At 46.4% G+C, this 230,686-nt stretch carries 182 protein-coding genes, 13 tRNA genes, 18 rRNA genes, 3 pseudogenes and 3 riboswitches (2 of these 219 running past the window's edge); of the genes and pseudogenes, 117 read left to right on the top strand and 99 right to left on the bottom strand.

Translation table 11 applies throughout. The features are described 5' to 3' along the window. On the bottom strand, window positions 1-1,319 hold the 5' portion of the coding sequence (fadB, locus tag QWZ05_RS12730; RefSeq protein ID WP_290298711.1) for a fatty acid oxidation complex subunit alpha FadB. Its footprint begins 853 nt before the window's first position; the window shows 1,319 of its 2,172 coding nt (coding positions 1-1,319); it begins with the start codon at window positions 1,317-1,319; the stop codon falls past the left edge of the window. A gap of 207 nt (window positions 1,320-1,526) precedes the next feature. On the opposite strand from fadB, the gene QWZ05_RS12725 reads away from it, so the two are divergent. The 12 genes from QWZ05_RS12725 to QWZ05_RS12670 all read left to right on the top strand — a co-directional run bounded on the left by QWZ05_RS12725 (window position 1,527) and on the right by QWZ05_RS12670 (window position 10,477). After that, window positions 1,527-2,150, top strand: a complete 624-nt coding sequence (locus QWZ05_RS12725; protein WP_290298710.1) for a YigZ family protein — start codon at window positions 1,527-1,529, stop codon at window positions 2,148-2,150. Between the two features lie 38 nt (window positions 2,151-2,188). Then, a complete protein-coding gene (locus tag QWZ05_RS12720; RefSeq protein ID WP_264874663.1) occupies window positions 2,189-3,646 on the top strand; it encodes a TrkH family potassium uptake protein in 1,458 nt (485 codons plus the stop codon). A gap of 15 nt (window positions 3,647-3,661) precedes the next feature. Further along, window positions 3,662-4,189: a menaquinone-dependent protoporphyrinogen IX dehydrogenase gene (gene hemG, locus QWZ05_RS12715; RefSeq protein WP_264874664.1), complete on the top strand. Its 528-nt coding sequence runs from the start codon at window positions 3,662-3,664 to the stop codon at window positions 4,187-4,189. A gap of 514 nt (window positions 4,190-4,703) precedes the next feature. Next, window positions 4,704-6,256 (top strand): 16S ribosomal RNA (locus QWZ05_RS12710). 92 nt (window positions 6,257-6,348) lie between these two features. Beyond that, window positions 6,349-6,424, top strand: a tRNA-Glu gene (locus tag QWZ05_RS12705). Window positions 6,425-6,426: 2 nt separating this feature from the next. Beyond that, a tRNA-Lys gene (locus tag QWZ05_RS12700) sits at window positions 6,427-6,502 on the top strand. Between the two features lie 37 nt (window positions 6,503-6,539). Beyond that, window positions 6,540-6,615, top strand: a tRNA-Ala gene (locus tag QWZ05_RS12695). Window positions 6,616-6,650: 35 nt separating this feature from the next. Continuing rightward, window positions 6,651-6,726 (top strand) — tRNA-Val (locus tag QWZ05_RS12690). Window positions 6,727-7,063: 337 nt separating this feature from the next. Next, window positions 7,064-9,951 (top strand): 23S ribosomal RNA (locus QWZ05_RS12685). 128 nt (window positions 9,952-10,079) lie between these two features. Further along, a 5S ribosomal RNA gene (rrf, locus tag QWZ05_RS12680) occupies window positions 10,080-10,196 on the top strand. The 16S, 23S and 5S rRNA genes sit together here with 6 tRNA genes alongside, the layout of an rRNA operon. A gap of 56 nt (window positions 10,197-10,252) precedes the next feature. Beyond that, a tRNA-Asp gene (locus tag QWZ05_RS12675) sits at window positions 10,253-10,329 on the top strand. Between the two features lie 71 nt (window positions 10,330-10,400). Beyond that, window positions 10,401-10,477: transfer RNA gene (locus QWZ05_RS12670), tRNA-Trp, on the top strand. Window positions 10,478-10,707: 230 nt separating this feature from the next. Here QWZ05_RS12670 and QWZ05_RS12665 read toward each other — a convergent pair. The 4 genes and pseudogenes from QWZ05_RS12665 to glyQ all read right to left on the bottom strand — a co-directional run bounded on the left by QWZ05_RS12665 (window position 10,708) and on the right by glyQ (window position 17,279). Beyond that, window positions 10,708-11,953: pseudogene (locus QWZ05_RS12665) on the bottom strand (valine--pyruvate transaminase). Between the two features lie 130 nt (window positions 11,954-12,083). Continuing rightward, window positions 12,084-14,168: an alpha-amylase gene (locus QWZ05_RS12660; protein WP_290298708.1), complete on the bottom strand. Its 2,085-nt coding sequence runs from the start codon at window positions 14,166-14,168 to the stop codon at window positions 12,084-12,086. Window positions 14,169-14,286: 118 nt separating this feature from the next. Further along, the gene (gene glyS / locus QWZ05_RS12655; RefSeq protein ID WP_264874667.1) at window positions 14,287-16,353 is read right to left on the bottom strand and encodes a glycine--tRNA ligase subunit beta; all 2,067 of its coding nucleotides are present in this window, start codon (window positions 16,351-16,353) and stop codon (window positions 14,287-14,289) included. Window positions 16,354-16,355: 2 nt separating this feature from the next. Next, window positions 16,356-17,279, bottom strand: a complete 924-nt coding sequence (gene glyQ, locus QWZ05_RS12650) for a glycine--tRNA ligase subunit alpha (RefSeq protein ID WP_264874668.1) — start codon at window positions 17,277-17,279, stop codon at window positions 16,356-16,358. Window positions 17,280-17,478: 199 nt separating this feature from the next. Continuing rightward, a riboswitch (yybP-ykoY riboswitch) is annotated at window positions 17,479-17,683 on the top strand. A gap of 5 nt (window positions 17,684-17,688) precedes the next feature. On the opposite strand from glyQ, the gene QWZ05_RS12645 reads away from it, so the two are divergent. Continuing rightward, complete coding sequence (locus QWZ05_RS12645) at window positions 17,689-18,243, top strand: TMEM165/GDT1 family protein (protein ID WP_264874669.1); 555 nt, start codon at window positions 17,689-17,691, stop codon at window positions 18,241-18,243. Between the two features lie 116 nt (window positions 18,244-18,359). Continuing rightward, a complete protein-coding gene (locus QWZ05_RS12640; protein ID WP_264874670.1) occupies window positions 18,360-18,620 on the top strand; it encodes a hypothetical protein in 261 nt (86 codons plus the stop codon). Window positions 18,621-18,687: 67 nt separating this feature from the next. On the opposite strand, the gene tusA is transcribed toward QWZ05_RS12640, so the two are convergent. Continuing rightward, on the bottom strand, window positions 18,688-18,936 hold the full coding sequence (gene tusA, locus QWZ05_RS12635; RefSeq protein WP_264874671.1) for a sulfurtransferase TusA: 249 nt from the start codon (window positions 18,934-18,936) through the stop codon (window positions 18,688-18,690). Between the two features lie 131 nt (window positions 18,937-19,067). On the opposite strand from tusA, the gene QWZ05_RS12630 reads away from it, so the two are divergent. Next, window positions 19,068-19,256 carry a hypothetical protein gene (locus QWZ05_RS12630; RefSeq protein ID WP_264874672.1) on the top strand — a complete coding sequence of 63 codons (189 nt, stop codon included), beginning with the start codon at window positions 19,068-19,070 and terminating at the stop codon, window positions 19,254-19,256. A 139-nt stretch (window positions 19,257-19,395) separates the two neighbouring features. Beyond that, window positions 19,396-20,337 carry a LysR family transcriptional regulator gene (locus tag QWZ05_RS12625; RefSeq protein ID WP_264874673.1) on the top strand — a complete coding sequence of 314 codons (942 nt, stop codon included), beginning with the start codon at window positions 19,396-19,398 and terminating at the stop codon, window positions 20,335-20,337. Between the two features lie 71 nt (window positions 20,338-20,408). Here the strand turns inward: QWZ05_RS12625 and acuI are convergent, their stop codons facing one another. The 6 genes from acuI to ilvG all read right to left on the bottom strand — a co-directional run bounded on the left by acuI (window position 20,409) and on the right by ilvG (window position 27,805). Further along, a complete protein-coding gene (acuI, locus tag QWZ05_RS12620; RefSeq protein WP_264874674.1) occupies window positions 20,409-21,389 on the bottom strand; it encodes an acrylyl-CoA reductase (NADPH) in 981 nt (326 codons plus the stop codon). 148 nt (window positions 21,390-21,537) lie between these two features. Then, the gene (gene ilvA, locus QWZ05_RS12615; protein ID WP_264874675.1) at window positions 21,538-23,067 is read right to left on the bottom strand and encodes a threonine ammonia-lyase, biosynthetic; all 1,530 of its coding nucleotides are present in this window, start codon (window positions 23,065-23,067) and stop codon (window positions 21,538-21,540) included. Between the two features lie 3 nt (window positions 23,068-23,070). Beyond that, the gene (ilvD, locus tag QWZ05_RS12610) at window positions 23,071-24,912 is read right to left on the bottom strand and encodes a dihydroxy-acid dehydratase (RefSeq protein WP_264874676.1); all 1,842 of its coding nucleotides are present in this window, start codon (window positions 24,910-24,912) and stop codon (window positions 23,071-23,073) included. Window positions 24,913-24,927: 15 nt separating this feature from the next. Then, window positions 24,928-25,863: a branched-chain-amino-acid transaminase gene (gene ilvE, locus QWZ05_RS12605; protein ID WP_290298700.1), complete on the bottom strand. Its 936-nt coding sequence runs from the start codon at window positions 25,861-25,863 to the stop codon at window positions 24,928-24,930. Window positions 25,864-25,874: 11 nt separating this feature from the next. Further along, on the bottom strand, window positions 25,875-26,159 hold the full coding sequence (gene ilvM, locus QWZ05_RS12600; protein ID WP_164646995.1) for an acetolactate synthase 2 small subunit: 285 nt from the start codon (window positions 26,157-26,159) through the stop codon (window positions 25,875-25,877). After that, window positions 26,159-27,805 (bottom strand): acetolactate synthase 2 catalytic subunit, encoded by a 1,647-nt coding sequence (gene ilvG, locus QWZ05_RS12595; protein WP_290298697.1) that lies wholly within the window; start codon window positions 27,803-27,805, stop codon window positions 26,159-26,161. The genes ilvM and ilvG overlap by 1 nt, the downstream gene beginning before the upstream one ends. Before the next feature lie 673 nt (window positions 27,806-28,478). On the opposite strand from ilvG, the gene QWZ05_RS12590 reads away from it, so the two are divergent. Together QWZ05_RS12590 and yihG are read left to right on the top strand one after the other, a co-directional pair. Further along, window positions 28,479-30,002 carry a YifB family Mg chelatase-like AAA ATPase gene (locus QWZ05_RS12590; protein ID WP_290298696.1) on the top strand — a complete coding sequence of 508 codons (1,524 nt, stop codon included), beginning with the start codon at window positions 28,479-28,481 and terminating at the stop codon, window positions 30,000-30,002. 105 nt (window positions 30,003-30,107) lie between these two features. Further along, entirely contained in the window at window positions 30,108-30,989 is an 882-nt protein-coding gene (gene yihG, locus QWZ05_RS12585) for a 1-acylglycerol-3-phosphate O-acyltransferase, YihG family (protein ID WP_290298694.1), read from the top strand. Between the two features lie 58 nt (window positions 30,990-31,047). Here yihG and QWZ05_RS12580 read toward each other — a convergent pair whose 3' ends face one another. The 5 genes from QWZ05_RS12580 to QWZ05_RS12560 form a co-directional block, all read right to left on the bottom strand. Beyond that, a complete protein-coding gene (locus QWZ05_RS12580; protein WP_289962367.1) occupies window positions 31,048-31,647 on the bottom strand; it encodes a thiol:disulfide interchange protein DsbA/DsbL in 600 nt (199 codons plus the stop codon). Window positions 31,648-31,664: 17 nt separating this feature from the next. After that, the gene (locus QWZ05_RS12575; RefSeq protein ID WP_264874682.1) at window positions 31,665-32,651 is read right to left on the bottom strand and encodes a serine/threonine protein kinase; all 987 of its coding nucleotides are present in this window, start codon (window positions 32,649-32,651) and stop codon (window positions 31,665-31,667) included. A 45-nt stretch (window positions 32,652-32,696) separates the two neighbouring features. Further along, on the bottom strand, window positions 32,697-34,115 hold the full coding sequence (ccoG, locus tag QWZ05_RS12570) for a cytochrome c oxidase accessory protein CcoG (protein ID WP_290298689.1): 1,419 nt from the start codon (window positions 34,113-34,115) through the stop codon (window positions 32,697-32,699). 200 nt (window positions 34,116-34,315) lie between these two features. Next, window positions 34,316-34,582, bottom strand: a complete 267-nt coding sequence (locus tag QWZ05_RS12565) for a YihD family protein (protein WP_264874684.1) — start codon at window positions 34,580-34,582, stop codon at window positions 34,316-34,318. 135 nt (window positions 34,583-34,717) lie between these two features. After that, window positions 34,718-34,885 (bottom strand): hypothetical protein, encoded by a 168-nt coding sequence (locus QWZ05_RS12560; protein WP_264874685.1) that lies wholly within the window; start codon window positions 34,883-34,885, stop codon window positions 34,718-34,720. Window positions 34,886-35,194: 309 nt separating this feature from the next. Here QWZ05_RS12560 and QWZ05_RS12555 point away from each other — a divergent pair, with 309 nt between their 5' ends. Next, the gene (locus QWZ05_RS12555) at window positions 35,195-35,992 is read left to right on the top strand and encodes a sporulation protein (protein ID WP_290298686.1); all 798 of its coding nucleotides are present in this window, start codon (window positions 35,195-35,197) and stop codon (window positions 35,990-35,992) included. Window positions 35,993-36,065: 73 nt separating this feature from the next. Next, on the top strand, window positions 36,066-36,713 hold the full coding sequence (gene trhA / locus QWZ05_RS12550) for a PAQR family membrane homeostasis protein TrhA (RefSeq protein WP_290298684.1): 648 nt from the start codon (window positions 36,066-36,068) through the stop codon (window positions 36,711-36,713). Between the two features lie 2 nt (window positions 36,714-36,715). Here trhA and QWZ05_RS12545 read toward each other — a convergent pair whose 3' ends face one another. From QWZ05_RS12545 to def, 6 genes are all read right to left on the bottom strand, one after another. Next, window positions 36,716-37,294 carry a DUF3157 family protein gene (locus QWZ05_RS12545; RefSeq protein WP_290298682.1) on the bottom strand — a complete coding sequence of 193 codons (579 nt, stop codon included), beginning with the start codon at window positions 37,292-37,294 and terminating at the stop codon, window positions 36,716-36,718. Between the two features lie 37 nt (window positions 37,295-37,331). Then, window positions 37,332-38,777 (bottom strand): TrkH family potassium uptake protein, encoded by a 1,446-nt coding sequence (locus QWZ05_RS12540; protein ID WP_290298679.1) that lies wholly within the window; start codon window positions 38,775-38,777, stop codon window positions 37,332-37,334. A gap of 13 nt (window positions 38,778-38,790) precedes the next feature. Further along, complete coding sequence (trkA, locus tag QWZ05_RS12535) at window positions 38,791-40,167, bottom strand: Trk system potassium transporter TrkA (protein WP_264874690.1); 1,377 nt, start codon at window positions 40,165-40,167, stop codon at window positions 38,791-38,793. Window positions 40,168-40,227: 60 nt separating this feature from the next. Beyond that, window positions 40,228-41,508 (bottom strand): 16S rRNA (cytosine(967)-C(5))-methyltransferase RsmB, encoded by a 1,281-nt coding sequence (gene rsmB / locus QWZ05_RS12530; protein WP_290298677.1) that lies wholly within the window; start codon window positions 41,506-41,508, stop codon window positions 40,228-40,230. Between the two features lie 79 nt (window positions 41,509-41,587). Beyond that, on the bottom strand, window positions 41,588-42,535 hold the full coding sequence (gene fmt, locus QWZ05_RS12525; RefSeq protein WP_264874692.1) for a methionyl-tRNA formyltransferase: 948 nt from the start codon (window positions 42,533-42,535) through the stop codon (window positions 41,588-41,590). Window positions 42,536-42,564: 29 nt separating this feature from the next. Next, window positions 42,565-43,080 carry a peptide deformylase gene (gene def, locus QWZ05_RS12520; RefSeq protein WP_290298675.1) on the bottom strand — a complete coding sequence of 172 codons (516 nt, stop codon included), beginning with the start codon at window positions 43,078-43,080 and terminating at the stop codon, window positions 42,565-42,567. A 128-nt stretch (window positions 43,081-43,208) separates the two neighbouring features. Between def and QWZ05_RS12515 the strand changes: the two genes are divergently transcribed. From QWZ05_RS12515 to QWZ05_RS12500, 4 genes are read left to right on the top strand one after another with little or no spacing between them, the layout of a single operon-like run. Next, window positions 43,209-44,264 carry a LysM peptidoglycan-binding domain-containing protein gene (locus QWZ05_RS12515; RefSeq protein WP_290298673.1) on the top strand — a complete coding sequence of 352 codons (1,056 nt, stop codon included), beginning with the start codon at window positions 43,209-43,211 and terminating at the stop codon, window positions 44,262-44,264. Beyond that, on the top strand, window positions 44,264-45,388 hold the full coding sequence (gene dprA / locus QWZ05_RS12510) for a DNA-processing protein DprA (protein ID WP_290298670.1): 1,125 nt from the start codon (window positions 44,264-44,266) through the stop codon (window positions 45,386-45,388). The genes QWZ05_RS12515 and dprA overlap by 1 nt, the downstream gene beginning before the upstream one ends. Beyond that, window positions 45,385-45,861: a DUF494 family protein gene (locus QWZ05_RS12505; RefSeq protein ID WP_264874696.1), complete on the top strand. Its 477-nt coding sequence runs from the start codon at window positions 45,385-45,387 to the stop codon at window positions 45,859-45,861. Before dprA ends, QWZ05_RS12505 begins: the two co-directional genes overlap by 4 nt. A gap of 8 nt (window positions 45,862-45,869) precedes the next feature. Next, window positions 45,870-46,451 carry a DNA topoisomerase family protein gene (locus tag QWZ05_RS12500; RefSeq protein WP_290298668.1) on the top strand — a complete coding sequence of 194 codons (582 nt, stop codon included), beginning with the start codon at window positions 45,870-45,872 and terminating at the stop codon, window positions 46,449-46,451. Between the two features lie 74 nt (window positions 46,452-46,525). Here the strand turns inward: QWZ05_RS12500 and QWZ05_RS12495 are convergent, their stop codons facing one another. After that, window positions 46,526-47,656 (bottom strand): 5-(carboxyamino)imidazole ribonucleotide synthase, encoded by a 1,131-nt coding sequence (locus tag QWZ05_RS12495; RefSeq protein WP_290298666.1) that lies wholly within the window; start codon window positions 47,654-47,656, stop codon window positions 46,526-46,528. 3 nt (window positions 47,657-47,659) lie between these two features. Further along, window positions 47,660-48,145 carry a 5-(carboxyamino)imidazole ribonucleotide mutase gene (purE, locus tag QWZ05_RS12490; protein ID WP_264874699.1) on the bottom strand — a complete coding sequence of 162 codons (486 nt, stop codon included), beginning with the start codon at window positions 48,143-48,145 and terminating at the stop codon, window positions 47,660-47,662. A gap of 183 nt (window positions 48,146-48,328) precedes the next feature. On the opposite strand from purE, the gene tsaC reads away from it, so the two are divergent. The 4 genes from tsaC to QWZ05_RS12470 are packed head-to-tail and all read left to right on the top strand — an operon-like array spanning window position 48,329 to window position 50,962. After that, window positions 48,329-48,886 (top strand): L-threonylcarbamoyladenylate synthase type 1 TsaC, encoded by a 558-nt coding sequence (gene tsaC / locus QWZ05_RS12485; RefSeq protein ID WP_264874700.1) that lies wholly within the window; start codon window positions 48,329-48,331, stop codon window positions 48,884-48,886. 45 nt (window positions 48,887-48,931) lie between these two features. Further along, window positions 48,932-49,852 (top strand): oxygen-dependent coproporphyrinogen oxidase, encoded by a 921-nt coding sequence (gene hemF, locus QWZ05_RS12480; RefSeq protein ID WP_264874701.1) that lies wholly within the window; start codon window positions 48,932-48,934, stop codon window positions 49,850-49,852. A 13-nt stretch (window positions 49,853-49,865) separates the two neighbouring features. After that, the gene (aroE, locus tag QWZ05_RS12475; protein WP_264874702.1) at window positions 49,866-50,699 is read left to right on the top strand and encodes a shikimate dehydrogenase; all 834 of its coding nucleotides are present in this window, start codon (window positions 49,866-49,868) and stop codon (window positions 50,697-50,699) included. Further along, on the top strand, window positions 50,699-50,962 hold the full coding sequence (locus QWZ05_RS12470; RefSeq protein ID WP_264874703.1) for a DUF1488 family protein: 264 nt from the start codon (window positions 50,699-50,701) through the stop codon (window positions 50,960-50,962). Before aroE ends, QWZ05_RS12470 begins: the two co-directional genes overlap by 1 nt. 91 nt (window positions 50,963-51,053) lie before the next feature. Here the strand turns inward: QWZ05_RS12470 and QWZ05_RS12465 are convergent, their stop codons facing one another. Then, window positions 51,054-51,599, bottom strand: a complete 546-nt coding sequence (locus QWZ05_RS12465; protein WP_290298663.1) for a gamma carbonic anhydrase family protein — start codon at window positions 51,597-51,599, stop codon at window positions 51,054-51,056. Between the two features lie 566 nt (window positions 51,600-52,165). On the opposite strand from QWZ05_RS12465, the gene QWZ05_RS12460 reads away from it, so the two are divergent. The 9 genes from QWZ05_RS12460 (at window position 52,166) to QWZ05_RS12420 (ending at window position 63,077) form a co-directional block, all read left to right on the top strand. Next, window positions 52,166-53,718: ribosomal RNA gene (locus tag QWZ05_RS12460) — 16S ribosomal RNA — on the top strand. A gap of 131 nt (window positions 53,719-53,849) precedes the next feature. Continuing rightward, window positions 53,850-53,925, top strand: a tRNA-Glu gene (locus QWZ05_RS12455). Window positions 53,926-54,269: 344 nt separating this feature from the next. Continuing rightward, a 23S ribosomal RNA gene (locus QWZ05_RS12450) occupies window positions 54,270-57,157 on the top strand. 129 nt (window positions 57,158-57,286) lie between these two features. Then, window positions 57,287-57,403: ribosomal RNA gene (gene rrf / locus QWZ05_RS12445) — 5S ribosomal RNA — on the top strand. 379 nt (window positions 57,404-57,782) lie between these two features. After that, window positions 57,783-59,336, top strand: a 16S ribosomal RNA gene (locus tag QWZ05_RS12440). Between the two features lie 77 nt (window positions 59,337-59,413). Continuing rightward, window positions 59,414-59,489: transfer RNA gene (locus QWZ05_RS12435), tRNA-Ala, on the top strand. Window positions 59,490-59,796: 307 nt separating this feature from the next. Beyond that, window positions 59,797-62,684 (top strand): 23S ribosomal RNA (locus QWZ05_RS12430). A gap of 128 nt (window positions 62,685-62,812) precedes the next feature. Next, a 5S ribosomal RNA gene (rrf, locus tag QWZ05_RS12425) occupies window positions 62,813-62,929 on the top strand. Window positions 62,930-62,986: 57 nt separating this feature from the next. Further along, window positions 62,987-63,077: transfer RNA gene (locus tag QWZ05_RS12420), tRNA-Ser, on the top strand. 73 nt (window positions 63,078-63,150) lie between these two features. Here the strand turns inward: QWZ05_RS12420 and QWZ05_RS12415 are convergent. Beyond that, window positions 63,151-63,492, bottom strand: coding sequence for a DUF3135 domain-containing protein (locus QWZ05_RS12415; RefSeq protein ID WP_264878280.1), 342 nt, complete (start codon window positions 63,490-63,492; stop codon window positions 63,151-63,153). Window positions 63,493-63,757: 265 nt separating this feature from the next. Between QWZ05_RS12415 and QWZ05_RS12410 the strand changes: the two genes are divergently transcribed. Then, on the top strand, window positions 63,758-64,048 hold the full coding sequence (locus QWZ05_RS12410) for a co-chaperone GroES (RefSeq protein ID WP_164647030.1): 291 nt from the start codon (window positions 63,758-63,760) through the stop codon (window positions 64,046-64,048). Between the two features lie 74 nt (window positions 64,049-64,122). After that, window positions 64,123-65,769 (top strand): chaperonin GroEL, encoded by a 1,647-nt coding sequence (groL, locus tag QWZ05_RS12405; protein WP_290298659.1) that lies wholly within the window; start codon window positions 64,123-64,125, stop codon window positions 65,767-65,769. A 101-nt stretch (window positions 65,770-65,870) separates the two neighbouring features. Here the strand turns inward: groL and QWZ05_RS12400 are convergent, their stop codons facing one another. Together QWZ05_RS12400 and glpX are read right to left on the bottom strand one after the other, a co-directional pair. Further along, on the bottom strand, window positions 65,871-66,629 hold the full coding sequence (locus tag QWZ05_RS12400) for a BUD32 family EKC/KEOPS complex subunit (RefSeq protein ID WP_264878282.1): 759 nt from the start codon (window positions 66,627-66,629) through the stop codon (window positions 65,871-65,873). 138 nt (window positions 66,630-66,767) lie between these two features. Then, a complete protein-coding gene (glpX, locus tag QWZ05_RS12395) occupies window positions 66,768-67,775 on the bottom strand; it encodes a class II fructose-bisphosphatase (RefSeq protein WP_264878283.1) in 1,008 nt (335 codons plus the stop codon). A 254-nt stretch (window positions 67,776-68,029) separates the two neighbouring features. Here glpX and zapB point away from each other — a divergent pair, with 254 nt between their 5' ends. Further along, a complete protein-coding gene (gene zapB / locus QWZ05_RS12390) occupies window positions 68,030-68,272 on the top strand; it encodes a cell division protein ZapB (RefSeq protein WP_264878284.1) in 243 nt (80 codons plus the stop codon). A gap of 61 nt (window positions 68,273-68,333) precedes the next feature. On the opposite strand, the gene metF is transcribed toward zapB, so the two are convergent. From metF to QWZ05_RS12375, 3 genes are all read right to left on the bottom strand, one after another. Then, window positions 68,334-69,227 (bottom strand): methylenetetrahydrofolate reductase, encoded by an 894-nt coding sequence (metF, locus tag QWZ05_RS12385; RefSeq protein WP_264878285.1) that lies wholly within the window; start codon window positions 69,225-69,227, stop codon window positions 68,334-68,336. Window positions 69,228-69,426: 199 nt separating this feature from the next. Beyond that, window positions 69,427-71,841, bottom strand: coding sequence for a bifunctional aspartate kinase/homoserine dehydrogenase II (locus tag QWZ05_RS12380; protein WP_290298655.1), 2,415 nt, complete (start codon window positions 71,839-71,841; stop codon window positions 69,427-69,429). A gap of 1 nt (window position 71,842) precedes the next feature. Next, the gene (locus tag QWZ05_RS12375) at window positions 71,843-73,009 is read right to left on the bottom strand and encodes an O-succinylhomoserine (thiol)-lyase (protein ID WP_290298653.1); all 1,167 of its coding nucleotides are present in this window, start codon (window positions 73,007-73,009) and stop codon (window positions 71,843-71,845) included. 210 nt (window positions 73,010-73,219) lie between these two features. Here QWZ05_RS12375 and metJ point away from each other — a divergent pair, with 210 nt between their 5' ends. Beyond that, window positions 73,220-73,540: a met regulon transcriptional regulator MetJ gene (metJ, locus tag QWZ05_RS12370; protein ID WP_252021202.1), complete on the top strand. Its 321-nt coding sequence runs from the start codon at window positions 73,220-73,222 to the stop codon at window positions 73,538-73,540. 90 nt (window positions 73,541-73,630) lie between these two features. Here metJ and QWZ05_RS12365 read toward each other — a convergent pair whose 3' ends face one another. The 4 genes from QWZ05_RS12365 to QWZ05_RS12350 all read right to left on the bottom strand — a co-directional run bounded on the left by QWZ05_RS12365 (window position 73,631) and on the right by QWZ05_RS12350 (window position 77,704). Then, window positions 73,631-74,131: a gluconokinase gene (locus QWZ05_RS12365; RefSeq protein ID WP_264878288.1), complete on the bottom strand. Its 501-nt coding sequence runs from the start codon at window positions 74,129-74,131 to the stop codon at window positions 73,631-73,633. A 200-nt stretch (window positions 74,132-74,331) separates the two neighbouring features. Further along, on the bottom strand, window positions 74,332-75,027 hold the full coding sequence (locus QWZ05_RS12360) for a VC0807 family protein (protein ID WP_264878289.1): 696 nt from the start codon (window positions 75,025-75,027) through the stop codon (window positions 74,332-74,334). A gap of 191 nt (window positions 75,028-75,218) precedes the next feature. Then, the gene (gorA, locus tag QWZ05_RS12355; RefSeq protein ID WP_290298647.1) at window positions 75,219-76,574 is read right to left on the bottom strand and encodes a glutathione-disulfide reductase; all 1,356 of its coding nucleotides are present in this window, start codon (window positions 76,572-76,574) and stop codon (window positions 75,219-75,221) included. Window positions 76,575-76,864: 290 nt separating this feature from the next. Then, the gene (locus QWZ05_RS12350) at window positions 76,865-77,704 is read right to left on the bottom strand and encodes a 23S rRNA (adenine(2030)-N(6))-methyltransferase RlmJ (RefSeq protein ID WP_290298645.1); all 840 of its coding nucleotides are present in this window, start codon (window positions 77,702-77,704) and stop codon (window positions 76,865-76,867) included. A 191-nt stretch (window positions 77,705-77,895) separates the two neighbouring features. Between QWZ05_RS12350 and prlC the strand changes: the two genes are divergently transcribed. Continuing rightward, window positions 77,896-79,938: an oligopeptidase A gene (gene prlC / locus QWZ05_RS12345; RefSeq protein WP_290298643.1), complete on the top strand. Its 2,043-nt coding sequence runs from the start codon at window positions 77,896-77,898 to the stop codon at window positions 79,936-79,938. A 53-nt stretch (window positions 79,939-79,991) separates the two neighbouring features. Here the strand turns inward: prlC and QWZ05_RS12340 are convergent, their stop codons facing one another. The 4 genes from QWZ05_RS12340 to QWZ05_RS12325 all read right to left on the bottom strand — a co-directional run bounded on the left by QWZ05_RS12340 (window position 79,992) and on the right by QWZ05_RS12325 (window position 82,467). After that, window positions 79,992-80,444, bottom strand: coding sequence for a DoxX family protein (locus QWZ05_RS12340; protein WP_390216629.1), 453 nt, complete (start codon window positions 80,442-80,444; stop codon window positions 79,992-79,994). A gap of 18 nt (window positions 80,445-80,462) precedes the next feature. After that, entirely contained in the window at window positions 80,463-81,218 is a 756-nt protein-coding gene (locus tag QWZ05_RS12335; RefSeq protein WP_290298641.1) for an HvfC/BufC N-terminal domain-containing protein, read from the bottom strand. 1 nt (window position 81,219) lies between these two features. Next, on the bottom strand, window positions 81,220-82,116 hold the full coding sequence (gene bufB / locus QWZ05_RS12330) for an MNIO family bufferin maturase (RefSeq protein ID WP_290298639.1): 897 nt from the start codon (window positions 82,114-82,116) through the stop codon (window positions 81,220-81,222). A gap of 90 nt (window positions 82,117-82,206) precedes the next feature. After that, window positions 82,207-82,467 carry a BufA1 family periplasmic bufferin-type metallophore gene (locus QWZ05_RS12325; protein WP_264878300.1) on the bottom strand — a complete coding sequence of 87 codons (261 nt, stop codon included), beginning with the start codon at window positions 82,465-82,467 and terminating at the stop codon, window positions 82,207-82,209. Between the two features lie 264 nt (window positions 82,468-82,731). On the opposite strand from QWZ05_RS12325, the gene uvrD reads away from it, so the two are divergent. Further along, window positions 82,732-84,906, top strand: coding sequence for a DNA helicase II (uvrD, locus tag QWZ05_RS12320; protein ID WP_264878314.1), 2,175 nt, complete (start codon window positions 82,732-82,734; stop codon window positions 84,904-84,906). A gap of 685 nt (window positions 84,907-85,591) precedes the next feature. Here uvrD and QWZ05_RS12315 read toward each other — a convergent pair. Beyond that, window positions 85,592-86,248 (bottom strand): LysE family translocator, encoded by a 657-nt coding sequence (locus QWZ05_RS12315; protein WP_264878301.1) that lies wholly within the window; start codon window positions 86,246-86,248, stop codon window positions 85,592-85,594. Next, window positions 86,248-87,147 (bottom strand): EamA family transporter RarD, encoded by a 900-nt coding sequence (rarD, locus tag QWZ05_RS12310; RefSeq protein WP_264878302.1) that lies wholly within the window; start codon window positions 87,145-87,147, stop codon window positions 86,248-86,250. The genes QWZ05_RS12315 and rarD overlap by 1 nt, the downstream gene beginning before the upstream one ends. A gap of 141 nt (window positions 87,148-87,288) precedes the next feature. Here rarD and recQ point away from each other — a divergent pair, with 141 nt between their 5' ends. The 3 genes from recQ (at window position 87,289) to QWZ05_RS12295 (ending at window position 90,296) form a co-directional block, all read left to right on the top strand. Next, the gene (gene recQ, locus QWZ05_RS12305) at window positions 87,289-89,124 is read left to right on the top strand and encodes an ATP-dependent DNA helicase RecQ (RefSeq protein WP_290298637.1); all 1,836 of its coding nucleotides are present in this window, start codon (window positions 87,289-87,291) and stop codon (window positions 89,122-89,124) included. Further along, a complete protein-coding gene (locus QWZ05_RS12300) occupies window positions 89,117-89,431 on the top strand; it encodes a DUF3630 family protein (protein WP_390216624.1) in 315 nt (104 codons plus the stop codon). The genes recQ and QWZ05_RS12300 overlap by 8 nt, the downstream gene beginning before the upstream one ends. A 190-nt stretch (window positions 89,432-89,621) precedes the next feature. Next, window positions 89,622-90,296: a 7-cyano-7-deazaguanine/7-aminomethyl-7-deazaguanine transporter gene (locus QWZ05_RS12295; RefSeq protein ID WP_290298635.1), complete on the top strand. Its 675-nt coding sequence runs from the start codon at window positions 89,622-89,624 to the stop codon at window positions 90,294-90,296. Between the two features lie 64 nt (window positions 90,297-90,360). Here the strand turns inward: QWZ05_RS12295 and gppA are convergent, their stop codons facing one another. Further along, window positions 90,361-91,839 carry a guanosine-5'-triphosphate,3'-diphosphate diphosphatase gene (gppA, locus tag QWZ05_RS12290; protein WP_290300788.1) on the bottom strand — a complete coding sequence of 493 codons (1,479 nt, stop codon included), beginning with the start codon at window positions 91,837-91,839 and terminating at the stop codon, window positions 90,361-90,363. Between the two features lie 19 nt (window positions 91,840-91,858). Further along, on the bottom strand, window positions 91,859-93,172 hold the full coding sequence (rhlB, locus tag QWZ05_RS12285) for an ATP-dependent RNA helicase RhlB (protein WP_290298633.1): 1,314 nt from the start codon (window positions 93,170-93,172) through the stop codon (window positions 91,859-91,861). 110 nt (window positions 93,173-93,282) lie between these two features. On the opposite strand from rhlB, the gene trxA reads away from it, so the two are divergent. From trxA to QWZ05_RS12220, 14 genes and pseudogenes are all read left to right on the top strand, one after another. Further along, complete coding sequence (gene trxA, locus QWZ05_RS12280; RefSeq protein WP_264878307.1) at window positions 93,283-93,609, top strand: thioredoxin TrxA; 327 nt, start codon at window positions 93,283-93,285, stop codon at window positions 93,607-93,609. 202 nt (window positions 93,610-93,811) lie between these two features. Continuing rightward, on the top strand, window positions 93,812-95,074 hold the full coding sequence (gene rho, locus QWZ05_RS12275) for a transcription termination factor Rho (protein ID WP_264878308.1): 1,263 nt from the start codon (window positions 93,812-93,814) through the stop codon (window positions 95,072-95,074). A gap of 155 nt (window positions 95,075-95,229) precedes the next feature. Next, the gene (locus QWZ05_RS12270; RefSeq protein WP_264878309.1) at window positions 95,230-96,177 is read left to right on the top strand and encodes a hypothetical protein; all 948 of its coding nucleotides are present in this window, start codon (window positions 95,230-95,232) and stop codon (window positions 96,175-96,177) included. Window positions 96,178-96,248: 71 nt separating this feature from the next. Beyond that, window positions 96,249-97,625, top strand: a pseudogene (ubiD, locus tag QWZ05_RS12265) (4-hydroxy-3-polyprenylbenzoate decarboxylase); the annotation flags it as partial. 24 nt (window positions 97,626-97,649) lie between these two features. Beyond that, a complete protein-coding gene (locus QWZ05_RS22385) occupies window positions 97,650-98,093 on the top strand; it encodes a UbiD family decarboxylase (protein WP_390216637.1) in 444 nt (147 codons plus the stop codon). Continuing rightward, window positions 98,090-98,359: a 2Fe-2S iron-sulfur cluster-binding protein gene (locus QWZ05_RS12260; RefSeq protein ID WP_264878311.1), complete on the top strand. Its 270-nt coding sequence runs from the start codon at window positions 98,090-98,092 to the stop codon at window positions 98,357-98,359. Before QWZ05_RS22385 ends, QWZ05_RS12260 begins: the two co-directional genes overlap by 4 nt. A gap of 26 nt (window positions 98,360-98,385) precedes the next feature. Next, complete coding sequence (gene fre, locus QWZ05_RS12255) at window positions 98,386-99,099, top strand: NAD(P)H-flavin reductase (protein ID WP_264878312.1); 714 nt, start codon at window positions 98,386-98,388, stop codon at window positions 99,097-99,099. A 595-nt stretch (window positions 99,100-99,694) separates the two neighbouring features. Continuing rightward, window positions 99,695-101,247 (top strand): 16S ribosomal RNA (locus QWZ05_RS12250). A gap of 383 nt (window positions 101,248-101,630) precedes the next feature. Next, window positions 101,631-104,518: ribosomal RNA gene (locus tag QWZ05_RS12245) — 23S ribosomal RNA — on the top strand. Window positions 104,519-104,646: 128 nt separating this feature from the next. Then, a 5S ribosomal RNA gene (gene rrf, locus QWZ05_RS12240) occupies window positions 104,647-104,763 on the top strand. Window positions 104,764-105,177: 414 nt separating this feature from the next. Then, window positions 105,178-106,730: ribosomal RNA gene (locus tag QWZ05_RS12235) — 16S ribosomal RNA — on the top strand. A gap of 365 nt (window positions 106,731-107,095) precedes the next feature. Then, window positions 107,096-109,982, top strand: a 23S ribosomal RNA gene (locus QWZ05_RS12230). Between the two features lie 128 nt (window positions 109,983-110,110). Then, window positions 110,111-110,227, top strand: a 5S ribosomal RNA gene (gene rrf, locus QWZ05_RS12225). Window positions 110,228-110,283: 56 nt separating this feature from the next. Continuing rightward, window positions 110,284-110,360 (top strand) — tRNA-Asp (locus tag QWZ05_RS12220). 482 nt (window positions 110,361-110,842) lie between these two features. Here QWZ05_RS12220 and QWZ05_RS12215 read toward each other — a convergent pair. The 4 genes from QWZ05_RS12215 to hemC are packed head-to-tail and all read right to left on the bottom strand — an operon-like array spanning window position 110,843 to window position 114,921. Beyond that, window positions 110,843-112,021: a heme biosynthesis protein HemY gene (locus QWZ05_RS12215; protein ID WP_264878230.1), complete on the bottom strand. Its 1,179-nt coding sequence runs from the start codon at window positions 112,019-112,021 to the stop codon at window positions 110,843-110,845. Continuing rightward, window positions 112,021-113,247: a uroporphyrinogen-III C-methyltransferase gene (locus QWZ05_RS12210; protein ID WP_264878231.1), complete on the bottom strand. Its 1,227-nt coding sequence runs from the start codon at window positions 113,245-113,247 to the stop codon at window positions 112,021-112,023. Before QWZ05_RS12210 ends, QWZ05_RS12215 begins: the two co-directional genes overlap by 1 nt. Beyond that, window positions 113,228-113,983: a uroporphyrinogen-III synthase gene (locus QWZ05_RS12205; protein ID WP_264878232.1), complete on the bottom strand. Its 756-nt coding sequence runs from the start codon at window positions 113,981-113,983 to the stop codon at window positions 113,228-113,230. The genes QWZ05_RS12210 and QWZ05_RS12205 overlap by 20 nt, the downstream gene beginning before the upstream one ends. Before the next feature lie 2 nt (window positions 113,984-113,985). Next, window positions 113,986-114,921 carry a hydroxymethylbilane synthase gene (gene hemC / locus QWZ05_RS12200; protein WP_264878233.1) on the bottom strand — a complete coding sequence of 312 codons (936 nt, stop codon included), beginning with the start codon at window positions 114,919-114,921 and terminating at the stop codon, window positions 113,986-113,988. Between the two features lie 332 nt (window positions 114,922-115,253). On the opposite strand from hemC, the gene QWZ05_RS12195 reads away from it, so the two are divergent. Then, window positions 115,254-117,788: a class I adenylate cyclase gene (locus QWZ05_RS12195; RefSeq protein ID WP_264878234.1), complete on the top strand. Its 2,535-nt coding sequence runs from the start codon at window positions 115,254-115,256 to the stop codon at window positions 117,786-117,788. Between the two features lie 41 nt (window positions 117,789-117,829). Here QWZ05_RS12195 and cyaY read toward each other — a convergent pair whose 3' ends face one another. Beyond that, window positions 117,830-118,144, bottom strand: a complete 315-nt coding sequence (gene cyaY, locus QWZ05_RS12190; RefSeq protein ID WP_264878235.1) for an iron donor protein CyaY — start codon at window positions 118,142-118,144, stop codon at window positions 117,830-117,832. A gap of 74 nt (window positions 118,145-118,218) precedes the next feature. On the opposite strand from cyaY, the gene lptM reads away from it, so the two are divergent. The 6 genes from lptM to yigB all read left to right on the top strand — a co-directional run bounded on the left by lptM (window position 118,219) and on the right by yigB (window position 122,907). After that, window positions 118,219-118,341, top strand: a complete 123-nt coding sequence (gene lptM / locus QWZ05_RS22380; protein WP_264878236.1) for an LPS translocon maturation chaperone LptM — start codon at window positions 118,219-118,221, stop codon at window positions 118,339-118,341. Between the two features lie 100 nt (window positions 118,342-118,441). Beyond that, a complete protein-coding gene (gene lysA / locus QWZ05_RS12180; RefSeq protein ID WP_264878237.1) occupies window positions 118,442-119,695 on the top strand; it encodes a diaminopimelate decarboxylase in 1,254 nt (417 codons plus the stop codon). 10 nt (window positions 119,696-119,705) lie between these two features. After that, on the top strand, window positions 119,706-120,536 hold the full coding sequence (gene dapF / locus QWZ05_RS12175) for a diaminopimelate epimerase (protein WP_264878238.1): 831 nt from the start codon (window positions 119,706-119,708) through the stop codon (window positions 120,534-120,536). 49 nt (window positions 120,537-120,585) lie between these two features. Continuing rightward, window positions 120,586-121,293: a DUF484 family protein gene (locus QWZ05_RS12170; protein ID WP_264878239.1), complete on the top strand. Its 708-nt coding sequence runs from the start codon at window positions 120,586-120,588 to the stop codon at window positions 121,291-121,293. Then, window positions 121,265-122,197: a tyrosine recombinase XerC gene (gene xerC / locus QWZ05_RS12165; protein ID WP_264878240.1), complete on the top strand. Its 933-nt coding sequence runs from the start codon at window positions 121,265-121,267 to the stop codon at window positions 122,195-122,197. The genes QWZ05_RS12170 and xerC overlap by 29 nt, the downstream gene beginning before the upstream one ends. Then, window positions 122,194-122,907: a 5-amino-6-(5-phospho-D-ribitylamino)uracil phosphatase YigB gene (gene yigB, locus QWZ05_RS12160; protein WP_290298625.1), complete on the top strand. Its 714-nt coding sequence runs from the start codon at window positions 122,194-122,196 to the stop codon at window positions 122,905-122,907. Before xerC ends, yigB begins: the two co-directional genes overlap by 4 nt. Here the strand turns inward: yigB and QWZ05_RS12155 are convergent. Both QWZ05_RS12155 and QWZ05_RS12150 read right to left on the bottom strand, forming a co-directional pair. Beyond that, entirely contained in the window at window positions 122,904-123,491 is a 588-nt protein-coding gene (locus QWZ05_RS12155) for a tRNA-uridine aminocarboxypropyltransferase (protein WP_290298623.1), read from the bottom strand. The two genes, yigB and QWZ05_RS12155, sit on opposite strands and share 4 nt — an antisense overlap. Beyond that, entirely contained in the window at window positions 123,491-125,047 is a 1,557-nt protein-coding gene (locus QWZ05_RS12150; protein ID WP_290298621.1) for a COG3650 family protein, read from the bottom strand. Before QWZ05_RS12150 ends, QWZ05_RS12155 begins: the two co-directional genes overlap by 1 nt. Before the next feature lie 38 nt (window positions 125,048-125,085). Between QWZ05_RS12150 and QWZ05_RS12145 the strand changes: the two genes are divergently transcribed. Further along, window positions 125,086-125,547, top strand: coding sequence for an EVE domain-containing protein (locus tag QWZ05_RS12145; RefSeq protein WP_264878244.1), 462 nt, complete (start codon window positions 125,086-125,088; stop codon window positions 125,545-125,547). Between the two features lie 67 nt (window positions 125,548-125,614). On the opposite strand, the gene QWZ05_RS12140 is transcribed toward QWZ05_RS12145, so the two are convergent. Together QWZ05_RS12140 and QWZ05_RS12135 are read right to left on the bottom strand one after the other, a co-directional pair. Then, entirely contained in the window at window positions 125,615-126,436 is an 822-nt protein-coding gene (locus QWZ05_RS12140; RefSeq protein WP_264878245.1) for a Cof-type HAD-IIB family hydrolase, read from the bottom strand. A gap of 157 nt (window positions 126,437-126,593) precedes the next feature. Further along, window positions 126,594-127,580, bottom strand: coding sequence for an alpha/beta fold hydrolase (locus QWZ05_RS12135; protein ID WP_264878246.1), 987 nt, complete (start codon window positions 127,578-127,580; stop codon window positions 126,594-126,596). 278 nt (window positions 127,581-127,858) lie between these two features. Here QWZ05_RS12135 and QWZ05_RS12130 point away from each other — a divergent pair. The 6 genes and pseudogenes from QWZ05_RS12130 (at window position 127,859) to QWZ05_RS12105 (ending at window position 133,487) form a co-directional block, all read left to right on the top strand. Then, window positions 127,859-129,063: pseudogene (locus QWZ05_RS12130) on the top strand (EAL and HDOD domain-containing protein). Between the two features lie 133 nt (window positions 129,064-129,196). Further along, window positions 129,197-129,535, top strand: a complete 339-nt coding sequence (locus tag QWZ05_RS12125) for a metalloregulator ArsR/SmtB family transcription factor (protein WP_264878248.1) — start codon at window positions 129,197-129,199, stop codon at window positions 129,533-129,535. 25 nt (window positions 129,536-129,560) lie between these two features. Beyond that, window positions 129,561-130,562 (top strand): ArsJ-associated glyceraldehyde-3-phosphate dehydrogenase, encoded by a 1,002-nt coding sequence (locus QWZ05_RS12120; protein WP_264878249.1) that lies wholly within the window; start codon window positions 129,561-129,563, stop codon window positions 130,560-130,562. 23 nt (window positions 130,563-130,585) lie between these two features. Continuing rightward, window positions 130,586-131,074 (top strand): cyclin-dependent kinase inhibitor 3 family protein, encoded by a 489-nt coding sequence (locus QWZ05_RS12115; protein ID WP_264878250.1) that lies wholly within the window; start codon window positions 130,586-130,588, stop codon window positions 131,072-131,074. A gap of 67 nt (window positions 131,075-131,141) precedes the next feature. Continuing rightward, the gene (arsJ, locus tag QWZ05_RS12110) at window positions 131,142-132,362 is read left to right on the top strand and encodes an organoarsenical effux MFS transporter ArsJ (RefSeq protein ID WP_290298616.1); all 1,221 of its coding nucleotides are present in this window, start codon (window positions 131,142-131,144) and stop codon (window positions 132,360-132,362) included. A gap of 111 nt (window positions 132,363-132,473) precedes the next feature. Further along, window positions 132,474-133,487, top strand: coding sequence for an acyltransferase (locus QWZ05_RS12105; RefSeq protein WP_290298614.1), 1,014 nt, complete (start codon window positions 132,474-132,476; stop codon window positions 133,485-133,487). Here the strand turns inward: QWZ05_RS12105 and QWZ05_RS12100 are convergent. Beyond that, window positions 133,484-133,822: a DUF2500 domain-containing protein gene (locus tag QWZ05_RS12100; RefSeq protein ID WP_290298613.1), complete on the bottom strand. Its 339-nt coding sequence runs from the start codon at window positions 133,820-133,822 to the stop codon at window positions 133,484-133,486. The genes QWZ05_RS12105 and QWZ05_RS12100 overlap by 4 nt on opposite strands. 225 nt (window positions 133,823-134,047) lie before the next feature. Here QWZ05_RS12100 and QWZ05_RS12095 point away from each other — a divergent pair, with 225 nt between their 5' ends. From QWZ05_RS12095 to QWZ05_RS12080, 4 genes are all read left to right on the top strand, one after another. After that, complete coding sequence (locus QWZ05_RS12095) at window positions 134,048-134,413, top strand: DUF4145 domain-containing protein (protein ID WP_289962310.1); 366 nt, start codon at window positions 134,048-134,050, stop codon at window positions 134,411-134,413. 832 nt (window positions 134,414-135,245) lie between these two features. Next, window positions 135,246-135,869: a lysoplasmalogenase family protein gene (locus QWZ05_RS12090; RefSeq protein ID WP_290298611.1), complete on the top strand. Its 624-nt coding sequence runs from the start codon at window positions 135,246-135,248 to the stop codon at window positions 135,867-135,869. 120 nt (window positions 135,870-135,989) lie between these two features. Continuing rightward, a complete protein-coding gene (locus QWZ05_RS12085) occupies window positions 135,990-136,229 on the top strand; it encodes a YecH family metal-binding protein (protein ID WP_264878256.1) in 240 nt (79 codons plus the stop codon). Window positions 136,230-136,248: 19 nt separating this feature from the next. Next, window positions 136,249-136,833 carry a YhgN family NAAT transporter gene (locus QWZ05_RS12080; RefSeq protein WP_264878257.1) on the top strand — a complete coding sequence of 195 codons (585 nt, stop codon included), beginning with the start codon at window positions 136,249-136,251 and terminating at the stop codon, window positions 136,831-136,833. A gap of 35 nt (window positions 136,834-136,868) precedes the next feature. Here the strand turns inward: QWZ05_RS12080 and QWZ05_RS12075 are convergent, their stop codons facing one another. Beyond that, window positions 136,869-137,156, bottom strand: coding sequence for a DUF1145 domain-containing protein (locus tag QWZ05_RS12075; protein ID WP_264878258.1), 288 nt, complete (start codon window positions 137,154-137,156; stop codon window positions 136,869-136,871). Between the two features lies 1 nt (window position 137,157). Continuing rightward, window positions 137,158-137,757, bottom strand: coding sequence for a 16S rRNA (guanine(966)-N(2))-methyltransferase RsmD (gene rsmD / locus QWZ05_RS12070; RefSeq protein WP_264878259.1), 600 nt, complete (start codon window positions 137,755-137,757; stop codon window positions 137,158-137,160). 291 nt (window positions 137,758-138,048) lie between these two features. Here rsmD and ftsY point away from each other — a divergent pair, with 291 nt between their 5' ends. The 6 genes from ftsY to glpG all read left to right on the top strand — a co-directional run bounded on the left by ftsY (window position 138,049) and on the right by glpG (window position 143,614). Then, on the top strand, window positions 138,049-139,248 hold the full coding sequence (gene ftsY, locus QWZ05_RS12065; RefSeq protein ID WP_290298608.1) for a signal recognition particle-docking protein FtsY: 1,200 nt from the start codon (window positions 138,049-138,051) through the stop codon (window positions 139,246-139,248). A 35-nt stretch (window positions 139,249-139,283) separates the two neighbouring features. Beyond that, window positions 139,284-139,958, top strand: coding sequence for a cell division ATP-binding protein FtsE (gene ftsE / locus QWZ05_RS12060; RefSeq protein ID WP_290298606.1), 675 nt, complete (start codon window positions 139,284-139,286; stop codon window positions 139,956-139,958). Then, on the top strand, window positions 139,948-140,928 hold the full coding sequence (gene ftsX / locus QWZ05_RS12055) for a permease-like cell division protein FtsX (RefSeq protein WP_390216419.1): 981 nt from the start codon (window positions 139,948-139,950) through the stop codon (window positions 140,926-140,928). Before ftsE ends, ftsX begins: the two co-directional genes overlap by 11 nt. Before the next feature lie 150 nt (window positions 140,929-141,078). Beyond that, window positions 141,079-141,936, top strand: coding sequence for an RNA polymerase sigma factor RpoH (rpoH, locus tag QWZ05_RS12050; RefSeq protein WP_290298604.1), 858 nt, complete (start codon window positions 141,079-141,081; stop codon window positions 141,934-141,936). Window positions 141,937-142,452: 516 nt separating this feature from the next. Continuing rightward, window positions 142,453-142,776: a thiosulfate sulfurtransferase GlpE gene (gene glpE, locus QWZ05_RS12045; protein WP_264878263.1), complete on the top strand. Its 324-nt coding sequence runs from the start codon at window positions 142,453-142,455 to the stop codon at window positions 142,774-142,776. A 1-nt stretch (window position 142,777) separates the two neighbouring features. Continuing rightward, window positions 142,778-143,614: a rhomboid family intramembrane serine protease GlpG gene (gene glpG / locus QWZ05_RS12040; RefSeq protein ID WP_264878264.1), complete on the top strand. Its 837-nt coding sequence runs from the start codon at window positions 142,778-142,780 to the stop codon at window positions 143,612-143,614. A 34-nt stretch (window positions 143,615-143,648) separates the two neighbouring features. Here glpG and QWZ05_RS12035 read toward each other — a convergent pair whose 3' ends face one another. Then, complete coding sequence (locus tag QWZ05_RS12035; protein WP_264878265.1) at window positions 143,649-144,056, bottom strand: flagellar basal body-associated protein FliL; 408 nt, start codon at window positions 144,054-144,056, stop codon at window positions 143,649-143,651. Window positions 144,057-144,218: 162 nt separating this feature from the next. On the opposite strand from QWZ05_RS12035, the gene QWZ05_RS12030 reads away from it, so the two are divergent. Both QWZ05_RS12030 and ubiA read left to right on the top strand, forming a co-directional pair. Beyond that, a complete protein-coding gene (locus tag QWZ05_RS12030) occupies window positions 144,219-144,761 on the top strand; it encodes a chorismate lyase (protein WP_290298600.1) in 543 nt (180 codons plus the stop codon). After that, on the top strand, window positions 144,758-145,612 hold the full coding sequence (gene ubiA / locus QWZ05_RS12025; RefSeq protein WP_290298598.1) for a 4-hydroxybenzoate octaprenyltransferase: 855 nt from the start codon (window positions 144,758-144,760) through the stop codon (window positions 145,610-145,612). The genes QWZ05_RS12030 and ubiA overlap by 4 nt, the downstream gene beginning before the upstream one ends. 85 nt (window positions 145,613-145,697) lie before the next feature. Here ubiA and plsB read toward each other — a convergent pair whose 3' ends face one another. Next, a complete protein-coding gene (gene plsB / locus QWZ05_RS12020; protein ID WP_290298596.1) occupies window positions 145,698-148,127 on the bottom strand; it encodes a glycerol-3-phosphate 1-O-acyltransferase PlsB in 2,430 nt (809 codons plus the stop codon). Between the two features lie 380 nt (window positions 148,128-148,507). Here plsB and lexA point away from each other — a divergent pair, with 380 nt between their 5' ends. Together lexA and dinF are read left to right on the top strand one after the other, a co-directional pair. Continuing rightward, window positions 148,508-149,125, top strand: coding sequence for a transcriptional repressor LexA (lexA, locus tag QWZ05_RS12015; RefSeq protein ID WP_290298594.1), 618 nt, complete (start codon window positions 148,508-148,510; stop codon window positions 149,123-149,125). Between the two features lie 141 nt (window positions 149,126-149,266). Further along, window positions 149,267-150,538, top strand: coding sequence for an MATE family efflux transporter DinF (gene dinF, locus QWZ05_RS12010; RefSeq protein ID WP_390216426.1), 1,272 nt, complete (start codon window positions 149,267-149,269; stop codon window positions 150,536-150,538). Between the two features lie 53 nt (window positions 150,539-150,591). Here the strand turns inward: dinF and sthA are convergent, their stop codons facing one another. Next, window positions 150,592-151,992, bottom strand: coding sequence for a Si-specific NAD(P)(+) transhydrogenase (gene sthA, locus QWZ05_RS12005; protein WP_290298593.1), 1,401 nt, complete (start codon window positions 151,990-151,992; stop codon window positions 150,592-150,594). Window positions 151,993-152,176: 184 nt separating this feature from the next. Between sthA and fabR the strand changes: the two genes are divergently transcribed. The 9 genes from fabR (at window position 152,177) to QWZ05_RS11965 (ending at window position 160,465) form a co-directional block, all read left to right on the top strand. Then, window positions 152,177-152,818 carry an HTH-type transcriptional repressor FabR gene (gene fabR / locus QWZ05_RS12000; protein ID WP_264878272.1) on the top strand — a complete coding sequence of 214 codons (642 nt, stop codon included), beginning with the start codon at window positions 152,177-152,179 and terminating at the stop codon, window positions 152,816-152,818. Beyond that, complete coding sequence (locus QWZ05_RS11995) at window positions 152,818-153,207, top strand: YijD family membrane protein (protein ID WP_264878273.1); 390 nt, start codon at window positions 152,818-152,820, stop codon at window positions 153,205-153,207. The genes fabR and QWZ05_RS11995 overlap by 1 nt, the downstream gene beginning before the upstream one ends. Before the next feature lie 273 nt (window positions 153,208-153,480). After that, a complete protein-coding gene (locus QWZ05_RS11990; protein ID WP_290298590.1) occupies window positions 153,481-154,752 on the top strand; it encodes a tyrosine-type recombinase/integrase in 1,272 nt (423 codons plus the stop codon). A gap of 238 nt (window positions 154,753-154,990) precedes the next feature. Further along, on the top strand, window positions 154,991-155,215 hold the full coding sequence (locus QWZ05_RS22310; RefSeq protein WP_353958888.1) for a helix-turn-helix transcriptional regulator: 225 nt from the start codon (window positions 154,991-154,993) through the stop codon (window positions 155,213-155,215). Continuing rightward, complete coding sequence (locus QWZ05_RS11985; protein WP_290298588.1) at window positions 155,136-155,423, top strand: helix-turn-helix transcriptional regulator; 288 nt, start codon at window positions 155,136-155,138, stop codon at window positions 155,421-155,423. The genes QWZ05_RS22310 and QWZ05_RS11985 overlap by 80 nt, the downstream gene beginning before the upstream one ends. 227 nt (window positions 155,424-155,650) lie before the next feature. Next, window positions 155,651-156,205, top strand: coding sequence for a YagK/YfjJ domain-containing protein (locus QWZ05_RS11980; RefSeq protein WP_290298586.1), 555 nt, complete (start codon window positions 155,651-155,653; stop codon window positions 156,203-156,205). Window positions 156,206-156,677: 472 nt separating this feature from the next. After that, on the top strand, window positions 156,678-157,316 hold the full coding sequence (locus QWZ05_RS11975; protein ID WP_290298584.1) for a recombinase family protein: 639 nt from the start codon (window positions 156,678-156,680) through the stop codon (window positions 157,314-157,316). A 290-nt stretch (window positions 157,317-157,606) separates the two neighbouring features. Continuing rightward, window positions 157,607-158,683, top strand: coding sequence for a DUF4297 domain-containing protein (locus QWZ05_RS11970; protein ID WP_290298583.1), 1,077 nt, complete (start codon window positions 157,607-157,609; stop codon window positions 158,681-158,683). 51 nt (window positions 158,684-158,734) lie between these two features. Then, window positions 158,735-160,465 (top strand): AAA family ATPase, encoded by a 1,731-nt coding sequence (locus QWZ05_RS11965; protein WP_290298581.1) that lies wholly within the window; start codon window positions 158,735-158,737, stop codon window positions 160,463-160,465. 159 nt (window positions 160,466-160,624) lie between these two features. Here QWZ05_RS11965 and QWZ05_RS11960 read toward each other — a convergent pair whose 3' ends face one another. Both QWZ05_RS11960 and trmA read right to left on the bottom strand, forming a co-directional pair. Next, window positions 160,625-162,037, bottom strand: a complete 1,413-nt coding sequence (locus QWZ05_RS11960; RefSeq protein WP_290298578.1) for a hypothetical protein — start codon at window positions 162,035-162,037, stop codon at window positions 160,625-160,627. A gap of 222 nt (window positions 162,038-162,259) precedes the next feature. Beyond that, window positions 162,260-163,369, bottom strand: a complete 1,110-nt coding sequence (gene trmA / locus QWZ05_RS11955) for a tRNA (uridine(54)-C5)-methyltransferase TrmA (protein WP_290298576.1) — start codon at window positions 163,367-163,369, stop codon at window positions 162,260-162,262. Window positions 163,370-163,537: 168 nt separating this feature from the next. Then, a riboswitch (cobalamin riboswitch) is annotated at window positions 163,538-163,731 on the top strand. Between the two features lie 35 nt (window positions 163,732-163,766). Here trmA and QWZ05_RS11950 point away from each other — a divergent pair. The 3 genes from QWZ05_RS11950 to murI are packed head-to-tail and all read left to right on the top strand — an operon-like array spanning window position 163,767 to window position 167,138. After that, entirely contained in the window at window positions 163,767-165,590 is a 1,824-nt protein-coding gene (locus tag QWZ05_RS11950) for a TonB-dependent receptor domain-containing protein (RefSeq protein WP_290298574.1), read from the top strand. A gap of 43 nt (window positions 165,591-165,633) precedes the next feature. After that, on the top strand, window positions 165,634-166,293 hold the full coding sequence (locus QWZ05_RS11945; protein ID WP_290298572.1) for a Dph6-related ATP pyrophosphatase: 660 nt from the start codon (window positions 165,634-165,636) through the stop codon (window positions 166,291-166,293). A 50-nt stretch (window positions 166,294-166,343) separates the two neighbouring features. Beyond that, a complete protein-coding gene (murI, locus tag QWZ05_RS11940; RefSeq protein ID WP_264878277.1) occupies window positions 166,344-167,138 on the top strand; it encodes a glutamate racemase in 795 nt (264 codons plus the stop codon). On the opposite strand, the gene QWZ05_RS11935 is transcribed toward murI, so the two are convergent. After that, window positions 167,110-167,562, bottom strand: coding sequence for an RNA recognition motif domain-containing protein (locus tag QWZ05_RS11935; RefSeq protein ID WP_264878278.1), 453 nt, complete (start codon window positions 167,560-167,562; stop codon window positions 167,110-167,112). The genes murI and QWZ05_RS11935 overlap by 29 nt on opposite strands. A 652-nt stretch (window positions 167,563-168,214) precedes the next feature. Between QWZ05_RS11935 and QWZ05_RS11930 the strand changes: the two genes are divergently transcribed. From QWZ05_RS11930 to QWZ05_RS11900, 7 genes are all read left to right on the top strand, one after another. Continuing rightward, a 16S ribosomal RNA gene (locus QWZ05_RS11930) occupies window positions 168,215-169,767 on the top strand. A gap of 65 nt (window positions 169,768-169,832) precedes the next feature. Beyond that, a tRNA-Ile gene (locus QWZ05_RS11925) sits at window positions 169,833-169,909 on the top strand. A gap of 39 nt (window positions 169,910-169,948) precedes the next feature. Continuing rightward, window positions 169,949-170,024: transfer RNA gene (locus tag QWZ05_RS11920), tRNA-Ala, on the top strand. A 325-nt stretch (window positions 170,025-170,349) separates the two neighbouring features. Further along, window positions 170,350-173,237: ribosomal RNA gene (locus QWZ05_RS11915) — 23S ribosomal RNA — on the top strand. Window positions 173,238-173,366: 129 nt separating this feature from the next. Further along, window positions 173,367-173,483, top strand: a 5S ribosomal RNA gene (gene rrf / locus QWZ05_RS11910). Between the two features lie 56 nt (window positions 173,484-173,539). After that, window positions 173,540-173,616: transfer RNA gene (locus QWZ05_RS11905), tRNA-Asp, on the top strand. A 269-nt stretch (window positions 173,617-173,885) separates the two neighbouring features. Further along, window positions 173,886-174,080 carry a hypothetical protein gene (locus QWZ05_RS11900; protein WP_264874301.1) on the top strand — a complete coding sequence of 65 codons (195 nt, stop codon included), beginning with the start codon at window positions 173,886-173,888 and terminating at the stop codon, window positions 174,078-174,080. Window positions 174,081-174,133: 53 nt separating this feature from the next. Here QWZ05_RS11900 and QWZ05_RS11895 read toward each other — a convergent pair whose 3' ends face one another. Then, complete coding sequence (locus QWZ05_RS11895; protein ID WP_264874300.1) at window positions 174,134-175,000, bottom strand: YicC/YloC family endoribonuclease; 867 nt, start codon at window positions 174,998-175,000, stop codon at window positions 174,134-174,136. 180 nt (window positions 175,001-175,180) lie between these two features. Here QWZ05_RS11895 and rph point away from each other — a divergent pair, with 180 nt between their 5' ends. Together rph and pyrE are read left to right on the top strand one after the other, a co-directional pair. Beyond that, window positions 175,181-175,897 (top strand): ribonuclease PH, encoded by a 717-nt coding sequence (rph, locus tag QWZ05_RS11890; RefSeq protein WP_290298565.1) that lies wholly within the window; start codon window positions 175,181-175,183, stop codon window positions 175,895-175,897. 122 nt (window positions 175,898-176,019) lie between these two features. Beyond that, window positions 176,020-176,661 carry an orotate phosphoribosyltransferase gene (gene pyrE / locus QWZ05_RS11885; protein ID WP_264874298.1) on the top strand — a complete coding sequence of 214 codons (642 nt, stop codon included), beginning with the start codon at window positions 176,020-176,022 and terminating at the stop codon, window positions 176,659-176,661. 65 nt (window positions 176,662-176,726) lie between these two features. Here pyrE and lpxL read toward each other — a convergent pair whose 3' ends face one another. From lpxL to coaBC, 3 genes are read right to left on the bottom strand one after another with little or no spacing between them, the layout of a single operon-like run. Then, entirely contained in the window at window positions 176,727-177,677 is a 951-nt protein-coding gene (gene lpxL / locus QWZ05_RS11880) for an LpxL/LpxP family Kdo(2)-lipid IV(A) lauroyl/palmitoleoyl acyltransferase (protein ID WP_290298563.1), read from the bottom strand. 4 nt (window positions 177,678-177,681) lie between these two features. Beyond that, the gene (gene slmA / locus QWZ05_RS11875; RefSeq protein WP_264874296.1) at window positions 177,682-178,272 is read right to left on the bottom strand and encodes a nucleoid occlusion factor SlmA; all 591 of its coding nucleotides are present in this window, start codon (window positions 178,270-178,272) and stop codon (window positions 177,682-177,684) included. Between the two features lie 31 nt (window positions 178,273-178,303). Beyond that, window positions 178,304-179,503 carry a bifunctional phosphopantothenoylcysteine decarboxylase/phosphopantothenate--cysteine ligase CoaBC gene (coaBC, locus tag QWZ05_RS11870; protein WP_290298561.1) on the bottom strand — a complete coding sequence of 400 codons (1,200 nt, stop codon included), beginning with the start codon at window positions 179,501-179,503 and terminating at the stop codon, window positions 178,304-178,306. 213 nt (window positions 179,504-179,716) lie between these two features. Between coaBC and radC the strand changes: the two genes are divergently transcribed. Continuing rightward, complete coding sequence (gene radC, locus QWZ05_RS11865; protein ID WP_264874294.1) at window positions 179,717-180,400, top strand: RadC family protein; 684 nt, start codon at window positions 179,717-179,719, stop codon at window positions 180,398-180,400. Window positions 180,401-180,409: 9 nt separating this feature from the next. Here the strand turns inward: radC and trmH are convergent, their stop codons facing one another. From trmH to gmk, 4 genes are all read right to left on the bottom strand, one after another. Further along, window positions 180,410-181,099, bottom strand: a complete 690-nt coding sequence (gene trmH, locus QWZ05_RS11860) for a tRNA (guanosine(18)-2'-O)-methyltransferase TrmH (RefSeq protein ID WP_264874293.1) — start codon at window positions 181,097-181,099, stop codon at window positions 180,410-180,412. A gap of 69 nt (window positions 181,100-181,168) precedes the next feature. Further along, window positions 181,169-183,289 (bottom strand): bifunctional GTP diphosphokinase/guanosine-3',5'-bis pyrophosphate 3'-pyrophosphohydrolase, encoded by a 2,121-nt coding sequence (gene spoT / locus QWZ05_RS11855; protein WP_264874292.1) that lies wholly within the window; start codon window positions 183,287-183,289, stop codon window positions 181,169-181,171. 53 nt (window positions 183,290-183,342) lie between these two features. Next, complete coding sequence (gene rpoZ / locus QWZ05_RS11850) at window positions 183,343-183,615, bottom strand: DNA-directed RNA polymerase subunit omega (RefSeq protein WP_164647124.1); 273 nt, start codon at window positions 183,613-183,615, stop codon at window positions 183,343-183,345. Between the two features lie 85 nt (window positions 183,616-183,700). After that, entirely contained in the window at window positions 183,701-184,324 is a 624-nt protein-coding gene (gmk, locus tag QWZ05_RS11845; protein ID WP_264874291.1) for a guanylate kinase, read from the bottom strand. Between the two features lie 309 nt (window positions 184,325-184,633). Beyond that, window positions 184,634-184,733, top strand: a riboswitch (purine riboswitch). A gap of 51 nt (window positions 184,734-184,784) precedes the next feature. Between gmk and QWZ05_RS11840 the strand changes: the two genes are divergently transcribed. Further along, window positions 184,785-186,152 (top strand): NCS2 family permease, encoded by a 1,368-nt coding sequence (locus tag QWZ05_RS11840; protein ID WP_264874290.1) that lies wholly within the window; start codon window positions 184,785-184,787, stop codon window positions 186,150-186,152. 76 nt (window positions 186,153-186,228) lie between these two features. On the opposite strand, the gene QWZ05_RS11835 is transcribed toward QWZ05_RS11840, so the two are convergent. Beyond that, window positions 186,229-187,281, bottom strand: a complete 1,053-nt coding sequence (locus QWZ05_RS11835) for a LacI family DNA-binding transcriptional regulator (protein ID WP_290298557.1) — start codon at window positions 187,279-187,281, stop codon at window positions 186,229-186,231. Between the two features lie 154 nt (window positions 187,282-187,435). Next, window positions 187,436-190,510, bottom strand: a complete 3,075-nt coding sequence (locus QWZ05_RS11830; RefSeq protein WP_290298556.1) for a GH116 family glycosyl hydrolase — start codon at window positions 190,508-190,510, stop codon at window positions 187,436-187,438. 64 nt (window positions 190,511-190,574) lie between these two features. On the opposite strand from QWZ05_RS11830, the gene QWZ05_RS11825 reads away from it, so the two are divergent. After that, a complete protein-coding gene (locus tag QWZ05_RS11825) occupies window positions 190,575-191,522 on the top strand; it encodes an aldose 1-epimerase (protein WP_264874287.1) in 948 nt (315 codons plus the stop codon). Between the two features lie 36 nt (window positions 191,523-191,558). Here QWZ05_RS11825 and QWZ05_RS11820 read toward each other — a convergent pair whose 3' ends face one another. From QWZ05_RS11820 to QWZ05_RS11775, 10 genes are all read right to left on the bottom strand, one after another. Beyond that, window positions 191,559-193,967: a glycoside hydrolase family 94 protein gene (locus tag QWZ05_RS11820; RefSeq protein WP_290298554.1), complete on the bottom strand. Its 2,409-nt coding sequence runs from the start codon at window positions 193,965-193,967 to the stop codon at window positions 191,559-191,561. Between the two features lie 64 nt (window positions 193,968-194,031). Further along, entirely contained in the window at window positions 194,032-195,126 is a 1,095-nt protein-coding gene (locus tag QWZ05_RS11815; protein WP_264874285.1) for an ABC transporter ATP-binding protein, read from the bottom strand. Further along, complete coding sequence (locus QWZ05_RS11810) at window positions 195,119-196,474, bottom strand: GH1 family beta-glucosidase (protein WP_290298552.1); 1,356 nt, start codon at window positions 196,472-196,474, stop codon at window positions 195,119-195,121. The genes QWZ05_RS11815 and QWZ05_RS11810 overlap by 8 nt, the downstream gene beginning before the upstream one ends. 8 nt (window positions 196,475-196,482) lie before the next feature. Beyond that, window positions 196,483-197,349 carry a carbohydrate ABC transporter permease gene (locus QWZ05_RS11805; RefSeq protein ID WP_264874283.1) on the bottom strand — a complete coding sequence of 289 codons (867 nt, stop codon included), beginning with the start codon at window positions 197,347-197,349 and terminating at the stop codon, window positions 196,483-196,485. Window position 197,350: 1 nt separating this feature from the next. Further along, window positions 197,351-198,340, bottom strand: coding sequence for a carbohydrate ABC transporter permease (locus QWZ05_RS11800; protein ID WP_264874282.1), 990 nt, complete (start codon window positions 198,338-198,340; stop codon window positions 197,351-197,353). A 60-nt stretch (window positions 198,341-198,400) separates the two neighbouring features. Then, the gene (locus tag QWZ05_RS11795; RefSeq protein ID WP_290298549.1) at window positions 198,401-199,645 is read right to left on the bottom strand and encodes an extracellular solute-binding protein; all 1,245 of its coding nucleotides are present in this window, start codon (window positions 199,643-199,645) and stop codon (window positions 198,401-198,403) included. A 16-nt stretch (window positions 199,646-199,661) separates the two neighbouring features. Next, the gene (locus tag QWZ05_RS11790; protein WP_289962273.1) at window positions 199,662-200,669 is read right to left on the bottom strand and encodes a LacI family DNA-binding transcriptional regulator; all 1,008 of its coding nucleotides are present in this window, start codon (window positions 200,667-200,669) and stop codon (window positions 199,662-199,664) included. 191 nt (window positions 200,670-200,860) lie between these two features. Beyond that, on the bottom strand, window positions 200,861-202,882 hold the full coding sequence (locus tag QWZ05_RS11785; RefSeq protein WP_290298546.1) for a methyl-accepting chemotaxis protein: 2,022 nt from the start codon (window positions 202,880-202,882) through the stop codon (window positions 200,861-200,863). A 160-nt stretch (window positions 202,883-203,042) separates the two neighbouring features. After that, window positions 203,043-204,347, bottom strand: a complete 1,305-nt coding sequence (locus QWZ05_RS11780; RefSeq protein ID WP_264874278.1) for a carbohydrate porin — start codon at window positions 204,345-204,347, stop codon at window positions 203,043-203,045. A 468-nt stretch (window positions 204,348-204,815) separates the two neighbouring features. Further along, window positions 204,816-205,748 (bottom strand): D-2-hydroxyacid dehydrogenase, encoded by a 933-nt coding sequence (locus QWZ05_RS11775; RefSeq protein ID WP_290298542.1) that lies wholly within the window; start codon window positions 205,746-205,748, stop codon window positions 204,816-204,818. A gap of 172 nt (window positions 205,749-205,920) precedes the next feature. Here QWZ05_RS11775 and QWZ05_RS11770 point away from each other — a divergent pair, with 172 nt between their 5' ends. After that, window positions 205,921-206,511 (top strand): YjaG family protein, encoded by a 591-nt coding sequence (locus QWZ05_RS11770; RefSeq protein ID WP_264874276.1) that lies wholly within the window; start codon window positions 205,921-205,923, stop codon window positions 206,509-206,511. 86 nt (window positions 206,512-206,597) lie between these two features. Here the strand turns inward: QWZ05_RS11770 and QWZ05_RS11765 are convergent, their stop codons facing one another. Then, window positions 206,598-207,647: a CNNM domain-containing protein gene (locus tag QWZ05_RS11765; RefSeq protein WP_264874275.1), complete on the bottom strand. Its 1,050-nt coding sequence runs from the start codon at window positions 207,645-207,647 to the stop codon at window positions 206,598-206,600. 327 nt (window positions 207,648-207,974) lie between these two features. On the opposite strand from QWZ05_RS11765, the gene hupA reads away from it, so the two are divergent. After that, a complete protein-coding gene (hupA, locus tag QWZ05_RS11760; RefSeq protein ID WP_117236022.1) occupies window positions 207,975-208,247 on the top strand; it encodes a nucleoid-associated protein HU-alpha in 273 nt (90 codons plus the stop codon). 81 nt (window positions 208,248-208,328) lie between these two features. Then, the gene (locus QWZ05_RS11755; protein ID WP_264874274.1) at window positions 208,329-209,024 is read left to right on the top strand and encodes a DUF1481 domain-containing protein; all 696 of its coding nucleotides are present in this window, start codon (window positions 208,329-208,331) and stop codon (window positions 209,022-209,024) included. 75 nt (window positions 209,025-209,099) lie between these two features. Here QWZ05_RS11755 and purD read toward each other — a convergent pair whose 3' ends face one another. From purD to QWZ05_RS11675, 16 genes are all read right to left on the bottom strand, one after another. Continuing rightward, entirely contained in the window at window positions 209,100-210,389 is a 1,290-nt protein-coding gene (purD, locus tag QWZ05_RS11750) for a phosphoribosylamine--glycine ligase (protein ID WP_290298537.1), read from the bottom strand. 99 nt (window positions 210,390-210,488) lie between these two features. Beyond that, complete coding sequence (gene purH, locus QWZ05_RS11745; protein ID WP_290298535.1) at window positions 210,489-212,096, bottom strand: bifunctional phosphoribosylaminoimidazolecarboxamide formyltransferase/IMP cyclohydrolase; 1,608 nt, start codon at window positions 212,094-212,096, stop codon at window positions 210,489-210,491. 359 nt (window positions 212,097-212,455) lie between these two features. Then, window positions 212,456-213,289: a hypothetical protein gene (locus QWZ05_RS11740; protein WP_290298533.1), complete on the bottom strand. Its 834-nt coding sequence runs from the start codon at window positions 213,287-213,289 to the stop codon at window positions 212,456-212,458. Then, window positions 213,286-215,673, bottom strand: a complete 2,388-nt coding sequence (locus QWZ05_RS11735) for a fimbria/pilus outer membrane usher protein (protein WP_290298531.1) — start codon at window positions 215,671-215,673, stop codon at window positions 213,286-213,288. The genes QWZ05_RS11740 and QWZ05_RS11735 overlap by 4 nt, the downstream gene beginning before the upstream one ends. Before the next feature lie 9 nt (window positions 215,674-215,682). Continuing rightward, window positions 215,683-216,357 carry a fimbrial biogenesis chaperone gene (locus QWZ05_RS11730; protein ID WP_290298529.1) on the bottom strand — a complete coding sequence of 225 codons (675 nt, stop codon included), beginning with the start codon at window positions 216,355-216,357 and terminating at the stop codon, window positions 215,683-215,685. 64 nt (window positions 216,358-216,421) lie between these two features. After that, window positions 216,422-216,949 carry a hypothetical protein gene (locus QWZ05_RS11725; RefSeq protein ID WP_290298527.1) on the bottom strand — a complete coding sequence of 176 codons (528 nt, stop codon included), beginning with the start codon at window positions 216,947-216,949 and terminating at the stop codon, window positions 216,422-216,424. Window positions 216,950-217,074: 125 nt separating this feature from the next. Next, the gene (locus QWZ05_RS11720) at window positions 217,075-217,731 is read right to left on the bottom strand and encodes a response regulator transcription factor (RefSeq protein WP_290298525.1); all 657 of its coding nucleotides are present in this window, start codon (window positions 217,729-217,731) and stop codon (window positions 217,075-217,077) included. Window positions 217,732-218,005: 274 nt separating this feature from the next. Continuing rightward, window positions 218,006-218,302, bottom strand: a complete 297-nt coding sequence (gene fis, locus QWZ05_RS11715; RefSeq protein ID WP_000462885.1) for a DNA-binding transcriptional regulator Fis — start codon at window positions 218,300-218,302, stop codon at window positions 218,006-218,008. Between the two features lie 23 nt (window positions 218,303-218,325). Beyond that, window positions 218,326-219,294, bottom strand: a complete 969-nt coding sequence (gene dusB, locus QWZ05_RS11710; protein ID WP_264874269.1) for a tRNA dihydrouridine synthase DusB — start codon at window positions 219,292-219,294, stop codon at window positions 218,326-218,328. A gap of 139 nt (window positions 219,295-219,433) precedes the next feature. Then, complete coding sequence (gene prmA / locus QWZ05_RS11705) at window positions 219,434-220,321, bottom strand: 50S ribosomal protein L11 methyltransferase (RefSeq protein ID WP_290298520.1); 888 nt, start codon at window positions 220,319-220,321, stop codon at window positions 219,434-219,436. A 149-nt stretch (window positions 220,322-220,470) separates the two neighbouring features. Beyond that, window positions 220,471-221,811 carry an acetyl-CoA carboxylase biotin carboxylase subunit gene (gene accC, locus QWZ05_RS11700; protein ID WP_264874267.1) on the bottom strand — a complete coding sequence of 447 codons (1,341 nt, stop codon included), beginning with the start codon at window positions 221,809-221,811 and terminating at the stop codon, window positions 220,471-220,473. Between the two features lie 14 nt (window positions 221,812-221,825). Beyond that, on the bottom strand, window positions 221,826-222,284 hold the full coding sequence (accB, locus tag QWZ05_RS11695; protein WP_264874266.1) for an acetyl-CoA carboxylase biotin carboxyl carrier protein: 459 nt from the start codon (window positions 222,282-222,284) through the stop codon (window positions 221,826-221,828). A 55-nt stretch (window positions 222,285-222,339) separates the two neighbouring features. Then, window positions 222,340-222,795 (bottom strand): type II 3-dehydroquinate dehydratase, encoded by a 456-nt coding sequence (aroQ, locus tag QWZ05_RS11690; RefSeq protein WP_264874265.1) that lies wholly within the window; start codon window positions 222,793-222,795, stop codon window positions 222,340-222,342. 320 nt (window positions 222,796-223,115) lie between these two features. Then, window positions 223,116-225,065 (bottom strand): acetate--CoA ligase, encoded by a 1,950-nt coding sequence (gene acs, locus QWZ05_RS11685; RefSeq protein ID WP_264874264.1) that lies wholly within the window; start codon window positions 225,063-225,065, stop codon window positions 223,116-223,118. Between the two features lie 165 nt (window positions 225,066-225,230). Then, entirely contained in the window at window positions 225,231-225,866 is a 636-nt protein-coding gene (locus QWZ05_RS11680; RefSeq protein WP_264874263.1) for a 3'-5' exonuclease, read from the bottom strand. 3 nt (window positions 225,867-225,869) lie between these two features. After that, entirely contained in the window at window positions 225,870-227,696 is a 1,827-nt protein-coding gene (locus QWZ05_RS11675) for a DUF294 nucleotidyltransferase-like domain-containing protein (protein WP_290298516.1), read from the bottom strand. A gap of 182 nt (window positions 227,697-227,878) precedes the next feature. Here QWZ05_RS11675 and QWZ05_RS11670 point away from each other — a divergent pair, with 182 nt between their 5' ends. Together QWZ05_RS11670 and QWZ05_RS11665 are read left to right on the top strand one after the other, a co-directional pair. Continuing rightward, entirely contained in the window at window positions 227,879-229,069 is a 1,191-nt protein-coding gene (locus QWZ05_RS11670; protein WP_264874260.1) for a 3-phenylpropionate MFS transporter, read from the top strand. 134 nt (window positions 229,070-229,203) lie between these two features. Continuing rightward, a protein-coding gene (locus QWZ05_RS11665) for a hybrid sensor histidine kinase/response regulator (RefSeq protein ID WP_290298514.1) crosses the window boundary here: on the top strand, window positions 229,204-230,686 show its 5' end (the start). It continues 1,961 nt past the right edge of the window; the window shows 1,483 of its 3,444 coding nt (coding positions 1-1,483); it begins with the start codon at window positions 229,204-229,206; its stop codon lies off the right edge, out of view.

Raw genomic sequence — 230,686 nt, 5'->3', positions numbered from 1 at the left:
GACTTGGCGAGCAGATTGATAGGAATCGTCGAGGTATTTGAGGTAATGACCGTTTCATCACTAACCTGCTGCTCTACTTCGGCAAGTACCGCAGCCTTAACCTTAGGGTTCTCGACAACAGCTTCAACAATAACATCAGAAGCTTCAATGCCTGCATAGTGTAGGCTCGGTGTAATTGAAGAGAGTATCCCAGCCATTTTAAAGCCATCGATACGACCACGAGAGAGACGTTTGTTCAGAAGCTTAGATGCTTCGGTCATGCCTAGGTCAAGCGATGCCTGAGCAATGTCTTTCATTATCACAGGTACGCCTTTTAGTGCAGATTGATAGGCGATACCTCCCCCCATTATCCCCGCCCCTAACACCGCTGCGCGTGAGGTGTCTTTATTTGCAGATTTTGCTGCTTTTTTAGCTAGGCCTTTAATGTATTGGTCGTTTAGGAATAAGCCAACTAAGGATTTGGCTTCCTCTGATTTGGCGAGTTTGACGAAGTGCTTACGTTCGATATCGAGTGCTTCTGCTCGATTAAAGCCAGCGCCTTCCTCAATGGCAATCACAGCAGTCATTGGGGCAGGATAATGTGGACCCGCTTTTTGCGCGACTAATCCTTTCGCCATGGTAAAGCTCATCATTGATTCAAGCTTACTCAGAGTGAGTGCTGATGTTTTTTGTTGGCGGCGAGCTTGCCAGCTTAGCTTTTCATTAATTGCATCGTTGAGCGTTTTGAGCCCGGATTCATAAAGCGTATCGACCTCGACAACAGCATCAATTAAGCCGACTTTTAATGCTTCGTCAGCGCGGCATGCTTTACCTTGTGTAATGATCTCCATTGCACTATCAGCGCCAATGACGCGAGGTAGGCGAACACAGCCCCCAAAGCCAGGCATGATGCCAAGTTTCGTTTCGGGTAGGCCAATGCTGGTGGTCTTATCACCAATGCGTATATCTGTTGCGAGCACGCACTCGCACCCGCCACCTAACGTATGCCCTTTCAACAGTGATATAGAGGGCATAGGTAAGTCTTCTAATTTAGTGAATATGTGGTTAGCAAACTGCAACCAATCATCGAGTTCTTTATCTGGCTTAGCAAAAAGGCCGAGGAACTCGGTGATATCTGCACCGACAATAAATGCATCCTTACTTGAGGTAAGTAGTAAGCCTTTTAACTGTGGTTGGGCAATAATGGCATCAAGGGCTTTATCAAGAGATTCCAGAGTGGCGAGATCAAGCTTGTTGACTGAGCTTGGTGAATTAAAGCAGAGCTCTGCAACTCCGCTTTGTACTTCCTTTACTTGAATAGTGTCTGATTGGTAAATCATTGTCTATCTCCATGACTTACAGTTGAGTTGTAGGGTTTTGTTGTATTTATAATCTGGTTAGACCAGTAATCATTAGTGTGCGCTGGGTTTTGTTGGATTTCAATACATTTTTTAAACAAGTGTTTAACATTGTGGTTTGTGTTGTCTATTCTGTCTAGCGGAGCGTTCGTGATAAACTGCCTAGAGAGTGAAAAAAAGCGAACCAGAATGAACTATCAGCCCTATTTAATCCCACTACAAGCCGCTACTTTTGAAGAAGAAATTAAAAAAAGTGTGTTTATTACCCATCTTGCTCACACACCTTCCATAGAGCATGCGAAAGCGTTTGTTGATGAAGTTAAGCAAACACATGCGTCAGCAAGGCATAACTGTTGGGGGTTTGTGGCGGGGAGACCTGAAAATTCGATGATGTGGGGTTTTAGCGATGACGGTGAGCCATCAGGTACAGCGGGCAAGCCAATCTTGGCACAACTATCAGGATCTGGTGTCGGGGAGATAACGGCTGTTGTGACGCGTTATTCAGGTGGAATCAAGCTAGGTACTGGCGGATTAGTAAAAGCGTATGGTGGTGGCGTTCAGCAAGCCCTTAAACTGCTTCAAACAATTGAGAAAAAAATAACCACAAACCTGATAGTAGAGTTAGACTACGGGTTCGTGCCAATTCTCCAGTCAATGCTTCCTCAATTTGGTGCTCAGGAAGTGGCAGCAAACTACGCTGTAAATGTTGAGTTAGTCATAGAGATTGAAGTGAGCCAAGTCTCTCTATTTACCGAAGCTGTCATTAACAAAAGTGGCGCGAAAGCGATCGTTCGCTCACAAAACAACGAATAACAAGGAAGAGTGAAGCCCTGCTTCGTTACTGATTACTCATGCAATTTCGATCCATTATCCGCATTGTCGGATTACTGTTAGCACTATTCAGTGTGACCATGCTTGCGCCTGCATTAGTTGCTCTTATCTACCGAGATGGAGCAGGCGTTCCTTTTGTGACAACTTTTTTTGTCCTGCTCTTTGCTGGTTTTCTTTTTTGGTTTCCCAACCGTCGACATAAGCATGAACTTAAAGCGCGTGATGGTTTCCTAATCGTTGTTCTTTTTTGGACAGTACTAGGCAGTGCGGGCTCCTTACCATTTTTGATCGCAGGCAACCCGGCCGTTTCGGTGACAGATGCATTTTTTGAGTCGTTTTCTGCATTGACTACCACGGGAGCGACAGTCATTGTGGGTTTAGATGACCTACCTAAAGCGATTCTGTTCTATCGTCAATTGTTGCAATGGTTCGGTGGTATGGGGATCATCGTACTTGCTGTAGCTATCTTGCCTGTCTTAGGTATCGGTGGAATGCAGCTTTATCGAGCTGAAATCCCTGGTCCAGTAAAAGACAGCAAGATGACGCCACGTATTGCAGAGACGGCGAAAGCACTTTGGTATATCTACTTGAGCCTGACAATAGCGTGTGCATTAGCATTTTGGCTAGCTGGCATGACACCATTCGATGCGATAAGCCACAGCTTTTCCACTATTGCGATTGGTGGCTTTTCTACTCATGATGCAAGCATGGGCTATTTTGATAGTTATGCTATTAATCTTATCACTGTCGTCTTTCTACTGATCTCTGCATGTAACTATTCTCTCCACTTCGCCGCATTTGCGTCTGGAGGCGTTCATCCAAAGTACTATTGGAAGGACCCAGAGTTTCGTGCTTTCCTCTTTATACAAGCAGTGCTGTTTTTTGTCTGTTTTTTGGTGCTGCTTAACCATCACTCGTACGATGCAACGTACGACGCTTTTGATCAAGCACTCTTCCAAACGGTATCCATTTCTACTACCGCAGGTTTCACCACGACGGGTTTCTCTGAGTGGCCACTGTTTTTACCCGTGTTACTACTTTTCTCTTCTTTTATAGGAGGGTGTGCTGGCTCAACGGGTGGCGGCATGAAGGTTATACGTATCTTGTTGCTTACGTTACAGGGAGCTCGTGAACTAAAACGTCTGGTTCATCCAAGAGCGGTTTACACGATTAAAGTGGGTGGTAGCGCTCTATCGCAGCGTGTGGTTGATGCGGTGTGGGGCTTCTTCTCTGCGTACGCTCTAGTTTTTGTTGTTTGTATGCTAGGGCTTATTGCAACGGGCATGGATGAGTTGAGTGCCTTTTCTGCTGTTGCAGCAACACTCAACAACCTAGGCCCGGGTTTAGGTGAAGTGGCTGTACACTTCGGGGAAGTGAATGATAAGGCTAAATGGGTGTTGATCGTCTCGATGCTATTTGGTCGATTAGAGGTGTTTACACTACTTATTCTTCTAACACCTGCATTTTGGAAAAGTTAGTAAAAGGAGAGGGCTTTGGAAAAGGCACTATTATTGTATTCTTCACGCGAAGGACAAACGAAAAAGATAATGCAGAGGATAGCATCCCACCTAACAGAGTGTGATGCTGAGCTTATAGACTTGCATCAACCTCTGACAGTGAAACTTGAAGACTACGATCGAATCCTTGTGGGGGCATCCATTCGCTATGGCCACCTCAATAAAAAGCTTTATCAATTCATTGAAGCGAATAAACAACTGCTCGAGAGTCAAAAAGCCGCCTTCTTCTGTGTAAACTTAACAGCAAGAAAAGAAGACCAAGGTAAAGATACGCCTGAAGGTAGCGCCTATATTAAGACGTTTCTAAAAAAGTCACCTTGGAACCCAAGCCTAATAGGTGTCTTTGCTGGTGCCCTTTATTATCCGAGATATAACTGGTTTGATAGAACCATGATCAAGTTTATTATGAGCATGACAGGCGGCGAAACCGATACAAGCAAAGAAGTAGAGTACACCAACTGGGAAAAAGTCACTTTATTTGCAGAAAACTTTAAAAATATGTAATTAAAATTGGTACTTTTAGAGGTTTTAGTCTGTTTTCTGGCCAGTTGCTAAAAAGATTCAAAAAAGTTTCAAAAAGGGCTTGCCAACTGATCGGCAATCTCTATAATGCGTCCTCACTGACACGGGAGACGCCGCAAGGAGTCAAGCGAAGTCAGTAAGTGCAAAAGCTTCAGGCAAATCGCTTGAAAAAGATTTTAAAAAAGTGGTTGACACTAAAACTTAAATCGCTAAAATGCACATCCGCTTTGAGAGAAAGACTTAAAGCAACGCTCTTTAAAAATATAAACCTATCAATCTGTGTGGGCACTCGTTGATGATAATCCAAAATGAAGCTTAGGCTTCAACTTAGATTTCAATGAACTGAGTGACCAATTGATACTTCGGTATCAGCACAGTCAATTCATTATCGTTCTGTTGGAACGATAATAGCTTTAAAATTACTTCTTACTTTCGAGTGAGAATGAGTTTTGAAGTCAGTATTCATTGAGTCAGTCCTTATGGACATCAAAATCTTAAATTGAAGAGTTTGATCATGGCTCAGATTGAACGCTGGCGGCAGGCCTAACACATGCAAGTCGAGCGGAAACGACTTAACTGAACCTTCGGGGAACGTTAAGGGCGTCGAGCGGCGGACGGGTGAGTAATGCCTGGGAATATGCCTTGATGTGGGGGATAACTATTGGAAACGATAGCTAATACCGCATAATGCCTTCGGGCCAAAGAGGGGGACCTTCGGGCCTCTCGCGTCAAGATTAGCCCAGGTGGGATTAGCTAGTTGGTGAGGTAAAGGCTCACCAAGGCGACGATCCCTAGCTGGTCTGAGAGGATGATCAGCCACACTGGAACTGAGACACGGTCCAGACTCCTACGGGAGGCAGCAGTGGGGAATATTGCACAATGGGCGCAAGCCTGATGCAGCCATGCCGCGTGTGTGAAGAAGGCCTTCGGGTTGTAAAGCACTTTCAGTCGTGAGGAAGGTAGTGTAGTTAATAGCTGCATTATTTGACGTTAGCGACAGAAGAAGCACCGGCTAACTCCGTGCCAGCAGCCGCGGTAATACGGAGGGTGCGAGCGTTAATCGGAATTACTGGGCGTAAAGCGCATGCAGGTGGGTGATTAAGTCAGATGTGAAAGCCCGGGGCTCAACCTCGGAACAGCATTTGAAACTGGTCACCTAGAGTACTGTAGAGGGGGGTAGAATTTCAGGTGTAGCGGTGAAATGCGTAGAGATCTGAAGGAATACCGGTGGCGAAGGCGGCCCCCTGGACAGATACTGACACTCAGATGCGAAAGCGTGGGGAGCAAACAGGATTAGATACCCTGGTAGTCCACGCCGTAAACGATGTCTACTTGGAGGTTGTGGCCTTGAGCCGTGGCTTTCGGAGCTAACGCGTTAAGTAGACCGCCTGGGGAGTACGGTCGCAAGATTAAAACTCAAATGAATTGACGGGGGCCCGCACAAGCGGTGGAGCATGTGGTTTAATTCGATGCAACGCGAAGAACCTTACCTACTCTTGACATCCAGAGAACTTAGCAGAGATGCTTTGGTGCCTTCGGGAACTCTGAGACAGGTGCTGCATGGCTGTCGTCAGCTCGTGTTGTGAAATGTTGGGTTAAGTCCCGCAACGAGCGCAACCCTTATCCTTGTTTGCCAGCGAGTAATGTCGGGAACTCCAGGGAGACTGCCGGTGATAAACCGGAGGAAGGTGGGGACGACGTCAAGTCATCATGGCCCTTACGAGTAGGGCTACACACGTGCTACAATGGCGCATACAGAGGGCAGCAAGCTAGCGATAGTGAGCGAATCCCAAAAAGTGCGTCGTAGTCCGGATTGGAGTCTGCAACTCGACTCCATGAAGTCGGAATCGCTAGTAATCGTGGATCAGAATGCCACGGTGAATACGTTCCCGGGCCTTGTACACACCGCCCGTCACACCATGGGAGTGGGCTGCAAAAGAAGTGGGTAGTTTAACCTTCGGGAGGACGCTCACCACTTTGTGGTTCATGACTGGGGTGAAGTCGTAACAAGGTAGCCCTAGGGGAACCTGGGGCTGGATCACCTCCTTATACGATGATTATTGCGATGAGTGTTCACACAGATTGATGGTTTATAAACGTAAAGAGATATGAACATCCCCCAAGATGTTCAAACACTTAGTGTCCCGTTCGTCTAGAGGCCTAGGACACCGCCCTTTCACGGCGGTAACAGGGGTTCGACTCCCCTACGGGATACCATTGGGTCGTTAGCTCAGTTGGTAGAGCAGTTGACTTTTAATCAATTGGTCGCAGGTTCGAATCCTGCACGACCCACCATTTCTCCTCTGAATTTCAGAGAGAAATATCTCAAGATGGGGCTATAGCTCAGCTGGGAGAGCGCCTGCCTTGCACGCAGGAGGTCAGCAGTTCGATCCTGCTTAGCTCCACCAATCTTGACTTCTTCCACAAGAAGTAAAACTCATGTGGGCGATTAGCTCAGTTGGGAGAGCACCTGCCTTACAAGCAGGGGGTCACTGGTTCGAGCCCGGTATCGCCCACCATCTTTAAGCACATTTCCTTGAAATAGAAAGCATTAAGTGTTCTTAAAAATGGTTACTTCATGAGAAGTGATTTGCTCTTTAAAAATTTGGAAAGCTGACGAATAACAACAATCCCCATCTCTTTGAGATGCGTTGTTATTCAAATTAAAAGTTCTCAAATCCTAAAACTACGGTTTTAGGTACCAACACACATTCAAGTGTTCTTGGAAGTATCGAAAGATACTTAATATTTGAGTCCGGCAAAATCGAGTCTGCATCATGTATAAAAATTGCAGACAACTTTGGTTGTTTGATTAAACAATCTCAAGATTTCTTCTGAAACTCTTTGGGGTTGTATGGTTAAGTGACTAAGCGTACACGGTGGATGCCTTGGCAGTCAGAGGCGATGAAAGGCGTATTAACTTGCGATAAGCTCAGATTAGGTAGTAAAAACCTGTGAGTCTGAGATTCCTGAATGGGGAAACCCAACACCATAAGGTGTTATCACTAACTGAATACATAGGTTAGTGAGGCGAACCGGGGGAACTGAAACATCTAAGTACCCCGAGGAAAAGAAATCAACCGAGATTCCGAAAGTAGCGGCGAGCGAAATTGGATTAGCCCTTAAGCTTTTAATGAGACAGACGAACACGCTGGAAAGCGTGGCAATAAAGGGTGATAGCCCCGTAGTCGACATCTCATCATCAGTGAAATCGAGTAGGGCGGGACACGTGATATCCTGTCTGAATATGGGGGGACCATCCTCCAAGGCTAAATACTACTGACTGACCGATAGTGAACCAGTACCGTGAGGGAAAGGCGAAAAGAACCCCTGTGAGGGGAGTGAAATAGAACCTGAAACCGTGTACGTACAAGCAGTAGGAGCACCTTCGTGGTGTGACTGCGTACCTTTTGTATAATGGGTCAGCGACTTATATTCAGTAGCAAGGTTAACCATCTAGGGGAGCCGTAGAGAAATCGAGTCTTAACTGGGCGTCGAGTTGCTGGATATAGACCCGAAACCAGGTGATCTAGCCATGGGCAGGTTGAAGGTTGAGTAACATCAACTGGAGGACCGAACCGACTAATGTTGAAAAATTAGCGGATGACTTGTGGCTAGGGGTGAAAGGCCAATCAAACCTGGAGATAGCTGGTTCTCCCCGAAATCTATTTAGGTAGAGCCTCGGACGAATACCACTGGGGGTAGAGCACTGTTAAGGCTAGGGGGTCATCCCGACTTACCAACCCTTTGCAAACTCCGAATACCAGTGAGTACTATCCGGGAGACACACGGCGGGTGCTAACGTCCGTCGTGGAGAGGGAAACAACCCAGACCGCCAGCTAAGGTCCCAAAGTATAGCTAAGTGGGAAACGATGTGGGAAGGCTTAGACAGCTAGGATGTTGGCTTAGAAGCAGCCATCATTTAAAGAAAGCGTAATAGCTCACTAGTCGAGTCGGCCTGCGCGGAAGATGTAACGGGGCTAAGCTATACACCGAAGCTGCGGCAATGACTTTTAGTCATTGGGTAGGGGAGCGTTCTGTAAGCCGCTGAAGGTGGACTGTAAGGTCTGCTGGAGGTATCAGAAGTGCGAATGCTGACATGAGTAACGATAAAGGGGGTGAAAAACCTCCTCGCCGGAAGACCAAGGGTTCCTGTCCAACGTTAATCGGGGCAGGGTAAGTCGACCCCTAAGGCGAGGCCGAAAGGCGTAGTCGATGGGAAACGGGTTAATATTCCCGTACTTCTTACAATTGCGATGGGGGGACGGAGAAGGCTAGGTGGGCCTGGCGATGGTTGTCCAGGTTCAAGTGCGTAGGCTTAAGAGTTAGGTAAATCCGGCTCTTTTTAAGGCTGAGACACGATGTCGAGCTACTACGGTAGTGAAGTCATTGATGCCATGCTTCCAGGAAAAGCCTCTAAGCTTCAGATTGTAAGGAATCGTACCCCAAACCGACACAGGTGGTCGGGTAGAGAATACCAAGGCGCTTGAGAGAACTCGGGTGAAGGAACTAGGCAAAATGGTACCGTAACTTCGGGAGAAGGTACGCTCCTCGCGGTGAAGTCCCTTGCGGATGGAGCTATGGGGAGTCGCAGATACCAGGTGGCTGCAACTGTTTATTAAAAACACAGCACTGTGCAAAATCGTAAGATGACGTATACGGTGTGACGCCTGCCCGGTGCCGGAAGGTTAATTGATGGGGTTAGACTTAGGTCGAAGCTCTTGATCGAAGCCCCGGTAAACGGCGGCCGTAACTATAACGGTCCTAAGGTAGCGAAATTCCTTGTCGGGTAAGTTCCGACCTGCACGAATGGCGTAATGATGGCCACGCTGTCTCCACCCGAGACTCAGTGAAATTGAAATCGCTGTGAAGATGCAGTGTACCCGCGGCTAGACGGAAAGACCCCGTGAACCTTTACTACAGCTTGGCACTGAACATTGAGCCTACATGTGTAGGATAGGTGGGAGGCTTTGAAACTAGTACGCCAGTATTAGTGGAGCCGACCTTGAAATACCACCCTTGTATGTTTGATGTTCTAACTTAGCCCCATTATCTGGGGTGAGGACAGTGCCTGGTGGGTAGTTTGACTGGGGCGGTCTCCTCCCAAAGAGTAACGGAGGAGCACGAAGGTGGGCTAAACACGGTTGGACATCGTGTGGTTAGTGCAATGGCATAAGCCCGCTTGACTGCGAGAATGACAATTCGAGCAGGTGCGAAAGCAGGTCATAGTGATCCGGTGGTTCTGTATGGAAGGGCCATCGCTCAACGGATAAAAGGTACTCCGGGGATAACAGGCTGATACCGCCCAAGAGTTCATATCGACGGCGGTGTTTGGCACCTCGATGTCGGCTCATCACATCCTGGGGCTGAAGTCGGTCCCAAGGGTATGGCTGTTCGCCATTTAAAGTGGTACGCGAGCTGGGTTTAGAACGTCGTGAGACAGTTCGGTCCCTATCTGCCGTGGGCGTTGGAAGATTGAAGGGGGCTGCTCCTAGTACGAGAGGACCGGAGTGGACGAACCTCTGGTGTTCGGGTTGTCATGCCAATGGCATTGCCCGGTAGCTAAGTTCGGAATCGATAACCGCTGAAAGCATCTAAGCGGGAAGCGAGCCCTGAGATGAGTCTTCCCTGGCACTTTAAGTGTCCTAAAGGGTTGTTCGAGACTAGAACGTTGATAGGCAGGGTGTGTAAGCGTTGTGAGGCGTTGAGCTAACCTGTACTAATTGCCCGTGAGGCTTAACCATACAACACCCAAGGGGTTTTGATGGACTCAAAGCTAAGAACTTTGAATGTGTATTGATAACTTTTAGAAGCTTTCCAGACTTTTTGTTTTCACTTTTTTAGAAAAAGTGAAGACGAAAAACAGAATTTGCTTGGCGACCATAGCATTGTGGACCCACCTGATTTCCATGCCGAACTCAGAAGTGAAACGCAATAGCGCCGATGGTAGTGTGGGGCTTCCCCATGTGAGAGTAGGACATCGCCAGGCTTTGAACATTATCTGTTTAAAGCACGATTTAGATAAGACTTTAAATAGACCACTGCGGAGTGGTAGTTCAGTTGGTTAGAATACCGGCCTGTCACGCCGGGGGTCGCGGGTTCGAGTCCCGTCCACTCCGCCACTTATTTAAGAAGCCTCGCTAAACGCGAGGTTTTTTTGAATCTAGAGTTTACTCGATTCAGACTACAGTTTAGGGGTGTAGCTCCAATTGGCAGAGCAGCGGATTCCAAATCCGCGTGTTGGGAGTTCGAATCTCTCCACCCCTGCCATATATCAAAGCCTCGTCGAAAGACGGGGTTTTTTTGTATTTGTTGCTTTTTCAAAGCAAGTGTTGGGAGAGCTAGCCGCCCGCTAGGTTCGTCAGCTCGGTCGAATATCTCCACTCCTGCTATACATTCATTAAAGCCTCGTCGAAAGGCGAGGCTTTAATGTATCTGGAGCTTTTTAGAAAAATAGATAGCTCAACGTTTAGGTGGGGCACTAATAGATGCTTCGCATCTTAGCCTTGATAGGCTTTGATGACTTCTTCAGCAAGTATCTCGATGCCTTTTTGCAGCTTTTCATCATCTTGAACATAGTTCATACGTAAGCACTGATGGCTGTGTTCCCAACTACTTTCTTGTCCAATAAAGAAATACTCTCCTGGAACGATCAATACCCCGCGCTCTTTTAAGCGTTTATAGAGCTCCATCGTTGTGATCGGTAGATCATCAAACCATAGCCATAAGAAGATCGCGCCTTCAGGTTTGTGGATCCTAAATCTCAGATCTTGAATTGATCGTTGGAGTAGCTCTATAGCTCGTTGCGATTTTTGTAAGTAAAACGGCCTGATAACCTCTGTACTTAATGGTAAGAGATCGCCCTTGTCGATCATGTGTTTGACAATTGCTGGTCCAACACTTCCTGGTGATAGGCTGATGATCCCATTCATATTTGCTAGAGCTTGAGTGACCTCTTCATTGGCGATGATTATTCCGCAGCGAACACCGGGTAAGCCAAGTTTAGATAAGCTCATGCACAGAATCGTATTGTCGTTCCAGAATGGTTTCACATCTTCAAAGATGATATTAGGAAAAGGCACACCGTAGGCATTATCGATAATGAGTGGAATGCCATTATCGCGCGAGTTTGTCGAGTTGAATGACCTCTTGCTCGGTTAGCACGTTACCTGTTGGGTTTGTTGGGCGTGATGCACAAATCGCTGCGACACTTTGATCTACTTTGAGTGAATTGAAATCAACATGGTACTTAAAGAGGCCATTATCAAGTAGTTCAATCTCTGGTTTGTATGAGACAAAGATATCTCGGTCAATACCGGCATCACCATAACCAATATACTCAGGGGCTAGGGGGAGCAATATCTTCTTGTGCTCACCATTTGAGTACTTTCCTGCTAGCAAGTTAAATAGATAGAAGAAGCCACTCTGACTGCCATTAGTTAGACTGATATTCTTTTCTGAAATATCCCAGCCATAGGTTTCTTTAAGCAACTCGGCTAATGCGCTGATAAAGGTGTTTTTCCCTTGAGGGCCATCATAGTTGGCAAGAGATGATACAAGCTCACCATTATTGAGCAGCTCTTGGCACGTAGAGTGAAAGTAATCGAGCATGGCAGGTATAGCAGCAGGGTTGCCACCACCGAGCATAATTGCTCCTGGTGTACGAAGACCATCGTTAAGGTCATCCATTAGCTGTGTGATACCTGAATACTGATTGAATTTTTCACCAAACTGAGAGAACTGCATTACCCGCTACCTGTCGGTTGATTGAACGATAAGAGATTGAAAATAACGCAACCAAGCGCTGAGTGAAAGGCTTTAGACAAAATAAAAGCCAGCTCGGATGAGCTGGCTGTAGATTGGCGTGAGAACTGGATTAGTTACCTGTGTAAACGATCAGAACCTTATCGTCTTCATATTGACGTTCAAAGGCATAGTAACCGCTTTGGTTGCGTGTAATATGCTGACCTTGAGCGACGGCAGGGTGACGTTTACGGAATTCACCAAGAGCTTGCCAGTGTTCTAGCAGTGTTGCTCGCTCACCCTCAATCAAATCCCACGGCATCGGAGAACGTGTGCCCTGATGCGAATCTGAGCCTGTCGGACCAAAGTCACGGGCTATTTCGTCGCCATAGTAGATTTGTACCGCACCTGGCGACATCATCAATGCATTAGCAGCTTTGTGCTGATCGTCAAAGCTCTTGCTTCGAGAGGCCCAGAATAAAGCAGTATCATGCGATGATAGGTAGCTTAATACATTAAACTCGCTGTCATTATTGATTGCTTTGGCGTAGCGATTAAAGTCTTGATCTAGCTTTGCAAAGCAGTCGAGAGCTTTAGGAGCAACATCGGTCTGAAACTCAAAGTTGATGATTGAGTCAAAGCCGTTGTTGAAGTAATCACTTTTTATGACACCATGAGCCCACACCTCACCAGTCATCCAGAACGGCAGGTCATCGAGCGCTTTTTCCGGGTTATTTTGTTTCCATTCAGCCAGCGCTAAGGTTGTGCTGTCTTTCAGCTCTTGCCACGCTTCCATCTCTACGTGCTTAGCGGTGTCAATACGAAAACCATCGATGCCGTAGTCCCTTACCCAGTCAGTTAACCAAGTAATGAGATGCTCTCTTGGCGTTTTTAGTTCATCGGTCGCATTGGTGTCTTTGTTATGAAAGAAGTTAGGCAGGCCAGTTTGCTTCTCTGACTCTGTTTTTAGATCGGGTAGGTAATTGAGCGACATCGTGATGTCGTTATAACCCGGAGCATCATAATTTCCTATATCTGTACGTAACCAATCGGTTCCCCACCATTTATCCCAAGCCTCTGACTCATTATATTTTATAAAGTCATTAAAGCTGTGCCAGCTTTGACCAGTTTTTGGCTTCCAATCCGTCCAGTTCTCACCAAGAACTTCTTTTGCTTCGTCATCATCGAGGTAGAGTTTACCGAAACCAAACTCTTGCATATCAGCGAGTGTTGCATACCCTGTATGATTCATGACCACATCCCAGACAATACGAATCCCTTTTGAATGCGCGGTATCAATGAAGGTTTTTAACTCGTCCTCGGTGCCCATGTTAGCGTCAAGCTTTGTCCAGTCCTGGTGATAGTAGCCGTGGTAGCCATAGTGCTTGAAGTCACCATTATTGCCACCACCAACCCAGCCATGGATCTGCTCTAAAGGTGAGGTTATCCAAATCGCATTGACACCCAGTGATTCGATATAGTCGAGCTTTTTGGTTAGGCCTGCGAGATCGCCGCCATGGAATGTCCCTATTTCTTGTTCACCGTCTTGAGTTCGCCCATAGCTGTTATCATTGTCAGGGTTGCCATTGTAAAAGCGGTCGGTCATGACAAAGTACACTGTTGCATTGTCCCAGCTAAAGGTCGCATCTTGATACACTTTCGCTTCTTCCAGCAGCAGTAGCCCTTGGCTATTGGGAGCGGCTTGCATCGTTACTTGACCATTTTCAACGAGAGCCTCATGACCAGAGAGTGCATCTCTTACAAGTGTGCCATCTGCAAAGGTTTGTTTAACGTCAATCGTTGTTGGCCCCTCAGCTGCTACGGGGCATGTATCGGTAAAGTTGGTTTTCTGCTTTGGCTTAACTTTTACCGTCAGTTGGTTAGTTTGTGGGTCGAGTTCAAATTGGTAGGTGTTAGCTTTATAGATACGCAGTGGTACATCGGATGTCTCTGCACAATTATCGATAGCCATCGGCGTGTTAAACTTGACTCGGCTTAACTCTGTGAGTGCATAAGTGTCACCGCAGGTTGCATTCTTTCCTGCAATGGCCAGATTGTATTGCCCTTTTTCGAAGTAATGCTCAGCTAGCCATGTGCCTTGACTGGTTTGCTCAAAGGCAACCTGGTCATCAGCAGCGGTCAGATAAATCGTATCTTGAGAAGTTTGGCTGCAAGCGGTAAGTATGGCGATTGAGAGGGCAATCGTGGTTTTATTCATTATATCTCTCCCTGATTAAACATCAGGGTTATATCAATAATGAACGCCTGCAAACTGAGTTGTAGAACATAAAAAAGGGAAGCCGCAGCTTCCCTTTTTATTAATCTGAGTATTGGATCTACTTCTGTAGTACCGAGATATCTGCAATCTGTAGGAACAGGTTACGCAGGTTATTCAATAGCGTTAAACGGTTCTTCTTAAGTGCTTCGTCATCAGCCATAACCATTACGTTATCAAAGAACGCATCAACAGGCTCACGTAGGTCAGCAAGCTTGCTTAGGGCTTCTTGGTAGTTACCTGTCGCAAATGCTGGCTCAAGTGCTTCTGTCATCACTTCAACGTTTTCTGCTAGTGCTTTCTCTGCGTCTTCTTGTAGAAGCGCAAGGTCGATGTCTGCTGCTAGCTCACCGTCGAATTTCGCAAGGATGTTACCAACACGCTTGTTCGCTGCTGCCAGTGCTTCTGCTGCTTCTAGTTCACGGAAGTGAGATACCGCTTTCACACGCTGATCGAAGTCAGATGGCTTACTTGGACGACGAGCCAGAACCGCTTGGATGATATCTACGCTGAAGCCAGCATCTTGATACCATGCACGGAAACGACCCAGCATGAAGTCGATAACGTCAGCTTCTACATTTTCGTTAGTCAGCTTGTCGCCTAATAGCTCTTTCGCTTTTGCGATAAGATCAGTCAGGTCTAGGTTGTAGCCGTTTTCAACGATGATGCGCAGTACACCTAGTGATGCACGACGTAGCGCGAATGGGTCAGAGCCCTTAGGTGCTTGGCCAATACCGAAAATACCTACGATAGTATCTAGCTTATCAGCCATTGCTACAGCAGATGAGATGCCTGTGCTTGGTAGGTCATCACCAGCGAAACGAGGCATGTATTGCTCGTATAGTGCTAGGGCAACTTGCTCGTCTTCACCATCGTGAGTTGCGTAGTGCATGCCCATCACACCTTGAGTATCGGTAAATTCGAATACCATAGATGTCATTAGGTCACACTTCGCTAGTAGACCTGCACGCTTAGATTTCTCAACGTCAGCGTCGATTTGCTCTGCGATGTAGCCAGCAAGCTCAGTAATACGGTCAGTCTTGTCTTTGATAGTACCAAGTTGCTTCTGGAAGATAGCTTGGTCTAGCTCAGGTAGACGGTCGATAAGAGGACGCTTACGGTCAGTGTTAAAGAAGAACTCTGCATCCGCTAGACGTGGACGCACAACCTTCTCGTTACCTTCGATAACGTGGCGAGGCTCTTTAGACTCAATGTTCGACACGAAGATAAAGTTCGGTAGTAGCTTCTTGTTGTCATCGTAAACTGGGAAGTATTTTTGGTCGCCTTTCATGGTGTAAACCAACGCTTCAGAAGGCACCTTTAGGAACTCTTCTTCAAACTTCGCAGTAAGAACAACCGGCCATTCAACTAGAGACGTTACTTCTTCAACTAGATCATCTTCTAAGTCAGCCTTACCGCCAACCGCTGCTGCTGCTTTTTGCGAATCAGCTAGGATGATAGCTTTACGCGCTTCGTAATCTGCCATGACTTTACCGCGCTCTTCTAGGATCGCTGGGTATTGCTCTGCAGAATCGATAGTGAACTCTTGCTCACCCATGAAGCGGTGACCACGGATAGTGCGGTCAGAGGCTACGCCTAGGATCTCGCCTTCGATAAGGTCAGCGCCCATTAGCATAGTCAGTGTTTTAACCGGGCGAATAAACTGAGTCGTCTTGTTACCCCAACGCATTGGTTTAGCGATAGGTAGGTTACCCAGTGCTTTAGCTGCTAGCTCAACAACGATTTCAGTCGTTGCTTGGCCTTTCACTTCTTGTTTGAAAAGCAGCCATTCGCCTTTGTCTGTCACTAGGCGGTCAGCTTGCTCAACGGTGATGCCGTTACCACGAGCCCAGCCTTGAGCGGCTTTAGTTGCATTGCCTTCAGCATCGAATGCAACAGAAACAGCAGGGCCACGTTTTTCAACGATTTTGTCTTCTTGGCCTTCTGCTAGTGCAGCAACACGTAGTGCAAGACGACGCGGTGCTGCGTACCATTTCACGCCTTCGTGCGCTAGGTTTGCGCCTTTCAGCTCTGCTTCGAAGTTGGCTGCAAATGCTTCTGCTAGAGTACGAAGCTGCGTTGGTGGTAGCTCTTCAGTACCTAGTTCAATTAGAAATTCTTTAGCCATGATTACTTCTCCTCGCCAGACTTTTTACACATTGGGAAGCCAAGTGCTTCACGTGATGCGTAGTATGCTTCTGCAACTGATTTAGTCAGGTTGCGGATACGAAGGATGTAACGTTGGCGCTCTGTTACAGAGATAGCTTTACGTGCATCAAGGATGTTGAATGCGTGGCCAGCCTTTAGAATGCGCTCGTAAGCTGGAAGCGGCAGAGGCTTCTCTAGCTCAAGTAGCTCTTTACACTCTTTCTCACACTGATCAAAGAACGTGAATAGGAAATCTACGTCTGCGTGCTCGAAGTTGTACGTTGATTGCTCAACCTCGTTTTGGTGGAAGATATCACCGTAAGTAACGGCGCTGCCGTCTGGTGCGATGTTCCATACTAGGTCGTAAACAGAGTCTACTTCTTGGATGTACATAGCTAGACGTTCGATACCGTAAGTGATCTCGCCAGTAACAGGCTTACACTCAAGGCCACCAACTTGCTGGAAGTAAGTAAACTGAGTCACTTCCATGCCATTTAGCCATACTTCCCAGCCAAGACCCCATGCGCCTAGCGTTGGGTTTTCCCAGTTGTCTTCTACGAAACGAATGTCGTGTACTAGCGGGTCGATACCAAGAACTTCAAGCGAGCCTAGGTACAACTCCTGAATGTTATCTGGAGATGGTTTTAGAGCTACTTGGAACTGATAGTAGTGCTGCAGACGGTTCGGGTTTTCACCGTAGCGACCATCGGTCGGACGACGTGAAGGTTGAACGTATGCCGTAGACATTGGCTCTGGGCCAAGTGCACGTAGACATGTCATTGGGTGAGAGGTGCCAGCACCTACTTCCATATCTAGAGGTTGAACAATAGTACAACCGTTTTGTGCCCAGTAATCCTGCAGCGCGAGGATCATTCCCTGGAAGGTTTTGATATCGAATTTTTGCATAGTCAGGTTCGCGCGATTCTTTTAAATGATAAGAAAAATAACGATCAAGTATACCGAGATATTGGCTTGGCGAGTAGAGGTAATCTTGACTAATTCGTCGCCAGAAATGTCGTTTAATGGAAAAATAGCAACACAGAGAGTGTGTTTTTCCTAAAAGGGAATTTTCAACTTGAGCTTTGTCGCTTTGCTGATTAAAATCCCGTCCGTCTTTGGGGAGTAGCTTACTGAGATAAAACGTCTGTTTTGTCCGGTTCGTTCGTCAACATAATTGGTGCAAAATCACCATGGCGCTCGAGACTCATCATCCACCGGTGAGTTTAGCAAGACCTTAGACAAATCATCACGAACCGGGGTGGGGCGTGAGGTTTGTCTATGGTTGTTATTTATTTCCCGCCCCTTAGAGCATGTCGTGAGCGTTTTAGCTATCTCAATTACCACCGTTGCCCTTGCGGAGATCGGTGACAAAACTCAATTATTATCTCTATTGCTAGCGAGTCGTTATCGCAAGCCTATGCCCATTATTGCGGCGATCTTTTTTGCGACAATTGCAAACCATGCGCTTGCCGCTTGGTTAGGGGTCGTTGTCGCTGACTATTTATCACCTGAAGTACTAAAATGGGTTATCGCTGCGAGCTTCTTAGCGATGGCCGGTTGGATTCTGATCCCTGATAAGCTGGATGAAGATGAGAGTATTTCTAATCGAGGGCCGTTTATTGCGTCGTTTATCGCTTTCTTTGTGGCTGAGATCGGTGACAAAACCCAGATAGCCACATCGATATTGGGCGCTCAATATTCAGATGCGTTGATGTTGGTGGTTTTAGGTACCACGATTGGTATGTTGCTAGCGAATGTGCCTGTGGTGCTTATCGGTAAGTTATCGGCAGATAAATTGCCGTTGGCGTTGATTCGCAAGGTGACGGCATTGCTCTTCTTAGGCTTGGCCGTGGCAGCAGCATTTTTCTGATGTTGAGCTAAATCATACTCTTGAACGAATTCAGGCTAAGGCGTGACGGGTGACATATTAGTTTCACAAATCTCGTGCTAATTTTAGATTGTGACTGATAGCCAGAGGGCAAGAGTATGCTTACACGTTATATGGGAATGACCGCCAAAAGTCAGAGCTACCTGTTCACTTTTGGTTTAGCGATTACGTTACTCGGAATGGTGTTGACAGATATGTGGCTGCCGATGGTGGCAGGGGCATTTATCTTAACAGCACTGACAGTGGAAGCATGGATTCGCGTGGCACATATCATCCCTATGCATGATGAAATGCGTGCGATGAGAAAGCAGCTCAATAAGTTGCAATCAGAAGTCCGTACTCTTGAATACGATGAGTAATCGAGAACCCTGAATATCAAAAAGGCTGCTTAATGCAGCCTTTGTTGTTTTATAGAGGCTAGAAATATCAAGCTAGCCCTTTTTTAATTAGATATTGGTACGGCAACTGTTCAGTTTGTGATGCAAGCAACTGATGATCCATAAAGCGACAGAAACTCGGAATATCGCGAGTTGTTGATGGGTCATCGGCATTCACAAGTAGTACCTCACCGTCTTCCATCGTACGAATTGTCTTCCTGACCATCATTACTGGCTCTGGGCAGCGTAGCCCTTGTGCTTCTAGCGTTTTATTTGCCTTAGTCGGATCGAAAGTCATCTCTTCTCTTTAGCGCAGTTGAATCAAGCGACAATCATACTCTTGATCAAAAAAGATTCAATATCACCTTGGCAAACGTCTATTTATAGATTAACTTAAATTAACAAGTTGATAACAAATGGAGTCTTGTTATGCTGTCGACGATGGAACGTCTATCGGTTTATTCGGTACTGTGCGTGATTGCAATGTGTTCACTGCTTCTTCAAGCAGGTAACGGCGCGTCACTTGTCCCCGTCATTGCGTTTTTCGCTGCGGTGGTGGGGATATTTGTCGAGATGCGATCATGGAAACCGACCTCGGAAGAGGCAGAAGATAATTAAGCACAGTATTACCCAGTCCAGATTTACTTTTAAGTCATATAATCTCCAGTTTTCTTGGGCTTCCCCGCTGAAAGGCGGGATTTTTTTTGCCTGAAAAAGGTACACTGATAGAAATAAAGAAGGTGTGAAAGGAACAGCGATGGAACTGGAAGAGGTTTATCGACGCGATCTCAATTTGCTGGTGGCATTGCGAGTCTTGATAGAAGAGAGCAGTGTGAGTAAAGCGGCGGCTAGGCTCAATCTGAGTCAATCAGCGATGAGTCGTGTACTGGGGCGATTGAGAGAGTTGTTGGATGATCCACTCTTCACTCGACAAGGCCAGAGGCTGATTCCGACTCAAAAGGCACTAGAGTTCGATCAAGCACTGGGGGAGCCTTTAGAGTCTTTACGACTACTGCTCTCGCCCAAAGAGTTTAATCCCGCAAGTTGCACTCAAACTTTTACCATCGCAACCACCGACTATGCGATGCAGACTATTTTGCCTTTTGCTTTGCCGCGTATTTATCAAGAAGCGCCACAAGTCTCGTTCAACTTCTTGCCGTTACAGCACGACCGTTTAACCGACCAACTGACCTATGAAGGGGCCGATTTTGCGATTTGCAGACCAACAGGTCCTGTTGAGCCCCTACAAAGTGAGACGTTGGGCAAGGTTGGGGTGTTGTGTTTATTGAGTAAGCAGCACCCATTAGCCAACAAAGAGATGACGCTAGAGGCGTACTTAGAGTGTCCGCATGCAATGATAGCGATCAGCGATGGTGTGAAGGCTCTGATTGATCAAGCTCATGTGGGAATGCCTGAGCCAAAAATGGTGCTGCGTGCTTATCACTTGGAGGCTGCATTAGCGATTGTTGACTCGATGCCATTGATTATTACCGTGCCCGCTGATTTGGCTTATCTAGTGGCAGAGCGATATGAGCTTGTGGTTAAACCCTTGCCTTTCGCTTTTACACCGTTTGATTACTCCATGATTTGGCATCCACGCTGTGAACATTCACCGGCTCAAAAATGGCTGCGAGAGACGGTTAAAGAAGAGTGCAGTCGGCTGATCGCCAAACGTATTGAAGATATTGGCCTAGCTTAAATGCAAAAAGCCGAGCGCGGAGGCTCGGCTAATATTGTTTCTACATCGTTTCGATGTTGGTGCTTAAGCGCTTAAAGCTTAATTACAACGCGTCCTGTTACTTGGCCGTTAGTAATGTCTTCAGCAAACTTTGGTGCTTGCTCAAGTGTCGCTTCAGTACATGCTTGCTCGAAGTAGCTTTCGGGTAGTAGCTCAACCAATTTCTCCCATGCCGCAATACGTTTTTCTGTTGGGCAAGAAACAGAATCTACACCCTGCAAGCGAACGTTACGCAGGATAAATGGCATCACGGTTGTCGGTAGGTCGAAACCACCCGCTAGGCCGCATGCTGCGACGGTGCTGTTGTAGTCCATTTGCGCAAGAACTTTGGCTAGTACTTTGCTGCCTACGGTATCGACAGCGCCTGCCCACACTTGTTTTTCAAGTGGACGTGCTGGCTCTTCAAACTCTGTGCGGTCAATAATGCGCGCAGCGCCTAGTTTTTCTAGTAATGGCCCGTTTTGCTCAACGCGACCTGTTACTGCAGCAACTTTATAGCCAAGCTGGGAAAGCAGTGTTACTGCAACAGAGCCAACACCACCACTCGCACCAGTAACTAGCACTTCACCATCTTCTGGCTTTACATCACCGTCAAGCAGCGCTTGAACGCAAAGCATGGCGGTAAAGCCTGCAGTACCAACCATCATGGCTTTCTTGCTATCAAGTCCTTTTGGAAGCGGCACGAGCCAATCGGCTTTTAGACGCGCGCGCTGAGCCATACCACCCCAATGATTTTCACCAACGCCCCAACCTGTTAGAACAACGCTATCACCAGCAGAGTAACGAGCATCTTCTGAGCTAACTACTGTGCCAGCAAGATCAATACCTGGCACCATTGGGAAGTTACGAATGATTTTCCCTTTGCCCGTGATGGCAAGGCCGTCTTTGTAGTTCAGTGATGAGTAATCAACATCGATAAGCACATCACCTTCAGGTAGTTGGCTCTCATCGATTTGAGAAATAGTCGCGATAGTACGTTTTTCTTCTTGGTTCAGGAGTAGTGCATTAAACATTGAGATTCTCCAATTAAATTCGCTCAGGAAACGAGATAAGTATAGCCACACTAGTGATATGAAAAAAATGAAACATTTACATTTAATGTATGCACAAAGCGCATTCAAAAACAGGTAAAAAAGCCAGTCTTGGTGACTGGCTTAGAGTTTAGGATAAAAAGAACTGATACGACGGGTTGTCGGTCTCATCTTTACACTGATAACCCAACTCACGCAGATGGCTCGAGAACTGAACGAGATCGGCTTCATCGAGTTCAAAGCCACAAAGTACGCGGCCGTAGTCGGCACCGTGGTTGCGGTAGTTAAACAGGCTGATGTTCCAGTGCGTGCCCAATGTGCTCAAGAACCTGAGCAATGCGCCGGGGTATTCTGGAAACTCGAAGCTATACAATCGCTCTTTGAGGGGTTTAGATGGCTTGCCACCAATCATATAGCGGATGTGCAGTTTCGCCATCTCGTCATCTGAAAGGTCAACAACAGGGTATCCACCATCACGAAGGTCAGTGATGATGCTCTCTAGTTCTTCTTGCCCTCCCATCAATCGAACACCGACAAATATGTTTGCCAGTTCATCATCGTTGTAGCGATAGTTAAACTCAGTCACCGCACGGCCACCGATGATGTTACAAAACTCAAAGAAGGCACCTTGACGCTCGGGGATCGTAACAGCCAGTAACCCTTCGCGCTTTTCACCCAGTTCACAGCGCTCAGAAACATAGCGCAAGCCATGAAAGTTGGTATTTGCACCAGAAAGCACCGTACCTAAGTTTTTATCTCTGAGCTGATTTTTCTCGGCAAATTTCTTAAGGCCAGCCAGCGCTAACGCGCCAGAAGGCTCTGCGATTGCGCGAGTATCTTCAAAGATATCTTTGACTGCGGCGCAGATTTCGTCGCTCGATACGGCGACATGCCCATCAATGTATTGCTGACAAAGGCGGAATGTCTCTTCGCCAATGCGCTTCACTGCGACACCATCAGCAAACATACTGACTTGATCGAGAACCACCGGTTCACCGGCATCGAGTGCGGCTTTAAGGCATGAAGAGTCTTCCGGCTCCACAGCAATCACTTTAATTTCAGGCATAAGCTGTTTGACCAGTACTGCAACACCTGCTGCTAAACCGCCGCCACCTACAGGGACAAAAATATAATCAAGGTGACCATTTTGCTGGAGCATTTCCATGCCAATGGTACCTTGTCCTGCGATCACCAATGGATGATCAAAAGGGGGCACGAAGGTGTAGCCGTGTAATTCTGATAGGCGCTCGGCTTCTGCTTTGGCCTCATCAAAGTTACTCCCGTGCAGGACGACTTCACCACCAAACCCGCGAACGGCTTCCACCTTAATGTCAGGCGTGGTTTTCGGCATCACGATGGTCGTCTTGATACCGAGCTTAGTGCCAGAGAGTGCCATGCCTTGAGCATGGTTGCCTGCAGAGGCTGCGATGACGCCCGCCGCTTTCTGTTGCTCCGAAAGGCTTGAGACCATGTTGTATGCACCACGCAGTTTGAATGAATGCACAGGTTGACGGTCTTCACGCTTAAGCTGCACGTTGTTATGAATGCGTGCTGACAAGCGTGGCATCTCTTGAAGTGGCGTAACTGTCGCCACTTCATAAACGGGAGCTCGGAGGATTTGGCGCAGATAATCTGCGCCCGTTTCCGTTGTTAATGTCATAAGCTAGCCCTCTAGCTTAGATTTGTCTCGTACTGCACCTTTGTCTGCGCTGGTGGCCATGCTAGCGTAAGCTTTCAATGCAAATGACACTTCGCGTTCACGTTGAGCTGGTTTCCAGCCTAACTGATCTTGTTTAGTGCGACGTTCTGCAAGCTCTTGCTCACCTACTTCGAGCGAGATTGTGCGATTTGGAATATCAATGGCAATGATATCGCCATCCTTGACCAAGCCAATCGTGCCGCCATTAGCTGCTTCAGGAGAGGCGTGACCAATAGAGAGCCCTGATGTACCACCAGAGAATCGACCATCCGTTAATAGAGCGCACTCTTTACCAAGACCCATCGATTTCAAATAGGTTGTCGGGTAAAGCATCTCTTGCATACCCGGGCCACCTTTTGGTCCTTCATAGCGAATAATGACCACATCACCCGCTTTGACTTTGCCACCTAGAATGCCCTCAACAGCATCTTCTTGGCTTTCAAACACAACCGCAGGACCGGTGAATTTCAGGATGCTCTCGTCTACACCGGCAGTTTTTACGATACAGCCGTCAAGAGCGATATTGCCTTTTAGTACGGCTAAACCGCCGTCTTGACTATAAGCGTTCTCTTTGGTGCGGATACAACCGTTCTCGCGGTCAGCATCTAGGCTGTCCCAACGACACTCTTGTGAGAAGGCTTCGGTAGTACGAATGCCAGCAGGGCCAGCACGGTAGAAGGATTTGACCTCTTCAGAATCAGTCAACATGATGTCGTACTGTGCTAGCTGCTCTTCCCAAGTCAGACCCAGTACCGTTTTTGATTGGTTGTTGAGAAGACCAGCGCGATCCAATTCACCTAGGATACCGACTACACCACCCGCGCGGTGGACATCTTCCATGTGGTACTTCTGTGTTGAAGGCGCAACTTTACACAGGTTCGGTACGCGGCGAGACATTTGGTCAATGTCTTCCATATCAAACTCAACTTCACCCTCTTGAGCGGCCGCCAATAGGTGCAACACGGTATTGGTTGAACCACCCATTGCGATGTCGAGCGCCATCGCATTCTCAAAAGCCGCTTTTGTCGCGATATTGCGTGGCAGGGCAGAGGCATCATCTTGTTCGTAGTAGCGACGAGTAAGCTCAACGATACGCTTACCAGCATTGACAAAGAGATCGCGACGATCTGCGTGAGTCGCAAGCATCGAGCCATTACCCGGCTGAGACAGGCCAAGTGCTTCGGTGAGGCAGTTCATCGAGTTAGCAGTGAACATGCCTGAACAAGAGCCACATGTAGGACATGCAGAGCGTTCAATCTGCTCACTTTGCTCATCCGAAACATTAGGATCGGCACCTTGCATCATGGCATCAACTAAGTCGAGTTTGATGATCTGGTCTGATAGCTTCGTCTTACCGGCTTCCATTGGGCCACCAGAGACAAAAATTACCGGGATGTTTAGGCGCATCGAGGCCATGAGCATTCCTGGGGTGATTTTGTCACAGTTGGAGATACACACCATTGCGTCAGCACAGTGTGCATTGACCATGTATTCCACTGAGTCAGCGATAAGTTCACGTGATGGCAGTGAGTAGAGCATGCCGCCGTGGCCCATTGCGATACCGTCATCGACTGCAATGGTATTAAACTCTTTTGCGATACCACCTGCGGCTTCAATTTCTTTTGCGACCAGTTGGCCTAGGTCTTTTAAGTGAACGTGACCCGGAACGAATTGAGTGAAGGAGTTCACAACGGCAATTATTGGTTTGCCGAAGTCTTCATCTTTTACCCCAGTTGCACGCCACAGTGCTCGAGCACCCGCCATGTTGCGGCCATGTGTGGTAGTGGCTGATCTATATTTAGGCATGTCGTAATCCTTCTCTTATGCTTCTGGGTAAACGTAATCTAACCAGCCCCACTTATCTTCAGTGGTGCCGTTGAATAGGCCAAAGTAGGCGTCTTGCATCTCTTTGGTGATTGGGCCGCGTTTGCCTGTGCCTACTTCAATCTTATCGACAGTGGCAACAGGGACAATCTCAGCGGCAGTGCCTGTCATAAACACTTCATCAGCAAGGTAAAGTGCTTCACGGGCAATGTTCGCTTCACGAACTTCATAACCTTTGTCACGAGCAATGGTCATGATCGAGTCACGGGTGATACCCGGTAGAATTGCGCTGGTTGCTGGTGGGGTAGTGATCACGCCATCTTTAATAACGAAGATATTTTCACCCGCACCTTCAGAGAGGTAACCATCGACACTCAATGCAATACCTTCATCGTAACCGTGGCGGCGAGCTTCGCCACCAACGAGTAGTGAAGATAGGTAGTTACCACCCGCTTTTGCCGCTGTTGGGATCGTGTTCGGTGCCGCTCGATTCCAACTCGAGATCATTGCATCTACACCGTTCTCTAGTGCTTCTTCTCCGAGGTATGAGCCCCATGGGAAAGCAGCAATAATCAGATCCATTTCGGTATCAACAGGAGGGCAAACACCTAAACCGACATTACCAACAAAGCCCAGAGGACGAATGTAAGCGCTATCTAGATTGTTTTGACGCAGCGTTTCGCGCGTCGCTTCCATGATTTCATCTACGGTGTATGGAATAGGGAAGCGATAGATCTTGCCAGAGTCTTTAAGGCGCTGAGCATGCTCACGGTGACGGAAGACAATCGGTCCTTTCGGCGTGTTGTAGCAGCGTACGCCCTCAAACACTGACGTACCGTAGTGCATCGCGTGAGTTAAAACGTGTACGTTGGCCTCAGCCCATGGAACCATTTCACCATTGAACCAAATGTAATCAGCTGTTTTTGTTGCCATTGTTGCCTTCCTTATGCGTTTACTCGTTGTTGTAGGTTGTTGTTTGGCAGTTCGTTGTTATTGATTTTGATAACATCTACGCTGATGACATCCCACAATTTTTCAATTTGATTAGTTAAGAATGAGATTGGGCGATCGCTATCGACAATAATCTCTACACTTGCAATTTTACTCTCGTGATTCTGAGTGCCTGCGACCTGTTTAACGACGAAGCCACGGTGGCGAACCACGCGAAGAACACGTTCAAGCAGTACCGGTTTATCGTCTGCTTTGATGTCTAATAAATATCTTTCCATTAGGTGTTCTCCAACATATCACTATTTGATGCACCAGGTGGTACAAGTGGCCAAACATTTTCTTCTTCATCGATCAGAATATGCAGTAGGTAAGCGGTTTTACTTTCCAGCATCTCTTTCAGTGCAGGCTCGACTTCTTCTTTCTTGGTAATGGTTTTACCCGGGATATCGAATGCTTTTGCCAGCATTACAAAGTCAGGGTTATCGTCGAGAATCGTTTCACTATGGCGGCCATCAAAGAACAGAGACTGCCATTGACGAACCATGCCAAGACGCTGGTTATTGATTAGCACCATCTTTACTGGGATCTGGCGGCGCTTTAGTGTGCCAAGCTCTTGAACATTCATCATGAATGAGCCGTCACCAGAGATAAGAATCGACTGATCGTCTGGTCGAGCAACGGCAGCCCCCATAGCGGCAGGTAAACCAAAGCCCATTGTGCCAAGCCCAGCGGAAGTAATGAAATTCTGCGGATCGCGCGGCTGGATGTGTTGCGCTGCCCACATTTGGTGCTGGCCCACATCCGTCGAAATCATGGATGACTCTGGCATCATGTCTGAAAGCTGTTTGAGCAGTAGTGGTGCATAGATAAGCTCACCTGGGTGATCATAGCGCCATTTAAAGCCGCTTCTTAGGCTTTCGGTATGGTGCAGCCATGGAGCGATATCGTGCTCTAGATGCAGTTGCGGCAGGATCTCACGAATGTCACCACGCAGAGCAGCATGAGCATGACGTAATTTATTGATCTCAGCAGCATCGATATCGATGTGAATGACTTTTGCGTTTGGTGCAAAGGTGTCTAGCTTACCCGTCACTCGGTCATCAAAACGAGCGCCAACAACGATGAGCAAGTCACATTCTTGCACCACTAAATTTGCTGCTTTTGTCCCGTGCATGCCTAGCATGCCCAAGTAATGGGGATCGTGACGATCAATCGTTCCTAAGCCTTTTAGGGTGCTGACAGAAGGCATTGGGTTATCAGACAAAAATGAACGTACAGTGTCTGTTGAGTGCGCCAACTGAACCCCACCACCGACATACAAGACAGGGCGTTTAGACTCTTTGAGTAGCGCATTGGCGAGACGATAAGACTCAGGTGTTGGAACTGGGAACGGAATATGCTCAAACTCGGGTAAAATTTCAATCGGAGCTTGGGCAAGCTGAACATCTTTAGCGATATCAACAATCACAGGCCCCGGGCGACCTGTTTTTGCTACCTCAAATGCTTCAGATAGCGTTGGGGCTAAGTCTTCGATATCGGTCACTAGGTAACTGTGCTTTGTACACGCAAGAGACATCCCAATCACATCCATTTCTTGGAATGCATCGGTACCGATATGGGAGCTCGCCACCTGACCTGTGATAGCGACGAGCGGGATTGAATCAAGGAAAGCGTCGGCGAGACCAGTGACGAGGTTGGTCGCACCTGGCCCAGAAGTTGCCATGCATACCGCAACATCTTGTTGAGCTCTCGCCATGCCGATTGCTGCCATTGCAGCCCCTTGCTCATGGCGACACAATATGTGTTCAACACCACCGTCATATAAAGCATCATAGATAGGCATGATGGCACCGCCCGGATAACCAAAAACGGTTTCAATGCCTTGTTGTTTTAATGCGGATACAACTAACTCTGCTCCAGTCATTGTGATCCTCCATGTATCGCTTCATTGCGATGAGCTTCTTGCTTGCACATCATGTGCGCTCCCGTTCTCTGTTCCAAAAGACTCAATTTAATGAGTTTTTAAATCGTAATAGTGTAAAAAAACCCCCGGACTTTTCAGTGCGGGGGTTTTTAAAATTCGGTGGTTATCTTTCGCCCACTCGACCCCGCGCGGTGTCAATAATGACCACGATAATCAGGGCTAGCAGAGTGTTAAGTGCGAAGATAGATTTCATTATTAATTTGGTTACGAATTGTCGTCTGCCTCTAGTGGTAACATACAAAACTGCTAAATGACAAGGGAAAATTTAACATCACTGCTGAAATTTTGAGTGATCGCATAGTCTGCTATATGTTTACTTCATGGATTTATATGTTTAATTTTTTGTACAAACCGTTACTTTATTTGGTTATATGTGTCTATAGTGGGGGATATGACTGATAAACGTTTGCGTAAATTGTGGTGAATTAGTCGGATTTTCTCTGTTTAACACCACTTTGTCCGGTTAGGCGTCGTTTTCTCATTTGTTTTTACATTGGCTTTGCACAATAAACTGGCGTGCATCGCGTTGTCTTGGAATGTGCTGTGACACTCAATGTGACTCCACTCATGATGCGTTCAATTTTCTGTATTATTGAGTAGGGAATAGATTCGAATGAGCCTTGCGATCATCCATAGTCGCGCCAGCGTTGGGGTTGAAGCGCCAGAAGTCACAGTTGAGGTGCATATCAGTAATGGTATGCCCGGCTTTTCGCTGGTGGGACTAGCGGAGACCACGGTAAAAGAGGCCAAAGATCGCGTGCGTAGTGCCATCATTAACTCAAATTTTGAGTTCCCATCGAAAAGGATCACGGTAAACCTTGCCCCCGCAGACCTGCCCAAAGATGGGGGACGATTTGATTTGCCGATTGCACTTGGCATACTGGCTGCGTCTGAGCAAATTCCATTTTCCGAGCTTGGACATAAAGAGTTTATTGGTGAGCTAGCGCTTTCTGGAGAGCTTCGGGCGGTCAAAGGCGTGTTACCAGCGGCATTATCGGCGACAAAGAAACAACGAACCTTAATTGTACCCCACGATAATGGTGATCAAGCGGCGTTAGTCGACAAAGACGCCCACCGCTCTGCTGAGAGTTTGCTCGAGGTGTGTGCGGAGTTATGTGGCCAGCAAAAACTGTCATTACATCAAACGCCGACCGCTGATCAGCCCCCCTCAGCAGAGCGTGATTTACAGGATATTATCGGTCAGCAGCAAGGCAAAAGAGCTCTTGAGATTGCGGCAGCAGGCAGTCATAACCTTCTGTTTTTGGGCCCCCCTGGTACAGGAAAAACGATGTTAGCCTCACGTTTGTGTGACTTGCTGCCGCAAATGAGTGATGAAGAGGCGATGGATACCGCCTCCGTGGCCTCGCTTACGCAGCAAGATATTAACGAACACAACTGGCGTCAGAGACCGTTTCGTGCTCCGCACCACTCGAGCTCTATGGCGGCTCTTGTCGGTGGTGGAAGCATCCCGCGTCCGGGGGAGATCTCGCTTGCACACAACGGCCTGCTGTTCCTCGATGAGATGCCCGAATTTGAGAGAAAAGTGCTTGATTCACTACGTGAGCCGCTAGAGTCTGGTGAGATTATTATTTCTCGAGCTCAAGGAAAAACACGCTTTCCCGCCCGTTTTCAGCTAGTCGGGGCGCTGAATCCAAGCCCAACAGGGTATTACGAAGGCAATCAGGCGCGAGTAAACCCACAAGTCATATTGCGCTATCTCAATCGTTTATCTGGCCCGTTACTCGATCGTTTTGATATGTCACTAGAGATCCCATCGCTACCTAAAGGCACGTTGGCACAAGGAGGAGAGCGAGGTGAGTCGACTTATACAGTGAAACAACGAGTGCTGCAGGCAAGAGAAACCATGCTGAGTCGGGGGGGAAAAGTAAATGCACTGCTAGGCTCACAAGAGATAGAGAGGGACTGTCCACTTAAGAAGGCCGATGCTGAGTTTCTCGAAAATGCGTTACATCGTTTGGGGCTTTCGATTCGAGCCTATCATCGAATCATTAAAGTGGCGCGAACCATCGCAGATTTAGAACAACAGCCGTCAGTAAACCGAGCACACTTGGCAGAAGCGTTGGGGTATCGTGCCATGGATCGTTTATTGAAGCAGTTGACTGCTCAAGCGGTGTAAGTAGCGAGTAATCTGACCATTAATACAAGGGCTTACATCCGGCTGTGGGATTAGTATAATTGGCCACCGTTTTTTATCTTCCAGTTTGTAAGGTCGTCTTTTTCCATGCTTGCCCAATTACTTATGGTACTCAACGCAGCGTTAGTCATTCTTAATTCAGCGGTTTGCTCTGTGCTGATTTGCTTGATAGCCATCATTAAGCTTTTGCTACCTACGCCAAAGTTGAAAGCGAAAGGGACGGCAGCGGCCAACAAAGTGATGTGGCTTTGGGCTACGGTGAATGCTGCCATTCTGGAAATTTCTAATGATGTTGAATGGGATGTCGAAGAGATCGAAGGGCTGCATAAAGACGGCTGGTATCTGATGATCAGTAATCACTTAAGCTGGACTGATATTGTCGTGTTGTGTTGTGTGTTTAAAGATCGTATTCCTATGCCGAAGTTTTTCTTAAAGCAACAATTGCTGTATGTGCCATTTATTGGCATGGCGTGTTGGGCGCTGGATATGCCATTTATGCGCCGTTATTCACGAGAGTACCTACTGCGTAACCCTGAAAAGCGTGGGCAAGATCTCGCGACGACTCGCCAATCGTGTGCCAAGTTCCAGCATACACCGACGACGGTAGTGAACTATGTGGAGGGTACACGGTTCACTCCACAAAAACAGGCGAAGAGCCAAGCGGGTTACGAGTATTTACTACAGCCTAAGTCTGGTGGAATTGCATATACACTCGCAGCGATGGGGGAGCAGTTTGATAGCATTATTGATGTCACCTTGGCATACCCAAACAATCCAGATCAGCCATTCAAAGAGATGCTGATGGGTAAAATGAGTAAGATTGTCGTTAGAGTCGATGTCTTGCCTGTTGATGAGAGTGTCACTGGGGATTACTTCAATGACAAGCCATTTAAGCGCGACTTTCAGCGTTGGTTGGTGCAGCGTTGGGAAAAGAAAGACCAGCAGCTTAAAGACATTCACCGCGAGTGATTTGGGAATAAAGAAAGGGGAGCGAATGCTCCCCTTTGACATAGTTAGGGCTGAGAGATTATTGCTCTAGCAGGTAATTAACCAGTTCAAAGTACTCATCGACAGAAGATATTGAGCTAGCTTCAACAAGGTAACGGTTGTTGACGATAACGGCAGGAACACCACGCAAACCGCTGTCTTGGAACTGCTTATCAAAGCGACGAACCATTGAGTCTACTGCGAAGCCATTAAACGTAGAGTCATATTTTTTCGCATCGATACCTTCATCAAGGAAGATTTGGCGTAGCTCTTCATCGTTACGTGGCGCTTGGTTTAAGTTGTGGATGCGGTTGAAAATAATCGGTGCCATTTTGTCTTCAACTTTTAGCGCGAGCATGGTTGCATAGGCTTTGCTCATCGATGGCCCCATTGCACCGCCCATAAATGACACGTGGTTTTTGTTCAGCTTTACACCCTCAGGAAGTTGAGCTTTTAGTTGAGCGATGATTGGCTCGAAAGAGTGGCAGTGTGGGCAATAGAACGAGAAGAACTCGGTCACAACCGGTTTCTTCGCCGGTTCAAGATCTAATACAGTGTAGTGTGTCCCTTCGTTAAAATTAGCGGCATGTGCCGAGATGCTGACTAGAATTGTGGCAAACAGTGCCATTAGTTTTTTCATTATATACTCCATTTTTACTACCACTGTGGCATCAAAGAAAGGGGTGCTTCCTCCAATGCCGCAAGTTGTTCTTTGAATGCTAAGACTTGGCCTTCCCAATACTTTGGATCATTAAACCATGGGAAGGCAATAGGGAATGCAGGGTCATGCCATCTTTTTGCCAGCCAAGCCATGTAATGCACCATACGTAGACCGCGCAACGGCTCGATTAGTTTCAGCTCAGATTGATTAAAATCGCTGAACTCTTGATAGGCCTCTAAAACCGTGTCTAACTGTGCGAGTTTTTCTGCGCGCTCGCCATTAAGTAGCATCCAGATATCTTGTATTGCAGGGCCATTACGACAGTCATCAAGGTCGACAAACATAGGGCCATCGCGCCATAGAATGTTGCCTGGGTGGCAATCACCATGTAGGCGAAGGTTAGTATCGACATTTTGCCATCGTTGGCTTACCGCTTGAATCAGCATATCGAGATCATTAAAAAATGCGTTCTCAAGATGAAGGGGAATAAACTGACTATTTTGCAGCAGCTCTCTCGGTTTATGTAAGTACTCTTCAAGGCCTATTGTTGGGCGGTGAGCAAATGAGGTTCGACTGCCGACTTTGTGGATGCGTCCAAGATAGCGCCCAACGCCTTCGAGTTGATCGTAGTTATCTACCTCAAATTGACGCCCACCGACGCTAGGGAAGACAGCAAAAGCATAACCCTGATAATGGTGAAGGGTTGAGCCGTTAAGTTTGAGCGGGGCTGCGACAGGAATCTCCGCTTCGACGAGCTCGAGGGTGAAGTCGTGCTCCTCCTGTATTTGCTCTGTGCTCCAACGTTGAGGGCGATAAAACTTGACGACATAGCGCTGACGCTCTTCGTCGGTAAATTGATAGACGCGGTTTTCGTAGCTATTGAGTGCCAGCAGACCTGACTCTGCTCGAATGCCAACGCTCTCTAAGGCATACCACATTAAATCAGGTGTCAAAGCATCAAAATTAAAAGATTGTTCGGACATAATGAGAAAAGGCTCATTGCTGAGCCTTGTTCCTTGTAGTTTCAATTAGAGCTTCTTAATGAAGCGACTTTCTACTTGAACGGTAAAGTTTCCACTATCGCTGAGTATAAACTGAATTGTGGATACGGGTGAGGATAATGTGTCAGGGTTGACGCCGAGGCTCATTGGTTGGCTTAGTACCTCGCCTGGTGCGACTTGTATGGTTTGACGCCCATACCAACTGACATCAGCAAGCCCTTCAACATCAAGTTGGTAGGTTTGTACTTGTTGCGTCTTGTTGATGATTTTTAGGGTGTAAGTGTTTTCAATTTCACCGGAGTTGTTGACCCGAAAGAGTTGGTTACGATCGCGAAGTACGCTTAAACCTGCTGGGTCTACACTCGCGACTTGAGTAAAGAACAAGCCGATCATCACCAGCAAAATTGCGCCATAACCGAGCAATTTTGGCCGCATGATTTTCGTTTCATCACCGGCGAGGCGGTGTTCCGTGGTATAGCTAATCAGGCCTTTTTGATAACCCATTCGGTCCATTGTATGGTCACACGCATCAATACAAGCCCCACAGTTGATGCACTCATACTGTAACCCGTCACGAATATCGATGCCCGTTGGGCACACTTGGACACAAAGGTTGCAATCAATACAGTCACCTAAACCCATCTGCTTGTGATCGGCCTTGCGAGAACGCGGGCCACGCGTTTCACCACGCTGGGTGTTGTAGCCAACAATGAACGTGTCTTTGTCGAACATGGCTGATTGAAATCGCGCGTAGGGGCACATGTGTAGACACATGATTGAGCGCATCCACCCCGCATTCCCGTAGGTGCAAAGCATGAAAAAGATAACCCAAAAAGCCGGCCAGAAAGCGACATCTAGGGTAAAAAATCCGAATATTAACTCTCGAATTGGCACGAAGTAACCAACAAAGGTAAAGCCAGTGAGCAGGGCAATGACTAACCAAGAAAAATGCTTGAGCCCTTTACGCATGGCTAGGTTTACGGTTAACTTTCCTGAGTCTTGCTTACGCCTTTTGTTGGCACTGCCTTCCAGTTTTTCTTCAAACCAAATGTACATGAAGGTCCACACAGTCTGTGGGCATAAATACCCACACCAGACTCGACCAAGAAAAGTGGTAATGAAGAATAAGCCAAATGCGGCAATCATGAATAAGAGTGCAAGCAGGGTTAAATCTTGAGGATAAAGCGTAGTGCCAAAGAAGTTGAACTGTTGCTGTCCAATATCCAGCAATACAGCCTGCCTTTCCCCAAAAGGAATCCAAGGGATGGCTGCAAAAAGAACTAGTAAGAACCATCCACCGTAGCGTCTTAGTTTTTGATAGGTGCCTTTGCTTTCTCGAACGTATATGCGATTGCTAGGATTGAATCGGTCATCCGCTCCCTTATGGGTTTTTGGGTTGAAGGTTTTAGGCGTCACGTTTTTGACGTCTATTTTTTCCTGACTCATTGGGCTTCCTTACGACGAGTCACATTGGGTGGCTCTTGTTATTATGCTGCGATTATAGCGAGATATTTACAATATTTTAGCTGCCCATATCACTTTTATAACCATCGCTTTACTTATGGCGATTGAGAAATCCCAAGCCTTGTTTTAGCAGGCAATAAAAAAGCGACCATAAATGGTCGCCTTGTGTCGCTGATTACTGGTTAGTCAATCAGGCCGCGTGCGCGTAGAATGGCCGTTTTGAAATCATCTTCTTGGTCTTTTTTAAGACCTGGGATCATCTCTTCTTTGTCGCTGTTGCGCATTTTAAGGTGGTAGATCAACACATCGTCGGTTAAGTCTTCCAACTTACCCTCGTAGCCCGCTTCTTGTGCCAGTTTAACGATGAATTCTAATAGGTTGAGCTCTTGGTCTTTAATCCACTCAGGTTGTAGAAGCTCTAGTAGCTCCTCAATACGATGACATTGCATCACTTTCTCCGCTGTACTTTCATTTTATAGGTAGTTATAGCGTTAAAGTACCAGATATCGGCGAGTAACCTCAAGAAACTTGGGACTTTGGAGAGTGCGAGAAAAGAAAAAGCGCAGTATGGACTGCGCTTTTCATTAAGCTGCTCTTACAACATTAGAAGAAGCAGGAGCTTGTAGAGCTTGTTGCTCCACTAACGTCATTTTTGGAGCTGCTTTCTTTGCCATCGGAGCGGAAACAAATCCACTGCGACGACGCATCGCACTGCGGTTGGTGTGCGAGAACCTGACTGTTGTTGGTCGCATTTAGATACCTAACTGTCAGGCATATCCATTGCCGAAGTAATGGCCTTACTGATCTTGAGTTGTCTTTTGTTTCAACAAAATCTTGCTCTATGGCTTTCGCCTATCCAATCCATCAGTAAGGAGTTGTGACGATCTGGCCGTCACTTAAAAGAGTACCACTGATCACAATATTGGTCGATAAATAAACATTCTTGTTTATGAAAAGTGTTTAATCAGCACTTTAGTTGCAGGCTAAATGGTGTATAAAGGGATGATAATTCGATGCATTTATAGACAACGCCGCATCGATGGTATGGCAAGGAGGTCAATATGTCTTTTCTCAAAAAAACCTTAGCAAGTTTTGGTATTGGTTCGGCGAAAGTGGATACCGTCTTGCAACAGAATGTCCTCTTTCCAGGGGAGCCAGTAGAGCTGAAAATTTTTGTCTATGGTGGTCGCATAGAGCAAGACATTGACAATATCGATGTAGATCTCTGTTGCCAGTATGTAGCTGAAGAAGCCGTTGAGCGTGGAAGCCATGGTGGTGACTCAATGCGAACTCGTCGAGTAAAACGGCCTTTTGTGCTTGGTCATTGGCAACTGCCATACACGTTTACGATTCATCCTGGGGAAACGCGTGAGTTCGATGTCAGTATTGAGGTGCCATGGAATACTCCTATCACAGTTGGCGAGTCCAAAGTGTGGTTAGAAACGGGGCTAGATATCTCTCATGCCATCGACCCAACCGACAAAGATGCGCTGACGGTTCGTCCAGACCCACTCACAGAAGGGGTGTTTTCTGCGCTAGAGGTACAAGGTTTGCGTATTCGCCAAGTCGAGTGTGAAGAGACAAAAGGGTTTTCGTTGCCATTTGTTCAAGAGTTTGAATTTGTTCCGACAACAGGACCCTATCACGGGCGTTGGCGTGAGCTAGAGATCGTAGCGAATCGCACGAGTGATGAATTGGAGTTATGGCTGGAAGTTGACCGCAACAAGAGTGGTGTAAAGGGCATGATGGCAAGCTTACTGGGTGGCGGAAAATTAAAGCGTCACATGGTGCTGTCTAGTCAGCTAACCTCCGAGCAAGCGGGACAACAGGTTATCGAGTATCTAGAAAAACACTGCTAAATTTGAGCTTACACATGTACGCTTAATCTGCCATACTAGCTGTTCAGTTTGAGAGTGAGTATGGTAGGTCGTAATGGATAACAAGCAAGCATACGGGGCGAAAGAAGAGTTTCTCAATGCGTTGACCCACGGCATTGGCATCGTATTTGGTATCGTGGGTCTTGCCATGCTATTAGTGAAAGCAAACAGCCAGCATGCCGACACTATGACACTGGTGAGTATGAGTGTTTATGGTGGCAGTATTATTTTGTTATTTCTTGCCTCTACCCTCTATCACGCCATTCCCCATGAGCGAGCAAAACGCGCGTTAAAAACCTTTGATCACTGTGCCATTTATTTGCTGATTGCGGGCAGCTATACCCCGTTTATGTTAGTGAGTTTACGAACCCCGCTTGCGATGGGGTTAATGGCGGTTATTTGGTTAATTGCCCTGGCCGGTATTGTACTCAAGGTAGCGTTTATCTACCGTTTCAAGCGTTTGTCTTTGATGACGTATCTCGCGATGGGGTGGTTGTCCTTGGTCGTGATCTACCAGTTGGCGCAAGAGTTAGATGTTCAAGGGCTTACTTTGTTGGCTGCAGGTGGCGTGATTTACTCGTTAGGGGTGGTTTTTTATGTCGCTAAGCGCATCCCATACAACCATGCTATCTGGCATGGCTTTGTCTTGGCCGGGTGCGCTTGTCATTTTCTGGCAGTCTATTGGTATGTTGACCCAATCTAACGCTACCAACTGCGGGTTTTTACTTCGGTGATCTCTGCGTGAATTTGGTACTGCTCTAACTCAGGCGCAGCGATTGTGAGCTCGCGCCCTTGAGTCGCCTGTTTTGGTCTAAGGTAGGTATCAGCAAGGCGCTTTATAGCCAACCATGCATCGGCCGATTGTTTGCCTACTTGATTTCCAGCAGTGTCGTATAGCGTGATCTCTACAGTGACTAATATGACCGACTGAGTACTTTGGTTGGTCACGGCGGTTGGAAATGTCACTGCTCCTTTTTGGTAGCTTGCAGGGCCGAGTACTAGGTCAATACCTGCATTTGATACCTGTAATGTTGGCTTTGAGTCTCCAACGGTGAATGCACTGGTTGATGGTAAGGTAACAACCGGTGCGGCAGCAACAGCCGGCGTTGTAGCTTCGACTACTTGAACCTCTTCTACCTCGCTAACCTCTGGCTCGACATAGTGCCAAGTAAAATCATCTTTGAGCATGACCTGGCGACCATCCTCAAGTGTCACAGTTTGAGCCGCAAAGGCTCCAAAGCTGGCGCTATATGCCAACAGTGCTGCAGAGAGCGCATATTTCATAGTTAAACCTCTTGGGCCAAGCCGTGTTTGATTGGCACTAACGACGCCAAAATGCCGGGAAAAATAGCACCATAAGTGTGAGAATTTCGAGTCTTCCCATAAGCATGCCAATACTTAGCACCCACTTAGCGGCATCAGGCAGAGGGGCAAAGTTTCCCGTCGGGCCAATCACGCTCCCCATGCCTGGGCCTACGTTGGCAACAGCGGTAATGGCACCAGAAATACTGGTGATAGGGTCGAGCCCCATCGCACTTAAGATGCCTGCAATGACAATGATGGTAATAAAGAACATCAAGCCAAATGCGACAACAGATCGAACAATGTCATCGTTCACCGGGCGTTGATTGTATCTCTGTACAAAGACACCAGATGGATGCACAAGTTTCATCATTTGTTTATTGAGTAGCGTTCGCGCGATTTGAAAGCGGAAAACTTTGATGCCACCAGAGGTTGAGCCTGAGCATGCCCCCGCCATCATCAAAAAGGCGAACAGCGTGGTTGGGAGTGCCCCCCATGCGGTAAAGTCTTCTAGGCCAAAGCCTGTTGTTGTTACAACGGATACGATGTTGAACATGGCCACCCGCAATGCATCAGCAACACCATATCCGTCGCGGATCACTAACCAAGCACTGATGATGATGCTGGATATAACAAATAAGTACGTAAAGCCTCTTACTTGCTCATCTTTTGATAGTGGCTGTAGTGTTTTCTTCTTCATTGCAGCGATGAAGAGCAGAAATGGTAAGCCACCTAAGAACATAAAGGCGGTCGCCACCCAATGCGCCCCGTTTGAAAAGTGATTCATTGAGCCGTCAGAAGTGGAGTATCCGCCGGTTGAAAGCGTCGTGAAGGCGTGGTTGATGGCTTCAAAGACCGACATACCGGTAAATAGGTAGGCGATGAGACAAGCAAGGGTAAGTGATAAGTACACGAGCACGATGTTTTTCGCGACGGTTTTGGCTCTTGGGCTGCTTTTATCTGACCAGTCAGAGGATTCAGTTTGGAATAGGCGCATGCCCCCAACATTGAGCATCGGCAGTACAGCAACCGCCATGACGATAAATCCGATGCCGCCTAGCCACTGCAAGGTAGAGCGCCATAATAAGATGCTTGGTGCCATCGCATCTAAGCCACTTAGTACCGTTGAACCTGTGGTGGTAATGCCCGACATGGTCTCGAAGTAGGCATCGGTAAAGCTGATATGGTTGATGAAGACAAAGGGCAGGGCAGCAAAGGCACTGGCGATGGTCCACACCAAGCTTGTGATCAGGAACATATCCCTAACACTAAGGCGAAATTGCCGTGTGCGGCCAATCGATAGACACAGGAAGGCGACAACGTGAGTGATGAGCAGGGATTTGCCAAACTCAAGAAAACCACCGGTACCAGAAAAGAACGCGACCAACGTTGGGATGTACATGAATAGGGCAAGCTTTGAGAGTACAAGCCCTATAACAAATAGCACCGGACGAAAGTTGACCATGACCTTGCCTCGCTTATAGGAAGAATGGACTCGGTTGGAAGAGTGCCTCTACGTCAGAGACGTACTTCTTGTTAACCAAGAACATCACCACGTGGTCGTCTTGTTCGATCACGGTACGGTCATGGGCAATCAATACCTCTTCACCGCGAACAATCGCACCAATGGTGGTGCCGGGTGGTAGTTTAATGTCACCAATGGCACGACCAACAACTTTTGAGGTGGTTTCATCACCATGAGCAATGGCTTCAATTGCTTCGGCTGCACCGCGACGCAGTGAGGATACGTTTACGATATCGGCTCGACGAACGTGGGTCAGCAGCTCTGAGATTGTGGCTTGTTGAGGTGAGATTGCGACGTCGATAACACCGCCCTGAACCAAATCAACGTAGGCGCCTCGCTGGATGAGCACCATCGCCTTTTTAGCCCCCATACGCTTGGCAAGCATGGCAGACATGATGTTGGTTTCATCTTCATTAGTCAGTGCGATGAAAACATCGACCTGATCGATATTCTCTTCAGTGAGGAGCTCTTGGTCAGCCGCATCTCCGCAGAAAACGATGGTGTTTTCTAAGTCTTCAGATAAACGCTCTGCACGTTGATAATTGCGCTCGATGAGTTTTACGCTGTAATTTTGCTCGAGGCGCTTGGCTAGGCTTGAGCCGATATTACCGCCACCAACAATCATGATGCGGCGATAAGGTTTTTCAAGTCGTTGTAGCTCACTCATCACCGAGCGAATATGGTTGCTGGCAGCCACAAAGAAAACCTCATCATCAGCTTCAATGATCGTCGTGCCTTGAGGACGAATTGGACGTCCTTGGCGGAAGATTGCCGCAACCCGAGTGTCAATGTGCGGCATGTGCTCACGCAGTGCTGATAAGGCGTTACCCACCAGAGGGCCACCATAGTAGGCTTTTACCGCCACTAGGCTGACTTTTTCTTCGGCAAAACTCACCACTTGCAGCGCACCTGGGTATTGAATCAAGCGCTCGATGTAGCTTGTCACTAACTCTTCTGGGGCAATTAAGTGATCAACTGGTACTGCGCCAGATTGGAATAGGGCTTCTTTCTCATTGAGGTATTCAGGAGAGCGGATGCGAGCAATCCGATTTGGTGTATTAAATAGAGTGAAGGCGACCTGACAGGCGGCCATGTTGGTTTCGTCCATATTGGTGACGGCAACCAACATATCAGCATCTTGAGCCCCGGCTTCTCGAAGTACATCGGGGTGGCTAGCATGACCATTGACGACGCGAAGGTCATATTTATCTTGCAGTTCACGTAGGCGATCGCTGTTTTTGTCTACGATAGTGATGTCGTTGTTTTCACCAACGAGGTTCTCAGCCAAAGTACCGCCTACCTGGCCAGCACCAAGAATAATGATTTTCATCTATTGCTCTCTTGAACGTAAATAAAGCCACCAAGAAAGGTGGCTATAAATCCTTGTTAATTATGCACTCTTTTTTAGTACAGCATAGTAGAAGCCATCCATATCTTCTTCGCCGGGTAGGATTTGTCGTCCAGGATGTGATGCATCACTTCCTATTAACTCAACATCACTGGTACGTGCGAGGAAGGCTTTTACTTGTTCAACGTTCTCTTGAGGAGTGATAGAACAGGTCGCGTAAACGAGAGTGCCGCCAGGCTTAAGCTGCTGCCACATGGCGTCAATGATCTCGCTTTGTAGCTTTGCTAGGGCTTCGATGTCATCTGCACGACGCAGCCATTTGATGTCTGGATGGCGACGGATAACGCCAGTCGCTGAACATGGTGCATCAAGTAAGATGCGGTCGAACTTGTCGCCCATCCACCACTCTTGCGGATAACGAGCATCACCACAAATAACATCTGCTTTGAGTTGCAGGCGATCTAAGTTGTCATAAACACGATCAAGACGTTTTGCATCAGCATCAATCGCAACTACTTCAGTATCGTTGGTGTGCTCAAGGATGTGCGCCGTTTTACCGCCAGGTGCTGCGCAGCAGTCGAGAATGAGTTCGCCCTCTTGTGGCTGCAGATAGTCAACAGAAAGCTGCGCTGCTGCATCTTGTACAGAAACCCAGCCACGGTCAAAACCAGGCAGCAGAGTTACATCACAAGGTTTGGCCAATTTTATCGCGTCCGCCGCTTGAGGATGAACGGTGAATTCAATGTTTTCATCATTGAGCAGTTCAACATATTCATCGCGAGTATGGTGCTGGCGATTTACTCGCAGCCACATAGGCGCTTTGCTATTGTTGGCGTCAACGATGTCTTCCCACTGCTCTGGGTAATGTTCTTGCAACAGCTTAAGCAGCCAATTTGGGTGGCCATACTTACCCGCATTGTGGCTTACTGCCAACTCATCAAGCTCTTCTTGATTGCGCAGGTAATTGCGTAGTACCGCATTAATCAGACCACGCAGATTAGGGCCGCGAAGTGTTTTGGTGGCTTCAACGGTTTCCGCGACTGCAGCATGAGAAGGGATCCTCATGAAACTTAGCTGGTAGATACCGACAAGAATCAAGTGGTGGAATACACGCTTTTTCCCCTTTAAAGGGTTATCCATCAGCTCACTTGCGATCGACTCTAGTCGAGGCAAGTAACGTAGCGCACCGTAACAAATCTCCTGCAAAAGAGCATAGTCACGAGGTTTTATCGTTTTTTGAGCCGCTGGGAGTGCGTGAGAAAGAGATTGGCCTTTATCGACCACTTGGAAGATTACGTTGGCGGCAGCTGCGCGAACATTCATAGTGATTACCTTGAATTAAGGGAGGGCATCTCTGCCCTCAAAATGTACTTTTTCGCTGGAGTGCAGCGAATAAATTGAGTTAGCAGAGTTGGGAACCCACTTCGAACCAGCTTGCTCTTGAGTTTAGGATATCTTGTACAGACATCGCTTTTTTACCCGGTACTTGCATTTGCTCTAGCACTAATATGCCTTTGCCTGTTGCCACGTAGATACCGGTTTTATCTGCTTGAATAATGGTACCCGCTGGCTTGTCACTGGTTTTATCAGCGACACGACTCTGCCAAACCTTAATACTGTTATCTGCAGCGCTAAAGTGGCTCATTGGCCATGGGTTGAAAGCACGCACGCAGCGCTCAATATGCTCCGCTTCATCGTTCCAATTAATGCGCGCTTCATCTTTGCTTAGCTTCTTCGCATAGTTAGCAAGAGCATCATCTTGTTTCTCTGCCGTCGCGGTACCGTTGGCGATATCGGCAAGGCAGTCAATCAATGCATCAGGGCCTAAGTCAGCCAGCTTCTCATACATTGATGCACTGGTGTCTGTTGGTTCGATTGGCAGCGTAGCGATCTTGAGCATATCGCCTGTATCCAGACCAATATCCATCTGCATGATGGTGACACCTGTTTCGCTGTCTCCCGCCCAGATTGAACGTTGGATTGGGGCAGCCCCACGCCAGCGAGGTAAGATAGAACCGTGTACATTGATGCAGCCTAGCTTAGGCGTATCAAGCACCGCTTGTGGTAGCAGCAGGCCGTATGCGACCACAACCATAATATCAGCGTTTAGATCAGTGAGAGCTTGCTTAGCCTCATCTGACTTAAAGTTTTCAGGTTGGTAAACGGCGATTTCATGCTCAAGCGCAATGGTTTTTACCGGGCTCGCGGTGAGCTTTTTTCCACGCCCAGCAGGGCGGTCTGGTTGCGTATAAACCGCGATGACTTCATGCTCTGAAGACAACAACGCCGCCAGATGACGGGCGGCGAAATCGGGAGTACCAGCAAAGACAATTCGTAATGGCTTGCTCAAGGTAATGCTCCTATTTTATTGGTGAGGCTCTATTTTGATTGTTTTTCGTTGAAGCGTTTGATTTTTGCAAGCTTGTCTTGGATACGCTTGCGCTTCAATGGTGACAAGTAGTCTACAAATAGTTTGCCCATTAGGTGGTCTAGTTCGTGTTGTACACAGATAGCCAATAGGTCATCAGCCTCAAATGCGAACTCTTTCCCATCACGGTCAAGTGCTTTTACGCTGACTTCAGCCGCTCGAGGCACAAGAGCACGAGCACCAGGAACCGAAAGACAGCCCTCTTCAATGCCATCCTCGCCACGTTTTTCTAGAATTTCAGGGTTGATAAGCACCATTGGCTCATCACGCGTCTCTGAAATATCGATAACAACAATACGCTGGTGGATATCAACCTGCGTCGCCGCTAGACCGATACCTTCTTCTGCATACATGGTTTCCAGCATATCATCTACGATTTTCTGGATTTCAGGAGTCACTGCTTCTACAGGTTTTGCCACTGTGCGAAGACGATCATCCGGGATTCTTAATACATTTAAAACAGCCATAAACACTCGAAATATTGAACTGTGCCGAAACAGCACGACGCTTGTTGGGTCAATTCTAGACATTTTATGACCTAAATGACAGCATCGAAAACCGTTAATTCGGAATCTAAGACCAAGGAAATAAGGTCATGACACGATACTCATACCCGCTTTTCGCCGCGACTTTAGTGTGTTTGCTAAGTCTGTCTACGTTGGCAAGTACTCAGGCGCCACACTTGTTGATTAAGCAAGATGCTCCTAAGACCTACACAGTCATTAAGGGAGATACCTTGTGGGATATATCAAGCCTCTATCTTGATAGTCCATGGTTATGGCCTCGGCTTTGGCAAGTCAATCCCTCGATAGAAAACCCTCACCTTATCTACCCTGGTGACAAACTGAATCTAATTTGGCGTAACGGGCAGCCTATGCTGAGTCTAAAGCCAATGGTTCAACTCAGCCCCAAAGTGAGAAAAGAGCCCAAAAAAGCAATCACAACCGTGAGAGAAGAGTTGGTATTGCCGTACCTACAATCAGACCGACTCATAGAAGCCTATGAGCTAAAGATGGCTGAGCGGGTTGTTGGAGCGAGTAATGGTAGCCGATATCTCACAGGTACGAATCAACTTTATATCTCAGGCCAACACACTATTTCACATCAACATAGAGATTCTCGTTGGGGGGTTTACCGCGAGATGAGTACTTTTGATGTCGATGGCAAAAAAGTGGTGGCGTTAAAAAAGGTGGCTGTAGGTGAGGTGAGTTCCGTGCATGATGACTTATCAGCTTTGAAAATTGCCACTCAACATCAAGAAATCATGGCAGGCGATATTGCTTTGAACGATCTCGAGCGTGACTCTGCGCTTGTCAGCACCACCTTTTACCCTCAGCCCGCGCCTACAGAGGGTGTTGTTGAGATACTGGGGTCATTAGAGGGGAGCCAATATGTCGGCCTGCATGGTGTCGTCATTGTTTCTGCTGGAAACGAGCAGGGCTTGGTGCAAGGCAGCATGTATGAGCTTTACCAGGCAGGCGTAACCAGCACCATTGAGAAAAATCAGTTTCAATTGCCTAGTAGCTTGGTTGGGCACTTGATGATCATTCGACCTTATTCTCAGTACAGTTTAGCTCTAGTAACACAAGCGGTTGCTCCTGTTGGGGTCGATCTTGAATTGCGTACACCACTTCAAACACTGGGCAAGTAATGAGTGAACAAGCGTTATATTCTTGGCTCACCTTGTGTTATACGCCAAGGCTCAGAGCGAAAGCATTCGACAAGCTAGTCAGCATGGCGGCTCCTCAACAATGGTTAAACTCGTCGGCAGAGGAGTTACAAGCCGCGGGGTTTACCGCTGGGCAGATAGAGTATTTGCAGGTTCAGAGTGAAGCTAAAGTCGCACCAATGCTTCAATGGGCCGAGCAGGAAAATAATCATATTATCACCTTGCAAGATGAGTGTTATCCACCCCTTCTTAAACAGCTATCTAGCCCGCCTAAAACATTGTTCATACAAGGGGATGTGAGTCTGCTTTCAGCAACACAGGTTGCGATGGTCGGCAGTCGCCATGCGACTATTGATGGTCTCAAGTTGGCAAAAAAATTTGCCAAGCAACTCGCTGAGAATGGACTAACGGTCACCAGTGGCCTAGCGCTGGGCATCGATGGGTATGCTCATCAAGGGGCATTGGATGCAAAGGGTAGTACCGTTGCGGTACTGGGTTCAGGGTTAAATCGGATTTATCCAGCCAAACACCGACATCTAGCGGAACAGATAGCCAGCAGTGGTGCATTGGTGTCTGAATTTCCACCGGAGACTCCTCCTAAAAGAGAAAACTTTCCTCGTCGTAATCGAATTATTAGTGGCTTATCAACCGGAGTGCTGGTTGTTGAAGCTGCAGAGCGCAGTGGATCACTCATTACTGCTCGCTATGCAGCGGAGCAAGGCCGAGAAGTGTTTGCTATCCCTGGCTCGATTCATTCTCCTACCTATAGAGGCAATAATGCTTTGATCAAAAGTGGGGCCTGCCTGGTACAAACAGTAGACGATATACTGTTAGAGATTGACACATTAGTACGCTGGACAGAGCAAGCCACACCGCTCTCGTTGTTCGCAACAGGGGAATCAACAACAATAGATACACAACAAGAATTGCCATTTCCTGAACTGTTCGCTAACGTAGGGTTAGAGCCGACCCCTATTGATATTTTGGTGAGTCGGACCCATATACCAATACAAGAATTAATGAATCAACTTCTTGAGCTCGAGCTGCTTGGTGTGGTGACTTCGGTCCCCGGTGGTTACGTTCGTTTAGGGGGAGGCAAACTATGATGATGGACATTTTGATGTACTTGTTTGAGACCTATGTCCATAGCGATGCAGAGTTACAAGTCGACCAGGACGAACTGGAAGATGAGCTGCTCAGAGCAGGGTTTCAAGACAAAGATATCGTTAAAGCGTTGCAGTGGCTGGAAGAGCTTGCATTGCTACAACAGACGGATGAGCACGCGGCTATTGCCACGGGAGATTTACGCTCAACGCGCATTTATACCAATACAGAATCGGATCGACTAAACCTAGAGTGCCGAGGGTTTTTGTTATTTTTGGAGCAAGTTGGTGTATTGAAGCCTGATATCCGAGAGATGGTGATTGATCGTGTTATGGGTTTAGAGACCAATGAGTTTGAGTTGGAAGATCTCAAGTGGATTGTGTTGATGGTTTTATTTAATGTTCCAGGGAATGAGAACGCCTATACGCTAATGGAAGAGCTTTTATATTCTAAAGAGCAAGGTGTACTCCACTAATAATCCCTATGAGCAGTAAAATTGATAACCAACTGTTTTCCGCCCATGAACACGCACTTGAACATGAGTCATGTCCGAAATGTGTAGAGCATGGTCGTAGCGGTGAACTAGAACTGCGCAACGGAAAGCACGGTGCTTTTCTTGGGTGCAATCAATATCCAGATTGTGACTACATACGGCCCTTGCATCAAAATGATGGCCATATAGTGAAACACCTGGGTGTCGCTTGTCCTAAGTGTCAGCATGAACTTGTATTACGCCAAGGTCGTTATGGCATGTTTATTGGCTGTAGTGACTTTCCAAACTGTTACCATATTGAGTCTTTGTCAACTCAGCCTGATGAGCAAGCGCCCGCAGCAATTGCCTGCCCAGAGTGCGGTAAGGGCCATTTAGTTGAGAGAAAAACACGGCATGGTAAATCGTTCCATGCGTGTGATGCTTACCCCAAGTGTCGTTTTGCTGTGAACCAAACTCCCGTCGCAGGACGCTGCGAAAAGTGTGGCTTTGGTTTATTGGTGTCGAAAAAGCGCGCCGCCGGAAATGTACTGATGTGTGCTGACAAGAAGTGCCAACATCAGCAACAAGGCTAGCAAAGACAATATTAGTAAAAATAACAAAGGAGCCATGAGGCTCCTTTGTTATTTATGACATCGCACAGACGTGCTTACTGATGCTGCGCGGCAAATTCATGCACTGCGGGATACGCATGCTGATCAAGTTGACTCGCGAGTGCGACCAACTTTGCTGTAAGTTCAGCTTTGTTATCCGCACAAACATTAATGTGCCCCATTTTGCGGCCAGGACGTTTGTCTTTGCCATACCAGTGAATGTGGCAACCTTCCATTGCGAGTAGCGATTGAGGCAGAGTGTCTTCACCCAAAATGTTGATCATAGATGTTTTACGAATGAGTTTGGTGCTACCCAATGGCATACCGCAGACGGCACGCAAATGGTTCTCAAACTGACAAGTCACGGCACCTTGCTGTGTCCAGTGACCCGAGTTATGCACGCGTGGGGCAATTTCATTCACAAGCAATTGACCATTTACGTCAAAGAACTCAAGAGCAAGCACACCGACGTAGTCTAGGCTGTTTGCAACGGCAGTAAACATGGCTTTAGCTTGATCTTGCAGTTGAGGATCTTCAATTGCTGTTGAGAGAGAGAGTACACCGTCAGTATGTACATTCTCAGCAAGAGGGTAGACCTCAACTTGACCCTCTTTACCGCGAGCACCCACAAGAGAGACTTCACGGTCAAAGGGAACAAATTCCTCCGCCACAATAGCTTGTGTACTGGTTGCAGCAATACACGCTTCCATTTCAGTCCAAATCGCTTCAACCTGGTCTTCAGACTTCAAGCGCCATTGCCCTTTACCGTCATATCCACCTAATGCGCTCTTGAGCACCATAGGCAAACCGACGTGTTCAATGGCACGAGTAAAGTCGTCACGTGTGTTGATTACGGCATATTTTGCGTTTTTGACGCCGGCATTATCAAGTAATGCCTTTTCAATACGTCGATCGCCACCGGCTTTAATCGCATCTGTCGTTGGAAGAAACTTACCGCTGCGTTCACAGATATCGAGGACATCATGTGGAATATGCTCAAACTCGGCAGTAATGACATCGGCCTGCTTAATCGCATTCTCAAGGCCGTGACCAACCACCGTTTGGGTCAGTGGATGAACGATATTCTCGCTGCCCACATCAAAAGCAGTGATTTGAATGTTGAGTGGTGCACCCGCAAGCGACATCATGCGTGCAAGTTGGCCAGCTCCAAGAACAAGCACTTGCATCGATTAATCCTCTGCAGGGTTTGGGTTAGCTAATACCGTCTCAGTTTGCTCTGTACGGAAAGCTTCCACTTTTGCCATCACTTCTTCATCGTGAGTACCGATGATTTGTGCAGCTAGGATCCCCGCATTTGCAGCGCCAGCTTCACCAATAGCTAGCGTACCAACGGCAATCCCCTTTGGCATTTGAACAATAGAAAGTAGAGAGTCCATACCTTTGAGTGCGCGAGATTGTACAGGAACACCTAATACAGGAACGCTGGTAAATGCGGCAGCCATGCCCGGAAGATGTGCTGCACCGCCAGCACCAGCGATAATAACTTTAATACCACGCTCTTTCGCACTGTTCGCGTAGTCAGCGAGTAGCTGAGGAGTACGGTGAGCTGAAACTACTTTGGTTTCGTAAGGCACGCCAAACTGATCAAGCATATCTGCTGCTAGTTTCATTGTTGGCCAGTCTGATTTTGAACCCATGATGATGCCGACTTTCATCTCTTGCTCCTAAATAATCACAAATTGAGGTGGTAAAGTAGATTTTGAGCGCATTATACGAGTATTTACGCCCCAAGCAAACGTTTGCGCAAGTTGTTTAACAAGAATAGTATTTGCACTATAAGACGAGTCATAGCAAAGTCTCTGTTCTAATGCGCAATATCGAATTTAGGGAGACATAACGTGGACAATTTCGCACTGGCAATTGAAGCCTTAAACCAAGGAGAAGTCATCGCTTACCCAACTGAAGGGGTTTTTGGTGTTGGTTGTGATCCTGATAATGCGCAAGCGATTCAGAAGTTATTGAACATCAAGCAACGCCCTGTTGAAAAGGGGTTGATTTTAATTGCGGCTAATTTTGCTCAATTAGAAGACTATATTGACTTGTCACAACTTACCGCTCAGCAATTGGAAACCATGCAAGCGACGTGGCCAGGGCCAGTGACGTGGGTTGTTCCAGCGAGCGATAAAGTCACCGATTGGGTTTCAGGTCAGTTTGACTCGGTGGCTGTAAGAGTGACAGATCACCCTCTGGTGCAGCAGTTATGTCTAACCTTTGGTAAGCCAATCACATCAACGAGTGCTAACTTGACAGGGCAACCTCCTTGCAAAACATTTCAAGAAGTTGAACAGCAACTGGGTAGCCAAGACGTCACCCTCGTTGAGGGGCAAACTGGTGGTCGCGAAAACCCGAGTGAAATTCGTGACGCGAAGACTGGGCAGGTTTTTCGCCAAGGTTAATTTTGCCAATGTTAAAGAGAACGACAGATAAATAAGGAACAGGTCGTGGTAGATAAAGAGGCGGTTAAAACGTTTTTGTTATCGTTGCAGGATGATATATGTCAGCAACTTGAGCTCGCTGACGGCAGTGGTAAGTTTGTTGAAGATGCTTGGACTCGAGAGCAAGACCACAAACTTGGTGGGGGTGGTCGAAGCCGAGTGATGAAAAATGGCGGCGTGTTTGAGCAAGGTGGCGTGAACTTCTCTCATGTGACTGGCGCGCAAATGCCTGCGTCCGCAACCGCTCATCGCCCAGAACTCGCTGGTCGTCGATTTGAAGCGATGGGCGTATCATTAGTTATGCACCCGAATAACCCATATGTACCAACGTCGCACGCTAATGTGCGCTTCTTTATTGCAGAGAAAGAGGGTGAAGCACCAATTTGGTGGTTTGGTGGTGGTTTTGACTTAACGCCATTCTATCCATTTGATGAAGATTGTGTTCATTGGCATCAGACAGCGCAATCAATATGCGCACCTTTTGGTGATGATATTTATGAGCAGCATAAAACTTGGTGTGATGAGTACTTTTACTTGCCTCATAGAGAAGAGACACGCGGTGTGGGTGGTCTCTTCTTTGATGATCTCAACCAGTGGGAGTTTGAACGTTGCTTTTCTTATATGAGAGCCGTAGGGGAAGGGTATTGTCAGGCTTATCTCCCGATTGTTGAGCGCCGAAAGAATCACATATACGCCGAACGTGAGAGAGAGTTCCAGCTCTATCGTCGTGGGCGTTACGTCGAGTTTAATTTAGTTTATGACCGAGGTACGCTGTTTGGGCTGCAAAGTGGCGGAAGAACAGAATCGATTTTAATGTCGATGCCTCCATTGGCTCGGTGGGAGTATGCTTATCACCCAGAAGCAGGCTCCGCGGAAGAGCGTTTAACCTCACAGTACCTAAAAGCCCAAGATTGGCTGTCACAATAAACAAGGAATATAGATGACTCAGCTAGTAGACCGTTATCTCGTGTTTGGTAATCCCATTACGCAAAGTAAATCACCATTTATCCATACCTTATTTGCCCGCCAAACCAATCAAGCTATGGAATACTCAATGGCTGAGCCAGAGGTTGGTGATTTTAAGTCGGCAGTCGAAGCCTTTTTTGCTAAAGGGGGCAAAGGTTGTAACGTAACAATGCCATTCAAGCTTGATGCATTTGAATATGCAACGACTCTGACAGAGCGTGCAAAATTGGCCGGCGCGGTGAACACCCTAAAGCGTCTTGATGATGGTGAAATTATTGGTGACAACACTGATGGTGCAGGTTTAGTTCAAGATTTACTTAATGCTCAAGTGAACTTAGAGGGCTCTAGAGTATTAATTATCGGTGCTGGTGGCGCGTGTCGAGGTGTGATAAAGCCATTATTGGATCAAAACCCAGTTGAACTCATTATTACCAACCGAACCTTTGCAAAGGCACAAGAGTTAGCAGATATATTTGCTGAATATGGGAATATCTCCGCTGTACCTTCTCAAGAGATAATAGACGGTTTTGATGTAGTGATTAATTCTACCGCATCAAGTATGACTGGAGACTTACCTGGGGTACCAAGCACAATTTTTACTCCTAGTACGGCTGCTTATGATATGGCTTATAAAGCTCAAGAAACTCGTTTCAATCAATGGGCGCGAGAAAACGGAGCCGGTAAAACGATGGATGGTTTAGGCATGCTGGTCGGTCAGGCTGCAGAGAGCTTTATGGTTTGGCGTGGGTTAATGCCAGGAACCAAGCAGGTACTACGTGAGCTTAGAAAGAACTTGGAAGGTCTGTGATGAATCAATCAATACTATTTCCAGACATTCAAACATGGGATGAAAAAAAGCAGCAGGTCACTTTTCCGGTGCAGCAGGCGGGCGCACTAATTGAATGTGCAATCACGAAAGTCCGATTAGAGCAGTTATCCCAGCAAACGTGCGACTCGGAGTTGAGTACGCTTGAGGCTTTTGCTCAAGTTCGGTTTGATATTGAAGAGCTTATTGAAGAAGAGATAGAAGAAGAGAACTTTAACTCTGATGGTCATATCGTACTGTCATAGTGTAGAGGTAATGCGGCTTCTTGGGTTAAGCTTCTATATAGACATAGACGGTTTAGCCCCTGATTAATGAACTATTAGCCAGGGGCTTTGTTTATACGTTGATAACGTGATTTAGGTAATCATCTTTGTTTTGCACATAGTTATTAGCTGAACGCTGTAAGAAAGCGATCTCTTTGTCTGAAAGGGGGCGAGCTTTTTTGACAGGGCTACCTACATATAAGTAGCCAGACTCTAGAACCTTACCAGGAGGAACAAGAGAACCTGCACCAATCATTACTTCAGATTCAACGATCACGCCATCTAAGATAATAGCTCCCATGCCGACCAAAACGCGGTCACGTATTTCGCAGCCATGTAACATAACTTTATGCCCTACGGTGACATCATCACCGATAATGAGTGGGTAGCCGTCTGGGTTTTCAGAGTTTTTGTGGGTAACGTGTAAAACAGTACCATCTTGAATGTTTGTGCGTTTCCCAATCCTGATGTGGTTAACATCACCTCTAGCAGCAACAAGAGGCCAAACACTGGTATCGTCATCTAAAACTATATCGCCAACCAATACTGATGTTTCATCTACAAAAACGCGCTTGCCAAGTTTTGGTGAGATTCCTTTGTAACTACGTAAAGACGCCATAACTACACTCTTAATCTATATATAGTGGGTAAATAGTGGGAAAGAGTAGTAAAAATAGCCTGTTTTGAATGAAAAAACAGCAAGTGATAAGAAATTATAAAAAAACTAATAAAAGGGCTTGCCAACTGATCGTCAATCTCTATAATGCCCCCTCGCTGAGACGGGAGAGGCCGCAAGGAATCAAACGAAGTCAGTAAGTGCAAAAGTCTCAGGCGAATCGCTTGAGAAAAGATTTGGAAAAGTGGTTGACACTAAAACTTAAATCGCTAAAATGCACGTCCGCTTTGAGGGAAAGCCTGAAAGCACGCTCTTTAAAAATTAAAACCTATCAATCTGTGTGGGCACTCGTTGATGATAATCCAAAACGAAACTTCGGTTTCAACTTAGATTTCAATGAACTGAGTGACCAATTGATACTTCGGTATCAGCACAGTCAATTCATTATCGTTCTGTTGGAACGATAATAGCTTTAAAATTACTTCTTACTTTCGAGTGAGAATGAGTTTTGAAGTCAGTATTCATTGAGTCAGTTTTCCTTTCAATAGAGAGGGGAACATCAAAATCTTAAATTGAAGAGTTTGATCATGGCTCAGATTGAACGCTGGCGGCAGGCCTAACACATGCAAGTCGAGCGGAAACGACTTAACTGAACCTTCGGGGGACGTTAAGGGCGTCGAGCGGCGGACGGGTGAGTAATGCCTGGGAATATGCCTTGATGTGGGGGATAACTATTGGAAACGATAGCTAATACCGCATAATGCCTTCGGGCCAAAGAGGGGGACCTTCGGGCCTCTCGCGTCAAGATTAGCCCAGGTGGGATTAGCTAGTTGGTGAGGTAAAGGCTCACCAAGGCGACGATCCCTAGCTGGTCTGAGAGGATGATCAGCCACACTGGAACTGAGACACGGTCCAGACTCCTACGGGAGGCAGCAGTGGGGAATATTGCACAATGGGCGCAAGCCTGATGCAGCCATGCCGCGTGTGTGAAGAAGGCCTTCGGGTTGTAAAGCACTTTCAGTCGTGAGGAAGGTAGTGTAGTTAATAGCTGCATTATTTGACGTTAGCGACAGAAGAAGCACCGGCTAACTCCGTGCCAGCAGCCGCGGTAATACGGAGGGTGCGAGCGTTAATCGGAATTACTGGGCGTAAAGCGCATGCAGGTGGGTGATTAAGTCAGATGTGAAAGCCCGGGGCTCAACCTCGGAACAGCATTTGAAACTGGTCACCTAGAGTACTGTAGAGGGGGGTAGAATTTCAGGTGTAGCGGTGAAATGCGTAGAGATCTGAAGGAATACCAGTGGCGAAGGCGGCCCCCTGGACAGATACTGACACTCAGATGCGAAAGCGTGGGGAGCAAACAGGATTAGATACCCTGGTAGTCCACGCCGTAAACGATGTCTACTTGGAGGTTGTGGCCTTGAGCCGTGGCTTTCGGAGCTAACGCGTTAAGTAGACCGCCTGGGGAGTACGGTCGCAAGATTAAAACTCAAATGAATTGACGGGGGCCCGCACAAGCGGTGGAGCATGTGGTTTAATTCGATGCAACGCGAAGAACCTTACCTACTCTTGACATCCAGAGAACTTAGCAGAGATGCTTTGGTGCCTTCGGGAACTCTGAGACAGGTGCTGCATGGCTGTCGTCAGCTCGTGTTGTGAAATGTTGGGTTAAGTCCCGCAACGAGCGCAACCCTTATCCTTGTTTGCCAGCGAGTAATGTCGGGAACTCCAGGGAGACTGCCGGTGATAAACCGGAGGAAGGTGGGGACGACGTCAAGTCATCATGGCCCTTACGAGTAGGGCTACACACGTGCTACAATGGCGCATACAGAGGGCAGCCAACTTGCGAAAGTGAGCGAATCCCAAAAAGTGCGTCGTAGTCCGGATTGGAGTCTGCAACTCGACTCCATGAAGTCGGAATCGCTAGTAATCGTAGATCAGAATGCTACGGTGAATACGTTCCCGGGCCTTGTACACACCGCCCGTCACACCATGGGAGTGGGCTGCAAAAGAAGTGGGTAGTTTAACCTTCGGGAGGACGCTCACCACTTTGTGGTTCATGACTGGGGTGAAGTCGTAACAAGGTAGCCCTAGGGGAACCTGGGGCTGGATCACCTCCTTATACGAAACGGATAGTTTGCTTTCACTTTTTAAAGTGAAGACAAATAAGTCGCGATGAGTGTTCACACAGATTGATTGGTTTAATTTGAGCTTAGTTTGCTTCTGCTTTTAAAGCAGAAATGAACAAACCGTGTCCCGTTCGTCTAGAGGCCTAGGACACCGCCCTTTCACGGCGGTAACAGGGGTTCGACTCCCCTACGGGATACCATCTTTAAGCATTCTTACGAGTGTGTTTAAAAATGGTTACTTCTTTGGAAGTGATTTGCTCTTTAAAAATTTGGAAAGCTGACGAATAACAACAATCCCCATCTCTATGAGATGCGTTGTTATTCAAATTAAAAGTTCTCAAATCCTAAAACTACGGTTTTAGGTACCAACACACATTCAAGTGTTCTTGGAAGTGACGAAAGTCCACTTTTTGCCTCTGCTTTTTTCTAAAAAGCGGAAACAAAGAGTTATTTGAGTCCGGCAAAATCGAGTCTGCATCATGTATAAAAATTGCAGACAACTTTGGTTGTTTAAACGACAACTCGAAACTCCTTCGGGTTGTATGGTTAAGTGACTAAGCGTACACGGTGGATGCCTTGGCAGTCAGAGGCGATGAAAGGCGTATTAACTTGCGATAAGCTCAGATTAGATAGTAAAAATCTTTGAGTCTGAGATTCCTGAATGGGGAAACCCAACACCATAAGGTGTTATCACTAACTGAATACATAGGTTAGTGAGGCGAACCGGGGGAACTGAAACATCTAAGTACCCCGAGGAAAAGAAATCAACCGAGATTCCGAAAGTAGCGGCGAGCGAAATTGGATTAGCCCTTAAGCTTTTAATGAGACAGACGAACACGCTGGAAAGCGTGGCAATAAAGGGTGATAGCCCCGTAGTCGACATCTCATCATCAGTGAAATCGAGTAGGGCGGGACACGTGATATCCTGTCTGAATATGGGGGGACCATCCTCCAAGGCTAAATACTACTGACTGACCGATAGTGAACCAGTACCGTGAGGGAAAGGCGAAAAGAACCCCTGTGAGGGGAGTGAAATAGAACCTGAAACCGTGTACGTACAAGCAGTAGGAGCACCTTCGTGGTGTGACTGCGTACCTTTTGTATAATGGGTCAGCGACTTATATTCAGTAGCAAGGTTAACCATCTAGGGGAGCCGTAGAGAAATCGAGTCTTAACTGGGCGTCGAGTTGCTGGATATAGACCCGAAACCAGGTGATCTAGCCATGGGCAGGTTGAAGGTTGAGTAACATCAACTGGAGGACCGAACCGACTAATGTTGAAAAATTAGCGGATGACTTGTGGCTAGGGGTGAAAGGCCAATCAAACCTGGAGATAGCTGGTTCTCCCCGAAATCTATTTAGGTAGAGCCTCGGACGAATACCACTGGGGGTAGAGCACTGTTAAGGCTAGGGGGTCATCCCGACTTACCAACCCTTTGCAAACTCCGAATACCAGTGAGTACTATCCGGGAGACACACGGCGGGTGCTAACGTCCGTCGTGGAGAGGGAAACAACCCAGACCGCCAGCTAAGGTCCCAAAGTATAGCTAAGTGGGAAACGATGTGGGAAGGCTTAGACAGCTAGGATGTTGGCTTAGAAGCAGCCATCATTTAAAGAAAGCGTAATAGCTCACTAGTCGAGTCGGCCTGCGCGGAAGATGTAACGGGGCTAAGCTATACACCGAAGCTGCGGCAATGACTTTTAGTCATTGGGTAGGGGAGCGTTCTGTAAGCCGCTGAAGGTGGACTGTAAGGTCTGCTGGAGGTATCAGAAGTGCGAATGCTGACATGAGTAACGATAAAGGGGGTGAAAAACCTCCTCGCCGGAAGACCAAGGGTTCCTGTCCAACGTTAATCGGGGCAGGGTAAGTCGACCCCTAAGGCGAGGCCGAAAGGCGTAGTCGATGGGAAACGGGTTAATATTCCCGTACTTCTTACAATTGCGATGGGGGGACGGAGAAGGCTAGGTGGGCCTGGCGATGGTTGTCCAGGTTCAAGTGCGTAGGCTTAAGAGTTAGGTAAATCCGGCTCTTTTTAAGGCTGAGACACGATGTCGAGCTACTACGGTAGTGAAGTCATTGATGCCATGCTTCCAGGAAAAGCCTCTAAGCTTCAGATTGTAAGGAATCGTACCCCAAACCGACACAGGTGGTCGGGTAGAGAATACCAAGGCGCTTGAGAGAACTCGGGTGAAGGAACTAGGCAAAATGGTACCGTAACTTCGGGAGAAGGTACGCTCCTCGCGGTGAAGTCCCTTGCGGATGGAGCTATGGGGAGTCGCAGATACCAGGTGGCTGCAACTGTTTATTAAAAACACAGCACTGTGCAAAATCGTAAGATGACGTATACGGTGTGACGCCTGCCCGGTGCCGGAAGGTTAATTGATGGGGTTAGACTTAGGTCGAAGCTCTTGATCGAAGCCCCGGTAAACGGCGGCCGTAACTATAACGGTCCTAAGGTAGCGAAATTCCTTGTCGGGTAAGTTCCGACCTGCACGAATGGCGTAATGATGGCCACGCTGTCTCCACCCGAGACTCAGTGAAATTGAAATCGCTGTGAAGATGCAGTGTACCCGCGGCTAGACGGAAAGACCCCGTGAACCTTTACTACAGCTTGGCACTGAACATTGAGCCTACATGTGTAGGATAGGTGGGAGGCTTTGAAACTAGTACGCCAGTATTAGTGGAGCCGACCTTGAAATACCACCCTTGTATGTTTGATGTTCTAACTTAGCCCCATTATCTGGGGTGAGGACAGTGCCTGGTGGGTAGTTTGACTGGGGCGGTCTCCTCCCAAAGAGTAACGGAGGAGCACGAAGGTGGGCTAATCACGGTTGGACATCGTGAGGTTAGTGCAATGGCATAAGCCCGCTTGACTGCGAGAATGACAATTCGAGCAGGTGCGAAAGCAGGTCATAGTGATCCGGTGGTTCTGTATGGAAGGGCCATCGCTCAACGGATAAAAGGTACTCCGGGGATAACAGGCTGATACCGCCCAAGAGTTCATATCGACGGCGGTGTTTGGCACCTCGATGTCGGCTCATCACATCCTGGGGCTGAAGTCGGTCCCAAGGGTATGGCTGTTCGCCATTTAAAGTGGTACGCGAGCTGGGTTTAGAACGTCGTGAGACAGTTCGGTCCCTATCTGCCGTGGGCGTTGGAAGATTGAAGGGGGCTGCTCCTAGTACGAGAGGACCGGAGTGGACGAACCTCTGGTGTTCGGGTTGTCATGCCAATGGCATTGCCCGGTAGCTAAGTTCGGAATCGATAACCGCTGAAAGCATCTAAGCGGGAAGCGAGCCCTGAGATGAGTCTTCCCTGGCACTTTAAGTGTCCTAAAGGGTTGTTCGAGACTAGAACGTTGATAGGCAGGGTGTGTAAGCGTTGTGAGGCGTTGAGCTAACCTGTACTAATTGCCCGTGAGGCTTAACCATACAACACCCAAGGGGTTTTGATGGACTCAAAGCTAAGAACTTTGAATGTGTATTGATGACTTTTATATAGCTTTCCAGACTTTTTGTTTTCACTTTTTTAGAAAAAGCGAAGACGAAAAACAGAATTTGCTTGGCGACCATAGCATTGTGGACCCACCTGATTTCCATGCCGAACTCAGAAGTGAAACGCAATAGCGCCGATGGTAGTGTGGGGTTTCCCCATGTGAGAGTAGGACATCGCCAGGCTTTAATTTCGACTTTGCTTATTACTTAAGCAAGTCACCATAAAGTTCTAAATTATTTTAGAGTTTTATGTTGACTTACAGAGTCAGTCGCGTATTATACGCATCCGCTTCGAGGTTAAGGCCTTGATAGCAAAGCTCTTTAACAATATAAACCTATCAATCTGTGTGGGCACTCGTTGATGATAATCCAAAATGAAGCTTAGGCTTCAACTTAGATTTCAATGAACTGAGTGACCAATTGATACTTCGGTATCAGCACAGTCAATTCATTATCGTTCTGTTGGAACGATAATAGCTTTAAAATTACTTCTTACTTTCGAGTGAGAATGAGTTTTGAAGTCAGTATTCATTGAGTCAGTCCTTATGGACATCAAAATCTTAAATTGAAGAGTTTGATCATGGCTCAGATTGAACGCTGGCGGCAGGCCTAACACATGCAAGTCGAGCGGAAACGACTTAACTGAACCTTCGGGGAACGTTAAGGGCGTCGAGCGGCGGACGGGTGAGTAATGCCTGGGAATATGCCTTGATGTGGGGGATAACTATTGGAAACGATAGCTAATACCGCATAATGCCTTCGGGCCAAAGAGGGGGACCTTCGGGCCTCTCGCGTCAAGATTAGCCCAGGTGGGATTAGCTAGTTGGTGAGGTAAAGGCTCACCAAGGCGACGATCCCTAGCTGGTCTGAGAGGATGATCAGCCACACTGGAACTGAGACACGGTCCAGACTCCTACGGGAGGCAGCAGTGGGGAATATTGCACAATGGGCGCAAGCCTGATGCAGCCATGCCGCGTGTGTGAAGAAGGCCTTCGGGTTGTAAAGCACTTTCAGTCGTGAGGAAGGTAGTGTAGTTAATAGCTGCATTATTTGACGTTAGCGACAGAAGAAGCACCGGCTAACTCCGTGCCAGCAGCCGCGGTAATACGGAGGGTGCGAGCGTTAATCGGAATTACTGGGCGTAAAGCGCATGCAGGTGGGTGATTAAGTCAGATGTGAAAGCCCGGGGCTCAACCTCGGAACAGCATTTGAAACTGGTCACCTAGAGTACTGTAGAGGGGGGGTAGAATTTCAGGTGTAGCGGTGAAATGCGTAGAGATCTGAAGGAATACCAGTGGCGAAGGCGGCCCCCTGGACAGATACTGACACTCAGATGCGAAAGCGTGGGGAGCAAACAGGATTAGATACCCTGGTAGTCCACGCCGTAAACGATGTCTACTTGGAGGTTGTGGCCTTGAGCCGTGGCTTTCGGAGCTAACGCGTTAAGTAGACCGCCTGGGGAGTACGGTCGCAAGATTAAAACTCAAATGAATTGACGGGGGCCCGCACAAGCGGTGGAGCATGTGGTTTAATTCGATGCAACGCGAAGAACCTTACCTACTCTTGACATCCAGAGAACTTAGCAGAGATGCTTTGGTGCCTTCGGGAACTCTGAGACAGGTGCTGCATGGCTGTCGTCAGCTCGTGTTGTGAAATGTTGGGTTAAGTCCCGCAACGAGCGCAACCCTTATCCTTGTTTGCCAGCGAGTAATGTCGGGAACTCCAGGGAGACTGCCGGTGATAAACCGGAGGAAGGTGGGGACGACGTCAAGTCATCATGGCCCTTACGAGTAGGGCTACACACGTGCTACAATGGCGCATACAGAGGGCAGCAAGCTAGCGATAGTGAGCGAATCCCAAAAAGTGCGTCGTAGTCCGGATTGGAGTCTGCAACTCGACTCCATGAAGTCGGAATCGCTAGTAATCGTAGATCAGAATGCTACGGTGAATACGTTCCCGGGCCTTGTACACACCGCCCGTCACACCATGGGAGTGGGCTGCAAAAGAAGTGGGTAGTTTAACCTTCGGGAGGACGCTCACCACTTTGTGGTTCATGACTGGGGTGAAGTCGTAACAAGGTAGCCCTAGGGGAACCTGGGGCTGGATCACCTCCTTATACGATGATTATTGCGATGAGTGTTCACACAGATTGATTAGGTTTGTAAGTTAAGAGTAAGGAAAACTTTTCCAGATGGGGCTATAGCTCAGCTGGGAGAGCGCCTCGCTGGCAGCGAGGAGGTCTGCGGTTCGATCCCGCATAGCTCCACCATCTTTAAGTGTTCTTCCTTAAGAATCTTTAAAAATGGTTACTTCTTTGAAGTGATTTGCTCTTTAAAAATTTGGAAAGCTGACGAATAACAACAATCCCCATCTCTATGAGATGCGTTGTTATTCAAATTAAAAGTTCTCAAATCCTAAAACTACGGTTTTAGGTACCAACACACATTCAAGTGTTCTTGGAAGTATCGAAAGATACTTAATATTTGAGTCCGGCAAAATCGAGTCTGCATCATGTATAAAAATTGCAGACAACTTTGGTTGTTTAAACGACAACTCGAAACTCCTTCGGGTTGTATGGTTAAGTGACTAAGCGTACACGGTGGATGCCTTGGCAGTCAGAGGCGATGAAAGGCGTATTAACTTGCGATAAGCTCAGATTAGGTAGTAAAAACCTGTGAGTCTGAGATTCCTGAATGGGGAAACCCAGCACCATAAGGTGTTATCACTAACTGAATACATAGGTTAGTGAGGCGAACCGGGGGAACTGAAACATCTAAGTACCCCGAGGAAAAGAAATCAACCGAGATTCCGAAAGTAGCGGCGAGCGAAATTGGATTAGCCCTTAAGCTTTTAGTGAGACAGACGAACACGCTGGAAAGCGTGGCAATAAAGGGTGATAGCCCCGTAGTCGACATCTCATCATCAGTGAAATCGAGTAGGGCGGGACACGTGATATCCTGTCTGAATATGGGGGGACCATCCTCCAAGGCTAAATACTACTGACTGACCGATAGTGAACCAGTACCGTGAGGGAAAGGCGAAAAGAACCCCTGTGAGGGGAGTGAAATAGAACCTGAAACCGTGTACGTACAAGCAGTAGGAGCACCTTCGTGGTGTGACTGCGTACCTTTTGTATAATGGGTCAGCGACTTATATTCAGTAGCAAGGTTAACCATCTAGGGGAGCCGTAGAGAAATCGAGTCTTAACTGGGCGTCGAGTTGCTGGATATAGACCCGAAACCAGGTGATCTAGCCATGGGCAGGTTGAAGGTTGAGTAACATCAACTGGAGGACCGAACCGACTAATGTTGAAAAATTAGCGGATGACTTGTGGCTAGGGGTGAAAGGCCAATCAAACCTGGAGATAGCTGGTTCTCCCCGAAATCTATTTAGGTAGAGCCTCGGACGAATACCACTGGGGGTAGAGCACTGTTAAGGCTAGGGGGTCATCCCGACTTACCAACCCTTTGCAAACTCCGAATACCAGTGAGTACTATCCGGGAGACACACGGCGGGTGCTAACGTCCGTCGTGGAGAGGGAAACAACCCAGACCGCCAGCTAAGGTCCCAAAGTATAGCTAAGTGGGAAACGATGTGGGAAGGCTTAGACAGCTAGGATGTTGGCTTAGAAGCAGCCATCATTTAAAGAAAGCGTAATAGCTCACTAGTCGAGTCGGCCTGCGCGGAAGATGTAACGGGGCTAAGCTATACACCGAAGCTGCGGCAATGACTTTTAGTCATTGGGTAGGGGAGCGTTCTGTAAGCCGTTGAAGGTGGACTGTAAGGTCTGCTGGAGGTATCAGAAGTGCGAATGCTGACATGAGTAACGATAAAGGGGGTGAAAAACCTCCTCGCCGGAAGACCAAGGGTTCCTGTCCAACGTTAATCGGGGCAGGGTAAGTCGACCCCTAAGGCGAGGCCGAAAGGCGTAGTCGATGGGAAACGGGTTAATATTCCCGTACTTCTTACAATTGCGATGGGGGGACGGAGAAGGCTAGGTGGGCCTGGCGATGGTTGTCCAGGTTCAAGTGCGTAGGCTTAAGAGTTAGGTAAATCCGGCTCTTTTTAAGGCTGAGACACGATGTCGAGCTACTACGGTAGTGAAGTCATTGATGCCATGCTTCCAGGAAAAGCCTCTAAGCTTCAGATTGTAAGGAATCGTACCCCAAACCGACACAGGTGGTCGGGTAGAGAATACCAAGGCGCTTGAGAGAACTCGGGTGAAGGAACTAGGCAAAATGGTACCGTAACTTCGGGAGAAGGTACGCTCCTCGCGGTGAAGTCCCTTGCGGATGGAGCTATGGGGAGTCGCAGATACCAGGTGGCTGCAACTGTTTATTAAAAACACAGCACTGTGCAAAATCGTAAGATGACGTATACGGTGTGACGCCTGCCCGGTGCCGGAAGGTTAATTGATGGGGTTAGACTTAGGTCGAAGCTCTTGATCGAAGCCCCGGTAAACGGCGGCCGTAACTATAACGGTCCTAAGGTAGCGAAATTCCTTGTCGGGTAAGTTCCGACCTGCACGAATGGCGTAATGATGGCCACGCTGTCTCCACCCGAGACTCAGTGAAATTGAAATCGCTGTGAAGATGCAGTGTACCCGCGGCTAGACGGAAAGACCCCGTGAACCTTTACTACAGCTTGGCACTGAACATTGAGCCTACATGTGTAGGATAGGTGGGAGGCTTTGAAACTAGTACGCCAGTATTAGTGGAGCCGACCTTGAAATACCACCCTTGTATGTTTGATGTTCTAACTTAGCCCCATTATCTGGGGTGAGGACAGTGCCTGGTGGGTAGTTTGACTGGGGCGGTCTCCTCCCAAAGAGTAACGGAGGAGCACGAAGGTGGGCTAATCACGGTTGGACATCGTGAGGTTAGTGCAATGGCATAAGCCCGCTTGACTGCGAGAATGACAATTCGAGCAGGTGCGAAAGCAGGTCATAGTGATCCGGTGGTTCTGTATGGAAGGGCCATCGCTCAACGGATAAAAGGTACTCCGGGGATAACAGGCTGATACCGCCCAAGAGTTCATATCGACGGCGGTGTTTGGCACCTCGATGTCGGCTCATCACATCCTGGGGCTGAAGTCGGTCCCAAGGGTATGGCTGTTCGCCATTTAAAGTGGTACGCGAGCTGGGTTTAGAACGTCGTGAGACAGTTCGGTCCCTATCTGCCGTGGGCGTTGGAAGATTGAAGGGGGCTGCTCCTAGTACGAGAGGACCGGAGTGGACGAACCTCTGGTGTTCGGGTTGTCATGCCAATGGCATTGCCCGGTAGCTAAGTTCGGAATCGATAACCGCTGAAAGCATCTAAGCGGGAAGCGAGCCCTGAGATGAGTCTTCCCTGGCACTTTAAGTGTCCTAAAGGGTTGTTCGAGACTAGAACGTTGATAGGCAGGGTGTGTAAGCGTTGTGAGGCGTTGAGCTAACCTGTACTAATTGCCCGTGAGGCTTAACCATACAACACCCAAGGGGTTTTGATGGACTCAAAGCTAAGAACTTTGAATGTGTATTGATGACTTTTAGAAGCTTTCCAGACTTTTTGTCTTCACTTTTTTAGAAAAAGTGAAGACGAAAAACAGAATTTGCTTGGCGACCATAGCATTGTGGACCCACCTGATTTCCATGCCGAACTCAGAAGTGAAACGCAATAGCGCCGATGGTAGTGTGGGGTTTCCCCATGTGAGAGTAGGACATCGCCAGGCTTTGAACAACATCGATTTGAAGCAGTCACGTAAGACTTTAGAGAGATTACATATTGTGGAGAGATGGCTGAGTGGTTGAAAGCACCGGTCTTGAAAACCGGCATACGTTAATAGCGTATCTAGGGTTCAAATCCCTATCTCTCCGCCACATTTAAAAAGCCCGCTAAGTGATTAGCGGGCTTTTTACTATTTGCCAAATACCATTTCATCAAAGTGTTCGCCTAGCGCCAATCTTCAGTGTTGGGCTTGAATGGAACGATTTCTGCCTCTTTTTCCACATCACATTCCCCACAGAGGGCTTCACGAAACTTTTGAAATTGTGTGAGTAGCTCTTTTCTTAATAATATATTGGCATGGATTGGGTTTTTACTACGACTGACAATCAGATCGATATGGCTTTGTTGCGCTCTGAGTCGCTGCTGCATATCGGGTGATGCTGATTCGATACATGCATTACACATATTTGCTTTTAACTTGTCAAAAGCCGTTGGGTCTTGCTTGGCTAACTGCATGAGTTCATCGAAAGAAGGCAGTTGTTGATAGCTACTTGAACCTGTTGACATTGCTTCACTCCCTAAAGCGACCTTGCTTAAAGTATATGCAACAATGCGATATTCCCCACTCCAACTTGCTCTAGTCTCAACTGTAAGAATTTTACTCGCGAATCATCAGTTGAAAGGGCGCTTGTTTTGTAAGCTAAATCACACTTTTTTTGCCTTTCCCCCTTGGGATTATGCCTTTCATACCTCATATATGAGGTAAGCGACGCCCTATATTATTGTGGGCAATTACCTCATTAAACATGGAAATTATCAGGAGAGACGACCAATGAACATTCGTCCATTACACGACCGAGTTATCGTTGAACGCAAAGAAGTTGAATCAAAGTCGGCTGGCGGCATCGTTTTAACTGGTTCTGCTGCAGAGAAATCAACTCGCGGTGTAGTACTAGCGGTTGGTAAAGGCCGTATCCTAGAGAACGGTTCAGTTCAGCCTTTGGACGTTAAAGTTGGCGATACAGTAATCTTTGCTGAAGGTTACGGTACAAAGACTGAAAAAATTGACGGTAAAGAAGTTCTAATCATGTCTGAAAACGACATCATGGCAATTGTTGATTAATAAGCAATCGTTGAGTAATTTTTTGCTCGATTCAAAAACGACTCAAAAAAACAGAATTTAGAAAGGAATAAAAGATGGCTGCTAAAGACGTAAAATTTGGTAATGATGCACGCATTAAAATGCTAGAAGGCGTAAACGTTCTAGCTGATGCAGTAAAAGTAACACTTGGCCCTAAAGGCCGTAACGTAGTTTTAGATAAGTCTTTCGGTGCACCAACAATTACTAAAGATGGTGTATCAGTAGCGCGCGAAATTGAGTTGGAAGATAAATTCCAAAACATGGGCGCTCAAATGGTTAAAGAAGTTGCCTCTCAAGCAAATGATGCAGCGGGTGACGGTACAACAACAGCGACAGTGCTTGCTCAGTCTATCGTTAATGAAGGCTTGAAAGCAGTAGCTGCAGGTATGAACCCTATGGATCTTAAGCGTGGTATCGACAAAGCGGTAATCGCAGCAGTTGAAGAGCTAAAAGCGCTTTCTGTTCCATGTGCTGATACTAAAGCAATCGCGCAGGTTGGTACTATCTCTGCAAACTCTGACACTAGCGTAGGTAACATCATTGCCGAAGCGATGGAAAAAGTAGGTCGCGACGGTGTTATTACAGTTGAAGAAGGTCAGGCTCTACAAGATGAGCTAGATGTTGTTGAAGGTATGCAGTTTGACCGTGGCTACCTATCTCCTTACTTCATTAACAATCAAGAAGCGGGTTCGGTTGATCTAGAAAGCCCGTTTATCCTTCTTATCGATAAGAAGGTATCAAACATTCGTGAGCTACTTCCAACTCTTGAAGCGGTTGCTAAAGCCTCTCGTCCACTTCTTATCATCGCTGAAGATGTAGAAGGCGAAGCACTAGCAACACTTGTTGTGAACAACATGCGTGGCATCGTTAAAGTTGCTGCTGTTAAAGCACCTGGCTTTGGTGACCGTCGTAAATCAATGCTTCAAGACATCGCTATCCTAACGGGTGGTACTGTGATTTCTGAAGAGGTTGGGCTAGAGCTAGAGAAAGTAGTACTAGAAGACCTAGGTCAAGCGAAGCGCGTTTCTATCACGAAAGAAAACACAACCATCATCGATGGCGTGGGTGAAGAAGCGATGATTCAAGGCCGTGTTACTCAAATTCGTCAGCAGATTGAAGAAGCAACATCTGACTACGATAAAGAGAAACTTCAAGAGCGCGTAGCGAAACTGGCTGGCGGTGTTGCTGTAATCAAAGTTGGTGCAGCTACTGAAGTTGAAATGAAAGAGAAGAAAGATCGCGTAGAAGATGCTCTACATGCAACTCGTGCTGCGGTTGAAGAAGGTGTGGTTGCCGGTGGTGGTGTTGCACTGATCCGTGCTGCTTCTAAGATCACTGAACTTGAAGGTGATAACGAAGAGCAAAACGTTGGTATCCGTGTAGCGCTTCGCGCTATGGAGGCCCCAATCCGTCAAATCACGAAGAATGCTGGTGATGAAGAGTCTGTTGTTGCCAACAACGTGAAAGCGGGTGAAGGTAGCTACGGCTACAATGCAGCAACGGGTGAATATGGCGATATGATTGCAATGGGTATTCTAGATCCAACTAAAGTAACTCGTAGCGCACTTCAGTTTGCAGCATCAGTAGCGGGTCTAATGATCACTACGGAAGCTATGGTCACTGACCTTCCTGCTAAAGATGCTCCTGCAATGCCTGATATGGGCGGTATGGGTGGTATGGGCGGTATGCCTGGTATGATGTAATCCTACCGACCTAAAATTCATAAAAGGCTCTCATTTATTGAGAGCCTTTTTCGTTTTGGCTGAGTAGAGAGTTATTCGTAACTATGAAGTATAGAGTCGATCTATGCCATTTCTCTTAGCAGCGATAGTGTCGATAGAATTTGATTGCTGGTACGGTTGCGAGGTTTAAACTTTAAGACCAGCTGAGCCACAAACTGGAAATGACTGAGTGTTCGACACATTTTTTGTAGGGCTTGCCAATCAGCCTCACTGACAATATTTTTCCAAAGTTCAACCGCTTGGATTTTCTGTTTCTTGGTTAAGTGCTCAATGCGACAAAGGTCCATTAACAACAGGAAAATATCGCGAGCCTTAAGCTGAGAGTTGGCACTTAATACAGATTCTTCGAAATCGACTAAGGTGATGTGTTGTTGTTCATTGACCAAAATATCACGCATTGCTGGGCGACCGTGCACTATGTCTCGATTGTGCATTTCACCAAACTGTGAAAATAAGGTATTGAGTAGTTCACCTTTAAAGTACTCTTTGGGTGCGCGATCAAGAGAAACGCCAGCATTTGGTGTTACAAAGAAGTCTTCAGCGTCTACCAAAATATGTGGGACATTGAGCCCTTCTTGGTAGAGGTATTGAATGGTGGTTTTCTCGTGATTAAAGCGTACTTTGGTATCCAGTGCCGCGTTGCTGCGCAGGTAGGAAAGAGATTCAAGTTTCGCTATTTTGGTTGATAGTGCACGAACAAAGTTAGACTTGTCTTCACCACACACCTTTACCCAATAGGTAGACTCGTCGTGTGTTAGTTTGTACACACCTGCGGTACTCTCTTTTGCAATGTTTTGTGCAGCAACTTCAAGCAAACTCATAACCTTGATTATTTTCGTGTTGTTAATAGGTAAGTATATCAACTTCATTTTGTGCTGTGACGCACAATTGTATCAATATGTACAAAATAGGCATAAAAAAACGAGGCGTGCAGGCCTCGTTTCTTACTTGATTCTAAATTAAAGAATGATATCGCGTACTTCTGGATCTTTACGCTCAAGGTAGTGTGTCGACTTGATGCGGCGAATAGTACGACAGCGACCACGAATAAGTAGAGTCTCTGTAGTCGCAATGTTACCTTGGCGAGTGATACCTTCAAGAAGATCGCCCTTAGTAATACCCGTGGCTGCAAATACGACATTATCGCTGCGCGCCATATCTTCCATCTTAAGTACTTTATGCGCCTCAACGCCCATCTCTTCACAACGACGAAGCTCTGCTGCGCCGTAGATGCGGTTCTCTTCGCTATCGCCTTTTACATCGTGACGAGGAAGCAGGCGGCCATGCATGTCACCATCAAGCGCTCGAATTACAGCAGCAGAAACCACACCTTCAGGTGCACCGCCGATGCAGTACATCATATCAACTTCACTGTCTGGCATGCACGTTAAGATAGAGGCAGCTACGTCGCCATCTGGCACAGCAAATACACGAACACCCATCGCTTGCATCTCAGCGATTACGCCGTCATGACGAGGTTTCGCTAAAGTAACAACAACCATGGTGTCGACAGATTTACCCAACGCTTTTGCTACGTTTTCGATATTCTCTTTCAGTGGTTTGTGTAGGTCGATGCAGCCTTTTGCGCCTGGACCAACAACCAGTTTTTCCATGTACATATCCGGTGCTTTCAAGAAGCTGCCTTTCTCGCCTGCTGCTAATACAGCAAGTGCGTTTGACTGGCCCATGGCAGTCATACGTGTACCTTCAATTGGGTCTACTGCGATATCAACAGCATCACCACCTACGCCTACTTGCTCACCAATGTATAGCATTGGCGCGTCATCAATCTCACCTTCACCGATAACAATTTCACCGCTGATCTCGGTTTTGTTTAGAAGAGTACGCATTACCTCAACGGCAGCGCCATCGGCAGCGTTCTTATCGCCACGGCCTAACCATTTATAACCAGCCAGTGCTGCACCTTCAGTAACACGTGAAAAGGCCATTGCTAAATCGCGTTTCATGATGACTCCAAGAGTAAATAGGGGAAAGATTTTGGTCGCGCAGATTCTAACACAGTCGCTAGTAAACGTTTGCTTTTTTGCTTAACCGAGATCAAAAGTGGTGTAAATGACAGCACAAAGTCAAGGTTGACGGTTTTTTGTGCAAATGACACATTTTCTCAAGATAGCAGGTGTTTCTATGCACAGTGCTAGGTAGAATGGGGCATACAGTGAAGAACACTTCATTCAAAACGGATAATTAAAGGTAGGCGACGATGTCTTTTGAAGTATTAGAGCAATTGGAAGCAAAAATCCAAACTGCAGTTGACACGATCACTCTTCTTCAGATGGAAGTAGAAGAGTTGAAAGGTGAGAAGTCACAATTAGAGTCAGAAGCGACTGAACTGCGTTCTGGTCGTGATGATCTAGAAGGTAAAATTCAACAGATGCAACAAGAGCATCAAGCTTGGCAAGAGCGTATTCGCGGCTTGCTAGGAAAAATGGATGAAGTAGAGTAATCCCAATCGAATTAAAAAAGAGCTGACCAAGGTCGGCTCTTTTGCTATCTGGGTATCGATTTTACGCTTGCGGTCGAACACCAAGAGTGTGGCATAGAGCATACGTCATTTCAGCACGGTTTAATGTGTAGAAGTGGAAGTCTTTCACCCCTTCTCGGCTAAGAATACGCACCATGTCTATCGCTTGGCTTGCCCCAACTAATTGGCGTGTTGTTGCGTCGTCTTCAAGGCCCTCAAACTGCTTTGCCATCCAACCAGGTACTTTGACATTATTCTGCGCTGCAAAGCGAGACGCTTGCTTGAAGTTTGATACGGGCAAGATACCTGGAACGATTTCAACATCAATCCCAGCAGCCACACAGCGATCGCGAAAGCGTAGGTAGCTTTCAACATCAAAGAAGAATTGTGTGATAGCTCGGTTTGCTCCAGCATCCACTTTACGCTTTAGGTTGAGAAGATCAGCCTGAGCACTTTTTGCTTCTGGGTGTACTTCAGGGAAAGCCGCAACAGAAATATCAAAGTCGTGGCGGCTCTTTAGTAGCTCAACAAGATCAGAGGCATACATATCTGGCTTGCCACCACCCGGTGGAATATCGCCACGCAGAGCGACAATACTCTCGATACCGTTGTGCCAATAGTCATCAGCAATCTGGATCAGTTCTTCGCGTGAAGCATCGATACAGGTTAGGTGAGGAGCGGCAACAATACCTGTTTCAGATTTGATCTCTTTGATGATGGAGTGAGTGCGGTCACGCTCACCTGAGTTGGCGCCATAGGTGACAGAGACAAACTTCGGCTTAAGCGTTTTTAGACGGTGTACTGAATTCCACAGGGTTTCTTCCATTTTCTCGCTGCTAGGAGGAAAGAACTCGAAAGAGACATTGATATTGTCTTCTGATAACTCAGCGATATTTTGGTTTAGCGCATCAATGTGGCTTGCGTGTGTGTATCCCATGTCATTCTCCCTGTGGTGAGGCTTCACCGAAATTTTCAATCCTGAAATTGACGTTTAGACGTCTATATGTCCACAGGATGTAATGAAAGCAGATTAATGTCAATGGCAATACTATGAAATTTCTTCATGTAGAAGATGAGGTTTTTTGAAACGGTGGTAAAGGACAATTGGGCTGACCGTGTGGCCAGCCCAAAGGGAGTTATAGTCTTCCAGCAAGCAGATTGAGATCCGACTGCAGCGCACCTGCTGTCACTTCTCGGCCTGCACCTGGCCCGCGGATGACTAACGGGTTGTCTTTATACCATTTGCTCTCAATGGCGAAGATATTGTCACACGGTAAGAGGTTGGCGAGTGCGTGCTCTTTGTTGAGTGCTTCAACGCCTACCGTCGCTTCTCCATTTTTCTCTAGTCGAGCGACATAACGCAAAACCTTGTCTTCGCTCTGCGCTTTCTCCAAGCGTTCCGCGAGTGCTTCGCTAAGGACAATCCCATTATCGAAGAAGCCATCGAGTGTCATATCTCGGAGCTCTTGTGGAACCAGCGATTCGACTTTGACCTTTTCTGGCTCAATGAAGAGGCCAGACTCGCGAGCCAAAATGACCAGCTTACGCATAACATCAGAGCCGTCTAAGTCCGAGCGAGGGTCTGGCTCTGTTAAGCCTTGTTGCCAAGCCAGGTCGACCAGCTCACTAAAGGGGATAGAACCATCGTATTGCTGGAACAACCACGAGAGAGTGCCAGAGAAAATACCTGACAGAGTAACGATCTCGTCACCACTCTCTCGTAGATCTCGAACGGTATGGTTTATCGGTAACCCTGCGCCTACCGTTGCGTTATAAAACCAGTGACGGTTTATCTTCGCGAAGGCATCTTGAACTTGATGGTAATATTCACTAGATGCTGAGCCGGCGACTTTATTTGCAGAAATCAAGTGCATGCCTTGTTGGGCAATATCGAGGTATTGTTCTGCTAATTGAGAGCTGGCGGTTACATCCAGCACGACGAGGTCATCATAATCTTGTAGCGCACCGAGTTGCTCGATCCAGCTTTTACCGTCGTGGGGAATGGATTCATCATCGAAGGAGGTCTCGATAGTCTGCGGGTTTATCCCTTGCGGTTTAAACCAGTAGGTTTGGCTATCTATCACGGCAACGAGCTCAAAGTTCATGTTGTGACGCTTTTCGAGCTCTTCTTTTTGTGTTGCAAATAAGCTTAACCAACTCGAGCCAATGTTGCCTTTACCACACAAGGCAATGGCTACTCGTTTTTGGGCTTGGAATAGCTGAGAGTGCAAACGGCTTACGAGTGGCTCTACATCGAGTTTACGTGTCACCGCCACAAGACTAAGCCCAGACTCTGACTCTGCAATAAACTCAATTGCAGAGCTCTTCAGTTGTTGATAAAACCCAAAGCAGTGGTTTGGATTTTTACTGACGCCTGCTCCAACTGCTGCCAACAGTGAGAAGCCTTCTTTGAGCTTAAGTTCTGCTTCAATCGCAGCGTCTTGTAAAAAGGCTAGAGCACCGTTAGCAATCTCTTGGGTATAGGCCAATTGCAATAAGTATTGATCAGCTTGGCTCTCGTAAGCCAGGGGCTCTAGCTGTGCTTGTTTCAGTTTTTTCAGCACATTTTGCTGCGCACGTTGATAGTCATGATTGTGAGCAAAGCGCAGTTGAATGAGTAATACATCATCAAGTGAGGTGATAATTTTAGCACCACGACCGGAAGCCAATACACGTTCGATACGGGTTGAACCAGCCTCTGGTTCGTAGCTACAGCGTAGGTGAAGATCCATTGCACTTTGTGCGACAGGCTGAAGTGTACGACTGTGCAAGACTGGTGCGGCTAGGCGTGCTAGTTCACTAGCTTCATCTAGGCGCAGCAGTGGCAACAGACAGGCATCGGAGACAATACGCGGATCGGCGCTGTATACCCCAGCAACATCACTCCAGATAGTAACGCGTGAAACCTCGGCTAGTGCACCAATAATGGTTGCAGAATAGTCTGACCCGTTGCGGCCAAGCAGCACGGTTTCGCCTTGATGGTTCTGTGCCATGAAGCCAGTGAATACGATTCGGTACTGGCTATGCTGTGCTAAAACCTCTTTGAGTAGTGGGTATGAGGCGCCGCGATCTACTTCGGGTTGAGTGCCGATTTCGGCACGCAGAAATTGACGAGAGTCCTGCTCTACAGCATTGAGGTCTTGCTCGTTAAGTAGATTGGCTAACAGTCGTGCCGACCACATTTCGCCATGACCTAGCACTGAGGCGCGTGTCTTAGCACTAACGGGGTAAGCCACTTCACCCAGTGCGCTGAACTCGGTGATCAAGTGATCAAGTAGGCGCGCTTTTGTGTCTGTTTGAGTGATGAGGCTTTCTACTAATTCAATCTGAAACTGCCTTAACTCTTGTAGTGTCTCATGTGCCAAGCGTCCATCACGCTCAAGGTTATCGAGAAACTCAATCAGGCGGTTGGTTGTTTTGCCAGCAGCAGAGACGACAATCAGATCATTGCTGTTCGAGTAGTCTTTAAGGATATTGACAACTCGGCGATAGCACTCAGGGTTAGCTAAGCTACTGCCACCAAATTTGTGTAACTGACGTGGGTGAGTCATTTTAAAATGCCTCCTTCGCTTGAGCGAATGCTTGTTCTAGATCGGCAATCAGATCTTGGCAGTCTTCTAGGCCGACAGACAGACGTAACAGATATTGTGTCACTCCTGCTTCTGCTAGAGCTTCTTCGCCCATTGCGCGGTGTGTCATCGATGCAGGGTGGCAAATAAGGCTTTCTACCCCACCGAGTGACTCTGCTAAAGAAAAGAGCTCGAGCTTACCGACAAAGAATTTAAGTTGCTCAAATGAGCCGCCGAACTCAAAGCTGAGCATTGACCCGAAACCTGACTGCTGTTTTTTCGCAATCTCATGACCTGGGTGGCTTGGTAGGCTAGGGTGGTAGACCTTGCTTACTAGGGGCTCATTAATCAGGCAGTCGAGGATTTGCTGTGAACTCTCTTCATGCACTCGCATGCGAGCTCCGAGGGTACGTATACCGCGCAGAGTCATGTAACTATCAAAAGGAGTACCGGTTGCGCCAATGCAGTTACCCCACCAAGCGAGCTCCTCGGCATGCTCTTCTGTTTTCGTGATCACCACACCACCAATGACGTCAGAGTGGCCATTGATGTACTTAGTCGTAGAGTGGATAACGAAGTCTGCACCGAGCTCTAAAGGCTTTTGGTACACAGGTGTCAAAAAGGTATTATCGACAGCAACCAGAGCGCCAACCTGTTTCGCTTGCTGACAAATAGCGGCAATGTCCACCACTCGAACCAGCGGGTTCGATGGTGTTTCTAACAAGATAAGCTTTGGCTTCTTTTCAAGTGCTTCATTGAGTGCTTGCGTGTCGGTTTGGTCAACAAACTGTACTTTGAAGTCGCCCTTTTGCGCACGAGTATTGAACAAACGGTATGTACCGCCGTAACAGTCGTGTGGAGCAATGATAAGATCGTCAGGGCCGAGAAATGCAGAAACCCACAAGTTTAGAGCTGAGGTGCCACAGTTTGTGACTACCGCCCCTTTTCCTGATTCGAGCTCATAAAGCGCTTGCTCTAGGAGGCCTCGATTTGGGTTGCCAGAACGCGTATAGTCATAATTTGGGACTTCGCCAAAGGCCGGAAAACCATAGTTGGTGGAGAGGTAAATGGGTGGAACAACCGCATGGTGTTGAGTGTCTGATTCGATGCCGGTGCGAACGGCAATTGTCGCAGGCTTGCGTGCGCTCATAAGAGTGTCCTTCCCAAAGAGTGATAGTGCTTCACAAAACGTTTATCTAAATCTGTTATAAACGTTTCTTAATCCATTAACCGACACTTTACTTTTCATAATGTGAGACGTCAACACTTCTAGACGTCTATATGTCTTTGCTCTTAGCCTTAAATCCGGCTAAAATCTCCCCCTTATCTATTTAGAACAACGACGATTGAAAGGTGTCTCATGGCAGACTGGAATGGCGAATACATTAGCCCTTATGCTGAGCATGGTAAAAAAAGCGAGCAAGTAAAAAAAATCACAGTATCTATCCCTCTTAAAGTACTGAAAGTATTGACGGATGAACGTACTCGCCGCCAAATTAATAACCTACGCCATGCGACAAACAGTGAGCTGCTATGTGAGGCATTTCTGCACGCATACACTGGCCAGCCTTTACCGACAGACGAAGATTTGCGAAAAGACCGCCCTGATGAAATTCCTGCAGAAGCGAAAGCGCTGATGACAGAGATGGGTATCGAGTTTGAAGCGTTTGACGAAGAATAGGAAAGTTTATCGTCGATAGGTTTTTGGGGAGTATTATTGGTAAAGCTCCCCAAAACTCTGCATTCGAATATTGATAGATTTGCGAAAAACTCAACTTATTTGCTGAATTGCCTGCTCGACAATTTCATCGATAGGCGCATCAATGTTGATAAATATGGTGTTGGGTTCACCGTATGGGCGCTCAAGTGTTTCAAACTGGCTTTTCACCATACCCTCTTGCATAAAATGCCCTTGGCGCGCACGGATACGTTCAAGTATTAAATCAATACTACCATCTAGAAAAATGAAGGTAACATTTTGGTTTCCCTCTCGGATTTGATCGCGATATTTTCTCTTGAGTGCTGAGCAGACAATAATACTGTTCTCTTTGTTTCTTTCGAAGCGATGAGCAGCGTCACGAATGCACTCTAGCCATGGCAAGCGATCGCTATCGTTCAATGGCTGGCCAGATGACATTTTTAGAATATTTTCTTGCGGATGAAGGTCGTCTCCGTCTATGAACTTATAGCCAAGTTTATGTGCTAAAAGCTCACCGATTGTGCTTTTGCCACAAGCGCTAACTCCCATGACGATAATGCTACTGCCAAGCATAATGTTGCTCCATATACACTAACAGACTTTATACTATTCTCGCTCTGGGAAATGCGTGATGGGTAAGTTATTGAGAGTTGACTTAAGTCACAGCTATCTATCAATAGATGAGGATTATTGGGTCATAAATCATAAAAGAGAAAGGGGCACCAACCAAGTGATGCCCCTTTCTGAGTGCGAGTATTAGTTCGATTTGCCTATCAACTAGAATGGAAAACCTCTTCAGCAGTTAGCGATGTCATGCTGCTGATTTTTTTCCAAATATAATAGAAGATAGCCATCATCATAATCATGCTAGGGATAGCGATTGCAGGGTAGCTATATAGCGCGAGCTTACCGACTTCTTCATTGAATGCTGCTGTGCCTGCTGGACTGGTTACAATCCATGTAGCAAGGAAGTAGTTCATCGCAGAAGAGAAGAAAAACGTGGTCGCAAATAGATGATTAGAGCGCAATAGACAGCGTTCAAATGCTTGCTCATTACCGCTTTGTGCCAGACGCTCTTTGATAAGTGGTAAGTTCAACACGGTGTCGTTAAATAGAACCTTTTTCACTACAGGGTAGCGAGTGTACGTAGAGACGAAAATCGCGATACCAATCAGCCCTGGGATCAGTGCTTCTTTTAGAGCCAACCAGCGAGTGTCTAACTCTAGTAGGCCAATACCACCGGTGAGCAACACGCTGATAAAGCCAAGTGCAGCGATAAAGTTAAACTTCTTATTGTTTATCAGCTCATAGCCACCATAAACCACAGGAAATGCGAGACCGACAACCAGTGCCATGACCGCGCCTAAGTGCTCATCACCACTGAACTTCATTAAAATGAACGATGGGATCAAGACGTTAAAGGCCACCTCAAACAGTGGGTTGGGCTTTTTGTTGTTACTTTGACTCATAGCTGTCCTGTTTTGGTACACAAAGAGAGTAAATGGCTGGAAATAGTATCCAAGTGTGGGTAAAACGCAAATGCCTATAGGGTGACAGGATGTTTCATTGCCTTATCCGCGACTAGGCTGGATAAAGAAAAGCCACTGAGATTTTGTTTGCTCAGTGGCTTTTATCAATTGCGACGAGATAGGCGTGTGCCCTATCTCATGGTGACGAACTCTTCGCTGCCAGTAGGGTGGATGGCGACAACAGCATCAAAATCTGCTTTAGTTGCGCCCATCTTCATTGCAACCGCAAAGCCTTGAATCATTTCATCAACCGTGAAGCCAATGCCGTGAAGACCAACGACTTTCTCATCTTCACCCGCACAAACTAGCTTCATCTTACATGGTTGACGGTGCTTAGTTACCGCGGTGTACATCGCAGTAAAGCCAGAAGTGTAGACTTTCACATTGTCTTTACCGTATTGCTCTTCCGCTTCCTGTGTTGTCAGGCCGATAGTACCGATTGGTGGGTGGCTGAAAACAACCGTTGGAACAAGGTCGTAGTCCATTTTCGCATCGGGTTTGTTGTTAAACAGACGCTCAGAAAGTTGGCGACCTGCTTTGACCGCAACAGGAGTTAGTTCAATACCGCCTTCCATGATGTCACCTACACAGTAGATGCCTTTCACGTTTGTTTCTTGGTATTCATCTACCTTAATGTAGCCGCGCTCATTAGTCGCAACACCGGTAGAGTCGAGATTAATTGCATCCGTTGCTGGATGGCGACCTATCGCCCAAATCACTTTGTCTACGTTTTGGCTGTTACCGTTTTCTAGGTGAAGCGTTAAGCTGCCATCGGCTTCTTTAACGATCTCTTTTGGCACGGAGTTGTTGTGCAGCGTAGGACCTTCTGCTTCCATTACTTCAACCAGTGTCTCAATGATCATTGGGTCAAAGCTACGGATTGGCGTCTCTTTACGGCAGAACAGGTGGGTTTCTGTGCCTAGCGCGTGCAACACACCTGCAATTTCAACCGCAATGTAGCCTGCACCGATCACAGCAACGCGTTTTGGTTGCTCAGCAAGATCAAAGAAGCCATTTGAGTCGATGCCGTGTTCAGCACCTGGAATATTTGGAATGGTAGGGCGTCCACCAACTGCGATCAGGATGTGATCAGCCGTGTAATGCTCGCCGTTTACTTCAACGGTTTTTTCGTCAACAAACTTAGCGAAGCCTTTAATCACATTCACTTTGTTGTTGCCCAATACGCGGTCGTAAGATTGGTGAATACGACCGATATAAGCTTGACGGCTTTCTACAAGCTTACCCCAGTCAAAGCCTTTCACATCCACATCAAAGCCGTAATCTGGAGCGTAAAGGTTCATCGCTTCAGCAACTTGTGCACCATGCCACATGACCTTCTTCGGTACACAACCTACGTTTACACATGTACCACCCAAGTCTTGCGCTTCGATAAGTGCGACCTTTGCACCGTACATAGCTGCGCGGTTTGCTGATGCGATACCGCCGCTTCCGCCACCAATACAGATATAGTCAAAATGTGTTGCCATTACTTTCTCCAGGAGCTTATTGATTTTGTGGATTGCCTATAAGAACTAGATTGGGGTGAAATCACCAAACTCAATACTGAACATATAGGAATCGATATCCTTAATAGTACGATGAGTCTAGCAACTTTATCTAATGGGAAAAAGTGAGTTTGATTATGACTAATAACGATGAGTATCTTGTTGATAGACCGCGAACGTAAGACGCCACTCGCTAATATTAGACGAAATGAAGTTAGGGAAAGGCTTTTCAGGCACAACGATGTGTGCCTGAAAGTTAGATGCGTAAAGGGTTACTCAGGAACAACCCACTCGACCTTGTAATGACCAGTAGCAGGTGCGATCGCCTGTTTGAGGAAAGGTAGAATCTCCTTCATTTGGCTTTCTAGTTTCCAAGGAGGGTTAATCACGATCATGCCCGATGCAGTCATGCCGCGCTCGTTAGTATCGGGAGAAACACCTAGTTCGATCTGTAAGATCTTTTTGATCCCTAGACTCTCTAATCCTTCGAGCATATCGTCAATATCATGGCGGTTTACTACTGGATACCAAATCGCATAGACACCGGTTGCCCAGCGCTTGTAACTTTGTGCAATGGCATTCACCACATCTCGATACTCTTTGGCCAGCTCATAAGGAGGGTCAATGAGCACTAAGCCACGACGCTCTTTTGGTGGTAAGCTCGCTTTAAGGCGTTTAAAGCCATCTTCTTTAAAGATTTTTACCTGACGATCGCGATGAAATTCTTGCTCAAGCAGTGGATAGTCACTTGGGTGCAGCTCGGTTAATACCATGCGGTCTTGTTCGCGAATTTGTGCACGTGCAACGCGAGGAGAACCTGGGTAATAGCGCAGAGCATCGCCATTGTTGAGCACTTTGATCGACTCTAGGTAACCTTCAATATCCGCTGGCGTGTTATCTTGTTGCCATACACGAGCGATACCTTGCTTATACTCGCTGGTTTTTTCTGACCATTCGTGAGTTAAGTCGTAACGGCCAACACCTGAATGGGTGTCGTGATAAACAAATGGTTTATCTTTCTGCTTGAACGCATCAAGAATGAGGCTTTGTACGATGTGCTTAACGACATCCGCATGATTGCCGGCGTGAAAACTATGGCGATAACTTAGCAAGGTGGACTCTCAAAACGCTACTCAGAGCGTGTCTTAGGAATAAAGATATAGTTACGATTATACGCCACTATTGAAAATTGCTGAACCTACCTATATTTAGATAAGTATTAATGAAAATAAGAGGGTCGAATGGTGGTGCCGCATCTCTAAACCCGTGACCGCATTCGAGCTTTCCACTACAAGGAATGATTATGTCCAATCCATTGTTGACGTTTAACGATTTACCCCCTTTTTCTGAGATCAAACCAGAGCACGTGAAACCAGCTGTCGAGCAAGCTATTGCTGATTGCCGTGCAAAAATAGACGCCTTGCTGGAGGGAAATGATCGACCGACATGGCAAAACCTTGTTGCCCCGATTGAGCAAGTCGATGACCGTTTGAGTCGCATTTGGTCACCAGTGAGCCACATGAATTCCGTGGTGAACAGTGAAGAGTTGCGTGAAGCTTATGAAAGTTGTCTACCACTGTTATCTGAATACGGTACATGGGTTGGTCAGCATAAAGGGCTGTTTGAAGCCTATAAGGCAATTAAAGCGAGTGATGAGTTTGCAACGCTGACTCAGGCACAAAAGAAAACCATCACAGATTCACTACGTGACTTCGAATTGTCAGGCATTGGCTTACCTGCCAATGAGCAGCACCGCTACGGTGAAATCAGTAAGCGAATGTCAGAGCTAGGTTCTCAGTTTTCAAACAATGTACTCGATGCCACGATGGGCTGGTCGAAACATGTCACTGATGTGGCGGAGTTAGCAGGCATGCCGGAGTCTGCACTTGCTGCGGCACAAGCGGCAGCAGAAGCGAAAGAGTTGGAAGGTTATCTTCTGACCTTAGATATTCCATCTTACCTACCAGTCATGACGTATTGCGACAATCAAGACCTGCGTAAAGAACTGTATGAAGCGTACGTGACGCGCGCCTCGGATCGTGGCCCGAATGCGGGCAAGTGGGACAACACTGAGATCATTAACGAGCAGCTTAAACTGCGCCATGAGATTGCGCGCATGTTGGGCTTCAACACTTTCAGTGAAAAGTCACTCGCGACTAAGATGGCTGAAAGCCCAGATCAGGTTCTGGGTTTTCTCAATGACTTAGCAACAAAAGCGAAAACTCAAGGTGAGCGTGAAGTTGAAGATTTGCGTAGCTTTGCAAGCAAAGAGTTTGGTGTCGATAGCTTAGAGCTTTGGGATATCGCTTACTACAGCGAAAAGCAAAAGCAGCACCTATTCCAAATCTCTGATGAAGAGCTCCGTCCTTACTTCCCAGAAAGCAAAGTCGTCAGCGGTCTGTTTGAGGTTCTAAACCGCGTGTTTGGTATGAGTGTGAAAGAGCGCGAGGGTGTGGAGACTTGGCACTCTTCAGTACGCTTCTTTGACATCTTTGATGTGAGTGAGCAATTGCGTGGTAGCTTCTATCTCGATCTCTACGCTCGTGAACATAAACGTGGTGGTGCATGGATGGATGAATGTCGTGTTCGTCGCATCAACGCTCAAGGTGAACTGCAATCACCCGTTGCTTACTTAACGTGTAACTTTAACCGTCCAGTGGGTGATAAACCGGCGCTATTTACTCACGATGAAGTGGTGACTTTGTTCCATGAGTTTGGTCACGGTATCCATCATATGCTGACACAGGTTGAAACGGGTGCGGTGTCAGGTATCAATGGCGTGCCTTGGGATGCTGTTGAGTTACCAAGTCAGTTCCTAGAAAACTGGTGCTGGGAAGAGGAGGCGTTGGCGTTTATCTCTGGTCATTATGAGACTGGCGAGCCATTGCCAAAAGAGATGTTGGATAAGATGTTGGCAGCGAAGAACTTCCAGTCAGCCATGTTTATTCTGCGTCAGCTTGAGTTTGGTTTGTTCGATTTTACTCTGCACACTGAATTTGATCCTGAAGTTGGGCCAAAAGTCCTTGAGACGTTGGCAGATGTAAAAGGCAAGGTAGCGGTACTACCAAGCCTAGAGTGGAATCGCTTCTCACATAGTTTTAGTCATATCTTTGCGGGTGGTTACAGCGCGGGTTACTACAGCTACCTATGGGCGGAAGTGTTGTCTTCAGATGCATTCTCTCGTTTTGAAGAGGAGGGTATCTTCAACAAAGAAACTGGTGCAAGTTTCTTGAACAACATCCTTGAGATGGGTGGTAGTGAAGAGCCAATGGAGCTGTTTAAACGCTTCCGAGGTCGTGAGCCACAGATTGACGCTCTGCTGCGCCACTCGGGTATCTCGGCGTAGATTTTTCGTTTAATCTAATGAAAAGAGCTCATCGTTTGATTAGCTCTTTTTGTTTATTTATCCATGACACGCCTGATCTGTCCATCAGCAGAGAGCGGTCCTGCCCCCCAAACAATCACGACCAATATCATTAGCCCCCACAATTGGTGATCATAGAAGCCCTTCTCCCAAAGAAGTGGGTAAGACACGACAGCAATAATGTTGAAAACGAACAAAATCGCAGCCATGGGCCGGGTAAAGAAACCAATCGCCAAGAATACCGGCAGAATCAGTTCGGCGGCTGTTCCTGTATAAGCTGCGATTTCCCACGGAAGGATAGGCACTTGGTACTCGTATTCGAATAGGAACAAGGTACTGTCCCAAGATGCGATTTTGACAAGGCCAGAGTTAAAGAACACCCACGCGACCCATAAGCGGCAAAATAGCAATAATAGAGGGACGAATATGGCTTGGAGCTTATCTACTAAAGAGTCGTAGCTTTCTATTTGGCTTTTTAAATTAGGCATAATCTCGTGTCCTTCTCATTATTTGTTATCCAGCGTAAATCCAGCGACAAGCGCCTTTTCCATCAGTACATTGAGATGAGTAAGCAGGTTAGGTGGTATTAGACCGAGTGGCATCTGTTGATGAATACAATCAATCAGTTTAAAAACCTCAGGGTCGATAGCCATGGGTGTGCGATGGCCATTGGGTAAGGCTAATATCACGCCCTGTTGAGGCGAGTGAATATCCAATGAGTCAAAGCAGTTGTTTTGTACTGCGTTGTACAACTCAAATAGAGCATAGGAACTTGAGATTAACTGCACCGAAGGGTAAAGCTGTAAGACAACGTCTCCTTGTTGCTCAGGGCTAAGCTCAGCGAGTGCATGCACTTGATGAACGTTATCGCCAATTGGATAACCCGCTCGATGAAAAGCAGTATCCATTGACCATTCAAACTGTGCGACCTCGGGAAGATAGGGCGCAGCCTCAATCACAGTCGGAAAATGTTCCAGAGTCTCGGTAAAATGATCGCCGTAATCACTCACATCACATTGGGTTAACGGGTAATGAAGTATGTGGTGACGGGCGAGTTGGCAGAAGCACTCCTCACCAACTAATAGCTCGACTATTGGGTATGTTGCAGACAAGACCTCACTGAGGCTGATGATAAAGTTATTGCGATAGATTTGGAGGCGATCGTCAGCAGTGAAATGATTACTGACAATGTTGCACTCCTCTCCATTTGCTTGATAGTGCAGTGCGCGAGCAAATTGAGACTGTAATTGACCAAGCTCCATACTACCCTCCGATGACTCGTGCTGTCTGGGTGACCATTGTCTGGCAGGCAATACCGTCGAGAAGTAGGCTCTGCGCCTTGCTAGCCTCATCAAGCAATACCTCTGGCTGAGGTATATCCATATCCCACTCAATTAAAGTGTGTCTTGGTCCAGCAATTTGAAGCCAATACCGATAGAGATCCCATACTTCATCACTTACAGGGTGACTGTGGGTATCAATCCATATCTCGCCTTGCTCAAGCGTTTTTACAGTAAAGCCAGCAAGGTGAATCTCATCTACTGCATTCAAAGGAATACCTTGAATGTACTCATGGCGATCAAAGTTATGATTGAATGCAGAGACATGAATGTTGTTCAGGTCGAGCAGTAAACGACAGTCAGTGCGCTGGTGGACTTCAGCTAAAAAATCCCACTCATTGATTGTCGAGTGTTGAAAGGCAAGGTAGCTTGATGGGTTTTCAATCAAAATAGCTCGCCCTAAAGTGTCTTGAACATCGAGCACATTGCGGCAGAATACCTGCAATGCTTCCTCAGTATAGGGGAGGGGGAGCAAATCATTAAAGTGATGTCCTCCCGATTGACTCCAGCTCAAATGATCGGAAATCAAAATGGGGTTGAGTTCATCAACGAGATTTTTTAGATGTAGTAGGTGTTGTGGGTTGACTCTCTCAACGCTACCTAGTGATAAACCGACACCATGACAACTTATGGGATAGTGTTGGGCAATGCCTCTCAGTTGTTGTCTGGCGACCGAGTGCGGCTGAAAGTAGTTTTCACTGTGTATCTCTAGCCACCCTGCGTTGGTTTTTTCTTGGCTAAAGTGGCGCATATGAGGATGGCGCAGTCCCACACCAATCAGCTTTTCAGGGTTAGAATTTGCGGCGTCATGAATTGGCATGCGACATCCTTGATTCAAGAGAGTAGAGCAGAGAGAGATAAGGTGGAGGAAGTGGTTGTTGAGCATCAACCACTTCCTAGACTCACTGAGTTATGATGATTGAGTACTACCACCAGTTAACTTGTCACATAGCCCTTTCGGTACAACGACAAACGCATCAGATTGGTTATCTTCTTTAGATGTACCAGCACAAGAGCTCGATTTGGTTGCACAGTCATTTTTACCGGCTTTGGCAACGCCATAGCATTTCTCTTTGTCCATTGCGACGGCGGGAGCGGCGGTAAGCATTGTGCCGCCTAGAGCAAGTAGACCTGTAACTGCGGCTGTAACGGCTAGATTAGACTTTTTCATCATCATTTCCTCTGATAGTTTCCTTTACTTTGTATTGGCAGGCTGGTTAATAATTCCCCAAGCTGCTTAATGAACAAGATAGGTATTACTGGCGAAAAATTTCGTTCCCGTTAACAAAAAGATCACAACCAAGGCATGGTTAATCGCTAACTGTCTGAAATGATGCAGTTAAAAAGTCACAAAAAAATCTGCAATTAGTGCCTCAAATATCCGCTGTGATTACGTTATAATCTACTTTTATGTATAAATAACCAGTAAGTAGACATCATGGATCCTTCCTTATTGCTCGATGGTCTAAACGACAAGCAGCGTGAAGCCGTTGCCGCACCTCTAGAAAATTTGCTGATTCTCGCAGGGGCGGGGAGTGGTAAAACTCGTGTTCTTGTTCACCGTATTGCGTGGTTGATGTCGGTAGAGCAAGCCTCACCGTTCTCTATCATGTCAGTGACCTTTACCAATAAGGCGGCAGCAGAGATGCGTGGTCGTATTGAAGAGCTCATGATGGGTAGTGCTTCGGGCATGTGGAATGGCACGTTCCATGGTATTTGCCACCGAATTCTGCGTGCCCATTATCTTGACGCAAAGCTGCCGGAAGATTTCCAAATCATCGATAGTGATGACCAGCAACGTCTGCTAAAGCGCTTGATTAAAGCGCAAAATCTCGATGAGAAGCAGTGGCCGGCACGTCAGGTCTCGTGGTGGATTAACGGCAAGAAAGACGAGGGTTTACGCCCAAATCACATTGACGCCTACCATGATCCAATTACTCAAACCTATTTACAGCTTTATTCTGCTTACCAAGAAGCCTGTGACCGTGCGGGCTTGGTCGACTTTGCTGAAATCCTGTTAAGGGCTCATGAGCTGCTGCGTGATAAAAAGCACATTCGTGAGCACTACCAAGCACGCTTTAAACACATCTTGGTGGACGAATTCCAAGATACCAACAACATTCAGTATGCATGGCTGCGTATGATGGCCGGGCCTGATAGTCATGTCATGATTGTCGGTGATGATGACCAATCCATTTATGGTTGGCGCGGTGCGAAGATTGAGAATATCGAGAAATTCACCTTGGAATTTCCAAGTGTGAATACGATTCGATTAGAGCAAAACTACCGCTCGACCAAAACGATATTGGAAGCCTCTAATACACTAATTGCCAATAATACAGAGCGTATGGGTAAAGAGTTGTGGACGGATGGTAAAGAAGGCGAGCCGATCTCGGTTTACTCTGCTTACAACGAACTCGATGAAGCACGTTTTGCCGTGAACAAGATTAAAGAGTGGCAAGATAAGGGTGGCGTGCTGAATGACGCAGCGATGCTGTATCGAAATAACGCACAATCTCGTGTGCTGGAAGAAGCGTTAATTCAAGCAGGCTTACCGTATCGAATTTATGGTGGCATGCGATTCTTCGAGCGCCAAGAGATCAAAGATGCACTCAGCTATCTTCGCCTGATGGCCAATCGCAATGACGATGCGGCATTCGAGCGAGTGGTGAATACCCCAACACGTGGGCTGGGCGATAAGACGCTCGAGACGATTCGTCTCGCGGCACGTGAACGTGGTTGTACCATGTGGGATGCGAGTAAAGCACTGCTTGATGAACAGGTGCTTCCAGGGCGAGCATCTGGTGCGTTGAGTCGCTTTATTGAGCTTATCAATGCGCTTGAAGATGACACCGATGAAATGTCACTGCACTCTCAGACAGACCATGTGATCAAATACTCGGGCTTGTTTGCGATGTATGAGCAAGAAAAAGGCGAAAAGTCGAAAGCTCGCATTGAGAACTTGGAAGAACTTGTGACGGCGACTCGCCAGTTTGAGAAGCCAGAAGAAGCTGATGAGATGAGCATGCTGACTGCATTCTTAACTCATGCCGCTCTTGAAGCAGGCGAAGGCCAAGCCGATGAGTTTGAAGATGCTGTTCAGCTGATGACCTTGCATAGTGCCAAAGGCTTGGAATTCCCATTGGTGTTTATGGTGGGGGTTGAAGAGGGTATGTTCCCGAGTCAGATGTCAGCTGAAGAGGCTGGGCGTCTAGAGGAAGAGCGTCGCCTTTGCTATGTCGGTATGACTCGAGCCATGCAAAAGCTTTATATTACTTACGCGGAGATGCGTCGCTTGTATGGCCAAGACAAATACCATAAGCCTTCGCGCTTTATCCGTGAATTGCCCGAGAAGTGTCTTGATGAAGTGCGCATGAAAGCGCAAGTAAGCCGTCCCGCCACAAGCGGTCGCTTTAGCCAAACAGCGGTAAAAGAGAACTTTAATGAAACAGGCTTTACGTTAGGCTCGCGAGTCATGCATCCAAAATTTGGTGAAGGTACGATCATCAACTTTGAAGGCAGTGGCCCACAAAGCCGTGTTCAAGTGGCCTTTAATGGTGAAGGGATTAAGTGGTTGGTGACCGCATACGCCAAACTTGAAAAGTTGTAATCGGTTAATCACAACAAGATAGAGCTGCTTGATGCGGCTCTTTTTGTTTGGCTCTGCTGATAAGCAGGTAAAGAAAAACCCCGAGGGCTTGCGCCCATCGGGGTTATAGTCTTACTCGCAGCAATCCGGCTACTAATAGGTGCTCCCTGCATCTATTCCTTGATAGTAGGCTGAAATCCGTCAGCTTATTCCTTTCATCGCCATCCTAGCGGTGTCCTTGACCCTATCCTGGTCCACTAACAATCCTCGTTAGCTCACTTCACTTGATCCCTGAGCGGTGTCCTTTCATCGTCCTGATGATCGTTCCTTGCCTCGTCCAGAGGTGTCCATTTCCCATCCTTAGTAGCTACCATCCTAGTAACTATTGCGTCCGTTCAATGTCCGTTTTGCTATCCATGCCGATCATTCATCCTGAATAACCGAATCTTCATCCTGAAGAGTACCAAGTCCTTGGCTGTTTCCTGTTCCGTGTCGGTATCCTTCCGACAGGTTCAATATTACGCGATTCGACTTTTGGAACAATCAGACTAGAGAAAAAAATCACATTGCGACTTCAGTCATTTTATGTAAATTCCAATTAAAACAATGAGTTATTGTTTGTTGTGGTGTTTTGATTAGGCATTTTGTGGCGATCTCCGTAGTTGTTTGTAAGAGATCTCTCACAAAGGGTGTTCCTCTTTAGCTATTAGAGTAGCCCGCTCAGACAGTGGTAGATGATGGTTAAACCGATGCCAGAGAACACTACTCCGCACAAACTATCAATATAGGGAGTCGCAGAGAGTAACTTACGCTGAAGGCGTTGAGTGGAAAGTAGCCACGCCAAAGCTCCAAACCATAGAAATGAAACACTCCAAAGAATAAACAGAGCTGCGCCTTTTCCAGCTAAAGACATACTCGCAGGAACTAAGCTCGACATCAGGCTGACAAAGAACACTAATGCTTTAGGGTTGAGGATATTCGTGATAAAGCCACGCTTGAATGCTTGGGCGTTACTATTGATTTCTAGCGTTGAACGGCTGAGGCTCGAATCAGACTGTCCTGTTTGAGCATTTTTCCATGTCGCAATAAGTGCCCCAAAGCCGAGATAGAGTAGGTAGCTACCGCCGGCCAATTGAATCAATGTATACAGCAAAGGTTGCTGGTGGATGAGATAGCTGACACCTGTCAGGCTTAAAATAGAATGTAGCAGAATGCCTGCGGATAGACCCAGAGCAATATAAACCCCGGTTTCTCGCCCATAGCGAGTGGCGTTTTGTACCACGAGAGCAAAGTCAGGGCCTGGACTCATCAGGCCAATTAAATGAACGGTTGCTAGTGTGAAAAGAGTAAACAGCTCATTCATTATGATTTCGCCCCTTTTGATTTGCGGATCCCATCGATGGTAAAGACAACGAGAGCACTCCAAATAAAGGTAAAGGTCAGTACCTTATCTGCAGTAAAAGGCTCATCGTAAATAGAGACCGCGAGCAAGAACATCAAACTTGGCCCAATATATTGGAAAAAGCCTAATGTAGAAAGCTTGAGTCGCGTCGCTGCGCCGGTAAAGCAGAGTAGGGGTAGTGTCGTGATCACACCTGCAGAAACCAGTAGTAGGTTTAATGACCATGAGTTGTTCATTAACGATGAGGTTGGCGTATCTGCAAAAATAAACAGATAGATTGCCGCTAATGGCATCATGATAACCGTTTCAATAAATAGGCCGACTTGTGCATCCAAAGCCACTTTCTTGCGCAATAATCCATAAACACCAAAAGAGCTTGCGAGAGCGAGAGCGACGATAGGAACTGAGCCAAAGGCAACCAATTGGACAATAACGCCAAGAGTGGCTAGTGCAACAGCAAACCACTGTAATTTGCGCAGTCGTTCTCCTAAGAAGAACATGCCAAGTAAGACGTTAAATAAAGGATTGATGTAGTAGCCAAGGCTGGCATCTAGCATCCGATTAGAATTAACCGCCCAAATAAAGATAAGCCAGTTTACTCCCACCAATAATGCGGTGCTACATAGATACATCATGGTTTTTTTGGTGCGTACCGCTTCGCGCACGGCATACCAACGTCGGCCAACATGAAGTAACCCTGCCAAGAGGATAACCGACCATAAAACACGGTGGCTGAGGATCTCTAAAGGAGAGACTTCACTGATGGATTTGAAATAGATAGGGGCAATACCCCACATGGTGTAGGCAGCAATAGCCAGCATGATACCTTGGCGTGTGCGCTGCTGTTCGTCTGTTGACATGCGACAGAATTCTCGTTGATTGGCAGGAAGAACGAAAGTATAAAAGCGGCTTACAAAATCACCTAACACTTTGCGGTTTTATTCAGCAACAAACCCCTCTACAATGTGGCGCTCCAACGCAAAGGTAAACTGAGAAGGTAAATGACCGCAACTCTACAGGTGCAGCAACCGACATATGCTGAGAGTGCTCAACAAGTATTAGAGCAAGTCTTTGGCTATCAAGCATTTCGTGACGGACAGCTGACGGTCATTGAGGCAGCACTAGAGTCGAAAGACAGTCTGGTGATTCTGCCTACAGGGGGCGGTAAGTCTTTGTGCTACCAGATCCCTGCCCTTGTTAAAGATGGCTTAACCTTGGTCATCTCTCCTTTGATCTCGTTGATGAAAGACCAAGTTGATCAGTTGAAAGCCAACGGCGTAGCAGCCGAGTGCGTGAACTCAACCATGTCGCGTGAAATGCTGATGTCAGTGTATCAGCGCATGAACTCGGGTCAGCTAAAGATGGTTTATGTGTCTCCCGAGCGCGTATTGATGCGTGATTTTATCGAACGTCTAGAAGGGTTAAACCTTTCGATGATTGCGGTTGATGAAGCACACTGTATTTCTCAATGGGGCCATGATTTTCGTCCAGAGTACGCTGCTTTAGGCCAGCTTAAACAGTATTTTCCACACGTTCCGGTTATGGGGCTGACTGCCACAGCGGATGACGCTACGCGCAATGACATCACTCAACGCCTAGGGCTTATCGAGCCTGAAGCCTATTTAGGTAGTTTTGATCGACCAAACATTCGATACACATTGGTTGAAAAGCACAAACCAGTCTCTCAGGTAGTGCGATTCCTCGGTCAGCAAAAAGGTCAGTGCGGCATTATTTACTGTGGAAGTCGTAAAAAGGTCGAAATGCTGACCGAAAAGTTGTGCAGCAACCACATTCGGGCGGCAGGCTACCATGCGGGGATGGATGCTGATGAGCGTGCTTATGTTCAAGATGCGTTTCAGAAAGATGATATCCAGATAGTGGTGGCCACGGTTGCCTTTGGTATGGGAATCAACAAACCCAATGTGCGTTTTGTGGTTCACTTTGATATCCCACGCAATATCGAATCCTACTATCAGGAGACAGGTCGAGCAGGTCGTGATGGTTTACCCGCTGAAGCGATGATGCTGTATGACCCTGCTGATATGAGTTGGCTACGCCGAATGGTCGATGAAAAAGAAGAGGGTCCGCAAAAGCAAGTTGAATCCCATAAGCTCAATGCAATGAGTGCTTTTGCTGAAGCGCAAACTTGTCGTCGCCAAGTTCTATTGAACTACTTTGGTGAATACCGCGAAAAACCGTGCGGTAACTGCGATATTTGCCTTGATCCACCACAGCACTTTGATGCCACCGAGCAGGCGCAAAAAGCGCTTTCATGTGTCTATCGCGTAAATCAAAGCTTTGGTATTGGCTATGTGGTAGAAGTGCTGAGAGGCATGCAGAACATACGTATCCGAGAACAAGGCCACGACAAGCTCTCCACCTACGGGTTGGGGCGAGAGAACAGCCATGACTATTGGGTCAGTATATTCCGTCAGCTTATTCACAAAGGGTTGCTGTTCCAGAATATCACTCGCAACTCAACACTCCAGCTCACGGAAGAGGCTCGTCCCATACTGCGCGGTGAACAACCTTTGGAGTTGGCGGTGCCGCGTCTAGATATCTCAGCACGCGCGGCAAAATCTGAGAAATTATCTAATAAGCACTACGACAAGAAGCTATTTGCCAAGTTACGCAAGTTGCGGAAATCCATCGCTGATGAGGATGGCCTGCCACCTTATGTCGTATTTAGTGATGCGACTCTGATCGACATGGCAGAAATCCTACCCACATCTTATGGTGAGATGTTAGCGGTGAATGGTGTGGGTGAGCGCAAGCTGGATAAATACGCCGATCCATTCCTTGATTTGATACAGGAGCATATCACGGTTCATGGATAATATACTGTACGGTTTCGGCCTTCTTGATTATCACGCGGAACAAGGACGCCTTGTTCTTCGCTTTCCAACGTTTGACTTTGATAGCTTTGAGCCTATTGGTGACCAAATGGTTCAATTGCTGTCTGCGACGGTTGTCGAGAAGCAGCAAGATGCTGATATACACTCATGGCTCATAGACTTTGAAGGTTGTCAGCTGTTTCTCAAAGCGGAGCATTATAGTGAGAGTGTCTGGCTTGAAGCGTTGGTACCAGCGCAATCGAAACAAGAGTGTGACTATTTGGCCGCGCTATTTCAGCGTAGTTTTTAACCAAACGTTTGCGCGGCTCTTAAGGAGAATCAACCCCTTGCAGCAGGAGTTGGTTAATGTATAATCGCCGCCCTCTGCTTATGTCTGCCTAAGGCGATATGAGATTATTTACATTGTTGGTAAGAGTCACGATTGATGAGTGATTCGATTTGGGTTCCCTCACCCCCAAACCAAACTAAAAAGGTATCGCATGAGTAACTTTACCCCTGCGCAGCAGCGCAACGCCCTTATCTATCTTGTCCTATTTCATTTAGGCATCATTGCATCAAGCAACTATCTGGTTCAGCTTCCCTTTACTGTGATGGGTTTCCATACGACATGGGGTGCATTCACCTTCCCGTTTATTTTCTTAGCGACGGATTTAACGGTTCGTATTTTTGGTGCTCAATTGGCACGCCGAATTATCTTTTTGGTGATGTTGCCAGCACTGATTGTCTCTTATGGTCTGTCGGTGTTGTTTTTTGAAGGGCAGTTTCAAGGCTTTGGGCATCTAACCGAGTTCAACTTATTTGTTGCTCGAATTGCCGCTGCGAGCTTCATGGCATATCTACTTGGCCAAATTCTTGATGTGCATGTGTTTAACCGTCTGCGACAGTTGAAGCAGTGGTGGGTTGCCCCTACGTGTTCCACGCTATTCGGAAATGCTTTGGACACATTGGCCTTCTTCGCGATTGCGTTTTATCAAAGTCCAGATGCATTTATGGCAGAGCATTGGGTCGAAATTGCGCTGGTGGATTACGTATTTAAGATTGTGATCAGCTTAGGTTTGTTTGTGCCGATGTATGGCGTTTTGCTGAATTACTTAACCAAGAAGCTCACCACCGTTGAAGATGAAACAGTGCAAGCTACGGCGGTTCAGCCCTAATTTTGTCTAGAACCAATAAAAAACGCGACACCAAATTTTGGTCGCGTTTTTTTGTATTTAGCCGTTAAGATTTGATCGTTAATGGCCAGCCAATATCAGTCTGTCGGTTAGCCTCAATTTCAAGTTCGGCTGCTGTAAGTGGATTGGCATTTAACCAATCTCCATTGATAGTGAGAGATAGAGCTTCACCATCAGAGGAGAGCAGCACTTGTGGTTCAAGCGCAGGACTTCGGCGATGAGTCAGCAAAACAGCGAGGCGCAGCAGTCGTAAAACACGTTTACCATTCGAGCCAGATAGCGCATGTTGCTCTGGTAGAGAGGTTAGGTGTTCACGATATCGACGAGCGGTTTCGGCCAAAAAGACCTTTTGTGCGCGGGTATAACCCGGTAGGTCGAGGTTACTCAGTAAATACGCTGAGTGTTCACCGCCTTTTTTGAAATCAATCGCTAGACCTATTTCATGCAGCTTTGCCACACTGTCGAGCAACATAATCCCCTGCGGCTCGGTTATCCAGTTATCTCCACCGGCTTGCTGTAAGAGCTTCGCTGCCATTGTGGCCACTTGCTCGCCATAGCCAGAGTCGATTTGATAACGGGTTTGCGCGCTTGCAATGGTTCGCGCACGAATGTCATCTTGTCGTAGCTCTGCCACCATCTCATAGGCCATCCCTTCGCGAAGCGCACCTCCAGCGAGAGTCATTGAGTCTATTTCCAACAACTCAAAGATAGCGATGAGAATAGAAAGGCCGCTTGGGAAAACAAGAGCACGCTCTAGTGTCAGGCCTTCGATTTCCAGCTCTTCCAAGTGATTAGACGTCATCGCTTGCTTTTGTAAGCGCTTAAGCTTGGCATGGGTAATAACTTCATCCATACCTTGGGTCAACATGATCTCTTGAAGGGCTTGTACCGTGCCTGATGCGCCAACACAGACATCCCAGCCAAGGGATTTATATTGCTCAAGAATAGGCAGCAGAGTCTGCTTAGCTGCTTCAATTGCATTGTCAAAGTTGGTGCTGTTAAGGAGACGATCTTTAAAGTGTTTTTCTAGCCAGGTGACACAACCCATTTTCAGGCTGGTCAGCGCTTTGGCTTCAAACCCTTCACCGATAATGAGCTCCGTACTCGCACCACCGATATCGACGACTAGGCGACGACCACTACCGCCAGACGTGTGAGCTACACCACGATAGATGGTTGCGGCTTCTTCTTCTCCAGATATGACCTGGATCGGATGACCGAGAATCTCATTCGCCTTCGCTAAAAACACATCCACATTGCCCGCGGTACGCAGTGTTGCTGTACCGACAATGCGGATGTTACTTGTCGGAATATCCTGAAGTCGTTCTGCAAACAAGCTCAAGCAGTCCCACCCACGTTGCATGGCTTCATGACTTAGCATGTTGTTTTCATCTAGGCCTGCGGCGAGACGAACCTTACGCTTAATCTTTGCCATGGTTTGTACGCTGCCATCGATATGACGCACAACGAGCATGTGAAAACTGTTCGACCCGAGGTCGATAGCAGCATAAAGAGGTGATGACATGACTTGGCTTGTAGACAACTTAAGAATCCCTTTGTTGACGTTGACGAGGGCGACGCTGAGGCTTACGACCGTTGTTGCGTGAGCCACCCGTGTTTGTACGGCGTTGTTGAGAGTTTGGCGAACGCGAATTAGTACGCATACGCAGTGGCGCTGGTAGATCCTCAATCAGCGCAGAAGCATCATAGTCTGAAACTGGGATGCTGTGTTCAATGTACTCTTCAATACCTGGAAGATTAATAGCGTAATCTTCACAAGCAAAGCTGATAGAGTGACCACTAGCGCCAGCACGACCAGTACGACCAATACGGTGCACGTAGTCTTCGCAGTCATCAGGAAGGTCGAAGTTAAAGACGTGAGTCACTTGAGGAATGTGGAGTCCGCGCGCTGCAACGTCGGTTGCAACAAGGATATCAACCTCACCCTGAGTGAATTGCTCAAGAATCTTCTCTCGTTTCTTCTGCGGCACATCACCCGTCAATAAACCCACACGGTGTCCGTCAGCAGCTAAGTGGCCCCAAACTGACTCGCACTTATGCTTTGTGTTGGCAAAAATGATAGCGCGATCTGGCCACTCTTCTTCAATTAGAGTTTGAAGCAGTGCCATTTTGTGTTCATTCGATGGGTAGAACAGCTCTTCTTGGATGCGATGACCTGTTTTTTGTTCAGGCTCAACCACCACATGCTCTGGGTTATGCATGTGTTCAAATGCGAGCTCTTGCACGCGGTAAGAGAGTGTCGCCGAGAACAACATGTTCAAGCGATCCTTTGGCTCAGGCATGCGACGGAACAAGAAGCGAATGTCTTTAATGAAGCCCAAATCAAACATACGGTCTGCTTCATCCAGAACCACAGCTTGGATGTGGTTAAGGTTAAATACACGCTGCTTGTAGAAATCGATGATACGACCTGTTGTGCCGATCAGAACATCAACGCCTTGCTCTAGCTTCGAAAGTTGCTTGTCATAGCTTTCGCCACCGTAAGCCAGTGCGGCTTTGATTCCTGTCGATTCAATCAACGGTGCTGCATCGTTGAAAATCTGGATAGCCAACTCTCGGGTGGGTGCCATGATGATCGCGCGAGGCTGGCTCGGTTTGCGGCCTTCATGTTCAGGCGTATTCAATAAGTGGTTAAAAGTAGCAGTTAGAAACGCAAGCGTCTTACCAGTACCCGTTTGGGCCTGGCCTGCAATGTCACGGCCGGTGAGCAATACCGGCAACGCCTTAGCTTGGATTGGGGTACAAAATTCAAACCCTTTTTTATCCAAACCTTCAATAATTTTGGAGTGTAAATCCAAATCGGCGAACTTCTGCTCTGTTATATGCGTCTTTTTCATTCCTATAGAATATCAGCTTAGGCTTGCAATACGGAAGTAAATACATTCCAATAGAGAACTAATTTACTGGTTATTACCTCACCAGTTTGAAAAAAATATTGGAGTGAATAATGAGCGACAAGATTTTGCAGCTAACCGACGACGGTTTTGAGAACGATGTAATCAACGCTGCAGGCCCAGTCCTAGTGGACTTTTGGGCAGAATGGTGTGGTCCATGTAAAATGATTGCACCAATTCTTGATGAAATCGCAGACGAGTACGAAGGCAAGCTAACGGTAGGTAAATTAAATATCGACCAGAACGCTGGCACACCACCAAAATTCGGTATTCGCGGTATTCCAACACTACTTTTGTTTAAAGATGGTGCTGTTGCGGCGACGAAAGTGGGTGCACTTTCAAAGACTCAACTGAAAGAGTTCCTAGACGCGAACGTATAATCTTTCAAAGTCCTGCTAAACCGCGCTGTCTATAAAGCGCGGTTTTGTTTTGTAACTCAACTAGATCTAGACTAGTCTCATATTTAGTGCTAATTTATCGCACGTTAATTATACAAACGTTCACTTCTTGGTCGATCCTGTGACCAAAATCTATCTTAACTAACGAACAGATCCTATTTTGACTAAAAAAGCATCCACCACAATGAATCTTACAGAACTGAAGAACAGACCTGTGTCTGAGCTTGTTAAGCTGGGCGAAAGCTTAGGTTTAGAAAACCTTGCTCGCCTGAGAAAACAAGACATTATCTTCGCCATCCTAAAAGCACACGCAAAAAGTGGTGAAGACATTTTTGGCGATGGGGTTCTCGAGATTCTTCAAGACGGTTTTGGTTTCCTGCGTAGCGCAGACAGTTCTTACCTTGCTGGCCCTGATGACATCTATGTCTCGCCTAGTCAGATTCGTCGTTTCAACCTACGTACAGGTGATTCGATTGCCGGTAAGATTCGTCCACCAAAAGACGGTGAACGATACTTTGCATTGTTGAAGGTAAACACGGTTAACCATGACAAGCCTGACAATGCACGAAATAAGATTCTTTTTGAAAACCTGACTCCACTGCATGCCAATGAGCGCATGGTGATGGAGCGCGGTAATGGTGCGACAGAAGATATCACTGCTCGTATCCTAGACTTAGCTTCTCCTATCGGTAAAGGTCAACGTGGTCTAATCGTTGCTCCGCCAAAAGCTGGTAAAACAATGCTGCTGCAAAATATTGCACAGAGCATTGCTCATAACCACCCTGAGTGTGAGTTGATGGTACTGCTTATCGATGAACGTCCAGAAGAAGTAACAGAGATGCAGCGCCTGGTTAAAGGTGAAGTAGTTGCATCAACTTTTGATGAACCAGCTTCTCGTCACGTTCAAGTGGCAGAAATGGTTATCGAGAAAGCAAAACGTCTTGTCGAACATAAGAAAGACGTGGTTATCCTGCTTGACTCTATTACTCGTCTTGCGCGTGCTTACAACACAGTTGTACCTTCATCAGGTAAGGTTTTGACTGGTGGTGTTGATGCGAATGCTCTACATCGTCCAAAACGTTTCTTCGGTGCGGCACGTAACGTAGAAGAAGGTGGTAGCTTGACTATCATCGCTACAGCACTGGTTGATACTGGCTCTAAGATGGATGAGGTTATTTACGAAGAGTTCAAGGGTACAGGTAACATGGAACTGCACTTGAATCGTAAGATTGCTGAAAAGCGTGTGTTCCCAGCGATTGACTTCAATCGCAGTGGTACTCGTCGTGAAGAGCTACTGACAAAGAATGATGAGCTGCAAAAAATGTGGATTCTCCGCAAAATCGTTCACCCAATGGGCGAAATTGATGCAATGGAGTTCCTCATCGATAAGCTAGCGATGACCAAAACAAACGATGAGTTCTTTGACGCAATGCGTCGTCAAAAATAACCCAGTTTTGTACTAGTTCGTGAGAGCGCTACCATTTTGGTGGCGCTTTTTTATTGCTTTATCATTAATGCCCTTCCACAATTAGTGTTATCACTAATCAGGGGAACACTATGCGACACGGATGGTTGATAGCTCTCTTGGTGAGCTTAATCGGAATGAATTCTGCTATTGCTAGCAGCATTGAGATTACACCACAGACGGCACAAACTTGGCTGAGCGATGCTCGCTCACAAAACAAAGTGTCTGCTCTGCTAGAACAATTGCAGGATAACAAAGTCGACTCTGTTAAGTTTGCTATTGAGCGATTAGCGATGCCTCAGCAAGAGGTTGTGAAATACATACTTCTTACTCAACTTGAGCAGCAGCAAATCGCACTCTCTTCACGCATGGCAATGTTTATCGATGCACAGCGAAACCTAAGACCCACCTATCAAGTGCTTGAGACCGGTGACGGTTACGAGTTTTCTGCCCCAGCCTTTAATTATCCAGCAACGGCAACTCGTCTTATTAAGCGTTGGCAAGTTGATCAAAAAACCATAGATCTGGTTATTCAGGCGGAGAAGGGAGAGTTGAACCTGCGAGAATATCTGGTAGGAGATGATGCTCAGTTAAAAACAAGAGAGAACCTTCTGATCCAAGAGATGGGCAGTCTATCTTCTCAAGCGCTTGAAACCCTTGTGCAGCAAATTACCTTGTCTAGAGTCAACCCGTGGTTGCCTGGATCTCGAGTGATGGTGAGTCTAGCAAGGGAATCAAATGATGAAGAAATATATCAACTGTTGTGGCGTATGAAGGCGGATAGTCATACAAAGCAAGAGTTAGCACGCTTATCTTCGGTATCAACAAGCTTTGCTTATCAGCAGGTAATGTCTGCAACAAACAACCCCATCCTCAAAGACCAAGCATTGCAGCAGCTCGCTCGCGTCAAGCCGATGTCGGATGAAATTCGAACTTTTCTCGTGACACGAATGACATTAGAAGAGGATGCACCCATTGTTGCTCAAGAGCTATTTGAGCAAGGCTACAGTCAATGGTTAGCGGAATTGGTCACTACAAATAGTCGTGTTCGAGCCAGTGCGATAAATAGTGTCTTGGCAAACTAGTCTTTCTAACGTGTCGCTTAATCGGTCATTTGATATACTCATGGCAATGATCACTTGCCAGTAGAAGGCCCATGAGCTTTAAGGATTTACGCGATTTTATTGACCATTTGGAAACAAAAGGTCTCTTAACACGTATCACTCACCCAGTTGATCCCGCCTATGAAATGACAGAAATCAGTGACCGTACCTTACGTCAAGGTGGTCCTGCGCTGTTGTTCGAAAATCCAATTGGTTCTGATTACCCTGTGTTAACGAACTTGTTCGGAACACCTGAGCGTGTCGCTATTGGCATGGGGCGCAATGACGTCAAAGAGCTGCGCGAAGTAGGAAAGTTGTTGGCTTACTTAAAAGAGCCGGAGCCACCAAAAGGCTTTAAGGATGCTTTGGAAAAGCTGCCAGTGTTTCGCCAAGTTCTAAATATGCCAGTAAAGAGACTGCGCAACGCACCGTGTCAGCAAGTCGTATGGCAGGGTGATGACGTTGACCTTGATAAGATTCCGGTAATGAGCTGTTGGCCAGAAGATGTCGCCCCGCTACTAACTTGGGGGTTAACTATCACCAAGGGGCCCAATAAGAAACGCCAAAACCTAGGTATCTATCGTCAGCAAAAAGTAGCCAAGAACAAAATCATAATGCGTTGGCTAGCACATCGAGGTGGGGCATTAGATTTAAGAGACTGGATGGAAGAAAACCCTGGAAAGCCTTTCCCTGTCTCAGTCGCTTTTGGTGCAGATCCTGCAACCATTCTCGGCGCAGTGACGCCAGTCCCTGATGCATTATCAGAATACGCTTTTGCAGGTTTACTTCGTGGCAAGAAAACCGAAGTAGTCCGTTCAATAAGTAATGACCTCGATGTCCCTGCGAGTGCAGAAATTGTATTAGAGGGCTATATAGACCCTAATGAATTTGCTGATGAAGGCCCTTATGGTGATCACACGGGCTATTACAATGAAAAAGAGCAACATCACGTATTCACAATTACTCATGTAACAATGCGCAATAACCCTATCTATCATAGTACCTATACAGGTCGTCCACCTGATGAACCGGCAGTATTGGGTGTGGCGTTAAATGAAGTTTTTGTACCGATCTTACAAAAGCAATTTCCAGAGATAGCCGACTTTTACCTTCCGCCAGAAGGGTGCTCCTACCGTATGGCTGTCGTGACTTTGAAAAAGCAGTATCCGGGGCACGCTAAGCGAGTCATGATGGGGGTGTGGTCATTCCTGCGTCAGTTCATGTATACCAAGTATGTGATTGTTTGTGATGAGAGTGTCGATGCGAGAAATTGGGATAGCGTTTCCGAAGCATTGAACCTGCATATGCTTCCTGAGAGAGATGTTCTATTTATCGATAATACACCAATTGACTCCTTGGACTTCGCATCACCTGTTGTAGGGCTCGGCTCTAAAATGGGTCTCGATGCGACCATTAAATGGGATGCAGAACGAGGTGATGAAGATACTGAGCAATTGAAAGTTGATGTAGAACGAGTAGAGCAGCAGTTGAACGCATCTATAAACTGCCTAAAGCACTGTTTTGTTCCACAGTCAGCGAATGGTGGCATAGTGATACTTGACCTTGATAAAACGCAACAAGGTCAAGGTAAGCAAGTGATAGAACAAGCTGCAGAGATTGTCGCTCAATTCACGACAGCAAAATTCATAATTGTTTGTGATGATGATGTCGATGTAACGGATTGGAATGACATCATTTGGGCAATCACAACCAGAATGGATCCTTCCAGAGACAGCTTCTATATAGATGCACTCAGTCAACCAAGCCGAGTTCTAGGTATGGATGCGACGAATAAGTCAGGAAGTGAGATAACACGAGAGTGGGGGACTCCCATTAAAAAATCACCACAATTGATAGAGAAAGTCGACAGTATTTGGGATGAGTTAAAGATACAATGAGCTTTACAGTCACAATCACGCCGGAAAACATCACTTTTGATGTTGAATCGGAGCAAACAATACTGGAAGGCGCGCTCAACAATAATATACGTTTTCCTAATCGTTGCCAGGTCGGTGCTTGTGCCGCTTGTTTGTGTAAGTTGATTTCAGGGGAGGTGACCTACCACCTTGAGCCCGTGTTAACTGAATCAGAAAAAGCACAAGGCTGGGTGTTTGCGTGCCAAGCTAAAGTAGAAAGTAATCTCATAATCTCTCTGTCAGATTAGAAGCCTTAATAGGATAAGAAACAAACATGACTATAAAGTGTAAAGTAAAGTCGATTGAGCCTTTGGCATGTAATACTTACCAAATCTTGTTACACCCAGAGACACCAGTCGCCTTCAAAGCAGGCCAGTATCTAATGGTTGTTATGGGAGAAAAAGATAAACGTCCGTTCTCTATTGCTAGTAGCCCTTGTCGTCACGAAGGCGAATTAGAACTGCACATTGGTGCTGCTGAGCATAATGCCTATGCGATTGAGGTTGTAGAGTCAATGCAAAAGGCGTTAGAGCAAAACGGTGAGATAGAGATTGAAGCGCCATTTGGGGATGCATGGGTTAGAGAAAACAATGCAAGACCTCTACTACTTATCGCAGGCGGAACAGGTTTCAGCTATGTACGCTCTATCCTTGATCACTGTATTGCGCAGTCAATTAACGAACCTATCTACTTATACTGGGGTGCGAAAGATGCGTGTCAGTTATATGCATACAAAGAAATAGAAGATATTGCTCAAAAGCACAGCCATGTTCAGTTTGTTCCAGTGATTGAACAAGCTTCCAGTGACTGGAAAGGGAAAGTCGGCAATGTCTTGCAAGCTGTGGCAGATGACTTTGCTTCATTAGAAGCATTCGACATCTATATAGCTGGACGTTTTGAGATGGCTGGCGCTGCAAGAGAGCAATTTACTCAAAATAAGTCAGCGCATAGTGAATACATGTACTCAGATGCGTTTGCATTCATATAAAAATGATAATTAGATAGTTAAAAAAGGAGGCGAAAGCCTCCTTTTTTAATGTTTTGCTGCATTATTCAGCGATTAATGAGAAAAATGCATATTTTCAAAAAAAACACTTGTGCCACAGGATAATTCCCATATACTGCGCATCCACTGAAACGGCAGAGCCCACAAGGCTTCGCAATTAAATTCAGTTAGGCATCTAGTCTTTTTTCAAATCTAACGGTTTGAAATAAAAATTCAAAAAAAGTACTTGATACTTGAGTTTAAATGACTACAATAGCCGCCTCTTCCAAAGTGATTCAGGTCACGATGAAGAATAGCTCTTTAAAAATATAAACCTATCAATCTGTGTGGGCACTCGTTGATGATAATCCACTTTTGGTTTTTACTTTTTTATAAAAAGTAAAATCAAAAACTGATTCTTCGGAATCAATGACTATCAATGAACTGAGTGACCAATTGATACTTCGGTATCAGCACAGTCAATTCATTATCGTTCTGTTGGAACGATAATAGCTTTAAAATTACTTCTTACTTTCGAGTGAGAATGAGTTTTGAAGTCAGTATTCATTGAGTCAGTCCTTATGGACATCAAAATCTTAAATTGAAGAGTTTGATCATGGCTCAGATTGAACGCTGGCGGCAGGCCTAACACATGCAAGTCGAGCGGAAACGACTTAACTGAACCTTCGGGGAACGTTAAGGGCGTCGAGCGGCGGACGGGTGAGTAATGCCTGGGAATATGCCTTGATGTGGGGGATAACTATTGGAAACGATAGCTAATACCGCATAATGCCTTCGGGCCAAAGAGGGGGACCTTCGGGCCTCTCGCGTCAAGATTAGCCCAGGTGGGATTAGCTAGTTGGTGAGGTAAAGGCTCACCAAGGCGACGATCCCTAGCTGGTCTGAGAGGATGATCAGCCACACTGGAACTGAGACACGGTCCAGACTCCTACGGGAGGCAGCAGTGGGGAATATTGCACAATGGGCGCAAGCCTGATGCAGCCATGCCGCGTGTGTGAAGAAGGCCTTCGGGTTGTAAAGCACTTTCAGTCGTGAGGAAGGTAGTGTAGTTAATAGCTGCATTATTTGACGTTAGCGACAGAAGAAGCACCGGCTAACTCCGTGCCAGCAGCCGCGGTAATACGGAGGGTGCGAGCGTTAATCGGAATTACTGGGCGTAAAGCGCATGCAGGTGGGTGATTAAGTCAGATGTGAAAGCCCGGGGCTCAACCTCGGAACAGCATTTGAAACTGGTCACCTAGAGTACTGTAGAGGGGGGTAGAATTTCAGGTGTAGCGGTGAAATGCGTAGAGATCTGAAGGAATACCGGTGGCGAAGGCGGCCCCCTGGACAGATACTGACACTCAGATGCGAAAGCGTGGGGAGCAAACAGGATTAGATACCCTGGTAGTCCACGCCGTAAACGATGTCTACTTGGAGGTTGTGGCCTTGAGCCGTGGCTTTCGGAGCTAACGCGTTAAGTAGACCGCCTGGGGAGTACGGTCGCAAGATTAAAACTCAAATGAATTGACGGGGGCCCGCACAAGCGGTGGAGCATGTGGTTTAATTCGATGCAACGCGAAGAACCTTACCTACTCTTGACATCCAGAGAACTTAGCAGAGATGCTTTGGTGCCTTCGGGAACTCTGAGACAGGTGCTGCATGGCTGTCGTCAGCTCGTGTTGTGAAATGTTGGGTTAAGTCCCGCAACGAGCGCAACCCTTATCCTTGTTTGCCAGCGAGTAATGTCGGGAACTCCAGGGAGACTGCCGGTGATAAACCGGAGGAAGGTGGGGACGACGTCAAGTCATCATGGCCCTTACGAGTAGGGCTACACACGTGCTACAATGGCGCATACAGAGGGCAGCCAACTTGCGAAAGTGAGCGAATCCCAAAAAGTGCGTCGTAGTCCGGATTGGAGTCTGCAACTCGACTCCATGAAGTCGGAATCGCTAGTAATCGTAGATCAGAATGCTACGGTGAATACGTTCCCGGGCCTTGTACACACCGCCCGTCACACCATGGGAGTGGGCTGCAAAAGAAGTGGGTAGTTTAACCTTCGGGAGGACGCTCACCACTTTGTGGTTCATGACTGGGGTGAAGTCGTAACAAGGTAGCCCTAGGGGAACCTGGGGCTGGATCACCTCCTTATACGATGATTATTGCGATGAGTGTTCACACAGATTGATGGTTTTGAGGCATAAGCCTCGAGCTATTATTGCTCTTTAAAAATTTGGAAAGCTGACGAATAACAACAATCCCCATCTCTATGAGATGCGTTGTTATTCAAATTAAAAGTTCTCAAATCCTAAACTTCTTTGAAACATAAGAGTTTTAGGTACCAACACACATTCAAGTGTTCTTGGAAGTGACGAAAGTCCACTTTTTGCCTCTGCTTTTTTCTAAAAAGCGGAAACAAAGAGTTATTTGAGTCCGGCAAAATCGAGTCTGCATCATGTATAAAAATTGCAGACAACTTTGGTTGTTTGATTAAACAATCTCAAGATTTCTTCTGAAACTCTTTGGGGTTGTATGGTTAAGTGACTAAGCGTACACGGTGGATGCCTTGGCAGTCAGAGGCGATGAAAGGCGTATTAACTTGCGATAAGCTCAGATTAGGTAGTAAAAACCTGTGAGTCTGAGATTCCTGAATGGGGAAACCCAACACCATAAGGTGTTATCACTAACTGAATACATAGGTTAGTGAGGCGAACCGGGGGAACTGAAACATCTAAGTACCCCGAGGAAAAGAAATCAACCGAGATTCCGAAAGTAGCGGCGAGCGAAATTGGATTAGCCCTTAAGCTTTTAATGAGACAGACGAACACGCTGGAAAGCGTGGCAATAAAGGGTGATAGCCCCGTAGTCGACATCTCATCATCAGTGAAATCGAGTAGGGCGGGACACGTGATATCCTGTCTGAATATGGGGGGACCATCCTCCAAGGCTAAATACTACTGACTGACCGATAGTGAACCAGTACCGTGAGGGAAAGGCGAAAAGAACCCCTGTGAGGGGAGTGAAATAGAACCTGAAACCGTGTACGTACAAGCAGTAGGAGCACCTTCGTGGTGTGACTGCGTACCTTTTGTATAATGGGTCAGCGACTTATATTCAGTAGCAAGGTTAACCATCTAGGGGAGCCGTAGAGAAATCGAGTCTTAACTGGGCGTCGAGTTGCTGGATATAGACCCGAAACCAGGTGATCTAGCCATGGGCAGGTTGAAGGTTGAGTAACATCAACTGGAGGACCGAACCGACTAATGTTGAAAAATTAGCGGATGACTTGTGGCTAGGGGTGAAAGGCCAATCAAACCTGGAGATAGCTGGTTCTCCCCGAAATCTATTTAGGTAGAGCCTCGGACGAATACCACTGGGGGTAGAGCACTGTTAAGGCTAGGGGGTCATCCCGACTTACCAACCCTTTGCAAACTCCGAATACCAGTGAGTACTATCCGGGAGACACACGGCGGGTGCTAACGTCCGTCGTGGAGAGGGAAACAACCCAGACCGCCAGCTAAGGTCCCAAAGTATAGCTAAGTGGGAAACGATGTGGGAAGGCTTAGACAGCTAGGATGTTGGCTTAGAAGCAGCCATCATTTAAAGAAAGCGTAATAGCTCACTAGTCGAGTCGGCCTGCGCGGAAGATGTAACGGGGCTAAGCTATACACCGAAGCTGCGGCAATGACTTTTAGTCATTGGGTAGGGGAGCGTTCTGTAAGCCGCTGAAGGTGGACTGTAAGGTCTGCTGGAGGTATCAGAAGTGCGAATGCTGACATGAGTAACGATAAAGGGGGTGAAAAACCTCCTCGCCGGAAGACCAAGGGTTCCTGTCCAACGTTAATCGGGGCAGGGTAAGTCGACCCCTAAGGCGAGGCCGAAAGGCGTAGTCGATGGGAAACGGGTTAATATTCCCGTACTTCTTACAATTGCGATGGGGGGACGGAGAAGGCTAGGTGGGCCTGGCGATGGTTGTCCAGGTTCAAGTGCGTAGGCTTAAGAGTTAGGTAAATCCGGCTCTTTTTAAGGCTGAGACACGATGTCGAGCTACTACGGTAGTGAAGTCATTGATGCCATGCTTCCAGGAAAAGCCTCTAAGCTTCAGATTGTAAGGAATCGTACCCCAAACCGACACAGGTGGTCGGGTAGAGAATACCAAGGCGCTTGAGAGAACTCGGGTGAAGGAACTAGGCAAAATGGTACCGTAACTTCGGGAGAAGGTACGCTCCTCGCGGTGAAGTCCCTTGCGGATGGAGCTATGGGGAGTCGCAGATACCAGGTGGCTGCAACTGTTTATTAAAAACACAGCACTGTGCAAAATCGTAAGATGACGTATACGGTGTGACGCCTGCCCGGTGCCGGAAGGTTAATTGATGGGGTTAGACTTAGGTCGAAGCTCTTGATCGAAGCCCCGGTAAACGGCGGCCGTAACTATAACGGTCCTAAGGTAGCGAAATTCCTTGTCGGGTAAGTTCCGACCTGCACGAATGGCGTAATGATGGCCACGCTGTCTCCACCCGAGACTCAGTGAAATTGAAATCGCTGTGAAGATGCAGTGTACCCGCGGCTAGACGGAAAGACCCCGTGAACCTTTACTACAGCTTGGCACTGAACATTGAGCCTACATGTGTAGGATAGGTGGGAGGCTTTGAAACTAGTACGCCAGTATTAGTGGAGCCGACCTTGAAATACCACCCTTGTATGTTTGATGTTCTAACTTAGCCCCATTATCTGGGGTGAGGACAGTGCCTGGTGGGTAGTTTGACTGGGGCGGTCTCCTCCCAAAGAGTAACGGAGGAGCACGAAGGTGGGCTAATCACGGTTGGACATCGTGAGGTTAGTGCAATGGCATAAGCCCGCTTGACTGCGAGAATGACAATTCGAGCAGGTGCGAAAGCAGGTCATAGTGATCCGGTGGTTCTGTATGGAAGGGCCATCGCTCAACGGATAAAAGGTACTCCGGGGATAACAGGCTGATACCGCCCAAGAGTTCATATCGACGGCGGTGTTTGGCACCTCGATGTCGGCTCATCACATCCTGGGGCTGAAGTCGGTCCCAAGGGTATGGCTGTTCGCCATTTAAAGTGGTACGCGAGCTGGGTTTAGAACGTCGTGAGACAGTTCGGTCCCTATCTGCCGTGGGCGTTGGAAGATTGAAGGGGGCTGCTCCTAGTACGAGAGGACCGGAGTGGACGAACCTCTGGTGTTCGGGTTGTCATGCCAATGGCATTGCCCGGTAGCTAAGTTCGGAATCGATAACCGCTGAAAGCATCTAAGCGGGAAGCGAGCCCTGAGATGAGTCTTCCCTGGCACTTTAAGTGTCCTAAAGGGTTGTTCGAGACTAGAACGTTGATAGGCAGGGTGTGTAAGCGTTGTGAGGCGTTGAGCTAACCTGTACTAATTGCCCGTGAGGCTTAACCATACCACACCCAAGGGGTTTTGATGGACTCAAAGCTAAGAACTTTGAATGTGTATTGATGACTTTTAGAAGCTTTCCAGACTTTTTGTCTTCACTTTTTTAGAAAAAGTGAAGACGAAAAACAGAATTTGCTTGGCGACCATAGCATTGTGGACCCACCTGATTTCCATGCCGAACTCAGAAGTGAAACGCAATAGCGCCGATGGTAGTGTGGGGCTTCCCCATGTGAGAGTAGGACATCGCCAGGCTTTAATTTCGACTTTGCTTATTACTTAAGCAAGTCACCATAGAGTTCTAAATTATTTTAGAGTTTTATGTTGACTTACAGAGTCAATCGCGTATTATACGCATCCGCTTCGAGGTTAAGGCCTTGATAGCAAAGCTCTTTAACAATATAAACCTATCAATCTGTGTGGGCACTCGTTGATGATAATCCACTTTTGGTTTTTACTTTTTTATAAAAGTAAAATCAAAAACTGATTCTTCGGAATCAATGACTATCAATGAACTGAGTGACCAATTGATACTTCGGTATCAGCACAGTCAATTCATTATCGTTCTGTTGGAACGATAATAGCTTTAAAATTACTTCTTACTTTCGAGTGAGAATGAGTTTTGAAGTCAGTATTCATTGAGTCAGTCCTTATGGACATCAAAATCTTAAATTGAAGAGTTTGATCATGGCTCAGATTGAACGCTGGCGGCAGGCCTAACACATGCAAGTCGAGCGGAAACGACTTAACTGAACCTTCGGGGAACGTTAAGGGCGTCGAGCGGCGGACGGGTGAGTAATGCCTGGGAATATGCCTTGATGTGGGGGATAACTATTGGAAACGATAGCTAATACCGCATAATGCCTTCGGGCCAAAGAGGGGGACCTTCGGGCCTCTCGCGTCAAGATTAGCCCAGGTGGGATTAGCTAGTTGGTGAGGTAAAGGCTCACCAAGGCGACGATCCCTAGCTGGTCTGAGAGGATGATCAGCCACACTGGAACTGAGACACGGTCCAGACTCCTACGGGAGGCAGCAGTGGGGAATATTGCACAATGGGCGCAAGCCTGATGCAGCCATGCCGCGTGTGTGAAGAAGGCCTTCGGGTTGTAAAGCACTTTCAGTCGTGAGGAAGGTAGTGTAGTTAATAGCTGCATTATTTGACGTTAGCGACAGAAGAAGCACCGGCTAACTCCGTGCCAGCAGCCGCGGTAATACGGAGGGTGCGAGCGTTAATCGGAATTACTGGGCGTAAAGCGCATGCAGGTGGGTGATTAAGTCAGATGTGAAAGCCCGGGGCTCAACCTCGGAACAGCATTTGAAACTGGTCAGCTAGAGTACTGTAGAGGGGGGTAGAATTTCAGGTGTAGCGGTGAAATGCGTAGAGATCTGAAGGAATACCAGTGGCGAAGGCGGCCCCCTGGACAGATACTGACACTCAGATGCGAAAGCGTGGGGAGCAAACAGGATTAGATACCCTGGTAGTCCACGCCGTAAACGATGTCTACTTGGAGGTTGTGGCCTTGAGCCGTGGCTTTCGGAGCTAACGCGTTAAGTAGACCGCCTGGGGAGTACGGTCGCAAGATTAAAACTCAAATGAATTGACGGGGGCCCGCACAAGCGGTGGAGCATGTGGTTTAATTCGATGCAACGCGAAGAACCTTACCTACTCTTGACATCCAGAGAACTTAGCAGAGATGCTTTGGTGCCTTCGGGAACTCTGAGACAGGTGCTGCATGGCTGTCGTCAGCTCGTGTTGTGAAATGTTGGGTTAAGTCCCGCAACGAGCGCAACCCTTATCCTTGTTTGCCAGCGAGTAATGTCGGGAACTCCAGGGAGACTGCCGGTGATAAACCGGAGGAAGGTGGGGACGACGTCAAGTCATCATGGCCCTTACGAGTAGGGCTACACACGTGCTACAATGGCGCATACAGAGGGCAGCAAGCTAGCGATAGTGAGCGAATCCCAAAAAGTGCGTCGTAGTCCGGATTGGAGTCTGCAACTCGACTCCATGAAGTCGGAATCGCTAGTAATCGTAGATCAGAATGCTACGGTGAATACGTTCCCGGGCCTTGTACACACCGCCCGTCACACCATGGGAGTGGGCTGCAAAAGAAGTGGGTAGTTTAACCTTCGGGAGGACGCTCACCACTTTGTGGTTCATGACTGGGGTGAAGTCGTAACAAGGTAGCCCTAGGGGAACCTGGGGCTGGATCACCTCCTTATACGATGATTATTGCGATGAGTGTTCACACAGATTGATGGTTTTGAGGCATAAGCCTCGAGCTATTATTGCTCTTTAAAAATTTGGAAAGCTGACGAATAACAACAATCCCCATCTCTATGAGATGCGTTGTTATTCAAATTAAAAGTTCTCAAATCCTAAACTTCTTTGAAACATAAGAGTTTTAGGTACCAACACACATTCAAGTGTTCTTGGAAGTATCGAAAGATACTTAATATTTGAGTCCGGCAAAATCGAGTCTGCATCATGTATAAAAATTGCAGACAACTTTGGTTGTTTACCCGTTTGTTTTCACTTTTCAAAGTGAAGTCAAATGTAGCAACTCGAAACTCCTTCGGGTTGTATGGTTAAGTGACTAAGCGTACACGGTGGATGCCTTGGCAGTCAGAGGCGATGAAAGGCGTATTAACTTGCGATAAGCTCAGATTAGGTAGTAAAAACCTGTGAGTCTGAGATTCCTGAATGGGGAAACCCAACACCATAAGGTGTTATCACTAACTGAATACATAGGTTAGTGAGGCGAACCGGGGGAACTGAAACATCTAAGTACCCCGAGGAAAAGAAATCAACCGAGATTCCGAAAGTAGCGGCGAGCGAAATTGGATTAGCCCTTAAGCTTTTAATGAGACAGACGAACACGCTGGAAAGCGTGGCAATAAAGGGTGATAGCCCCGTAGTCGACATCTCATCATCAGTGAAATCGAGTAGGGCGGGACACGTGATATCCTGTCTGAATATGGGGGGACCATCCTCCAAGGCTAAATACTACTGACTGACCGATAGTGAACCAGTACCGTGAGGGAAAGGCGAAAAGAACCCCTGTGAGGGGAGTGAAATAGAACCTGAAACCGTGTACGTACAAGCAGTAGGAGCACCTTCGTGGTGTGACTGCGTACCTTTTGTATAATGGGTCAGCGACTTATATTCAGTAGCAAGGTTAACCATCTAGGGGAGCCGTAGAGAAATCGAGTCTTAACTGGGCGTCGAGTTGCTGGATATAGACCCGAAACCAGGTGATCTAGCCATGGGCAGGTTGAAGGTTGAGTAACATCAACTGGAGGACCGAACCGACTAATGTTGAAAAATTAGCGGATGACTTGTGGCTAGGGGTGAAAGGCCAATCAAACCTGGAGATAGCTGGTTCTCCCCGAAATCTATTTAGGTAGAGCCTCGGACGAATACCACTGGGGGTAGAGCACTGTTAAGGCTAGGGGGTCATCCCGACTTACCAACCCTTTGCAAACTCCGAATACCAGTGAGTACTATCCGGGAGACACACGGCGGGTGCTAACGTCCGTCGTGGAGAGGGAAACAACCCAGACCGCCAGCTAAGGTCCCAAAGTATAGCTAAGTGGGAAACGATGTGGGAAGGCTTAGACAGCTAGGATGTTGGCTTAGAAGCAGCCATCATTTAAAGAAAGCGTAATAGCTCACTAGTCGAGTCGGCCTGCGCGGAAGATGTAACGGGGCTAAGCTATACACCGAAGCTGCGGCAATGACTTAGGTCATTGGGTAGGGGAGCGTTCTGTAAGCCGTTGAAGGTGGACTGTAAGGTCTGCTGGAGGTATCAGAAGTGCGAATGCTGACATGAGTAACGATAAAGGGGGTGAAAAACCTCCTCGCCGGAAGACCAAGGGTTCCTGTCCAACGTTAATCGGGGCAGGGTAAGTCGACCCCTAAGGCGAGGCCGAAAGGCGTAGTCGATGGGAAACGGGTTAATATTCCCGTACTTCTTACAATTGCGATGGGGGGACGGAGAAGGCTAGGTGGGCCTGGCGATGGTTGTCCAGGTTCAAGTGCGTAGGCTTAAGAGTTAGGTAAATCCGGCTCTTTTTAAGGCTGAGACACGATGTCGAGCTACTACGGTAGTGAAGTCATTGATGCCATGCTTCCAGGAAAAGCCTCTAAGCTTCAGATTGTAAGGAATCGTACCCCAAACCGACACAGGTGGTCGGGTAGAGAATACCAAGGCGCTTGAGAGAACTCGGGTGAAGGAACTAGGCAAAATGGTACCGTAACTTCGGGAGAAGGTACGCTCCTCGCGGTGAAGTCCCTTGCGGATGGAGCTATGGGGAGTCGCAGATACCAGGTGGCTGCAACTGTTTATTAAAAACACAGCACTGTGCAAAATCGTAAGATGACGTATACGGTGTGACGCCTGCCCGGTGCCGGAAGGTTAATTGATGGGGTTAGACTTAGGTCGAAGCTCTTGATCGAAGCCCCGGTAAACGGCGGCCGTAACTATAACGGTCCTAAGGTAGCGAAATTCCTTGTCGGGTAAGTTCCGACCTGCACGAATGGCGTAATGATGGCCACGCTGTCTCCACCCGAGACTCAGTGAAATTGAAATCGCTGTGAAGATGCAGTGTACCCGCGGCTAGACGGAAAGACCCCGTGAACCTTTACTACAGCTTGGCACTGAACATTGAGCCTACATGTGTAGGATAGGTGGGAGGCTTTGAAACTAGTACGCCAGTATTAGTGGAGCCGACCTTGAAATACCACCCTTGTATGTTTGATGTTCTAACTTAGCCCCATTATCTGGGGTGAGGACAGTGCCTGGTGGGTAGTTTGACTGGGGCGGTCTCCTCCCAAAGAGTAACGGAGGAGCACGAAGGTGGGCTAATCACGGTTGGACATCGTGAGGTTAGTGCAATGGCATAAGCCCGCTTGACTGCGAGAATGACAATTCGAGCAGGTGCGAAAGCAGGTCATAGTGATCCGGTGGTTCTGTATGGAAGGGCCATCGCTCAACGGATAAAAGGTACTCCGGGGATAACAGGCTGATACCGCCCAAGAGTTCATATCGACGGCGGTGTTTGGCACCTCGATGTCGGCTCATCACATCCTGGGGCTGAAGTCGGTCCCAAGGGTATGGCTGTTCGCCATTTAAAGTGGTACGCGAGCTGGGTTTAGAACGTCGTGAGACAGTTCGGTCCCTATCTGCCGTGGGCGTTGGAAGATTGAAGGGGGCTGCTCCTAGTACGAGAGGACCGGAGTGGACGAACCTCTGGTGTTCGGGTTGTCATGCCAATGGCATTGCCCGGTAGCTAAGTTCGGAATCGATAACCGCTGAAAGCATCTAAGCGGGAAGCGAGCCCTGAGATGAGTCTTCCCTGGCACTTTAAGTGTCCTAAAGGGTTGTTCGAGACTAGAACGTTGATAGGCAGGGTGTGTAAGCGTTGTGAGGCGTTGAGCTAACCTGTACTAATTGCCCGTGAGGCTTAACCATACAACACCCAAGGGGTTTTGATGGACTCAAAGCTAAGAACTTTGAATGTGTATTGATGACTTTTAGAAGCTTTCCAGACTTTTTGTCTTCACTTTTTTAGAAAAAGTGAAGACGAAAAACAGAATTTGCTTGGCGACCATAGCATTGTGGACCCACCTGATTTCCATGCCGAACTCAGAAGTGAAACGCAATAGCGCCGATGGTAGTGTGGGGCTTCCCCATGTGAGAGTAGGACATCGCCAGGCTTTGAACATTATCTGTTTAAAGCACGTTTTAGATAAGACTTTAAATAGACCACTGCGGAGTGGTAGTTCAGTTGGTTAGAATACCGGCCTGTCACGCCGGGGGTCGCGGGTTCGAGTCCCGTCCACTCCGCCACTTATTAGAAAGCCCTGCTAGAAATAGCAGGGCTTTTTTACGTTTGTGATTTATACAAACTGCAATATAGAAGGTTTAGTTTAACGTGGCTTATTTGACCTGTTCTTACTAGCCTTCATCCATCCTGTTCTATCAATAGATGTTATATCTGCAATACAAGTCTTTGAAACGACCCAACCCCACGAAGTAATTATTTGAGAGGGGATCTTCTCTGAACTTGATCTAGGTAACTCTGCACAGTTTAACTATGGTGAGGCTGTTATTTTTGCAGGCAAATGATCGGTCAAGCTGTCTTTCTATAAAGAACGACAGGTTTGATAAACCCGTATGCGTATTTCAAAAAGTCCTCGTAACGATGGTTAAAGGATAAGACCAATACGAGTTAGTCATTTAAACGAGAATGTTGAACAGACACTGTTGCTGCTTAGGGATAAAAAAAGAGCAACCGTTAGGCTGCTCTTGGTTGGATAATCAATAAGATACTATGACTTAACTAAGGTAAGGGCTTTACGAGAGACATCCCGAGCTGCTTGATTCAAGTTTTGATGTTCTAGCGCATCCGCAAGATAAGCATAATCAGAAACATTAGAGCGCTTCGCAAGGGCTTGTTCTAAATGCTTTTGTGCCTCAGGCCAGTTCTGTTCTCGGATATACAACTGACCTAAAGCACTGTGGGCTGCGGCGTTGTCCGGATCCTTCTTAATAGAAGATAACAAAAACTGGTTCATAGGGTGTCGGTCTGACAAGTTCATCTCTGGAAGAAGGGCATAAAGCTCTTCGACATTAGTTTTCTTCAGCACATTTTTGACAACGCCGAACGCTTCGTAATCAGCTTTGCGTGCGATTAGTTGTTTGCTAAAAGTCGCGATGAGGCTTGGTTCATTTTTTAGTTTCTTCGGCAGGCTATCCCAATGCGCGATTAGACCCTCACTGCCTTTTTGTTGTGCGATTTCTTCCAATAAACCGCTATGAGCAAGTAGAAGGTAACGATCGCTCTCTTCTTTGTTAATCGATTTTTCACGACCTAACTTTGGCAAAATATCTATCAGTGGCTGCCATAGTTTTAGTTCAATATACACACCTTTCAATAGGTCCTGTATAAGTGAGTTATTTGGAAACTGGCCGTTGAGTGTACTAAGGCCATCAAACGCCAACTCGTAGTTCTTTGCACGTATATCTTGTTTCGCTCGTGTCAGCCCTACTGCTAATGTCGAATCGTCTTGTTCTGAGGCTTTCTCTAGATATTGCTGACGCTTATTTTCATCTCCTTGGCTAAATGCTGCTTCAGCTGCGATTAAGTAACAGAGTAATGGTTTATCGTGGTGGTTAGCCCAGCGCATGACTTTCTTTTCGGCGTGTTTGAAATCACCCTCTAGGAGTTTGATGATGCCTTCATTGGTGTAACGTCTTGAACGTCTAAGTTTACGGACACTAAACCAGTTCCAAGTGTTGTAACTCATTGACGCAGCGCGTTTGAGAATAAACTCTAAGAAGAATAAGGCCGCTAAGGTAGCAATGATGAAGATCACTAGTGTGGTCACACTCATTTCAATTGTCTTATTGGCAATTGAAATGAGCACATAGCCTTGCTGGCCAGAGTATTGGGTACCAACGAAGAGGCCTAGCCCGAGGATAACGAAGAGAAAAACTGTTCTAAACATTATTTATTCTCCTCTACGATGGATGTAACACCACGTCTTAGACGATCTCGAATCACATCTTCTAAAGGTTGTTGTGATACGAGCTTTTGTGGATATTCGACATGTACATCTTGCTGCTGCAGTTCTTTGAGTGCGGCATTGAACTGCTTAACCTGATGGTTATCCTGATCAAAAAAGGTTTCACTCCACTCAAGTGCATTTGCCATTGCGGTTTGGTAGATTTCGCCTTGCTCTAAGTAAACAGACTTAATGGCGGTTTCGAGTTTACCTTTAATGTTTTCACTCAAATAGAAGTGCTGTTGTGGTGAAAGAAGAGGTATGACATTGCCATCTCTTGTTCGGAAGGTAATAAAGCTCTCACTAAATGATTTGAACGAACTCTTAAGGTTCTCTTGCCAATCATTAATATCACTCGAAACAACGACCTCTTCTTGTGGTTGCTCTTCAGGGAGAATGGCATTTGCTAACGGTAGCCCGCTCACTTGCTGTTGCAATGCAGTAATGCGAAGGACAAGACCTTCACGGTCTACAAGAGGAATACCTTTTAGCTCTGTAATATCTTTGGCCATTTGTTGGCGCAAAGGTACCAAGCTAGGGTCATTCAGCGTTGCAATACGCTGATCAGCCGTTTCCATTAATCTGGTCGCGGTGACAGCATCTTTTTCTAAGAATAATTTACGTCCAGCAAGCTTTACGAGGTGATCTGCTTCTGCCAGTAGCCAGTCGTTGGGGCGTCGTCCTTGTACATCTGCAATTGCGAATTGAAGACTCTCAATACTTTTTTGTTGCTGCTCTACAGCAACTTCAGCTTGGTGAGTAAGTTCGGTTGCTCTCTCAATGGTTTTGGCCAGAGAGGCCTCAATAGTGCTGGCAAACTCACTTTGCTTCATTTCAATTTGAGTTTTTAGAGCCGCAATCTCTGCCTGATAGATTCGGTCTTGTTCTTGAAGTTTATAGAACCCTGCCGCTCCAATACCTAGTGCAATCAAAATAGCCAATACGGCGAGCTTATTCCCCGACTTTTTCTCTTTTGATTGCTCTTTATTTGTGGGCTTTGCTTCAGGCTTTTTGTCTGTTGTGTCTATTTTTGTCTTTGCCTCGTCGGCTTTGGTAGTGTCTTTTGAAGGGGATGTTTCTTGTTTGCTCGTGTTTTCTGAGGTCAACGCAGGTTCATTCTTTTGAGTGTTTTTATCAGATTCTGGTTGCTCATTGATCTTTTTGGTCATTGTTATTTTCCTTAATGTGAGCTTGGAGAGCACGAGTAATGACAGTATTTGATGCACCATGTGTGCAAACGACTTGTGTAAAGCCAAGCGCTTTTGCTTCTTGCGCTATTCTTTCGCTGGGGACATAGACGCAACGCTCTACAAGCCAGCTTTTGTTACCTCTGCACATAGATAATAGATGGTTTAACTGCTCACTGCTCGTGATAACTACATGTTGTATCAGATTATCTTGCCATTCTGTGATGGCTAATTTTGAATCAAATTTGATATTTTTGCGCTGATAAACCTCTCGATATTCGACATAGGCACCTCTTGCAGATAGTTGTTCTCGAATCAGATCGCGTCCACCATTACCTCGAAGGATAATGACTTTTTTCTTAAAAATGCGCGATTGGCTCAATTCTGGCAGCAATAAAAAGTGCTCACTTTCGTGGATTTCAGGTGTATAGACCGTTTTTTTAGTCACTTGTTCGAGCTGTAGTGCAGTTTTACTACCGATAGCAAAATAGAGGCACTGGCTTGGCCAATGTTTAATGCTTTTATCGGCATAGGTGACGGCATACTGACTGACTGCGATAACGATATCAGCGCATTCGAGGTCGTGTTGCAGTTGATGATTTTTATTCGACGCTAAAATAGATATGAGAGGGAAGTGGTGGGCAGCAATGCCCACCTGATTCAAATGCTGTGTAAGCTGTCTACCCGGCTCATCAGGCCGAGTGATGAGCACAGACATGATTAATCCTCTTGGTATAGGCGCGTTAAAATGTCTTTTGCACCATCATCGAGCAGTTGGTTGGCGAGTTCAACGCCCAGCTTCTCCGAATCTTGGCGAGAACCTTTGATTTCGCCTCGAACAATCTGTGAACCATCGGGCTCACCAACCAGTGCTCGAAGCCATAGGTCATCGCCATCAAGCAGTGCGTAACTGCCAATTGGCACCTGACAACCCCCTTCAAGTGTCAGGTTCATAGCGCGCTCTGCTAATACGCGGTCTTGAGTGTCTTTGTGGTTAAGAGGCTCTAGAAGCTTGATGAGTCGATCGTCATCAAGGCGACATTCAATACCCACTGCGCCTTGTCCAACGGCTGGCAATGATTGCTCTGGCTCGATGAAGCTTTGGATACGTTCTTCTAGCTCTAGACGTTTTAGACCTGCAGCAGCAAGGATGATCGCATCGTATTCACCTGCATCTAGTTTGCCCAAGCGTGTTCCAACATTGCCTCGCAACTCTTTAATGATGAGATCCGGTCGTGCTTCTTTGATTTGGCATTGACGACGTAAACTGCAAGTACCGACCACAGCGCCTTGTGGCAGATCGTCTAGGCTTTGATAGGTGTTAGAGACAAATGCATCACGTGGATCTTCACGCTCACAAATCGTTACAAGCCCAAGCCCCTCTGGAAACTCCACGGGCACATCTTTCATTGAGTGAACTGCGAGGTCAGCTCGACCTTCTAGCATTGCCACTTCAAGTTCTTTAACGAACAGTCCCTTTCCTCCCACTTTAGCTAAGGGAGTATCAAGGATAATGTCTCCTTTAGTAACCATAGTGACCAGTTCGACTTCCAGACCAGGGTGGGCGGCTTGGAGTGCATCTTTAACGTAGTGTGCTTGCCAGAGAGCAAGCGGGCTTTTGCGGGTTGCAATTCGAATTGGTGTATTGGTATTCATGTGTGTTCTCACTAGCTTAGATGGCACTAATCGTATCATTAAACACGCAAAATTAACTTGTCTGATTGTCACTGAAGTAGATGAAATGTTATTAGCTGGTTGGATGAATCTAATAACGTGACTTGAATCACGAGTATTTGTTTAAAAATGTTTGGCAACGTTCCAGATAAATGACAGCATTAGCAACGTTTTGTGCTTAGCCAAAGACCAGCTTTCTTGGCTTCATTCTTTACCCGAGCGGATAAAAGTGTTAAATTGATCACGTTTTGATGGTTCTTTTGTTCAAAAGACCGACAAAGTGAGAATTTGACTTACTAACCAAGGATCCTCCCTTGCAGGCATATACAACCAAGCTGATTGACAGACTGGACCTTCTAAACCAGCAACGTGTTGAGCGTGCGCTGGCCCTAATGAATGTACCATGCCAGCAAGTATTCCATCTGATCCCAACCCTATTACACTTCAACCACCCAATTCTGCCTGGTTATTACTCTGAACTGACCCCATATGGCGTATTTGGCTTGGAGTTGAATGACAATCAACAGAAGTTCGTTGCAAATACAGAAATGACAGTTGGGCACCCACTGCATCAAGCTGTACAGCCGGCGATCAACGCTCTTTATACCATGGGCAGTACCTCTTCCATTGGTCAAAGCACGTCAAGTGACTTGGATATATGGGTTTGTGTCTCTTCTGATATGTCGTCAATGGAGCGTGAGGCTCTTACAAACAAGTGTTTGTTGATTACAGAGTGGGCGAAAGGTCAGGGTGTAGAAGCCAACTTCTTTTTGATGGATGAGCAGCGTTTTCGTCATAACCATTCAGAAGAGATGACTGGAGACAACTGCGGCTCTTCACAGCATATGCTGTTGCTAGACGAGTTTTATCGCTCAGCAGTGCGACTTGCAGGTAAAAGACTATTGTGGCAATTGATCCCACCAGAGATGGAAGAGTGCTACGACCAATACGTGAGTCAGTTATGCCAGCAAAAGTACATAGACTGCAATGAGTGGATCGACTTTGGTCAGCTCAATGGCATTCCTGCTGAGGAGTACTTTGGCGCTAACTTATGGCAACTGTATAAGAGTATTGATTCTCCATACAAATCGGTTCTTAAAGCGATATTGCTTGAGGCGTATTCTTGGGAGTACCCGAATACGCAGCTTCTTAGTCTTGATAGCAAGCGTCGTTTTTTTGCTCAAGAGCCGGATCTGTATGGAATGGATTCTTACTATCTCATGCTTGAGAAGGTCACGCGTTACCTTGAGCGTATAGGAGATGGTGAGCGCCTTGAATTAGTTCGTCGGTGTTTTTATCTTAAAACCCACGAAAAGTTATCTCGCGAACCTGGTGCAGGTTCTGTTTCGGTACCTTGGCGCCGCGAAGCTCTTGCGGATATGGTGGCACAGTGGGATTGGGATCAAGACAAGATTGAAGAGCTTGACGATCGTCGCAACTGGAAAGTTGAACAGGTTAAAGTTGTCCACCATTCATTGCTTGATGCACTGATGCAAAGCTACCGCAATCTGATCCAGTTTGCGCGTCGCAATAACATTACTTCTGCGATTAGCCCGCAAGATATTAGTATTCTTGCCCGTAAGCTTTATGCGGCATTTGAGGTGCTTCCAGGCAAAGTTACACTACTCAACCCACAAATATCACCAGATTTGCATGAATCGGATTTAACCTTTATCGAGGTAAAACCGGGTCAAACTAACCCTGAAGGTTGGTATCTTTACAAGCAGCCTTTGATAGCCCACAAACTGCTTGGGCAACCTAAGTTAGAGCACAACCAATATTTGAGTAAGCTTGTCGCGTGGTCATTTTTTAATGGCTTGATTACTGAATCGACCCGTCTCAACGCGGTTGTACGCGAGGCTGACATCGATATTGATAAGTTTTATCAGATGGTGGGCGATCTCAGAAATACCTTTTCTCTTAACGCCAATCGTCCTTCGATGGATGCGCTAGCGAGTCCTTGTGAGATAAACCAACTCGCGATGTTCATCAATTTCGAGCAAGACCCAACCGCGTCGTTAGGGAACCGTACCTTCCGTAACGATTTTAAAAACATGAACGTGTTTAGCTTTGGTCAGCAGCATGAGTGTTTAGTCGGTAGCGTCGACTTAGTGTATCGAAACTCTTGGCATGAGGTGCGTACTTTGCACTTCAAGGGCAATATGGCGATGCTCGATGCGCTTAAAACGATGCTCGGTAAGATGCACCATGATGCGATTCGCCCTAAATCGGTGGATGTTTTTTGTTATAGCAAGCACCTGCGTGGCGTGATCCGCAACTCGGTGTATCAGTTGTTGGCTGAGTGTATTGATATGCGCTTAAAGCCAATCGAGCAAGAGAAAAAGCGCAGTTTCAAAGGCTTGAGAATTTCTGACCAAATGTACGGCCTATTCTTTGAGCGCCGCGGTGTTTCGGTCAAGAAACTCGAAAACTCAGTCGACTTTTATCGCAGTATCTCAACCAATAAGCTGAAAGGCTCACCACTGCTCAAGCTAGACAAAGAGCAAGACTACCAATTGCCTAGTGTGATCGATAGCTTTGCGAGTGAGGGTTTAGTGCAATTCTTCTTTGAAGATACAGCACCACACGGCTTTAATATCTATGTGCTTGATGAAGCTAACCAAGTAGAAGTGTATCAGAAGCTTGTGGGTGAAAAAGATGAGCTGATTGCTAGTGTGAACAGCTTCTACACCTCAGTGAAAGATGAGCGTTCGATCTCCTCAAAGCTGATCAATTTCAACTTACCGCAATACTATGATGTGATTCACCCAGATAACGGTGACAGCTACATCGTGCCATACCGTAATGATTCAGGTTATAAGCGCCCACAGAAAGTCGCGAGCGCTTAAATTGTTTAGCGGTGATCAATGATGACTCACCGTTAAACTGTCTATGGCCATTCAATCTCTTCATCAGCGTGCTTTTCGCACTCTTCTTTAACCATAGCAATCAGCTCTTTATCTGTTTTTGAACAGATCCATTGCTCGCCTTTCAACTTGAAGTGAAAACCACCAGATTTTGATGCCAGCCAGATTTCATGCATCGGCTCTTGGCGGTTAATAATGATTTGGCTGCGATCTTCAAACTCTAATGTCATGACATTGCCAGAGGTCTCGTAATCGATATCTGCGCCTGATTCGTCGATCATTTCCTCAATAGTTTCCATTTGAGAGTCGACGAGTTGATGAAATTCAGTATCGTTCATCGGTTCATCCTATTGCTTTTCTTGATTGTGGTGCGATTATAGGGGGCATCGAATAAATAATCACGACAAGCGCTATGAAAAAATCGGTAGTAGTCATGTTTATCGTATCGACTCTTGCCTTAGCAGGGTGTGGTCAATCGGGTGCGCTCTATTTACCACAAGACGATACATCAAGCGAACAAACACAACAGCAATAACTCATCGCAGTGTCGATGGGTCTTTTTCTTATGATTTACATCATCATACTCATGGATTAAATCGAAATAGAAAACACTCGGTCAGATTAAGGGAAACAACTTGGATTACTTCAACTATCAGGAAGATGGCCAGCTTTGGGCTGAAGACGTCACTTTGACTTCTCTCGCAGAGCAGTACGGAACGCCTCTTTATGTATACTCTCGCGCAACACTAGAGCGTCATTGGAACGCTTTCGATAAATCAGTGGGGGAGCACCCTCATCTTGTCTGCTATGCAGTAAAAGCGAACTCAAACTTAGGTGTTTTGAACACGCTTGCTCGCTTAGGCTCTGGTTTTGATATCGTCTCTGGTGGTGAACTAGAACGTGTCGTGGCTGCTGGTGGCGACCCTAAAAAAGTGGTGTTCTCTGGGGTAGGCAAAACAGAGCAAGAGATGCAGCGAGCACTAGAGCTTGGTATCAAGTGTTTCAACGTTGAGTCAGAGCCAGAGCTTGAACGCCTAAACCGAGTTGCGAGTGAAATGGGCGTAAAAGCACCGATTTCATTGCGTATCAACCCAGATGTTGATGCTAATACGCACCCTTATATTTCGACAGGTTTGCGTGAAAACAAGTTTGGTATCGCCTTTGACCGTGCGCCTGAAGTGTATAAGTTTGCACAAGGTCTTACGAACCTAGAGATCCATGGAATTGATTGCCATATCGGTTCGCAGTTGACTGACATTGACCCGTTTATCGATGCAACAGACAGACTACTGTCTCTGATTGATGAACTGAAAGAGCAAGGCATTAACATTAAACACCTCGATGTTGGTGGAGGTTTGGGTGTTGTGTATCGCGATGAGCTCCCTCCACAGCCTTCTGACTACGCTCGCGCCTTGATGGAGCGCTTGGTGAATCATCAAGATCTTGAGCTTATCTTTGAGCCAGGTCGCGCTATTGCAGCCAATGCAGGTGTGTTGTTGACCAAGGTAGAGTTTCTTAAACACACCGAGCACAAGAACTTCGCCATTATCGATGCGGCAATGAATGACTTGATGCGCCCAGCGCTATACCAAGCATGGCAAGACATTGTGCCGGTTTCTCCTCGTCAAGGTGAAGCGGTTAACTATGACTTGGTGGGGCCGATCTGTGAAACGGGTGACTTCCTAGGAAAAGATCGCGCGCTCGTTTTGGAACAGGGTGATTTGCTTGCAGTGCGTTCTGCAGGTGCTTATGGCTTTGCAATGGCATCCAACTACAACTCTCGAACTCGCGCAGCTGAGGTCATGGTTGACGGTGCTCAATCACATCTAGTGCGTCGAAGAGAAGAGTTATCGAGCCTTTGGGCACTAGAGCATATTTTACCGGAGTAACGAACGTCTCATGCACTTCCATTTTTCTAAAATGCATGGTTTGGGTAACGACTTTATGGTCGTCGATTGCATAACCCAAAATATCTTTTTTTCACCTGATCTGATCCGCCGCTTGGCGGATCGTCACACTGGTGTAGGTTTCGACCAGCTGTTAGTGGTTGAGGCACCCTATGACCCAGAAACGGATTTTCACTACCGTATTTTTAATGCCGATGGCAGTGAAGTAGAGCAGTGTGGCAACGGTGCACGCTGCTTCGCTCGATTCGTTAGAATGAAGGGGCTTACTAATAAGTTCAGCATCAGTGTTAGCACCAAGAAAGGCAAGATGGTCCTTAATATTGAAGAGGATGATCAAGTCACGGTGAACATGGGAGTGCCAGAGTTCGAGCCGAGCAAAATTCCTTTTAAGGCTAAGCAGCAAGAAAAAACCTACATTTTGCGCACCGAAGATAAAACACTGTTCTGTGGTGCAGTCAGTATGGGTAATCCTCATGTTGTGACGGTTGTCGATGACGTTAACACGGCAGATGTTGATACCTTAGGCCCGCTTCTTGAGTCTCATGAGCGTTTTCCTGAGCGAGTAAATGCAGGCTTTATGCAGGTTTTAAATCGCAATGAAGTCAACCTACGCGTCTATGAACGTGGCGCTGGCGAAACACAAGCCTGCGGCAGTGGCGCTTGTGGTGCTGTTGCGGTTGGGATTGTGCAAGGCCTACTCGATGAGCAGGTTAAAGTGACCCTACCGGGGGGAGAGCTTAATATTCAGTGGCAAGGACCAGGCAGGCCGCTGTATATGACAGGCCCGGCGACACATGTCTTTGATGGGCAGCTGTCTTGTTAGCAAGAGTGCGCTACAATAGCCGCAGTTGTTAATATCTCAGGGATTGATTTTGTCTCAAGTGGAAGCCAATGCGCTAACAGCAGAGGTGGTGACGGAATATTTACGTGACCACCCTGATTTCTTTTTATCTCGTCCAGAGCTTGTCGAGCGTCTCGCACTCCCGCATCAAGACCAAGGTGCAGTGTCTCTCGTTCACGTTCAATTACAGCGTCAACGCCAGCGAATTGAAGAACTGGAAGAAGAGATCACGGCATTGATGTCTCTCGCAAGACAAAATGACCAGACCTTTCACGACTTTATGGGCTTGCAAGAGCAAGTTCTAAAAAGCCTTTCAGTTACTGATGCTATATCATCGGTTGAGCAGCTCGCCAAAGACCTAAGCCTTGTTGCTTACGTAAAGCTTGTGGAGAGTGAAGACACTCAATACCAGATCTCAACGGATGTATTTAAGCGTTTTGTGACTAACCACCTCAATGGTAAGCCCGCTTACCTCGGTCGTTTACGTCAGGCCGATCGCCAAGCACTTTTCTCTGAGCAAGAGAATGCCCCAGAGCTCGGGTCTTATGTGGTGTTGCCGCTTGGCTTCAAGCAGCCTTACGGCCTCATTGCATTCTCTAGTGAAGACGGTGGGCACTTTCAACCGCAAATGGATACGCTGTTTTTACGTCACCTCGCATTGGTGTTAACCCATGTGATCAATACCCAACCTTGGCAAACGGTGGTGAGTGATGAGCGAGTCTGCAGCACCTCTGCCTAGAGGGTTAGAGAAGTCTTTATTGCGCTTCTATGAGTATCTGCGCAGTGAGAAAGGCTTGAGCCTTCATACGCAAAGAAACTATAAACAGCAGCTAGAAACCATGGCTCAGCACCTTGCCCAAATGGGCTTAAAGGACTGGAAGCAAGTGGATGCTGCGTGGGTTAGGCAGTTAGCAAGTAAAGGGATGCGTGAGGGGATGAAGGCAAGTAGTCTCTCAACTCGCTTATCTTCGCTACGTAGCTTCTTCGATTTTCTTGTCCTGCGTGGGGAGCTTTCGGCAAACCCTGCTAAAGGTGTATCTGCACCAAGAAAACAACGCCCATTGCCAAAAAACCTCGATGTAGACGAAGTTGGACAGCTACTCGAAGTTGATGAAGACGATCCGTTATCTATTCGAGATCGTGCGATCATGGAACTCATGTATGGTGCGGGCTTGCGTTTGGCGGAGCTTGTTAGTATTGATGTGCGCGATGTTCACCTTCGTAGTGGTGAGATTCGTGTTATCGGTAAAGGCGATAAAGAGCGTAAAGTACCTTTTTCTGGCCACGCAAAAGAGTGGGTTGAGCGCTGGCTGAAGGTGCGACCAAGCTTACTCAAAGGTGATGACCCAGCCTTGTTTATCTCTAAACTCGGTCAGCGTATTTCACATCGAAACATCCAAAAACGGATGGCAGAGTGGGGACAGAAACAGGGAGTGGCGAGCCATATCAGCCCGCATAAATTGCGCCACTCTTTTGCAACGCACGTATTAGAATCGAGTAATAACTTACGAGCAGTGCAAGAGCTTTTAGGGCATGAGAATATCTCGACCACTCAGATCTATACTCACCTAGACTTCCAACATCTTGCGCAAGCGTATGATCAGGCTCACCCACGTGCGAAGAAGAAAGGCAGCGAATCATGATTTTCTATCGACCATTTTCTGGTATTGAGGCAATGACTTTTGACCTTGATGATACCTTGTATGATAACCGTCCTATTATTCGTCGCGTTGAGCAGCAAATGGCGCTTTGGCTGTATGAACAACACCCTATATCAAAGACAAAGCCTCTAAGCTGGTGGCATCAAATAAAGGTGCTTGTGGCTACCAATGAGCCCGAGTTAAAGCATGACGTGACGCGTTGGCGTTATCGACAGATTGAAGTGGGTTTATCGGCTTTGGGTTACGATGATCCAAAAGCTCAATTAGCAGCGACTCAAGCGATAGAAGAAGTGCTGCGTCTACGCAGTGACTTTACAGTACCTCAAGAGACACATCGTGTGATGACTAAGTTGGCCCAGCGTATGCCGCTGGTTGCGATTACCAATGGCAATGTTGATGTAGATAGAATTGGCCTTGGGCAGTATTTCCAAGGCGTCTATAAGGCTGGCCCAGATGGTCTTAGTAAGCCCGACTCCGATCTCTTCAATCAGGCACTTTCATTTCTTAATCTACCGGCAGATAAGGTTCTGCATGTAGGAGACCATTTGCGCTCTGATGTAAGAGGCGCGTATTTAGCTGGTATGAAAAGCTGTTGGATTAATGACCAGGACAGTAGTTTGATGAAAGCCAAGCATGCGTCGGCATTACCGGATGTCGAAATTGCTCACTTGGCCTCTTTGTTAGATCTCTAGCCACAATAAGCATGGCCGCTCTTGTCGGCTTTGAAGACTTTCGTGTAATGCTCAAGAAAAGGCGTAATCTGCTGAGCATCATGATTATCACCACATAGAGCCAATAGCTCGGCAACCACCTCTAAAGTACATAAATTCCCTTGTGCTTGATTGCGCCGCAGTTGATAACTTGATGGTCGCTCAGTGTTTAAGCAAACCTTGGATAGCGCTTGTAGCCACGGGCTTTTGTTGAGCATTTTCCTCGCTTCCTGCCAAGTCGCATCCAGCACGATAAAGAGAGGAGGCTTCGCCATCACAGCAATTTTCTCACCGCTTAGTTGTTGGCTCTCTTCTGCGGGAAAGAGCAATAAAGGGGTGTAGTCACCACTTTCTATTTGAGATATCAGTGCAGAGGGCGGTAGCTTTCTTTGCCAGATATGAGTTTGACAGTGAGAAAGCATTTTTACTGCCCAGCGACCAGTGTTGGTATCACGCGTGAGTTCATTCTCATGCGTGAGTAAAGCAATGTGTGCTTGGCTCTCTAGAGAGGGGATCAGTTCGCATACGCATTGGTGAGATAAGCCGCAGATTTTACAAGTGGTCATCACATCACCACGCCTTTCTGAGTTGGATAGGTCTCATCGGCAAACAGTACTACGCCACTGATATCTCGTGGGTTGATTATAGGGGCGACACTTGGGTTAATCGGGTAGCTGACCTCGCCATAAGAGAGCTTATGTTGCCCAGCTTCCATACCGCCACCGTAGACATCAAACACAAGATCTTGCCAGCCATTTGATAGAGTGTTCGCTAAACGAATAGGAGTATTGACCAAGGTGATTCGACTATTAAAACGCCACTCTTGCTGATGGTCTTCAAAAATGAGCAGGGTACATCCCCCAGTTCCACACCAGTCGAGCAAGACCAATAATTCCGGTGCACCATCACCATTTAAATCATGTTCTAACCAGCGATATTTGGTGTTTGCAGGATCGGTTTTGTGCATCGTGAAATACTTATGCAGTGTCGCATCGACCTTACTATCAAATTGTGCAGAGCCATCAACCGTTTGCGCGGCTGGCATTTGGGATGATTGGGTTAATGGCGTAGCATCTGTAGAGGTAGGTTTCACTTTAAACAGCGTTAGCCCACCATCTGCGATAGGGTAAACAATGTCGCTAACCTTTTCTTGTTTCGCTGTTAGTTGGCCGCCATTGCGCGTAAAGATACGTTCAGAGACGAGGTATTGCTGCTGGTGGCGTGTCATGGTGACCTGAACTTGGTCTGGGTTTAACTGTTGCCAAAAGCCGCGCTCAATAGTGGAAGGTTGTCCATCAAGATATTCGTAGGTCGTGATGGCACTATGGTCAGCATTGAGCTCAAGATGAACGTTAAACAGCGGGTTATCTGCAGACTCGGCGTGATAATAGCCTATCCAAGACTCAGAGTGGTCTTGGTTAGCAAGTGTCGCGCAGCCATTGAATTTGCCTTGAACACTGTCCAAGCTTGCTTGCCATCCGTAGAGCGAGTCACTCATGCCATCATTGCATATTTCTTGTTTCATCTCCAAGCGGCCGTCATCACTCAAGCGATAAGTACGTTGTTGCTGTTTTATCTGCTCTGAAATCGTTGATCCCATAACCTGATAACTGGCTTTTTCTTCCCCCATTATCTTAAACATCAGCCCCTGTTGCTCGAAGCTCGCCGACCAGAATGGCTCAGTACCGAAAGCAGTTGTTGGCTTTTGTGGAGAATCGCAGCGATTAGGGTTTTCTGCTGTAAGCAGGTTAACGGACTCTACTTGGAATACTGCACTGTAGTCCGAATCAAAGCCGTGGTGACTAGAGGGTGTCAGATAGCCGATCATTTCACCATACATTGGTTGGTAAGGGCTGCGGGTAAGGAAGATGGCTTGCTCTACCAAATCTGATGGCATATTCAGCCAATATTGTTGCTGGCTACCACAAGGGCTTATTGTTCTGACTTCATGACCTACAACCACTTCTCCACGAAGGATAAAAGGCTGAGTTTGGATAGACTCAGGATTGTCTAAGCTCGCGACAATAGAAGGGGCTTCGCTGGTCTCTTCTGTTACGGTATTTGAGCAGGCTTGAAGTAAAGCGAGTAAGGCTATTGTGACTGGGCTTCTGTACGCCTTCATGATATATCTTCCTGATGTTCAAAGAGATGGATCTGATTATGGCATATTGGCTGTTTAAAACCGAACCAGATGAGTTTTCAATTGATACCCTGAGAGTGAAAAAGTCCTCGTGTTGGGAAGGGGTTCGCAATTATCAGGCGAGGAATATGCTGCGTGATGAGGTGAAGCTTGGTGACTTGGTGTTGATTTACCACTCATCGTGCAAAAAGGTCGGTGTTGCGGGGATCGCTCGAGTCGTGCGTGAGTCCTACCCTGATCATTTTGCGTTTGATCCTGAGAGTGAATATTTTGACCCGAAATCAGAGCCAAGCAACCCACGTTGGATGATGGTCGACATAGAGTTTGTTCGGAAAACGGAACGTTTGATTCCTCTGTCGGTATTGAAAGCGATGCCGGAGTTAAGTGAAATGCCATTGGTGAAGCGAGGGAATCGCTTGTCAGTGATGCCCGTTTCACAGCAAGAGTGGCAAGCTATATTGAGCAAAGAAACACTCAAATAAAAAGGCAGCCACGTTAGGCTGCCTAGTGTGATGAGCAAGCGGTTACTAAAGACTTATAGGGGGAGTCTTAGGTCAGGAGCTGCTCTTTTAGATAACGTGCAACCGCATCATCAGCGTTGCTTCCAATGATTTCATTGTGCGGGAGTGCTTGCTTCACTTTGATGTGCGCATCAGCCATGACAAGTCCTTTGCCTGCCATCGTCAGCATCTCAGCGTCGTTCATACCATCACCAAAGGCGATGCAGTCTTGCAGTGATTTGCCAAGCGACTCAGCCACGACTTTGAGTGCCTCACCTTTTGACACATCCGCTGCCATTACTTCTAGGCACCATGGTGTCGAAAAGGCCACATTCAATTCATCTCCAAATAGTTGATTGAGCTTATCTTCTAGCGTAACGAGATACTCGTGGTCATTTTCTGTTTGTGTAAAGAATATCTTGGCAATACCTTCTGTGGGTGCGCTGTTAGTATCAAAAATTTGGTAGCTAAACCCTGACTCATCATGAAACTTAGCGAGTGTGGCATCGTGTTTATTGAGCATCCACTCTTCATTTCGGTAGAGGTGAATGAACAATGAATCGTCATCTTTCGCTAAATCAATTACCTTTTGCACAAGTGAGCTAGGCACATTATTGCTATACATCAGCTCATCGTTTTGATCGTGCACACGAGCACCGTTAGAGGTGATCATATAAGCGGGAATACCAACATTTTGACGAATACCCGCCACATCAATATGGTGGCGTCCAGTCGCAAAAATAAAAGTAAAACCTTGCTCGGACAGAGTTTTAAGTGTTTTTTTCGTGTAGTCACTGAGCTGGTGGTTAGGTGCCAACAGAGTGCCATCGAGATCGGATGCAACAATAGAATAAGGTGTCTTCGCGTTCATATTTCTCTCAATCAACGTGTAGCAAAATGAGCAAAGGCTCAAAAGGTGTGTCGAATGCGTAATAAGACACGCCGTAGAAACTGATCATTATTCTAGGTGAAAAAGAGGAAAAGAAAGAGGGTAAATATTAAGTAAGAGATTTCCCCCTTTTGAAAGGCTAGCTTGAGTGACTGTCAAAGAACTGCAAGATCGTATTGAGAGTCTCTAGGCGATGCGTGTCTTGTTCAAACAGCAGCTCATGTTGCGCACCATAAACAATCTTTAGTGCGCAGTCTTTTCTCGTGCACGCCAACTTGCGCATAAAACGAATCTGAGCTGAGTTCGAGACAATCTTGTCTTCACTAGCTTGCAGGAGAAGCAGTGGCGAATTAATGTCGACAGTATCAGCAAAGATATCTTGTATCGCAGTTAGGCTTTGCCAGACCCAATGGGTGCTTGGTCCGCCAAGTTTGAGCTTAGGTTGCGCCTCATACAGATCTCGAAACCAGTGGTATCGAGTGGTACTTTGTGAGAGCGGGTTATCAGCAAAGGGTTTAGCGTAGTAGGCTTTATGGCCGGGGGCATACTGTGGTTCGTTGGATAGTCGAGTCATCAAGTAGCTGAGCGGCTTGGCAATAGGAGCGAGATAGTTAGGCATCGCAATACCCATCATGGGAGCCGTTAATGCCGCTGCGTTGAACTGATCGGGTTGATACTCTTGCAAGTAGCGTGTAGTGATCGCTCCCCCCATCGAATGCGCCAGCAGATAGCGGGCTTGATAATCGCCGAGGTTAAAGTGCTTAACAAGATTGTGTAGATCGAGGATATAGTCATCGAAGCTGTCGACATAGCCAATATCGAGATTCTCAACCAGCCTGTCAGATAGCCCTTGACCACGATGATCGAATGAGTAAACGTCATAGCCATTCTGAAACAAGTCGTAGAACAGTTCTTGATACTTGAGGTAAGACTCTACTCGGCCATTCACCAAGACAACAGCTTTGGTGTGTTGTGGGTCGGTCAGTTTGCACCAGGCTAGGCGCTTTCCATCTTCAGTCAGGAACTCTCCCTCTTGACGTTGCTGCCATACATCTAAGATCTCGTGAGTAATAGCGTAGTCAAAGTTTGGTTCAATAGAAAACGTGTAAGGAGAGTGCGAAAGCATAAAGGTCCTTGATAAGACTAAATAATAAAAATAGTACGATAGTTTAAGTATATTGTTTTTATTGTGCCTTAAGTTAAGTGAAATTTTAATTTCACCAATACTATTTTTGTTATCAATTAATTATTTTTTACATATTTTTCATATGTATATTGCACGAAACAGTGAAACAGTCGTAGTTTTGCATCAAACTACTTTCCATTATTAAAGTCATTTGTTACTTTGCTTTACCTATTTAGACGTTGGTTCTCTTTTGCAGGATAGAATGGATTTTATCAGCCATGCCAAGCACTTATATCGCACGACAACCTATTTTTAATGCCAAGCGTCATACCTTAGGGTATGAGCTGTTGTTTCGTGATGGAGAGAACAACGCTTTTCCTGCCCATATTGAATCCAATCGAGCCACTTATCGCTTAATTGCAGAAAACTTTCTCTCCTTTGGTACCAACCCATCGATTAGCCAATCGCGTTGTTTTATTAACTTTCCCTATGAATCCTTAATTCGACAATTACCTTTGACTCTGCCAAAAGACAAAATAGTTGTCGAAGTATTAGAGACCTGCCCTCCGACAGATGAGCTGTTGTTAGCACTCAAGGCACTGCATCAAGCTGGGTATTTGATCGCTCTGGATGATTTTGTTTATACACCAGAGTGGTCTCGGTTTTTACCGTTTGTCAGAATTATTAAAGTCGATCTAGTCCAAATGGGATTGGAAGGGGCTTGTCAGATGGTTAAAGAGATGAAAGAGCAGGGGACTAGAAAACTATTTTTGGCAGAAAAAGTGGAATCAATTGAAGAGTTTCATCAAGCCAAAGAGGCCGGTTTTAGCTTTTTCCAAGGTTATTTTTTTAGCAAGCCAGAAGTGCTGAATATCTCATTGCGATGCAGTTATTCCAAGAGATCTGTCAGCACGAGGTGGATTTTGCCAAGCTAGAGTCGATAGTGACCCAAGATGTCACGCTGTCGTTTAAGTTACTCAAGTTTGTTAATACGATGTCTGATCGCGTATCAGTGCAAATATCTTCTTTCTGTCAAGCGCTGGTTTATTTGGGCCAAGAGCGTTTAAAGATGTTCTTGTCGCTGGCACTTGCTTCCTATGTGAGTGGTAAAAAGCCACGAGAGCTTTATATCCTTTCACTTCAGCGAGCACAGTTTTGTCAGCAAATGTCTCGTATTAACCCTTTCACGCAGCACCGTGAGAGAGCGTTTATGATTGGTCTGTTTTCGATGCTAGATTCTCTACTTGATGTCTCAATAGAAACGATCGTTGATGATCTCCCTGTTGATGAGTCGATCAAGGATGCTTTGATTTCTCGCACAGGGCCTTATGGGTTGTTGTTACAAGCCGAAGAGAGCTTTGAGCGAGGTGAATGGTCGGTTGTTAAGCAAGTCTGTCAGCAGCTTGATCTCGACTACGACTTACTTGTTGATGAGTGTATGCAGGCTCAAGTATGGAGCCACGAGGTATCACAAATCTCATAGCGCCTTACCTCCACGCTTTCGCTTTTCCCCAGCGATTCTCTAGATGAAACTTTTGTGACGTGATCTTTTATGAACTTGCCACAAGCAATAGGATGTGTTTATATATGCCTATCCGCATATGTGAATTTAAATTATGTTACCACATCAGTTTTTCAAATTACTCTCAGATGAGACGCGCGTGCGCAGTCTCCTGTTAATCGCCCGTGAAGGCGGAATTTGTGTTGGTGAATTAACTGAAGCGATTCAAGAGAGCCAGCCAAAAGTCTCACGACACCTTGCTCAACTCCGGGCGCAAGGCTTGGTTCGTGATGAGCGTCGTGGGCAATGGGTTTATTACCACTTGGCAAATGATTTGCCGGGGTGGGCTAAAAAAGTAATTGATGATATCGCGGCTTCTAACTGTTTGAAGACGCAGTATCAAGATGATTTACAACGATTGCAGCGCATGAATCGTGCTGCTTGCTGTGATTAATTGAACTCTAAAGAGAGAATGAGTTATGACAATTAAAGTCGGAATTAATGGTTTTGGTCGTATCGGTCGTCTAGCACTGCGTGCAGCATTTGACTGGGAAGAGCTAGAGTTTGTTCTAATTAATGATGTGGCAGGTGATACTGCGACGCTAGCACACCTGCTTGAGTTCGATTCAGTTCAAGGTCGTTGGCACCATGAAGTGGCCGCTGAAGGTGATGAGATGATCATCAATGGCCAACGCATCAAAACAACGCAAGAGCGTGATATCGATGCTATCGATTGGTCTGGTTGTGATGTTGTGATTGAAGCGACAGGTGTTCATCGTAAAACTCAGTTCTTGAATAAGTATCTAGAGCAAGGCGTGAAGCGTGTTGTGGTTTCTGCTCCAGTGAAAGAAGACGGTATCGCTAATATTGTTGTTGGTGTGAACGACGAGATCTTTGACCCTGCAATCCACAAAATTGTTACCGCTGCATCTTGTACAACAAACTGTATTGCACCAGTTGTAAAAGTTATCCACGAAAAATTGGGTATTGAGCAGTCTTCATTTACGACTATTCACGATCTAACCAATACTCAAACGATTCTTGATGCACCGCATAAAGATCTGCGTCGTGCACGTGCATGTGGTATGAGCTTGATTCCGACCACAACGGGTTCTGCGAAAGCGATTGTAGAAATCTTCCCAGAGCTTGAAGGTAAGATTAATGGCCACGCTGTACGTGTTCCTTTAGCGAACGCATCTCTAACAGACATCATCTTTGATGTAAGCCGTGATACTACTGCGGAAGAAGTGAATGCACTGCTGAAAGAAGCCTCTGAAGGTGAACTGAAAGGCATTCTAGGTTTTGAAGCTCGTCCGCTAGTATCTATCGATTACAAAGGTGATCAGCGCTCTACCATTGTAGACGCACTATCAACAATGGTTGTTGGCGGCCGCATGGTTAAAATCTACGCTTGGTACGACAACGAAATGGGTTACGCAACACGTACAGCTGAGCTAGTACGTAAAGTTGGTCTAGCATAACGCTTGGTATTAGGAGAAGAACAATGACACATCCAACATGGCAACTTGATTTAGAAACGGGTGCACTCGTACTGACACCTTGCCCAGGCACAAAAGACTCAGACCTAGATGCATCACTTGCTCAACTGAAAGAGCAGGGTGTTGAAGCTATTGTGACCGCTCTTGATGATGGTGAACTTGCAAGCAAAGATGTTTCGGCTCTTGGTGAGAAAGCGCAAGCACTTGGTATGCAGTGGTTCCAAATTGAGATTGAAGATGACTGCGCGCCAGGTGCAGAATTCGCAGCTAAATGGCAGGCAGCAAGCCCTGCTTTGCACTCTATTGTTGATAATGGTGGCAAAGTAGCGATGCACTGCATGGGTGGTTCGGGTCGTACTGGCCTATTCGCGGCTCACCTGCTTCTAGAGAAGAACTGGCCTCTAGATAAAATCATTTCTGAAGTTCAAGCGCTTCGCCCAGGTGCATTTACTAAGCCTGTACAAGTTGACTACATTCAATCAGTAGCTAACTAAAATCCTAGTATGAGCTTTTGGGTTACCATGATCCAAAAGCTCTCTTATCCCTATTCGGTCGTTGATTATGATTGCTCAACTCGATAAAAGTATTCGTCAATACATCCTCGTAACCTTTAACTATTGGAATTTTACACTCACAGATGGTGCATTACGCATGCTGGTGGTGCTGTACTTCCATGACTTGGGTTACAGCTCTTTAGCAATAGCCTCTCTTTTCCTTTTTTATGAGTTTTTTGGTGTCGTTACCAACCTGATTGGTGGCTGGCTAGGTGCTAGACTTGGCCTAAATAAAACCATGAATATTGGTTTAGGTATGCAAATCTTTGCCTTGGCTATGTTGGCCGTACCAAGTGCTTGGTTAACAATTCCTTGGGTTATGGCAGCTCAAGCCTTATCGGGAATCGCCAAAGACCTTAATAAGATGAGTGCCAAGAGTTCTATTAAGACATTAGTACCCGATGAGCAGCAAGGCTCTCTATATAAGTGGGTTGCGATTCTTACGGGTTCTAAAAATGCACTAAAAGGCGCTGGCTTTTTCTTAGGTGGCGCCCTATTGATGGCTTTCGGCTTCCAAGTCGCAGTTACAATGATGGCAGCGGTACTGACTCTAGTGCTGATCTGCAGCCTGATTTTCTTAGAAAGTGATTTAGGCAAAGCAAAGTCAAAACCTAAGTTCAGCCAAATCTTTTCAAAGTCTGAATCGATCAATATCCTTTCTGCTGCTCGCATGTTCCTGTTCGGTGCAAGAGACGTTTGGTTTGTGGTGGCCTTGCCTATTTATCTAGGCAGTGTTTTTGGCTGGGATCACCTATGGGTTGGTGGCTTCTTAGCGCTTTGGGTCATTGCGTATGGGTTTGTACAAGGTATTGCCCCACGAATTACTGGTAAATCCGACGGTAAAGTACCCAATGGCGGCGCTGCGCTATTTTGGGCGATTTTGCTAGCTGTGGTGACAGGCTTGATTGCTCTGGGTGTTCAATATGAATGGAACCCTCAGTTTGTAATTGTGTTTGGTCTGTTATTGTTTGGCGCTATTTTTGCCGTCAACTCATCATTGCACTCGTATTTGATTGTGAGTTACGCAAAAGGAGATGGTGTGTCATTGGATGTTGGCTTTTATTACATGGCTAATGCAATGGGGCGCTTAATCGGAACGGTATTGTCTGGCTGGGTATTCCAAATCGCTGGCCTTGCCGCCTGTCTTTGGGTCTCGTTTGCATTTTTGATACTTACTGCACTGATTTCAATCAAACTCCCTAAGGTTCGCCCGGTTGCTACCGCATAGAGGGTAAGGCTAACCTGTCTTAGACATAAAGCTGACCAAAGCATAGCTTGGTCAGCTTTTTTATTGCTATAGTCAATGACATATGAACAATTCTAAGGCAAAGGGATATCCATGAGAGAACGGGTTCTATGTTTCGATTTAATGCGCTGTGTTGCGGCAGTTGCTGTGATTGCAATACACGTATTAGCACCTTATCGACATGAGCTTCATACCATACCATTTGATCAGTGGCTGACGGCGATCACTGTCAACGGCATTAGCCGCTGGGCTGTACCGGTCTTTATGTTGATTTCAGGGGCATTAATGCTCAGTGATACTCGGCCTTTCGATGGTAAATATTACGTTAAACGCCGCCTAGGAAAGGTGCTTATCCCCTTTATCTTGTGGTCGTTATTCTATGCCTACTTTTCGGGTTGGAGTGCTCAAGGTTTTGACAGCCAAGTAGCAACCGAGGTACTTGGCGAAAGTCTACATCATGCAACCTACTATCATTTGGGTTTCTTTTATTACTTTATTCCGCTCTATTTCGTCATTCCATTTTTTCAATGGGCGTTGAGGCACTATGGTGAATCAGTGCTTTATGCCTATGTGTCGATTTGGCTCGTGACAAGCTTACTGTTTTTACTGCGTATTGATGGTCTCTGGAGTAATGAGTTGTGGTTGTTCAGTGGCTATTTACCTTTGGGTTATCTATTGTTCAAAAAGGTCCCACTACAAAAATCAGCGGTGGCACTCTCTACGCTGCTCGGCATCATCGCTTGGGTATTGACTGTGACTATGGTGGTACAGTTGAGCTTAATTAATGGCGAATACTCTGTTGGCCGTTGGTTCTCATACAAAACGCTTAATGTCATATTGGCCGCATCGATGATCTTTATGTTATGTCGTTACTTTGGCGAGGGGTTATCGGCAGGCAGGCAAAAAGTTGTTAGTCTGATCAGTCAGTACAGTTTAGGCATTTACATACTGCACCCGATATTTTTATGGCCAATGAAAGAGTTTGGTTGGTATCAGGGACATCCTGCTTGGGTTATCCCTGTTTGGATTTTGATTAGTGGTGCTGGTGCGCTCGGTTTAAGTTGGTGTTTCGCGCAATCTAAGTGGACACGATGGATGTTGCCTTAGCGCTGCAAGGCAAAATGAACAAACTGGTCGCCACGATAGGTTAAGGCCCCCTTATCGCCGGGGGTCAAAGCCTGGTAATAATGCATGGCGACTTGAAACTCTCGCTTAGGCCCAAAATGGCCTTTTTGTACATAGATCCAATACTCTTGGGTATCTTGACCCACTTGCTGATGCGCCGCAATCTCGACATCAATACTCTGTTTATCCAATATTGTCACATTGACAGTCTGCTCTGGGGCATTGAGACCTCGGTTGTGTTTGGCATAGATGTGCCAACACAACCCGCCAGCCAATATAGCTAGTAGACCCACTGTAGCAAAAAGAGGCGAAAGCATCGGTAATCTCCATATGTGTGCTCAATTAATCTTACTCTTCACTACTTTGAAAAGCAGAGCCTAGCATACATTTCGTGACGCATATCTTATTGAAACATGTAAAGATGTAGCGTGTTCCATGCCCAGTTCCTTGGTATAGCACACAGATATGAACAAAAAGACTCGAATTATCCCAATAGCTGATAAAGAATTAGGGTAAAGGACATGAGAGGTAGGGAGGTCACTATGTCTGATATTGAAAAAGTGGTTGTCCGTACTCGACGATTAGAGAAATTACTAAGAGTACAATATCACGCAGAGGGGCGAGGTCTGCACCAGCTGATCACTAGCTGTGAAGAGCGCCTCCCCCATGATGTTGTCGGCCGCTTACGTTTTGTGGCAACAATAAGGAATAAAGTCGTTCATGAAGAAGACTTTGTTTTTGATGAAGTCGATGACTTCTTCAGTGCCTGCGATGTGTGTGAAGAAGAGTTAACACCACGCAGTAATCGTTTTATCTGGCGAGCTGCTATGTGGCTAATGGTATTGATTACTATGATGGCGATGGTGGTGTACTACATTCACTGGGATACGCTAGAGCGATTTTTATAGCACTAAATACAATGAGATAGATAGAAAAAATGGGACGCTTAGCGTCCCCTTTTTTTATTGTGATGAGATTAGTACATCATTGGCAGCGTCATCAGACCGAATACCACTGCAATCATTACCAACCCTTGCTTTTGAGATGAAGTCATCTTAACACTGCTCCTAAATTCTTGTGATGAACAGATAATAGTATTTTTTTGACTTAAGTGCAAATTAGATCTTCAAATCCATAAAAAAACAACTTTATCGAGACAATAGAGGTTGTTTGTTAGGGTTTTGACATGGTTATTTTAGGTTTGTGTAATGTTAAATTACTGGGGTATTGAGTGTAACTTTATGAATATTATGGTTTTATGAGTCTGTTTTCTTCTGCTTTATTTTTGTTCTTATACATTTGGCTGCTAATGTTACTATCAGTTTATTAATGCCATAAATCATCATTGATAGGAGGAAATAAGCCTCCATATTGTAAAGGAGCCATAATCGGAGCCTGTTTCATCTGCCTTCTTTTTCTTTAGTGATAGATAGTAGCTGGAGGTATCATGCCAAAGGAGGGCAAACGTTTGCTTTCAAGTTTATGTTTTTATGTTTATGAAAATTATAGATATTTATATTCTATTTCTACTGTAGTTAACCGTGTTTTTCAATGTTTTCTCATGCGGTGAACACAAGTGTCGTGTATTTATGGTGTGGGTTTTTAAAAATAAACGCTAAAGCTTTAAAAATGTGAGTGTTTTGTCTTTAGCCCACAGAGATCCAAGTTTTGAGGTTGTTGGCTAGACTTCAAGGGTAGAGGTCATACACTGGCGTTCTTAGGTTATTCTAGGTGGTTATTATGTGGTTTTGGTCTACGGTTGCTTTGTCGGGATTTTTGGGCAGTGAAGCCGCTTTGGGACGCAAGCCAGTTCAAGCGGCACTGTTTAAAGCTTTGGCATTTGCCTGTTTGTTGTTTGCAGCAGTGACGGTAGAGTCGTTACCCAGTTTGCTGCTTTTTGCCATTTCTGCGGGTTTAATCTTTGGTGCTGTTGCCGATATTGCTTTTTTTGTCCGACGTCGCTTAAAGCTGAGCTATCTCGCGTTCATCGTATCTCAACTTTTCTATAGCAGTGCTTTTTGGTTTCAAGTTGAAGGCCCTATTCTGCTGTGGTTGCCAGCCTTATTATTTGCGATCGCTATTGTTTCGTTTTTATTGTTGCTACCACGCATTGATAGCACCTTGTTTCCCACTGCGATAACGGGCTTTGTAGCGGTGCAACTTGCCTGTGCTGCGGGTGAGGTATGGCGGGTTTCGCCTAATTGTGCCGATCTACTGGGGTTCTTAGGCTGCTTGTTAATGCCCATTACCGTCACACTGCTCTCGTTGCGCAGCCAAAAGGCATCGATTTGGCAAGATCATCGTTTAGTGTCGTCACTATTCCTAATGGCCAACGCGCTTATTGTCGCTTCTGTCTTAAACTAGTTTAAGGGCTGTTGACCGCCTATCTATGTCGTCTGCTTCTGAGTTTGGAGGAATTGCATGTGGGAGTGTAGGTTCATGCCAGCCTTTCAGGTAATATGTGCGGCAAATTAGGAGGACCTCATGTCTCAAGAAATTCACGCTCACAAAATCCTAAACTTGCTTCGCGAACAACCGATGTCTCGTGAAGCGCTTCAACAAACGATCGCTCAAGAGTTCGGTCAAGACGCTGTTTTTCGTACTTGTAAGTTGAATGGCTTTTCTCTCGATGAGTTGCTTGCGTTTTTCTTTGCTCGCGACAAAGTCATTGAGGTTGAAGGTCGACTACAAATTAATGAAGTAAACGTGTGTAGCCACCACTAATTATTGAGGACTCTGCCTGATGGATATATTGGCGGCAGCGACGATGCTGTTTCTGATCATGGACCCTCTGGGTAACCTACCGATCGTTCTTTCTATTCTCAAGCACATCGACAAAAAGCGACAACGCATGGTGTTGGTGCGCGAGCTATTATTCGCGCTCGCAATTTTGATGCTATTCCTGTTTGCAGGTCGAAGCATCATGAACTTTCTTCAAGTTCAGCCAGAGACGTTGAGTATATCGGGCGGTATTATTCTGTTCATAATCGCGATTAAGATGATTTTCCCGAGTGCAGGTAGTATTACTGGCCTAGCGGCAGGCGAAGAGCCTTTTATCGTGCCTCTGGCGATACCGATGATTGCAGGGCCATCTGTTATTGCAGCACTTCTACTACTGTCGAGTCAGCACCCAGATAAACTCACCGAGTTATCTATTGCGGTACTGTTAGCTTGGGGAGCGACCTTCTTCATTCTGATGTTCTATGGCTTGTTCCATAAACTGCTCGGAGAGCGCGGCTTGAAGGCGATTGAACGATTGATGGGCTTGTTGTTGGTTATGATCTCAACGCAGATGTTCTTAGATGGTGTGAAGGGTTACCTAGGCTAAAACGCCGAAGTTCGCCCTACACACTAGAGCGCCGACTATGATGAGGTATCACTCATCTGGTCGGCGTATTTGTATTTGATACCCAGCAATCCGAATACACCAAAGACAAGTAGCGATAGTTTGTCGCCTAGGGTTAAGGGCACGCGCTTGCGCAGCGCTGTTATAAAGATTGCCGCCTGCATCGTATGCATCAATATCATGAACCCAAGAATAACAAACAGTACGATAGTGACTTCGTGTGGGTATGAAGTAAAAAAGTTACTAAACAAGACACCCCAAACCGCAAGAAATAGTCCCTTTGCTAACAGAATGAGCCACGTCATTTTAGTTTACCTCTCTCTCATATAGGCGAAATGCCACTTGGCCAGCCTGCTTTTCTCTGTGCAGTGACCACGTTGTTGGTACGCTAGATACATCGAGCTCTCTCTCTGTTTCGAGATAGATCATTGCGTTATCGCTCAACCAGCCATTTTGCTCGAGTAGCTGAATACACTCATCGACTAAGCCTTGATGAAACGGTGGGTCGATAAAGACAACGTCATACGCTGACCCCGGCTGCTTCAGGTAAGCCAGTGCATCGGTTTGTACCGCGTCAATATTACTCGCTTTTAGCGTCGCAACATTGCTTTTTAACTGCTGGAAAGCCTTATTGTTGAGCTCTAGCATTGTCACTTTTTCTGCTTGGCGAGAAGCGGCTTCAAAACCAAGCCCTCCAGAGCCAGCAAAGACATCGAGACAACGAGACTTTGGCACATCCTGCGCGAGCCAGTTAAATACGGTCTCTTTTACGCGATCGGTTGTTGGTCTGAGACCCTCGGCGTCGTGTACGGGCAGTTTTCTTCCTCGCCATAACCCGCTAATAATGCGAATCGAGCCAAGAGAAGCTTGTTTTTGTGATGAATTTTGCTGGCGTCGTCTTACCATAGATTTTTTGACCGCTAATTAAGTGATACTATATTCAGTCGCTCAAGCTTTGTTCATATTGAGCTGTACTTAAGATTTGTACACTAAAGTGTACCTGTAAATAGTTTTTAGTGATACGACCCTCCACGATTTCAAACGGTCTTCATAAAGTCTTTGATAACGTAAAGTGGGGTGGGTTGAATCAATTACCCAGTTTGATTGATCAAGCATGCAGAAAAGCAAACCTCGCTATCGAGTTATTTCTCGCATGGTCGATAAAGTTTAAGATTTAAATCTAGGATATTCCTTAAAATGGCAGAGAAGAAAAAGCGCGGATTACTTTCTTGGTTAGGCTTTGGTGACGAAGAGCAAGCGAAACCAGAGACGCCTGTAGAAGAGACTGCAGCAGAGAGCAGTGAGCCAACAGAAGAGAATGTTGCACAAGATACGACTCCAACTGACACTGAAGAAGCAGAAGCAGAAGCAGAAGCAGAAGCAGAAGCAGAAGCAGAAGCAGAAGCAGAAGCAGTCGAGGAGCCTGAAGTTGCAGCTCCTGAAGTGATTCAAGAAGAAGTACAGCAGAAGCCGACGGAAAGCTTCTTTGCTCGCCTAAAACGCAGTTTAGCGCGCACCAAAGCTAATATCGGTGCTGGCTTCTTTGGTCTTTTCAAAGGCAAAGAGATAGATGATGACCTATTTGAAGAGCTTGAAGAGCAACTTCTGATTGCAGATGTTGGTATGGATACGACATTAAAGATCATCGATAACCTTACCGAAAAAGCCTCTCGTCAAGACTTAAAAGATGGTGAAGCCTTGTATGGTCTGCTTAAAGAAGAGATGGCTGAAATTCTCTCTACAGTAGAAAAACCACTAGAGATAGATACGACGAAAACGCCTTACGTTATCTTAATGGTAGGTGTAAACGGTGTTGGTAAAACTACGACGATTGGCAAGCTCGCTAAGCAGTTCCAAGCGCAAGGCAAGAAGGTGATGCTTGCCGCGGGTGATACCTTCCGAGCTGCGGCGGTTGAGCAGTTGCAAGTATGGGGGCAGCGTAATGATGTTCCGGTCATTGCTCAGCATACGGGTGCCGATAGTGCTTCTGTGATCTACGATGCGATTGAAGCGGCAAAAGCACGAGGTGTTGATGTTGTTATCGCTGATACCGCGGGTCGTTTGCAGAATAAGAGCAACTTGATGGAAGAGCTGCGCAAAATTGTCCGTGTCATGCAAAAAATTGATGGCAGTGCTCCGCATGAAATCATGTTGACTCTAGACGCTGCGACAGGCCAAAACGCCATCAGCCAAGCTAAACTATTTTCCGAAGTAGCACCACTAACCGGTATTACATTAACTAAGCTTGATGGAACGGCGAAAGGTGGCGTGATCTTCGCACTTGCTGATCAATTCCAAATTCCTATCCGTTACATTGGTGTCGGTGAAGGAATTGACGATTTACGTCCATTTGAAACTCAAGAGTTTATAGACGCTTTATTTAGCCGCGACGAGTAACGGCAGTTTTGCCAACAAGGATCGAGGGATAGTCGGTGATTAAATTCCAGCAAGTAAGCAAAGCTTATCGTGGTGGGCGTCAAGCGCTTCAAAAGGTAGATTTCCACCTTCATAAAGGTGAAATGGCGTTTTTAGGCGGGCATTCAGGTGCAGGTAAAAGTACGCTTTTGAAGCTGATCTGTGCCATTGAGCGCCCTTCTGATGGCAAGGTGTGGTTTAACGGCCACGATATTTCTCAAATACCGGCGCGCGATATTCCGTTCTTGCGTCGAAATATCGGTATTGTCTTCCAAGAGCATCGTTTGTTGATGGATCGCAGTGTCTTTGACAATGTTGCCTTGCCGATGCGTATCGAGTCGTATTCAGAAGAAGAGATTAAACGTCGTGTTTCTGCTGCACTCGATAAGATAGGTCTACTTGATAAAGTGCGTTGTTTACCAAGCCAATTATCGGGTGGTGAGCAGCAGCGTGTTGGTATTGCTCGAGCCGTGGTGAATCGACCGACCTTGCTGCTTGCGGATGAGCCGACGGGTAACTTAGATCCCGAGCTTTCTAGTCGAGTATTAAAGTTGTTTGAAGAGTTTAACCGAGCTGGGGTGACGATATTAATAGCTACTCACGACATTAGTTTAGTGAACTCACGACCTCAATATCGTCACCTTGAACTAAACCAAGGCTTCTTGAGTGAGGTACATGACCATGGCTCTTAATATGCGCAAGAAAAGTGCCGTCAATAGCCGCTCAAAGCGACCAAAGGCAGCACGGCCAAAGACGGATGGCTTTTTCAAAGCTCACTTCAAGCAAGCTAAAAGCTCATTGGGTGCGCTTTGGCATCGACCTCTTGGCAATATCCTTACTCTTGCAGTGATCTCGATGGCTTTGGCACTGCCTGCTTGCTTATATCTTATGGGTAAGAACATCGCCTATGTGACGAATCAAGTCGCGACCACATCGCAAGTGAGTGTCTTTCTCACAGAGCAGCTACCAGAAGCGCGAGCGATGGTAATGAAAGATGAAATAGAAAGTTGGCCGCTGGTGGACAACGTTGAATATATTTCATCACAACAGGGGTTGGCCGACTTGAGCGGACATACGGGCTTTGATAATGCCATTGAGTTACTTGATGGCTATGCTCTGCCAGGTGTGTTTGTTATCAATCCTAGTATTGATAACAGTGCTACGGTGAATAGCATTGTGAACCAATTGGGTTCGATAGACGGTATTTCTGATATTCGTATCGATGAAGACTGGTTGAGTCGTGTGAGTGCGATCCGAACCTTGATGAATGGTGTCATTACCGTGTTATCAGTGCTTATGCTGAGCTCGGTGTTTCTGATTGTCGGTAATACATTACGCTTTAATGTGCTAGCAAACAAAGAAGAGATCCAAACAATGAAATTGATCGGCGCAACGGATCAATTTATTTTGCGTCCTTATCTGTATTCTGGTATGTGGTTTGGTTTGTTAGGGTCGATCACTGCATGGATCTTCACGGCACTACTTACGGTTATCTTCAATAGTGCGGTTGAAAATCTGGCCACGCTTTATGATAGCCAATTCAGATTGTTAGGCTTGAACTGGGATGAATCACTACTGCTGTTGATGCTCGGAACCTTTATCGGCTGTCTTGCAGCTAAATTATCGGCCCAGCGTCACCTTAATGAAATTGAACCTGTGTAAGCTTATGTGGTCTCAGTAACGGATAAAGCAACACCGCTTGAAATAGGCGATAGTTTGTGCATAATGATCTATCGCTTTCAAAGAGTGCATGTTTTAAACACCTTTAATGAAGGCGAGATCTTCATAGTTAACATAGTAATGAGGAATTGAATGACCAAATCAGCATATCCAATGGCGGTCGTAACGCAAGATAGCCTAGACAGCTACATCCAATCAGTAAACAGCTACCCAATGCTGACTGCTGATGAGGAGCGTGAATTCGCTGAGCGATTGCACTACAAAGGTGAGATCGACGCGGCGAAAGGCCTGATCCTGTCGCACCTTCGATTCGTCGTTCACGTAGCACGAGGATACTCTGGCTACGGTCTTCCAATGGCTGACTTAGTGCAAGAAGGTAACATCGGTTTGATGAAAGCGGTTAAGCGCTTCAACCCAGAAGTTGGGGTTCGACTAGTGTCTTTCGCTGTGCACTGGATCAAAGCCGAAATCCATGAATATGTGCTTCGTAACTGGCGTATTGTAAAGATCGCAACAACCAAAGCTCAACGCAAACTGTTCTTCAACCTACGCAAATCGAAAAAGCGTTTAGGTTGGTTCAATAATGGTGAAGTAGAGACTGTCGCGAGAGAGTTAGGTGTTGAGCCTTCTGAAGTACGCGAAATGGAATCACGTCTTGCTGCGCAAGATGCTGCCTTTGAGCTAACAGTGGATGACGACGACTCATCATCAGTGTCGACGGCTCCAGTACTTTATCTAGAAGATAAGTCTTCCGATCTTGCAGAAAATGTAGAAGCGGAGAACTGGGAGTCTCATACGAACAACCGCTTAATGCTAGCGCTTTCAAGCCTTGATGAGCGTAGCCAACATATTGTTCGCTCTCGTTGGTTGGATGACCAGAAATCGACGTTGCAAGACTTAGCAGATAACTACGGTGTTTCTGCAGAGCGTATTCGTCAACTAGAAAAGAACGCGATGAAGAAGTTGAAGCTGGCGGTGGGTGAATTCTAAGCCAAGCTTTCAATATCTCTCGCTTGTTAAGCGCCAAGGTTTTTGCCTTGGCGTTTTTGTTTTTATAGCCAGCCTATCCCTTCTTATTATCGAACTTCTCTTTTTTATAGAGCACTTTGTACTGTCAGCTAATCCACAAATACACGGGATAAGTAATTACAGTGATCACAGTATGTTATTCACACGATCGTTGTGTGAAGTGAATTAACAACCATCCCCTGTGTATAACTTTGTGGGTTAATTATTTGATCATTGTAAAGAACTCGGTCATATCTGGCTTGAACACATATTTTGGGTTTGTGAATAACGAATGACTTAAACACAGTATGATCATGATCATCACTACATATTGTGGATCATTTTCTACAGAAACACTTTATCAACGCAATCCACAGATTTATCCACAAACGCTCAAATTTTCAACGCTGGTGGATAAGATAGATCGACTAAACTCTGTGCTTGCCTTGGGATAGTGTTAAACTGTGGTCACGATTTATTAGAGTAGAAAGCCTTAACATGGACCAGTTTTCCCACATTGACGTCACTTCCGCATTAGCCTTGATGAAGCAAGAAGAGGCGCACTTAGTGGATATTCGTGACCCTCAATCTTTTGCCGTTGCTCATGCTGTTGATGCTTACCATTTAACAAACGATACGATAGTGTCTTTTATGAATGACGTAGACTTTGAAACACCTATATTAGTGATGTGTTATCACGGAGTGAGTAGCCAAGGTGCAGCACAGTACTTAGTGAATCAAGGTTTTGAACAGGTTTATAGTGTTGATGGTGGCTTTGAAGCTTGGCAGCGTGCAGCTTTACCCGTAGAAAGAATGAGCTAATATGATTCGTTTGATTACACTACCCAACCCACGATTGGCACAGGCATTTATTGATTACATGGCAACCAAGCAGGTTGACGTAGCAATGATGCCAGAGGGCGAGGGTGTTTTTGCTTTATGGCTGAAAGACGACTCGCAACAAATGTGGGTTGAAGAAGAGCTTCATCAGTTTATGGCTGACCCACATCATCGGCGATATCAAGCCGCGTCATGGGAAGTTGCAGAAACACGCAAGTCACAGTTTCGTTATTCGACCCCGAGCATGCTTTCTATGCTTAAAGCCAAAGCCGGACCATTCACACTACTGGTGATGCTGGTGTGCGGTATTGTCTTTATTCTTCAGCAGGTAGGGTGGGGACAGGCGATCTTTTCACTATTCCATTTTCCAGCGTTTGAACAGCAACAATGGCAACTGTGGCGTTGGTTCACTCATGCTTTGCTTCATTTTTCGGTCATGCATGTCGCCTTCAATGCCTTATGGTGGTGGCAGTTAGGCGGTGATGTTGAACTGAAGTTAGGCTGGAAGCCGCTACTGAAACTCTTTCTGATCAGTGCTGCACTGTCTGGCGCTGCGCAATATTGGGTGCAAGGTGCCAACTTTGGTGGATTGTCAGGTGTGGTTTATGCGTTAGTGGGATATGTTTGGCTACTATCGAATAAAGCGCCTCATTTAGGTCTTCATATGCCACGAACCATATTCGCCTTTATGTTGGTCTGGTTGGCTCTGGGTTATGTTCAGCCCTTCCTAGCAATCGCGAATGCCGCGCACTTAGCAGGTTTATTATCAGGCTTTGCTGTGGCGTTTGTAGATTTGAATCGATACAAGAAAGGAGCCTAACGGCTCCTTTACTTTATCAGTGATAGCTTGCTTGTTATTGGTACAAGTATTTCGTAAACAATAAATCTGCAACCACCTTTCTGCCAGTCTCTGGCAATAGCGTATCGTTAATTTGATCGACCAAAGACTTACGCAGCTCTTCGCGTCCCGCCAGTGATTTAATAGTGTCTTCTGATTGGCGACCGAGCATTTCAATGACCGCATCACGAATCAAGGGTTGGTGCAATTCAATGATTGGCAAGTCTGATTGGTTTGCCACCATGACGTCGATTCTTACTTGTATATAGCCCAGTTTTCTTCCAGAAGTGTGAAAATTAGTGGTGAGGTCGGGGCTCAGGGTAAAGTAAGCCAGCTGGGGTTTTGTTTCTTGTTCAGCAAATGTCGGCATAGCCAAAACCGCACACAAGCCAATCAGGATTTGGGTCACGTAACGTTTATACATATTTATCTCTGTTATTTCTTATCGGTCTGGTGACCTTGCAAGGTTAAGCTTGTTACAATGCGTTGTCTATCAGCCGCATACGAGCAGCTAGTTGCAGATTCATTCTGCCATAATAAACGAAGTTTTATTGTACGATGTTCGTAGCCTTTGTTAAATATAAGTATGGAACTATCAGTAACAGAATATCTGCAAGCGCTGCGAGAGATGCATTGGCAATCTCCCAAAGTGTTTGTTTTTAAAAACTCTTTAACGCGTGACTGGCTGACTGAACAAGGTTCGTTGTCTTTGTTGTTAGAGAAATATTGTAATGATCTGACGGTAGAGTTACTGCAAAGTGACATGAAGAGCCCTACAGATCTTGCACTCAGTGAGAGCGAACACTTACCAAATGAAGACTATCTATTACGAAAAGTGATTCTTAAAGGCGATCAACAGCCTTGGGTATTAGGGCGAACCTTAATACCGCAATCTTCAATGATCGGAGAGACTCATAATCTGGCGGATCAGGGTGAAATTCCGTTAGGCTTTACCGTGTTCAAGAGCACCAAGGTACGTCGAGATTCACTACAAGTGGGTGAAACGGTCGTTTCTGGAAAGTTACTTCTAGCAAGACGCTCAAGATTGTGGGTAGACGAAAGACCGATATTAGTCGCAGAGCTCTTTTTACCTAACGCTCCGATTTATGCGCAAGGAAATCAAGCATGATGCAGGCAAAACTACAGGGATATTGGCAGCTGATGCGAATGGATCGCCCGATCGGTTCGCTATTGTTGTTGTGGCCGACATTGTGGGCATTACTTCTAGCCGCTAATGGCATTCCTGACCTTAAAGTGTTGGTCGTATTTACTGTGGGTGTATTGGTGATGCGTTCCGCAGGATGTGTTATTAACGACTTTGCTGACCGAAAAGTTGATGGCCATGTTAAGCGCACTCAAGCAAGACCGCTCCCCTCGGGCAAGGTCTCTGCCGCAGAAGCGATAGGGTTATTTATTGTCTTGGCGCTGATAGCGCTAGCCCTAGTGATGACAATGAACACGCTGACAGTTCAGCTCTCGTTTGTTGGTATCGCACTCGCCTTTATTTACCCATTTATGAAGCGCTTTACCCACTTACCTCAACTGTTTCTTGGTTTGGCGTTTAGCTGGTCTATTCCGATGGCATGGGCAGCTCAAGCAGAGACTGTCCCTATGATGGTGTGGTTGGTCTTTATCATTAACGCACTGTGGACGATTGCTTATGACACTCAGTATGCGATGGTGGACAGAGACGACGATCTGAAAATTGGCATAAAATCCACCGCCATCTTGTTTGGTAGACGCGACAAGATGATGATTGGTGCTCTGCAGTTCGCCACTTTGTTACTTTTGATGCTGCTGGGTTACTTAAATCAACTGACGAGTGTGTATAACTGGTGTTTGTTGGTAGTCGGGGCGCTGTTTGTTTATCAGCAGTGGTTGATTCGTCAGCGCGAGCGAGAAGCGTGTTTTCAGGCGTTCCTTAATAACAACTATGTTGGAATGGCTATTACCGCAGGCATATTGGCTGCTGTCATGTAGTCACGGCGAATATGCATCTTCAAAATGAAAAACAGCCTCCACACTTGGAGGCTGTTTTGTTTCTGCTTAGCGACTCATTGATTGATTACTCTTCATCAGCGCGAGCAATACTCTCTTCAATGGTCAATTTCACTTCAGGGTGAACAAGCCCATTGAGTCTTGTCATGAGTTGTTCTGTCTTTTCAATATCACAGTCACCCTCAACGCTGAGGTATTGCTCTTGCTTGAGCGTGCTGAATAACGATGAGAATACACCTTTATCGAAAAACTCCGGTGCGTTGACGCCGTTGAGGCGGCCCAATCGCTGTGCAATATCCTGGCTGCGTTTTTCAAGATCAGACTTGCCTAGCTCTGGGTCGTTGAACAGCAGGTTCATTGCAATAGCATAGCGCTGCAAGGTTTCTGAGATTGTGCTGCCCAAAAGCAGTAGAACTTGAGTATTCGCTTGATGGATGCTGACAACATCCTCACGAATGGTAATTACCGATTGACGACTTAACTCTTCTAAGTATTGATTCACAAGCTCAGGGATCGCTTGTTCTTCAGCACCTAAAAACAGCTCTTGTTTCAAGAACGGATAAATAGCCAGCACGGTTTCTACTATCTGTTGCTTAGTCAGTGCTTGGTGACGAATAAGCATTTGTGCAATCAATGAAGGTAACGCGAACAAATGGATTATGTTGTTGCGGTAGTAAGTCATCAGAATAGATTGCTGACGGTCAAACGAGACAATCGTACCCATCGAGTCTTCTTCAATCACAAACTTCTCTAAAGACTCAGCGTGAGTCACGAGCTCTTCTGCGCTGTCTTTTGGAACCGTAAATGTTGATGAGTAACCCACATTGCGCAGCAGCTGTAAGTAACAATCAATTTGACGCACTAGGTTGTCGCGAGACAGCGCGCGCTGGCGAGAGGCAAGTAGCGCAGTCGCACATAGCGTGAGTGCATTGGTTGCAGCGGCATCATTGATGTTTGTCATCATCTTATTCGCCAACTGATTGATCACAGGGTTCATCCATTGTGGCTTTGAACCACCCATAGGATCGATGTCTTGGCGCCACTCAGGGGCATTTTCATTTAAGAAGCCATTGAGTGGTATCGGCTCGCCGAAGTTGACATAGCCTTTACCGAAATTACGCAGCTTACGAATGGTCTTAAGCACGAGGCCCGCATTCTCTTTTTCTTTGCGCTTTCCACGAAGTTCTTTCGCGTATGTTCCGACTTCCATGACATGCTCATAACCGATATACACCGGGACAAGAGTGACAGGGCGATTAAGACCACGCAACATTGCCTGTACTGTCATTGCCAACATACCCGTTTTTGCTTGCAGCAAGCGACCAGTACGCGAGCGACCACCTTCACTGAAATACTCAACAGAGTAACCTTTGGCAAATAGCTCTGAGAGGTATTCACGGAAGATGGTGGAGTACAACTTATTGCCTTTGAAGCTGCGGCGTATGAAGAACGCACCGCCACGGCGGAAAATTTGTCCAGCAGGGAAGAAGTTTAGGTTAATGCCTGCTGCGATATGCGGCGGTACCATACCTTCTTTGTAGAGAACGTAAGAGAGTAGTAGGTAGTCCATATGGCTGCGGTGGCAAGGCACATACACAATCTCATGACCATCTTGAGCAAGCTTGCGCACAGTTGATGCATTGTTGATGTTGATCCCTTGATAGAGACGGTTCCACAACCAGCCTAATACTTTTTCCCCGTTCTTGATCAGGCCATAAGAAAAGTCGGCTGCAATTTCATCAATAATGCTTTCTGCTTCTTTCTGCGCCTTTTCTTTGGTGATGCCTTTCGAGGTCATCTCTTCTTCAATCGCTTTTTGAATCGTTGGCGATTGTATCAAGCGATCAACGAGAACTTGTCGGCTTGGTAACTTTGGACCTGAAGCGGCGAGCTTCTGACGAGAAAAGTGGATGCGTGCCACACGTGAAAGCTTTTGAGCAATCACAGGCTCAGTGCCGTGCTTGTCTGCCATGTAGCGCAGAGATACCACTGGGCTCATGCGCACCATACAGTCTCGACCAGAGAAAAGAACGGCGAGTGACTTTTGTGGGCCGTTGAGCGCTTCAAGGTGTGGCTTAACTTTATCCTCTTTTCCAGGCTTGCGTCCCCACATAACAGAGACAGGGATCAGCTGAACATCTAACTCCTGATCTTGACCATGTAAAGCAAGGAGTTGCGAGAATAGCGCTTTAGACTCTGCCGGTGCGTCATAGTCATTGGTCATGACAGTTGGACGCGTTGACGTAAAGACGTAACGTGAGAACTGTTGGCCGTTGATTTCTACTGGCTCAAATGGATCAGGGAGTCCCCAGTGCAAAGCCTGAGAACGTAGTGTAATTAGGTCGACATCCGAGCGGAATGGCAGTGCGTAAACAATCGGTTTAGAGAGATCGATCTCTAAATCTTCGATTGGATTAGATGGAATGGTAGTTCCTTTGACCAAAACCGAAAGTGGCAGCTTTAAAGCTGCTTGGAACATGGATTGTCCTGAAGACATATCGTGCTATCGCCTCAATTGATTGTAATCGACGTACTTCTATCGAGCGTTTGGCTCTCAGTCGCTAAACCAGTGTGAATGCCTGAGTATCAAAGGCAAAAAACACCTAAGAATGGTTTGGGCTTACTGCCAGTAAGTATGGACAAATTTTTGAAATACGTTAGCCGAATTCGTGGCCAGCAAGAATATCAGAAACTGGTCTAACCTTTGAATGGTAAATCAACCACATTGACTAGAATTTGTCCGATTTGTTGCAATTTGTTGTCATTAATTTGATTCCTGTACCAATACTAGGGTGATTAATTTCTAAACACACCTTTCCATTTGATTTTTTACTGGATATACTGACAGTTAACTGTATAAAAAGACAGGTAGCTAACATGAAGCCTTTAACGCCGCGACAACAACAAGTTTTTGACCTAATCAGAAGTAAAATTGACGAAACGGGAATGCCGCCGACGCGTGCAGAAATCGCCCGTGAGCTAGGTTTCCGCTCTGCAAATGCTGCAGAAGAACACCTGAAAGCACTGGCTCGTAAAGAAGCCATTGAAATTATCCCAGGGGCCTCTCGTGGCATTCGAATTTTGCTAGAAGTCGCAAATGAAGAAGAAGGTTTGCCATTGATTGGTCAGGTTGCGGCAGGCGAGCCCATCTTGGCGCAAGAGCATGTTGAAACACACTACCAAGTCGACCCAGGTATGTTTAAGCCACAGGCTGATTTTCTGTTAAGAGTTCACGGCGAGAGTATGAAAGACATCGGAATTATGGATGGCGACTTACTTGCTGTACATAAAACCACAGATGTGCGAAATGGCCAGGTGGTCGTCGCTCGAGTTGATGAAGACGTAACGGTTAAACGCCTAGAAAAACAGGGTGATCGTGTACTGCTTCATGCTGAGAACGAAGAGTTCGACCCTATTGTTGTAGACCCAAGCTACCAAAGCCTAGAAATCGAAGGGCTAGCAGTGGGCATCATCCGCAACACCGACTGGATGTAAGCACGCAAACATTACAAGCCTGTTGGATTTCTAATTCAAGCAGTTACACTCAGTGTTTTAGCTAAACTGAGTGTAACTGTGAACGCCTCTCTTCTCTTCAAATGCTCTCTCCATAGCAGAATCCTTGCCCTAGCGTTGCCTATGGTTCTGTCAAATATTACGGTCCCTTTGCTCGGTTTAGTGGACGCAGCCGTTATTGGGCATCTTGAACATGCTTGGTATCTGGGTGGCGTAGCCCTCGGTAGTACCATGATAAGCGTGACCTTCTGGCTACTTGGTTTTCTTCGTATGTCCACCACTGGGCTGACGGCTCAAGCGGCAGGAGCCAAAGACAAACACGCCTTGGGCCTTACCTTTGTCCAAGGTAGTGCCATGGCATTGCTCTTTGCACTTATCTTTCTTCTATTTCATCAAGTGGTCGCGCAACAAGTTTTTGCCCTTAGCGATGCCAGTGATGATGTGAAGTTCTACGGGGAGCAGTATTTTACGATTCGTGCATGGAGTGCCCCCGCAGCACTGATGAATTTTGTTCTGCTCGGATGGCTGCTTGGAAATCAAGATGCGAAAGCACCGATGTGGATGGTGATCATTACTAACGTGATGAACATTGTATTGGACGTTATTTTCGTTCTCGGGTTGGGCTGGAAAGTTGAAGGGGCAGCCCTAGCGTCGGTTATCGCCGATTATTCAGGAATGAGCTTCGGTCTGTGGTGCGTCTTTCGGATTTGGCTTGCGCAAAACTTGCCAAATCCCAAGCTACTGTTCAGAGATATGGCGAACAACATTGGACGCTTTGTGCGTCTAAACCGAGATATTTTTCTGCGTTCACTGTGTTTGCAAGTCACCTTGAGCTTCATGACGTTTCAGGGAGCGAGCTACGGAGACAATGTAGTTGCGGCCAACGCGGTGTTGATGAGTTTTTTGATGATCATCTCTTATGGTATGGATGGTTTTGCTTACGCGATGGAGGCCATGGTCGGCAAGGCCATAGGAGGCAAGAGTCGCGATGAGCTGAAAGAATCTATCATAGGGACATTCTTTTGGGGGACTCTAATTTGTTCGGTTCTTAGTGCAGTGTTCTTGTTATTCGGTGAGTCGCTTATTGGCCTGATCACGAATATTGAACAGGTTAGAAGTGTCGCTTATCAATATTTGCCTTGGTTGGTCGCTATGCCGTTGGTCTCTTTATGGGCATTTTTGCTTGATGGGCTATTTATTGGTGCAACCAAGGGTAAAGACATGCGAAACAGTATGTTTGTCGCAACGAGTAGCTTTTTCCTTACCTTTTGGTTGGTGTCAGATCTTGGTAATCATGCCCTGTGGCTAGCCATGAGTCTTTTCATGGGAATGCGAGGCATAGGCTTAGCTGTACTGTTTACTAGACAGTGGCGTCGAGGTCAGTTCTTAACATAATAGAGTGAAAAATGGGGAGCGAGAGGCTCCCCACTTTATTACAAACCAGATGCTTAAAATAGACGGTTCAGACCATTGAGAGCGGCAACGCGATACGCTTCAGCCATCGTGGGATAGTTGAACGTCGTATTCACAAAATATTCAATGGTATTCGCTTCGCCCTTTTGTTCCATGATGGCTTGGCCGATGTGAATGATCTCGGCGGCACGTTCTCCAAAGCAATGTATCCCGAGGATTTCTTTCGTCTCTCGATGAAAGAGAATCTTTAAACTACCAATATCTTTACCTGCAATTTGTGCGCGTGCGAGGTGTTTAAACGAGCTTCTTCCTACTTCGTAAGGCACTTTTGCTGCGGTGAGCTCTTGCTCTGTTTTACCCACAGAGCTGATCTCTGGGATGGTATAAATACCCGTGGGGATATCTTCGATCAAATATCCCTGAGCCTCACCTGTCGTAATCGCCTGAGCGACAAAACGACCTTGATCGTACGCTGCACTTGCAAGGCTTGGGTAACCAATGACATCACCCACTGAATATACATGGCCCACCTCAGTTTGATAATTGCCATTGACTGCCACTTGCCCTCGCGAGTCAGGGGTTAGCCCCACCACTTCAAGGTTAAGTTTATCAGTGTTGCCGGTTCGCCCGTTGGCATAAAGAATACAGTCAGCCTTCATTTTCTTACCGGATTTAAGATGCACAATCACACCATCGTCAGTGCCTTCAACCTTTTCATAGGTCTCATCGTTACGAATAATGACGCCACTGTTCCAAAAGTGATAGGAAAGGGCATCAGAGGTTTCGTTGTCTAAGAAGGCGAGTAGACGATCTCGAGTGTTGATAAGGTCAGTCTTAACCCCAAGACCACGGAAGATAGAGGCATATTCACAGCCGATCACTCCGGCACCATAAATGATGATGTGTCGAGGGTCATGCTTAAGGCGCAAAATGGAGTCACTGTCGTAGATTCGCGGGTGGTTAAAATCAACATCATTGGGCTGATAAGGGCGGGAGCCTGTCGCGATAACAAAACGATCGGCGCTGTACTCTTCAACACTACCATCTTGCTTGGTGACTTCTACAGTATGAGTACTATTGAAGCGCGCAGTGCCAAAAATCAGCGTGCAGTGGTTGCGGTCATAAAACCCTTGCCTTAAGCGTGTTTGCTTATCGACGACAGATTTAGCATGGCCGAGAATATTGGAGAAGGTGCTGTGCAAGCTAGAGTTATTGTGACAAAAAAGAGGGTTACTGTTGAACTCAATGATACGACTAACCGCATGCCTAAGGGCTTTTGATGGAATCGTTCCCCAGTGTGTACACCCGCCACCGACGCTACTCTCTTTCTCAATGACAGCAACATTCAATCCAGCTTTGGTTAATCCCATTGCTGCCCCTTCTCCGCCAGGGCCACTACCTATAACGATTACATCAAAGTGGTTACTCTGTGCCATACTCTTTCCTTGCTAGCGTGGTTAACATTTTGATAGCGCAATATTAACGCAATTGTCCTTTGGGTACAGTGATTCGCATTGATAGAGTGCAGGCGATCACGCAGAAACCCGAAGAGCAGTGCTTAAGCAATGCTAGAGAACCATGTATAGTGTGGTCGATAGTGATTACAAGGTATGTAGAGTTATGAAACCTAACGGGATTCGTGCCCAGCAAAAAGAAAAAACGCGCCGTTCATTAATTGATGCTGCATTCAGCCAGCTGAGTACCGAGCGTAGCTTTTCCAACTTGAGTTTACGAGAAGTCGCTCGAGAAGCCGGTATTGCCCCGACCTCATTTTACCGTCACTTCAAAGATATGGATGAGCTAGGTTTGACGATGGTTGATGAAGGCGGCCTGTTGCTGCGTCAACTGATGCGCCAAGCTCGTCAGCGTATTGTCAAAGAGGGCAGTGTGATTCGGACCTCGGTAGAGACCTTTATGGAGTTCATCGAGTCGAGTCCAAACGTCTTTCGTCTACTATTACGCGAGCGCTCTGGCACATCTTTCGAATTTCGTGCGGCAGTAGCGCGAGAAATTCAGCATTTTGTGGCAGAGTTAACTGAATACTTGATCGGTTCAGGTATGACACGTGAAGAAGCATTTGTTCAGGCGGAAGCCTCAGTGACTTTGGTTTTTAGTTCTGGCGCTGAGGCACTAGACTTGAACAAAACGGAGCGAGATGAGCAGGCCGAGCGATTAATTCTTCAGTTAAGGATGATTGCAAAAGGTGCTCACTGGTATCGTAAAGAACGTGAACGAAACAGAAATAAAGGTGATTATAAATAATGGAAAATACAACACCAGCTCAACAACGATCAGAGAAAAAACCGTTAATTTTAGCTCTGATTGCCGGTATGTGTGGCGATGCTATCCTCTCTTGGATGACCATTACCTCAGTACCATTTTCAATATTTCCTTGGATTGCGATGGCGTTAGCAGTTCAAGCGTTATACCAAGATTACTTAGTTAACCCAGTATCTGAGGATATGCCTTTGGTAGGTTTGGCATGTTTTCTTGTTGGTGGTTTTGGCCACTCAGCTTTTGTAAAGGCACAGTACCCTGAAGCTGGCTCGAACTTTTTCTCAATTATGATCTTAATGGGGTTACTGTTCTGGCTAGGAAGAAAGCTCGGTTACATTGGGGCCATGAAAAAAGCCGAATCGAACGACCTATAGCTCATACAATAAACCCTCGCCAAGCGAGGGTTTATTGTTTTAGGTTAGGCTAAGTATTTACTTACGCTCTAGCATCACACCCGCTTCCATGTGGTGGGTGTATGGAGTAGCTTGTTCAATGACGTTCATTGTTGTTCAGTATCTCAATGTAAGTCAATGATTATACTGAATTGTGTTTGTGGTGCTTGTTTCGCGATGTTTCAATAAATGCAATAATAACCCATCTTTTCCCGTACCCAATGCTGTACCCAGCACCTGAGATGATTGGTTATTATGACAAAGCGAATTAGTAGTAACGCCACCTTACAAGCACTTAAACCCCAAGATAAAGAGTTCGTAATTGCCGATAGAAAAATCGAAGGACTTAATATCAGGGTGCGTCCTACTGGCACAATGACTTGGATATTTCGGTTTCAGATAGGAAAGAAGCACCAAAAAATCTCAATGGGGCGATACATTAGAACAAACCCTGAAAGGGGGATGACGCTAGAGCAGGCAAGAAAAGAGGCTGGTCGGTATCGCAGTTGGCTTGAGAACAACAAGAATCCTAAGGATGAACTTGCGCGGGAGAAACGAGCGCAAGAAGAAGCCAAGACATTTGATGATGCATTTAATAGCTTTGACTCTAACCGCTTGTCTAAACAACTACGTGGCGATCAGTCGAGAACAATCTACTTACGTGATATCAAACCGTTTATTGGTGGCGTTAAGCTAGCTGAATTGAGCATTATCGATCTTAATAAAGTCTTCGATGCCAAGGTGGACAAGGATGGGAACCGTATGGCTGGGGCTATAGGTGTATGCCATAAGATCATTAATCAAGTTATCAACCATGCTATGGCGATGAATATGCTTGATTCTCACCCCGCACCAAAACAAAAAGCAAAAGATGTTGGTGGTGGCTCCAAAGTTACAAAACGAAACCTCACTTTTCCTGAGCTTAAGCTACTGTTAGCTAGCTTGGACGACTGGCGAACAGACCCTTCTAATATTCGCTTGGTTCGTTTCTTGTTGGGGTGTGGGCAGCGTATCAGTGCTGTACTTGAGATGCGTTGGAGCGAGTTAGATCTAGATAACAGAGTTTGGTTACTTCCTGCTAGCTCCGAAGAGCGCCACACTAAAAGCCCTGATAGTCGTAAAGTACCGTTAAGTGATTATCTCATCGAGTTACTGCGTGAGCAGCGTAAAAGTATCCCAAACAAGCGGAAGTTGGTTTGGCCTCAAATGAGTTCAGATAAAACTCAAGAGCCTGCGGCTATTCGCTCACTCATCAAACGCAATCTTCCAGAAGATCTTGAGCGGTTTTCTCCACATGACTTGCGTCGTACTTTTATTAGTCGATGTAGTGAAATGGGGCTCAGTATTGTTGCAATAGAAAAAGCCGTAGGCCACCAGCTTCCAGCTATGCTGCGAGTGTACAACCACCATGATTACTTCGATGAACAATTGTCAGTAATGCAGAGCTGGGGGAGTAAGCTAGATGAGTTGGCTATGGTAAACGTAGTTCCTCTGTCATCAAAGAAGGCTGCGTTAGCGTCACCTTAATTGGTTTTATGTTGTGGTGTTGCTGTCCGCACGTAGAGTTTAAGTTACAGCATGGTTCCAAAAAACCAACGGTTTGGGAACTGCCCCTGATCTGCTACTGATAAATCTGTAAGTAAGATCACGCTGCCAAACATCCACGCCCAAAACCATTTGAAACATACTAAACCACCAAATAGGATTTCCTTCTCTCTCACTCCAAACGAAAAATTTTACTGAATTAGACATTTGGAGCCGTTTCATGGAAAACAAATCAAAGTTTATTAACAACCGATACATCAGAGAAAAAGAGCGTGCTGCTATGACTGGCATCTCTCGGACAACCGTATGGCGGATGGAAAAGGCAGGGACGTTTCCAAAAAGAGTCAAGATTAGTGAGCGCTTAATTGGGTATTTGCTCTCCGACGTCACTGACTGGATGGAATGCAGAGCAAGTGGGCAAGAATGGAGTGATATCCGTGTTTGACCCCTGTCGAGCTCATGCTGTTGGGTTTGAGAGCACCATAGATGCTTATGTTTATCTAAGTGACCTTACCCATGCCATTGGCGTTACAGCCAGCACCATAAGGAAGTGGATTGCCAAAAAACAGTTTCCAGAGCCATATGGCGATGACTTTGGTAAGCACGTTTGGCTGGTGGCGGAGCTACCTGACTGGTTAAAGGTAGTTTTTTAAACGAACGTTTTTTCTTGGACTTAAAGATGGGGCAGGCAACTGCCCCTTTCTTTTGCTTCAACCTGAAACATCATAGAACACGGTTACTAACCCAGTAGGTAATTGTATAAGCGTGAAAGGATTAGAAAATTGAGCAAGCCCTTATACTGTATAGGCTCCGGGGCATCTAAATCGTAATGGTTAAGCAGGTAATTAATAATATACCCCGCTCAGGGGCTAGGGTTCCCGTGAAGTTGATTCGATATGCTGGGAGTGTTTGGCGGTACTCTAAATATCCAGAAGGTGTGATAAAGAAGAACCTAGAGAGAATCATTGACCAACTTCTAGCGATGCTGGATAGATATTCTGAAGTGCTGGTGATTAGATTCGATCTTCAGCTAAAAATCAACCCCAAGTCAAACCAGTTTCTGTCTGAGTTTCTCGCTAGGTTGGTCAGAGAGCTAAAAATACATTATGAATGTGATGTCGGATATGTGTGGGCTAGAGAGCAGACAGTGACAGCTGAGTTCCCGCACTATCACGTGGCAGTCATGCTTAACGAGAGTAAGGCAAATAATTCAAGGTATACGATTAAGGCTGCGACCAAGATCTGGAAGTCTCTTGGGGGACATCACGTTACTTTCCCTGAAGGGAACGCGTATTTTGTTGCTGGTCGTTCCGATCAGGAGAGTCAAGTTGCAGCTGTCCATAGGATAGGCTACCTAGCGAAGAAAGATACCAAAGCACCGAAAAGTGCTGTGATGAGAAGATATGGTGCTAGTCAGTTAGCTCGTAAGTTATAACAACTAACCAGCAATTTATAGCCAAAATCGATTCGGTGAAAAAAGATCAATCGACTCACCAGTGTTACCGTTGCGTTAACGAAAGGTAACGGAGTGAGTCTCTTTTGTGCACGCTTTAATTGCGCAGTGAGAACACAATCTTTGAGGCATCTTTCAGCACAAAAGATCAACACAGTGCGCACTTTGAATGATGGACTTTTGTCTACTGCGCAATTTTATCAAGAGGCCACTCCACCAGCACACAAAGTAAGCAAGTTTCAATAAGGTTTGGAACACTACCCCCCTGAGCATCCGCGTATTTGGTGCGGGTATGTTTTTGGGCAGGCGTTAGTTGTTGTGATCTTTGCTGGTGGTTGTGTGTCATATAAGTCTATTCAAAATAACTATGAACCATCCTAGTTCTTATGGCTGGTTTCATAACCTTAAAGAACTATACTTCTTATAAGTATCTAAAAGAACCATGGAGTGTTCAATGAAGCTAAGAGCTTACCTACGAGCATCTACAGATGAACAAAACGCTGAACGCGCCAAACAGTACGTTACAGATTTTGCTCATTCACATAATCAGGTTATCTACCAGTTCTATGTAGAAAACGAAAGTGGTCGCAAATATGACCGCCCAGAGTTAAACAAGCTCATTGATGAGTCTGAGGATGGTGATGTGATATTGGTAGAGCAGGTAGATCGCCTCACTCGCATGACAACCGAGGATTGGGAGAAGCTAAAGGACAAGCTCAAATCTCACGGTGTTCAAGTAGTCGCCATCGACCTACCAACCAGTTATCAGGTGTTGTCACCAGTATCAGATGAGCTTACCAACGACGTTATGAAGGCCGTATTGAAGGGCATCAATAGCATGATGCTTGATATCCTTGCTGCAATGGCATCAAAGGACTATGAAGACCGTCGTCGTCGTCAAGCTGAGGGTATTGCACAGAACAAGGACAAGTTCAGAGGGAAGCAACAAACTCAAGAAACAGTTGATAAGTGCTTGAGAGCCAACAAGCTGATAGATGAAAACAAACTATCTCAAATACAAGCGTGCAAGCTGGCTAACGTGTCGATTTCTACATGGCGTAGGTTCAACAAGTCAGCAATGAAAACTCAATGATTAGACTTTTATGTCTTACTGTACAAAACTTAATGTTCCTTATGCCAGCCCTCCAGTTTTCAGCTAAAAATTAGAGCATCAGTGGCCGTGAGTTATTTTGGCGAAAGTTAATTTCTATCAAGCATGTATCAGAACCTTTGACTTGATCTGACGATAGAGCATTTCATATCACAAGATAAATATCTGACTAAACTCAAATTAATCATATGGCCAAAGATTACACCACCTGTGCCTGTGGTAGCATATACTGCAAAATAAGGGTTGAGTTACCTGTGTAATGGTTGGGGTACATGGTTGATAACATTTTAAATGAGCCACAAAGGGAAACCTCAGGAGCTGAGACCTTTGCGAAATACGAATTTCAGTTTCACTGGGCTTTATGCAAGATTATTCAAAAACATCAAAAGCAAGAAGACTATGCGTTGTTAATTGAGTACCACGAAGATGTAGTCATTGCTGACTCTTTAGATGGTAGACGTGCCAACTTTGATTTTTACCAAGTAAAAAATAAGACAGGGGCCCAGTACACGCTAAATAGTCTGACGAAGCAAGAGTCCGGAAAAAGTAGTAAGAAAAATTCGGTCCTAGGAAAGTTGCTTAGCTCTTGTGTTGGTACACAATATGAAAGCAGAATAACCGAAATCGGTTTGGTTGCTTCTAACGGCTTCAATTTGGATCAAGAAAACAATGAGTTAAAGCTCGATATAATTTCCGTTGGTGACTTATCAGAAACTTGTACAAGAGAGCTGGCTGACAAGCTCGATTTGGAGTTGGGTTCAAGTCAAATCCCTAGCAACCTCAAGTTCATTATTCCAACAATACAAATAGCTAATCAACGAGAGTACGTAATCACTAAATTTGCTGATCTCGTCGACTCGCTGTTTCCTAATGGTTTTTGTAATGCAGTATCCATTTATAGAGCTATTATCGATGAGATCCACAGGAAAGGGATAGTGAAATATGACTTTCCAGACTGGGAGAGGTTGGTCGATGAGAAATCACTAACTTCATATACTGTTAAAGACGTAATAGCGGTGAACACGAAACATTCTTCTACTGACCGTATGATCGATGACTTGAGCAGCTTGAGAGATGAGCTGTGTTGGAGTTTCTCAACTTTTAAGGGATATCGTAGAAGGATAGAAAAGCTGTTAATCCAGAGAACAGGTATGCTAAGTGCGTTCGAACTAAATAGGATGAAGATGATTGAGGATTGTATTGATTCTATCGATCCAGAAAAACACAGTACGTTGAAGGATGGTTTTGAAAAGCAGATATCAAAGCTTAAAAGTGACCTCCCTGCAGAGACTTTCAATGATGATACTGAGATTATGACAGAAGTACTTTACCTTTATCTAAAGGACTGAACATGAACCAGAACTATAAGTTATTGATTAGAAACTTGAGGAAAAGAAAACATGAAAGGCTTGCAATTCAGACGGTTAGTTCTGGTGTCAGATACGAAAAGACTTGCGAATCAGTTCGACTTCCCGAATCGCTTGAATCTCGTTACCGGAAAAGATAACAGTATAGGTAAGTCTACACTAGTTAAGAGCATTCTTTGGGCCTTTGGTTGTGAGCCCGCCTTCGACGGTGAGTGGAAGTCGCATGATGTAAAGGCACTGCTATACTTCGAAATTAATGGAAAAAGCCATTATGTCACGCGCTATCAGAACACAATGGTACTCAATGGTAAAAAGTTTGATGGCGTGAGTGGTGCGTACTCAGAAGCATTTGCGAAGCTCGTCGGATTCAAGCTCAAACTACACAACCGTAATGATGATACTGAGCTACAAGTTCCGCCACCAGCCTTCTATTTTCTCCCATTTTATATTGATCAGTTAAAAAGCTGGAGTGAGCCATGGGCGTCATTTGAAAAGCTGGGGCAATATAGTAAGTGGAAACCAACAGTAGTTAAGTATCACTCTGGCTATATTGGTTCCGAGCACTTCGAAATTGAAGAAAGTATTTGCGAGCAGAAGAAAATCGTAAACGAAGCCAATCGTCAAATTCAGCGGATTGACTCTGCAATTGAAGTATTAGATGAGGTTAAATCTAATACCTCTGTTGCTGTTAGTGAAGAGCAATTTGATGCTGTCCAAACCGAAATCCAAGATGAGCTTGGTCAATTTGTTTCGGTGCAAGTTAGATTGTTTGAAGCACAGGCGGAAACTAAAGCGGAGTTATATGAACTTGAAAAGCAACTAGAGTTGGCTGATAGCTCCATCAACGAGTTAGAACAGGACTATGCTTTCGCCGTAGAGTCTGTAACAGGGGATGTATTGGAGTGCCCGTTATGTGGGGTCCGGCATGATAATTCATTAGCTAGTCGAGCGGTGTTACTTGCTGATAAAACCGTGATGCAGGAGCAAGCACAATCAATTAGAAATGAGATTGCTGATAAAAAGAACACGCTTAATTCTATCAACTCTGACCTTGAAGGGGTCAGAGAAGAAGTAGCTAGAATCAACCAAAAATATATCGTTTCAGAGGCCAAGGAAGAAGCCGAAGGGGCAGCATTTGCATGTGTACTAGGGCGTATTGCCCAGAGTAATGTAACTAATAACGTGGTTCGAACCAAGGAGAGTCACCTAGAGGTGTCAACTAAGGCAGAACAAAGCCAGAAAGACCTGAAGAAAGACCAGAGAAAACTATTGCCTAACGTAACTCGCAAAACGTTGGGAGAGTTTTTTGTAGGGAACCTGATAGAGAACATAAAAGTTCTTGGTGCAGAGGGTTTAAATCTCAGTAAAGTGAAGCATCCGACAGACTATAACAAGCTAATGGGAGGGGGAGCTGCGGAAGGAACTCGCGGATTACTTGCATACCAAATAGCTATCTTAAGGCAAAGTGAGTTTGCCCAGAATTGTATAACTGCTCCATTTATAGTTGATACACCTAATCAGCAAGAGCAGGCGGTGCATAGGTATGAAAAAGTGGTAGAGGTGATTATGGAAAACGTTCCGAAGACTTCTCAAATTATTATGTGTGGTATGGAAAACTCTGCTTTAGATGTTTTTGCATCGAAAGCACACATAATAGAGCTTGATGAACATAAGTTGCTCAGAAAAGAGGAATACGAAGCGTGCTCAGCCGAGGTTATGCTTCTTAATTGTGATAATCCATCAAGCCTTATACCTGAGAAGTAATTTTGATAGATAGCAGTAAAGCTTGTGTGTGGAGACTACCCTGTATCCCGTCTTTACTGAAAATAAATTAACCGTACTACTTAAGCTTGCAGTGAATATTGTTTTTCTGCAAAAAACTGCAAGCCGGGAGAGTAGTTGGACCATCGAATAGCTATTGTTTTATTTTCGATTCAACTTTTCAGTCTGTTTGATAGCATAGCGGACAAGTTCACCACTGATGGTGCTGATAAACGTTTCTCTACTTTTTTTGATGTTCGGCAGAGTAGGACGGAAGTTTTCAAATTTATTAATGATAGCCTGCTCAATATCGTAGCAGTCCCGGTGAAGAGCTTGCGCAGACCATAGTGTGTCGATTAACTCAGCACAAAAGTCCCTGGCATAGCACTTTTCGCGAAATTCCTCATCAAACGCCCTTCCCACTTTAACGAAGAGAACATTAGTTTTCTTTTGTCGGTACAATTTTAGATAGACATTATCGGGCTCTAGCTCTCTGCCGGGGATATACCCATAGCCGAACCCACGACTGGCCTGTTGAAGCTCACTGCACTTGGAGCAGCTCACTGCCATATTCAAGAATGCGCTAAGGTTAGTATTGCAGGTGTGCTTCTTTCTGCATATCCAATTAAAAGTGCTACTATTGGCGTTTCCAGTATAAGCCTCCCAGCCACACCATTCTCCTTCTAGCTTTTTCAAACGTTTTTTGACCATATACTCCCGTTCTTTTTGCGAGTAATTGTAGTCGTTTGAACACCTGCAAGGCTTTTTCCCCTCACTCATATTACTCAACCGAGACCGGAATATTGCTGGTCCAACGTTGGCCTGAACAAATTCATCACATTCACAGGTAGGGCATGTGACTTCGACAAAGAAATAGGCATCTTGGCCCTCAATCTCTTTTTCCAAGATACGCTTAACCCTACCTCCGGGTAACAGGGCGCCGTTTTCAATGAATTTTTGTGTCAGTGTCTCATCGTCAATACGTGTTTTTTCTGAAGTCCTGATTTTTGCAGTCACAGGATCCCACTGGCCCCCCAAAAAATTGTCAATCAAGCACCACCAAACACTACCGTCGTTGCATTTAACAATCTCTCCGTTATTGCGATTAATAAACGATACCATGATATCTGAATTGATGGTTCCACCATCAAACGCTCGAAATTGATAATGACAATCTGGTCCACGCAGTTCAATTTCTCTTTTTATCAATAAAATGTATTGAGCTTCGGTCCAGTTAAACTGGCCACAACACGCGCATGGCACCTTGTTGTTGTCAAGGTTAGACTTGGTGCAATAGAAAAGGTCCTGAAATAAGTCTGGATCTTGGTGGCAACGATCGCAGACAAGCCCCAATTTCTTTTTACTACTTGTTAAACCATTATCACCAACAACCGTAAGTTTACCTTCTGGCGTGGGGTATTTTTTTCCTACAGGAGTGTACCTATTTAGACTCTTGATTCCCGGCTTAGCAATTAGCTCTGCAGGTCTACCGAGGGCTGTAGGTTTGAACAGTTTGAACTTTCGGTTTTGGCTATTAATGCGGCCTCTCCTTGTGACACGAATTACTACAGGCATATCTATACACACGCGTAAGAGCAAGTGGCTTAGATTACATATGAAGAGATATAGCTCATATAAGAGTTGGAAAAAGAAGGAGTATAAGAGAACGGTCTGTTGGTATGCTTGAGAATCAGTAATAGTAGGGGGAATAGAAAGTTGTCACTGGTCTGTGCCCCCTCCCGTACCCCAAGCCGTACCCAGAGTCGTTAACTCAATTGTGAAATGGTGGTTAATCCTTTATTTTATGCGCTCTAGCATCACACCCGCTTCCATGTGGTGGGTGTATGGGAACTGGTCGAATAAAGCGAAACGAGTGATTTTGTGCGTTTCACCAAGAATCTCTAGGTTCTGTTTAAGGGTTTCTGGGTTACAAGAGATATACAGGATGCGCTCATAGCCCTGAACCATGCGACAAGTATCGTCATCCATACCCGCACGCGGTGGATCAACGAAGATTGTGTTGCAGTTATAACTCTTAAGATCAACGCCAGCATCTTTCAAGCGGCGGAACTCTCGTTTACCTTCCATTGCCTCAGTAAACTCTTCGGCAGACATTCGGATAATTCGCACATTTTCGATGTTATTCGCTGCGATATTGTATTGCGCAGACTCAACAGAAGGCTTAGCTAATTCAGTCGCCAATACTCGCTCGAAGTTTTGAGCAAGTGCAAGAGAGAAGTTGCCATTACCACAGTACAGCTCTAGCAGGTCACCTTGACTGTGTTGAGTACAATCTACTGCCCACTCCAACATCTTCTCAGCAACTTTACCGTTTGGCTGCGTGAAGCTATTTTCTACTTGTTGGTAGATGTAGGTGTCACCATTAACGTTGAGCTTTTCAATTACGTAGTCTCGGTCCAATACAATCTTCATTTTGCGAGCACGGCCAATCAGGTTCAAGTTGAAGCCTTCGTCATTCAAACGTTGCTTTAGAGCTTTCGCTTCTTCAATCCAAGCTTCATCAAGTTGGCGATGGTAGAGCAAAGAAACTAGGATCTCGCCGCTTAGCGTAGACAGGAAATCCACTTGGAATAGCTTACGACGTAATGTGTCATTCCCTTTCATGGCTTCCATTAAGAGAGGCATCAAATCATTGATTAGACGACTTGCCGTCGGGAATTGATCAACACGGTACTTTTCACGCGTCTCTTGGTTAAACATGATGTAATAAATATCATCGCCGTCATGCCATACGCGGAACTCTGCACGCATGCGGTAATGCTGCTCTGGTGATTCAAACACTTCCAGCTCTGGAGTTCCAAAGTCAGTGAACATATCAGTGAGACGTGTGACTTTGTCAGCCAATTGCTGCTGGTAGGTTTGTGGGTTTACATCAAGAGAAGCCATAGCATTACCTTATCGGTGCATTTTTCAAAGAGAGCGCAGATTTTATTCAATCCCACTATGATGTCCAGCCTATCAGTAAAATAATCCTACTCTGGCTACCATAGGTAGTTTAGCTCATGACAGATATAGATTATTCCTATCTTATCTAGACATTCTATTAGTTGCGCAATACCATGCCTGCAAGCTGGTGGCTTCTATTTATAAAAGCCTGAAAAGGGAATCTGGTGAGAGTCCAGAACTGACGCGCAGCGGTATAAGAGAACGACCCCCCAATAGACACTGTTTTTAGGATAAAAACGGGAAGTCGGGGCAGTAGGCTTTAGCTCTTGAGTCCGAATACCTGCCAGCGGCTAAGCAAACATTGCTTAGTAGGATTTTCGCGATTTAGGAAACAATAATGAACAAGTCTATTTTAGCGGTGGCAGTGGCATCGCTGCTTTCTCACGCCCATTCTATACATGCTCAAGAAGTTACCGTTGATGAAACGATGGTAGTGACGGCCAACCGTTTTGAGCAATCACAAGCCACAACGCTGGCGCCCATCTCTGTAGTCACTCGTGACGAGATTGAAGCATATCAAGCAAATTCAATCACAGAAGTGTTGCGCAGATTGCCAGGGGTTGAAATTGCGCAGAATGGAGGTCGTGGACAAAATGCCTCTATTTTCCTTAGGGGGACCAATAGTGATCACGTATTGATATTGATTGATGGTGTCCGTATCAACTCCTCCGCGGGGGGAGTGGCAATTAATCACGTACCAGTAGGTTTAGTTGAAAGACTCGAGGTGATGCGAGGTCCTGGTGCTGCGATCTACGGATCAGATGCTATTGGTGGGGTCATCAATATTATAACTCGCTCTCAGCGAGGCGATGAGGCTAAGAGTGTTGAAGTTGGAGTTGGGAGTAACAGTAGCAAGAAAGCTAATATAGCTGCAAAAGCTGATGTGAGTGACGATGGGCACTTTCAAGTCGGTGCTGGATATGAGTCGACGAAGGGCTACGATATCAAGGTACCAGCAACGAATATTGACTACGGCTATGAGAATAAAAATATGCTCGTTGGGTATGAGCATGAGTTTGGTCCAAACTGGAAGGGTTACGTTTCCGCGCTTTGGATGGAAAGTTTGACTGACTATGATTCATGGGGCCTTATGCATGGATATTCTGAAAACCAGAGTTTTACGGGGCAGTTGGATTACAACAAAGACGATTACCTATCTAAGTTTACAATAAACTATCAGCAAACTGAGAAAACAGACTATTCACAATCAGAGGGCTACGATAATGCGAGTACTAAAGCTGAAATCGAGCTCACCCAAATTCAATGGGCAAATCTCTACCAGTTGAATGATGAGCTAGCATTGGGTGCTGGAGTAGATGGTCGAAGAGAAAAGCTCAAAGATGGAGCAAAAAACTATGGGAGCCCTCATGTTCTCGCAGGGGAAAGCAGAGATACAAAAGGCATCTATGCTACATCATTGGCGACTTTCAACAGACTAACATTGGAAGCTAATGCTCGATTCGATGAACATGATGAATATGATGATTATACGACTTGGTCTATTGCTGGTGGTTATCAAATTGATGAGTCGCATAGAGTTAGAGCAAGCTATGGTACGGCTTTTAAAGCACCAACCTACTCTGATTTAACTACCACACCCGATCTCAAACCGGAAGAGTCAGAGAATATTGAGGTGGGAGTAAGTGGTCATTACAGCTTGGCGAGTTGGAATGTTTCAATCTACGATAACCAAGTAGACAATCTAATTATCTGGTACAGAGATTCAGCGAACAACTGGTACTCGGATAATGTAGACGCACGGATTAAAGGGATTGAATTTGACGTTAACTTCGATACTGGGCCAGTTAATCACACCGTAGTGGCAGAATACAAAGATCATAAAGATGACAATGATGTCCAGTTAGCCCGTAGAGCAAAAGAAAATTACAAGTGGATTGCATTTGCAAGCCTAGGGGATTTTGAAGTGAGCTCTACTTACACGTATACGGGTGAGCGTCTGGATTTACCATCGGAGACCCCTTCAAGTGATGACTATATCCCATCGACTAGTTTGTGGGATGTCTCTGTGGGATATTGGATTGCTCAGAATATGGTCTTACGAGCTCGAGTAGATAACTTGTTTAATGAAGAATATGAGTTGGCTAAGGGGTACAAGGCTCCAGAGCGAGCATATTTTGTCTCTGCAAAGATCGATTTTTAAGTTAATTTAAACCGCCCTTGGGCGGTTTTTTCATGAGATAACAATGAAAAACGTAATCATAAGCTGGTCATCAGGGAAGGATTCAACACTGACGCTCCAGAGACTCTTAGCTGATCAACACTACAATGTAGTAGGTCTATTCACGACCTATGTAGAAGATGCTGTCCCGTTTCAAGCTACACCAATAGATGTCGTTAAAGCACAGGCAAGCGCCATTGGTTTACCGTTAGTCCTTATACCATTGAATGAAACATTTCCCTCAAATGAGGTATATCAAACGACGATAGTGACCGCGCTCAAAGAGAGTGGCCTCGCAATAGACGCTGTAGCTTTTGGAGATATGTATTGTAATGGCATTGCCGAGTACCGAAAAAGCTATATAGAACCACAGGGTTGGGAGTGCGTATTGCCACTACTTGGAGCATGTACCATCAAACTAGCGAATGAAATCATCCAAAGTGGTATCGAGACAACCATCACGACAGTAGATACAACTCAATTGACAGCAGAGTATTGTGGGCTCGCGTATAACAAACAGTTAATTGCCACTCTTCCTAATGGTGTAGACCCTTGTGGCGAAGACGGAGAGTTTCACACACTCGTAACGAATAGCCCTGCTTTCAAACGCCCTCTTCAAATCCAATTGTCTCACCAGGAAAATGACGGTCGGTTCCAATATCAGAGATACAAGTATATTGCTTAATTTTTAGCAGTCGCTATTATCGCGATGTTTCATAAAGTAGGTAATTCATCGTGGCAGACCAAACAATCCCTTCAGTTCTGATATTCGACTCTGGTGTCGGTGGTCTGTCCGTCTTTGATGAAATCCAAACGTTGCTCCCGCAGATTAACTACTATTACTTATTCGACAATGAGGCGTACCCATACGGTGAGCTTGCTCATGATGTGTTAGTCAAACGAGCAACCGCATTGATAGAGCAGTTTACACACAAGCATAAAATTGATGTTGTCGTGATAGCTTGTAATACAGCAAGCACAATTGTCTTACCTGCATTAAGAGAAAGCTTAAGTATTCCGGTTGTTGGTGTTGTTCCGGCAATCAAGCCTGCATCAACTGTGGCCCATAAAGCGATTGGTTTGATTGCCACCCCTGCTACGGTGACAAGAGCTTATACCCATGACTTGATTAGAGACTTTGCCCAGAACAAACCCGTTGAGCTTTTAGGTTCAACACGTTTAGTTGAAATGGCAGAGAGCAAGCTTCGCTCACAGGCTGTCGATCTCATTGAGTTAGAGCAACTGTTATTACCGATCAAAAGCAAGGTTGATGTTGCTGTACTTGGCTGTACTCATTTCCCTTTACTGAAAGAAGAGATACAGCGAGTACTAGGTGATCAAATTAGGCTGGTGGATTCAGGTGAAGCAATAGCAAGGCGAGTAAAAGAGATTCTTGGCATGCCAGCGGAAGGTGTACAAGGTAAAAGAGAGATATTCTCTAGTGCAGTTCCTTATGAGCAAGGTGCACTAGAGAAAACGTTAGCTAAGTGGGGGTTCAATGCTATTCAGAGCTCTCCACTTGAGATTTAGGCTCGTTGGCAATACGTACTTTCAACGTCCTTTCCATATAAACGTACTCGTTTAGTTCCTCTATCATTGAATCTGCACTAGCAGAGTCAACAACAACAAAACCAAACCCTCGGCGTTTCCTCGTACGCTTATCTTTCATTAAGCGTACATTAACTACATTGCCATACTCAGCAAAGAGATCTCGAACGTGACCTTCGTTAGCTTTATACGGTAAGTTGCCCACGTAAAGAGTCGTGGTATTAATGTCATCATCATCGCTTTCGTTGACTGCACTTGTAGAAGGACCAGCAAAGTTAACAAGCAGCGCAGTAACAAAAACACCAATTAGAAAGGCAAGGCTAGGCGTGATTGGAATCATGCTAAAAGCGATTCCACCGACAATAGCGATAGCGATCAGCGAATAATAGAACTTATTTGAATTCATAATTGATTTACTTCGTTAATAAAACAAACAATTAAAACAGAAATTAAACATTTCGATATTACGTTTTCATAGCTCCATTTTCCAATCAATTGATGTGACTTAACTCAAATGTTGAAATTTTATTCAAAAAATGCGCTTTTGGTGAAGAACTGAGCACTTGAAGAGAAAAAACAAAAAAACTTCGAAAAAAGGGTTGTCATCATCTCAAGTCTCCCTATAATGCCGCCTCACCGACACGGAGTGAGACGAAAGTCACACAGCGTGAAGGAGGTGAGAAAAGAAAGTTTAAAAACTTCTTGACTCACTAAACGGAAAGCGTATTATACGCATCCCCAACGACGAGGCGCTAAGCGCAACGGAAGTTGGAAAGCTCTTTAAAAATATAAACCTATCAATCTGTGTGGGCACTCGTTGATGATAATCCACTTTTGGTTTTCACTTTTTTATAAAAAGTAAAATCAAAAAACTGATTCTTCGGAATCAATGACTATCAATGAACTGAGTGACCAATTGATACTTCGGTATCAGCACAGTCAATTCATTATCGTTCTGTTGGAACGATAATAGCTTTAAAATTACTTCTTACTTTCGAGTGAGAATGAGTTTTGAAGTCAGTATTCATTGAGTCAGTCCTTATGGACATCAAAATCTTAAATTGAAGAGTTTGATCATGGCTCAGATTGAACGCTGGCGGCAGGCCTAACACATGCAAGTCGAGCGGAAACGACTTAACTGAACCTTCGGGGAACGTTAAGGGCGTCGAGCGGCGGACGGGTGAGTAATGCCTGGGAATATGCCTTGATGTGGGGGATAACTATTGGAAACGATAGCTAATACCGCATAATGCCTTCGGGCCAAAGAGGGGGACCTTCGGGCCTCTCGCGTCAAGATTAGCCCAGGTGGGATTAGCTAGTTGGTGAGGTAAAGGCTCACCAAGGCGACGATCCCTAGCTGGTCTGAGAGGATGATCAGCCACACTGGAACTGAGACACGGTCCAGACTCCTACGGGAGGCAGCAGTGGGGAATATTGCACAATGGGCGCAAGCCTGATGCAGCCATGCCGCGTGTGTGAAGAAGGCCTTCGGGTTGTAAAGCACTTTCAGTCGTGAGGAAGGTAGTGTAGTTAATAGCTGCATTATTTGACGTTAGCGACAGAAGAAGCACCGGCTAACTCCGTGCCAGCAGCCGCGGTAATACGGAGGGTGCGAGCGTTAATCGGAATTACTGGGCGTAAAGCGCATGCAGGTGGGTGATTAAGTCAGATGTGAAAGCCCGGGGCTCAACCTCGGAACAGCATTTGAAACTGGTCAGCTAGAGTACTGTAGAGGGGGGTAGAATTTCAGGTGTAGCGGTGAAATGCGTAGAGATCTGAAGGAATACCAGTGGCGAAGGCGGCCCCCTGGACAGATACTGACACTCAGATGCGAAAGCGTGGGGAGCAAACAGGATTAGATACCCTGGTAGTCCACGCCGTAAACGATGTCTACTTGGAGGTTGTGGCCTTGAGCCGTGGCTTTCGGAGCTAACGCGTTAAGTAGACCGCCTGGGGAGTACGGTCGCAAGATTAAAACTCAAATGAATTGACGGGGGCCCGCACAAGCGGTGGAGCATGTGGTTTAATTCGATGCAACGCGAAGAACCTTACCTACTCTTGACATCCAGAGAACTTAGCAGAGATGCTTTGGTGCCTTCGGGAACTCTGAGACAGGTGCTGCATGGCTGTCGTCAGCTCGTGTTGTGAAATGTTGGGTTAAGTCCCGCAACGAGCGCAACCCTTATCCTTGTTTGCCAGCGAGTAATGTCGGGAACTCCAGGGAGACTGCCGGTGATAAACCGGAGGAAGGTGGGGACGACGTCAAGTCATCATGGCCCTTACGAGTAGGGCTACACACGTGCTACAATGGCGCATACAGAGGGCAGCAAGCTAGCGATAGTGAGCGAATCCCAAAAAGTGCGTCGTAGTCCGGATTGGAGTCTGCAACTCGACTCCATGAAGTCGGAATCGCTAGTAATCGTAGATCAGAATGCTACGGTGAATACGTTCCCGGGCCTTGTACACACCGCCCGTCACACCATGGGAGTGGGCTGCAAAAGAAGTGGGTAGTTTAACCTTCGGGAGGACGCTCACCACTTTGTGGTTCATGACTGGGGTGAAGTCGTAACAAGGTAGCCCTAGGGGAACCTGGGGCTGGATCACCTCCTTATACGATGATTATTGCGATGAGTGTTCACACAGATTGATGGTTTATAGAATTGAAGAGACGATGTCGGGTCTGTAGCTCAGGTGGTTAGAGCGTTCGCCTGATAAGCGAGAGGTCGGTGGTTCAAGTCCACTCAGACCCACCAATTTCCTTCCCAAGAAATTGGCAATGACATCACACTGATGGGGCTATAGCTCAGCTGGGAGAGCGCCTGCCTTGCACGCAGGAGGTCAGCAGTTCGATCCTGCTTAGCTCCACCATCTTTAAGCGCATTTCTTTTGAAATAGAAAGCCTTAAGTGCTCTTAAAAATGGTTACTTCACGAGAAGTAATTTGCTCTTTAAAAATTTGGAAAGCTGACGAATAACAACAATCCCCATCTCTATGAGATGCGTTGTTATTCAAATTAAAAGTTCTCAAATCCTAAAACTACGGTTTTAGGTACCAACACACATTCAAGTGTTCTTGGAAAGTATCGAAAGATACTTAATATTTGAGTCCGGCAAAATCGAGTCTGCATCATGTATAAAAATTGCAGACAACTTTGGTTGTTTAAACGACAACTCGAAACTCCTTCGGGTTGTATGGTTAAGTGACTAAGCGTACACGGTGGATGCCTTGGCAGTCAGAGGCGATGAAAGGCGTATTAACTTGCGATAAGCTCAGATTAGGTAGTAAAAACCTGTGAGTCTGAGATTCCTGAATGGGGAAACCCAGCACCATAAGGTGTTATCACTAACTGAATACATAGGTTAGTGAGGCGAACCGGGGGAACTGAAACATCTAAGTACCCCGAGGAAAAGAAATCAACCGAGATTCCGAAAGTAGCGGCGAGCGAAATTGGACTAGCCCTTAAGCTTTTAGTGAGACAGACGAACACGCTGGAAAGCGTGGCAGTAAAGGGTGATAGCCCCGTAGTCGACATCTCATCATCAGTGAAATCGAGTAGGGCGGGACACGTGATATCCTGTCTGAATATGGGGGGACCATCCTCCAAGGCTAAATACTACTGACTGACCGATAGTGAACCAGTACCGTGAGGGAAAGGCGAAAAGAACCCCTGTGAGGGGAGTGAAATAGAACCTGAAACCGTGTACGTACAAGCAGTAGGAGCACCTTCGTGGTGTGACTGCGTACCTTTTGTATAATGGGTCAGCGACTTATATTCAGTAGCAAGGTTAACCATCTAGGGGAGCCGTAGAGAAATCGAGTCTTAACTGGGCGTCGAGTTGCTGGATATAGACCCGAAACCAGGTGATCTAGCCATGGGCAGGTTGAAGGTTGAGTAACATCAACTGGAGGACCGAACCGACTAATGTTGAAAAATTAGCGGATGACTTGTGGCTAGGGGTGAAAGGCCAATCAAACCTGGAGATAGCTGGTTCTCCCCGAAATCTATTTAGGTAGAGCCTCGGACGAATACCACTGGGGGTAGAGCACTGTTAAGGCTAGGGGGTCATCCCGACTTACCAACCCTTTGCAAACTCCGAATACCAGTGAGTACTATCCGGGAGACACACGGCGGGTGCTAACGTCCGTCGTGGAGAGGGAAACAACCCAGACCGCCAGCTAAGGTCCCAAAGTATAGCTAAGTGGGAAACGATGTGGGAAGGCTTAGACAGCTAGGATGTTGGCTTAGAAGCAGCCATCATTTAAAGAAAGCGTAATAGCTCACTAGTCGAGTCGGCCTGCGCGGAAGATGTAACGGGGCTAAGCTATACACCGAAGCTGCGGCAATGACTTTTAGTCATTGGGTAGGGGAGCGTTCTGTAAGCCGCTGAAGGTGGACTGTAAGGTCTGCTGGAGGTATCAGAAGTGCGAATGCTGACATGAGTAACGATAAAGGGGGTGAAAAACCTCCTCGCCGGAAGACCAAGGGTTCCTGTCCAACGTTAATCGGGGCAGGGTAAGTCGACCCCTAAGGCGAGGCCGAAAGGCGTAGTCGATGGGAAACGGGTTAATATTCCCGTACTTCTTACAATTGCGATGGGGGGACGGAGAAGGCTAGGTGGGCCTGGCGATGGTTGTCCAGGTTCAAGTGCGTAGGCTTAAGAGTTAGGTAAATCCGGCTCTTTTTAAGGCTGAGACACGATGTCGAGCTACTACGGTAGTGAAGTCATTGATGCCATGCTTCCAGGAAAAGCCTCTAAGCTTCAGATTGTAAGGAATCGTACCCCAAACCGACACAGGTGGTCGGGTAGAGAATACCAAGGCGCTTGAGAGAACTCGGGTGAAGGAACTAGGCAAAATGGTACCGTAACTTCGGGAGAAGGTACGCTCCTCGCGGTGAAGTCCCTTGCGGATGGAGCTATGGGGAGTCGCAGATACCAGGTGGCTGCAACTGTTTATTAAAAACACAGCACTGTGCAAAATCGTAAGATGACGTATACGGTGTGACGCCTGCCCGGTGCCGGAAGGTTAATTGATGGGGTTAGACTTAGGTCGAAGCTCTTGATCGAAGCCCCGGTAAACGGCGGCCGTAACTATAACGGTCCTAAGGTAGCGAAATTCCTTGTCGGGTAAGTTCCGACCTGCACGAATGGCGTAATGATGGCCACGCTGTCTCCACCCGAGACTCAGTGAAATTGAAATCGCTGTGAAGATGCAGTGTACCCGCGGCTAGACGGAAAGACCCCGTGAACCTTTACTACAGCTTGGCACTGAACATTGAGCCTACATGTGTAGGATAGGTGGGAGGCTTTGAAACTAGTACGCCAGTATTAGTGGAGCCGACCTTGAAATACCACCCTTGTATGTTTGATGTTCTAACTTAGCCCCATTATCTGGGGTGAGGACAGTGCCTGGTGGGTAGTTTGACTGGGGCGGTCTCCTCCCAAAGAGTAACGGAGGAGCACGAAGGTGGGCTAATCACGGTTGGACATCGTGAGGTTAGTGCAATGGCATAAGCCCGCTTGACTGCGAGAATGACAATTCGAGCAGGTGCGAAAGCAGGTCATAGTGATCCGGTGGTTCTGTATGGAAGGGCCATCGCTCAACGGATAAAAGGTACTCCGGGGATAACAGGCTGATACCGCCCAAGAGTTCATATCGACGGCGGTGTTTGGCACCTCGATGTCGGCTCATCACATCCTGGGGCTGAAGTCGGTCCCAAGGGTATGGCTGTTCGCCATTTAAAGTGGTACGCGAGCTGGGTTTAGAACGTCGTGAGACAGTTCGGTCCCTATCTGCCGTGGGCGTTGGAAGATTGAAGGGGGCTGCTCCTAGTACGAGAGGACCGGAGTGGACGAACCTCTGGTGTTCGGGTTGTCATGCCAATGGCATTGCCCGGTAGCTAAGTTCGGAATCGATAACCGCTGAAAGCATCTAAGCGGGAAGCGAGCCCTGAGATGAGTCTTCCCTGGCACTTTAAGTGTCCTAAAGGGTTGTTCGAGACTAGAACGTTGATAGGCAGGGTGTGTAAGCGTTGTGAGGCGTTGAGCTAACCTGTACTAATTGCCCGTGAGGCTTAACCATACAACACCCAAGGGGTTTTGATGGACTCAAAGCTAAGAACTTTGAATGTGTATTGATGACTTTTATATAGCTTTCCAGACTTTTTGTTTTTACTTTTTTAGAAAAAGTGAAGACGAAAAACAGAATTTGCTTGGCGACCATAGCATTGTGGACCCACCTGATTTCCATGCCGAACTCAGAAGTGAAACGCAATAGCGCCGATGGTAGTGTGGGGCTTCCCCATGTGAGAGTAGGACATCGCCAGGCTTTGAACATTATCTGTTTAAAGCACGTTTTAGATAAGACTTTAAATAGACCACTGCGGAGTGGTAGTTCAGTTGGTTAGAATACCGGCCTGTCACGCCGGGGGTCGCGGGTTCGAGTCCCGTCCACTCCGCCACTTATTAGAAAGCCCTGCTAGAAATAGCAGGGCTTTTTTACGTTTGAACATTTTCACTCTACTAGTCTTTTACCTATATTTGGTGAGTCTTTGTCCCTCTTTCTAGCTTGCTCTTGATCTCAAACTCGATAATAAACAAGTACTAATTCTGGGTTGGTGTACAAAATGTGAGCATGAACGGTTCTGATTTTGTATTTGATGCTATTTTTAATTCTTCCGATTACATACTGAAGTACTTACCTAAGCATGATTGAAAGGAGAACAATAAGATGGCAACGATTAAACAAGAGATACCACATCGTGTAACTGTCTATCATGATAGCCCTGATCAGGAGAAAGAGTTGAAGAATGCTATGCTGCCTGAGAAACCTCGCTACTTTAATGGCAATCCTACATACAAGGGCGAAAATTTGGATGATTTTAAAGACCGTTTAAGTGCCGTTGGTATGTCGGTAGACAACTAGATATAAAAAAGCCCCGACTAGAGTTCGGGGCTTTCTATTAGTAAGTAGACAACTTATTCAATATTCTGGATCTGTTCGCGCATTTGTTCGATGAGAACTTTAAGCTCAACGCCAGAAGCGGTGATATCAGTACTGATTGACTTTGACGCCAGTGTATTTGATTCACGGTTGAACTCTTGCATCATAAAGTCAAGACGGCGACCCACAGCTCCACCTTTCTTCAGGATGTTTGTCGCCTCTTTCACGTGTGAATCAAGACGGTCTAATTCCTCAGCGACATCAGATTTCTGTGCTAGTAAGATGAGTTCTTGCTCTACACGTGTTGGATCTAAATCGACTTTAGCGTCTTCAAATTTACCCAGTAAACGCTCACGTTGCCATTCAAGGATCTCTGGCATACGAGCGCGAACTTTGGTGACTTCCGAGGTAATGGCTTCTAAGCGTTGATCGATCAGTGCTTTCATGTTTTCACCTTCACGACCTCGAGCTTCAATGAACTCACTTAGCGCTTCATCAAATGCTTTCAGCAATGTCGTATTAATTGCATCCATGTCTTGCTCAGGTGTTTCCATAACACCAGGCCACTGCATTACTTGGAAAGGATTAAGACGACTGCTTTCACCTGTAATCGTCATTATTTGGTTTGCAGCATCGACGACTTGCTTTGCTAGACTTTCGTTGATGGTTAGCTCACCTTTTGCGGCAGGGTTTGCTTCAAAACGCAGAGCACATTCAACTTTACCTCGAGCAAGACGCTTACGAAAGCGCTCACGTAGCACAGGCTCAAGTGCACGGAATTGTTCTGGCATGCGGAAATAGGTCTCTAGGTAGCGTTGGTTAACACTACGAATTTCCCAAATTGCAGTGCCCCAGTCGCCTTTAACTTCTTTACGCGCGTAGGCTGTCATACTAAAAATCATTGAATTTTCCTGTCTAATATTTTGAAAATTTACAGCGCAATAGTAGCACATCCTAACACTCGATTTGTTGCTTCTCGGTTTCCTGATGCATATTCTTTAATCTGTTAGCGAAATATCCTTGTTTCCGCTATAATCTTGCCCCAATCAAATCCCATACCTCACTTGATAAGGTTATTGTCTATGCGTCCAAACGATCGTGCTAAAGACCAAGTTCGTCCTATTAAGATTACTCGTAACTACACGGCGTATGCCGAAGGCTCTGTGTTAGTTGAATTTGGTAACACGAAGGTTCTTTGTAATGCGACAGTAGAGGAAAATGTTCCTCGCTGGTTAAAAGGCCAGGGCAAAGGTTGGGTGACAGCTGAATATGGGATGTTGCCACGTGCGACTCATTCTCGTACTCGTCGTGAAGCGGCTAGCGGTAAGCAAGGTGGCCGTACGATGGAGATCCAACGCCTGATTGCTCGCAGTCTACGCGCTGTTGTTGATCTAGGGGCGATGGGTGAGATCATGATTACTGTTGATTGTGATGTGATTCAAGCTGATGGCGGTACGCGTACTGCTTCTATTTCTGGTGCAAGTGTCGCGATGGCTGATGCGTTTCAGTACCTAGTGAATAAAGGCAAATTGAAAGCTAACCCGATGAAGGGGCACGTTGCAGCAGTGTCTGTTGGTATCCTTGGTGAAGACGTACTTTGTGATCTTGAGTACGTTGAAGACTCAGCAGCAGACACAGATATGAACGTCGTTATGACGGAAGAAGGTAAGATGATTGAGATTCAAGGTACTGCCGAAGGTGAACCGTTCAGTCATGAAGAACTTCTTGATTTGTTAGCTTCAGCTAAGAAAGGCATTACAGAAATTGTTGCTGTGCAGAAAGCTGCACTGGCAGATTAGTTTTTATAGCTCCCATTGTGGGGGCTATTTTTTTGTCTGTGTTATGGCTTAGGCGATGACATAGTGTTTGAGTAAACCTGTTAGTTTTCCTCCCACTAACACTTTTATATAGAGAGACACCAATGAAAGCATACCAGCGTGAGTTTATTGAATTTGCACTAGAGAAAGAAGTTTTGAAGTTTGGCGAGTTTACACTGAAATCAGGTCGTAAAAGCCCATACTTTTTTAACGCTGGCTTGTTTAACACTGGTCGTGACCTTGCTCGTCTAGGTCGTTTTTACGCGGCGGCACTGGCTGATTCAGGTATCGATTATGACGTGTTGTTTGGCCCTGCATACAAAGGTATTCCAATTGCAACAACAACAGCGGTTGCCCTAGCTGACCATCACGATACGGACACTCCATACTGTTTCAACCGTAAAGAAGCAAAAGACCATGGTGAAGGTGGCAACTTAGTAGGTAGCCCGTTAGAAGGTCGTATTATGCTGGTTGATGATGTGATCACTGCAGGCACTGCGATTCGTGAGTCAATGGAGATCATCAAAGCGAATGGTGCAGACCTGGCTGGTGTATTGGTTGCGATTGACCGTCAAGAGAAAGGTAAAGGTGAGCTATCGGCAATTCAAGAAGTGGAGCGTGACTTTGGTTGTGCGGTCATTTCTATTGTAAGCCTGACTGATCTAATTACTTTCCTTGAAGAAAAGGGCGGTAACACAGAGCACCTAGAAGCGGTTAAAGCCTACCGCGCTGAGTACGGAATCTAATTTCGCCACTTTATTTGATGTAAAAAAGGTATCCATTTGGATACCTTTTTAATTTCTATTGCTTTTTAGTGATAACGACTGCCTTTCTCGGCTTTTTCATCTGCCATGGTTTTAAAGCGCTTATGTAGCCACATCCATTGCGCCGGCGCGCGCATGATGATCATCTCTACATATTTGTTCATGTAGGCTGCGGCAGCTTTCATGTCTTTTTGCGGGTAGCCTGACTCAATGGATTGATCGGCCATAATCTCATACTTACCGTGCTCGTTTCTAAAGCCCGAACCTGGGACAATTGCGCAATGACTGGTGTAAGCCAGAATACTTGTTCCTGTCGTCGTACAGGCGTCTTCTACAGCAAAAAACGGCACGAACTCGGATTTATTGCGTCCGTAGTCGTGGTCCGGTAGGTAGAACAACCTTTCACCTTGGCGCAGAATTTTAATCATGAACTTCACATCTTTACGGTCGATGAGCTTGTTGCCGTTGTGTGTTCTTCCCCAGTATTGAATAAAATTGTAGGCAGGGTTGTTATGCGGACGAAAAGCGCCGTAGCCAGGCACACCTAATACTGCAAAGGCTCGTGCGGTGATCTCAAGGTTGAGTGCATGGACGCAGCATAGTAAGACCCCTTTTCCTGCCTCTGCATGCTCCCTTACAGCCGACATGTCTTTTTCAACAAGTAAGCGCTTGAAGCGCCAAGTCGGCCAGAACCAAGTGATACCCGTTTCGATTAGGGCTAAACCTGTGTTCTCAAAGTTCTCTACGACTAGTTGCTCACGTTGCTGCTCATCCATCTCAGGGAATGCAAGATCGAGATTACGCTTTGCTACGGCAACCCGTTTCTTGCCATAGCGCATACCAATACGGCCTAAGCGCTTACCAAGATTAAGTAGCAAGGAATAAGGCAGAATATTAACCATGATCGCTAATGAACCAAAACCTAGCCAAACTCCCCAATTTTTGGGGTGTAGTAGTGATAGAGAGAATTTGGGTGCTGCGTATTTGCTTTTATCCATAGTATTACTTTATCTGTGCACTGAGTAAGGACCAGTATTCTTCAAAGTTAGCCGTTGGCAAATATTTAAAATCAGAGCGAACGAAGCGATTCAGACTACCTTCAACTTGCCCTAGCAATTGTGCAGCTAGGATCTTTTCATCGACAGGGAAGGATTTACCTTCGCGCAGCTTTCTCTCGCGGAGAATCTGGCGCAGAGAGGTCTCAATACGTTCAAATAGCTGGTTGATACGTTCTCTTAGGCGTTCGTTTTCAAACATTAGAGCATGACCTGAAAGAATGCGAGTCAAACCGGGGTTACGTTCAGCAAACGCAAGAATAAGCTGCATTACCATGCGTATTCGATTTAACGTGTCTTTCTCTTCATCGAGGATTCGGTTAATGCGTGACATTAACGACTCCTCAATAAATTCGATTAGCCCTTCAAACATGCGTGCTTTGCTTGGGAAGTGGCGGTACAGAGCTGCTTCTGATACACCCACTTGTTTCGCCAATTTGGCGGTTGTAATACGAGAGGCACCCTCTGTTGACTCTAGCATCTCTGCTAGTGCTTGGAGTATTTCTTCTTTGCGATTGCTTTTTTTGGTCCCAGCCATGCAAACGTTCCTTTTTACTGCTTGATGAGGGTTATAGTTTTTCAGCGATCAGAGTTAGGATCTGTCGTGCTATATCTTGTTTAGTTGCTAGTGATAGTGATTGCTTACCATCAGGCCAGAATGCAGTGATGGCGTTGTTATCACTGTTAAACCCTTGTCCGACTATAGAGACATCATTAGCACATATCATATCGAGGTTTTTGCGCTTCAGCTTACTCTTTGCGTACGCTTCAACGTCTTGTGTCTCTGCGGCAAAGCCTACTGTAAATGGTCGGTTATGACTGATGCTGGCAACATGAGCAATGATGTCAGGGTTTTTCACCATCTTAATATTCATATCGTCCTGACCGTCCACTTTCTTAAGCTTATTGCCAGCAATGGTTTCTGGGCGGTAGTCAGCAACGGCAGCGCAACCAATAAATATGTCTGAGCTGATTGCTTGCTGAGCAGATGCATCAAACATTTGCTGTGCACTTTCAACATTAATGCGATTGACACCATTAGGTGTATTTAGTGAGACAGGGCCCGCGATCAGGTTTACTTCTGCACCTAATGCTTTTGCCGCATCAGCTAACGCAAAGCCCATTTTTCCTGAGCTATGGTTGGAGATGTAGCGCACTGGGTCAATCGCTTCTCGAGTTGGCCCAGCCGTGATTGTTACTGTCTTACCGCTTAGTGACTTTGGGGCGAAGAAGGCCTTGCTGTGCTCAACTAACTGCATGGGTTCAAGCATTCGTCCTGGACCCACATCGCCACAAGCTTGTTCACCGGCAGTTGGCCCCCAAATATTGAAGCCTCTGCGTGTCAGAGTGGCTAGGTTTTCTTGTGTCGCTACATTGCCATACATTTGTTGATTCATAGCCGGCGCAAGTGCAACAGGCGCGTCTGTGGCGAGCACTAAGGTAGTCAGCAGGTCATTACCCATACCAGCAGCCATACGCGCAATTAAATCGGCGGTCGCGGGTGCTAATAGAACAAGGTCTGCCCATTTTGCTAATTCAATATGCCCCATAGAAGCTTCTGCTGCTGGGTCGAACAGGCTTTCAGAAACGGGATGTCCAGAGACGGCTTGCATGGTCAATGGTGTAATGAATTCTTTGGCAGCGTTGGTCATCACTACGCGTACTTGTGCACCACGCTCACTGAGTCGTCGAGTGAGCTCTGCACATTTATAAGCCGCGATACCACCACTAATACCAAGCAGGATTTTTTTACCAGCTAAAGTCGACATATTGAGTAATTCCTTTGTTTTTCTGCGCGCTAAGATAGCATTTTTGTCAGCAAAGTGCCTAGTTTCAGTCAACAGTTCGTAAAGAGATCGATATCAAGTAAGCACTTACTCGCAAGACAGTGATTTTACATCGTTGCGTGTTTTTATCCTCATCTTTGCTCCATTCCCCCTGCTAGTTGTTATCGCTGTGAGTAACTTAAAGGCTTTGCACGAATGAGAGAATGTATTTTGAAGCAGTTACCCAAAGAGTCGATGCCGAGAGAGAAGTTATTGTCCCACGGCCCGGGTGCTTTGACTGATGCAGAGTTGTTGGCGATTTTTCTCAGGACGGGAACGCAAGGTATGAATGTACTGACTCTAGCTGATGTGTTGTTGAAAGACTTTGGTTCACTGAGAGCGCTATTTGCGGCTGATGAAGCCGAATTTTGTTCACATAAAGGACTTGGCCAGGCCAAATATGTGCAGCTTCAAGCGGTATTGGAAATGACGCAGCGTTACCTTGCTGAGACGCTAGAGAGAGGAGAGGCATTGAGCAGCCCAACCCAAACAAAGCTCTATCTATCAAGTTTGCTTCGAGATCGATGTCGAGAAGCTTTTTTTGTACTGTTTTTGGATAATCAGCATCGGGTGATCTCTGATGAGGTTTTGTTTGAAGGGACTATAGACGCAGCCAGTGTCTATCCTAGAGAGGTGGTGAAGCGTTCACTTCACCACAACGCTGCGGCTCTTATTTTGGCTCATAACCATCCTTCGGGGGTTGCTGAACCTAGTCAGGCGGATAGGCGTATCACCCGACGTTTAGTCGATGCTTTATCGCTGGTGGATATTCGCATCCTTGACCACTTCGTGGTAGGAGATGGTGAAGTGGTCTCTTTTGCTGAACGCGGTTGGATGTAAAGTAAGTAATTACTTACCTTTTTGCATCTCTTTCCACCACGCTTCGTCAGCAACAATCTGACCTTCTTCATCGAGTGGTGGATAGGCGAGCCCTTTACGTTTAGCCACTTTCGCCAATACTGGGTGACCACGTTCAAATAGAGTGCGGTGGATATCTTCGGCAGGTACAGAGCTATGTTCTTTGTCGTACATACCGGCAGCTTGGCGTTGTCTTTGCGCTTCATAAAGGATAACAGCGCTAGCAACTGAGACATTCAGTGATTGCACCATGCCAATCATAGGGATGATGATGTCTTGATCGGCCAGCTTTTTCGCTTCTTCTGACGCTCCGAATTTTTCACCGCCTAGGATAATTGCCGTCGGTTTGGTGTAGTCGATTTCACGAAAATCAACCGCGGTATCAGACAGGTTTGTTACCAGAACTTGCATTCCCTGATCTTTAAGGCACTGGATAGCTTCCGCGGTGCTCTCATGTGTATCAACTTCTACCCAGTTTCTCGCGCCCGCTGAAGTGTGGCTCAATGTACGCATCTTTGGATCTGGCCATACCGCATGAATTTTGTGTAACCCGGTAGCATCAGCAGTTCGAATTACAGCGGAAACATTGTTGGGTTTATGTACTTCCTCGAGGCATACCGTGATGTCGGTTTGACGAGACTTAAATACTTGCTGAATTTTGTTGTAGCGTTCTAGGTTCATAGTTCTTGAGGTAGTGTAACGGGGTAGATAAGAAAAGAGCAGCTCGATGAATGAGCTGCTCTTAATAGGTTAGTGTTTTCGACGACGAACTCTAAGAGCATCTGGCATAACACGAATTCGTTTCATGATGCCGGCTAGATGCACACGGTCTTTCGTGGTCAGAAGCACGGTAACGGTATACAAACGACCATCGCGCTCTTCTGTTGAGAGGCCGTGGATATTTGAACCCGTTTTAGAAATGACGTTAGTCAGCTCAGCCAGAGCACCTTGACGGTTTTGCATATCGACTTGCAGCTCAGAGATAAACTCTTGGTCGTACTCTTCTGACCAATCGACAGCCATATACTTGTCAGGCTCTTTTTGGTAGCCACGTACATTTGGACATGTTTCTCGGTGTACAACCAGGCCACGGCCCGGTGAAACATGCGCAATGATGTGATCATCTGGAATCGGGTGACAGCAGTTTGCAAACGTCAGCAGTATACCCTCAGCACCACGAATCGGTAGTTTCTTGTTGGAATCCGATGGGATAGAGCTGGTGGTTGTCAGTTCATCTGTATCGCCCAACAGGCGACGAGCAATGACGATACTCATCAGTTCACCCAAACCAATGGCTGCAAGCAAGTCATCTACGTTGTCTAGACGTAAATCAGTGAGCACTTCTTGGATATTATCAGGGTAGATAGAATCGATAGAGTGTCGACCGAGAGCATGATTGAGTAGGCGACGGCCAAGAGTAACTGACTCTTCACGGCGCATGGTCTTGAGAACTTGACGTATTTTGGTACGAGCGCGGGAAGTCACCACGTAGTTTAGCCACGCAGCATTCGGGCGCGCACCCGGAGCACTGATGATCTCAACAGTTTGACCATTCTTTAGTGCTTTGCTAAGCGGGTAAGGGTGGCGATCAACACGAGCACCAACACATGAATTACCGACATCAGTGTGTACAGCGTAAGCAAAGTCTACGGCAGTAGCCCCTAGTGGTAGCTCAACGATGCGGCCTTTTGGTGTGAAGACATAAATCTCGTCTGGAAACAGATCAGATTTAACGTTTTCAATGAACTCAAACGAGTTACCGGCGCTTTGCTGCAGCTCAAGCAGGCTTTGCATCCAGCGCTGAGCTTTGACTTGTGCCGTTGTACCAGAGCGTTCTGCTTTGTCTTTATATGACCAATGTGCTGCGACACCTTTATCCGCCATCTGATCCATGTCTTCAGTACGAATTTGTACTTCAACAGGTACACCATGAGGGCCAACCATTGAGGTATGTAGAGATTGATAGCCGTTCGCTTTCGGTACCGCAATGTAGTCTTTCATGCGACTAGGACGAGGCTTGTACAAGCTATGGACTTGACCTAAAACGCGATAGCAGTCATCTGCACTGTCGACTACAACACGGAAAGCGTAGATATCCATGATGGTGTGAAAGCGCTGCTCTTTGGTTTTCATCTTGTTGTAGATGGAGAACAGATTCTTTTCACGACCAAAAACACGAGCAGAAACGCCAAACTCTTCAAGTCGACCTTCAATTTCGTTATGGATACGCTGGATCATCTCTTTACGGTTACCACGAGCGGTTTTCACCACTTCTTTGAGGACACGGTACCGATTTGGGTACAGCGCTTCAAAGCCAAGCTCTTCAAGCTCAGTTTTAATATTGTGGATACCTAGGCGGTGTGCCAGTGGAGAGTAGATCTCAAGCGTTTCACGTGCAATACGGCGTTTTTTGTCAGGGCGAAGTGCCCCAAGCGTGCGCATATTGTGCGTGCGGTCGGCCAGCTTGATGAGGATAACGCGAATATCTTGCACCATAGCCAAAACCATCTTACGAAAGTTTTCTGCTTGTGCTTCTTTTCTGTCGCGGAATTTTAGCTTGTCGAGCTTAGAAACACCATCGACCAATTCAGCAACGGCATTGCCAAATTGTGCCTCAAGTTCTTCCTTGGTGACATCACAGTCTTCAATAACATCATGAAGAAGTGCTGCTTGTAGGGTTTCGATATCAAGGCGCATTTCTGCCAAGATTCGAGCTACAGCAACAGGGTGGATGATGTATGGTTCGCCGCTAGAGCGGGTTTGCCCTTCATGGGCGTCGCGCGCTACCACATAAGATTGACGCAGAGCCTCAATTTGAGGCTCTGTTAGGTATTCTTGGGCAACGTCTTTGAGGCTATCGAATAGATACAAATTATGGGCCCGACTAGTTGTGCTTACTGAATAAGAGGGTTCAGTGAGTCGAATTAGCGGCTGTGAGCAATGCTGCTTACTGCTGCTAGTTCAGCTGCTTCTTGTTCTTGTTGTTCTTGACGCTCACGTGCATCTAGAACTTCTTTCGTGATAAGACCTTCTTCGATTTCGCGTAGAGCGATAACCGTTGTCTTATCATTCTCTTCTGGCACTAGTGCATCTTTACCACCAGTTTGCATTTGACGAGCGCGGCGAGCCGCAATAAGAACTAAGTCGAAACGGTTACCAACTTTTTCAACAGCGTCTTGAACAGTTACGCGTGCCATGAGAACTCCAAAATAGTTAACTAAAATTTAGTGTGACGAGAAATTATACAAGCATCATAAGGATCTTGCTAGAGGAAATATAGACTTACTCAGATAATAGAGCGTCTAACATACCTTTATATTTTGCTGCTTGCTTGTCATGCTTCAAACGTTCTGCACGAATGATGGCTTTAAAGTCCATCAGTGCAGTATCAAAATCATCATTAACAATGACATAGTCATACTCATTGTAGTGTGAGATTTCTGATTTCGCTTCAGCCATACGTTTTGCAATGACCGCTTCACTGTCTTGACCGCGCGCATTTAGGCGACGCTCAAGCTCACCATTGGACGGTGGCAGGATGAAGATACTTTTTGCTAGAGGCATTTGCTCACGGATTTGGCGTGCGCCCTGCCAGTCGATGTCTAGAAAGACATCAATACCTTTATCTAGGTTATCTTCAATCCACGGACGTGAAGTGCCGTAGTAATTGCCGAATACTTCTGCGTACTCAAGAAACGCGCCTTGCTCGATAAGCTCTTCGAAGCTCTCTTTTTGTACGAAGTGGTAGTGGACGCCATCTTGCTCACCAGGACGCATACCACGAGTAGTATGAGATACCGATACTTTCATTGCATAGGTAGGATTGGTTTCCAGCATTGCTGAAATTAGGCTCGATTTGCCTGCGCCACTTGGTGCCGAAACAATATATAGAGTACCTTTTGCCATGGAAGTCTTCTCACTCTGGTTAAGTCAAGGTGTATCGTGACCTAGGGTCACAGCGTTAAAGATAGCATATCTACTGGTTAAACCATTGCAGTAGTAGGCTAAAAAATGGACGCGAAGGGTAGCACAAACCCTTGTCAAACCTCAAGAAAAGATCCTCATGGTGATCTTTGTTCTATCCGGTGGATGTGTGTTGCTTTACCTATGTCGGCAAACGTTTGCTTGTTTTTCAAAGGTTTGTTTTTAAAGTTTTTTCATTCTTGTAGTTTTTGCGCGAAATTCGTTGAATTTTTGCTCTATATCGCTAAAATTCGCGCCTAATTTCTGTCGCGTTGTATATGTTGGATGAATGGGATCTGACGTTTCTACCACTGAGCCTATCTCGGTGACTACAACTCAAGCCTGAATGCAGCCGCATCTTACAGCGCGATTTACCTACACTTTGATCATTATAGGTTTACTCGTGAGTCTTGAAGCTGCTGCAAAGCCCACCACGCCTTCTTTTTTAGAAGCTAGATTCAAACTGTCTGAACGTAAGACAACCATTGGTACTGAAATCTACGCAGGTTTTATTACCTTCCTTGCTATGAGCTACATTCTGGCGGTAAACCCAGCCATTTTGGGGGATATTCCAGGAATGGATCGTGGTGCTATTTTTACCGCTACAGCTTTGGCTGCAGGTTTAGCTACGTTAATCATGGGTCTGTTTGGTAACTACCCGGTGATGCTAGCACCAGGTATGAGCATGAATGGCTTTTTTAAAGGCATGTTGCTGAGTGGTTCAGTCGCACTGGTTTGGCATGAAGCGCTGTTTGGTATTTTCTTGTCTGGTGTGATCTACTTGATTCTGTCGATGACCAAGATCCGTAAGGCGATGATTGAGTCGATTCCTGAAGACCTTAAGCTAGCAATTACGGTTTCACTGGGTTTGTTTATCGCATTTCTTGGCTTGAAAAATGCGGGCATTATTGTCTCAAACCCGATTATTTTGGTGAGTATGGGGGATATTTCTAACCCTCAGGTGATCATTGCCTACATCAGTATCTTCATAGCACTCGGCTGTATGATTCGCGATATTAAACTGGCGACCTTTATCTCATTTGTTTCGGCGATTTTGCTTACGGTGGTTGCTGATGCCTTTATGGGAACATCAAACGCGCCAATTCCAGAAGCGATTGTTACGGCTCCACCAAGCATCGCAGGTAGCTTTGGTGCGATCTTTAACTTCTCTGGTTTGACGGCTGAGAAGCTATTTGATCTGCTGTTTATTGTGATTATCTTCCTGATCGTCGACTTCTTTGATGGGTTAAGTACGATTGTGGGTGTGGGTCGTGATGCCGGTATCATCGATAAAGATGGCAAGGTACCAAATGCTCGCTCAGCGCTTGTGGCAGATGCTGGTGGTACAGTGATCGGCTCTGTTCTAGGTACAACCTCTATTACTGCGTTCTCAGAGTCAGGTATTGCATCTGCACAGGGTGCTCGCACTGGTCTTGCTGCAGTGACGGTAGCAGGTCTGTTTTTCCTATCACTCTTCTTCTACCCAATCTTCTCTATTTTCTCGGCAGCGATGGTTGCACCGGCAATGGTTGTTGTGGGTATCTATATGATCGGTCGACTAGGTCAGATTAGTTGGGAGCAAAAAGAGTCTCGCATTGCAGCATTCTTTACCATTATGTTTACGGTACTGAGCTTCTCGCCAGCGAACGGTATGGCAATGGGCTTTATTAGCTACGCGTTCTCTATGGTCGTTGCAGGCAAAGGTAAACAAGTTCATCCAGTCATTTATGCACTGTGTGCGCTGTTTATGCTGTATCTTGTACTGCTATAACAAAAGCTAGATTGATAGAAAAAGGGGTCAAAGCCATAAGCTTTGACCCCTTTTTTGATTTTGTGACTCATCAAACTTAAGACATGATGAGTTGCTCTAACGTGTTGTGCCGGGGGCTACTCCGATAGAGCGACTTGGTACTCTGGCGAACAATAAGCTCGATAGGGGGAAGGCGAGCCTCGTGGTTCTCACCATTGAGTAAGTTGAGAATAGAGTGAGCACACACCACACCGACCTCTTCTACAGGTTGGCGTAACGTAGTGAGAGCCGGTGTGAAGTATTGTGATGTCGGTAAGTCATCAAAACCCACTACCGAGACATCTTCCGGTACACGATAGCCATGGTCGTGCAGGGCTTTGATGGCGCCATAACCCGTTTGATCGTTGGCAGCGAAAATCGCAGAGAAGTGAACCTTAGACTCAATCAGCTCAACGGTTTTTTCGTAGCCAAGCTCACAACTAAAGTCACCCTGTTTGACCAGTTTTGTCATGACTTTGATTCCTGATTCTTCAAGCGCTTTTTTATAGCCTTCAAAGCGGCAGCCAGAATCGGGTTGCGAGCAATGACCTTTAATGTGGGCAATATTGACATGGCCTTGCTGTAATAAATGCAAGGTTGCAATATAGCCACCAAGGGTATTGTCGATATTAATGCTACGCACGTTTTCGGCTTCAATCTGATAACCGACAGCCACGACTGGTATGTTGTTGGCGAACTTAACGATGGCATCTTCTTTGATATCACCGGTTACAATAATCACGCCATCGACGTTGCTTTTGGCGAGGTAATCTAACGCGTGGTGTTCAAGGTTTTTTTGCCAATGCCCGGTAGCAATGACTAGCGAATAACCTTTAGCAATCAGGGTTTTCTCCATATCGTTAAGAATACGACTGGTGAAAGGACTATCAGGGTGTTGAATTAACACACCAATTGTCATTGAACGGCGATTTGAGTGTGTCGTCGAATGTTGATTCGGCTTGTAACCCAATTCTTTGATTGCTTGTTCGAGTTTTTCACTTTTTTCATCAGAGACGTAAGTCGTCCGATTTAAGAAGCGTGAGACGGTGCTAGGGGAGACGCCAGCAAGCTTTGCAACATCATAGACCGTCGGAGCTTTTTTCTTTTTCATTATCTGCACTCCTGAGTAGAAGCCATTTATTATATTTGGGGAGGCTTCACATAAAGGGTGGAGGACTCCTCACCCCCAAGGCAAGCTTGGGGGATTCAAAATGAGATCTCAGAGTTTAAATAGGCACGCTTATATGCATTCCGTTACTGAATGATTAATAACCATAGGCGAAAATCATCCCTGGTCGGAAGTAACGGCCCGCGGTGTACTTCAGTCCCGTTGCTTTTAGCAATGAGAATAGTTGCTCTGTCAGCGCTTTCTCTACCGTTGGCCCCATCTGAACTTGGAAGTCTTCAAGATCTTGGCACATATTTGGGCTAACTCGCCCATCGGCTAATAGGCAGCCTTCTTCTTTCAAAGCTTCAATCCAAAGTTGTGCCTGTTCAAGTGTTAAGCCAAGCTCAGACATGAGCAAAGCAGGTTGAACCTCGACGGAAGCATTGAACCCTTCAGGGGCTGCAAATGGAATGCGAGCGTACTGGTAAAGTGCGCGATAGGTAGTATCCATGAGCTGCTCGGCGTCATCTCGTTTGTCAGCAAGCTGGAGTGCCGTAGCAACACTGAACTGTACACCAATCCACACATCTTGTGCTTGGAACGCATGATGAGGCATGCCATCAGCTAAAGTCATGTTAGCTACACCGACTTTCGGGCTGTTTGCTTTGAAGTTGGTTTTGCAAACAAAGTCGAGTGCACGAGCCACACGCTCTTGTAGGAAGAGACCATTTTCACCAATAAGTTGAAGGTAGCTGTCGGCCAGAAGCGCATCACCAAAGCTGTTGTCTGAATCCAGCTCAATAATAGCGTCAAATTCCGCCGTAAATGCGGCAGGAGCCACTTCTTTGAGAGTGCGCTTTTTACTGCGACGCTCTTCCAATTTACTCACAACAAGGTTGTCGCGTTGGTTTAGGTATTGGTTGATCAGGTTCTTATCAACAATGCTATCACCGCTAACTGCTATGCCGAGGTTTCTTAGTTCATTGAGCCCTTCACCAGTGAGATGCTTAGCTTGTACTGGAGTTACGAAGAAGTGGTAGTAACCTTGTTGCTCATCCCACAGGCTCTCTTCTAACTCTTCCAGCGCAGCTTGTGCTTTCTCAGCGTATTCGATGCTCAGCTCTGGTTCATTCATTAGCTCGGCCAACGCAGAGCCTGCGCGTAAACCTGCAGACCATAAGCTCGCGCAATAGATAGAGATACCATGTGATGACAGGTTATCGAATGTGTCGTCAGTGCCGCGAGTCAGAGGCAGTGTATCGCCCGGTGCTACAAGATTGTCTAGGTAAACCACACTCTCTTTGACGGCTGTCCAACACGCTTCGACCACCGCACGATTACCGGTTTTCTTGAAGTGGCGATACACCATCAAGATGAATTTCGGGGCAAGATCTTTCCACTCTTTAACGTTGTGCCAGCTGTACGCATCAGGCTGGATATCGAATGGGCTACCTAAGTCATGAATCACAGCGCCGCGAACTGCGCGAGTGCCTTCATATTTGTTATCAACCAGCTCTGCAAACGGCTTGTCTTCATATTCCCAGTAGCGACGAAGGGTTGGATCTTCTGCCAAGATAGCGCGCGCAAACTCTTCCATGACAAAGCCATCAAGCTCAGGCAGTAAGTAGAGTAGTGCAAAGGAACCGTAGAAATAGACATCGAGCGAGTTAAAGAAGGGGTAATCAACACACTCTTTAACCAGGAACTTATTCTCTTTATCCCAAACCGTTGATTCAGCAAGGAATGAGAGGGTGTTCATTGCCATCGTCGCAAAGCGAAGCGCTTTATCGGCGTCATTAAACTGCTGGTGGGCGTTGGTTAGGAAATCCGCTTGCTGTTTAACGATGCGCGCTTCAATAGACTCGAACTCGCCCATAAGACGCTTAGTGATCTCCGTTGATCTCCGCGATCCAGTTAGGTATTGGCAGTAGGCTTTCTCGCTTTCCCAGTCGCCAAGCGAGATTTTTGCGTGATCCATCGTTTGAACAAAGCGAAGATCAATGCTCTCGTTTGCATCCAGCTCGATGTTGATCACCGTAAGACCAGCGAGAGCTTCACGACCAGAGTAGATACCTTTATCAAAGTGTTGATTGGTGCGACCGGTATTAAGTGCGTTGTTCACTTCACGTTGAATGTGAGCAGAGTACATCGCAGGTTTGACGGTAATACACACCTTGCCCTGGTCGATCAAATCACGTTGAGTAACAACACCAAAGTTCACTTCACCTTCAATGTCTGCCCCATAGCGAGAGTCTGTCGCCATTAGTACGCCAGAATAGGCACGCTCTTCATTTTCAAGCGAGATAGCTTGATGCTTTTGCTTAATCGGGTTCTGTGTCAGTGTACAGAATGAGTCTTGAATACCATCACGACCCTTGCGGTACGTAGAGCCAATTAAGTTGAGAAGTGGCTGCACCAATGTGATGCTTTGTGGCTGGTCGGTATTGTTAGTCACTTCAAAATGGTTCCAGTGACTTGGTAGGCTACACAGCTCCGCATCGTCTTTCACCGCTGGCGACACGACTTTACGCTTGATAGAGACTGTTTCAAAACTGCGGTAATCAAACTCTGCAAGTGGGTAGAGTGCTTTGTAATCAATCTCTTCTGCACGCACTGACTCGATAGGGCTGCGACCATTCGCCGTCAATTGTTTCGCTTGGGCCGTGCTGTTGATGATTAAGCCATTGAAGAAATCCATCGCCACAAGTACTTGGGTATCCAATGCGACCGAGTTGCGTTGGATCGCTTGCTGTGTGCGAGTTGAAAATTCAATATTCCAGCGCTGGAACCTTTCTAGGTTTTCTTGATAAAAAACACCTTTAAGTAGGCTGGATTTTAATTCATCAAGTAAATTTACTGATTCATCTTTGTGTATTTCTATTCCAGAGAATAGAGCAGGGTAGTAATTTAAGTAACTTCTGGTTTCAGCATTAGATTTAATTTGTATTTTGTCGATGCTGACAGGGCTAGCAACGGAGGCATAGAAATCATTAAAGTGAATATCTTGCTCTGAGGCATCAATGAAAATGCCAGGGATAAAACTAAAGTTTGGCGTATCGCCATTTGGCGTCAGAGTGAACGTACTGCCGATACCACCAATCGCCATGCCTGTATTTTCAGGGGTGGTTGAGATTGGCGTGTACCAAGGTTGGATGAACTCAACCGCATCTCCTTTTGAGGTGAGTCGCTTTGCATCACCTAAATAGCTTGTGTAGGGAATTGTATTTTTCATATCACTATCCAGATTGCTAAATTCTTTTTTTTGTTGTTACTATCTTAGAAAAAGGAGTAACAACATGTTCAAAATTAATATAGATAACCCAAGTGGTTTAGAAGTTATAAATATAACGAACCCCCAGTTAGGAATTAAACTGGAAGTTATTGCAAGCTTTGGTGCTGTCATTAATCGCTTTGTTGTTAACAACAGTCCATTCTCATTTGTTGCCGGGTATTCTGATCACAAGGATCTTATTGAAAATCACCCGTTCTTCTCTCGCAGCGCTAAACTTTTTCCTTTTCCAAACCGCCTTGCTCATGGTCGTTACATGTTCTCTGGTGACTCCTATCAGTTACCAGCGAACTTTCCTTGGTCTGAGCATGCCGTGCATGGTTTGCTCTACAACCAAGCGTTTTCTATTCAAGAGACCCACGCTGATGAAAACCAAGCGCGCGTTACTCTGCAATTTGATTCAAGCCAATTGAAATCAGAGGGGTATCCATTTCCATTTCGCTTGAGTGTGACCTTTACGCTCGACACTACGGGTCTATTGCAGTGTGAGACGCATGTCGTTAATACTGGAGAGCGCGCAATGCCATATGGCGATGCATGGCATCCCTACTTTAACTTGGGAGTGCCTCGCGACTCGTTCACCTTAGAGATGTCACCTTGCCAAGAGTGGCTGCATGTTGATGACTTGCCTAGCGGTGAGAAGCGTGCGTTCTCTACGTTTACTCAGCCCAAAACACTTGATGGGGTAGAGCTTAATCATTGCTTTGAGTTTGAAGCCCCATCACAAGGGCGACTGACTCTTAAGCGTCTTGATGGCAAAGCGCAGCTTAACTACGCTCAGCAATCAGGTTATCCATTTGTTCAGCTCTATACTCCTAACTCTGAATCGAGCGTGGCAATAGAGCCGATGACTTGTCCTGCGAATGCGTTTAACAATGGTTTTGGGTTACTGGAACTTGAACCCGGTCAAACGTCTTCTTTCCAATGGCAGTGCCAAGCGATTTATACAGGTTAGGGTGAAAAGCCCTCCCGTTAGGGGAGGGCGTATGCATTAACCTAGTGTGACTTCAATGTGGTGCTCACCACTGTTAAACACAGGTGCTTTATTGCCTTCGATGGTATCGCCGTTGACACGCATCTCAACCACGCCTTTGCTCACCTTGTTTGGGTTACGCACATGGATGTGGTAGACCGCGCCGCGGAACTGACGGCGTACTTTGAACTCCGGCCAGTCAGCAGGGATACATGGGTCAACAATGAGACCGTCAACATCAGGACGTACACCAAGGATCCATTGAGTCCCCGCGACGTAAGTCCAAGATGATGTACCTGATAACCAAGCGTTACGACCAAGGCCAAATTGCTCGTGCTCGTCACCTAAGATATTTTGTGGGTAGCAGTACGGCTCTGATTCAAAGTTATCGATACTATCGTTCTTTGAGGCAGGGTTAATCTGGCGGTAGTACTCGTAAGCACGGTCGCCATTACCCATGATCGCTTCAGCAATCATCACCCATGGGTTTGAGTGCAAGAAGATACCGCCATTCTCTTTCGCACCTGGTGGGTAAGTTGATACGCCGCCAAGCTGTGGATCGAAGCCGTTGTATCCTGGTGTGGATAGCTTGATGCCATTAGCAGTATTTAGCTTGTTGTAAACAGAATCTAGCGCTTGAGTTGCACGCTCAGGTGTGGCGAAGCCAGAGATCACTGGCCAGCTTTGGCCGTTAGTGTAGATCTGACCTTGTACGTTTTTGTGTGAGCCAATCGGAGCACCTTGCTCATCGAAGTAGCGTACATACCATTCGCCGTCCCAGCCGCACTCATTCATCGTTTGCTGCATCTGTGCGTAGTAGCCACGGAACTGCTCTGCGAGTGCTTCATCTTCACGCAGTTTGCATAGGTCAAGCATGTCATTAAGCGCTTTACCGAACATGCTAGCTACCATCATTGACTCTGCGCCTGTTGGGAGGTTTACCGTGTCATTCCAGTCAGCAAAACCAAGTAGAGGTAGGCCGTGTGCACCTTTGTTGTTTTGTGTGAATTCGATTGAACGACATAGGTGATCCCATACCGTTCCTTCTTCAACTGGATTGCCTTGCTTGTCTTTTTGGTAGTAAGGAATCACTTTGTTTAGGAAGTCTGCGTTGCCTGTCTCTTTCACATATTGAGTGACGGCATAGATGATCCAGAGGTGGTCATCGCCATAGTAGTCAGGGCGGTCTTCTTCTTCACGTGAGTCACCCGCGTTAGCTTCCATTGTCGATGGGAAGAACTGGTGCATTGCTGAACCATTGGTGTTTTGCACCGATAGCAGGCGCTCAATGAATTCACGTGCTTCTTCTGGCATGTGAGTGATCACGCCAAGTGTGTCTTGTGATGAATCACGGAAGCCGATACCACGCGCACCAAAGCCTAACTGGTACAGCGATAGGTAACGAGACCAGTTTTTAGTTGTATGACACTGACGTGGGTTGTGCACGTTGAGCATCGAGTTCATTGCTGGATCTGGCGTTTCCACTTGTACCGTTGCTAGGTAGTTGTCCCAGAACGTGTTCAGGTTGGCGAACGCTTGGTCAACGGCATCATGGTTGCGGTATTTTTCAAGTAAAGGTTTTGCTGCTTCAACGCTGTCTTGCTGTGTCAGTTGAACAACCGTGCGCTCAGTTTGTTGAGGAGACAGCCAGCCTAGACGTAAGTTTAGCGCGCCAATGTTGTCGCCGCGCAGACATTCGCTGTTGCCTAGCTCTTCATTGTTCAGTGCTTGTGGCGCTGCCCAACTGCCGTAGCCAAACTCACCAAGGAATTTCGCACGGTCGCCTTCAAATGAGGTCGCAGGGCGATCGGCTGTCACTAGGTTTACCGCGTAATCACGTTTCATGAAGGCGTACTGCTCAAGTACAGTGTGTTCGCCGTGCTGGTGGGCTTTAAGTGTCATGGTTTGAGGAACCCAGTCAGCATTTAGCAGTTGCTTAAGGGCATCAAAGTGGGTGAATTCAAACACAGGCACCACATCGACATGCAGTTCGCCGTCAGAGATGTTGGTAACTTTAATGTCTTCAATCAGAACTTCATCATCACTTGGGACAAAGAAAGTCACTTCACAACGTACACCGAACGCTTCTGAAACGATGGTGGTGTATGAAAGACCCGTGTGGTTTTCAAACTTGTCTAGTGGCTTCAAAGTAGGAGTAAAGAATGGCGAGAAGACCTCTTCTTTGCCAGAGCTGTCTTTTACTTTTAGGTAGACCGTTGAGCCTTTAAAGTCAGAGTTTGGTAGCTGCGCAATGTACTTAGTGATGCGGTTGAGTGCAGGGTCGCCTTTACACAGCAAAACACCACCGTTGCTATCCACTAAGCCACCAAAGTTTAGTGTGCCAACATAGTTACACCATTTGATGGGTGTACATGGCGTAGTCGCTACATATTCTTTGTTGCTATCGTCAAAATATCCGAATTTCATCGTCACAATCCCCGGCCCCTCCGCGAAGAGGAGCCTAATAAATAGTTTAAATCGTTGGTGGTGTTTAGAACGTTGCCAGAGACTTTTCGCTTAGCGAGTCGAACAAGTGAATCGCATCTAAGTCGAGGTAAAGCGTCACTTCATTGGTGTCCACTTCCGCTGCCTGGGTTTCAATCATCAGTTGCTGTCCTGCAATTTCAGTTTTTAGCAGGATGCTCGCACCTAGTAGCTCTTTGTCTTTGATCTTGACTGGAAGTGGCAGCACACGGTCATGGTCAACGTGTTCAGCACGTAGGTGAATATCGGTCGGACGCACACCAAAATGTAGCGCAACGTTTTTCGATGCGAGTGCTTTGAATCGCTCTGGTAGTGGAATATTGATGTCACCAAGCTCAACGACCCATTCGCCTTCTTTTTGAGTGAGGTGAGCGTCAAGCATGTTCATTGATGGGTTACCGATGAACTGCGCCACAAACTTGTTTGCTGGGCGCTGGAATACTTCTGTTGGTGTGCCCACCTGTGCGACATAACCATCTTTTAGAATCACAATGCGATCAGCCAGTGTCATTGCTTCGATTTGGTCGTGTGTTACATAGATGGTGGTAGTTTTAAGCTCACGGTGAAGCTGTTTGATCTCTTCACGCATCACACCACGTAGTTTTGCATCGAGGTTAGATAGCGGCTCATCGAATAGGAACACTTTTGGTGTGCGAACCATCGCACGGCCCATTGCCACACGTTGACGCTGACCACCAGAAAGCTCTTTTGGTTTACGGTTGAGTAGGGCATCAAGCTCAAGCATTTTCGCAGCTTTGCGCACCTCTTCATCAATTTCAGCTTTTGGCATCCCTTTGAGTTTTAGAGCAAACGCGATGTTCTCGTATACCGTCATGTGTGGGTATAGCGCGTAGCTTTGGAATACCATTGCAAGGTCGCGGTCTTTGGCGTCAACCTTGTTCATGAGTTTCTCACCCACGTAGATTTCGCCTGCGGTGATGCTTTCTAGGCCAGCTAGCATACGAAGGGTTGTTGACTTACCACAGCCTGATGGGCCAAGGAAAACAACAAACTCGCCATCTTGTACTGTGAAGTCGAACTCTTTTACTACTTCAACTTCGCCGAATGATTTTTTGATATTACGGAATTCTACTTTAGCCATTATTGTGCTCCTCAGCGCGCTCTAAAAGCATATTGCGGTAAGCGATAGCGCTCTGTTTAAGTGTTCTTTGTTGCGTGTTGTAATTGACGTGGACAATGCCAAAGCGTTGGCAGTAACCAAAGGCCCATTCGAAGTTATCCATTAAGCTCCATGCGAAGTAGCCATCGATGCGAACGCCAGCTTTTACTGCTTCGTCTAGGGCTTCTAGGTGGCTCTGGAAGTAACGAACACGCTGTTCATCATTAACTTTGTTTTGTGTGAGTTCGTCGTTACCCGCTGCGCCATTTTCAGTGATGTAGATTGGTGGCAGGTTGTCGTAACGCTCATTGAGTCGAACCATCAGGTCACGTAGACCTTGCGGATAAATTTCCCAGCCGATGTAGGTACACTCAGCACCTTCAGGAATCACCTTCTGCACATCTCCCTGTTCATTGAAATGAACTAAGTTACGCGAGTAGTAGTTGATCCCGATGTAATCAACAGGTGCGCTGATAATGTCGAGGTCACCCTCAAGAATCATCGGCAATACATCGGCACGCTTATCGAGCACCAGTGCTGGGTATTCACCTTTCAAAACCGGGTCGATAAACCACTGATAGTTTTCTGCGTCGGCATAGTCAGCAGCCGCTTGGTCTGCTGGTGTCAGTGCGTAGCCTGGAGAGGCATTGAAAACCACACCATGCTTAGACTTTGGTGCGTTTTTACGTAGCACTGGCATCGCAAGGCCGTGCCCAAGCATCAAGTGATGAGAGGCCAAAAAGCCTTCTCTTTCACCCTTAATGCCTGGCGCATGCTCACCCCAGCGGTAGCCGAGGAAAGCGGACACAAATGGTTCGTTTAATGTGGTGTAAACATCAATCTTGTCGCCAAAGTGACGGCTCACAACCTCTGCATATTCTGCAAATTTGTAAGCAGTCTCGCGGTTTAGCCAGCCGCCTTTGTCTTCTAAGTATTGAGGAAGATCCCAGTGGTAAAGCGTCACGAAAACTTTTAGGCCACGAGCATGACATTCATCGATGATCTGCTCATAAAAGGCCAAGCCTTCAGGGTTAACTTCACCATCGCGTGGCAAGATACGTGGCCATGCGATTGATAAGCGGTAAGCATCGACACCGAGCCCTTGAATCATCTCAATGTCTTGCTTCCATAGGTGGTAGTGATCGCAAGCGACATCACCATTGTCACCATTATCGACCGCACCAGGTTTCTTACAGAATGTATCCCAGATTGATGGAGTGCGACCTCCCTCCATCACTCCCCCCTCGATTTGATAGGAAGAGGTCGCAACACCGAACACGAATTCAGGTGAACGCAGTTTAGAGTCTTGTGGTAGTTGATATTTGTTCATGACCGTCATTAACCCTTAACCGCACCAGAAGTAAGACCGCTAATCATCTGACGAGAAGCAAATAGATAAGCTGTCACCAGAGGCAGAATCGAGATGGTTGTACCTAGCATTACTGCGCCCCAAGGCGTGTTAGGGATACCTTGCACACTTCGTAGTGCCTGAGTGATAACGTAGTTTTCAGGCGTTGTCAGTACAACCAGTGGCTGCATGAACATGTTCCAGAAGAAGACGAACTGTACGATAGCGAGTGTTGCTAGTGCTGGTTTCATCAGTGGTAGCACTACGCTCCAGTACGTACGGAACTCACCCGCGCCATCGAGTTTTGCCGCTTCTAAAAGTTCTTTAGGAATAGAAGCAACCACGTGCTGACGCATCAAGAAAATACCAAATGGCGTTGTGGTGAATGGTAGCCACACGGCAAGATGGTTATCCATTAGCCCCAAGAATTTCACGATCATGAAGTAAGGAATCAAGCTCAGTACTGGCGGGATCATCATTGAACCCACTAGCATGCCGAACAGGATGCTCTTGCCCTTAAACTTGTACACAGCGAACGCATAGCCACCCATACTACAGAACAGTAGTGAAACGGTAGTGCCAAGGAAAGCCACATAGATTGAGTTAAACATGGCTTGCCAGAATGGCATGATTTCAAGTAGGCGCTGGTAGTTATATGACAGGCTGTCACCCATCGCCAAACTAATGCCAGTGCCGAAGATCTCACTGCGGTCACGTGTTGAAAGTAGCGCAGACCAGAAGAACGGGAATACCGTAATGATCGCAGAAACAATCAGAACTGCTGCCAGTGCAATGAGGAGAATCTTAGTCGCGATCTCAATCGTACGATCGCTTGGTTTTAGTGCTTGAATTGACATCTTATTGCTCCCCTAGACCTTTCTTACCAAAGAAGAAGAATTGGATTGAAGTACATGTCGCAATCAGAGCAAATAGCAGCCAAGAGATTGCTGATGCTGTACCCATTTCTAGCCATTCCCAACCCACTTTGTAGAGGTACATAGAGATAGTTAGACCTGCTTGACCCGTACCACCAGTACCGCGAGTCAGTACGAACGGTTCTTCGAATAACTGAAGGTTACCAATGATGGTCATTGTGATTGCAAAGAAGACGAATGGGCGAATCATTGGTAGAGAGATGCTGAAGAAGCGGCGAACAGCGTTAGCGCCATCCATGCGAGCAGCTTCTAGGATCTCTTTAGGAATCGTCATTAGACCTGTGGTGTAAAGAACGATGTTAAAACCGGTGTATTTCCAGAACACCATGAAAGCGATAGAAGGTTTGATCATGGTGGAATCTTCTAGCCAACGAATCGGTTGGTAATCATTTACCCAGCTAAATGCCCAGCCAAAGAGTGAGCTGTCAGCCAGCGCCATCAAAGATTGGTTGATGATGCCTGAGTTAGGTGAGTACATGTTGAAGAAGATAAGTGACGCCGCTACCGTTGAAGTAATGAACGGTAGAAAGTATGCCGATGTTAGCCAGTGACGTAGACGGTCACCCAGCGAAACGAGGATGTAAGCGACTGGTAGAGCCACCAAGTGTTGTGCAACACCAGAAGTGATTGCTAACCAAAATGTGTTTTTCAGCGAGCGCCATAGCCACGGGTCTGTTAAAGCGAGATGGTAGTTCTCAAACCCAACATACTCCATCGCACCTAAACCCTCGACAGGGTTCCACTCGTGAAATGAAAGAAAAACAGAAAACAGCAGTGGAAAGATTCCAAATACTGAAAAAATGACCAAAAACGGCAATAGGAACCCGTATGGTGTAAGCGCTTTCAAATTTAGCCAAGAAAAAAGGCTTGTGCGCCCATCAGAGTCTAAAACCTTGCTTGCAGCTTGATTCATTGTTTCGACCTCTTACCCAAAGACGAGGCGCAGAAGTCTGCGCCTCAAAATTTAAACAGCTTATAGATTACGTGTACGGCGTTTGATTAGACGCTCTGCATCAGCAAGTGCTGCCTTGATGTCTTTACCTTCATCAAGCACTTCCATTAGCGCATTCTCAAGAATGATTGAGCGAGCTACGTGGTCGCCTTTTGCAGGTGCAACCGGCTTGATGTTTTTCGCTACATCGGCAAATAGAAGACGAGCTTGTTGGCCACCTAGGAATTCGATACCTTCTTCGAACATAGGGTCATCATAAGTCGTAACGTTTGCAGGGAAGGCTGCGATAGTCTCGAAGTGCTTCAGCTGTACATCACGTTTTGTTGTCATGTACTCGATAAGTTTCCAAGCTTCATCTGGGTTAGCTGATTGAGTTGGGATTGATAGGAAAGAACCACCCCAGCTGCCGTAGATGCCATCAGGAAGGTGAGATACACCCCAGCTGCCCGCTGTATCAGGAGCAATCCAGTTGTTTAGGTGACCCAGTAGCCAAGCGCCAGATAGCTGAGTTGCGAATGTACCGTTACGGAAACCTTCATACCACTCGTTCGACCATGCTGTGATGCGCGCATCAAGACCAGAGTCGCGGATCTCTTTTGCTACTGTGAATGCGTGAACGAAACGCTCAGACGTCACCACTGGGTTGCCATCTTTGTCGAAGTACAAGCCTTCACCTTCAGGAACCGTTGTGAAGATAATCGCTTGAGCTACGTCAGCGGCTGATGCGATTAGCTGAACGTTTTGCTCTTTAAGCGTTTTACCTGCCGCAATGTAAGAATCCCAGTCTTTGATTGCGTCTTCTAGTTTGATACCTGCTTTTTCAAAAATGTCAGTACGGTAGTACATTACACCAGGGCCAAGGTCGACTGGCATGCCGTAAACGTCGCCGTCACCGCCTTTACCTTGCTCCCACGCGTAAGGAGCGAAGCTCTCTGCGTATTTATCCGCGCCGTATTTTTCAGAAAGGTTAACTAGGCCGCCTGAAGCAACAAAAGGACCGATCTTTTCAACGTCTACTACGATTACGTCACCTGCACCAGAGCCGGTTGCAAGGTTTGTGGTTAGTTTTGTGTGGTGGTCACCGTGGTTGTTCATTAGGTAATCAACCTTGATGCCCGTTTCCTTTTCAAACTCAGGTAGTAGAACCTTCAAGCTACTATCGAAGTCAGGGAAGCCATCAAAACGAATTTGCGCATCAGCAGCGTTAACGGCTGTTGCTAACCCGAAGCCCATTGCGACAGACAGCGATAAAGTCTTTAGTTTCATGATCAATCCTTAATAATTATAGAGTCGTTGGTAAGAGGTTTACGGAATCACGAATCACCAATTTTGGTGAGAGGCGGAAATTCACGTCCTGCTTATTCTTATGTAACTTTTGAATAGTGAGCTGTACTGCTTCGATACTCATCTGTTCAATTGGAAAATTGACGGTTGTGAGGGAAGGCGTTAGGTAGCGCGCAAACAACACATCGTCAAATCCCACCAGGGATATATCTTGCGGAACTCGATAGCCCGCATCGGTTAACACCTCAGCAGCGGCGGCTGCCATATGGTCGTTACCCGCAAACAGGGCGGTGAACTCGCACCCTCGGCGCAACAGCTTATGAGTTGCGCTGATCCCTGTTTCTTCTGTAAATCCTGACTCAATCACTAATGATTCGTCGTATTCGATGCCGGCATTTTCTAATGCATTGCGGTAGCCTTGTAGGCGACCTCGAGCGTCGGATTTATCAAGAGGGCCAGTGATACACGCAATTTTTTTGTGGCCCATCTCGATTAAGTAATCGGTAACTAGCTCTGCACCGTGTTCGTTGTCGATATTGATGCAGCTGGTTTTTAACTCTGGAACAAAGCGATTGACCAGAACCGAGATAATGCCTTGGTCTTCGAGGTTGATAAGGTAGTCGTCGGTCAGTTGTTGGCAGTGCATGATGAGTGCATCTACGCGGCGACTTAATAAAAATTCAACCGATTCTCTTTGCTCTTTTTCAGTGTTTCCGCCAGCAGTCACGATGACGTGATAGCCAAATTGGCGCAGCTTTTCTTCGATACAGTGCAAGATGCTCGAGTAGAAAGGGCCACCAAGCTCGGGAACGATGACACCAATGCTGCCACTGCGGCTCGATGCCAGTGCTTGGGCGATGGAGTTAGGGCGGTAACCTAAATCCTTAATTGCCTTTTCAACTTTTAGTTTCTTGTCGTGGCTCACACGGCTAGTGCCATTGATAACTCGCGAGACTGTTGCTTGCGAAACACCTGCCTGTTCTGAGACGTCCTTGATTGTTGCCACTTTCTAACCTCATTCCACGAAACCGCTTTCAGGAGGTAGTATCTGCTAATTTTTCCTATGTGGACGTGAGAGAAATCACATCGAAATTGACCATTTTTCGCCAATTTATTAAATCTTGAATTGAAAGCCAGTTTCTTAATGAGTCATGAAACAGTTTCATGAAAGGGCTTTCACGGTCACTCTTTTCGCCTCTAACTTGCTTCGTTTACAGTCAGCTGTTCATTATTGAGTTTGAATTCAGCGGTTAGCGCCAGCTGTGTTTCCGCCATTGACTCAAGTTGTTTACTGCTTTGCGCTAATGTCTGTGAGCGCTGCGCATTTTGGTCTGCAAGCTGGTGGATTTGACTGACGTTCTCCGTCACTTGCGAGGCCACAGATTGATGCTCTGAAGTCGCTGAGGCGATTTGATGGCTGCGTCCCTCAATTTGCCCTAGAAGCCCATGAAGCTGATTGAGCACCCCTGCCATACCATCGGTTTGATCAACACAGTGGGTCATTTGGTTGGCACAATAGTGAATCTGTGTGACGGCCGTATGAGCGCTGGACTGTAATTGCTCGATTTTTTGCTGGATTTCTTTAGTTGAGTCAGTGGTTTTCGCCGCTAAAACTCGGACTTCATCCGCAACGACAGAGAATCCGCGCCCTTGTTCGCCAGCACGAGCGGCTTCGATGGCAGCATTCAGAGCGAGTAGGTTAGTTTGATCAGAGATACCTGATATCACATCAAGAATCGACTCAATGCTGCTGCTCTCTTTTTCGACCAGGTGAATGGTGCCAGTCGCTTGCTCTAAATCATCTGCGAGCTTTTTCAGTAGCTCGGCGTTGTCATGCATCATGCTCTGGCCTGAGTCTGATTGCTGTACGGCATCAGTGACGGTGTTTAAAGTATCGTTGGCCGATTGTGCGATTTCTGCGACTGAGCATTCAATCTGCTCCATGGCTGTCGCGACCAGTGTGGTTTGGGAAGCTTGCTCTTCAATAGCTGAGTTGAGGGCTTCGCTGGTGGTTTGATTCTCTAGCGAGGCTTTGTCGAGCATTGAAGAAGAGTGGCCAAGTTGCTCTATGACTTGGGAAAGGTGGTCAGTCACCAAGTTGACCTTTTGCGCCACCATACCAAACTCGTCTTGGCGCGGATAATCGATGCGATTGGAGAGATCTTTGTCGGCTACGCTATCGAGCGCGTCATTCACGAGTCGGCTTGCACGGCGGATAGTTCGCGCAATGTGAGTACCAATCAGTGCTGCAACAATCACAGATAAAATGGATACCACCATCAGTGTGGTCAGCGTTGCTTTAGACTGTTGCTGTGAGGCTTGGTACAAGTCGCTAGAGGCTGAGCTTGCATATAGTGAGAGCCCCTCAATCGCTGTGAGTTGTTGATCGATCAACAACTCAAGCTCGATACGCTGCGCTTGCTGCTGCTCTCGTAATCGGACTGATTCAATGTGCAGTGGTAGTGCGCCTTCTTGCCCATAAATTTGCGCCAATAAGCGGTCAATCGCGACTGAGCTTTGGCTATGCACTTGAGGCGCCATACGCTCAAGCTCTTGCAGCGCTTCATTCATGCGCTCTTGGCGTCCCTCTAAACGACGTTGAATACCACGCAGTTCTCCAGAATCAAAGAGAGTGAAGGCTTCGCGCGCTTCGTCTGCCGCAAGATTGATTTGTGACATTGCGGCATTAATAGCGGCCGCTGAATTGAGGTCATTGCTGCTTAAAGCACGGGTAAAGTTGGTGCTCAGTTGTGAGGCCATTGCTTGGAATGAGCTCTGCTCAAACAGGCTGTAGTCGGTGACATCAAGGTATTGGCTGTATGTGCCCAGTAATGAGCCTAGAATGGCGAGTACTTGCTGGCCGTTTTGTTCGATAAGTGTTAAGTGCTGTGCGAGTTCAGCATCACTGCTTGCCGGTACTTGAAATACATTCAGTTGATTTTGGTAGCGCTCAATATTCGTGTCAATATTGGTTTTAAGTGGCTCAAGTTCATCAACGTAGCGAGCATTTAGGTAAGGAGAAAGGCTACGGTTAATGTTAAGAAAATCGATAGTTAACTGCGCTGAATTGGCAATAAGTGGCGTCGAGTGATTGGCGATCGACTCCATACGCTCGGTCATTTGAGTGTTGCTTGAGATGGAATACCAGCTTGAGCCTAGCATGATGATAATAAGTAGACCAAAGCCTAGGTAAACTCTCGAGGAGATGGAAGAAACCATGCGACACTCTCCATGTTGCGCCTAAAAAAAAGAGCACCGAAACAAACGTGAGTGCCCTAAACAGAGTTAATACTGGAAAAAGAAAGAAGTCGCTCTGCCTCTGCCAGACAGAGCGACAATATGGACAGTTAAAATTTAGACCGTTATTAGGTCAGGGTGATTACCACCATGCTTCGAACATTGCGCCGACGGTAACAGTATCGAACGTACCGTTATCTGCAGCGAATACAGAGCCTTTCTGTTCAACATCGCCCACTGTAGTGTAGAAGCGAACCATTGGACGGCTCCATGGTAGACCACCTAGAGAAACGTTTTGCGACAGTGTTACTTTCCAGCCATTCTTCTCAGAGCCGTTATCGTAATCTTCTACCGCGTAACCAGCTTCTAACCAAGTTGAGTGAATATCATTCCATTGGTACTGAGGACGAACGATACCAGCGTATTCGCTTACATCGAACTCAACGTCATCACCAGAGATGTCTTTGTAAGAAACTAAGTAATCAATAATGAAATTGTCGGTTGCTGCATAGCCACCTTCCAAACTTACATAAACAACTTGTTTGTCGCCCTGTAGTTGAAATACTGAGTCATCAGCACCATCAGCGTATTTAGCAACTAGTTTGTTAGAGCTTCCTAAACCAAGAGTTGCACCAATTTGCCATGCATTTTCATCGCTAACTTTACTGCTAGAGTTAGCATCATCTGCTTCTTTAGAAGCAAAACCGTAGTTTGCGTAGATATCTAGATTTCCGATGCCTGCATTAATGCTGTGTAGTTTTGATGTGATAGCGTAGCGGCCATTATCGTTACCAAGAGCACCATCGTCAGCATCTACTTGTCCAACGAAGCCCATATCTAATTTAGCGCCACCAAGGTTGAGGTTATTGAAACCGGCACCTTGACCATCATGAGACATCCAGAAGTAGTCGTTAAGGCCTTGTTGTGGGCGCTGGTGGAAATCTCGACCACCCCATATGTATAGTTCTGGCTGACTTTCAACAAAGTTCGTTACACCTGCATACATTTTCTTCAGGTTAACGCCACCAGCGGATCCCCACTGGTCGTTTTGCCATTCATCAACCATGAAGACTAGGTCCCATTTTGCACCATTGTCTGCATCGAAAATTTTAGCTAATTGGACTTCACCACCGTTGGCTTCGTTACCTAGACGGCCAAGGGAACGACCAGAGCTACCTACTTCTACATAGCGACGATCACCATCAGAATAATGCGCACCGTAACGAGCATAACCTGAGAAGATAATTCCCAGAGGAGCTTCAACTTCTGGAGTTAGAACATTTTGTTCTTGAACGTTAACGTTAACTGACGTGCTCGCCTTAGCTTCCAACTCAGCAATACGCGCTTCCAGAGCGGCAACGTCTGCATCAGTAGCTGCGAAAGTAGACATGGCGGCAAGCGAAGAAGCCACTGCAATAGTTAATGGTAAAACCTTAAAGTTTTTCATCTTATTGTTTCCCTGTAGATGTTTAATTTTTGTATTCGAGACGGGGTACTTCATCTCGTTAAGGGAGATAGTAAAGAATGAAACGTTTGAAAATAGGTTGTTTGCTCACAACTGGGCAGGGCTTCACATGTTATGAAATAACGTAATGGCGCTGTGAGATTTGGAAAGTGTTATTTATCAGTATCTTGAGGTGATTGTATTGTATTGTTTATGTGCTTGAAAGCGGTTTCCTTTCATGGCATTTACGGCGTTTGGTCACGTAAAACAGTCATTTTAGGTCAAGAAAAGTGGTATGCGCTTTCATGGTTTTCAGGGTTATGAAATTTTTCATGTAAATGTAATGGAGTTACTGGGGATAAAAGAACAGGTAGGCACCATATTAGTCGCTTTTGTCCTTAGTTAGTTCCCCAGATAGCCTATTTTATTTTAAATTTTTGATTGGTAACGGCTTGAACGAAGCCAATGTCATTAGTAGCCTTTCTCCATATCCACTTCATATTGCAGCGAGAAACCATCGAGCCAGTGTTGATAATTGTTGGCGAAGATCTCAACCACTTGGTGTGGAAAGCTCAGGGCGGCAATATGCGGTGTTATAGTGACTTTCGGGTGAGACCATAGTGCGTCATCGGTAAGAGGCTCTTGCTTGAATACATCCAAATAGGCATGAGCAAGGTAGTTCTGGTCGAGTGCCCAAAGTAGATCCTTCTCATTGACGGCAGAGCCTCGCCCAACATTAAACAGCAACGCTTTTTGGCATTGGCTTAAGCTATTTCGGTTGAGAATTTCCACGGTTTCGGCGGTGCTCGGCAGCGTATTAACCACAATGTCTGCTTGATTGAGGGCAGAATGCAGCTCATTGATATGAAATACATCATCAAATGGTGAGCCTTTCGGTGGGATTCCACTGCGGTTGATGCCGATGGTGTGGAGTTGAAAGGCTTTTGCTGTTTGAGCGAGGTAGGTCGCAATAGAGCCTGTACCGAGGATCACTAAGCGCTTATTGGCCAGCCCCTGATAAAGGTGTGGTTGCCACAGTTTAGATTGCTGCTGGGCGTGATAGAGCATGAAATGGCGGAAGTGTTCAATGCTGTAGCCGATCACGTATTCAGCAATCTGCGGGCCAAAGATGTCTTTGACGTTAGTGAGAATAAAGTCTTTTTCAGGCAATGGTCTGGCACACAAAGCATCTACCCCAGCATAGACCGATTGCAGCCACTCTAGCTGTGCAAACCCATCGATTTGCGCGCGTGCCATTGGGGGGGAGGCCAACACAATGTTAGCTTGGTGTGGTTCATCCACGATCTCTAACTGTGGTAATTGACGTTCGTGAAGTAAGGTTCGGTACACATCATCGTGCTCAGTGAGAATATAGAGGGTGTTGTGGTGGGCATTTGATGGCATCTCAATATCCTTATATAGGTGGCGTCAATAGTTTGCAGTGGTACTTGGCTTAGTTTAGTTAATTTACCCTATTATCAAGCGAATCCAGAGAGATAACTGCACGCGTGACTTGTGGTTATAGGGGTATAGCATTAAACTTTTCTCAACCCTTCTGTCTACTGTTTAGAATATTATGTTACAAAATCCACTACAGCTTCGCTTGGAGAAACTCGAGCCTTGGAAGCAGATTACTTTTATGGCTTGCTTGTGTGAGCGTATGTACCCTAACTACGTTCTGTTTTGCCAAGCGACTGAGTTTGCGGAGCCACGTATTTATCGCGATATTTTGGACAGTGTGTGGGAAACCCTAACCGTCAAAACCGCTAAAGTGAACTTTGAGCGTCAGCTGGAAAAGCTAGAAGAGATCATTCCATCTTCAGATGAGTTTGATTTTTACGGCGTTTTACCGGCGATTGATGCTTGTGTCGGTCTCTCTACGTTGCTGCATGCGCTGCTTGATCGCGACGACTTGCTTGAAAATACGATTGAAGTCAGTCAGCAGTCCGTAAAAACGGTCGCACAGCTGGAAGAGGTTCAACTGGATATTGAAATCAGTAACGATAACCAGAAAGACAACGAGGCGGTTTGCGCTGAGTGGGATGTGCAGTGGGCAATCTTCCGTCCACTGAAAGATGCATACCAGCATGATGCTGAGCTGATCCGAGACTTGCGTGATGAGCTAAAAGAAGAAGGTGTCAGCAATATCGGTGCATCGCTTAACTAGGCTAGTTGTTGGTTTCACCTGATGACCTAATAAGACAAAGGCGTGCCATTTGCACGCCTTTGTTGTATCGAGAATGCAGTGGTTAATTAATCATTGCTTTCAATCACACCATGTTCTTTTTTCCATTTCTCCCAACGTTCAAAGGCTAACGCTTGCATGTCGGTGGTTTTGTCTGCTTCGTCGACTATCTCCTCACCCAGCAGATGCTCAAACACATCTTCAAGCGTGAGTAGGCCTTGTACCGAACCATACTCATCAACCACCAATGCCAACTGCAGGCGCTTAGCGATCAGTTGCTCGAACGCTTTTGGTAGCGGCAGGTTGTTGAGCAAGACATGAATAGGGCGCATGATAGCCCCAAGCTGCTTGTGCCCCATACCATGCTGCTGCAGTTTGAATAACTCTAGACGGTGCACAAAGCCAATAATGTTGTCTTTAGTTTGGCTGTAAATCAGTGGGCGAGAGAACGGGCTATCCATGTGTTCGGTAAGGAACTGGTTAACCGTCATCTCAGCATCAACACGAAATAGAACCGGACGTGGTGTCATTACCTGAGTCACGGGAATCGACTGAATATCAAGAAGGTTATTCAGTAGCTTTGATTCACCCTCATTAAATTCACCGCTCTCTTTCGCGAGAAGTGCCATTGCAGACAGCTCGTCACGCATTTTTGGCGCTTCATGGCCACGCGATAGACGCTTGGTGATCTGCTCTGAAAACCAGACGAACGGGGTTAATGCCCAGACCATCCAACGCAAAAGCGTGGTTGAGCCAGGGGCAAGTTGGCGCCAATAGGTCGCACCAATGGTTTTCGGGACGATTTCAGACAACAGCAAGATAGCCATTGTCAGTACGGCTGAGAACACTCCAAGCCATTGGCTACCAAAAACGACCGCCGCTTGTGCACCGGCACTTGCTGCACCAATCGTATGGGCAATGGTATTGAGAGTAAGGATGGAAGCGAGTGGGCGGTCAATGTCCGCCTTCAAGACTGCCAGCTTCTCTGCTGCTGGGTGTTCATCTTTACGCAGCTGCGCAATGTAGCTCGGAGTGATACTAAGTAATACCGCTTCCAAAACTGAACAAACAAATGACACCCCTATCGCTGCAGAGATGTAGATAGCCAAGAGAAACATGATGCTCCTAATAAATGTAATGTAATTAACAGTGCAATCGAGCCTGCATTCACACTAGTAAGCATAGCGTGAGTTGGTGAGGGTATAGACAATTGCGCTGCAATAATAATCGCAGTTGAACCATTGAAGATACTAATAATTTCGACTTTGACCGATAATTTTCACCTTATGGCTAGGCAAAGTCTTAGGCAAACTGTGAGTTAATGCTCATATTATGCTTAAAATCCCATCATAAGGGTGGTTTGAGCGCGACAAACCTTTGCCAGATGGGGGCTGAATGATTTAGAGTGGCTCTAAATCAACAAACCTATAAAGAAGGGAAACCTAATGAACAAGACCCAATTAATCGACTTCATCGCAGAGAAAGCTGACCTTTCTAAAGCGCAAGCGAAAGCAGCTCTAGAAGCAACTCTAGGTGGTGTGACTGACGCTCTTAAAGAAGGCGACCAAGTTCAACTAATTGGTTTTGGTACATTCAAAGTAAACCACCGCGCAGCTCGTACTGGTCGTAACCCTAAGACTGGTGATGAGATCCAAATCGCTGCGGCTAACGTTCCTGCATTCGTTGCTGGTAAAGCACTTAAAGATTCAGTTAAGTAATTACTTACATTACAGATCAAGTAATCTTGCAAACGAGGTTGTATACTAGCTATACAGCCTCGTTTTTCTTTGTTGTGACCTATGAATCGTAAACTACTCCTCACTTTTCTTCCTTTCACCCTTGTCGGGTGCGCCTCTTCAGTACCTTCAACATCGCTTGATCAAATTCAAAACTTCTCAGGTGGTCAGATTGTCGGTGACGCAACCAGTCTGTATTGGTCTAGTGAGCGATTGGTTGGTCAGCCTATCTCTGCCTCTGATTATGTGGCAATGGGAGATTACGGCCAGTATCAAACAGAATATCGCTGGGAAGACGGCGTAGTTCGTGAGTTGGTGCGTGAAGGTACACAGCTTGATGAAGGTTCCGTTAAACCATTTAGCTTGCATATCCGCTTCAATAAAGAGGGGGAGGCGGTCTATCAGCGCTATCGAGTTGATGGTAATGTCCTGCCCGTGCGCCCTGACGTGCTAACTAGGCTCATTGCAGATGCAGCTCGAGCAGTTGATGTTTCACGCGCTCAAGATAAGCAAGGCTTTGACTTGATACAAGGTTACTGGGATGGTCAGGAGTTTTCGACGTGTTCGGGATTGAACTTTGAGGACGTGACCTTTAATGAGCCTTTACCTAAGGTTCTCATGGGGCGATTAGCTTCTGTTGACAGCTATGTTGCGCTGGTGGGAGAGATGCGCTCAACGCGTATTGAAGTTGAGAAGCTTTTGATTCTTGATGACGACAGCCGCGACTGTATTGAACGCCCACAGCTGATTGAAGACTAACTCATAGTTTACCGCTAGATAGAGAAAGGGAGCTCATTGAGCTCCCTTTTGTATTTCAGGTCTTTAATTTAAAGACTATTTTTGCTCACGAGCAATTGCACGGTAGCCAATGTCATTGCGGTGGAACATGCCGTCCCAGCTGATTTTCTTAGTCAACTCGTAAGCACGAGCTTGAGCTTCAGAAACAGTGTTGCCAAGCGCGGTTGCACACAATACACGGCCGCCGTTAGTGGTTACGTCACCCGCTTCATTGTTTGCTGTACCAGCGTGGAAGACTTTTTCACCTTCCACTTCTGTGGTTGGCAGGCCAGAGATTACATCGCCTTTGTTGTATGCCGCTGGGTAGCCACCTGCTGCTAGAACGATACCGATAGACGCACGAGGGTCCCACTTAGACTCTGCTTGGTCTAGCTTCTGGTCGATAGCAGCAAGACAAAGCTCAACAAGGTCTGATTCCATACGCATCATAATTGGTTGCGTTTCTGGGTCACCAAAGCGGCAGTTGTACTCGATAACTTTCGGCGTACCTTCGCTATCAATCATTAGACCTGCGTATAGGAAACCTGTGTATGGGTGACCTTCAGCAGCCATGCCGCGAACTGTTGGGTAGATAACCTCGTCCATAATACGGTTGTGAATTTCAGGCGTCACAACTGGCGCAGGAGAGTAAGCACCCATACCACCCGTGTTAGGGCCAGTGTCTTTGTCGCCAACACGTTTGTGGTCTTGGCTTGTCGCCATTGGTAGTACGTTCTCGCCGTCAACCATTACGATGAAGCTTGCTTCTTCGCCATCTAGGAACTCTTCGATAACTACGCGGCTACCCGCTTCACCAAACGCGTTGCCTGCAAGCATATCTTTAATTGCATCTTCAGCTTCTTCTAGGGTCATCGCAACGATAACGCCTTTACCCGCTGCAAGACCGTCTGCTTTAACAACGATAGGTGCGCCTTGTTCACGAACGTAAGCCAATGCTGGCTCGATTTCAGTGAAGTTTGCGTAAGCACCGGTTGGGATAGCATGACGAGCTAGGAAATCTTTAGTGAACGCTTTAGAGCCTTCTAGCTGAGCTGCGGCTTCAGTTGGGCCAAAGATTGGTAGGTCAGCTGCGCGGAACGCATCAACTACACCAATAACTAGAGGCGCTTCTGGGCCTACGATAGTCAGTTCAATGTTGTTTTCTTTAGCGAAAGCCACTAGAGCTTCGATGTCTTCAACGCCGATGTTTACGTTCTCAAGTTTTGGCTCGAGAGCAGTACCTGCGTTACCAGGAGCAATGAATACAGTTTCAACGTTTGGGTTTTGTGCGGCTTTCCAGCCAAGTGCGTGCTCACGACCGCCAGCACCGATAACTAATACTTTCATTCTTAATCCTTAAATTAAAAATTATCATTCCCGATGCCAAGATTCTTAGCTATCGGAAATCGGTATAGGGTTTCGGCCCACCTAGGTGAGCCGAAGATATTAGTGGTTAAAGTGACGCATGCCAGTGAAGATCATCGCCATGCCGTGTTCGTCAGCTGCATCGATAACCTCTTGGTCACGCATCGAGCCGCCCGGCTGGATAACGCACTTGATGCCAGCTTCAGCAGCCGCATCAATACCATCACGGAATGGGAAGAATGCATCAGATGCCATTACGCTGCCAGCGACTTCAAGACCTTCATCATCAGCCTTGATACCCGCGATCTTAGCTGAGTAAACGCGGCTCATTTGGCCTGCGCCCACACCGATAGTCATATCGCCTTTCGCGTATACGATAGCGTTAGACTTAACGTATTTAGCGACTTTCCAACAGAATAGAGCGTCTTTTAGCTCTTCTTCGCTAGGCTGGCGCTTAGATACAATCTTAAGATCGTCTAGAGAAACCATACCTTGGTCACGGTCTTGAACTAGAAGGCCACCGTTAACGCGCTTAACGTCAAAACCAGTTGTTTTAGTTGACCACTCACCACACTCAAGTAGGCGAACGTTCTTCTTCGCTGCAACAACTTCAATCGCTTGTGCAGAAACAGAAGGAGCGATGATCACCTCAACGAATTGACGCTCAACGATAGCTTGAGCTGTCGCAGCGTCTAGTTCGCGGTTGAATGCGATGATGCCACCGAACGCTGATGTTGGGTCAGTTTTGAATGCGCGGTTGTATGCTTCAAGGATGTCATCACCCAGTGCAACGCCACATGGGTTCGCGTGTTTAACGATCACACAAGCTGGAGCATCAAACTCTTTCACACACTCAAGCGCTGCGTCAGTGTCAGCGATGTTGTTGTAAGAAAGGGCTTTACCTTGGATTTGGCGCGCAGTTGAAACTGATGCTTCTTCCGGGTTTGCTTCAACATAGAACGCTGCGTCTTGGTGGCTGTTTTCGCCGTAACGCATGTCTTGCTTCTTAACAAACTGTTGGTTGAATGTACGAGGGAATTTACTTTTGTTTTCAGGAGAAGGTTCGTCACCCTCTTTGTTCTCACCGTAAGATGGAACCATAGTGCCGAAGTAGTTTGCGATCATGCCGTCGTAAGACGCTGTGTGTTCGAATGCTGCGATAGCTAGGTCGAAACGAGTCTCTAGCGTTAGAGATTTCTCGTTAGCGTCCATTTCTGCAATAACGCGGTCGTAGTCGTGTGCGTTAACAACGATAGTCACATCTTTGTGGTTTTTCGCCGCAGAACGAACCATAGTTGGACCACCGATATCGATGTTCTCAACAGCGTCTTCTAGCGTACAGCCTTCTTTCGCGACAGTTTCTGCGAATGGGTATAGGTTTACCACCACCATATCGATTGGATTGATGCCGTGAGTTTTCATCACGTCATCGTCTTGGCCGCGACGACCTAGAACACCACCATGAACCTTTGGATGTAGTGTCTTAACACGACCATCCATCATTTCTGGGAAGCCTGTGTAATCAGAAACTTCAGTTACAGAGATGCCTTTTTCAGCCAATAGGCGAGCAGTACCACCTGTAGAAAGGATATCGACACCACGGTTAGCAAGAGCTTGTGCAAACTCAACGATACCAGTTTTGTCTGATACGCTGATTAGAGCGCGGCGAATAGGACGAGCGTTAGTCATGCTTCCATCTTCCTCAAATTCACGGAGTTAAACTTGTTGCCCTTTGAGGCTTCTGCCAGCAAAAGAGCGCACATATAAAGATATTTGCCAAAAATGAACTTGTTGCTCTTTGCTCGGTGAGCATCAAGACAATTGGCCAGTTTTGGTAAACACCTTTACCGGACTGTAGAAACTATAGTCGGGGTAAATTTGATGGCGCGTATTCTAACCAATTAATCACTAAAAAGCTCGCGCAATCGTTTGGCATCACAAAAATAATTGCAAAAATATCGTTATCAAGCAGAAAAAGCAGTGAGATGGCTGTTTAAAGACATTAAGTTTTGGAGGGAAAAGCTGGCGGGGTGGCCAGCTTTTGAGTATTAAATCGCGTTGATTTTGATCGTTATTTGATCCGTGTACTCTCCGGCGAGAGCTGAAGCACCATCAAGAATTTTAATTGTCATAGGTAGTTTGGTTGGGTTTCCATCCTTATTAGTGAGTACTGAGAGTGAATGACTGTTTCTTGGAGAGAATGCTTTTCTATTTAGCGATAACTCATAAGATATGAGGTCTCCTTTCTTGTGTTTCAGGCCTTTATTCTCGCTCTGAACCTCTAACTTGACTGGTGTATTCGCCCTAATTATTAGGGGAACAGTCTGTTTCTTGCCAGGGTAGATGTCGCCTAGGTCAATAGCATAGTGCGTGTTTCGGCTTACCAGAGTGTGTAGGTTATCTCCCTCGATTCCCAATAATGCAATAGGAGGGATATCGAACTGGATTTGACTGACTTGCTGATGGCCTTCCAAGTTAGTAATCGCAATCGTGCTTGTGTAACGTCCGGGCGATGAGAAAACGCCATTTTCAATCGCGGCTAGTAGGGGGGTGATACTTTCTTTTACAGGTAGGACAAAATGTTGGTTGTCTCGTTTTGCCAAAGAGCGACTCTGTTTATCATACAGTTGATAGCGGAGTTGCGTTGTTGGCGAGCGAAACACTAACTGACCAGAGCTGACAGGACGAAATAGCAATTGCTTGCTGCAAGCGAGTGCAGCCTTATCGATTTCCAACTCAAGGGGTAAATGAGCAAAATTAGTTTCAATGTTGAACTTAGCTTGATTCACCCTCGCTGTTAAGTTCCAGCTTGGTTGGCAATCAGCATAAGCCATCGGGATAAATAGGAAAAAGAAAGCAAGAGTAAGCTTGTGACGTATCATATTTCCTCCTCTTTGTTACTTAAAATGAGCGGCTTTTGTAAGTAAATGAGTATGGGCGCATCGTCAGCGATAGTGATCTCACCACGGTATCCATTGATATCAATGTGATATAAACCAGAGCTCATACCTTCTAGAGCGAAGCGGCCAGCCCTATTGGTAAAGAGTATTTTTGATTCCCCGTTTGGTGCAGTAATTTGACCTCTAAATAGCGATACCGGACTACCATCAGGATACAGTAGAGTGCCAATAAGGGTTCTAGATGCATCGGAGCCAACTTCTATGATGTGTGTGGTGAGACTACCTGGACGTATGTCTACACGACCGGGGCCAAGATCATAGCCGAGAGGGGCATCATGAGATGTATAAGTGACTGCGTTTATATCGTGTGCCCGGGTAAGACGAATGATATTTGAGTGGTTCGAGTAAGCAATAGCTTGGACATTACCTGCCGCACCATTCCCAATTTCAATTGCACTACTCCCTAGTGTTGGGTGAGCTTTTACTATTGCTTGCGGTCCAATCGAGCTGCGGTGAGTTCCCCATCCTTGCTCTGAAACTGTAATTGATGAACTCAGTGTAGCTCTTCCTGCCCATGAGTTATCGCCGCTAGTATTGCTTCGCCAGTCACCATTTAGCTCACCGCGCCAGCGGTTTGCATTGTAATTGAGGCGAGCATTGGCGCGATCATACAGTTCATAGTGCTCTCCGGATAATGAGTAACCAAATTCACCCACATAATCATTGGCATTGCGACTCACTTCAGCCCGGTAGCTTTTGTTGCGACTATTGTATGAGGTTGTCAGCCTGTGGCCACTACTTAGATGATTGAAATAATAATCAACATTGATATAGCCAATGGTTTCATCTTTGTTTTGATTGCTAGATTGGTGTATTGCACCTGTTTGGATATAGAAACTATTGAAGCGTAAACTCAGGTAGGAGTCGATAGTGACATCACGACCACCCTCCATATCTATGTACAAAGCAGCGCGATCTACCCAACTTGAACTAATGTTCCAGTCGAGACCATCCCAAATATTCCAAGTATAATCGAGCCTGATTGAGTCTTCAGTGACATAGCTTTCTTCATACCATGGTGTTGAAGTAAATTGATTGAGTGTTTCAAGGCTCAATCTTAAGTTTGGATAGTCACTCGACCCCCAGACTTGTTGAGAGTAGTCAATACTTGCGGCCCAGCCGTTATCAAACTCACTCTCATTTTGATAAAGCGCAGATGACAATCGCAGACCAATATTGCCAAACCGGTTACCATTAATTACAGAGAGTCCGGCAATTTGGCCTTCCTTGTGGGTGAGTATATTGCCCCCTAACGTCCAACTATCATTGAGACCATGTTCGATATACCCTGTCATAACAGGATCAGAGTCGTAGCTATACTGATCTTGTGAGAAGTCAGATGCAACACCAATGCTTAGGCTATATTCTGTGATCCCTGGCTTAAGTAGCTCATTATTATAAAATTGAGTGAAGAACAGTGTTTCTGTTTCTCCAGAGATATAAGTCACTTCCAGTCGAATTTCATTTGACCCACTTGTTAGTGGTAGATTGTTGAGATCATACCTGCCCGGAGGAAGATTGGTTCGCGCGGCTCTTGAGTTATTCACGAAAATCTCAACCTCTGCACTTTGTTGAAGTTCGAAGGTTTGAGACGCTGATGTTCGCAGTGTTTTGTAGGGTTGTAATTCACTGTAACTAGAACGCCAGTTAACCCCTCCAAGATTGAGGCTGCTTAAGTGACCGGAGTAGTTGCTGGTGATGTCCCCCAATGAGAGCCGCCACGGCTTTTCTGGCTTATCAATAAACAGATAACTACTGCCACGATAAACATTTGTCGAATTGTCACTCTGATCAACATACAGTGCATAAATTCCATTGATGCCTTCTACGCCCCCCAAGTTAAAACCACCGTTCACCTCAATAGAATGGCGATGATTACTATCATTGTCAGTAGTCGAAGAGGCATTCAGAGCATTCTGTAAATTCCAGGCGGTTGGAGAGGAGTAATTTTTTGGAATACCATCTAGTCCCATGTAAAGGGCATGTGTTTTCTTGAGGGTATTATTTACAGTCAGCTCGATATCCAGCCTCTGAGGGTTAAAAATAATGGCTATGCCTATCTCGTCAAGCGAGTTTAAACTGAGAATGTTTGGCATCGTGTTTAGGGTTGATATCGCTTGTTCGGTTAGGTATGGGGTGAGTATATCGACCAAGCTAGTTTTAATGATTCCTACTATTTTTGTACCATCAGTCTGAACGATTAAATCGCCTATGTAGGCGTTGTCCATCTGGGTTGGTAATTCAAGTTCCCACCCCTGGCATGAAGCGCTGAAAAGAAACACGATCAACAAGAACAACGCTCTCATTATGCCGACTTATTCTTTTACAAATGATAATGCAGTAATTGGAGCTTCGAATGTGTACCAGTCTGATATTTGTACCGTTGTTGATTGTTGAGGAGCCAAGAAACTGATGTCTAGATAATCGGCAATATCAGACCAAGATAACTTTTGATGTTCGCTAGCATTTGATACAGAGATTGAGTAGTCAGAAAGATCAGCCACCCCATTCCCTTGGTTAGAGATGAGGATCTCATCGTTTATAATTTGTGTGTCGAGTATAGGCTCACTGCCATGCGGAGAAACAAAAGCCAGACTCCCAAAATTAATCAGTAGTTTGACACCGTTTTTGTCACTATCTGTTTCCACAGGTAATTGGTTGAAATTGATTCTGTATGATTGTGCTTGTTCAAGCTCACTGCCACCAAGGTACCGCACGATAACTCTTTGTGAGGAGTGTTTTTCGATGGATGCCATTGGAGGCATAATGATGAAATCATCGTCAGCCGGTGTAAGAACCTCTTCCCCTTCTGATGTGACATCGCGAGACTGTATGGTAATTTCGATAGGTATATCTAATTGACTAGGGTTGTGAAGGTGGTAGGTTGCTTGAGCAGATGAACCATGTGTCGATAACCACTGAACCATAGGCTCAACTTGGAAGCTGTAGGCATTTGGGATAGAGATAAATAAGCATAAAAATAATCGCATAATCAGATGCATAACGTCTTACCTCAACCGAGGAGTTATGAGCTCCTCGGTTATTTCTTACGAGTTAGAAAATTTTGAAATTCACGGTAACGGTGTCACTGTAAAGTCCGGCGTCTTCCCAACCTTTGGCGTCAGGAACAACTAAAATAGTATTTTGGGCTACAGTGTCTCCAGAGCCGACTTTCACCGCTACATAGTCACGGTCTGGACCCCCATGTTTAGCTGGCGCAATACTAGGCAGATCACCCTCTAGCATGACTGAATAGGCAATATCGTGATTAGAGCGACTTGAACTCAACTTTCCATGATCAAATTTCACTTTTGCTTTTCGGTTTGGATTGTTACACCAGAAATCAAATGATGTTGCTTCAGCTGCTGTTGTGCTACCTAATGTCTCAAAACTAACCTCGCCAATTGGCGTGAAAGCGCATTTTTTAGGCACAGTAGCTGTCACTTCAAATGTGGTGGAGCTAGTGGCATTACGGTCAGCATCAAAGACCGTAGCGGAGCTACCTAAATTAGTTGAGCCCCAATTAGCCATAGCGATACTGGGAACTGAAATTAAAGCAATTGCAATTAAACTCTTTTTCATGATCTTCTCCTTAAATCATATAACCCCCCAAGGGCATTACGATCTTAGATCGGCTCACTCACAGAAGAATCGCGCAAATGAGTGAATTCAATATTTAACTAGGTATTGATTTGGAGTGATCTTGTCTAATGTGTTTGTGTCGTATGAAATTGTTCATGTAACTTGACTAAAAGCTCATTACGGCTTTCTGCCCCGCACTTTTTAAGAATGTGTGACACGTGGGTTTTTACCGTATGAATGCTGATGTTGAGATGTTCGGCGATTTCTCGATTGCGAAAACCAAGTAACAGCAGTTGGGCAAGATCGCGCTCACGTTTGGTGAAGTCAAAATGGAATAGGTGAAAGTCAGGCGTCGCTTCTTTGTGTCTAGATTGTTCTCGGTAGTAGTTCAAGGCATCAGAGATCACCCTGCGTTTGTACCAAAGCTCGCCTTCCATAACACTGCGACAAATGGAGACGAGTTGATCGAGGTTGGTTTCACTCATGGCAATATAACCATCAAAACCTTGGTTTAAGTGCTCTTCTGCACAGATGTCGCTGTATTTGTGATTGAGTAAAATCCATTTCGCACTATGGGTGCTTGGGGAGTAACCAAGGTAGCTTTGAGCGGTAAGGGTGCAATCATCAAATAGGACGATCTCAAAGTTACGCTTGTAGATGCGCATTGCTTCAGAGAGTGATTTAGCATGACATATACGCCAATCAGGAAAGCTAAGCTCAAGTATCTGCTTTACGGGTTCGTGCAGTTTTGGGTTTGTGCTCAAAATAAGGCAATGAGTCATAATAACTAGCCTCCTTGCTGAGTTAGGAATGACGTTGTATTCGTTCTTTCTATCGTTGTGTGATTTTTATTCAGGAACTTTATCACTCTAAGGTTGTATTAAAATAGAACGCACCTCATGCTCTTACACTTGCTTACAATTAATGTTTTGGTCATTTGATGATGAGTAGACTAAGCATTGAGAGCGGTTGAGCGAGTATTCGACTCACTTTTTACAGGCAATAAAAAAGCCAAGCAGTTGATGCTTGGCTTTGGTAATACAATCACTAAGTGGATTAGTTCATGCCGTATTTTTTTAGCTTCTTGCGAAGAGTACCGCGGTTGATACCCATCATTGTTGCTGCGCGAGTTTGGTTACCGCGAGTGTACTGCATGATGGTGTCTAGTAGTGGCTGTTCAACTTCAGCTAGAACTAATTCGTATAGTTCTGTAACTTCTTGGCCGTTTAACTGTGCCAAGTAGTTTTTAAGAGATGCTTTAACAGAGTCGCGTAGTGGCTTCTGAGTGATTTGATCTTGTGAAGTTACTGTAGTAACAGTTAAAGCTTCTGAAGTTAGATTTTGTTCGAACATATTCGGTCTAGCTCTTCTCTTAATTATGATGCAACGTTATCAAAATAACCTTCTAATGCTTCGATCTGCAGCGGTGCTGCCTCGATGGCATTGAAGGTACGGCGAAACTCACTCACTTGCTCATGCTCTTTTAGGTACCAACCAACGTGCTTACGCACGATACGTGGGCCCAAATACTCTCCATAAAACTCATGAAGCGCTTGAACGTGACCAAGCATGATGCCTTTTACTTCCTCGGTTGGAAGCTCTGGCATCGTGGTGCCGTTTTCCAAATAGTGTTGGATTTCTTGGAAAATCCATGGACGACCTTGGGCAGGTCGGCCGATCATCAGAGCATCTGCGCCAGTGTAATCTAGCACGTGCTTTGCTTTCTCTGGGCTGTCAATATCACCATTGGCGATGACAGGGATAGAGATCGCTTGCTTAACCGCTCTGATGCTGTCGTATTCAGCTTCGCCTTTATACATACAAGTTTTAGTTCGACCGTGAAGGGCGAGGGCTTGTATGCCGCAATCTTGTGCGAGCTTAGCGATGTGGACACAGTTTTTGTTCTCTGGATCCCAACCTGTGCGAGTTTTCAGAGTTACAGGCACCGAAACCGCATTCACCACAGCTTTGAGGATGTCCTCAATAATCTCTGGATATTGCAGCAGTGCTGAGCCTGCAAGCTTCTTATTCACTTTCTTTGCCGGGCAACCCATGTTGATATCGATGATTTGTGCACCGTTCTCAACACTAAATTGCGCCGCATCCGCCATTAGCTGAGGGTCAGAGCCAGCAATTTGTACAGAGCGAATGCCCGATTCGCCTTCATGTACCATACGCTGCTGTGACTTCGCCGTTTTCCATAGTTTAGGGTTTGCAGACATCATTTCACTGACAGCCATACCCGCACCATATCGGAGACACAACTCACGAAAAGGTCTATCTGTTACACCCGCCATAGGCGCAACGATAAGTTTGTTTTTAAGTTGGTGGTTTCCGATTTTCAAAACGACATCACAGTTCTGTACCAGCAAGGGCGCGCATTTTACGGTTTTTTTCGCTGTGTGAAAAGACTAATATTTGAGCATTTACAATTTGTTTTGTTAAATTGTATGAAATTCAAACAATTAGTCCATTTTTGAGTATTTATGCGTTTTTCTTACCAGAGATGCGACACCATTCACTCTGTTCGGCAATCGGATCGAGCGTTAGTTCATCGCGGTAGTAGTTCGCCACATCTTCCGCTTGCGTATCCAGTACACCAGACATGGCAAGAACACCTTGTGGCTTAACAAGACCTTTAATGATCGAAGAGAGATCGCGCAGCGGGCCTGCAAGAATATTCGCCACAACCACATCCGCAATCAGATCCTGTGGTTGATCTTGAGGAAGGAATACCTCAAGTTGGTCAGCAACACCATTGCGCTGAGCATTGTCTTTTGAAGCCAATAGAGCTTGAGGATCAATGTCGATCCCGATGACTTTTGCTGCGCCGAGTTTGATCGCAGCAATAGCCAAAATGCCAGAGCCACAGCCAAAGTCGATCACGGTTTTACCGCTAAGATCTAAGCCTTCTAGCCACTCAAGGCAAAGCGCGGTTGTTGGGTGTGTGCCTGTACCAAAAGCGAGGCCTGGGTCGAGCATAACGTTGACAGCGTCCGGCTCAGGGATATCTCGCCAGCTTGGGCAGATCCATAAACGCTCACCAAACTTCATTGGGTGGAAGTTATCCATCCACTCGCGTTCCCAGTCTTTATCTTCCAGTTGCTCAACCTTGTGGGCAAAATTTTCAGCGAGTAGACCACTGTTGGTCATCTGCTCAAGGATCAATGCGGTGTCGGCTTCTGCATCATAAAGCGCCAGAATGTCGGTATCACCCCAAAGGCGGGTCTCACCAGGTAGCGGTTCAAAGACGGGGGTATCGTGCGCGTCTAAGAAAGTGACAGAAAGAGCGCCAGTCTCTTCCATTAGCATGTCGCCGATTTGTTCCGCGTTAGTGTTCGTCGCGTTGAGTTTGATTTGAATCCAAGGCATGGTCATCGCTCATATGAGTAGGAATTTTGCGCAGAGTTTAGCAGATATGGCGAGGGAGACCAAAGCCAGATACCTACCATGGTTTTCAATTGATATAAAAAATGCCCACTAGGTAGTGAGCATTTTATAACAAGGTTGCTAGTGTCTAATTAAAGACCAAGCTTTTTCTCGAGGTAGTGGATGTTGGTGCCACCGTGTTGGAAGTTCTCATCCGCCATGATCTCTTCTTGTAGAGGAACATTGGTTTTGATGCCTTCAACAATCATCTCACTTAGTGCATTACGCATGCGTGCAATCGCGACGTCACGGTTCTCACCGAAGGTAATTAGCTTACCGACCATTGAATCGTAGTGCGGTGGCACGGTGTAGCCTGTGTAGATGTGTGATTCCCAACGAACGCCCATACCGCCAGGAGCATGGAAGCGCTCAATCTTACCCGGTGAAGGTAGGAAACGAACGGGGTCTTCAGCATTAATACGACACTCGATAGCGTGGCCGCTGATCTTGATGTCATCTTGTGTGAAAGAGAGCGGTTGGCCGGCAGCAACACGCAGTTGCTCTTTGATAAGGTCAACGCCGGTAACCATCTCTGTTACTGGGTGCTCTACCTGAATACGGGTGTTCATCTCGATGAAGTAGAATTCGCCGTTTTCATACAGGAACTCAAATGTACCTGCACCACGGTAGCCGATCTCGATACATGCACGAGTACAACGCTCACCGATGTATTTACGCATTTCTGCGGTAATGCCCGGTGCTGGTGCTTCTTCAACCACTTTTTGGTGACGGCGCTGCATTGAACAGTCACGTTCACCTAAGTGAATCGCACCACCTTGGCCATCGGCAATGACTTGAACTTCAACGTGACGAGGGTTTTCTAGGAATTTTTCCATGTAAACAATGTCATTGTTGAATGCTGCTTTTGCTTCTGCGCGTGTCATTGCGATAGACTCAACAAGGTCAGCTTCGCTGCGCACGACACGCATACCACGACCGCCGCCGCCGCCAGACGCCTTGATGATAACTGGATAGCCGATACGCTTAGCGTGCGCTTTGTTGACGGCTTCGTCATCGTTTAGCGGGCCATCTGAACCTGGTACACAAGGTACACCGGCTTTTTTCATTGAGTTGATCGCTGACACTTTGTCACCCATCATGCGAATGGTTTCCGCTTTAGGGCCAACAAAAATGAAGCCGCTACGCTCTACTTGCTCTGCAAAGTCTGCATTTTCAGATAGGAAACCGTAGCCTGGGTGAATCGCAACTGCGCCCGTCACTTCAGCGGCAGAGATAATGCGCGGAATGTTCAGGTAGCTGTCGATACCGCGAGCAGGACCGATACATACGGTTTCGTCTGCCAGCAATACGTGCTTTAAGTCACGGTCAGCGGTGGAGTGAACCGCGACTGTTTTAATACCGAGCTCTTTACATGCGCGAAGGATACGCAATGCAATTTCACCTCGGTTGGCAATTACTACTTTATCTAACATAAGAGTGGCCTCGATTATTCGATAACAACAAGAGGTTGATCGAATTCTACCGCTTGACCGTCTTCCGCTAGGATTGCAGTGATCACGCCTGTTTTGTCTGCTTCGATTTGGTTCATCATCTTCATTGCTTCAACAATGCAGATAGTCTCGCCCGCAGTCACAGATTGACCCACCTCGATGAATGGTTTTGCGTCTGGACTTGGCGCACGGTAGAACGTACCGACCATTGGAGAAAGAACTTGATGGCCAGCAACTGCGGCTGGTGCTTCTGCTGCTGGAGCGGCAGGTGCTTCAACTGCTGCTGGCGCAGGTGCGGCTACTGGAGCTGGCGCTGCTGCGTATTGAACTGGTGCAGGTACTGCTGTGCCGTTACGGCTGATTCGTACTGATTCTTCACCTTCAGAGATCTCTAGCTCTGCAATGCCAGATTCTTCAACCAACTCGATTAGTTTTTTGATTTTACGGATATCCATGTTTCTTTCTCTTTCACTTATCAGTAACGAAGCTCATTGCTGAGCCGTAGAGTAATTAACGCGCTTTTGCCGCCAGCTGTTTCAACGCTGCCGACAAAGCAAATTCGTAGCCTTGAGCCCCTAATCCACAAATCACCCCTTGCGCCTTATCAGACAAGTAGGAGTGATGACGGAATGGCTCTCGGGCATGTACGTTGGATAGATGAACCTCGATAAAAGGAATCGCTACCCCTAAAAGTGCGTCGCGCAATGCAACACTCGTATGGGTAAAGGCGGCGGGGTTGATGATGATAAAATCAACCTGGTTATAGGCCGCGTGAATGGCTTCTATCAGCTCATACTCTCGATTTGATTGCAGATGCTCAAGTTCAACATTCGCTTCGTTTGCGAGGGTTGCGAGTTGTTCAACAATTTGGTCTAGAGTTTGTGAGCCATAGTGAGCAGGCTCTCTTAAACCTAATAGGTTTAAATTTGGTCCATTTAGAACAAGAATGCGAGACTTTGCTGACATTGTGAGCCTATCTTCCTTTATCGTGAGACTATATCTAGATTAGTCTCATTCTATCCTGAATTACACACAACTTGATCACTTAAATTGTGGCGATTCTAGTAATTTGACCAAGATTATAGCTAATTCACCACAATTAGCAGCAAATTACTGGTCTAATCTCCCAAAGTAACGAGGTTAAATTTGTAATCAAGTTAACAGTTTTGTGGTTTGGCAGGATTTTACGTGCTTCTTTGAGAGGCATTGTCTGCGCGATGTCAGACAAAAAACCGCCACATTAAGTGGCGGCTGGAGAAAGTTTGGTGGGAGAAGTTCGCTGGTGATTAAGCGAGTTCGGCTTTTTCTGCTATTAACTTATCAACCACGCTTGGATCGGCGAGAGTGGATGTGTCACCTAAGTTACTGGTATCGCCGGTGGCAATTTTACGCAGTATACGACGCATGATTTTGCCCGAGCGAGTCTTCGGCAGGGCATCTGTCCAGTGCAAGACATCCGGCGTGGCGATTGGACCAATCTCTTTTCGTACCCAATCTTTGACCTCTTTATGTAGTTCGGCGCTTGGATACTCGCCATCATTCAGTGTGATATAGGCGTAAATCGCTTGGCCTTTTATATCATGCGGAATACCGACGATGGCGGCTTCTGCGATTTTTTCATGCGCGACAAGTGCAGATTCAATTTCAGCGGTACCCATGCGGTGGCCTGAGACATTCAATACGTCATCGACACGTCCTGTGATCCAGTAGTAGCCATCTTCATCGCGTCTTGCGCCATCTCCGGTGAAGTACATGCCCTTAAAGGTTGAGAAATAGGTTTGCTCAAAGCGTTCATGATCACCATAAACGGTACGCATTTGTCCTGGCCAAGAGTCGAGTATAACGAGATTACCCTCAGCGGCACCTTCAACAATGTTGCCCATGTTATCAACCAGAGCAGGTTGCACACCAAAGAATGGACGAGTGGCAGAGCCCGGTTTGAGTTCGGTGGCACCCGGTAGTGGGGTGATCAAAATACCGCCGGTTTCAGTTTGCCACCAAGTATCGACAATCGGTGATTGTTCGTTACCGATGGTTTTGTAGTACCACTCCCAGGCTTCTGGGTTGATAGGCTCACCCACCGAGCCCATGATGCGCAGGCTATCACGTGAAGTGCCCTCAATAGCTTCATTGCCTTTCGCCATGAGCGCGCGAATGGCAGTTGGCGCGGTGTAGAGGATATTCACTTGATGCTTGTCTACCACTTCGCTCATTCTGCTGGTGGTTGGGTAGTTTGGCACCCCTTCAAACAGAATGGTTTTTGCACCATTAGACAGAGGGCCGTAAACCAGATAACTATGGCCAGTAATCCAACCAACATCGGCCGTACACCAGAAGGTCTCGCCGGGTTGATAGTCAAAGACGTATTTGAAAGTCATGGTGGCGTAAACCAGATAGCCGCCAGTGGTGTGCATCACGCCTTTCGGTTTCCCTGTCGAGCCCGATGTATAAAGAATAAATAGTGGGTCTTCGGCTTTCATCTCTTCCGCTGGACAGTCATCGGACACATTCGCCACGGCTTCATGCCACCAAACATCGCGATGTTCATGCCAGTCGATTGCGCCACCCGTTCGCTTGAATACCACAACCTTGCTGATGGTTTTTACCTCTGGGTTAGTTAATGCTTCATCCACGTTCTTTTTCAGTGGTACAGCACGACCGCCACGGACACCTTCGTCCGCAGTGATCACGGCTTTGGCATCGGAGTCGATAATTCGCCCGGCCAGTGCTTCTGGAGAGAAACCGCCAAATACGACGGTGTGCACAGCGCCAATGCGAGTACAAGCTAACATTGCGACAGCAGCCTCTGGCACCATTGGCATATAAAGGCAAACCACATCACCTTTGCGCACGCCTTGCTCTTTTAATGCGTTAGAGAAACGGCATACCTCACGGTGCAGTTCATTGAACGTCAGTGTTTTATCATCGGCTGGGTTGTCGCCTTCCCAGATAATAGCCACCTCATCACCGCGCTGTGCAAGGTGGCGGTCGATACAGTTGGTCGATACATTTAACGTACCATCTTCAAACCAGCGAATATCGACATGGCCGGTATCAAATGAGGTGCTTTTAACTTGGGTGAATGGTTTGATCCAGTCAACGATCTTACCGTGTTCGCTCCAGAAGCCTTCAGGATCTGAAACAGACTGTTGATACATTGATAGGTAGGTTTCATTATCCGCGTGTGTGGTGGCTTTGATATTTTGCTTGACCGGATAAATATGGGCTTCACTCATTGCTTTCTCCTTGCACCTTAGCTTCACAGTGTTCGCTGTGTCTGGTTTCCGTTTTGCAGTTTCTGTTTTGCAGTGGTATCTCGATAACGTGTTATAACTGTCAGTCAGGAAAGGAAATTCGACAATTAGACTTTAGGATGAGAGGGCAAAAAATGCGACGTCCTCTTATTGGTAAGGGAAGGACAGGTTGGGTAAGTCTCCCTTAGTGAGTCGAACAAAAACGAGTGCCGCTGCAATCGCATCTTGCAGCGCATCGTGTTTGTTTTGAAGCGGGATATCGAGATGACGACAGATGGCATCAAGGCTGAGGTCGAAGTAGGCGTTAGGTAGATGGCGCTCAAGCTTGTCGTGATAGATTTGACTCACTTCAATGACCTTGTTAGGCAAAGGAAACCCTAGGTGCTTTATGCAGGCAAGGTCGAGAATCGTTTTGTCGTAGCGAATGTGATACCCGACAATGGGGCGATTGCCGATAAAGTTGAGTAGCGCCGTCAGCGCTTGTTTTTCATCTAGACCATCTTGCAAGTCATGGTGGCGAATATGGTGAATTTTGATTGAGCCTTCATCGAGTGATTGTGGCGCTCTTAGTCGCACTTCAAATGGCTGACTGGTAAGGATGCGGTTGTCGATGATTTTAGTGGCTGCGATAGTGACCAGCTCTGCACGATGTGGGTCTAGGCTGGTGGTTTCACAATCTAATGAGACGTATTCACCCTCTTCTGGTGCTTGAAATAGCACTTGGTAGGGAGAGCCCTTCAGCTTGTGGTGCCAATATTGACGCTTTATCCAGTGAACGAGCATCGCCTAGTCCCTTATCTGATAGTGATGGTTGAGAAGCTGCTTGAACTTTTTGACGACATGCAGACTGTGGCGTAAAAGATCGCGCTCGGTGCGATCAATCTTGGACAAATCGAGGCGGTTGTGAGCGTGTTGTTGGTCGATCTGTTGAGCCAGGCGCAGCTTAATGAAGAGCTTGAAGGCTTCGTTGAGGTTTTCTGCAGTATCTGGCTCAAGCTTTTTCAGTGCTTTAAGTGCGTCGATACGTGCAAAGGTGTTTTTCTCTTTAATGCCGTGCTCAAGTGCGAGTGTGCGAATGCCATGCACAATAGGGAAAATTCCGCCACGTTTAATATCCACCCCCTCTTTGTCGCTTTTTACGTTGCCAAAGAGTGTCAGAGGCAAAGAAAACTGGAGGGCAGGCCGAACAAAGGTTTGTAATAACAGCATCTTATTTATCAGGCTTTGTTGTAGGTGCGCCTCTATGGGAGTGAGTAGCGATTTGTTTCCCGCGACGGCATGCGCATCAGCAACGATTGCAAGGTCCATTACGCGCTCTGGGGTGGCGCGTTGTGTCCAGTCGCTAATCGTTGATTTCCAATCGGTTTGAGTTTTTACCCATTGTGGGTTGTTGACCATGACATTGCCGGTGCAAAGTGGGTAACCGAGCTGTTGCAGTGTATGGGTTAAGGTGTTCATGACCTCGGAGCATTGCGGCCATTCGAGCTCATCTTTGAGTATCAGCGCATTGTCTTGATCGGTTTTGAGGACCTGTTCACCGCGTCCTTCTGAGCCCAACACGATCAGGCAGCAGTGGTCATGTAAGGCGGGTGGAACAACCAATTCAAAGGCTTTCTCGATGATTTGTTCATTAACTGCGGAAATAAGCTCCATAATAAAGCGGGTGCGGATGCCATTGGTGATCAGGCTGTCGACAAGTTGGCGCTGACGATGAGAGGCGATCGCAAGCTCTTCTATGCAGTTGGCTCTTGCAATACTGAGACTTAGAACGTGCGAGTGAGTCGAAAAAGCGCTGAGGATTTGAGTCATATCCAGCATCCCAACCGCTTTTGTCCCATCGCAGACCATAAGCCGTTTCATTTTGTTTCTGGTCATGGTAATCATGGCGTTAAACAAAAAATCACCGACATCAACGTGGAAGACGGGGAAACTGGCAATATCACCGATGGGGGTCGTTAATGCGTGTCCTTCGAGCATAACGGCATGCAACATATTGGTTCGAGTTACAATCGCATACGGATGCGCATGGGGGTGTGCTAGCCGTCTAGGATCACTCTCATCAAGTGCCACTAAGGCGGAATCAAGACCAGCATTTTTAAGCTTGAGTGTCACCTCATTAAGAGGCTGATTAGGCTTTAGGATCATCGGTGGGTGAAAGATAGCATGGTCAACCTTAGTCAAGATGAACTCGGCTAGGTTTTGTTGCTGTTGAGCGGCTTCTACCAGTGCCTGACGCGTGGCGAGATTGTTGTCAAAGTAAGCGGCAAACTGGCCGTTTTGGTAGTATAAGTCGAGAAAAATCTCTTTGGGCAGCAGGTAGCACAGGGTGTCTTCTAGGGCGATATACTGGTGTTTACTTTTCCCGTCGATGAGTGCTCGAACATCAAAAAGATCATCGTGGACGTAATGGGCAAACACCTCTTTGTTATCAGCGCTGCGCTCTTCTACCGCGCCTTTGATCAGAATGTGTAGATACAAAGCTTCCTGGCCGACCTTAATCAGACAATCTCGGGTGCGAAAATAGGCGACATCAAGGGCACTACGCAGTTGAGTTTGCTGCCTTTCATTCAAGCGATCGAATGGTGGCGACTGCATATTGAACTTGTCTGGCATAAAGCCCCCTTAACAATATTTCTGTCTTTCACAGTGATACCACTTAAGTGTGACCGATTTTTATCACCTCTCCAGACGACTTTGGTCTAATAGGGAAATGGAATAGACAGATTATTCCCTTTTTATCCTGTGCGCATAGCCGCATAATACTCGCGCAAATCATGCAGCAGTAGGAATTCATGATGTTTAAACCTTCTCCTTATGGCTGGATCTCCCAGTATTTTCTCGGCTTCTTTTTCGCTTATGGTGTTTACCTGCCATTTTGGGCACTGTGGTTTGAAGACCAAGGCGTCTCGGCAACGGATATAGGCATGCTGATTGGTCTTGGCCTTGCGACACGTTGTGTTGCCAACCTTGTTATCACACCTCGTGTCCATAGGGTCGAACACCTATTACCGGTGTTGCGTTGGTTGAGCTTCTTTGCGCTGCTGTTTATTGGCTTTCATTTCTTAGCGGGTGGCAGTTTCTGGCTGATGGCGCTGGCTACGATTCTCTTTAACCTCTGTTGTGGTCCAGTGATCCCGCTGTCTGATGCGATGGCTAACTATTACTCTCGACTCAAGCTGTTGGATTATGGTCGCACTCGCTTGTGGGGCTCGATTGCCTTCATCGCAGGCTCGACAGTGGTGGGCTTTTTAGTGGCTCAGTATGGCACTGATATGATCATCTACACCGCTCTCGCTGGTGTTTTTGCGGCGCTAATGCTGTCTATGCGTAATCCGACCCCTATGCCTGTGACACTGGAAGAAGAAGATGCAGATCGCCCGAAAATTACCGCGCTACTCAGAGAGTGGCCTGTAATTAAGTTCTTAGTTTTGGTGGCACTGATTCAAGGCAGTCACGCTGCTTACTACAGCTTTAGCTCGATTCATTGGAAAGAAGCCGGTCACTCAGAAGATATTATTGGTTACTTGTGGAGCCTAGGCGTGGTGGCTGAAGTGGTGATTTTTGCCACCAGTAAGAAGCTCTTCTCAGGCTGGTCTTTGCGTACATTGTTTGTGGTGGCCGCTGTGGGTGTGATGGCTCGCTGGGGGCTAACCGCATCAACAACCGCAGTGCCTTTGCTCGTGGTTGTACAACTATTGCATGGTGTGACGTTTGCAATGGCACATATTGCGGCGATTCAATACATTCAGAATTCCGCCGCCAATAAAATGGTCGCGCTGCAAGCCTTGTATAATGCGATCCCATTGGGGGCCTTTATCGCCTTAATGACAGCCTTGAGTGGTTGGGGTTATGAACATTGGGGTAGCAATATTTTCTGGGTAATGGCATCGATGGGCTTCTTTGCCCTGTTTATTCGCCTCGAGCCAAAGCCACAAGATCAGCAAATTGAGATGAAAGCAGAGCACAATCCACAGAATGAGTGCTGAGTAATTGCGTTTAAAATTTAACCCTTGCTAAAGTAAAAGTCTTCTTGAGTCAGTTGGATAACTGATGGTCTAGAAGGCTTTTTTGATCTTTGAGGGTCAAGTACGGCAAAGTCAAACTCAGCAAAGGACAGCGCATGCAAGGATGGATCGTGATTCCGGTCTCATTGACCTACTTAGGCATCTTATTTTTGATTGCTTGGTATGGTGACCGGCAAACACACAAAGTGGCGCGCTGGCGTCCTTGGATATACAGCCTCTCAATCGCAGTTTATTGCACCTCATGGTCTTTCTACGGCACGGTGGGACAAGCCAGTAGCAACCCTTGGTCATTCTTACCTATCTATCTTGCGCCGATTTTGGTTTTCGCTTTTGGTTGGCGGATCTTAGCACGCTTAATCTTGGTCGCGAAGCGCGAACATATTACCTCAATCGCTGACTTTATTGCTGCCCGTTATGGCAAATCACAAGGGTTAGCCGTTGCTGTCACCTTGATAGCCGTCGCGGGGATTTTGCCCTATATCGCCTTACAACTACGCGGTATCACGATGGGCTTAGATGTCGTGGCGCCTCAGTTGACCGAGCAGTTGGGATATGGCGAGGGACATGTCTCGTGGTTCGTCGTCGGGATGTTAGCGATCTTTACTATGTTGTTTGGTACGCGCCATATCGATAACACGGAGCATCACAGAGGAATGATGCTGGCGATTGCTTTTGAGTCGCTGGTCAAGCTGCTCGCTTTCTTGGTGGTGGGAATGTTTATCCTTTACTTAGCGTTCAGTAGCGATGAAATCGAGGTTTTATCGACAGCGGTTGAGACGTATCAAGCCCCTAACATTCCTACGTTGCTTATTCATACTGGCCTGACCATGATGGCTATTTTGTGCTTGCCGCGTCAGTTTCATACCACGGTGGTCGAGAATGAACGAGCGCAAGACTTGCATACCGCGCGTCGACTTTTTCCTCTCTATCTCATCGCGATGGGGGTGTTTGTTCTGCCTATCGCTTGGGTGGGGCAAAGCTTATTACCTAATAGCCCGGCAGACAGTTATGTCATCAGTGTGCCTATGGCAGCAGGAGCCGATTTTGTGGCTCTATTAGCGTTTTTAGGTGGTACGTCAGCAGCCAGTGGCATGGTGATCGTTTCCACTATTGCGTTGGCGATTATGGTGTCTAACGATCTTGTGATGCCACTTATCCTGCGCCGTATGCGCCTCACTCAACGCACTTTCCGCCACTTTTCTGGTTTATTGCTGATGATACGCCGCGCGCTGATTGTGATTTTGCTGTTGGGGGCATGGGGCTTCTATCAAGCACTGAATAGCATTCAGTCGCTTTCAGCGATTGGTTTTCTCTCTTTTGCGGCGATTACTCAGTTTGCCCCTGCCTTGATTGGTGGGATGTATTGGCGAGAAGGCAATAAAAAAGGGGTCTATACCGGTCTTGCGGTCGGGTTTGGTTTGTGGCTCATCACTTTAATGAGTCAAACGGGTTTATTGGCGGGCAGTGCCGATAACAACTTGCTGCTGTGGATAATTGCACCGCCAGACTTGTTTGCACGGATGGGTATTCAAGACTCCGATTGGGGAATGCTGCTCAGTTTAGTCTCCAATACGGTTT

Source organism: Vibrio agarivorans (genome assembly GCF_030409635.1).
Taxonomy (GTDB): domain Bacteria; phylum Pseudomonadota; class Gammaproteobacteria; order Enterobacterales; family Vibrionaceae; genus Vibrio; species Vibrio agarivorans.
Note: the sequence above shows the minus strand (reverse complement) of the source record. Positions and strands in the feature narration are given on the sequence as shown.

What these genes read in the sequence shown, in the direction of transcription:
- QWZ05_RS12725 (WP_290298710.1), top strand. Translation starts at nt 1,527, where the DNA reads ATGAACTATCAGCCCTATTTAATCCCACTACAAGCCGCTACTTTTGAA.
- QWZ05_RS12720 (WP_264874663.1), top strand. Translation starts at nt 2,189, where the DNA reads ATGCAATTTCGATCCATTATCCGCATTGTCGGATTACTGTTAGCACTA.
- QWZ05_RS12660 (WP_290298708.1), bottom strand. Translation starts at nt 14,168, where the DNA reads ATGAATAAAACCACGATTGCCCTCTCAATCGCCATACTTACCGCTTGC.
- glyS (WP_264874667.1), bottom strand. Translation starts at nt 16,353, where the DNA reads ATGGCTAAAGAATTTCTAATTGAACTAGGTACTGAAGAGCTACCACCA.
- glyQ (WP_264874668.1), bottom strand. Translation starts at nt 17,279, where the DNA reads ATGCAAAAATTCGATATCAAAACCTTCCAGGGAATGATCCTCGCGCTG.
- QWZ05_RS12640 (WP_264874670.1), top strand. Translation starts at nt 18,360, where the DNA reads ATGCTTACACGTTATATGGGAATGACCGCCAAAAGTCAGAGCTACCTG.
- tusA (WP_264874671.1), bottom strand. Translation starts at nt 18,936, where the DNA reads ATGACTTTCGATCCGACTAAGGCAAATAAAACGCTAGAAGCACAAGGG.
- QWZ05_RS12630 (WP_264874672.1), top strand. Translation starts at nt 19,068, where the DNA reads ATGCTGTCGACGATGGAACGTCTATCGGTTTATTCGGTACTGTGCGTG.
- QWZ05_RS12625 (WP_264874673.1), top strand. Translation starts at nt 19,396, where the DNA reads ATGGAACTGGAAGAGGTTTATCGACGCGATCTCAATTTGCTGGTGGCA.
- acuI (WP_264874674.1), bottom strand. Translation starts at nt 21,389, where the DNA reads ATGTTTAATGCACTACTCCTGAACCAAGAAGAAAAACGTACTATCGCG.
- ilvA (WP_264874675.1), bottom strand. Translation starts at nt 23,067, where the DNA reads ATGACATTAACAACGGAAACGGGCGCAGATTATCTGCGCCAAATCCTC.
- ilvD (WP_264874676.1), bottom strand. Translation starts at nt 24,912, where the DNA reads ATGCCTAAATATAGATCAGCCACTACCACACATGGCCGCAACATGGCG.
- ilvE (WP_290298700.1), bottom strand. Translation starts at nt 25,863, where the DNA reads ATGGCAACAAAAACAGCTGATTACATTTGGTTCAATGGTGAAATGGTT.
- ilvM (WP_164646995.1), bottom strand. Translation starts at nt 26,159, where the DNA reads ATGGAAAGATATTTATTAGACATCAAAGCAGACGATAAACCGGTACTG.
- ilvG (WP_290298697.1), bottom strand. Translation starts at nt 27,805, where the DNA reads ATGACTGGAGCAGAGTTAGTTGTATCCGCATTAAAACAACAAGGCATT.
- QWZ05_RS12590 (WP_290298696.1), top strand. Translation starts at nt 28,479, where the DNA reads ATGAGCCTTGCGATCATCCATAGTCGCGCCAGCGTTGGGGTTGAAGCG.
- yihG (WP_290298694.1), top strand. Translation starts at nt 30,108, where the DNA reads ATGCTTGCCCAATTACTTATGGTACTCAACGCAGCGTTAGTCATTCTT.
- QWZ05_RS12580 (WP_289962367.1), bottom strand. Translation starts at nt 31,647, where the DNA reads ATGAAAAAACTAATGGCACTGTTTGCCACAATTCTAGTCAGCATCTCG.
- QWZ05_RS12575 (WP_264874682.1), bottom strand. Translation starts at nt 32,651, where the DNA reads ATGTCCGAACAATCTTTTAATTTTGATGCTTTGACACCTGATTTAATG.
- ccoG (WP_290298689.1), bottom strand. Translation starts at nt 34,115, where the DNA reads ATGAGTCAGGAAAAAATAGACGTCAAAAACGTGACGCCTAAAACCTTC.
- QWZ05_RS12565 (WP_264874684.1), bottom strand. Translation starts at nt 34,582, where the DNA reads ATGCAATGTCATCGTATTGAGGAGCTACTAGAGCTTCTACAACCTGAG.
- QWZ05_RS12560 (WP_264874685.1), bottom strand. Translation starts at nt 34,885, where the DNA reads ATGCGACCAACAACAGTCAGGTTCTCGCACACCAACCGCAGTGCGATG.
- QWZ05_RS12555 (WP_290298686.1), top strand. Translation starts at nt 35,195, where the DNA reads ATGTCTTTTCTCAAAAAAACCTTAGCAAGTTTTGGTATTGGTTCGGCG.
- trhA (WP_290298684.1), top strand. Translation starts at nt 36,066, where the DNA reads ATGGATAACAAGCAAGCATACGGGGCGAAAGAAGAGTTTCTCAATGCG.
- QWZ05_RS12545 (WP_290298682.1), bottom strand. Translation starts at nt 37,294, where the DNA reads ATGAAATATGCGCTCTCTGCAGCACTGTTGGCATATAGCGCCAGCTTT.
- QWZ05_RS12540 (WP_290298679.1), bottom strand. Translation starts at nt 38,777, where the DNA reads ATGGTCAACTTTCGTCCGGTGCTATTTGTTATAGGGCTTGTACTCTCA.
- trkA (WP_264874690.1), bottom strand. Translation starts at nt 40,167, where the DNA reads ATGAAAATCATTATTCTTGGTGCTGGCCAGGTAGGCGGTACTTTGGCT.
- rsmB (WP_290298677.1), bottom strand. Translation starts at nt 41,508, where the DNA reads ATGAATGTTCGCGCAGCTGCCGCCAACGTAATCTTCCAAGTGGTCGAT.
- def (WP_290298675.1), bottom strand. Translation starts at nt 43,080, where the DNA reads ATGGCTGTTTTAAATGTATTAAGAATCCCGGATGATCGTCTTCGCACA.
- QWZ05_RS12515 (WP_290298673.1), top strand. Translation starts at nt 43,209, where the DNA reads ATGACACGATACTCATACCCGCTTTTCGCCGCGACTTTAGTGTGTTTG.
- dprA (WP_290298670.1), top strand. Translation starts at nt 44,264, where the DNA reads ATGAGTGAACAAGCGTTATATTCTTGGCTCACCTTGTGTTATACGCCA.
- QWZ05_RS12505 (WP_264874696.1), top strand. Translation starts at nt 45,385, where the DNA reads ATGATGATGGACATTTTGATGTACTTGTTTGAGACCTATGTCCATAGC.
- QWZ05_RS12500 (WP_290298668.1), top strand. Translation starts at nt 45,870, where the DNA reads ATGAGCAGTAAAATTGATAACCAACTGTTTTCCGCCCATGAACACGCA.
- QWZ05_RS12495 (WP_290298666.1), bottom strand. Translation starts at nt 47,656, where the DNA reads ATGCAAGTGCTTGTTCTTGGAGCTGGCCAACTTGCACGCATGATGTCG.
- purE (WP_264874699.1), bottom strand. Translation starts at nt 48,145, where the DNA reads ATGAAAGTCGGCATCATCATGGGTTCAAAATCAGACTGGCCAACAATG.
- aroE (WP_264874702.1), top strand. Translation starts at nt 49,866, where the DNA reads ATGACTCAGCTAGTAGACCGTTATCTCGTGTTTGGTAATCCCATTACG.
- QWZ05_RS12470 (WP_264874703.1), top strand. Translation starts at nt 50,699, where the DNA reads ATGAATCAATCAATACTATTTCCAGACATTCAAACATGGGATGAAAAA.
- QWZ05_RS12465 (WP_290298663.1), bottom strand. Translation starts at nt 51,599, where the DNA reads ATGGCGTCTTTACGTAGTTACAAAGGAATCTCACCAAAACTTGGCAAG.
- QWZ05_RS12415 (WP_264878280.1), bottom strand. Translation starts at nt 63,492, where the DNA reads ATGTCAACAGGTTCAAGTAGCTATCAACAACTGCCTTCTTTCGATGAA.
- QWZ05_RS12410 (WP_164647030.1), top strand. Translation starts at nt 63,758, where the DNA reads ATGAACATTCGTCCATTACACGACCGAGTTATCGTTGAACGCAAAGAA.
- groL (WP_290298659.1), top strand. Translation starts at nt 64,123, where the DNA reads ATGGCTGCTAAAGACGTAAAATTTGGTAATGATGCACGCATTAAAATG.
- QWZ05_RS12400 (WP_264878282.1), bottom strand. Translation starts at nt 66,629, where the DNA reads ATGAGTTTGCTTGAAGTTGCTGCACAAAACATTGCAAAAGAGAGTACC.
- glpX (WP_264878283.1), bottom strand. Translation starts at nt 67,775, where the DNA reads ATGAAACGCGATTTAGCAATGGCCTTTTCACGTGTTACTGAAGGTGCA.
- zapB (WP_264878284.1), top strand. Translation starts at nt 68,030, where the DNA reads ATGTCTTTTGAAGTATTAGAGCAATTGGAAGCAAAAATCCAAACTGCA.
- metF (WP_264878285.1), bottom strand. Translation starts at nt 69,227, where the DNA reads ATGGGATACACACACGCAAGCCACATTGATGCGCTAAACCAAAATATC.
- QWZ05_RS12380 (WP_290298655.1), bottom strand. Translation starts at nt 71,841, where the DNA reads ATGACTCACCCACGTCAGTTACACAAATTTGGTGGCAGTAGCTTAGCT.
- QWZ05_RS12375 (WP_290298653.1), bottom strand. Translation starts at nt 73,009, where the DNA reads ATGAGCGCACGCAAGCCTGCGACAATTGCCGTTCGCACCGGCATCGAA.
- metJ (WP_252021202.1), top strand. Translation starts at nt 73,220, where the DNA reads ATGGCAGACTGGAATGGCGAATACATTAGCCCTTATGCTGAGCATGGT.
- QWZ05_RS12365 (WP_264878288.1), bottom strand. Translation starts at nt 74,131, where the DNA reads ATGCTTGGCAGTAGCATTATCGTCATGGGAGTTAGCGCTTGTGGCAAA.
- QWZ05_RS12360 (WP_264878289.1), bottom strand. Translation starts at nt 75,027, where the DNA reads ATGAGTCAAAGTAACAACAAAAAGCCCAACCCACTGTTTGAGGTGGCC.
- gorA (WP_290298647.1), bottom strand. Translation starts at nt 76,574, where the DNA reads ATGGCAACACATTTTGACTATATCTGTATTGGTGGCGGAAGCGGCGGT.
- prlC (WP_290298643.1), top strand. Translation starts at nt 77,896, where the DNA reads ATGTCCAATCCATTGTTGACGTTTAACGATTTACCCCCTTTTTCTGAG.
- QWZ05_RS12340 (WP_390216629.1), bottom strand. Translation starts at nt 80,444, where the DNA reads ATGCCTAATTTAAAAAGCCAAATAGAAAGCTACGACTCTTTAGTAGAT.
- QWZ05_RS12335 (WP_290298641.1), bottom strand. Translation starts at nt 81,218, where the DNA reads ATGGAGCTTGGTCAATTACAGTCTCAATTTGCTCGCGCACTGCACTAT.
- bufB (WP_290298639.1), bottom strand. Translation starts at nt 82,116, where the DNA reads ATGCCAATTCATGACGCCGCAAATTCTAACCCTGAAAAGCTGATTGGT.
- QWZ05_RS12325 (WP_264878300.1), bottom strand. Translation starts at nt 82,467, where the DNA reads ATGAAAAAGTCTAATCTAGCCGTTACAGCCGCAGTTACAGGTCTACTT.
- QWZ05_RS12315 (WP_264878301.1), bottom strand. Translation starts at nt 86,248, where the DNA reads ATGAATGAGCTGTTTACTCTTTTCACACTAGCAACCGTTCATTTAATT.
- rarD (WP_264878302.1), bottom strand. Translation starts at nt 87,147, where the DNA reads ATGTCAACAGACGAACAGCAGCGCACACGCCAAGGTATCATGCTGGCT.
- recQ (WP_290298637.1), top strand. Translation starts at nt 87,289, where the DNA reads ATGACCGCAACTCTACAGGTGCAGCAACCGACATATGCTGAGAGTGCT.
- QWZ05_RS12300 (WP_390216624.1), top strand. Translation starts at nt 89,117, where the DNA reads ATGGATAATATACTGTACGGTTTCGGCCTTCTTGATTATCACGCGGAA.
- QWZ05_RS12295 (WP_290298635.1), top strand. Translation starts at nt 89,622, where the DNA reads ATGAGTAACTTTACCCCTGCGCAGCAGCGCAACGCCCTTATCTATCTT.
- gppA (WP_290300788.1), bottom strand. Translation starts at nt 91,839, where the DNA reads ATGTCATCACCTCTTTATGCTGCTATCGACCTCGGGTCGAACAGTTTT.
- rhlB (WP_290298633.1), bottom strand. Translation starts at nt 93,172, where the DNA reads ATGAAAAAGACGCATATAACAGAGCAGAAGTTCGCCGATTTGGATTTA.
- trxA (WP_264878307.1), top strand. Translation starts at nt 93,283, where the DNA reads ATGAGCGACAAGATTTTGCAGCTAACCGACGACGGTTTTGAGAACGAT.
- rho (WP_264878308.1), top strand. Translation starts at nt 93,812, where the DNA reads ATGAATCTTACAGAACTGAAGAACAGACCTGTGTCTGAGCTTGTTAAG.
- QWZ05_RS12270 (WP_264878309.1), top strand. Translation starts at nt 95,230, where the DNA reads ATGAATTCTGCTATTGCTAGCAGCATTGAGATTACACCACAGACGGCA.
- QWZ05_RS12260 (WP_264878311.1), top strand. Translation starts at nt 98,090, where the DNA reads ATGAGCTTTACAGTCACAATCACGCCGGAAAACATCACTTTTGATGTT.
- fre (WP_264878312.1), top strand. Translation starts at nt 98,386, where the DNA reads ATGACTATAAAGTGTAAAGTAAAGTCGATTGAGCCTTTGGCATGTAAT.
- QWZ05_RS12215 (WP_264878230.1), bottom strand. Translation starts at nt 112,021, where the DNA reads ATGTTTAGAACAGTTTTTCTCTTCGTTATCCTCGGGCTAGGCCTCTTC.
- QWZ05_RS12210 (WP_264878231.1), bottom strand. Translation starts at nt 113,247, where the DNA reads ATGACCAAAAAGATCAATGAGCAACCAGAATCTGATAAAAACACTCAA.
- QWZ05_RS12205 (WP_264878232.1), bottom strand. Translation starts at nt 113,983, where the DNA reads ATGTCTGTGCTCATCACTCGGCCTGATGAGCCGGGTAGACAGCTTACA.
- hemC (WP_264878233.1), bottom strand. Translation starts at nt 114,921, where the DNA reads ATGAATACCAATACACCAATTCGAATTGCAACCCGCAAAAGCCCGCTT.
- cyaY (WP_264878235.1), bottom strand. Translation starts at nt 118,144, where the DNA reads ATGAACGATACTGAATTTCATCAACTCGTCGACTCTCAAATGGAAACT.
- lptM (WP_264878236.1), top strand. Translation starts at nt 118,219, where the DNA reads ATGAAAAAATCGGTAGTAGTCATGTTTATCGTATCGACTCTTGCCTTA.
- dapF (WP_264878238.1), top strand. Translation starts at nt 119,706, where the DNA reads ATGCACTTCCATTTTTCTAAAATGCATGGTTTGGGTAACGACTTTATG.
- xerC (WP_264878240.1), top strand. Translation starts at nt 121,265, where the DNA reads ATGAGCGAGTCTGCAGCACCTCTGCCTAGAGGGTTAGAGAAGTCTTTA.
- yigB (WP_290298625.1), top strand. Translation starts at nt 122,194, where the DNA reads ATGATTTTCTATCGACCATTTTCTGGTATTGAGGCAATGACTTTTGAC.
- QWZ05_RS12155 (WP_290298623.1), bottom strand. Translation starts at nt 123,491, where the DNA reads ATGACCACTTGTAAAATCTGCGGCTTATCTCACCAATGCGTATGCGAA.
- QWZ05_RS12150 (WP_290298621.1), bottom strand. Translation starts at nt 125,047, where the DNA reads ATGAAGGCGTACAGAAGCCCAGTCACAATAGCCTTACTCGCTTTACTT.
- QWZ05_RS12145 (WP_264878244.1), top strand. Translation starts at nt 125,086, where the DNA reads ATGGCATATTGGCTGTTTAAAACCGAACCAGATGAGTTTTCAATTGAT.
- QWZ05_RS12140 (WP_264878245.1), bottom strand. Translation starts at nt 126,436, where the DNA reads ATGAACGCGAAGACACCTTATTCTATTGTTGCATCCGATCTCGATGGC.
- QWZ05_RS12135 (WP_264878246.1), bottom strand. Translation starts at nt 127,580, where the DNA reads ATGCTTTCGCACTCTCCTTACACGTTTTCTATTGAACCAAACTTTGAC.
- QWZ05_RS12125 (WP_264878248.1), top strand. Translation starts at nt 129,197, where the DNA reads ATGTTACCACATCAGTTTTTCAAATTACTCTCAGATGAGACGCGCGTG.
- QWZ05_RS12120 (WP_264878249.1), top strand. Translation starts at nt 129,561, where the DNA reads ATGACAATTAAAGTCGGAATTAATGGTTTTGGTCGTATCGGTCGTCTA.
- QWZ05_RS12115 (WP_264878250.1), top strand. Translation starts at nt 130,586, where the DNA reads ATGACACATCCAACATGGCAACTTGATTTAGAAACGGGTGCACTCGTA.
- arsJ (WP_290298616.1), top strand. Translation starts at nt 131,142, where the DNA reads ATGATTGCTCAACTCGATAAAAGTATTCGTCAATACATCCTCGTAACC.
- QWZ05_RS12105 (WP_290298614.1), top strand. Translation starts at nt 132,474, where the DNA reads ATGAGAGAACGGGTTCTATGTTTCGATTTAATGCGCTGTGTTGCGGCA.
- QWZ05_RS12100 (WP_290298613.1), bottom strand. Translation starts at nt 133,822, where the DNA reads ATGCTTTCGCCTCTTTTTGCTACAGTGGGTCTACTAGCTATATTGGCT.
- QWZ05_RS12095 (WP_289962310.1), top strand. Translation starts at nt 134,048, where the DNA reads ATGTCTGATATTGAAAAAGTGGTTGTCCGTACTCGACGATTAGAGAAA.
- QWZ05_RS12090 (WP_290298611.1), top strand. Translation starts at nt 135,246, where the DNA reads ATGTGGTTTTGGTCTACGGTTGCTTTGTCGGGATTTTTGGGCAGTGAA.
- QWZ05_RS12085 (WP_264878256.1), top strand. Translation starts at nt 135,990, where the DNA reads ATGTCTCAAGAAATTCACGCTCACAAAATCCTAAACTTGCTTCGCGAA.
- QWZ05_RS12080 (WP_264878257.1), top strand. Translation starts at nt 136,249, where the DNA reads ATGGATATATTGGCGGCAGCGACGATGCTGTTTCTGATCATGGACCCT.
- QWZ05_RS12075 (WP_264878258.1), bottom strand. Translation starts at nt 137,156, where the DNA reads ATGACGTGGCTCATTCTGTTAGCAAAGGGACTATTTCTTGCGGTTTGG.
- rsmD (WP_264878259.1), bottom strand. Translation starts at nt 137,757, where the DNA reads ATGGTAAGACGACGCCAGCAAAATTCATCACAAAAACAAGCTTCTCTT.
- ftsY (WP_290298608.1), top strand. Translation starts at nt 138,049, where the DNA reads ATGGCAGAGAAGAAAAAGCGCGGATTACTTTCTTGGTTAGGCTTTGGT.
- ftsX (WP_390216419.1), top strand. Translation starts at nt 139,948, where the DNA reads ATGGCTCTTAATATGCGCAAGAAAAGTGCCGTCAATAGCCGCTCAAAG.
- rpoH (WP_290298604.1), top strand. Translation starts at nt 141,079, where the DNA reads ATGACCAAATCAGCATATCCAATGGCGGTCGTAACGCAAGATAGCCTA.
- glpE (WP_264878263.1), top strand. Translation starts at nt 142,453, where the DNA reads ATGGACCAGTTTTCCCACATTGACGTCACTTCCGCATTAGCCTTGATG.
- glpG (WP_264878264.1), top strand. Translation starts at nt 142,778, where the DNA reads ATGATTCGTTTGATTACACTACCCAACCCACGATTGGCACAGGCATTT.
- QWZ05_RS12035 (WP_264878265.1), bottom strand. Translation starts at nt 144,056, where the DNA reads ATGTATAAACGTTACGTGACCCAAATCCTGATTGGCTTGTGTGCGGTT.
- QWZ05_RS12030 (WP_290298600.1), top strand. Translation starts at nt 144,219, where the DNA reads ATGGAACTATCAGTAACAGAATATCTGCAAGCGCTGCGAGAGATGCAT.
- ubiA (WP_290298598.1), top strand. Translation starts at nt 144,758, where the DNA reads ATGATGCAGGCAAAACTACAGGGATATTGGCAGCTGATGCGAATGGAT.
- plsB (WP_290298596.1), bottom strand. Translation starts at nt 148,127, where the DNA reads ATGTCTTCAGGACAATCCATGTTCCAAGCAGCTTTAAAGCTGCCACTT.
- lexA (WP_290298594.1), top strand. Translation starts at nt 148,508, where the DNA reads ATGAAGCCTTTAACGCCGCGACAACAACAAGTTTTTGACCTAATCAGA.
- dinF (WP_390216426.1), top strand. Translation starts at nt 149,267, where the DNA reads ATGGTTCTGTCAAATATTACGGTCCCTTTGCTCGGTTTAGTGGACGCA.
- sthA (WP_290298593.1), bottom strand. Translation starts at nt 151,992, where the DNA reads ATGGCACAGAGTAACCACTTTGATGTAATCGTTATAGGTAGTGGCCCT.
- fabR (WP_264878272.1), top strand. Translation starts at nt 152,177, where the DNA reads ATGAAACCTAACGGGATTCGTGCCCAGCAAAAAGAAAAAACGCGCCGT.
- QWZ05_RS11995 (WP_264878273.1), top strand. Translation starts at nt 152,818, where the DNA reads ATGGAAAATACAACACCAGCTCAACAACGATCAGAGAAAAAACCGTTA.
- QWZ05_RS11990 (WP_290298590.1), top strand. Translation starts at nt 153,481, where the DNA reads ATGACAAAGCGAATTAGTAGTAACGCCACCTTACAAGCACTTAAACCC.
- QWZ05_RS22310 (WP_353958888.1), top strand. Translation starts at nt 154,991, where the DNA reads ATGGAAAACAAATCAAAGTTTATTAACAACCGATACATCAGAGAAAAA.
- QWZ05_RS11975 (WP_290298584.1), top strand. Translation starts at nt 156,678, where the DNA reads ATGAAGCTAAGAGCTTACCTACGAGCATCTACAGATGAACAAAACGCT.
- QWZ05_RS11970 (WP_290298583.1), top strand. Translation starts at nt 157,607, where the DNA reads ATGGTTGATAACATTTTAAATGAGCCACAAAGGGAAACCTCAGGAGCT.
- QWZ05_RS11965 (WP_290298581.1), top strand. Translation starts at nt 158,735, where the DNA reads ATGAAAGGCTTGCAATTCAGACGGTTAGTTCTGGTGTCAGATACGAAA.
- QWZ05_RS11960 (WP_290298578.1), bottom strand. Translation starts at nt 162,037, where the DNA reads ATGCCTGTAGTAATTCGTGTCACAAGGAGAGGCCGCATTAATAGCCAA.
- trmA (WP_290298576.1), bottom strand. Translation starts at nt 163,369, where the DNA reads ATGGCTTCTCTTGATGTAAACCCACAAACCTACCAGCAGCAATTGGCT.
- QWZ05_RS11950 (WP_290298574.1), top strand. Translation starts at nt 163,767, where the DNA reads ATGAACAAGTCTATTTTAGCGGTGGCAGTGGCATCGCTGCTTTCTCAC.
- QWZ05_RS11945 (WP_290298572.1), top strand. Translation starts at nt 165,634, where the DNA reads ATGAAAAACGTAATCATAAGCTGGTCATCAGGGAAGGATTCAACACTG.
- QWZ05_RS11935 (WP_264878278.1), bottom strand. Translation starts at nt 167,562, where the DNA reads ATGAATTCAAATAAGTTCTATTATTCGCTGATCGCTATCGCTATTGTC.
- QWZ05_RS11900 (WP_264874301.1), top strand. Translation starts at nt 173,886, where the DNA reads ATGGCAACGATTAAACAAGAGATACCACATCGTGTAACTGTCTATCAT.
- QWZ05_RS11895 (WP_264874300.1), bottom strand. Translation starts at nt 175,000, where the DNA reads ATGATTTTTAGTATGACAGCCTACGCGCGTAAAGAAGTTAAAGGCGAC.
- rph (WP_290298565.1), top strand. Translation starts at nt 175,181, where the DNA reads ATGCGTCCAAACGATCGTGCTAAAGACCAAGTTCGTCCTATTAAGATT.
- pyrE (WP_264874298.1), top strand. Translation starts at nt 176,020, where the DNA reads ATGAAAGCATACCAGCGTGAGTTTATTGAATTTGCACTAGAGAAAGAA.
- lpxL (WP_290298563.1), bottom strand. Translation starts at nt 177,677, where the DNA reads ATGGATAAAAGCAAATACGCAGCACCCAAATTCTCTCTATCACTACTA.
- slmA (WP_264874296.1), bottom strand. Translation starts at nt 178,272, where the DNA reads ATGGCTGGGACCAAAAAAAGCAATCGCAAAGAAGAAATACTCCAAGCA.
- coaBC (WP_290298561.1), bottom strand. Translation starts at nt 179,503, where the DNA reads ATGTCGACTTTAGCTGGTAAAAAAATCCTGCTTGGTATTAGTGGTGGT.
- radC (WP_264874294.1), top strand. Translation starts at nt 179,717, where the DNA reads ATGAGAGAATGTATTTTGAAGCAGTTACCCAAAGAGTCGATGCCGAGA.
- trmH (WP_264874293.1), bottom strand. Translation starts at nt 181,099, where the DNA reads ATGAACCTAGAACGCTACAACAAAATTCAGCAAGTATTTAAGTCTCGT.
- rpoZ (WP_164647124.1), bottom strand. Translation starts at nt 183,615, where the DNA reads ATGGCACGCGTAACTGTTCAAGACGCTGTTGAAAAAGTTGGTAACCGT.
- gmk (WP_264874291.1), bottom strand. Translation starts at nt 184,324, where the DNA reads ATGGCAAAAGGTACTCTATATATTGTTTCGGCACCAAGTGGCGCAGGC.
- QWZ05_RS11835 (WP_290298557.1), bottom strand. Translation starts at nt 187,281, where the DNA reads ATGAAAAAGAAAAAAGCTCCGACGGTCTATGATGTTGCAAAGCTTGCT.
- QWZ05_RS11830 (WP_290298556.1), bottom strand. Translation starts at nt 190,510, where the DNA reads ATGAAAAATACAATTCCCTACACAAGCTATTTAGGTGATGCAAAGCGA.
- QWZ05_RS11825 (WP_264874287.1), top strand. Translation starts at nt 190,575, where the DNA reads ATGTTCAAAATTAATATAGATAACCCAAGTGGTTTAGAAGTTATAAAT.
- QWZ05_RS11820 (WP_290298554.1), bottom strand. Translation starts at nt 193,967, where the DNA reads ATGAAATTCGGATATTTTGACGATAGCAACAAAGAATATGTAGCGACT.
- QWZ05_RS11815 (WP_264874285.1), bottom strand. Translation starts at nt 195,126, where the DNA reads ATGGCTAAAGTAGAATTCCGTAATATCAAAAAATCATTCGGCGAAGTT.
- QWZ05_RS11810 (WP_290298552.1), bottom strand. Translation starts at nt 196,474, where the DNA reads ATGAACAAATATCAACTACCACAAGACTCTAAACTGCGTTCACCTGAA.
- QWZ05_RS11805 (WP_264874283.1), bottom strand. Translation starts at nt 197,349, where the DNA reads ATGTCAATTCAAGCACTAAAACCAAGCGATCGTACGATTGAGATCGCG.
- QWZ05_RS11800 (WP_264874282.1), bottom strand. Translation starts at nt 198,340, where the DNA reads ATGAATCAAGCTGCAAGCAAGGTTTTAGACTCTGATGGGCGCACAAGC.
- QWZ05_RS11795 (WP_290298549.1), bottom strand. Translation starts at nt 199,645, where the DNA reads ATGAAACTAAAGACTTTATCGCTGTCTGTCGCAATGGGCTTCGGGTTA.
- QWZ05_RS11785 (WP_290298546.1), bottom strand. Translation starts at nt 202,882, where the DNA reads ATGGTTTCTTCCATCTCCTCGAGAGTTTACCTAGGCTTTGGTCTACTT.
- QWZ05_RS11780 (WP_264874278.1), bottom strand. Translation starts at nt 204,347, where the DNA reads ATGAAAAACTTTAAGGTTTTACCATTAACTATTGCAGTGGCTTCTTCG.
- QWZ05_RS11775 (WP_290298542.1), bottom strand. Translation starts at nt 205,748, where the DNA reads ATGCCATCAAATGCCCACCACAACACCCTCTATATTCTCACTGAGCAC.
- QWZ05_RS11770 (WP_264874276.1), top strand. Translation starts at nt 205,921, where the DNA reads ATGTTACAAAATCCACTACAGCTTCGCTTGGAGAAACTCGAGCCTTGG.
- QWZ05_RS11765 (WP_264874275.1), bottom strand. Translation starts at nt 207,647, where the DNA reads ATGTTTCTCTTGGCTATCTACATCTCTGCAGCGATAGGGGTGTCATTT.
- hupA (WP_117236022.1), top strand. Translation starts at nt 207,975, where the DNA reads ATGAACAAGACCCAATTAATCGACTTCATCGCAGAGAAAGCTGACCTT.
- QWZ05_RS11755 (WP_264874274.1), top strand. Translation starts at nt 208,329, where the DNA reads ATGAATCGTAAACTACTCCTCACTTTTCTTCCTTTCACCCTTGTCGGG.
- purD (WP_290298537.1), bottom strand. Translation starts at nt 210,389, where the DNA reads ATGAAAGTATTAGTTATCGGTGCTGGCGGTCGTGAGCACGCACTTGGC.
- purH (WP_290298535.1), bottom strand. Translation starts at nt 212,096, where the DNA reads ATGACTAACGCTCGTCCTATTCGCCGCGCTCTAATCAGCGTATCAGAC.
- QWZ05_RS11740 (WP_290298533.1), bottom strand. Translation starts at nt 213,289, where the DNA reads ATGATACGTCACAAGCTTACTCTTGCTTTCTTTTTCCTATTTATCCCG.
- QWZ05_RS11735 (WP_290298531.1), bottom strand. Translation starts at nt 215,673, where the DNA reads ATGAGAGCGTTGTTCTTGTTGATCGTGTTTCTTTTCAGCGCTTCATGC.
- QWZ05_RS11730 (WP_290298529.1), bottom strand. Translation starts at nt 216,357, where the DNA reads ATGCGATTATTTTTATGCTTATTTATCTCTATCCCAAATGCCTACAGC.
- QWZ05_RS11725 (WP_290298527.1), bottom strand. Translation starts at nt 216,949, where the DNA reads ATGAAAAAGAGTTTAATTGCAATTGCTTTAATTTCAGTTCCCAGTATC.
- QWZ05_RS11720 (WP_290298525.1), bottom strand. Translation starts at nt 217,731, where the DNA reads ATGACTCATTGCCTTATTTTGAGCACAAACCCAAAACTGCACGAACCC.
- fis (WP_000462885.1), bottom strand. Translation starts at nt 218,302, where the DNA reads ATGTTCGAACAAAATCTAACTTCAGAAGCTTTAACTGTTACTACAGTA.
- prmA (WP_290298520.1), bottom strand. Translation starts at nt 220,321, where the DNA reads ATGCCTTGGATTCAAATCAAACTCAACGCGACGAACACTAACGCGGAA.
- accC (WP_264874267.1), bottom strand. Translation starts at nt 221,811, where the DNA reads ATGTTAGATAAAGTAGTAATTGCCAACCGAGGTGAAATTGCATTGCGT.
- accB (WP_264874266.1), bottom strand. Translation starts at nt 222,284, where the DNA reads ATGGATATCCGTAAAATCAAAAAACTAATCGAGTTGGTTGAAGAATCT.
- aroQ (WP_264874265.1), bottom strand. Translation starts at nt 222,795, where the DNA reads ATGTCAGCAAAGTCTCGCATTCTTGTTCTAAATGGACCAAATTTAAAC.
- acs (WP_264874264.1), bottom strand. Translation starts at nt 225,065, where the DNA reads ATGAGTGAAGCCCATATTTATCCGGTCAAGCAAAATATCAAAGCCACC.
- QWZ05_RS11680 (WP_264874263.1), bottom strand. Translation starts at nt 225,866, where the DNA reads ATGCTCGTTCACTGGATAAAGCGTCAATATTGGCACCACAAGCTGAAG.
- QWZ05_RS11675 (WP_290298516.1), bottom strand. Translation starts at nt 227,696, where the DNA reads ATGCCAGACAAGTTCAATATGCAGTCGCCACCATTCGATCGCTTGAAT.
- QWZ05_RS11670 (WP_264874260.1), top strand. Translation starts at nt 227,879, where the DNA reads ATGTTTAAACCTTCTCCTTATGGCTGGATCTCCCAGTATTTTCTCGGC.